This window comes from Mycoplana sp. ABR4_002 (assembly GCF_056159645.1).
This window is the reverse complement of the sequence record NZ_JBSWVO010000001.1, coordinates 3,069,673-3,295,222: the sequence shown is the minus strand read 5'-3', so window position 1 is coordinate 3,295,222 and position 225,550 is coordinate 3,069,673. Positions and strand designations below refer to the sequence as shown.

Annotated in this window: 198 protein-coding genes, 2 tRNA genes, 1 other RNA gene, 5 pseudogenes and 1 riboswitch (2 of these 207 running past the window's edge); of the genes and pseudogenes, 108 read left to right on the top strand and 98 right to left on the bottom strand. The window is 65.8% G+C overall.

All coding sequences use genetic code 11. The features are described 5' to 3' along the window. The 5 genes from ACXAGF_RS15710 to ACXAGF_RS15690 all read right to left on the bottom strand — a co-directional run. A protein-coding gene (locus ACXAGF_RS15710; protein ID WP_475018314.1) for a pilus assembly protein TadG-related protein crosses the window boundary here: on the bottom strand, positions 1-702 show its 5' portion. The gene continues 564 nt to the left of window position 1, outside the view; 702 of the gene's 1,266 nt are visible here — the first part of the coding sequence; it begins with the start codon at positions 700-702; its stop codon lies beyond the left edge, outside the window. 175 nt (positions 703-877) lie between these two features. Continuing rightward, positions 878-1,765 (bottom strand): transglutaminase family protein, encoded by an 888-nt coding sequence (locus ACXAGF_RS15705; RefSeq protein WP_475018313.1) that lies wholly within the window; start codon positions 1,763-1,765, stop codon positions 878-880. A gap of 11 nt (positions 1,766-1,776) precedes the next feature. Next, positions 1,777-4,134, bottom strand: coding sequence for a circularly permuted type 2 ATP-grasp protein (locus ACXAGF_RS15700; protein WP_475019318.1), 2,358 nt, complete (start codon positions 4,132-4,134; stop codon positions 1,777-1,779). Positions 4,135-4,454: 320 nt separating this feature from the next. After that, a complete protein-coding gene (locus ACXAGF_RS15695) occupies positions 4,455-5,219 on the bottom strand; it encodes a VOC family protein (RefSeq protein ID WP_475018312.1) in 765 nt (254 codons plus the stop codon). 95 nt (positions 5,220-5,314) lie between these two features. Then, positions 5,315-6,049, bottom strand: a complete 735-nt coding sequence (locus ACXAGF_RS15690) for a DUF899 domain-containing protein (protein ID WP_475018311.1) — start codon at positions 6,047-6,049, stop codon at positions 5,315-5,317. 223 nt (positions 6,050-6,272) lie between these two features. On the opposite strand from ACXAGF_RS15690, the gene ACXAGF_RS15685 reads away from it, so the two are divergent. Together ACXAGF_RS15685 and ACXAGF_RS15680 are read left to right on the top strand one after the other, a co-directional pair. Then, entirely contained in the window at positions 6,273-6,725 is a 453-nt protein-coding gene (locus tag ACXAGF_RS15685) for a MarR family winged helix-turn-helix transcriptional regulator (RefSeq protein WP_475018310.1), read from the top strand. Positions 6,726-6,742: 17 nt separating this feature from the next. Next, entirely contained in the window at positions 6,743-7,177 is a 435-nt protein-coding gene (locus ACXAGF_RS15680) for a hypothetical protein (protein ID WP_475018309.1), read from the top strand. Positions 7,178-7,189: 12 nt separating this feature from the next. Here the strand turns inward: ACXAGF_RS15680 and ilvD are convergent, their stop codons facing one another. Further along, complete coding sequence (ilvD, locus tag ACXAGF_RS15675; RefSeq protein WP_475018308.1) at positions 7,190-9,025, bottom strand: dihydroxy-acid dehydratase; 1,836 nt, start codon at positions 9,023-9,025, stop codon at positions 7,190-7,192. 234 nt (positions 9,026-9,259) lie between these two features. Here ilvD and ACXAGF_RS15670 point away from each other — a divergent pair, with 234 nt between their 5' ends. Beyond that, complete coding sequence (locus ACXAGF_RS15670; protein ID WP_475018307.1) at positions 9,260-10,270, top strand: GntR family transcriptional regulator; 1,011 nt, start codon at positions 9,260-9,262, stop codon at positions 10,268-10,270. Between the two features lie 75 nt (positions 10,271-10,345). Here the strand turns inward: ACXAGF_RS15670 and ACXAGF_RS15665 are convergent, their stop codons facing one another. Both ACXAGF_RS15665 and ACXAGF_RS15660 read right to left on the bottom strand, forming a co-directional pair. After that, positions 10,346-10,612: a hypothetical protein gene (locus ACXAGF_RS15665; RefSeq protein ID WP_475018306.1), complete on the bottom strand. Its 267-nt coding sequence runs from the start codon at positions 10,610-10,612 to the stop codon at positions 10,346-10,348. 155 nt (positions 10,613-10,767) lie between these two features. Continuing rightward, positions 10,768-12,297, bottom strand: coding sequence for a UxaA family hydrolase (locus ACXAGF_RS15660; protein ID WP_475018305.1), 1,530 nt, complete (start codon positions 12,295-12,297; stop codon positions 10,768-10,770). 213 nt (positions 12,298-12,510) lie between these two features. Here ACXAGF_RS15660 and ACXAGF_RS15655 point away from each other — a divergent pair, with 213 nt between their 5' ends. From ACXAGF_RS15655 to ACXAGF_RS15645, 3 genes are all read left to right on the top strand, one after another. Further along, positions 12,511-13,272, top strand: a complete 762-nt coding sequence (locus ACXAGF_RS15655) for a FadR/GntR family transcriptional regulator (RefSeq protein WP_475018304.1) — start codon at positions 12,511-12,513, stop codon at positions 13,270-13,272. Between the two features lie 178 nt (positions 13,273-13,450). After that, entirely contained in the window at positions 13,451-14,710 is a 1,260-nt protein-coding gene (locus ACXAGF_RS15650; protein ID WP_475018303.1) for an alpha/beta hydrolase, read from the top strand. A 399-nt stretch (positions 14,711-15,109) separates the two neighbouring features. Then, on the top strand, positions 15,110-15,331 hold the full coding sequence (locus ACXAGF_RS15645) for a hypothetical protein (RefSeq protein WP_475018302.1): 222 nt from the start codon (positions 15,110-15,112) through the stop codon (positions 15,329-15,331). Between the two features lie 156 nt (positions 15,332-15,487). On the opposite strand, the gene ACXAGF_RS15640 is transcribed toward ACXAGF_RS15645, so the two are convergent. Together ACXAGF_RS15640 and ACXAGF_RS15635 are read right to left on the bottom strand one after the other, a co-directional pair. Further along, positions 15,488-15,841, bottom strand: a complete 354-nt coding sequence (locus tag ACXAGF_RS15640) for a hypothetical protein (protein ID WP_475018301.1) — start codon at positions 15,839-15,841, stop codon at positions 15,488-15,490. Between the two features lie 88 nt (positions 15,842-15,929). Continuing rightward, positions 15,930-16,004, bottom strand: a tRNA-Val gene (locus tag ACXAGF_RS15635). Between the two features lie 332 nt (positions 16,005-16,336). Here ACXAGF_RS15635 and ACXAGF_RS15630 point away from each other — a divergent pair. The 4 genes from ACXAGF_RS15630 to ACXAGF_RS15615 are packed head-to-tail and all read left to right on the top strand — an operon-like array spanning position 16,337 to position 21,499. Continuing rightward, positions 16,337-17,485 carry an isovaleryl-CoA dehydrogenase gene (locus ACXAGF_RS15630; protein WP_475019316.1) on the top strand — a complete coding sequence of 383 codons (1,149 nt, stop codon included), beginning with the start codon at positions 16,337-16,339 and terminating at the stop codon, positions 17,483-17,485. Beyond that, entirely contained in the window at positions 17,485-19,092 is a 1,608-nt protein-coding gene (locus tag ACXAGF_RS15625; protein WP_475018300.1) for a carboxyl transferase domain-containing protein, read from the top strand. The genes ACXAGF_RS15630 and ACXAGF_RS15625 overlap by 1 nt, the downstream gene beginning before the upstream one ends. Positions 19,093-19,114: 22 nt before the next feature. Continuing rightward, on the top strand, positions 19,115-19,498 hold the full coding sequence (locus ACXAGF_RS15620) for a RidA family protein (protein WP_475018299.1): 384 nt from the start codon (positions 19,115-19,117) through the stop codon (positions 19,496-19,498). Positions 19,499-19,510: 12 nt separating this feature from the next. After that, positions 19,511-21,499 carry an acetyl/propionyl/methylcrotonyl-CoA carboxylase subunit alpha gene (locus tag ACXAGF_RS15615; protein ID WP_475018298.1) on the top strand — a complete coding sequence of 663 codons (1,989 nt, stop codon included), beginning with the start codon at positions 19,511-19,513 and terminating at the stop codon, positions 21,497-21,499. Positions 21,500-21,518: 19 nt separating this feature from the next. Here ACXAGF_RS15615 and pbpC read toward each other — a convergent pair whose 3' ends face one another. From pbpC to ACXAGF_RS15595, 4 genes are all read right to left on the bottom strand, one after another. Beyond that, positions 21,519-23,582, bottom strand: a complete 2,064-nt coding sequence (gene pbpC, locus ACXAGF_RS15610) for a penicillin-binding protein 1C (protein WP_475019315.1) — start codon at positions 23,580-23,582, stop codon at positions 21,519-21,521. Positions 23,583-23,614: 32 nt separating this feature from the next. Beyond that, positions 23,615-29,059, bottom strand: a complete 5,445-nt coding sequence (locus ACXAGF_RS15605) for an alpha-2-macroglobulin family protein (protein ID WP_475018297.1) — start codon at positions 29,057-29,059, stop codon at positions 23,615-23,617. Positions 29,060-29,141: 82 nt separating this feature from the next. Further along, positions 29,142-31,121 carry a CHASE2 domain-containing protein gene (locus tag ACXAGF_RS15600; protein ID WP_475018296.1) on the bottom strand — a complete coding sequence of 660 codons (1,980 nt, stop codon included), beginning with the start codon at positions 31,119-31,121 and terminating at the stop codon, positions 29,142-29,144. Then, positions 31,121-34,783 (bottom strand): FecR domain-containing protein, encoded by a 3,663-nt coding sequence (locus ACXAGF_RS15595; protein WP_475018295.1) that lies wholly within the window; start codon positions 34,781-34,783, stop codon positions 31,121-31,123. Before ACXAGF_RS15595 ends, ACXAGF_RS15600 begins: the two co-directional genes overlap by 1 nt. 115 nt (positions 34,784-34,898) lie before the next feature. Here ACXAGF_RS15595 and ACXAGF_RS15590 point away from each other — a divergent pair, with 115 nt between their 5' ends. Further along, positions 34,899-35,432, top strand: a complete 534-nt coding sequence (locus ACXAGF_RS15590; protein ID WP_475018294.1) for a Pycsar system effector family protein — start codon at positions 34,899-34,901, stop codon at positions 35,430-35,432. A gap of 58 nt (positions 35,433-35,490) precedes the next feature. Here the strand turns inward: ACXAGF_RS15590 and cpdR1 are convergent, their stop codons facing one another. After that, positions 35,491-35,853, bottom strand: a complete 363-nt coding sequence (gene cpdR1, locus ACXAGF_RS15585; RefSeq protein ID WP_475018293.1) for a response regulator CpdR1 — start codon at positions 35,851-35,853, stop codon at positions 35,491-35,493. 187 nt (positions 35,854-36,040) lie between these two features. Between cpdR1 and ACXAGF_RS15580 the strand changes: the two genes are divergently transcribed. Continuing rightward, positions 36,041-36,922 (top strand): N-formylglutamate amidohydrolase, encoded by an 882-nt coding sequence (locus ACXAGF_RS15580; protein WP_475018292.1) that lies wholly within the window; start codon positions 36,041-36,043, stop codon positions 36,920-36,922. A 293-nt stretch (positions 36,923-37,215) separates the two neighbouring features. Beyond that, positions 37,216-37,989 carry a histidinol-phosphatase gene (hisN, locus tag ACXAGF_RS15575; protein WP_475018291.1) on the top strand — a complete coding sequence of 258 codons (774 nt, stop codon included), beginning with the start codon at positions 37,216-37,218 and terminating at the stop codon, positions 37,987-37,989. A 3-nt stretch (positions 37,990-37,992) separates the two neighbouring features. On the opposite strand, the gene ACXAGF_RS15570 is transcribed toward hisN, so the two are convergent. Further along, positions 37,993-38,955 (bottom strand): alpha/beta fold hydrolase, encoded by a 963-nt coding sequence (locus ACXAGF_RS15570; protein ID WP_475018290.1) that lies wholly within the window; start codon positions 38,953-38,955, stop codon positions 37,993-37,995. Between the two features lie 471 nt (positions 38,956-39,426). Here ACXAGF_RS15570 and ACXAGF_RS15565 point away from each other — a divergent pair, with 471 nt between their 5' ends. Continuing rightward, complete coding sequence (locus tag ACXAGF_RS15565) at positions 39,427-39,888, top strand: Hsp20 family protein (RefSeq protein ID WP_475018289.1); 462 nt, start codon at positions 39,427-39,429, stop codon at positions 39,886-39,888. A gap of 68 nt (positions 39,889-39,956) precedes the next feature. On the opposite strand, the gene ACXAGF_RS15560 is transcribed toward ACXAGF_RS15565, so the two are convergent. Beyond that, complete coding sequence (locus tag ACXAGF_RS15560) at positions 39,957-41,006, bottom strand: threonine aldolase family protein (protein WP_475018288.1); 1,050 nt, start codon at positions 41,004-41,006, stop codon at positions 39,957-39,959. A 591-nt stretch (positions 41,007-41,597) separates the two neighbouring features. On the opposite strand from ACXAGF_RS15560, the gene gltB reads away from it, so the two are divergent. Genes gltB through ACXAGF_RS15545 form a run of 3 tightly spaced genes read left to right on the top strand, consistent with a single transcriptional unit; the run spans position 41,598 to position 47,915 of the window. Further along, positions 41,598-46,274 carry a glutamate synthase large subunit gene (gene gltB, locus ACXAGF_RS15555; protein ID WP_475019314.1) on the top strand — a complete coding sequence of 1,559 codons (4,677 nt, stop codon included), beginning with the start codon at positions 41,598-41,600 and terminating at the stop codon, positions 46,272-46,274. Continuing rightward, complete coding sequence (locus ACXAGF_RS15550; RefSeq protein WP_475018287.1) at positions 46,271-46,441, top strand: hypothetical protein; 171 nt, start codon at positions 46,271-46,273, stop codon at positions 46,439-46,441. Before gltB ends, ACXAGF_RS15550 begins: the two co-directional genes overlap by 4 nt. A gap of 16 nt (positions 46,442-46,457) precedes the next feature. Continuing rightward, entirely contained in the window at positions 46,458-47,915 is a 1,458-nt protein-coding gene (locus ACXAGF_RS15545) for a glutamate synthase subunit beta (RefSeq protein ID WP_475018286.1), read from the top strand. A gap of 84 nt (positions 47,916-47,999) precedes the next feature. Here the strand turns inward: ACXAGF_RS15545 and ACXAGF_RS15540 are convergent, their stop codons facing one another. The 3 genes from ACXAGF_RS15540 to ACXAGF_RS15530 form a co-directional block, all read right to left on the bottom strand. After that, positions 48,000-48,410 (bottom strand): VOC family protein, encoded by a 411-nt coding sequence (locus ACXAGF_RS15540; RefSeq protein WP_475018285.1) that lies wholly within the window; start codon positions 48,408-48,410, stop codon positions 48,000-48,002. A 9-nt stretch (positions 48,411-48,419) separates the two neighbouring features. After that, positions 48,420-49,664 carry an SGNH/GDSL hydrolase family protein gene (locus ACXAGF_RS15535; RefSeq protein WP_475018284.1) on the bottom strand — a complete coding sequence of 415 codons (1,245 nt, stop codon included), beginning with the start codon at positions 49,662-49,664 and terminating at the stop codon, positions 48,420-48,422. A gap of 113 nt (positions 49,665-49,777) precedes the next feature. Beyond that, positions 49,778-51,001, bottom strand: coding sequence for a lytic murein transglycosylase (locus tag ACXAGF_RS15530; protein WP_475018283.1), 1,224 nt, complete (start codon positions 50,999-51,001; stop codon positions 49,778-49,780). A 196-nt stretch (positions 51,002-51,197) separates the two neighbouring features. Between ACXAGF_RS15530 and galU the strand changes: the two genes are divergently transcribed. Then, the gene (gene galU / locus ACXAGF_RS15525; RefSeq protein ID WP_475018282.1) at positions 51,198-52,085 is read left to right on the top strand and encodes a UTP--glucose-1-phosphate uridylyltransferase GalU; all 888 of its coding nucleotides are present in this window, start codon (positions 51,198-51,200) and stop codon (positions 52,083-52,085) included. Between the two features lie 40 nt (positions 52,086-52,125). On the opposite strand, the gene ACXAGF_RS15520 is transcribed toward galU, so the two are convergent. Then, positions 52,126-53,598 (bottom strand): outer membrane beta-barrel protein, encoded by a 1,473-nt coding sequence (locus ACXAGF_RS15520; protein WP_475018281.1) that lies wholly within the window; start codon positions 53,596-53,598, stop codon positions 52,126-52,128. Between the two features lie 141 nt (positions 53,599-53,739). Between ACXAGF_RS15520 and ACXAGF_RS15515 the strand changes: the two genes are divergently transcribed. Then, a complete protein-coding gene (locus ACXAGF_RS15515) occupies positions 53,740-54,735 on the top strand; it encodes a KpsF/GutQ family sugar-phosphate isomerase (RefSeq protein WP_475018280.1) in 996 nt (331 codons plus the stop codon). A 70-nt stretch (positions 54,736-54,805) separates the two neighbouring features. Here ACXAGF_RS15515 and ACXAGF_RS15510 read toward each other — a convergent pair whose 3' ends face one another. The 4 genes from ACXAGF_RS15510 to ACXAGF_RS15495 all read right to left on the bottom strand — a co-directional run bounded on the left by ACXAGF_RS15510 (position 54,806) and on the right by ACXAGF_RS15495 (position 59,437). Then, complete coding sequence (locus ACXAGF_RS15510) at positions 54,806-55,261, bottom strand: NfeD family protein (protein ID WP_475018279.1); 456 nt, start codon at positions 55,259-55,261, stop codon at positions 54,806-54,808. Between the two features lie 3 nt (positions 55,262-55,264). Next, entirely contained in the window at positions 55,265-56,278 is a 1,014-nt protein-coding gene (locus tag ACXAGF_RS15505) for an SPFH domain-containing protein (RefSeq protein ID WP_475018278.1), read from the bottom strand. 156 nt (positions 56,279-56,434) lie between these two features. Further along, positions 56,435-57,466, bottom strand: a complete 1,032-nt coding sequence (gene hemH, locus ACXAGF_RS15500; protein WP_475018277.1) for a ferrochelatase — start codon at positions 57,464-57,466, stop codon at positions 56,435-56,437. A 129-nt stretch (positions 57,467-57,595) separates the two neighbouring features. Next, positions 57,596-59,437, bottom strand: a complete 1,842-nt coding sequence (locus tag ACXAGF_RS15495) for a 5'-nucleotidase C-terminal domain-containing protein (RefSeq protein WP_475018276.1) — start codon at positions 59,435-59,437, stop codon at positions 57,596-57,598. Between the two features lie 268 nt (positions 59,438-59,705). On the opposite strand from ACXAGF_RS15495, the gene ACXAGF_RS15490 reads away from it, so the two are divergent. Then, positions 59,706-60,473: a pseudouridine synthase gene (locus ACXAGF_RS15490; protein ID WP_475019313.1), complete on the top strand. Its 768-nt coding sequence runs from the start codon at positions 59,706-59,708 to the stop codon at positions 60,471-60,473. A gap of 75 nt (positions 60,474-60,548) precedes the next feature. Here ACXAGF_RS15490 and omp10 read toward each other — a convergent pair whose 3' ends face one another. The 6 genes from omp10 to ACXAGF_RS15460 all read right to left on the bottom strand — a co-directional run bounded on the left by omp10 (position 60,549) and on the right by ACXAGF_RS15460 (position 67,234). After that, on the bottom strand, positions 60,549-60,917 hold the full coding sequence (gene omp10 / locus ACXAGF_RS15485) for an outer membrane lipoprotein Omp10 (protein WP_475018275.1): 369 nt from the start codon (positions 60,915-60,917) through the stop codon (positions 60,549-60,551). Positions 60,918-61,091: 174 nt separating this feature from the next. After that, a complete protein-coding gene (locus ACXAGF_RS15480; protein ID WP_475018274.1) occupies positions 61,092-62,543 on the bottom strand; it encodes a homospermidine synthase in 1,452 nt (483 codons plus the stop codon). A gap of 137 nt (positions 62,544-62,680) precedes the next feature. Beyond that, positions 62,681-63,577 carry a heme-dependent oxidative N-demethylase family protein gene (locus tag ACXAGF_RS15475; protein ID WP_475018273.1) on the bottom strand — a complete coding sequence of 299 codons (897 nt, stop codon included), beginning with the start codon at positions 63,575-63,577 and terminating at the stop codon, positions 62,681-62,683. Next, entirely contained in the window at positions 63,574-64,209 is a 636-nt protein-coding gene (locus ACXAGF_RS15470; RefSeq protein WP_475018272.1) for an aminotransferase class IV family protein, read from the bottom strand. The genes ACXAGF_RS15475 and ACXAGF_RS15470 overlap by 4 nt, the downstream gene beginning before the upstream one ends. Continuing rightward, positions 64,194-65,351, bottom strand: a complete 1,158-nt coding sequence (locus ACXAGF_RS15465) for an aminodeoxychorismate synthase component I (protein WP_475019312.1) — start codon at positions 65,349-65,351, stop codon at positions 64,194-64,196. The genes ACXAGF_RS15470 and ACXAGF_RS15465 overlap by 16 nt, the downstream gene beginning before the upstream one ends. A 29-nt stretch (positions 65,352-65,380) precedes the next feature. Continuing rightward, positions 65,381-67,234, bottom strand: coding sequence for a M3 family oligoendopeptidase (locus ACXAGF_RS15460; RefSeq protein WP_475018271.1), 1,854 nt, complete (start codon positions 67,232-67,234; stop codon positions 65,381-65,383). 162 nt (positions 67,235-67,396) lie between these two features. Here ACXAGF_RS15460 and ACXAGF_RS15455 point away from each other — a divergent pair, with 162 nt between their 5' ends. Together ACXAGF_RS15455 and mepK are read left to right on the top strand one after the other, a co-directional pair. Next, positions 67,397-68,935 (top strand): sigma-54-dependent transcriptional regulator, encoded by a 1,539-nt coding sequence (locus tag ACXAGF_RS15455; protein ID WP_475018270.1) that lies wholly within the window; start codon positions 67,397-67,399, stop codon positions 68,933-68,935. Positions 68,936-69,134: 199 nt separating this feature from the next. Continuing rightward, the gene (mepK, locus tag ACXAGF_RS15450; RefSeq protein WP_475019311.1) at positions 69,135-70,949 is read left to right on the top strand and encodes a peptidoglycan L,D-endopeptidase MepK; all 1,815 of its coding nucleotides are present in this window, start codon (positions 69,135-69,137) and stop codon (positions 70,947-70,949) included. 82 nt (positions 70,950-71,031) lie between these two features. On the opposite strand, the gene ACXAGF_RS15445 is transcribed toward mepK, so the two are convergent. From ACXAGF_RS15445 to ACXAGF_RS15435, 3 genes are all read right to left on the bottom strand, one after another. Next, complete coding sequence (locus ACXAGF_RS15445; protein WP_108003462.1) at positions 71,032-71,298, bottom strand: DUF2312 domain-containing protein; 267 nt, start codon at positions 71,296-71,298, stop codon at positions 71,032-71,034. A gap of 120 nt (positions 71,299-71,418) precedes the next feature. Further along, a complete protein-coding gene (locus tag ACXAGF_RS15440) occupies positions 71,419-71,724 on the bottom strand; it encodes a DUF1244 domain-containing protein (protein ID WP_475018269.1) in 306 nt (101 codons plus the stop codon). A 57-nt stretch (positions 71,725-71,781) separates the two neighbouring features. Then, a complete protein-coding gene (locus tag ACXAGF_RS15435; RefSeq protein ID WP_475018268.1) occupies positions 71,782-72,582 on the bottom strand; it encodes an N-formylglutamate amidohydrolase in 801 nt (266 codons plus the stop codon). Positions 72,583-72,832: 250 nt separating this feature from the next. On the opposite strand from ACXAGF_RS15435, the gene ACXAGF_RS15430 reads away from it, so the two are divergent. Then, positions 72,833-73,264 (top strand): DUF1036 domain-containing protein, encoded by a 432-nt coding sequence (locus ACXAGF_RS15430; protein ID WP_475019310.1) that lies wholly within the window; start codon positions 72,833-72,835, stop codon positions 73,262-73,264. Beyond that, complete coding sequence (gene pyk, locus ACXAGF_RS15425) at positions 73,264-74,703, top strand: pyruvate kinase (protein ID WP_475018267.1); 1,440 nt, start codon at positions 73,264-73,266, stop codon at positions 74,701-74,703. Before ACXAGF_RS15430 ends, pyk begins: the two co-directional genes overlap by 1 nt. Positions 74,704-74,812: 109 nt before the next feature. Here pyk and ACXAGF_RS15420 read toward each other — a convergent pair whose 3' ends face one another. From ACXAGF_RS15420 to ACXAGF_RS15400, 5 genes are all read right to left on the bottom strand, one after another. Then, entirely contained in the window at positions 74,813-75,409 is a 597-nt protein-coding gene (locus ACXAGF_RS15420) for a hypothetical protein (RefSeq protein WP_475018266.1), read from the bottom strand. A 63-nt stretch (positions 75,410-75,472) separates the two neighbouring features. Further along, a complete protein-coding gene (ykgO, locus tag ACXAGF_RS15415; RefSeq protein WP_025424787.1) occupies positions 75,473-75,598 on the bottom strand; it encodes a type B 50S ribosomal protein L36 in 126 nt (41 codons plus the stop codon). Between the two features lie 173 nt (positions 75,599-75,771). Beyond that, complete coding sequence (locus ACXAGF_RS15410; RefSeq protein ID WP_475018265.1) at positions 75,772-76,827, bottom strand: 5-(carboxyamino)imidazole ribonucleotide synthase; 1,056 nt, start codon at positions 76,825-76,827, stop codon at positions 75,772-75,774. Next, on the bottom strand, positions 76,824-77,291 hold the full coding sequence (gene purE, locus ACXAGF_RS15405; RefSeq protein WP_475019309.1) for a 5-(carboxyamino)imidazole ribonucleotide mutase: 468 nt from the start codon (positions 77,289-77,291) through the stop codon (positions 76,824-76,826). The genes ACXAGF_RS15410 and purE overlap by 4 nt, the downstream gene beginning before the upstream one ends. A 50-nt stretch (positions 77,292-77,341) precedes the next feature. Continuing rightward, on the bottom strand, positions 77,342-77,545 hold the full coding sequence (locus ACXAGF_RS15400) for a YdcH family protein (protein WP_108003658.1): 204 nt from the start codon (positions 77,543-77,545) through the stop codon (positions 77,342-77,344). A gap of 220 nt (positions 77,546-77,765) precedes the next feature. Here ACXAGF_RS15400 and ACXAGF_RS15395 point away from each other — a divergent pair, with 220 nt between their 5' ends. After that, positions 77,766-77,939, top strand: a complete 174-nt coding sequence (locus tag ACXAGF_RS15395) for a YdcH family protein (RefSeq protein WP_475018264.1) — start codon at positions 77,766-77,768, stop codon at positions 77,937-77,939. Between the two features lie 134 nt (positions 77,940-78,073). Here the strand turns inward: ACXAGF_RS15395 and ACXAGF_RS15390 are convergent, their stop codons facing one another. Together ACXAGF_RS15390 and ACXAGF_RS15385 are read right to left on the bottom strand one after the other, a co-directional pair. Continuing rightward, the gene (locus ACXAGF_RS15390; protein ID WP_475018263.1) at positions 78,074-78,334 is read right to left on the bottom strand and encodes an ArsR/SmtB family transcription factor; all 261 of its coding nucleotides are present in this window, start codon (positions 78,332-78,334) and stop codon (positions 78,074-78,076) included. Positions 78,335-78,432: 98 nt separating this feature from the next. Beyond that, positions 78,433-79,203 (bottom strand): sulfite exporter TauE/SafE family protein, encoded by a 771-nt coding sequence (locus tag ACXAGF_RS15385; RefSeq protein WP_475018262.1) that lies wholly within the window; start codon positions 79,201-79,203, stop codon positions 78,433-78,435. Between the two features lie 101 nt (positions 79,204-79,304). Between ACXAGF_RS15385 and ACXAGF_RS15380 the strand changes: the two genes are divergently transcribed. From ACXAGF_RS15380 to ACXAGF_RS15350, 7 genes are all read left to right on the top strand, one after another. Next, positions 79,305-79,958, top strand: coding sequence for a thiamine phosphate synthase (locus ACXAGF_RS15380; RefSeq protein ID WP_475018261.1), 654 nt, complete (start codon positions 79,305-79,307; stop codon positions 79,956-79,958). A 9-nt stretch (positions 79,959-79,967) separates the two neighbouring features. Next, the gene (locus tag ACXAGF_RS15375; protein WP_475018260.1) at positions 79,968-81,248 is read left to right on the top strand and encodes a tetratricopeptide repeat protein; all 1,281 of its coding nucleotides are present in this window, start codon (positions 79,968-79,970) and stop codon (positions 81,246-81,248) included. Between the two features lie 144 nt (positions 81,249-81,392). Beyond that, on the top strand, positions 81,393-81,956 hold the full coding sequence (efp, locus tag ACXAGF_RS15370; RefSeq protein ID WP_475018259.1) for an elongation factor P: 564 nt from the start codon (positions 81,393-81,395) through the stop codon (positions 81,954-81,956). A 54-nt stretch (positions 81,957-82,010) separates the two neighbouring features. After that, the gene (locus ACXAGF_RS15365; protein ID WP_475018258.1) at positions 82,011-82,811 is read left to right on the top strand and encodes an inositol monophosphatase family protein; all 801 of its coding nucleotides are present in this window, start codon (positions 82,011-82,013) and stop codon (positions 82,809-82,811) included. A 188-nt stretch (positions 82,812-82,999) separates the two neighbouring features. Further along, positions 83,000-84,088, top strand: a complete 1,089-nt coding sequence (locus ACXAGF_RS15360; protein WP_475018257.1) for a flagellar motor protein MotA — start codon at positions 83,000-83,002, stop codon at positions 84,086-84,088. A 3-nt stretch (positions 84,089-84,091) separates the two neighbouring features. Beyond that, positions 84,092-85,123, top strand: coding sequence for a peptidoglycan -binding protein (locus ACXAGF_RS15355; RefSeq protein WP_475018256.1), 1,032 nt, complete (start codon positions 84,092-84,094; stop codon positions 85,121-85,123). Positions 85,124-85,337: 214 nt separating this feature from the next. Next, positions 85,338-86,351: an alpha/beta hydrolase family protein gene (locus tag ACXAGF_RS15350; protein WP_475018255.1), complete on the top strand. Its 1,014-nt coding sequence runs from the start codon at positions 85,338-85,340 to the stop codon at positions 86,349-86,351. Here the strand turns inward: ACXAGF_RS15350 and ACXAGF_RS15345 are convergent. After that, the gene (locus ACXAGF_RS15345) at positions 86,296-87,288 is read right to left on the bottom strand and encodes a helix-turn-helix domain-containing protein (protein WP_475018254.1); all 993 of its coding nucleotides are present in this window, start codon (positions 87,286-87,288) and stop codon (positions 86,296-86,298) included. The genes ACXAGF_RS15350 and ACXAGF_RS15345 overlap by 56 nt on opposite strands. A 175-nt stretch (positions 87,289-87,463) precedes the next feature. Between ACXAGF_RS15345 and ACXAGF_RS15340 the strand changes: the two are divergent. Then, a pseudogene (locus tag ACXAGF_RS15340) lies at positions 87,464-87,952 on the top strand (FAD-binding protein); the annotation flags it as partial. Between the two features lie 22 nt (positions 87,953-87,974). Here the strand turns inward: ACXAGF_RS15340 and ACXAGF_RS15335 are convergent. Continuing rightward, a complete protein-coding gene (locus ACXAGF_RS15335) occupies positions 87,975-89,786 on the bottom strand; it encodes an ABC transporter transmembrane domain-containing protein (RefSeq protein WP_475018253.1) in 1,812 nt (603 codons plus the stop codon). Positions 89,787-89,978: 192 nt separating this feature from the next. Between ACXAGF_RS15335 and rpmE the strand changes: the two genes are divergently transcribed. Beyond that, the gene (rpmE, locus tag ACXAGF_RS15330) at positions 89,979-90,200 is read left to right on the top strand and encodes a 50S ribosomal protein L31 (RefSeq protein ID WP_475018252.1); all 222 of its coding nucleotides are present in this window, start codon (positions 89,979-89,981) and stop codon (positions 90,198-90,200) included. A 169-nt stretch (positions 90,201-90,369) separates the two neighbouring features. Here the strand turns inward: rpmE and rcdA are convergent, their stop codons facing one another. From rcdA to ACXAGF_RS15315, 3 genes are all read right to left on the bottom strand, one after another. Further along, positions 90,370-90,888 (bottom strand): protease adaptor protein RcdA, encoded by a 519-nt coding sequence (gene rcdA / locus ACXAGF_RS15325; protein WP_475018251.1) that lies wholly within the window; start codon positions 90,886-90,888, stop codon positions 90,370-90,372. A 355-nt stretch (positions 90,889-91,243) separates the two neighbouring features. Then, a complete protein-coding gene (locus ACXAGF_RS15320) occupies positions 91,244-91,432 on the bottom strand; it encodes a DUF1192 domain-containing protein (protein WP_475018250.1) in 189 nt (62 codons plus the stop codon). Beyond that, positions 91,429-92,706, bottom strand: coding sequence for an MFS transporter (locus ACXAGF_RS15315; RefSeq protein ID WP_475018249.1), 1,278 nt, complete (start codon positions 92,704-92,706; stop codon positions 91,429-91,431). Before ACXAGF_RS15315 ends, ACXAGF_RS15320 begins: the two co-directional genes overlap by 4 nt. 163 nt (positions 92,707-92,869) lie before the next feature. Between ACXAGF_RS15315 and ACXAGF_RS15310 the strand changes: the two genes are divergently transcribed. Together ACXAGF_RS15310 and ACXAGF_RS15305 are read left to right on the top strand one after the other, a co-directional pair. Next, positions 92,870-93,025, top strand: coding sequence for a hypothetical protein (locus ACXAGF_RS15310; RefSeq protein WP_475018248.1), 156 nt, complete (start codon positions 92,870-92,872; stop codon positions 93,023-93,025). Between the two features lie 181 nt (positions 93,026-93,206). Continuing rightward, positions 93,207-94,958 (top strand): adenylate/guanylate cyclase domain-containing protein, encoded by a 1,752-nt coding sequence (locus tag ACXAGF_RS15305; RefSeq protein WP_475018247.1) that lies wholly within the window; start codon positions 93,207-93,209, stop codon positions 94,956-94,958. A gap of 133 nt (positions 94,959-95,091) precedes the next feature. On the opposite strand, the gene ACXAGF_RS15300 is transcribed toward ACXAGF_RS15305, so the two are convergent. Both ACXAGF_RS15300 and ACXAGF_RS15295 read right to left on the bottom strand, forming a co-directional pair. Continuing rightward, on the bottom strand, positions 95,092-95,547 hold the full coding sequence (locus ACXAGF_RS15300; RefSeq protein WP_475018246.1) for a carboxymuconolactone decarboxylase family protein: 456 nt from the start codon (positions 95,545-95,547) through the stop codon (positions 95,092-95,094). Between the two features lie 23 nt (positions 95,548-95,570). Beyond that, positions 95,571-95,987 (bottom strand): cupin domain-containing protein, encoded by a 417-nt coding sequence (locus ACXAGF_RS15295; RefSeq protein WP_475018245.1) that lies wholly within the window; start codon positions 95,985-95,987, stop codon positions 95,571-95,573. A 232-nt stretch (positions 95,988-96,219) separates the two neighbouring features. On the opposite strand from ACXAGF_RS15295, the gene ACXAGF_RS15290 reads away from it, so the two are divergent. After that, complete coding sequence (locus ACXAGF_RS15290; protein WP_475018244.1) at positions 96,220-96,750, top strand: RrF2 family transcriptional regulator; 531 nt, start codon at positions 96,220-96,222, stop codon at positions 96,748-96,750. 198 nt (positions 96,751-96,948) lie between these two features. Here the strand turns inward: ACXAGF_RS15290 and ACXAGF_RS15285 are convergent, their stop codons facing one another. From ACXAGF_RS15285 to ACXAGF_RS15275, 3 genes are all read right to left on the bottom strand, one after another. Next, the gene (locus tag ACXAGF_RS15285) at positions 96,949-98,142 is read right to left on the bottom strand and encodes an acetyl-CoA C-acyltransferase (protein WP_475018243.1); all 1,194 of its coding nucleotides are present in this window, start codon (positions 98,140-98,142) and stop codon (positions 96,949-96,951) included. Positions 98,143-98,181: 39 nt separating this feature from the next. Beyond that, entirely contained in the window at positions 98,182-98,340 is a 159-nt protein-coding gene (locus tag ACXAGF_RS15280; RefSeq protein ID WP_475018242.1) for a DUF1127 domain-containing protein, read from the bottom strand. Between the two features lie 67 nt (positions 98,341-98,407). After that, positions 98,408-98,944, bottom strand: coding sequence for a YkgB family protein (locus ACXAGF_RS15275; RefSeq protein ID WP_475018241.1), 537 nt, complete (start codon positions 98,942-98,944; stop codon positions 98,408-98,410). A 233-nt stretch (positions 98,945-99,177) separates the two neighbouring features. On the opposite strand from ACXAGF_RS15275, the gene ACXAGF_RS15270 reads away from it, so the two are divergent. Next, the gene (locus ACXAGF_RS15270; protein ID WP_475018240.1) at positions 99,178-99,756 is read left to right on the top strand and encodes a TetR/AcrR family transcriptional regulator; all 579 of its coding nucleotides are present in this window, start codon (positions 99,178-99,180) and stop codon (positions 99,754-99,756) included. 83 nt (positions 99,757-99,839) lie between these two features. On the opposite strand, the gene ACXAGF_RS15265 is transcribed toward ACXAGF_RS15270, so the two are convergent. Both ACXAGF_RS15265 and ACXAGF_RS15260 read right to left on the bottom strand, forming a co-directional pair. Further along, positions 99,840-101,123: an epoxide hydrolase family protein gene (locus ACXAGF_RS15265; protein ID WP_475018239.1), complete on the bottom strand. Its 1,284-nt coding sequence runs from the start codon at positions 101,121-101,123 to the stop codon at positions 99,840-99,842. 73 nt (positions 101,124-101,196) lie between these two features. Continuing rightward, a complete protein-coding gene (locus ACXAGF_RS15260; RefSeq protein ID WP_475018238.1) occupies positions 101,197-101,592 on the bottom strand; it encodes a cupin domain-containing protein in 396 nt (131 codons plus the stop codon). Between the two features lie 325 nt (positions 101,593-101,917). Between ACXAGF_RS15260 and ACXAGF_RS15255 the strand changes: the two genes are divergently transcribed. The 4 genes and pseudogenes from ACXAGF_RS15255 to ACXAGF_RS15240 all read left to right on the top strand — a co-directional run. Then, entirely contained in the window at positions 101,918-102,343 is a 426-nt protein-coding gene (locus ACXAGF_RS15255; RefSeq protein ID WP_475018237.1) for a VOC family protein, read from the top strand. A 204-nt stretch (positions 102,344-102,547) separates the two neighbouring features. Beyond that, a complete protein-coding gene (locus tag ACXAGF_RS15250) occupies positions 102,548-103,135 on the top strand; it encodes a TetR family transcriptional regulator C-terminal domain-containing protein (RefSeq protein ID WP_475018236.1) in 588 nt (195 codons plus the stop codon). 22 nt (positions 103,136-103,157) lie between these two features. After that, on the top strand, positions 103,158-103,379 hold the full coding sequence (locus tag ACXAGF_RS15245; RefSeq protein WP_475018235.1) for a DUF2798 domain-containing protein: 222 nt from the start codon (positions 103,158-103,160) through the stop codon (positions 103,377-103,379). 24 nt (positions 103,380-103,403) lie between these two features. Further along, a pseudogene (locus ACXAGF_RS15240) lies at positions 103,404-104,329 on the top strand (alpha/beta fold hydrolase); the annotation flags it as partial. A gap of 83 nt (positions 104,330-104,412) precedes the next feature. On the opposite strand, the gene ACXAGF_RS15235 reads toward ACXAGF_RS15240, so the two are convergent. The 5 genes from ACXAGF_RS15235 to ACXAGF_RS15215 form a co-directional block, all read right to left on the bottom strand. Further along, on the bottom strand, positions 104,413-105,372 hold the full coding sequence (locus ACXAGF_RS15235) for a DUF3095 family protein (protein ID WP_475018234.1): 960 nt from the start codon (positions 105,370-105,372) through the stop codon (positions 104,413-104,415). 234 nt (positions 105,373-105,606) lie between these two features. Then, positions 105,607-106,815, bottom strand: a complete 1,209-nt coding sequence (locus ACXAGF_RS15230) for an NAD(P)/FAD-dependent oxidoreductase (protein WP_475018233.1) — start codon at positions 106,813-106,815, stop codon at positions 105,607-105,609. A 661-nt stretch (positions 106,816-107,476) separates the two neighbouring features. Then, complete coding sequence (locus tag ACXAGF_RS15225; protein WP_475018232.1) at positions 107,477-108,502, bottom strand: class I fructose-bisphosphate aldolase; 1,026 nt, start codon at positions 108,500-108,502, stop codon at positions 107,477-107,479. 179 nt (positions 108,503-108,681) lie between these two features. Then, positions 108,682-109,101, bottom strand: a complete 420-nt coding sequence (locus tag ACXAGF_RS15220) for a hypothetical protein (protein ID WP_475018231.1) — start codon at positions 109,099-109,101, stop codon at positions 108,682-108,684. An 18-nt stretch (positions 109,102-109,119) separates the two neighbouring features. Then, positions 109,120-109,869, bottom strand: a complete 750-nt coding sequence (locus tag ACXAGF_RS15215; RefSeq protein WP_475018230.1) for an SDR family oxidoreductase — start codon at positions 109,867-109,869, stop codon at positions 109,120-109,122. Positions 109,870-109,965: 96 nt separating this feature from the next. Here ACXAGF_RS15215 and ACXAGF_RS15210 point away from each other — a divergent pair, with 96 nt between their 5' ends. Further along, positions 109,966-110,862 carry a LysR family transcriptional regulator gene (locus ACXAGF_RS15210; RefSeq protein ID WP_475019308.1) on the top strand — a complete coding sequence of 299 codons (897 nt, stop codon included), beginning with the start codon at positions 109,966-109,968 and terminating at the stop codon, positions 110,860-110,862. Between the two features lie 72 nt (positions 110,863-110,934). Here ACXAGF_RS15210 and ACXAGF_RS15205 read toward each other — a convergent pair whose 3' ends face one another. The 4 genes from ACXAGF_RS15205 to tkt all read right to left on the bottom strand — a co-directional run bounded on the left by ACXAGF_RS15205 (position 110,935) and on the right by tkt (position 115,774). Then, positions 110,935-112,134: a phosphoglycerate kinase gene (locus ACXAGF_RS15205; RefSeq protein WP_475018229.1), complete on the bottom strand. Its 1,200-nt coding sequence runs from the start codon at positions 112,132-112,134 to the stop codon at positions 110,935-110,937. Positions 112,135-112,146: 12 nt separating this feature from the next. After that, positions 112,147-112,710: a putative glycolipid-binding domain-containing protein gene (locus tag ACXAGF_RS15200; protein WP_475018228.1), complete on the bottom strand. Its 564-nt coding sequence runs from the start codon at positions 112,708-112,710 to the stop codon at positions 112,147-112,149. 4 nt (positions 112,711-112,714) lie between these two features. Then, positions 112,715-113,725, bottom strand: a complete 1,011-nt coding sequence (gap, locus tag ACXAGF_RS15195) for a type I glyceraldehyde-3-phosphate dehydrogenase (protein WP_475018227.1) — start codon at positions 113,723-113,725, stop codon at positions 112,715-112,717. Between the two features lie 69 nt (positions 113,726-113,794). Continuing rightward, positions 113,795-115,774 (bottom strand): transketolase, encoded by a 1,980-nt coding sequence (gene tkt, locus ACXAGF_RS15190; protein ID WP_475018226.1) that lies wholly within the window; start codon positions 115,772-115,774, stop codon positions 113,795-113,797. 329 nt (positions 115,775-116,103) lie between these two features. On the opposite strand from tkt, the gene ACXAGF_RS15185 reads away from it, so the two are divergent. The 4 genes from ACXAGF_RS15185 (at position 116,104) to ACXAGF_RS15170 (ending at position 118,793) form a co-directional block, all read left to right on the top strand. Further along, positions 116,104-116,376, top strand: coding sequence for a DUF4164 domain-containing protein (locus ACXAGF_RS15185; protein ID WP_475018225.1), 273 nt, complete (start codon positions 116,104-116,106; stop codon positions 116,374-116,376). 35 nt (positions 116,377-116,411) lie between these two features. After that, positions 116,412-116,786, top strand: coding sequence for a cell division protein ZapA (locus ACXAGF_RS15180; RefSeq protein ID WP_475018224.1), 375 nt, complete (start codon positions 116,412-116,414; stop codon positions 116,784-116,786). Positions 116,787-116,902: 116 nt separating this feature from the next. Continuing rightward, positions 116,903-117,062: non-coding RNA, 6S RNA (gene ssrS / locus ACXAGF_RS15175), on the top strand. A gap of 261 nt (positions 117,063-117,323) precedes the next feature. Beyond that, entirely contained in the window at positions 117,324-118,793 is a 1,470-nt protein-coding gene (locus tag ACXAGF_RS15170; protein ID WP_475018223.1) for a hypothetical protein, read from the top strand. Between the two features lie 79 nt (positions 118,794-118,872). On the opposite strand, the gene tal is transcribed toward ACXAGF_RS15170, so the two are convergent. Then, complete coding sequence (tal, locus tag ACXAGF_RS15165; protein ID WP_475018222.1) at positions 118,873-119,835, bottom strand: transaldolase; 963 nt, start codon at positions 119,833-119,835, stop codon at positions 118,873-118,875. 211 nt (positions 119,836-120,046) lie between these two features. On the opposite strand from tal, the gene ACXAGF_RS15160 reads away from it, so the two are divergent. Next, positions 120,047-121,030 (top strand): sugar-binding transcriptional regulator, encoded by a 984-nt coding sequence (locus tag ACXAGF_RS15160; RefSeq protein WP_475018221.1) that lies wholly within the window; start codon positions 120,047-120,049, stop codon positions 121,028-121,030. Between the two features lie 5 nt (positions 121,031-121,035). Here ACXAGF_RS15160 and ACXAGF_RS15155 read toward each other — a convergent pair whose 3' ends face one another. Then, positions 121,036-121,272 (bottom strand): transcriptional regulator, encoded by a 237-nt coding sequence (locus ACXAGF_RS15155; protein ID WP_475018220.1) that lies wholly within the window; start codon positions 121,270-121,272, stop codon positions 121,036-121,038. Between the two features lie 305 nt (positions 121,273-121,577). On the opposite strand from ACXAGF_RS15155, the gene ACXAGF_RS15150 reads away from it, so the two are divergent. Together ACXAGF_RS15150 and ACXAGF_RS15145 are read left to right on the top strand one after the other, a co-directional pair. Beyond that, a complete protein-coding gene (locus ACXAGF_RS15150) occupies positions 121,578-122,168 on the top strand; it encodes a 5-formyltetrahydrofolate cyclo-ligase (protein ID WP_475018219.1) in 591 nt (196 codons plus the stop codon). Further along, a complete protein-coding gene (locus tag ACXAGF_RS15145; RefSeq protein WP_475018218.1) occupies positions 122,168-122,992 on the top strand; it encodes a TIGR00282 family metallophosphoesterase in 825 nt (274 codons plus the stop codon). The genes ACXAGF_RS15150 and ACXAGF_RS15145 overlap by 1 nt, the downstream gene beginning before the upstream one ends. A 33-nt stretch (positions 122,993-123,025) precedes the next feature. Here ACXAGF_RS15145 and ACXAGF_RS15140 read toward each other — a convergent pair whose 3' ends face one another. Continuing rightward, a complete protein-coding gene (locus ACXAGF_RS15140; RefSeq protein ID WP_475018217.1) occupies positions 123,026-123,562 on the bottom strand; it encodes a pyridoxamine 5'-phosphate oxidase family protein in 537 nt (178 codons plus the stop codon). A gap of 176 nt (positions 123,563-123,738) precedes the next feature. Between ACXAGF_RS15140 and ACXAGF_RS15135 the strand changes: the two genes are divergently transcribed. After that, positions 123,739-124,575, top strand: coding sequence for an MBL fold metallo-hydrolase (locus tag ACXAGF_RS15135; RefSeq protein WP_475019307.1), 837 nt, complete (start codon positions 123,739-123,741; stop codon positions 124,573-124,575). A gap of 207 nt (positions 124,576-124,782) precedes the next feature. Further along, the gene (locus tag ACXAGF_RS15130) at positions 124,783-125,529 is read left to right on the top strand and encodes a YebC/PmpR family DNA-binding transcriptional regulator (protein WP_475018216.1); all 747 of its coding nucleotides are present in this window, start codon (positions 124,783-124,785) and stop codon (positions 125,527-125,529) included. A 76-nt stretch (positions 125,530-125,605) separates the two neighbouring features. Here the strand turns inward: ACXAGF_RS15130 and ACXAGF_RS15125 are convergent, their stop codons facing one another. Next, positions 125,606-126,607 carry an LLM class flavin-dependent oxidoreductase gene (locus ACXAGF_RS15125; RefSeq protein ID WP_475018215.1) on the bottom strand — a complete coding sequence of 334 codons (1,002 nt, stop codon included), beginning with the start codon at positions 126,605-126,607 and terminating at the stop codon, positions 125,606-125,608. Between the two features lie 156 nt (positions 126,608-126,763). Between ACXAGF_RS15125 and ruvC the strand changes: the two genes are divergently transcribed. The 4 genes from ruvC (at position 126,764) to ACXAGF_RS15105 (ending at position 130,099) form a co-directional block, all read left to right on the top strand. Continuing rightward, on the top strand, positions 126,764-127,276 hold the full coding sequence (gene ruvC / locus ACXAGF_RS15120; protein ID WP_475018214.1) for a crossover junction endodeoxyribonuclease RuvC: 513 nt from the start codon (positions 126,764-126,766) through the stop codon (positions 127,274-127,276). A gap of 106 nt (positions 127,277-127,382) precedes the next feature. Continuing rightward, positions 127,383-128,000, top strand: coding sequence for a Holliday junction branch migration protein RuvA (ruvA, locus tag ACXAGF_RS15115; protein WP_475018213.1), 618 nt, complete (start codon positions 127,383-127,385; stop codon positions 127,998-128,000). 154 nt (positions 128,001-128,154) lie between these two features. Beyond that, positions 128,155-129,195, top strand: a complete 1,041-nt coding sequence (ruvB, locus tag ACXAGF_RS15110; protein ID WP_475018212.1) for a Holliday junction branch migration DNA helicase RuvB — start codon at positions 128,155-128,157, stop codon at positions 129,193-129,195. A gap of 1 nt (position 129,196) precedes the next feature. After that, positions 129,197-130,099 carry a metallophosphoesterase gene (locus tag ACXAGF_RS15105; RefSeq protein ID WP_475018211.1) on the top strand — a complete coding sequence of 301 codons (903 nt, stop codon included), beginning with the start codon at positions 129,197-129,199 and terminating at the stop codon, positions 130,097-130,099. A gap of 27 nt (positions 130,100-130,126) precedes the next feature. Here the strand turns inward: ACXAGF_RS15105 and ACXAGF_RS15100 are convergent, their stop codons facing one another. The 3 genes from ACXAGF_RS15100 to ACXAGF_RS15090 are packed head-to-tail and all read right to left on the bottom strand — an operon-like array spanning position 130,127 to position 133,130. Then, entirely contained in the window at positions 130,127-131,017 is an 891-nt protein-coding gene (locus ACXAGF_RS15100; RefSeq protein ID WP_475018210.1) for an NAD-dependent epimerase/dehydratase family protein, read from the bottom strand. Then, a complete protein-coding gene (locus tag ACXAGF_RS15095; protein ID WP_475018209.1) occupies positions 131,014-131,913 on the bottom strand; it encodes a glycosyltransferase in 900 nt (299 codons plus the stop codon). Before ACXAGF_RS15095 ends, ACXAGF_RS15100 begins: the two co-directional genes overlap by 4 nt. Then, positions 131,910-133,130, bottom strand: coding sequence for an NAD-dependent epimerase/dehydratase family protein (locus ACXAGF_RS15090; protein WP_475019306.1), 1,221 nt, complete (start codon positions 133,128-133,130; stop codon positions 131,910-131,912). The genes ACXAGF_RS15095 and ACXAGF_RS15090 overlap by 4 nt, the downstream gene beginning before the upstream one ends. Positions 133,131-133,267: 137 nt before the next feature. Here ACXAGF_RS15090 and ybgC point away from each other — a divergent pair, with 137 nt between their 5' ends. Then, positions 133,268-133,732: a tol-pal system-associated acyl-CoA thioesterase gene (gene ybgC, locus ACXAGF_RS15085; protein ID WP_475018208.1), complete on the top strand. Its 465-nt coding sequence runs from the start codon at positions 133,268-133,270 to the stop codon at positions 133,730-133,732. A gap of 2 nt (positions 133,733-133,734) precedes the next feature. On the opposite strand, the pseudogene ligD reads toward ybgC, so the two are convergent. Next, a pseudogene (gene ligD / locus ACXAGF_RS15080) lies at positions 133,735-136,343 on the bottom strand (DNA ligase D). A 7-nt stretch (positions 136,344-136,350) separates the two neighbouring features. Beyond that, positions 136,351-137,190: a non-homologous end joining protein Ku gene (ku, locus tag ACXAGF_RS15075; RefSeq protein WP_475018207.1), complete on the bottom strand. Its 840-nt coding sequence runs from the start codon at positions 137,188-137,190 to the stop codon at positions 136,351-136,353. 551 nt (positions 137,191-137,741) lie between these two features. On the opposite strand from ku, the gene tolQ reads away from it, so the two are divergent. The 14 genes from tolQ to ACXAGF_RS15005 all read left to right on the top strand — a co-directional run bounded on the left by tolQ (position 137,742) and on the right by ACXAGF_RS15005 (position 155,078). Next, on the top strand, positions 137,742-138,458 hold the full coding sequence (gene tolQ, locus ACXAGF_RS15070) for a protein TolQ (protein ID WP_475018206.1): 717 nt from the start codon (positions 137,742-137,744) through the stop codon (positions 138,456-138,458). A 28-nt stretch (positions 138,459-138,486) separates the two neighbouring features. Further along, complete coding sequence (gene tolR / locus ACXAGF_RS15065) at positions 138,487-138,936, top strand: protein TolR (RefSeq protein ID WP_475018205.1); 450 nt, start codon at positions 138,487-138,489, stop codon at positions 138,934-138,936. Positions 138,937-138,946: 10 nt separating this feature from the next. Next, the gene (locus ACXAGF_RS15060; protein ID WP_475018204.1) at positions 138,947-140,014 is read left to right on the top strand and encodes a cell envelope integrity TolA family protein; all 1,068 of its coding nucleotides are present in this window, start codon (positions 138,947-138,949) and stop codon (positions 140,012-140,014) included. A gap of 35 nt (positions 140,015-140,049) precedes the next feature. Continuing rightward, the gene (tolB, locus tag ACXAGF_RS15055; protein WP_475018203.1) at positions 140,050-141,354 is read left to right on the top strand and encodes a Tol-Pal system beta propeller repeat protein TolB; all 1,305 of its coding nucleotides are present in this window, start codon (positions 140,050-140,052) and stop codon (positions 141,352-141,354) included. Between the two features lie 243 nt (positions 141,355-141,597). Continuing rightward, positions 141,598-142,122: a peptidoglycan-associated lipoprotein Pal gene (gene pal / locus ACXAGF_RS15050; RefSeq protein ID WP_475018202.1), complete on the top strand. Its 525-nt coding sequence runs from the start codon at positions 141,598-141,600 to the stop codon at positions 142,120-142,122. Between the two features lie 201 nt (positions 142,123-142,323). Beyond that, a complete protein-coding gene (gene ybgF / locus ACXAGF_RS15045; protein WP_475018201.1) occupies positions 142,324-143,298 on the top strand; it encodes a tol-pal system protein YbgF in 975 nt (324 codons plus the stop codon). 19 nt (positions 143,299-143,317) lie between these two features. Continuing rightward, on the top strand, positions 143,318-144,673 hold the full coding sequence (gene tilS / locus ACXAGF_RS15040; protein ID WP_475018200.1) for a tRNA lysidine(34) synthetase TilS: 1,356 nt from the start codon (positions 143,318-143,320) through the stop codon (positions 144,671-144,673). Between the two features lie 192 nt (positions 144,674-144,865). Next, on the top strand, positions 144,866-146,788 hold the full coding sequence (ftsH, locus tag ACXAGF_RS15035; RefSeq protein ID WP_475018199.1) for an ATP-dependent zinc metalloprotease FtsH: 1,923 nt from the start codon (positions 144,866-144,868) through the stop codon (positions 146,786-146,788). Positions 146,789-147,008: 220 nt separating this feature from the next. Then, positions 147,009-148,361, top strand: coding sequence for a phosphoglucosamine mutase (gene glmM, locus ACXAGF_RS15030; RefSeq protein ID WP_475018198.1), 1,353 nt, complete (start codon positions 147,009-147,011; stop codon positions 148,359-148,361). Between the two features lie 272 nt (positions 148,362-148,633). Then, positions 148,634-149,449, top strand: a complete 816-nt coding sequence (locus ACXAGF_RS15025) for an outer membrane protein (protein WP_475018197.1) — start codon at positions 148,634-148,636, stop codon at positions 149,447-149,449. Between the two features lie 189 nt (positions 149,450-149,638). Beyond that, complete coding sequence (locus ACXAGF_RS15020) at positions 149,639-150,442, top strand: outer membrane protein (RefSeq protein ID WP_475018196.1); 804 nt, start codon at positions 149,639-149,641, stop codon at positions 150,440-150,442. Positions 150,443-150,661: 219 nt separating this feature from the next. Further along, complete coding sequence (locus ACXAGF_RS15015) at positions 150,662-151,843, top strand: phosphoserine transaminase (protein WP_475018195.1); 1,182 nt, start codon at positions 150,662-150,664, stop codon at positions 151,841-151,843. A 72-nt stretch (positions 151,844-151,915) separates the two neighbouring features. Then, entirely contained in the window at positions 151,916-153,511 is a 1,596-nt protein-coding gene (gene serA / locus ACXAGF_RS15010; RefSeq protein WP_475018194.1) for a phosphoglycerate dehydrogenase, read from the top strand. Positions 153,512-153,686: 175 nt separating this feature from the next. Beyond that, positions 153,687-155,078, top strand: coding sequence for an FAD-binding oxidoreductase (locus tag ACXAGF_RS15005; protein ID WP_475018193.1), 1,392 nt, complete (start codon positions 153,687-153,689; stop codon positions 155,076-155,078). Between the two features lie 53 nt (positions 155,079-155,131). Here ACXAGF_RS15005 and ACXAGF_RS15000 read toward each other — a convergent pair whose 3' ends face one another. The 3 genes from ACXAGF_RS15000 to ACXAGF_RS14990 form a co-directional block, all read right to left on the bottom strand. After that, entirely contained in the window at positions 155,132-156,913 is a 1,782-nt protein-coding gene (locus ACXAGF_RS15000) for a B12-binding domain-containing radical SAM protein (RefSeq protein WP_475018192.1), read from the bottom strand. 161 nt (positions 156,914-157,074) lie between these two features. Then, positions 157,075-157,494: a GlcG/HbpS family heme-binding protein gene (locus tag ACXAGF_RS14995; RefSeq protein WP_475018191.1), complete on the bottom strand. Its 420-nt coding sequence runs from the start codon at positions 157,492-157,494 to the stop codon at positions 157,075-157,077. A 110-nt stretch (positions 157,495-157,604) separates the two neighbouring features. Continuing rightward, positions 157,605-158,486 (bottom strand): DMT family transporter, encoded by an 882-nt coding sequence (locus ACXAGF_RS14990; protein WP_475018190.1) that lies wholly within the window; start codon positions 158,484-158,486, stop codon positions 157,605-157,607. Between the two features lie 193 nt (positions 158,487-158,679). Between ACXAGF_RS14990 and ACXAGF_RS14985 the strand changes: the two genes are divergently transcribed. Together ACXAGF_RS14985 and ACXAGF_RS14980 are read left to right on the top strand one after the other, a co-directional pair. After that, positions 158,680-159,984, top strand: a complete 1,305-nt coding sequence (locus ACXAGF_RS14985; protein ID WP_475018189.1) for an adenylosuccinate synthase — start codon at positions 158,680-158,682, stop codon at positions 159,982-159,984. A gap of 135 nt (positions 159,985-160,119) precedes the next feature. Next, complete coding sequence (locus tag ACXAGF_RS14980; RefSeq protein ID WP_475018188.1) at positions 160,120-162,282, top strand: hypothetical protein; 2,163 nt, start codon at positions 160,120-160,122, stop codon at positions 162,280-162,282. A gap of 74 nt (positions 162,283-162,356) precedes the next feature. On the opposite strand, the gene rpoH is transcribed toward ACXAGF_RS14980, so the two are convergent. Together rpoH and ACXAGF_RS14970 are read right to left on the bottom strand one after the other, a co-directional pair. Then, positions 162,357-163,262: an RNA polymerase sigma factor RpoH gene (gene rpoH / locus ACXAGF_RS14975; protein ID WP_475018187.1), complete on the bottom strand. Its 906-nt coding sequence runs from the start codon at positions 163,260-163,262 to the stop codon at positions 162,357-162,359. Positions 163,263-163,515: 253 nt separating this feature from the next. Beyond that, positions 163,516-164,544, bottom strand: coding sequence for an RluA family pseudouridine synthase (locus tag ACXAGF_RS14970; protein WP_475018186.1), 1,029 nt, complete (start codon positions 164,542-164,544; stop codon positions 163,516-163,518). A gap of 37 nt (positions 164,545-164,581) precedes the next feature. Between ACXAGF_RS14970 and ACXAGF_RS14965 the strand changes: the two genes are divergently transcribed. Continuing rightward, a complete protein-coding gene (locus ACXAGF_RS14965; protein WP_475018185.1) occupies positions 164,582-164,968 on the top strand; it encodes a hypothetical protein in 387 nt (128 codons plus the stop codon). Between the two features lie 2 nt (positions 164,969-164,970). Continuing rightward, positions 164,971-165,798: a TrmH family RNA methyltransferase gene (locus tag ACXAGF_RS14960; RefSeq protein WP_475018184.1), complete on the top strand. Its 828-nt coding sequence runs from the start codon at positions 164,971-164,973 to the stop codon at positions 165,796-165,798. Between the two features lie 13 nt (positions 165,799-165,811). Here ACXAGF_RS14960 and ACXAGF_RS14955 read toward each other — a convergent pair whose 3' ends face one another. Both ACXAGF_RS14955 and ACXAGF_RS14950 read right to left on the bottom strand, forming a co-directional pair. Beyond that, a complete protein-coding gene (locus ACXAGF_RS14955) occupies positions 165,812-166,972 on the bottom strand; it encodes a hypothetical protein (RefSeq protein ID WP_475018183.1) in 1,161 nt (386 codons plus the stop codon). 124 nt (positions 166,973-167,096) lie between these two features. Next, the gene (locus ACXAGF_RS14950; protein WP_475018182.1) at positions 167,097-167,684 is read right to left on the bottom strand and encodes a DUF1134 domain-containing protein; all 588 of its coding nucleotides are present in this window, start codon (positions 167,682-167,684) and stop codon (positions 167,097-167,099) included. Positions 167,685-167,896: 212 nt separating this feature from the next. Here ACXAGF_RS14950 and chpT point away from each other — a divergent pair, with 212 nt between their 5' ends. Continuing rightward, a complete protein-coding gene (gene chpT, locus ACXAGF_RS14945; protein ID WP_475018181.1) occupies positions 167,897-168,544 on the top strand; it encodes a histidine phosphotransferase ChpT in 648 nt (215 codons plus the stop codon). Positions 168,545-168,635: 91 nt separating this feature from the next. Continuing rightward, positions 168,636-168,998, top strand: a complete 363-nt coding sequence (locus ACXAGF_RS14940; protein ID WP_475018180.1) for a response regulator — start codon at positions 168,636-168,638, stop codon at positions 168,996-168,998. 166 nt (positions 168,999-169,164) lie between these two features. Here the strand turns inward: ACXAGF_RS14940 and ctrA are convergent, their stop codons facing one another. Continuing rightward, positions 169,165-169,866, bottom strand: a complete 702-nt coding sequence (gene ctrA, locus ACXAGF_RS14935; RefSeq protein WP_475018179.1) for a response regulator transcription factor CtrA — start codon at positions 169,864-169,866, stop codon at positions 169,165-169,167. A gap of 528 nt (positions 169,867-170,394) precedes the next feature. Here ctrA and ACXAGF_RS14930 point away from each other — a divergent pair. After that, entirely contained in the window at positions 170,395-170,745 is a 351-nt protein-coding gene (locus ACXAGF_RS14930) for a flagellar export protein FliJ (RefSeq protein ID WP_475018178.1), read from the top strand. Between the two features lie 207 nt (positions 170,746-170,952). Beyond that, entirely contained in the window at positions 170,953-171,402 is a 450-nt protein-coding gene (locus ACXAGF_RS14925; RefSeq protein WP_475018177.1) for a paraquat-inducible protein A, read from the top strand. 40 nt (positions 171,403-171,442) lie between these two features. Here the strand turns inward: ACXAGF_RS14925 and sciP are convergent, their stop codons facing one another. Beyond that, entirely contained in the window at positions 171,443-171,718 is a 276-nt protein-coding gene (sciP, locus tag ACXAGF_RS14920) for a CtrA inhibitor SciP (RefSeq protein WP_007769470.1), read from the bottom strand. A gap of 322 nt (positions 171,719-172,040) precedes the next feature. On the opposite strand from sciP, the gene ACXAGF_RS14915 reads away from it, so the two are divergent. The 4 genes and pseudogenes from ACXAGF_RS14915 to ACXAGF_RS14900 all read left to right on the top strand — a co-directional run. Next, the gene (locus ACXAGF_RS14915) at positions 172,041-172,784 is read left to right on the top strand and encodes a helix-turn-helix transcriptional regulator (protein WP_475018176.1); all 744 of its coding nucleotides are present in this window, start codon (positions 172,041-172,043) and stop codon (positions 172,782-172,784) included. Between the two features lie 183 nt (positions 172,785-172,967). Next, positions 172,968-174,173, top strand: a complete 1,206-nt coding sequence (gene mnmA, locus ACXAGF_RS14910; RefSeq protein ID WP_475018175.1) for a tRNA 2-thiouridine(34) synthase MnmA — start codon at positions 172,968-172,970, stop codon at positions 174,171-174,173. A 133-nt stretch (positions 174,174-174,306) separates the two neighbouring features. Next, positions 174,307-174,383 (top strand) — tRNA-Met (locus ACXAGF_RS14905). Positions 174,384-175,183: 800 nt separating this feature from the next. Continuing rightward, positions 175,184-175,359, top strand: a pseudogene (locus ACXAGF_RS14900) (sugar phosphate isomerase/epimerase); the annotation flags it as partial. A 309-nt stretch (positions 175,360-175,668) separates the two neighbouring features. Here ACXAGF_RS14900 and ACXAGF_RS14895 read toward each other — a convergent pair. From ACXAGF_RS14895 to ACXAGF_RS14880, 4 genes and pseudogenes are all read right to left on the bottom strand, one after another. Continuing rightward, positions 175,669-176,646, bottom strand: coding sequence for a sugar-binding transcriptional regulator (locus ACXAGF_RS14895; protein WP_475018174.1), 978 nt, complete (start codon positions 176,644-176,646; stop codon positions 175,669-175,671). A gap of 32 nt (positions 176,647-176,678) precedes the next feature. Beyond that, complete coding sequence (locus ACXAGF_RS14890) at positions 176,679-178,142, bottom strand: FGGY family carbohydrate kinase (RefSeq protein WP_475018173.1); 1,464 nt, start codon at positions 178,140-178,142, stop codon at positions 176,679-176,681. Positions 178,143-178,145: 3 nt separating this feature from the next. Further along, a complete protein-coding gene (locus ACXAGF_RS14885; RefSeq protein WP_475018172.1) occupies positions 178,146-179,105 on the bottom strand; it encodes a transketolase family protein in 960 nt (319 codons plus the stop codon). Beyond that, positions 179,102-179,947, bottom strand: a pseudogene (locus ACXAGF_RS14880) (transketolase); the annotation flags it as partial. The gene ACXAGF_RS14885 and the pseudogene ACXAGF_RS14880, both read right to left, overlap by 4 nt. A 169-nt stretch (positions 179,948-180,116) precedes the next feature. Between ACXAGF_RS14880 and ACXAGF_RS14875 the strand changes: the two are divergent. The 5 genes from ACXAGF_RS14875 (at position 180,117) to ACXAGF_RS14855 (ending at position 185,300) form a co-directional block, all read left to right on the top strand. Continuing rightward, positions 180,117-181,094: an ABC transporter permease gene (locus ACXAGF_RS14875; protein WP_475018171.1), complete on the top strand. Its 978-nt coding sequence runs from the start codon at positions 180,117-180,119 to the stop codon at positions 181,092-181,094. Positions 181,095-181,191: 97 nt separating this feature from the next. Further along, on the top strand, positions 181,192-182,127 hold the full coding sequence (locus tag ACXAGF_RS14870) for a substrate-binding domain-containing protein (protein WP_475018170.1): 936 nt from the start codon (positions 181,192-181,194) through the stop codon (positions 182,125-182,127). 36 nt (positions 182,128-182,163) lie between these two features. Beyond that, entirely contained in the window at positions 182,164-183,657 is a 1,494-nt protein-coding gene (locus ACXAGF_RS14865; protein ID WP_475018169.1) for a sugar ABC transporter ATP-binding protein, read from the top strand. 19 nt (positions 183,658-183,676) lie between these two features. After that, positions 183,677-184,459, top strand: a complete 783-nt coding sequence (locus ACXAGF_RS14860) for an SDR family NAD(P)-dependent oxidoreductase (protein WP_475018168.1) — start codon at positions 183,677-183,679, stop codon at positions 184,457-184,459. Positions 184,460-184,511: 52 nt separating this feature from the next. Next, positions 184,512-185,300 carry an SDR family oxidoreductase gene (locus tag ACXAGF_RS14855; protein ID WP_475018167.1) on the top strand — a complete coding sequence of 263 codons (789 nt, stop codon included), beginning with the start codon at positions 184,512-184,514 and terminating at the stop codon, positions 185,298-185,300. Positions 185,301-185,426: 126 nt separating this feature from the next. Here ACXAGF_RS14855 and ribB read toward each other — a convergent pair whose 3' ends face one another. The 4 genes from ribB to ACXAGF_RS14835 all read right to left on the bottom strand — a co-directional run bounded on the left by ribB (position 185,427) and on the right by ACXAGF_RS14835 (position 189,780). After that, positions 185,427-186,080: a 3,4-dihydroxy-2-butanone-4-phosphate synthase gene (ribB, locus tag ACXAGF_RS14850; protein ID WP_475018166.1), complete on the bottom strand. Its 654-nt coding sequence runs from the start codon at positions 186,078-186,080 to the stop codon at positions 185,427-185,429. Between the two features lie 129 nt (positions 186,081-186,209). Next, positions 186,210-186,356, bottom strand: a riboswitch (FMN riboswitch). A 161-nt stretch (positions 186,357-186,517) separates the two neighbouring features. Further along, positions 186,518-187,480, bottom strand: a complete 963-nt coding sequence (locus ACXAGF_RS14845; protein WP_475018165.1) for a transketolase family protein — start codon at positions 187,478-187,480, stop codon at positions 186,518-186,520. Beyond that, a complete protein-coding gene (locus ACXAGF_RS14840; RefSeq protein ID WP_475018164.1) occupies positions 187,480-188,301 on the bottom strand; it encodes a transketolase in 822 nt (273 codons plus the stop codon). Before ACXAGF_RS14840 ends, ACXAGF_RS14845 begins: the two co-directional genes overlap by 1 nt. A gap of 12 nt (positions 188,302-188,313) precedes the next feature. Continuing rightward, positions 188,314-189,780: an L-fucose/L-arabinose isomerase family protein gene (locus tag ACXAGF_RS14835; protein WP_475018163.1), complete on the bottom strand. Its 1,467-nt coding sequence runs from the start codon at positions 189,778-189,780 to the stop codon at positions 188,314-188,316. Between the two features lie 267 nt (positions 189,781-190,047). Here ACXAGF_RS14835 and ACXAGF_RS14830 point away from each other — a divergent pair, with 267 nt between their 5' ends. The 8 genes from ACXAGF_RS14830 to ACXAGF_RS14795 all read left to right on the top strand — a co-directional run bounded on the left by ACXAGF_RS14830 (position 190,048) and on the right by ACXAGF_RS14795 (position 199,495). Next, positions 190,048-190,989 (top strand): substrate-binding domain-containing protein, encoded by a 942-nt coding sequence (locus tag ACXAGF_RS14830; RefSeq protein ID WP_475018162.1) that lies wholly within the window; start codon positions 190,048-190,050, stop codon positions 190,987-190,989. 73 nt (positions 190,990-191,062) lie between these two features. After that, on the top strand, positions 191,063-191,689 hold the full coding sequence (locus tag ACXAGF_RS14825) for a DUF2291 family protein (RefSeq protein ID WP_475018161.1): 627 nt from the start codon (positions 191,063-191,065) through the stop codon (positions 191,687-191,689). Continuing rightward, positions 191,686-193,215, top strand: coding sequence for a sugar ABC transporter ATP-binding protein (locus ACXAGF_RS14820; protein WP_475018160.1), 1,530 nt, complete (start codon positions 191,686-191,688; stop codon positions 193,213-193,215). Before ACXAGF_RS14825 ends, ACXAGF_RS14820 begins: the two co-directional genes overlap by 4 nt. After that, positions 193,212-194,279, top strand: a complete 1,068-nt coding sequence (locus ACXAGF_RS14815) for an ABC transporter permease (protein WP_475018159.1) — start codon at positions 193,212-193,214, stop codon at positions 194,277-194,279. Before ACXAGF_RS14820 ends, ACXAGF_RS14815 begins: the two co-directional genes overlap by 4 nt. Positions 194,280-194,375: 96 nt before the next feature. Then, entirely contained in the window at positions 194,376-195,185 is an 810-nt protein-coding gene (locus ACXAGF_RS14810; protein ID WP_475018158.1) for a DeoR/GlpR family DNA-binding transcription regulator, read from the top strand. Positions 195,186-195,635: 450 nt separating this feature from the next. Further along, positions 195,636-196,592 carry an AraC family transcriptional regulator gene (locus tag ACXAGF_RS14805; protein ID WP_475018157.1) on the top strand — a complete coding sequence of 319 codons (957 nt, stop codon included), beginning with the start codon at positions 195,636-195,638 and terminating at the stop codon, positions 196,590-196,592. 221 nt (positions 196,593-196,813) lie between these two features. Next, entirely contained in the window at positions 196,814-197,272 is a 459-nt protein-coding gene (locus ACXAGF_RS14800; protein ID WP_475018156.1) for a (2Fe-2S)-binding protein, read from the top strand. A gap of 3 nt (positions 197,273-197,275) precedes the next feature. Next, complete coding sequence (locus tag ACXAGF_RS14795; protein WP_475018155.1) at positions 197,276-199,495, top strand: xanthine dehydrogenase family protein molybdopterin-binding subunit; 2,220 nt, start codon at positions 197,276-197,278, stop codon at positions 199,493-199,495. 388 nt (positions 199,496-199,883) lie between these two features. On the opposite strand, the gene adh is transcribed toward ACXAGF_RS14795, so the two are convergent. The 3 genes from adh to ACXAGF_RS14780 all read right to left on the bottom strand — a co-directional run bounded on the left by adh (position 199,884) and on the right by ACXAGF_RS14780 (position 203,392). Continuing rightward, a complete protein-coding gene (gene adh / locus ACXAGF_RS14790; RefSeq protein ID WP_475018154.1) occupies positions 199,884-201,392 on the bottom strand; it encodes an aldehyde dehydrogenase in 1,509 nt (502 codons plus the stop codon). Positions 201,393-201,643: 251 nt separating this feature from the next. Further along, positions 201,644-202,603: a helix-turn-helix domain-containing protein gene (locus ACXAGF_RS14785; protein WP_475019305.1), complete on the bottom strand. Its 960-nt coding sequence runs from the start codon at positions 202,601-202,603 to the stop codon at positions 201,644-201,646. A gap of 228 nt (positions 202,604-202,831) precedes the next feature. Beyond that, a complete protein-coding gene (locus ACXAGF_RS14780) occupies positions 202,832-203,392 on the bottom strand; it encodes a tyrosine-protein phosphatase (RefSeq protein ID WP_475018153.1) in 561 nt (186 codons plus the stop codon). 307 nt (positions 203,393-203,699) lie between these two features. Between ACXAGF_RS14780 and ACXAGF_RS14775 the strand changes: the two genes are divergently transcribed. Next, on the top strand, positions 203,700-203,972 hold the full coding sequence (locus ACXAGF_RS14775) for a hypothetical protein (protein ID WP_475018152.1): 273 nt from the start codon (positions 203,700-203,702) through the stop codon (positions 203,970-203,972). 121 nt (positions 203,973-204,093) lie between these two features. On the opposite strand, the gene ACXAGF_RS14770 is transcribed toward ACXAGF_RS14775, so the two are convergent. Together ACXAGF_RS14770 and ACXAGF_RS14765 are read right to left on the bottom strand one after the other, a co-directional pair. Continuing rightward, complete coding sequence (locus ACXAGF_RS14770; protein WP_475018151.1) at positions 204,094-205,830, bottom strand: B12-binding domain-containing radical SAM protein; 1,737 nt, start codon at positions 205,828-205,830, stop codon at positions 204,094-204,096. Between the two features lie 250 nt (positions 205,831-206,080). Next, positions 206,081-206,914 (bottom strand): fumarylacetoacetate hydrolase family protein, encoded by an 834-nt coding sequence (locus ACXAGF_RS14765; protein ID WP_475018150.1) that lies wholly within the window; start codon positions 206,912-206,914, stop codon positions 206,081-206,083. Positions 206,915-207,042: 128 nt separating this feature from the next. On the opposite strand from ACXAGF_RS14765, the gene ACXAGF_RS14760 reads away from it, so the two are divergent. Beyond that, the gene (locus tag ACXAGF_RS14760) at positions 207,043-207,738 is read left to right on the top strand and encodes a GntR family transcriptional regulator (protein ID WP_475018149.1); all 696 of its coding nucleotides are present in this window, start codon (positions 207,043-207,045) and stop codon (positions 207,736-207,738) included. An 89-nt stretch (positions 207,739-207,827) separates the two neighbouring features. Here ACXAGF_RS14760 and ACXAGF_RS14755 read toward each other — a convergent pair whose 3' ends face one another. Then, complete coding sequence (locus ACXAGF_RS14755) at positions 207,828-209,285, bottom strand: efflux transporter outer membrane subunit (RefSeq protein WP_475018148.1); 1,458 nt, start codon at positions 209,283-209,285, stop codon at positions 207,828-207,830. A 35-nt stretch (positions 209,286-209,320) separates the two neighbouring features. On the opposite strand from ACXAGF_RS14755, the gene ACXAGF_RS14750 reads away from it, so the two are divergent. From ACXAGF_RS14750 to ACXAGF_RS14735, 4 genes are all read left to right on the top strand, one after another. Next, positions 209,321-209,704 carry a hypothetical protein gene (locus ACXAGF_RS14750; protein WP_475018147.1) on the top strand — a complete coding sequence of 128 codons (384 nt, stop codon included), beginning with the start codon at positions 209,321-209,323 and terminating at the stop codon, positions 209,702-209,704. A 323-nt stretch (positions 209,705-210,027) separates the two neighbouring features. Next, a complete protein-coding gene (locus ACXAGF_RS14745; protein ID WP_475018146.1) occupies positions 210,028-210,246 on the top strand; it encodes a hypothetical protein in 219 nt (72 codons plus the stop codon). Between the two features lie 125 nt (positions 210,247-210,371). Next, positions 210,372-211,223 (top strand): SDR family NAD(P)-dependent oxidoreductase, encoded by an 852-nt coding sequence (locus ACXAGF_RS14740; RefSeq protein WP_475018145.1) that lies wholly within the window; start codon positions 210,372-210,374, stop codon positions 211,221-211,223. Positions 211,224-211,328: 105 nt separating this feature from the next. After that, the gene (locus ACXAGF_RS14735) at positions 211,329-212,885 is read left to right on the top strand and encodes a VOC family protein (protein WP_475018144.1); all 1,557 of its coding nucleotides are present in this window, start codon (positions 211,329-211,331) and stop codon (positions 212,883-212,885) included. Between the two features lie 28 nt (positions 212,886-212,913). On the opposite strand, the gene ACXAGF_RS14730 is transcribed toward ACXAGF_RS14735, so the two are convergent. The 3 genes from ACXAGF_RS14730 to ACXAGF_RS14720 all read right to left on the bottom strand — a co-directional run bounded on the left by ACXAGF_RS14730 (position 212,914) and on the right by ACXAGF_RS14720 (position 215,835). Next, positions 212,914-213,474, bottom strand: coding sequence for an NADPH-dependent FMN reductase (locus ACXAGF_RS14730; RefSeq protein WP_475018143.1), 561 nt, complete (start codon positions 213,472-213,474; stop codon positions 212,914-212,916). A gap of 153 nt (positions 213,475-213,627) precedes the next feature. Further along, entirely contained in the window at positions 213,628-214,581 is a 954-nt protein-coding gene (locus tag ACXAGF_RS14725; RefSeq protein WP_475018142.1) for a ring-cleaving dioxygenase, read from the bottom strand. Between the two features lie 450 nt (positions 214,582-215,031). Next, positions 215,032-215,835, bottom strand: coding sequence for a DeoR/GlpR family DNA-binding transcription regulator (locus tag ACXAGF_RS14720; protein WP_475018141.1), 804 nt, complete (start codon positions 215,833-215,835; stop codon positions 215,032-215,034). 258 nt (positions 215,836-216,093) lie between these two features. Between ACXAGF_RS14720 and ACXAGF_RS14715 the strand changes: the two genes are divergently transcribed. From ACXAGF_RS14715 to ACXAGF_RS14690, 6 genes are all read left to right on the top strand, one after another. Then, on the top strand, positions 216,094-216,978 hold the full coding sequence (locus tag ACXAGF_RS14715; RefSeq protein WP_475018140.1) for a choline/ethanolamine kinase family protein: 885 nt from the start codon (positions 216,094-216,096) through the stop codon (positions 216,976-216,978). Between the two features lie 13 nt (positions 216,979-216,991). After that, positions 216,992-219,439 (top strand): GcvT family protein, encoded by a 2,448-nt coding sequence (locus tag ACXAGF_RS14710; protein WP_475018139.1) that lies wholly within the window; start codon positions 216,992-216,994, stop codon positions 219,437-219,439. A 26-nt stretch (positions 219,440-219,465) separates the two neighbouring features. Further along, entirely contained in the window at positions 219,466-219,711 is a 246-nt protein-coding gene (locus tag ACXAGF_RS14705; RefSeq protein WP_475018138.1) for a hypothetical protein, read from the top strand. Positions 219,712-219,800: 89 nt separating this feature from the next. After that, entirely contained in the window at positions 219,801-221,021 is a 1,221-nt protein-coding gene (locus ACXAGF_RS14700) for a polysaccharide biosynthesis/export family protein (protein ID WP_475018137.1), read from the top strand. 149 nt (positions 221,022-221,170) lie between these two features. Further along, positions 221,171-223,198 (top strand): capsular polysaccharide biosynthesis protein, encoded by a 2,028-nt coding sequence (locus ACXAGF_RS14695; protein WP_475018136.1) that lies wholly within the window; start codon positions 221,171-221,173, stop codon positions 223,196-223,198. 218 nt (positions 223,199-223,416) lie between these two features. Beyond that, on the top strand, positions 223,417-224,811 hold the full coding sequence (locus ACXAGF_RS14690) for a capsular polysaccharide export protein, LipB/KpsS family (RefSeq protein WP_475018135.1): 1,395 nt from the start codon (positions 223,417-223,419) through the stop codon (positions 224,809-224,811). Between the two features lie 87 nt (positions 224,812-224,898). Here ACXAGF_RS14690 and ACXAGF_RS14685 read toward each other — a convergent pair whose 3' ends face one another. After that, positions 224,899-225,550, bottom strand: the 3' portion of a protein-coding gene (locus ACXAGF_RS14685; protein WP_475018134.1) for a DUF2793 domain-containing protein. 374 nt of this gene lie beyond the right edge of the window; only the last 652 of its 1,026 coding nucleotides appear in the window; its start codon lies beyond the right edge, outside the window; it ends in the stop codon at positions 224,899-224,901.

Sequence of the window (225,550 nt, the reverse complement as noted above, 5' to 3'; positions counted from 1 at the left end):
GGTCATGAGGCTGGCGACCGCCAGCTTCAGTGCGCCGATCTTCCGCACATAGCAGGGCGTCTCCGGTTTGACCCAGCTCTTCAGCCAGTTGTCGTCCGTCCAGTTCTTGCATGAGATTGTCTTGCTCAAGATCTCGTCGGTCTTGAACGACATCGAGCCGGAGCGGTCGACCACCAGGAACATCGACAGCGCATTCTTGGATTCGGTCGCGCTTTCGGCAGCCGTCTTGGCAGTCAGCGTCGCCTTGTCCTTGACCAGAAGCTTCGTCAACGGGTTCAGCGACATGGTGTAGCTGGCCGAGACGGAGATGTCCCACCGCTTGCCGGTGCCGACCGTCGCGAGCTGCTGGATGTCGATGACGGTGTCGTCGAACGAGTTCGGATCGTCGGTGTCGTTGCCGCTTTCGTCCTCGTCGATGCTGTTGCCTTCCGCCATCTGCTGCTTGAGCAACTGCAGCGCCAGCAGCTTGGCGTCCTCGATGCTGTAGCCGTCGTTGGCGAGCGCCGAGGCTGCCGCGAGAGCCGCCGAATCCGAGGCGTCCTGCAGGCGGGACTTGTTCATGATCATTTTGGTGACATCGATCGTGATGCCGCCGGCGCCGAGAAGCACCGGCAACAGCAGCGCTGTGATAAACGCGAAGTTACCCTGCCGATCCTTTGACAGGCGGGTAAGAAGACCCTGCTTTTCGGTTGCCAGTTTCATCTGTTTACACCCCATCGTCATAATGTGGGGGAGACGGTAACCGGGAAAATTTACCTTCGCGTTTCGGCAAACACTAAAATTCGATCGAAAGCGTGCCGATCTTGGATTTTCAGGCCTTTGTTCGCGATTTTGGTTGTGCCCAAATGGGACTCGCCGACGAAATGGCCAAAGGCGGCTAGGCGGGCTTGCGAACCGGTACGACGTCCACGGCCTGGGTCGTCTGTTGCCGGCCATAGCTCTTGACGATGCCGATCACCGGCGCGACGTCGGCGTAGTCGCGGCCGTAGCCGATGACGATATGGTCCAGGCCGGCGGGAATGTCGTTGGTCGGATCGAGTTCGATCCAGCCGTCGACGCGGCCGCACCAGACCCGCACCCAGGCGTGCATGGCGTCCGCCCCTTCCAGCCGGTCCTGCCCGGGCGGGGGGATCGTGCGCAGGAAGCCGCTGACATAGCCGGCCGGAACCCCGAGCGAGCGCAGGGCGACGATCATCACGTGGGCGAAGTCCTGACAGACCCCGCGCTTCAGGCGGAAAGCCTCTTGCGGCGGCGTGTCGACCGCCGTTGCGTCGGCATCGTAGGCGAAGTCCTTGTGGATGCGCTCGCAGATCGCGCCCGCGATCTCGCGCACGGTCATGCCGGGCCGCGCTATCGAGCGCGCGTATTCCGCAATGTCGGCGCAGTCGGGAAGCCGCGGGCTGGGGCCGGCAAAATGGTGGGGCGAGGCCGGGTCGAGCGACCAGTGGGCGGCAAGCTCGCGCGACAGGGCGTCGAGCCGCGGCGAGCAATCGGAGGTCGGATGCGGGTGCTCCACCTGCACGCGCGCCTGCATTTCGATTTCCAGTTGCTGGTGCGCGTTGCGGAACAGGATCGTGCTCGCGGTGTTTTCAAAGAAGTCGACAAGACCGGTCCGCTCGACGGGATGGGGGCGAACGTCGACCGTGCCTGCCACCAGGCGCTGGCGCCCGGCGATGGAGCGCGGCAGGACGCGAACCGCGTGGCGGCCGCCGGAGACGGGGGCGTCGTAGTGGTAGGCGATGCGGAGGCTGATGTCGTAGAGCATGGTCCGCCGTCTCAGTTGAGATAGGTTTCGGCCAGGATTTCGGAGAGCTTCCACAGCTCGTTCTCGAGGCGCTGGTAGGCCGCCGGCGTCATCGCCTCCGGCGTCATCACGGCAAGGCCCGCATGCAGGCGCATCGCCTCTCGATAGAACGGCGACATCTGCCCGTTGGAATAGGCATTGGGCAGTTGCTCCACCTCGGTCTTGATCTCGTTGAGCTGGTAGAGGATCGAGCGCGGGTTGAGCGGGTCGAGGGTCAGCAGGTCGGTGACGGTCAGGCGGGCGGTGGCGACGTTGTAGCGACGGCGGTGGGTCATGACGCTGTCGCCGATCTCGAGCAGCATGTCGAGCGCGCCGTCAGGGGCGTCCTCGCCGGCGAGGTGCCGCATCAGCCGTGTCATGTGCAGGCCACGCTCGAGATAGCGTCCGACCGACAGGAAGCGCCAGCCGGTGAAGCGGTACATGTTCTCGTGCACAAGCCCGGCGAAGCCGGCAACCTTGCGCAGCAGCACCGTCATGGCGCGGGTGGCGTCGTCGCCGGGCAGGACGCTGGAATGGAAGCGCCGCGCCGACTTCGACAGGTCGATGAGCGCGAGCCAGCCGTCCGGAGAGAAGCGGTCGCGGATGTTGCCGGCGCTGACGACGGCGCTGTCGATGTTGCGGATCAGGCTGAATGGAACCGGCTCGGAAATGTCGACGTCGAGCGCCAGGAGATAGTCGGCGACGTCCCTCAGCAACGGCTGGTCCGGGTCGGCATACTCCGCGAAGCGCCCATGCCAGGCGCGCAGGATGCGCAGCGCCCCTTCGGCGCGCTCGATGTAGCGGCCGAGCCAGAACAGGTTGTCGGCGGCGCGGCTCGGGAGGCTGCCCGGCATGTTGCGGGTGAAATCCTCGTCGTGGGGCAGCAACGTGGTGCGTTCGACCGGGCGGTTGCTGACGATCCAGACGTCGGCGGCCGAGCCGCCCTGCTGCATTGCGATCGCCGACACGTCGCTGCCGGAGCTGATGCGGGCGAAGCCCCCCGGCATGATCTGCCAGCCGTCCCGTGTGCGGGCGGCAAAGACGCGCAGGCTCATCGGCCGTGGCACGAGCCGGCCTGCAACGACGGCCGGCGTCGTCGACAGGGTGACCGCCTCCTGGCCGACCAGTCTCGCGCCGTTGGCGGCCAGCCAGTCGGGAACCGATAGCGAGGCGTCCTCGAGCAACACGGAGCCGAGCCGGGACTGGCCGTTGTCGTCGAAAAAGGGGCGGGTGGAGTAGGCCGGGCCGATCACCATCCGCTCGAGATTGGCGGCGACGTGGTCACGCTCCGCCGCCTGGCCGCACCACCAGGTGGCGATGCTCGGCAGGAGGGGGTCCTCGCCTGTCAGGTGCTGGCAAATCCTCGGCAGGAAGGCGAGCATGGCGCGGGTCTCGAGAATGCCCGAGCCGAGCGCGTTGACGATACGCACCGACCCCTCGCGCAGCGCCTCGACGATGCCGGGCGTGCCGATATGACTCTGCTGGTTCAGCTCCAGCGGATCGGCGAAGCTCGAATCGAGGCGTCGCCAGAGCACGCTAACCGGTTTCAGCCCGGCGACGGTGCGCACCATCACCTTGCCGTCGACGACGGTGAGGTCCTCGCCCTCGAGCAACTGGAAGCCGAGGTAGCGGGCTATGTAGGCGTGTTCGAAATAGGTTTCGTTGGCGGTTCCCGGCGACAGGACGGCGATGCGATCATCGCCATATTGCCGGCCGGCGAGCAGTGCGTCGCGGAAGGCGCCGAAGAAACCGGCCAGCCGGTGCACGTGGGTTTCGGCGTAGAGGTCGGAAAAGGCGCGTGCGGTGGCGACGCGGTTTTCGACCGCAAAGCCGGCGCCGGAGGGCGCCTCGGTACGGTCGGACAGCAGCCACCAGTTGCCGTCCGGGCCGCGGCCGACCTCGAAGGAACAGAAGTGGAGGAAATGGCCGTCCGCCGGCTTTGCGCCCACCATCGGTCGCAGGAACTCGGCATTGCCGGCAACAAGCGCTGGCGGCAGCAGTCCTTCGGCCACCAGCCTGTTGTCGCCGTAGATGTCGGCGACGACCTTCTCCAGAAGCTCCGCCCGCTGCACCAGGCCGCGCGACAGGGCGTCCCATTCGGCCTCGTCGATCAGCACCGGGATATGCGACAGCGGCCAACCCCGCTCGCCGGCTGCATCCTTGCCGTCATAGGCCCGGTAGAAGACGCCGGCGTCGCGCAGGTAGCGGTCGGCTCGGAGAAAGCGGTTGGCGAGTTCGGCCTCGTCCATCCGGCCCAGCGCCGCCAGCAGATTGCGCCAGACCGGGCGGACGGAGCCGTCGGCGGCGATCATCTCGTCGGCGATACCCGGCAACGGCGCATAATTCGCCAACCCCTCCGCCCTTTTGGCCTTGACGCCCTGTTCTGCCTCGGCTGCTCCCGCCTTCACGTCCTGCGCTCCCATCGGTCGGCTTGCGCCGGTCGCGGGCGGTCCTGGACCGTCCCGGCACCCGCGCGGACTCCATTCATTGGGATGTCATAGGTCGGCCCGCCCGAACGGGCAACGGCATGGCTGTGGATCAGCCCGAAAATGCCGGCCTGGATCGCCATCGGCGCTGGCTTCCCCTCGAAGTGGCGCGCTGCCACCAACGAGGGGAGTTTGTGCAACGCGATGACGGATTGCAAGCCCCGACCGGCAGGGGCGCAGCAGCATCAGCGCTTGGGCGCCACGAGGGCGAAATGGCCGCCCTGCGGATCGACGCCGTTGATGATCCAGGCGCCGCCGGGCACCTCCATCGGTCCCATCACGACCTTGCCGCCGCCGGCGGTGACGCGCTCGACCGCCGAATCGATGGCGTCGACGTTGAAGTAATAGCCCCAGTAGGGCGGGGCCGGCAGGTCCTTCGGCTTCGTCATCATGCCGCCGCGGGTCTCGCCGTTGATCTTGAAGAGCTGGTAGATGCCCATCTCGCCCATGTCGAGCGCCTGGTCCTTCTCCCAACCGAACAGGGCGGCATAGAACGTCCAGGCGCTGTCGAGGTCGCCGGCCATCAATTCGTGCCAGCCGACCTGGCCGGGTGCCATCTGGTCGGCGTCGGGCTGGCCTTCATCGCTGGAGCTGAACAGGCAGAACACAGCGCCGTGCGGGTCGGCGACGACGGCGAACCGGCCGACACCCGGGATATCGTCCGGCTGACGATGCACCTTGCCGCCCTTGCCTGCGACGTCCTTCGCCGTCGCATCGACATCTTCGGCATAGATGTAGCCGATCCAGCCGGGCGGCATGCCCTCGGCCTCCTTCGGCATCGCCATCAGTCCTGCGACCATGCGGTCGCCGGCAGAGAAGAGGGTGTAGTGCATGTCCGGCATGCCGGCATCCTTGGCGGTCCAGCCGACAACGGACCTGTAGAAGCGCTCGGCGCCGTCGACGTCCGTGGTCATCAGTTCGTACCAGACGAATTTGCCATTGTTTGTCATCGGGTTTCTCCACGAAGGGTCCGCAACGGGAAGGGGTTAGGTAGAGCGGCGGTGGCCACAGTCAATCGGATGGCCGTGGCCTGGCCGGGCGAGGGCTAGCCGCTCTGCACCTTCGCCTTCGGAGCGTCCGCATATTCGTCGTGCCGTTTGACGAAGCTGAGCGTGCCGGTCTCGTTTCGTCCCTTCGGAGCGCGGTCGAGGATCATCAGCGTGGCGAGCGCGTCCTCGCCGCCGCGCGCATAGTCGGAATAGGTGTGGTAGACGGCGCCGTCCTCGTCCTTGAAAAACGCGCTCATCCCCGGCAGTTCGTCATGGGCGTCCTCGGACGCTGTCTCGCGGTAGTTGTAGAAAACCTTGCCGCGCGCGAGCTGCTCTTTGGTGAAGGAGACGTGGTAGTCGAAGTTGAAGTCGCTGCCTTGGGAGGAATACCACGGGAACTTCCAACCCATGCGCTGCTTGTAGGCGGCGATCTTCGCGAGCGGGGCGCGCGAGACGCAGGCGAAGGTGACATCGTGGTGGTTCAGGTGCGGCAGCGTGCCGTCGATGTGATCGGCCATGAAGGAGCAGCCGGGGCAGCCGGCTTCCCAGTCGGGGCCGAACATGAAGTGGTAGACCATCAGCTGGCTGCGGCCGTCGAACAGTTCGGCCAACGTCTTCCTTCCGTCCGGTGTGTCGAACGTGTAGGTTTTGTCGACCCGGACCCAGGGCAAGTCCAGCCGCGCCGCACGCAGCTTGTCGCGCAGCTTCGTTTCCTCCTTTTCCATGGCCAGCAGCGCCGTGCGCGCCTTGAGCCACTCCTCGCGGGAGACGATTTCGTGTTCCGGTCCCATGCTCGCAACTCCTCCCTTACAGGCGTTTCGCCAGTTTAAGTTGATATCAACGTTTGACGGTCATGTCAAAAATGCAGCCGAGCGATCGTTCCACCGGCCGCATGTCTGATAGACGTTTCATGCGGACGATTTCCGACATTGCACGGTAGATAAATGGGCGGGTAAGCGCTTCCTTTCGTCCTCGCTAATTGACAGTCTGCTGTCAAAATGAAAGAATTCCGTCATGAACAACGTGTCGGAGCAGGTGACCGGGCTCGCCCTTGCCGTCTTTCGGGCCAACGGCGCGCTGATTGCGGCCGGCGACGTGCTGACCGCACCCTTCGACCTCTCCAGCGCCCGCTGGCAGGTGATGGGCGCCATGGCCCTGGCCGGGCAGCCGCTGACGGTCTCGCAGATCGCCCGCAACATGGGCCTTGCGCGGCAGTCGGTCCAGCGGTTGGTGGACGAACTCGGCCGGCAGGGCATGGTCGCGCTCACGGTCAACCCTCACCACAAGCGGGCACGGCTGGTCTGGCTGTCGCAGCGAGGGGCCTCGGCCTATGCCGGGATCATGCAGGAATGGAACGCGCTCGCATCGCGACTGGCAGAGGGGATGGACGAGGCGCGGCTGCTGGCCGCAACGCAAGCGCTGGAACAACTCTGCGCCGCGCTGGGCGCACAGGCCCGGCCCGGCTGATGCTGGAGGAAACCTCGATGCGAACGCTTCACCCGGTTTTCGGTGTGTTGGCCCTGGCGATCATCCTCGCCTTCTGGCTGTCGACGGTCGTGAGCGAACTGCTGGGGACAACGGCACTTGTCCGCGCCGTCAAGCTTGTTATCCCCTGGGGGCTGCCGGTGCTGGTGCCGGCGCTCGCCCTGACCGGCTTCAGCGGGTTCCGGCTGGCGGCACGCTGGAGGCATCCCGCCGTCGCGGCCAAGAGGCGCCGCATGCCGGTCATTGCGCTGAACGGCCTGCTGGTGCTCGTCCCGTGCGCGCTCTATCTGCGCCATCTGGCCGCCGCCGGCGATTTCGGCACGACATTCTATGCGGTACAGGCGCTCGAGCTTGGCGCCGGCGCGGTCAACATCGCGCTGATGGCGCTGAACATGCGCGATGGCTTGCGGCTCAGGCGCAGGCTGCCGGCCTGAGCCGCAAGGCGATCATTCCGGCAGGATGCGCACCGCGCCGAGGTCGGCGGAGGAGGCAAAGGCGGCGTAGGCCTTCAGCGCCGTCGTGACGTTGCGCTTGCGCGGCTGCGCCGGCTTCCAGCCAAGCCTGTCCTGCTCGGCACGGCGCTCGGCGAGTTCGGCTTCGGAGACCGCCAGGTTGATCGTGCGGTTCGGAATATCGATTTCGATGACGTCGCCCTGGCGCACCAGCCCGATCGTGCCGCCATTGGCCGCTTCCGGCGAGGCGTGGCCGATCGACAGCCCCGAAGTGCCGCCGGAGAAGCGGCCGTCGGTGACGAGCGCGCACGCCTTGCCCAGGCCCTTCGACTTCAGGTAGCTCGTTGGGTAGAGCATCTCCTGCATACCGGGGCCGCCCTTGGGGCCCTCATAGCGGATGACGACGACGTCGCCGGCCTTGACCTCGCCAGCGAGAATGCCCTTCACGGCCGCGTCCTGGCTTTCGTACACGACGGCGGGGCCGGTGAACTTCAGGATCGATTCATCGACGCCGGCGGTCTTCACGATGCAGCCGTCGAGCGCGATGTTGCCCTTCAGCACGGCAAGGCCGCCATCCTTGGAGAAGGGATGCTCGACCGAGCGGATGACGCCGTTCTCGCCGTCGGTGTCGAGCTCGTCCCAGCGGGCCTCCTGGCTGAAGGCGACCTGGGTCGGGATGCCGCCCGGAGCGGCGCGGAAGAAGGTGCGCACGGTGTCGCTGCCGGTGCGGGTGATGTCCCAGCGGTCGATGGCGTCGCCAAGCGTTGCGGCATGCACCGTCGGGCTGTCGCGGTGGATCAGGCCGCCGCGCTCGAGTTCCCCGAGGATGCGCATGATGCCGCCGGCGCGGTGCACGTCTTCCATGTGCACGTCGTTCTTGGCGGGAGCAACCTTGGACAGGCACGGTACCTGGCGCGACAGCCGGTCGATGTCGTCGAGGGTGAAGTCGATCCCGCCCTCGTAGGCCGCGGCGAGGATGTGCAGCACCGTATTGGTCGAGCCGCCCATGGCGATGTCGAGCGACATCGCGTTCTCGAAGGCCCTCTTGTTGGCGATCGCACGCGGCAGCACGCTCGCGTCCTCCTGCTCGTAGTAGCGCCGGGCGAGGTCGACGATCAGGTGGCCGGCCTCGACGAACAGGCGCTTGCGGTCGGCGTGGGTGGCGAGCGTCGAGCCGTTGCCGGGTAAGGACAGGCCGAGGGCCTCGGTCAGACAGTTCATCGAGTTGGCGGTGAACATGCCGGAGCACGAGCCGCAGGTCGGGCAGGCCGAGCGCTCGATCACCTTGACGTCCTCGTCGGAGACCTTGTCGTCGGCGGCGGCGACCATCGCATCGACCAGGTCGAGCGCGTGCGTCTTGCCGTGCAGGACGACCTTGCCGGCCTCCATCGGCCCGCCCGAGACGAACACGGCCGGGATGTTCAGGCGCATGGCGGCATTCAGCATGCCGGGGGTGATCTTGTCGCAGTTGGAGATGCAGACCATGGCATCGGCGCAGTGCGCGTTGACCATGTATTCGACGCTGTCGGCGATGATCTCGCGGCTCGGCAGCGAATAGAGCATGCCGTCATGGCCCATGGCGATGCCGTCGTCGACGGCGATCGTGTTGAATTCCTTGGCGACGCCGCCGGCCGCCTCGATCTCGCGGGCGACCAACTGGCCGAGGTCCTTCAGGTGGACGTGGCCGGGCACGAACTGTGTGAACGAGTTGACCACCGCAATGATCGGCTTGCCGAAATCGCTGTCCTTCATGCCGGTTGCGCGCCACAGGCCGCGGGCGCCGGCCATGTTGCGGCCGTGGGTGGTGGTACGGGAGCGATAGGCTGGCATCGATGGGTCCTCACTTCCAGTCGCGCAGGGATCGGCGGCGTGATGGGCCGAACCTGCCGTTGTCAGGCGTTCCCTACCGCAAATCACCCGCCGCGTCACGAAAGGAATGTCACTTTTTGCCGGTCGGCGTGGAATTTTCTGTCGCGGACCGGCGCGCGGCGCCGGTGGCAATGACCGTTGTCGGCACGAACCATTTGTGCGACTGTCCGTGCCGCAACGAGGATGGGCAGGCGCATGGCAAGGCAACGGGCAGCGAGCGCGGAAGCGACGGACACCGGCCCCCTCTACCTGCGCATCCGCGACGCGCTTGCCGAGGCAATCGTTTCGGAGCGGCTGCCGAAACGGACGTTGCTGCTCGAAGGCGCTGTCGCCGCCGTCTTTTCCTCGACGCGCACGCCGGTGCGCCAGGCCTTCGCACTTCTGGAGGCGGCCGGGGCGATTCGTCGCTTCGAGGGGCGCGGCTTCATCGTCGGGCCCGGCAAGGGCGCGCCGCTCCGGATCGCGCTGACGCCGGAGATGGTTGGCGACGGCTCGGATGCGCCGGCGCTGCGCAAAGCGCCGGCCTGGGAGGCGATCTACGAGGGGCTGGAGCGGGAAATGGTGCACCTGTCCGTCTTCGGTCGCCACCGCATCAACGAGGTGGAACTGGCGCGCGCCAAGGGCGTCGGCCGGCAGGTGGCGCGCGACGCGCTGACGCGGCTGGAAAGCCTCGGCATCGTCGAGAAGGACGATCGCATGCGCTGGACGGTCGTACCGCTCGACGACAAGCGCATGCGCGACCTGCACGACATCCGCGTGGCGCTGGAGCCGGTGGCGCTGACACAGGCCTTTCCCTTCATGCCGGAAGACGAGCGCACGGCAATGACGGTGCGGCTGAAACGTGCGCTTGCCGGCTATCCCGATCTCTCGATCGAGGAGATGGACGGCATGGAGACTGACCTGCACATCACCCTGCTCGGCCACTGCCCCAACCGCGAGATCGTGATCGCGCTGCGCCGCGCCCGCTTCATGCTCAACGTCTCAAAGCACATCATGGGCGTGTCGCACGCCATGCCGAAGGACGAGCCCTTCATCGCCGAACACCTCGTCGTGTTCGCCGCGCTGGAGGCCGGCGACATCGAGGGCGCGGCAGCGGCGCTGCGGCACCACATCGCGGTGTCGCTGCCGAAGGTGATCGGGCGGGTGGCGCAGTTTCGAGCGACGCACCGGCCGCATGTGCCGGGCTATGCGGGCGAGGTGGGGTAGGGCCAACGGCAGATCCCCGCCCGCCGGCTTCACCCGCACGGCGGCACCCCCGGCGCCCGCGAGGTGCGTGCCCCCTTACGACTCGACCAGTATCACCACGGATTCCGGCACGACGCCGTCATGGGCCATCGCGTCTGCGGCGGCCGGGCTTTCCATCGCCTTTGCGAGTGCGTCCATGTCCGGAACGTCCATGATCAGCGCCACCCGGGTCGGGTTCTGGGGATCAACGAAGGTGCGAATGCCCGAGATGCCAAGCTGGCCAAAGAACGCGTCGCGTTTCGGCGAGTTGAGCCAATGTTCCGCGCCCTTGGTAATGTTGTGGTGGGCAATGATGGTCGGCATGGTCGTCCTCCCTCCGGTGAGATCTTCAGCCCATGACGGGGCTCAAGACCTCAACCACGGAACGCCCGGCCGCGCGACCTGTCAACCCCGCCCGTAGCCCCGGGCGGTGGTCCGGGTCAGCAGCAGGGCGCCGGGAGCTTGCGATCCGGCGCTTCTTAGGTAATCGCGCCCACCTGCCACGGCACGAACTCGTTGTCGCCGTAGTCGAAAGCCTCGCTGGCGGTCTTCTGGCCCGACGCGGTCGCGATGACGAATTCGAAGATGCGGCGGCCGGCCTGTTCGATTGTTTCGGTGCCGTCGACGATGGTGCCGCAGTTGATGTCCATGTCGTCCTTGATGTGCTCGTACATCGGCGTGTTGGTGGCGATCTTGATGCAGGGGGCCGGCTTGTAGCCGGAGACCGAGCCGCGGCCGGTGGTGAAGGCGACGAGGTTGCAGCCTCCGGCGATCTGGCCGGTGACGGCGGCGGGGTCGTAGCCGGGCGTGTCCATGAAGACGAAGCCGCGCTCCGTCACCTCCTCGGCATATTCGTAGACGGCGCTGAGCGGCATCGAGCCGCCCTTGGCGACGGCGCCGAGCGATTTTTCCAGGATCGTGGTCAGGCCGCCGGCCTTGTTGCCGTGCGAGGGATTGTTGTTCAGCTCCGCGTCGTTCTTCGCCGTGTAGTCGCGCCACCAGTCGATCCGCGACAGCAGCTTTTCGGCCACTTCCGGACGGGCGGCGCGGCGGGTGAGCAGGTGCTCGGCGCCGTAGATCTCCGGCGTTTCCGACAGCACGGTCGTCGCACCTTCCCTGACGAGCAGGTCGGAGGCGATGCCGAGCGCCGGGTTGGCGGAGATGCCGGAATAACCGTCCGAGCCGCCGCATTCGAGCGCCAGCCGGATGCCGGACAGCGGTTGCGGCGTGCGCCGGATTGCGCCCACGTCCGGCAGCATGTCGTCGATCATCTCGCAGGCCGCTTCGATCGTCTTGCGCGTGCCACCCTGGTTCTGGATCATCATCGTGCGGAAGGTCTTGCCCTCCTCGAGGCCCGCCTCCTCGACCAGCGGACCGTACTGGAAGGTCTCGCAGCCGAGCCCGATCATCAGGATGCCGCCGAAGTTGGGGTTCCTCGCATAGCCCTTGAAGGTGCGGGTGAGGATGCGCCCGCCCTCGGATTTCAGGTTCAGCGCGCAGCCGCCGCCATAGGTGAGCGCCACCACGCCGTCGATGTTGTCGTGTCCGGCCTCGCGGAACTTGCGGGCGTAATGCTCAGCGACGTAGCGCGAGACGGTGGCGGAACAGTTCACCGTCGACAGGATGCCGATGTAGTTGCGCGTGCCGATGCGGCCGTTGCCGCGGTCGTAACCGTCGAAGGAGCGGCGGTCGGCCTCCGGCACCATCAGCGGCGGGACGTTGTCGATGCAAAACTCGTGCTTCAGCGCAACGTCCTGGATTGCGAGATTCTGCAGATGGACGTGCTCGCCGGGATCTATGGCCCGGGTCGCGTAGCCGATGATCTGGCCGTATTTGAGCACCGGTGTGCCCTCGGCGATCGGCGCGATCGCCACCTTGTGGCCGCGCGGGATGCGCTCGGCGGCGACGACGCCGTTCACGAGCGGTCGGCCCGCGTCGACATTGGCGGGCACGACGCCGACGTTGTCTTTGGGGTTGAGGACGAGGACGGCGGGCATTTCGGCGAGCATCGCGGACTCCTGCGGCAGGGATTGCCGCAGTTATGCACAATGTCTGCAAAAGTCAATTGAACGGGGCTCGGCTTTCGTGCAAGCCTGCGGAGTTGGGGCACCTGGCCCGGCATTCGTCGGACATATCCTTGAGCGGGTATGATTAAGGTGGCATCATCTCAGGTCCTGAAACGCCGGACGGTCGCAGGGCCGGAAGGGCGATGGGAGGAAACGTTGGAAGGCACCAGCAGCAAGCGGGCCTTGGCGGGCCCGCCGGTCAAGCGCCCGCGCGTCCAGAAGAACGTGACGATGGCCATCGGCCTCGACATCTGCTCGGACCGCTATCCGGTCGGCAGCGTGCTGCCGAAGGAGAGCGACCTGTGCGCCCTCTACGGCGTCAGCCGGACGGTGGTGCGGGAATCGCTCAAGGTCCTCGCGACCAAGGGGCTGGTGTTCAGCCGGCCGCGCATCGGCACGGTCATCTGCGAGAAGGCGGAATGGAACATCCTTGATCCACAGATTCTCGAATGGATGGGGCCGCGCATCCACAATCTCGACCTTCTCGGCTGCATCCTGGAAACGCGTCGCACGGTCGAGCCGGTGGCGGCGGCGCTGGCTGCCGAGCGCGCCAGCACCGAGGAGGTCGCCAGCCTCGAGAGCGCATGGCTGAAGATGCGCGACGCCGGAGGCGACGCCGACGTCTTCACCAGTGCCGACGTCGAGTTCCACGAGATCCTGCTCAGGGCCAGTCACAACCAGGTCTTCCGCCAGCTGTCCGGCATTATCCATGCCGCGTTGACCTATTCGCTGCAATGCTCCAATACCGCCGCGGCAGCCCGCGACGAGGCCGTCCAGGTCCATCTGGAACTGGTCGAGGCGCTGCGCCAGCGCGACCGGGAGACGGCGCGTGCCTGCTCGCATCGCATGCTCGACCTCGCCGCGCGCGATCTCGCTGCCGAAATGCGCGGACGGGCTCAGCCGCACGCGCCGCATTGACGCGCCGACCTGTGGCCGCAACGCCTCAGCCGGTCGCCCGGTTTTCGTCACATATCTGTTGCGCGGCGATAAGCGATTGCCTGCCGCCGCCCCGCCCGTTAAAGCTTCCGTAACGAATGAGGATCGTCCCAGGGAAAATCGGGGCGGCTCGTCTGTCCGGACGCCGCCAAGTGCGGCAATGCGAAGAGGGTGCGCCGGAATGCGAACCGGTTGGCGTATTGCGTTGGTTCTTTCGCTTTCGGTGGCGCTTGCGGCCTGCGGCGGCAAGAAGGGATACATGGCGCCGGTCGCGGTGACGAAGCCCGTCCCCGGCGCGACCCCGGTCGACATGCTCGTCGCCACCACGCGCCTGCCCTCCGGCGACCCCAATACCCTGTTTTCCGGCGAGCGCAGCGCCCGTCCGTTTCTGACGGCGCTGACGGTCTCGGTCCCGCCCGACAGCCAGCGTCAGGTGGGAAGCGTGCAGTGGCCGAAACAGCTGCCCCCCAACCCGGAGACCGACTTCGCGGTGACGAAGGTCGAGCAGCTGGAATCGATCGACAGCGGGGAAGACTGGTTCCGCGTGCACAACAGGGACGGCCACGTCATGGTTTTCGTGCACGGCTTCAACAACCGCTACGAGGACGCGGTCTTCCGGTTTGCGCAGATCGTTCACGATTCCGATGCGGATGTGACGCCGATCCTGTTTACCTGGCCCTCGCGCGCCCGGGTGTTTGACTACAATTACGACAAGGAAAGCACGAACTATTCCCGCAGCGGGCTGGAACGGTTGCTGCACGTGCTGTCTGCCGAGAAAGGGGTCAAGGACGTCACCATCCTGGCCCATTCGATGGGCACCTGGCTGGCGATGGAGGCGCTGCGGCAGATGGCGATCCGCGACGGCCGGGTTGCGCCGAAGATCGAGAACGTCGTGCTGGCCTCGCCCGACATCGATGTCGACGTGTTCGCGCGCCAATGGTCGGACCTCGGGGACACGAAGCCGAACATCACCATCTTCGTCTCGCAGGACGATCGGGCGCTGGCGCTATCGCGCTTCATTTCCGGCGACATTCAGCGGCTCGGGCAGATCAACCCGGCCGACGAGCCCTACCGCGCACAGTTCGAAAAGGCCGGGATTACGGTCGTCGACCTGACCAAGGTGCAGTCGGAGGACCGTCTCAACCACGGCAAGTTCGCCGAGAGCCCTGAAATCGTCAAGCTGATCGGCAATCGGCTGGTGAACGGCCAGACGCTGACGGATTCCGACGTTTCGCTCGGGGAGGGGATCACCGCCGTGGTCGCCGGCACCGCGGGCGGCATTGGCCGGATCGCGGCCACCACCGTCGCGACGCCGATCGACCTTCTGACGCTGACGCCGGAGCAGCAGCGGATCGGCGCGGGCCCGGGCGCGGCGCCGGTGTTCGAGCAGGCGGAGCCGCCGGCAGCGCAAACCCGCTGAGCGGGCGGCGATTTGCCTCCAATTGCCAATCCACTTATTCCCTCGTCGATGTGGGTTTCATTCACTTCCGTCCGACTTTCGTTGCCGGCACGCGTCGTCGTGGCCGTCAACCAAAGTCACTGGCGAGCCGGTCCAATTCAATCATATGGATTCATTATAAAAAATCGGACGCAGGTTGTTCCGCCAGCTCACTATTCTGTCACCGTCATTATGGCAAATTCGCTCAGCTGACCGGAAGATGCGCCGCATCGCTTGGATTTGCGATGCTTAACGTTTTGAGTTTGTGCGTTATTCTCGCAACTTCCCACATTTTTGTGGATTTATGTATTAGGATGTGCTTTCATGTCCACATAAGCGCATAAATCAGCCAATAAAACGAACGCTTCAAAGGGGAATTCCATGGCACGAACGCCGGAGGAATGGGGGGCGCTGCTTGGCACGACCCTCGCGCGCATGCAAGCCACAGACCCAGCTTTCCTGTTGCCGGCCATGTCGCCGGACTGCAGCCGCATCATCACCGAGACCATTGCCGTCATCGTCGCCGAAGCCCGCCGGCAGGGGCGTGAAGAGGCCCTGCGGGGCGCGCGCCGGTCGGCAACGGTCAGCCGCCTCTGCGCCTGAGCAAACGGCTCCGGGCGCGGCGACACTCGAGGCGTCGCGGTTCGGAAATCATACATCTGGACACCGGCGAGTTCGACCCGAGGCGTTGCGACGCAAGGCAGTTTATTGCGTCGTTGCGTTGCCGCCTTGGCGTCGAAACCGTCGCGCCGGCCCCGGCTATCGTTCCGTCGGCTGAGCGCTGAGGCGACCGCGCGAGCGCGGGCGTCCGGAATGGCTCAAGCGTTGGCCGGCCTCCTTCAGTTCGGCTGCGGAAAACAGCGCCTGGAAATCCGGCGATAGCATCTTCGCCTCCATCGACAGTTCCGGCCGCCCGAGATCAACCAGCCGTTCCAGCCCGGTGGTGCCGGGCTTGAACACCAGTTCCTTTGCGGCGGCCACGCCGCCGTTGAGAATGACGTAGCGGCGCAACAGTACCGGGCGAAAGCCGAGGCCGGCGCAGGCGTCGTAGAGTGCCAGCATCGCCTCGTGGAAACGGTCTTCCGGGCGGGTGGCGGCGGCGCCGATCCTCATGGTGTTGATCCTCCCGATCATGGGGCCCGCGGCGGGCGCCAAAAGGAAAAGGGCTCAGCGGTCGCCCGCTAAGCCCTTGAAATTCGAATGGTGGGCGTGACAAGGATCGAACTTGTGACCCCTACGATGTCAACGTAGTGCTCTCCCGCTGAGCTACACGCCCATCCGATGTCGGCGCATAGACCACAAAAGCCGGCGCGGCGTCAATAGGCTTTGTGAAGCTTTTTTTCTGGCCCGATGACACCGCGATGCGCGCCCGGGTTTTCCTGGTTTTGGCGCGCAAAAAGGCCGTGGATAAAATGGGGATCGCACTCCTCACGGGAAAATGGCACCCTATTTCTAAGCGGGCGCTTCGGGAGGAGCGCTGTCCGATCGGCCGAATGGGTGAGGCGGCCGATGGAACGACCACAACCAGCGCCGCACCCGAGCGTTTGGGTGATCGGCGGCGCCTGCGCCGGACGTCACCCGGGAGGACAGACCATGTATACTGCCGCAATGAGCTTCGGGCTCGGCGATGAGATCGAGGCGCTGCGCGACAGCGCGCGCCGTTTCGCCAATGACCGGATCGCGCCGATCGCGGCCGAAATCGATCGCAGCAATGCCTTTCCGCTGTCGCTGTGGCGCCAGATGGGCGAGCTCGGCCTGCTCGGCGTAACCGCTGCGGAGGAGTTCGGCGGGGTCGCGATGGGCTATCTCGCCCATTGTGTCGCCATGGAAGAGATCAGCCGCGCCTCGGCCTCGGTCGGGCTCAGCTACGGCGCCCATTCCAATCTCTGCGTCAACCAGATCACGCGCAACGGCTCGGACGCGCAGCGGGCGAGATATCTGCCCAAGCTGATTTCCGGCGAGCATGTCGGCGCGCTCGCCATGTCCGAGCCGGGCGCCGGCTCCGATGTCGTGTCGATGAAACTGCGCGCGGAGAAGCGCGGCGACCGCTACGTACTGAACGGTAACAAGATGTGGATCACCAACGGGCCGGACGCCGACGTGCTGGTCGTCTATGCCAAGACCGATCCCGACGCCGGCCCGCGCGGCATCACCGCCTTCCTGGTGGAGAAGGGTTTCAAGGGCTTTTCCACGGCACAGAAGCTCGACAAGCTCGGCATGCGCGGCTCCAACACCTGCGAACTGGTGTTCGCCGATTGCGAGGTGCCGGCCGAGAACGTGATGGGCGGGGAGGGGCGCGGCGTCAACGTGCTGATGTCCGGCCTCGACTATGAGCGCGTGGTGCTGTCCGGTGGACCGCTCGGTATCATGGCCGCCTGCCTCGACGTCGTCGTACCCTATGTGCACGAGCGCAAGCAGTTCGAGCGGCCGATCGGCGAGTTCCAGTTCCTGCAGGGCAAGGTGGCCGACATGTATGTCGCCCTCAATTCCGCCCGCGCCTATGTCTATGCCGTAGCTGCCGCTTGCGACCGCGGCGAGACGACCCGCAAGGACGCCGCCGGCTGCATCCTCTATGCGGCCGAGCAGGCGACACAGCAGGCGCTGCAGGCGATCCAGGCGCTCGGCGGCAACGGCTACATCAACGACTATCCGACCGGACGGCTGCTGCGCGACGCCAAGCTTTACGAGATTGGCGCCGGCACCTCGGAAATCCGGCGCATGCTGATCGGTCGCGAAATCTTCGGGGAAACGGCGTAATGGCGGTGCTGCGCACGAACGTCTCGCCGCGCGGCGAGGCCTTCGCCGCCAACCGCGCGGCGATGCTGTCGGCGATCGCGACCGCGGAAGCGGCCGCCGGGGTCGCCTTCGAGGGGGGCGGAGCGAAGGCGCGGGAGCGTCATCTCGGCCGCGGCAAGCTGCTGCCGCGCGACCGGGTGGCGCAATTGCTCGACCCCGGTTCGCCATTCCTGGAAATCGGACTGGTGGCGGGGCACGACGTCTATGACGGAGCCTCGCCGGGTGGCGGCATGATCGCCGGCATCGGCCGCGTGTCGGGGCGCGAGTGCATGATCGTGTGCAACGACGCGACCGTTAAGGGCGGGACCTATTATCCGATCACGGTGAAGAAGCACCTGCGGGCGCAGGAGATCGCCGAGCAGAACCGGCTGCCCTGCATCTATCTCGTCGATTCCGGCGGCGCCAACCTGCCGAACCAGGACGAGGTGTTCCCCGACCGGGACCATTTCGGCCGAATCTTCTACAATCAGGCGCAGATGTCGTCCAAGGGTATCCCGCAGATCGCGGTCGTGATGGGCAGTTGCACCGCCGGCGGCGCCTATGTGCCGGCGATGAGCGACGAAACCGTGATCGTGCAGAACCAGGGCACGATCTTTCTCGCCGGACCGCCGCTGGTCAAGGCGGCGACCGGTGAGGTGGTCAGTGCCGAGGATCTCGGCGGCGGCGACGTGCACACCCGGCTTTCCGGCGTCGCCGACCACCTTGCCCGCGATGACCGGCAGGCGCTGGCGATCGCGCGGCGAATCGCTGCCAACCTGAACGGCGGCAAGCCGCCGCTACCGGAGAAAGGCGCCGGCGAGGCGCCGCTGTACGATCCGGAGGAAATTCTCGGCATCGTGCCGGCGGACACGAAGGTCCCCTTTGACGTGCGCGAGGTGATCGCGCGGATCGTCGACGGCTCGCGCTTCGACGAGTTCAAGGCCCGCTACGGCACAACGCTCGTCTGCGGCTTCGCCGCCGTGCACGGCATGCCGGTCGGGATCCTCGCCAACAACGGCGTGCTGTTCTCAGAAGCGGCGCTGAAGGGCGCGCACTTCGTCGAACTTTGCGCCCAGCGCGGGGTCCCGCTGGTGTTCCTGCAGAACATCACCGGCTTCATGGTGGGGCGGAAATACGAGGCCGACGGCATCGCCAAGCACGGCGCCAAGCTGGTCACCGCGGTCGCGACCGTGGGAGTGCCGAAGATCACCCTGCTGATCGGCGGCTCCTATGGCGCCGGCAATTACGGCATGTGCGGGCGGGCCTATTCGCCGCGCTTCCTCTGGACCTGGCCGAACAGCCGCATCGCCGTCATGGGCGGCGAGCAGGCGGCCGGCGTGCTCGCCACGGTCCGCCGCGAGGCAATCGAACGCAGCGGGCAGGGCTGGACCGTCGAGGCGGAGGCGGAGTTCAAGCGGCCGACCATCGAGATGTTCGAGCGGCAGAGCCATCCGCTCTATGCCTCGGCGCGGTTGTGGGACGACGGCATCGTCGATCCGCGCCGCACGCGCGACGTGCTCGGCCTGTCACTCTCGGCGGCGCTGAATGCGCCGGTCGCGCCGACCCAGTTCGGCATTTTCCGCATGTAGATCCAGCCCCTGGAGGACGATCATGGAACGGGAAAACGTAAACGCGAAAAATGCACCGGCGCCGCATGGCGGCTATTCGCAGGCGGTCAGGATCGACAGTTACCGGAAGCTGCTGCTGATCAGCGGCCAGATCCCGGCCGATACCGACGACAAGGTGCCGGAAGGGTTCGAGGCCCAGGCGCGCCAGGTCTGGCGCAACATCGATGCACAACTCAAGGCCGCGGGGATGGACAAGGCCGACCTCGTCAAGGTGACGATGTACCTTGCCGACCGCCAGTTCGCCGTCGCTAACCGCGAAGTCCGCAGCGAGTACCTCGGCGCGGTCAACCCGGCACTGACCGTCGTGATCTGCGGCATATTCGACGACCGCTGGCTACTCGAGGTCGAGGCCGTCGCGGCGCAATAACCGGAAAAGAGCATGTTCAAGAAGATTCTGATCGCCAATCGCGGCGAGATTGCCTGCCGCATCATCCGCACGGCGAGAAAGCTCGGCATCGCCACGGCCGCCATCTATTCCGATGCCGACCGCCGCTCGCTGCATGTACAACAGGCCGACGAGGCGTTTCGCGTCGGCCCGGCCGAGGCGGCGCGCAGCTACCTTAACGCCGATGCGATCATCGCTGCCTGCAAGTTGAGCGGCGCCGAGGCGGTCCATCCTGGTTACGGCTTTTTGTCGGAGAATCCGGAGTTCGTCGAAGCGGTCGAGGCCGCCGGTCTCGTCTTTATCGGTCCCTCGGCGAAGGCGATCCGGGCGATGGGCCTGAAGGACGCCGCCAAGGCGCTGATGGAGCAGGCAGGCGTGCCGGTGGTGCCCGGCTATCACGGCGAGAACCAGGATCCGGCGTTCCTTGCGACCGAGGCCGAGGCGATCGGCTACCCGGTGCTGATCAAGGCGCGGGCGGGCGGCGGCGGCAAGGGCATGCGCCGGGTCGACGGCAGCCGGGATTTCGCAGCGGCCCTGGCCAGCGCGCGGCGCGAGGCGGAAGCCTCCTTCGGCGACGGCCGGGTGCTGGTCGAAAAATACATGGCCAAGCCGCGACACATCGAGGTGCAGGTTTTCGGCGACCGGCACGGCAACGCCGTGCACCTGTTCGAGCGCGACTGCTCGGCGCAGCGCCGCCACCAGAAGGTGATCGAGGAGGCGCCGGCACCGGGCATGAGCGCCGAAATGCGCACAGCAATGGGCACGGCGGCGGTACGCGCGGCAGAGGCGATCGGCTACAGTGGCGCGGGGACGGTGGAGTTCATCGCCGACGTCTCCGAAGGGCTGCGAGTGGACCGATTCTTCTTCATGGAGATGAACACCCGTTTGCAGGTCGAGCATCCGGTGACGGAGGCGGTCACCGGGCTCGACCTGGTCGAATGGCAACTGCGGGTGGCGGCGGGCGAGCCGCTGCCGAAGTCGCAGGCGGAACTGTCGATCGACGGCTGGGCCTTCGAGGCACGGATTTATGCGGAGAACCCCGCGCGTGATTTCCTGCCGGCCACCGGACGGCTGGTGCGGTTCGATGTGCCGGGCGGTGTCCGTGTCGATGCCGGCGTGCGGGCCGGCGACGAGATCTCCGCCTTCTACGATCCGATGATCGCCAAGGTCATCGCCCATGGCGCCGACCGCACCGAGGCGCTCGGACGGCTCGCCGGCGCGTTGGGCCAATGCCGCATCGCCGGTCTTACCACCAATACGGGCTTCCTCGAGCGGCTGTGCCGGGAGCCGAACTTCGCTGCCGGCGACGTCGATACCGGCCTGATCGAGCGGTCTGCGACAACGTTGCTGCCGAACCCGGCGCCGGGAGCGAGGGTCGTGGCGCTGGCCGCTCTGGCCGCGCTCGACCTCCTGTCCCCCGCGGCCGGCCGCGACCCGTGGGGCCGCCTGTCCGGCTTTCGCCTTTGGGGCGAGGCCTGGCAGTCGGCTTTCGTCGAGCACGAGGGGCAGGCAGCGGAAGTGCGGGTTGCCGCATTGGGCGCAAGCCGGTTCGATATCGGCATCGGAGACGAGAGGTTTTCTCTCGACCTTCAGCGCTGCGGCCCGGACGGGCAGGTGCTGGCCGACTTCGGCGATCGGGTGCTCGAAGGCTTCCTCGTCCGCGACGGGCGCTCGATCACGGTCTTTGCGGAGGGGTCGACCCACGTCTTCCAGATGGAGGAAACGGCCGGGCTGCACGGCGAGGAGGAGGCCGGCGGCGACGTCGTGGCCGCACCGATGCCGGGCCTCGTCCGGCTCGTTTCGGTGGCCGAGGGGGCACGCGTCGCCAGGGGCGATCCGCTCGTGACGATGGAGGCGATGAAGATGGAACTGGTGCTGGCGGCGCCGCGTGACGGCCTGGTCGAGGCCGTGCCGGTGGCGGCCGGTGACCAGGTCGGCGAGGGCGCGGTGCTGCTGCGGCTGGCGGCAGAGGAGCCCGAATAGCGGCGGCACGCTTGCCCGGTTACTCGACGAACACGCGCACGCTCGCCGCGCGGCCCGTCGCATCGATGACCGTCAGCGTCGAGTAACCGGCGCCGTCGGGTACCCATTGGGTGATGCGTCGACGTGACGTCTCGGGCAGCATCCGGCCATTGGCGAGCCAGCGGAACGGGGCGCGGCCGCCCTGCAGCTTCAGCGCCAGCGGTGCGATCTCGCCGCCGGCGCGCGCGCCGAGCGCCACGTGCGCTCCCTCCGGCGGATAGACGATCTGCGGCGGCGGCTCGCGCGCACTGGCCGCCACCAGTCCGCTGGCGGTGCGGGCGAAGCGGCGCAGCCCGACCGGTAGTTCCGACTGGGCAAGTCGCACCGCGCCGGCCGGGGGCCGCGGCAGCGGGGTGATGGCCACCCCCGACCTGGCGAAAGCCTCGAACAGGATCGGCGCAGCGGCGTCGTAGCCGGTCAGGCCGGGAACGGCGGCATTGTCGGCGCGGCCGACCCAGACGCCCAGCACATGGCGGCCGTCATAGCCGACCGACCAGGCGTCACGGTAGCCGTAGCTGGTTCCGGTCTTGTAGGCGATGCCGAGCCTGCGGCTGCCGCGCGGGGGCAAAACCGCAGAAAGCGTGTCGGTGACGTTCCAGGCGGCGACCGGATCGAGCAGCGACGCGCCGTCTGGCGCGGCCGACGCCCGGTCGACGCCATCGCCGAGTCTGATGACCCGCCCCTCGCCGGCAAGCGCGGCGTAGAGCTGGACAAGGTCCCGCAGCGTGATGCCGGCGCCGCCAAGGCCGATCGCCAGGCCGGGGGCCTCGCCCACAGGCAGCGAAAGCCCGACGTCGGCGCGGCGCAGCCGCACCATCAGCCGGGTCGGGCCGACGGCGTCGAGCAGGCGCACCGCAGGGACGTTGAGCGAAAGCTGCAATGCCTGCCGCACACTGACGTCACCCTGGTAGCTCATGTCGAAATTGCGCGGCCGGTAGCCGAAGAAGTCGGCCGGGCGGTCCTCGACGATCGTTTCCTGCGCCACCAGCCCCTCCTCGAAGGCGAGCCCGTAGATGAACGGCTTGAGGGCGGATCCGGGCGAGCGGTCGGTGCGGGTCATGTCGATCCAGCCGGCGCGGGCGGCATCGAAATAGTCGGCCGAGCCGACGCTGCCGACGATTGCACCGGTTTTCGCGTCCGCCATCAGCATGGCGACGGACAGTTTTGGGCCGAGCCGTGCCGCGGCATCGCGGGCGACCGCCTCCAGCGCCTGCTGCACCTCGCGCCGGATCGTCGTCGTGTGGCGCTGTTGGCCGGGTGTGCGGCGCAGGGCGCGTTCGGCCACGTGCGGGGCGAAGGCGGGAAGTTGCCGCCGGCGGTCGGGGACGTCTTCCGCCGTGGCCCGCTCCGCTTCGCCCTCGCCGATGACGGCCGAGACGGCCATTCGTGCGAGCACACGTTGCCGGGCCGCTTCGGCTTCCCCGGCAAAGCGGTCGGGCCGACGGCGTTCGGGCAACTGCGGCAAGGCGACGAGGAGGGCGGCCTCGGCGACCGACAGTCGCCGCGGCTCCTTGCCGAAGTAGGCCAGGCTGGCCGCGCGCACGCCTTCCAGATTGCCGCCATAGGGCGCGCGGGTGAGGTAGAGCTCGAGAATCTCGGCCTTGCTCAGCCTCCGCTCGATCTGGAGCGCCCGGGCGATCTGCTTCAGCTTGGACAGCACGGAGCGTCCGTGGCGCGGCTCGATCAGGCGGGCGACCTGCATCGACAGCGTCGAGGCGCCGGAGACGATCCGGCCATTGCCGGCAAACTGCGCCGCGGCTCGCAGCAGCGCCAGCGGATCAACACCATTGTGGTCGTGGAAGCGCTGGTCCTCGTAGGTGATCAGCATGCGGACGAAGCGGGGATCGACATCCTTCACCGCAGTCGGCAGCCGCCAGAGTCCGTCGGCGGTGGCGAAGGCGCGCAAGAGCCTGCCGTCCGCATCGACCACCTCAGGCGAAACGTCCATCGCGTGCTCGAGCGGCGGCGGGTAGGCATGGTCAAGGCGATTGGCCACGTGCAGCAGCGCGGTGCACAGGAGCGCGCCGCCCAGAAGCGCCAGCATGGCCTTGCCGAGCCGTGACACGAACGTCCTCCCTACTCGGCGACCACCTGCATCCGGCCCGTTGCCGTACGGGCGGAGAACTGCGGCCGGTACATGTCCTCGACGGTTGCGGCCGGGTGGTCATAGGTCCCCGGCGTCACCGCGCGCACGACATAGGCGAGCGTGATGCCGTCCCCGGCATTGGCCGGCCGGTCGAAGGCGGCAACGAAGCGGTCGCTGCGGAATTCGGCATGGGCCGCCTGCACATCGCCGATCCATTCGAAGTTGGCGAGATCGGCGCTGCCGACGAGGCTCGGATTGTCGATCTCCAGCCCGGCCGGCAGCAGGTCGGTGATCAGCACACGCGCCTGCCAGGGATTGTCTTCCGTCACCTTCAGCACGACCACGTAGCGCTCGTTCTGCCGGGCCTCGGAGATCGTCGCCGGCTGGCCGTCGAGCGTGTAGTAGGCCCTTTCGATCGCAAAGCCGTCGCCCCCGGCCGGAAGCGGCTGCGCCGGCGCAGCCACCGTGGTCAGCACGGCGGTGACGGGCTCGTCGCCGCGGTTGACAATCGTCACCGGCGTGGTCTGTAGGTCCTCGCCGCTCATCCGCGCGGCGATGCGGCCCTTGCGATCGAAGCCGTTGACCTCGAACCGTAGCGTTTCGTCCTCGTTCGCGATCGCGCGCGCGGCGAGCAGCATCCAGGCCTGCTCCTGGGTGCTGGTGTAGGCCTTGCGCTCCCATTCGCCCGCGACGACCTTGGCGAGTTCCGGGATGATCGCCGGCGCCGGCCTGCCTTCGGCGGCAAGGGCAAGCACGGCAGCGCCGTCGCGCAGCGCCGAGCCGTAGTCCGACCGCGCCAGGCTGACATTGGTGACGTCGGCCGACATGCGCAGCGCCTCGGCGAAGATCTGCCCGGAGCGCTGCGGATCGCCATAGAGCGCCAGTGCTGCAGCGATGTGCGCCTTCGCCAGCGGCGTCGGGAACTCGGACAGGCGCGCATCGGCGTAGTAGCGCAGGTCGCTGATCGCGGCCTTGCGGTTGCGCGCCAGCACGTAGAGGGCGTAGGCGATTTCGTTCCCCCTGTCCTTGACGTTGTTGTCATAGGACAGCGCGTTCTGGAGATTGTCGAGCGCCTGCACCATCGCCTGGTCCGGCACCTCGAACTTCTGCTCGCGGGCGCGCGTCAGGAAGTCGCCGACATAGGCGTCGAGCCACAGGTCGCCGTAGCCGGGTCCCCACAGGCCGAAGCTGCCGGACGAGGACTGGTAGGCCAGCACCCGGTAGATCGCTTCCTGCACGCGCTTGCGCGCCGCCTCGTCGTCGGGCAGGCCGCTGTCCTTCGACAGTTCGCTGAGATAGAGCAGCGGCAGCGCGCGGCTGGTCGTCTGCTCGGTGCAGCCGTAGGGATAGCGGTCAAGCGCCATCAACAGCGCCGGGACGTCGAAGGCCGCGGACCGCGAGACATTGAGCGCGACCGAGGCTCCGCCGAGGATGCTGTCGGCCAGAAGCTGGTCGTCGATCGTCAGGCTTGCGCCGGCGGCAAGCTCGAGCACACGCCTGCTCGTGATGGGCTGTGTCGCTGGGCGAACCGGGACATCGAGCGACTGTTCCCAGTTCTGGCCCGCCTCGCTCGACAGGGCCAAGGTAAGCACGCCGCCGCCGGCCTCTCCGCCGACAAGCGGCAGGGTCAGGCTGGTCTTGCCGCCAGCGTCCAGATGCACCGTCTGCGCAGCGCCGGTCTGCTCGACCAGCACGGCGGCATTGTGGGAAACGGCGAGCCGGTAGGCGCCGGCGGGCGCGTCGGTGTTGGCGATGTCGAGCCTCAGGTTGGAGCGGTCGCCGGGGGCGAGGAACTTCGGCAGGCTGGCGGTGACGACGAGCGGATCGCGGACGATTACGTCCGCCGTGCCGTGGCCGATCCCGTCTTTCGACCAGGCGACGGCCATCACCCGCGCGGTGCCGTTGAACTGCGGCATATCGAAGGAGACCTTGGCCTTTCCGTCCGCATCGAGCTTGAGCGGGCCGGAGAAGAACGCCACCAGCTTCTGCGTCGGAGGGCTGCCTTGCAGCGCCATCTGCCCGCCGTCGCCGCCGGTGCGGAGGCGGCCGGTGGCGCCGAGCGAGCCATCGATCAGCCGGCCGTAGAGGTCGCGAATCTCCAGCCCCAGGCGACGCTGGCCGAAATACCAGCCGTCCGGGTCAGGCGGCTCGTGGCGGGTGAGATTGAGGATGCCGACATCGACGGCGGCAACCGTGACATAGGCCTCCTCCTCGGCGCCGGCGCCGGCGACGGAAACCGAGATGTCGAGCGGGCGGCGCGGCAATGCCTTGTCCGGCAGATCCAACTGCACGCCCAGCTGGCGGCCGGCCGGGTCGACCTTCAGCCATTTGACGCCGATCGCCCGCATCGGCATGCGGCTTTCCCGCGCCTCGCCGGGCCGGTACAGCGTGGCGGTGACATAGGCGCCGGCTCCCCAGTCGGCGGTCACGGGGATCTCGACCTCGCCGCCGTTCTCGCCGATCGAGGCGGTGCTTGCGGAAATCAGGTTGTCCGTGCCGTTTGTGACCAGCAGTTCGCCGGCATGGCGGGACGAGACCTTCAGCTTGGCCGTCTCCCCGATGCTGTAGCTCTCCTTGTCGAGGGCGATCTCCAGCGCGTCGGGAGTCTCGGTCGAGGTCGCCTCGACATACCAGCCGGCCTCGAACTCGACGCTCGACGCCGGACCATCGGCCGCCGCCGTCTCGACCTCCAGCCGGTAGCGCCCCCAGGTCACAGGTACGGCAAGGTCGGCGCCGTTGCCCGCGACGTCGATCGTTCCCGCCTCTATCAGCTTCGTCGACAGGATCGGTTCATAGCGCCAGGACGAGCCGTCGCGGTACCACTGGTAGTCGCGCTGCACGCTCAGGAGCTTCCAGGACAGGCCCTGCATCGCCTGGCGGCCGCCGTCGGGGCCGGCGACGATCACGTGGAAGCGGGCGGTCGAATTCTCCGGCACGCTGCCGCTTGCCGCCGGCCTGATCCCGATCATCGGGCCGTCTGGCCGGAGCGGCAGCGTCAGCGAGCGCTCGACGGCGCGGCCGCCGGCCTCGCGCATGCGCACCGCGATGACGGCGTCGAGCCGCTGCGTCGTCGCCGGGCGTTCGCCGATGTCGACCGCGAAACTCGCCCCGCCGTCCGGATCGAGCGGCTCGAGACCGTCCAGAGGCACCCGGTTCTCCTCGATCGCCTCCTCGTCCTCGAGGCCAAAGACGTAGCCGTTGAAGTGCTCGCTTGTGCGCGTCGGTCTGAGGGCGACCTCGCCCTCGATGCCGAGGCCGGCAGCGGGCGCGCCGTAGAGGTAGCGGCCGTCGACGGTGATCGTGGCCGGCGTGCCGGCGACGATCTCTGTCGCGGCGCTGGCGAGGTCGAATTCGATGCGGTCGGGCACGAAGTCGTCGACCAGAAAGGTCTCATCGCCGATCGCCGGCGCCTTCGGATCGGCATGGATCTGCATGGTCCATGTGCCGCGCATCGCGTTCGGCTGGATCGGATAGTCGACCATGTGGCCGCCGAGCCTGCCGTCGGCGCTGACGATGCGGCGGTCCTCGACGCCGTCGGGCCGACTGACGACGAAGGTCAGCGGCAGGCCGTCGATGGCCCTGGCCGCGACGTCACGGGCGAGCGCGGCGGCATGCACCGTTTCGCCGGCGCGGTAGATGCCGCGCTCGGTCCAGGCGAAGATGTCGATCGCGCCGGGCGCCGGCCGGCCGGTGACGCCGCGGTCGGAGAGATCGAAGCCGGCCCGGGTCATGTCGAGAAAAACGTAGTCGGATGCGCCGTTGCGCGCCGTCAGCACGGCCGGCATCATCGCCGCCGTGCCGCGCATGAGACCGGCGGTGAAGGTGGCGCGGCCGTCTTTGTCGGTTGTCGCGGTGCCGAGGATCTCGTTGTTGCGCGCCAGCAGTTGCAGTTCCACCCCGGCCATCGGCGCGGCGGTTCCGAGGGCGCGCGCGAACACGTGCAGCCCGTCGGTGCCGGCGAAGGTCGACAGGCCGATGTCGGAGACGAGGAACCATTGGGTGGCCCTCGCATCCCAGTCTCGCTTCGGCCCACTCGCGGCTTCCGCCGTCAGCGCGTAAATGCCCGGTTGGCGCTGCGGCAGCGCCTCGTCGACGGGAAAGGAGGTGACGACGTCCCTGTTCAGGTCGCGCTCCATCTCGATCTGGCCCTCCCAGACGAGTTCGCCCATCTCGCGCTCGATCTGACCTGCGCCATAGCCGTCGAGCTGGGTCAGGAACTGGGAGCCGGTGAGCAGCGAGGCGATGTTGCGATCGCCGATGCGATAAAGCTTCAGGTCGGCTGTGTCGGTGTTGACCGAGACCAGCGGGATGCCGCGCCGCGCCGTTGCCGGCAGGACGAAACTGTCGCCGGTGAAACGGACGCTCGGGCCCCGGTCCGGGACATAGACGTCTAGTTCGACCGGGGCTTCCAGGATTTCGCCGACCGATGACGGCAGGCCCGGTCGCAGGACGATCCGGTAGCGCCGGCCATGGTCCAGCCCCTCGACGCAGACCTGGCTGTCCTTCGCCTCGACCGCCGCCGGCGCACGCCCGTCCACCGTCACGAAGCTGCCGTAGTCGGCGCCGAAACGCACCAGCGGCTCGGAGAGCTGCACGCAGGCGCGCGGGCTGACGCTGTCGGAATCGACGGTATGCTGGACGAGGCGAAAGCCCCGGCGGGCCTTCAGGTCGAGATAGGCGGTGCGCACGGCCGCATCGTCGACGAGTGCCAAGCTGGCCTTGTAGGCGTTCAGGGCGGCGCGGTAGGCGGCCGCCTTGTCCAGCGCTTCGGCGAGCACCGCGAGCGCCTGCGCCCGACTGGGGGCCGTCCGGGTCAGCCAGTAGGCGTTCAACGCCGCCAGAGGCCCCTGACCGCTGAGATAGGCATTGTCGGTCGCTTCCGCGGCCGCCTGCGCCATCTCGATCCAGAGATGGTGGTCGTCGGGAGCCAGCGACAGCGCGCCCTTGAACGCGTCGAGCGCCTCGGCGATGCGGCCGGAGGCGGCTTCGATGCGGCCGAGCGAGGCGAGACTTTCCGCACCCTGGCCCTCCTGCGCGCTCAGCAGCGTCAGGCTGGACTTGAGCGCACGCGCCTCGTCCCTCGACGCTGCTGGAAGGAAATCGAGAACGGGTGCGGCGCCGATGTCCGGCTCGCCGTCGGTGAGCGCGATCTTGCCGGCAATGGCGCCCGGGAACGGGGTCAGCAAGTTGAAGTCGGACTTGAGAACGCACCCTCTTGTCTTCGGATTGTAGGTGAAGGCGCGGCAGGACAGGTCGTCAATGCAGCGGTCCTTGCACTGGTCCAGCGTCACGCCCTGCACGGTCCGCAGGTCGAAGCCGAAATAGTCGGCATTCTCCGTCGTGACGATCGAGCGCTGCGTCTCCGCTGCCTCGCCGGGAAGGATGGCCGCCGCGATGGTGAGGAAGAGTGTGGAGAAGCCAAGGAATGCACGCATAGATGGATCTCCTCCAGATGCTGCCAGGCTCTTTGCCGCTCACTCTTGAAGCTTTGCGCGTCGGAGTCAACCAACGTGCGGGTCAGGTCCCGCTGCTGCGCAGGTCCGCGCGCACCATCTCGTAATAGAGCGAAAGGGCCGGCAGGCCGGCGACCAGTTCGTCGATGATCGGGTTGCCCGCGTCCAGCCTGCCGGCATAGCGGGAGGCGATCAACCGCTGATGCTTCGCCGCAAGTTCGGGCGGAACGGCGGACAGCGCCGTGAAGACGGGCGAGGCTGTGGTGCGTCCCTTCACCGTGATCCGGTCCAGTTCCAGGCAGGTGAAGCGGCTGGCGAGCAGGGCCGTGCCCTCGCCGATGAGAAGCGGTACGCCATAGTTCTTCGACGCGCCCTCGAGCCGCGCGGCGAGATTGACCGCGTCTCCGAGCACCGAATAGTCGAACCGCTGCGACGAGCCCATGTTCCCGACAACGCAGTCGCCGGTGTTGATGCCGATGCCGATGCGCAGCGGATGGTAGTCGGTGCCGCGTTCGGTCGACTCGCGGATGAGTTCGTCGTTCAGCGTCTCCATGCAGGCAAGCATGTCGATGGCCGCGGCAACGGCCTGGTTGGCATGGTCGTCGTCGTCGAGCGGGGCGTTCCAGAACGCCATCAGGCAGTCGCCGATGTATTTGTCGATCGTCCCGCCATGGCCGAGCACGATGTCCGACAGCGGCGTCAGCAGGCGATTGATCAGCGTCGTCAGTTGCTCGGGATCGTCCTTCATCGTCTCGGCGATGGTGGTGAAGCCCCGTACGTCGCAAAAGAGGATGGAGAGCGTGCGTCGCTCTCCGCCGAGGCGCAGTTGCGACGGGTCGCGGGCGAGCCGCTCGACCAGCGCCGGCGAAAGGTAGCGCGAGAAGGCGCGGGTGATCTGCTTGCGGTTGCGCCGTTCGTCGGCATAGTCGAACGCCGCCTGACCGACCGCGACAGCGACGAAGGCGAGCGCCGGTGCGAGCGGTGAAACGAAGAGATGCACCTGGCGGATGAGGAAGAAGCCGACCGCGGCGAGCGCGAGCATGGCTGCCGCCGTGATCGCCACGGTCTGCCAGCCGGTGGAACGCCAGACCGCAAACGAGGCGAGCAGTGCGGAAAGCGCGATGCCCGCCAGCATGAGCGGCGGCGCAGCCGGTCGTATGGCGGTGCCGCTGGCGATGTTGTCGAGGATTGTCGCCTGGATCTCGGCGCCCGACACCAGCCGGCCGCTGTGGACCGTAAAGGGCGTGGCGAAGGCGTCGGCACCGCCGCGGTCGATGGCCGGGGCATTCTGCAGACTGAGGCCGACGATGACGATCCGGTCGCGGAAAATGTCCTTCGGCAGGAAGTTTTCCGGGTCGAGCGCCTGGTAGTAGGACACGGTCGGGTAGCTGCGGGCGGGCCCGAAGGACTGGATCAGCCAGTCGCCCTCCGGCAGGTCGTGCGGGCGCCCGGCCACGCGGGCAATCTGCCGGGCGAAGCCGTCGTCGTATTTTGGCAGGTCGCGGAACACGCCGTCGCCGTCGAGGGTGATGGAGGCGATGCCGGTCAACGCGCCGGCCGCGCTGAACATGGGCAGCGGTGATGTCCGCACCAGCTGTTCGGCCTGGGGGGTGACAATGACGCTCTCGTCGCCGGCCAGCACGACGTCCGGGCCGAGCACGGCGGCGAGCGCCGCGTCGCGGGCCGGCGTCGACGGCTCGGCAAAGATGATGTCCATGCCGATCGCCTTCGCGCCGGCGGTGCGCAGCGCCGTGATCAGGCGCGCGTGGATGTCGCGCGGCCATGGCCACTGCACGCTGACCTCGGCGAGCGAGGGCTCGTCGATGGCGACGACAATCGGGCCACGCGGCGGCGGAGCCGGGTCGCCGAGCGTCGAGAGGTAGTCGAAGCTGCGCAGTTCCTGCAGCGACCAGGCCGGAAGCCGCGTCAGCGCCGAGACGATCAGGATCGTGGCGATGGTGAGGAGCATCAGCCGCAGCCTGCGACGCCTGTGCGGCGTGCCGTTCGCGACCCTGTCGGCGATTGGTCTGGAAGCCTCTTCCATCAGAACCGGACTTTGACCGTCCCCTTGAAGCTCCGCCCCCAGCCGGGGATGCCGGTCGCGACCTCGAAGTCCTCGTCCAGCAGGTTGAACGCCGCGAGCGTGAGTTCGAAGCGCTTGTCGAACGGTTCCCAGGTCACGTTGGCATCGAGCGTCCAGAAATCGTCCAGTTTCTGCGGGGCAAGCACGATGTCGTCGGTCGGATCGGCCGGGGTGCCGCCGTCGTCAAGAAGGATCGACTCGTTGCCGAGGCGCTTGCCGATGTAGTTCGCGGCCAGCGTCGCCTTGACGTTGGCCTCGCTGACCCAGGTGAGCGCGACCTGTCCGGCCCATTTCGGCACGAAGGGCAGTTCGCGGCCGTCGTCTCGGCTGTCCGGATCCTGGTTCTCCGAATCGATGAAGGCCAGCGTGGTGGAAAGGCCGAAGCCGTTGCCGATATGCACGTTGGTCGTGAGGCTGGCGCGGTCGATCCGTCCGTCGGACAGGGCCAGCGCGTCGGGCACGAGTGGCCATTGCCACGGGGCGGGATAGGAGATCGCAAAGTCCTCGAGCTCCTGGTGCTGGAGATCGACCGCCGTGAACAGCCAGTCTGTCCACTCGGCGTCCCAGCGCCCGGCGATCGTATCGGTGGTCCCGTCGATGCCGAGACCGGTCTGGTTGGGCTGGAGCCCTACGGTGCTTACCGGCGCCAGCGTGTTGACGTCGAAGTCGTAGCTCTGGGCGATGTAGGCCGCGCGCAGCCATTGGCCGTCGGTCGGCGCATAGGCGACGCCGACACGGGGATCGACCCGCCTCGTGTCCACGGTGTCGCCGTCGGCATAAGTCCCAAACAGGCCGTACTCGGCCAGCAGCGACGTGTCGATGGTATGCAGGACATCGACATAGGCCCTGCCGTAGTCGACCGTCTGGTCGGCCGCGGGCGTCTGGGCATAGCGGAAGTCGACGATGCCGCCCTCGATGCCATATCGCCAGGTCAGATCGCCCGTGGCGATCGTGTGGTTGACGGCGCCGATGTAGCTTGTCTGCCGAGCCTCGAAAATCGCTGGGGCTCCTCCGGCGAGCGAAAAGCTGTCGGTGGTTTTCGTATCACCGTAGAAGAACGCAGCGTTGAGTACGTTCTCGAAGCTGATCGTATGGCTCCAGCCAAGCCCGGCGGCGGTGCCCTGAAGCCTGTCGTCGCGGTCGATGACGACCGGGAAGCCAAACAGTTCGGTCGCCGAGGAGAGGTCGAACTTGCTGTCGTAGTGCTGGCCGTATGCCACGATGCGATCGTCCGGAGACGGAGATGCCGTGAAATATCCGACGCCGCTGACCAGTTCCGTCTCGCCTTCGTAGGTGGCGGCCGGAATGGCGCTGGTGCCGTCGAACGGCGTCTTGATCCATTCCAGGTCCACATAGGTGCTGACCGGGAAGGGCAGGTTGCTGAAGCTCTGCCAGCTCCCCTGGTAGATCGGCCGGGAGTCGCCGTCATTGGTCGAGATGCCGTAGCCGAGCTCGACCTCGGCGAAGGGGTAGCGGACGTAGTAGGGGCGGGCCGACGGCCCCGCGAGCATGTGCGGGTCGTAGAGCAGGCCCTGCATGAACGACGAGAAGGTCGTCCTGTTCTGGGTCGGCTCGATGCCGTCCCCGCCATAGAGATAGGCGTTCAGGAACGGATTGACGCTGCCGTGCAGTGTCTGGTCGATGTAGGACGTGCCGGTGAACGGGCTGAAGGTCAGGTCGCCGTAGTACTGGCCCCAGGCGTTCAGCCCCTGCAGGCGGAAGGCGTTGTTGAGCGTCGATCCCGCGTCGTGGTTGAAGCTGAGGGTCTCGTATTGCCCACCGCGGGCACGCAGCCTCCGCATGTACTCATGCGCCGCCGCGATGGCTCCGCTGGCGTCGTAGTCGTCGATCGCGACGCTCGCCCTGAACGAGGGGATCACCGGATCGTTCGGGTCGAGCCTGTCGGCGTTGTCGAGCGCCTGCCGCGCGGCTTCGCGATTGCGCTGCTCCTGATGCGCCACCGCCAGAAGCAACTGGCCCTGCGCATAGGCCGGATTGGCGACAGTGCCGGCGAGCAGGTCCTCGGTCGCCTTTTCCAGCTGGCCGGTCGCCAGATGGTAGCGGCCGCGCGCGATCAGGGCGAGGTCGAAGCCGGGATCGAGCGACATGACGCGGTCGATCTCCTGCTTGGCCAGGCGCACCCGGTCCTGGTCGAGGTAGAGGATGGCGAGGTTGGAGCGCGAGACCGCGCCCTCCGGATCAAGTTCGATCGCCCGCCTCAGGGCCCGCTCGGCCGACTGCGTGTCGCCACGCGCCTGCTCCGCCAGGCCGAGGTCGTTCCACAGATCGCTCGAGCCCGGCGCAATGGCCAGGGCCGCGTTGAGATCGGCGATCGCCGCATCGACATTGCCCTGGATGTCGCCGTGGTAGCGGGCGCGCGCCTGCAGAGCGACCGGGTGATCGGGATCGAGCGACAACGCCCGTTCCATCGCCTCCTTCATCTGCTCGCGATCGTTCAGGAACAGCGCGATGTAGGCGCGGTAAGCCGGCAGCGTCGGATCGTCCGGGTAATCCTTCTCCGCCTGCTTGATGATGTCGAGGGCGGCGCGGATGTTTTCCAGGAAGCCGGCGGCGTAGGCCCTGGTGAAGGCGCCGTAGGGGCCGGTAACGTTTCGCGGGCCCTTCTCCAGCCGGTCCGGATTGACCATCGCACGGGCGAAATAGCCGCCGTAATCCGCGACGCTGCCGCGCCTTGCGTCCAGTCCGGGTCGGGCACGGGCGAAGAGGCGGGCGGCGGCGTCGAAGCGGCGTTCGGCACCGGCGACCAGGCCGTCGATGAAATCGACCCGTGCCCTCTGCGCCTTGGAACGCTTCATCGTCCTGGCGCGGTCGAGCGAGGCGAGCGCCTTCTGGCGGCCCTCGAGCGTCAGCTGGGCCTCGGCGAGCGTCAGCCAGTCCTCGGCGCTGCGACGCTGCTCGGGGACGGCCTCGATGCGATCGATGGCGTGCCGCATGTCCTTTACCTTCAGCGGCGAGGCCGGCATGAACATGAAGGCATCGCGCACCGACAGATAGAACAGCATCTGCTCGCGGTCGTCGGAGTTGACGAATATGACCTTCTGCGGCGCCTGGCCGATGCGGGCCACGGCGGCTTCGCCCTGCACGACCTGAACGCTGCCTTGCGGGTTGGCCAGCTCGACCGTGCCTTCGAGTACCACCAGCGAGGTGGTGTCGCCGTCCACCGACAGCGACCAGTCGGTGCCGCGGATTGCCGCCGCCGCGGCCGGCGTCTCCACCGTGAGGCCCTGGCCGCCACGCTGGGCGCGCGCCCAGATGGTGCCGCTCTCGAGGTCCAGCACGGTGTCGCCGGTGGCGCCCATCTGCCTGACCCTTAACGTGGAATTGCGGCCGAGGCGGACCTGGGTGTTGTCGGCGAACAGAATCGCCAGCTGCCCCACCGCATTGGTGCGCAGTTCGTCGCCGGTCAGCAGATCCTGATTGAGATCGACATGGTGCCAGTTGCTGACGTCGTAGAACCGGACTTCCTCACCGGTCTTGCGGGCGATGACGGACCCGGCCGTCGGCGAGGCACGCGGGATCGGCTCGCCCTGGGCCGTCGCCAGGCCCAGGGCGAGGGCAAGCGGCAGTGCCACAATGGCCCGATGGTCGACCCTTCCCCTCATGGCTGCAAGAACTGCCAGCGATCGCGCAAATGTCAAGCGTGTGTATTAGGGGTGGCTTGCTTTTGCAGGCAACTGTATTAACACGGTGACGGTTGGCGACCGAGGCGAACTACTCATGATCGATTTCGAGACTACGTTGCCCGTGGAAAGTATCTCTCGGCCGGTATCGGCCGAGCACTTGAATCACGTCAAGAAGATAAACGACGTGTTCTATGATCAGATAAAATCTGCCGACCAGAAGGCTGCGTATATCTTCACCTTCATGCTGGCGTTTCTGGTGACGTCCGCCGAGGGGAAGGGCGTCTTTACGTGGTCGCGCTATGTCGAAACTGACAAGCTTTGGGTTGTCCTTTCGGCGTTGCTTGCGTCATCGATGATATTCTCGATTTATTGTGCGATTTTGGTCGTTCTGCCGCGACGGGTGGAGAGCGGCACGTCGCTGTTCTGGGGTGCCTGGTCCAGCCAGCGGGCTCTGCTCGTGGCGGCGACGGAAGCCGCCGACATGGACTACCTGTTCAACCAGTATCTGAAAAACGCCGACGCGATGGCGCGACTGGCCGTCGACAAGTACCGGATGGTGCGCCTGGCGTTCCGCGGGCTGCTGGTGGTGGTGCTGGCCTACGTGCTTCTTCTGGTGGCCCGGCATTGATGCGCGCGCGCCGGATGGCGTGCGCTCCACGAGGCCGGATCGGACCGAGGTGAGGGCCTCAGGCGGCGAGCATCTTGTTGACCTCGTCGACGAGGTCGCGCAGGTGGAACGGCTTCGACAGCACCTTGGCATCCTTGGGCGCCTTGGAATCCGGGTTCAGGGCCACGGCGGCAAACCCGGTGATGAACATCACTTTCAGGTCGGGGTCGAGTTCGGTGGCGCGGCGCGCCAGTTCGATGCCGTCCATTTCCGGCATGACGATGTCGGTCAGAAGCAGCGAGAAGGGTTCCTCGCGCAGCCGGTCGTAGGCGCTGGCGCCGTTGTCGTAGGACGTGACGTTGTAGCCGGCCTTCTCCAGTGCCTTCACCAGGAAGCGGCGCATGTCGTTGTCATCTTCAGCGAGGAGAATCTTGAAACTCATGGAACTCGGTGGCCGTTGCTGCGGGTTGCTCTGCCTGTTCGGCGGTTTTGCTACGAAAAGCGATTCCGGTAAAGATCCAATGAATGGCAATCCGGTCCCGCCGCTCGTCGGCGCGACTATGGACAGGCGGGCCTGCCGCTGGCAACATACGACAAGTCACGACCTTGTCACATGGTAAAGGACCGAAATGGCTCCGGAAATCAGCGAGAAAGGCCTCTTTGAGGTTCTGGAGCCGGCTTCGCAAACGATTCCTCTGGTCTTCAACTCCCCGCACAGCGGCCGTGTCTATCCACAGGGATTTGTGCGCGACTCGCGGCTGGACGCGCATTCGCTGCGCCGGTCGGAGGACCACTACGTCGACGAACTCTTCAGTGCTGCCCCCGGTCTGGGCGCGCCGATGCTGCTGGCGCACTTTCCCCGCGCCTTTCTCGATGTGAACCGCGAGCCCTACGAACTCGATCCGCGCATGTTCGACGGGGCGCTGCCGCCCTACGCCAACATCAGTTCGATGCGGGTCGCCGGCGGGCTCGGCACGGTGCCGCGCGTCGTGGCCGAAAACATGGAGATCTACCGGCACAGGCTGCCGATCAGCGAGGCGCTGGAGCGGATCGAAACGATCTACAAGCCCTACCATACCTGCCTGCGCAGCCTGATCGTGCGCACCCACCTGCAGTTCGGCCTCGCCGTGCTGGTCGACTGCCATTCGATGCCGGGCAATGTTCGCATCGCCGGCGGCGAGCGTCCCGACTTCATCATCGGCGATCGCTACGGCACGAGCGCGGGCGGCGATCTCTCGCGCACGCTGGTGCGGTTGTTCGAGGACATGGGCTTCGTCGTCGCCCGCAACAAGCCCTATGCCGGCGGCTTCATCACCGAGCATTACGGGCGTCCCTCGAAGGGCCTGCACGCCCTGCAGATCGAGGTGAACCGCGGTCTCTATATCGACGAGACCACGCTGTGCCGCAAGCCGGAGTTTGCGGCCGTCCAGGCCGGGATTTCCTGGGCGCTCGCGGAATTCGCCAGCTACGTCGGCAAGTATGAATCCGAAAGCGCGCTCGCGGCCGAGTGACGTCGCGTCCTTCTGGGGGCGTACGGTTGTTCGCGGGCAGCGTCAAAAAAAACCGCGCTTGGCGCGCGGCTAAGTCTAGGGAGGAAACACCCAAGGAGGGTATTACAGTCACGAGTGACTGTGAGCAAACCGTAATATTGCGCTGCACAATTGTCAAGTCGCATCGTCTCCGTCGGCATCGGGCCGCCATCCGTCGACCGATCCGGACATGGTGTTATCTTGCGCGGCAGTTCCGTTTCCGCCCGCATTGCGTTATGGACAGCCACGACCCCGCCCTTTCGTGAGATTTCGCAATGCTTCCCGACCGCGCCTTTTTCGACATGCTCGCCGACGCCGCCAAGGCGCAGACCCTGCCGCGCTTTCGCGCCGGTGCGGATGTGGTCAACAAGGAGGCCGGCGGGTTCGATCCCGTCACCGAAGGCGACCGTGCGGCCGAGGCCGCCATCCGTGCGCTGATCACTGCCCGTTTTCCCGAGCACGGCATCCTGGGCGAGGAGCACGGCTCGGTCGGGCTCGACCGCGAGTTCGTCTGGGTCATCGATCCCATCGACGGCACGCGTGCCTTCATTTCCGGCGTGCCGGTGTGGGGCACCCTGATCGGCCTTTACCGCGACGGCAAGGCGGTGATGGGCCTGATCGACCAGCCCTTCACCGGCGAGCGCTACTTTGCCGACGGCAGCCGGTCGCATTATGCCGGACCGGAAGGAACGCGGGTGCTGTCGACCCGCCCCTGCGAGCGCCTTGGCGATGCGATCATGTTCACGACCTCGCCGCACCTGTTTGCCGGAGAGCGGCGCGAGCGCTACGAGGCGGTCCAGGACCGGGTGCGGCTCTTCCGCTACGGCGTCGACTGCTACGCCTATGCGCTGTTGGCGGCCGGGCACGTCGACCTCGTCGTCGAAACGGACCTGAAGGCCTATGACGTCGGCGGCCTCATTCCGGTCGTCGAGCAGGCCGGCGGGATCATCACGGCCTGGGACGGCGGACCGGCGGAGAACGGCGGCAACATCATCGCCGCCGGCAGCCGCGCCGTCTACCAGCAGGCGATGGCCATCCTGAATCCCTGACAATCAGGCCCCGAGCGCCACCTCATCGGCCGGGGCGCTGGCAATGAAGGCTTCGATCGCGGCCATGGCCTGGGCGCGAAAGCGGTCCGCCTCGCTGAACAGTTCGTGACGGGCCCCGTCGATCTCGATCAGGCGGCTGGCGCGGAACTTTCGCGCGATCGTGTTGAGCGTGGCACGCGGCACGATCGGATCCAGGGTCGGGCACAGCACGAGCGTCGGGATGTGGATGCGCGTCAGGTGATCCTGGCGTGAGACGCGCGCAATTGCGCGGAGCATTTCCTTCAGCCAGCGCGCCGTCGGCTGGCCCAGCGCCAGCTGCGGGCGGGTCTCGCAGATTGCCTGGTTGCGGGCAAAGCGGCGGCGGTCGCTGGTCAGCGCATTGCCCTCGAACGGATAGCGCTCCGAATGCTTGCGGAATGTGCGGCCGCCGAGCTGGACGAAGCAGGCAGCGTTGGCGATCGCCGAGATCATGCGCTGGCTCATGACCTGGCCCTCGAGCGCCAGGAACGGGGCTGCCAGCACCATGCGGTCGATGCGGCTCTCGAGTTCCGGGGCCTGGGACAGCGCCACCAGCGCCCCCATCGAATGGGCGACGATGAAAAACGGCAGCCGCGTGTCGGGCAGCACGACCTGCTCGAGGAAGGACGCCAGGTCCGCCTCATAGTCGGAAAAGCGGGCAACGTGGCCGCGCCGTGCGTCCGGCAGCAGCCGCGCCGAGCCGCCCTGTCCGCGCCAGTCGAACGTCGCCACCCACAAGCCGCGGGCGGTAAGATCGCGGATCGTCTCGTAGTATTTCTCGATCGACTCGCTGCGTCCCTGGAGCAGCACCACGGTGCCGTTCGCCGTGGCAACGTCCGAGCGGAACAGGGCATACCGGATCTTGACGCCGCCCTTGCCGTCGAAAAAGCCGGCGACATGGTTGCCGGGAACGGGATTGTCGGGCGTGGCGAAAAGAATGTCGTCCATAGGTCCCCGGGTTGCTGGCAGCCTGTCGGAGAACGGAAGGTAGGGGCTTGCCGGTAACGCGTCAAAAGAAAAAGAGCCGGCGGTGCGCGGCAGGGAAGGCGCCGCGACACCGGCCGGCCACCGCGTCACGGCGCCAGAACCGGTGTCGGTTCCGAGGGCGGTGGTGCGGCAGTTGACCGGAGCGGAAGGGACGTAGCACCCCGGCCGTGGAAGTCACGCTTCCATGGCTGCCGTTTTAGCCGGACGGCGCTGAACCCAATCCGAAGGCGTCATTCATCGGCCATTCAGCGGGTGTGACGGCGGCCGGGTCTTGACGCCACGCGTGACGATTCCCATCTCTCCAGCACGGGCGCCGAAAGGGCCCGTGGGTACTCACCGCCATACCGGGGCGAGGACCCGAGAACCGGCCGGCACCCCTGAAATCAGGTGTCGGTCCTTTGATCGCAACACGTTGCTCAACAGGAGGACACCATGCGTCACGTTGATTTCTCTCCCCTTTACCGTTCCACCGTCGGCTTCGATCGCCTGTTCACGATGCTTGACAGCCTCGGCCAGCCCGAGCAGAGCCCGAGCTATCCGCCCTACAACATCGAGCGCACCGGCGAGAACGCCTACCGCATCACCATGGCGGTCGCAGGCTTCGACGAAAGCGAGCTTTCGATCGAGGCGCGCGAGAACGTGCTAACCGTCAAGGGCGAAAAGAGCGACGAGAGCGGCGACCAGTCGCAGTTCCTTTATCGCGGCATCGCCAAGCGCGCCTTCGAGCGCCGCTTCCAGCTCGCCGAGTATGTCGAGATCCGCGGAGCCCAGTTGAAGAACGGCCTTCTGCACATCGACCTCGTGCGCGAGATCCCCGAGGCCGCCAAGCCGCGCAAGATCGAGATCTCCGCGGTCGGCCGCGAGACCAAGCAGATCGAGGCGCAGAGCGCCTGACGCTCCGTCGCCTGCGGCAATTTATGGAACGGCGCCCCAGCGGCGCCGTTTCCTTGTTCACGTCCCGGTCAGCTGCAAAGGGACAGGAAACGGTCGACGTCCTCCGTCCGCGTCGCGTAGCTGGTCACCAGCCGGATCATCGTCTCGTCGGCAGCCATCGTCTCCCGCACCCCGGCCGGGGCCGGCCAGTCGTAGAAAACCGCCCCCTCGTCCTGCAGAACCTGCATGGTCGGATTGCGCAGGATCGCGAACACTTCGTTCGAGCCGGTCGGCCAGGCGAGCCGCGCCGTCCCTGCTTGCATCAAGCCTCCGGCCAGCCGCGATGCCATGGCATTGGCATGACGGGCGAGATCCAGCCACAGGCCGTCGCGGAAATAGCCGTCGAACTGGGCGGCGACGAAGCGGGACTTGGAGAAGAGCTGGGCCGAGCGCTTGCGCAGGTAGTGCATCTCGCGGGCGCGGCCGGGGTCGAACAGCACGAGCGCCTCGGCGCACCAGCAGCCGTTCTTCGTCCCGCCGAAGGAGAGGATGTCGACGCCGCGCCGCCAGGTCATGTCCGCCGGCGTGGCGCCCAACGTCACCAGCGCGTTGGCGAACCGCGCCCCGTCCATGTGCAGCGGAAGGTTTCGGTCGTGGGCGACCGCGGCGATCGCGGCGATCTCGTCCAGCCCGTAGACCGTGCCGGCTTCCGTCGCCTGGGTGATGGTGACGGCGACAGGCTGGCCGCCATGGACGAAATCGGGGGGGAAACGCCCGATCGCCGCAGCCAGCGCATCGGCAGGCATCTTTCCGTGCGGACCGTGGACCGGAACGAGCTTGGAGCCGGTCGCGAAAAATTCCGGTGCGTTGCACTCGTCGACGTTCACATGCGCTTCCGGGTGGCAGAAGACCTGGCCGCCGGGACGGTTGTAGCTGGCGAGCGCCAGCGCGTTGGCGGCTGTGCCGGTGCCGACGAAGAACACCGCCACCTCGCGCTCGAATAGCTCGCAGAAGGTGCGCTCGACCTTCTTGTCGAGGTCGCTGGCGCCATAGGCCCGGGCGTAGCCTTCGGCGGCCGCGCTCAGACTTGCGGCGATCTCGGGATGGGCACCGGCCCAGTTGTCGGAAGCAAAGAACATTCAGTTTTCCGGCGGGGCCGGCTCCATTTCGCTGTTCGTTCGCGACATTAGTGCAGTGCCCGGCGCAATCAATCTGCTTTCGGCTACGGAACGGGTCTTTCAGCGCCTTTTGAAATGTTTGGCAACGATCGGTCTCGGCGTTGTAGCAAAATTTCAAAACCCCTTATTCGTTGGCAATCTTTCGTCTTTGGATGCTACTATTTTAGGGAAATGGCCTTGCGGTCGGACCCCGTTTCTGGCATAGAGCCTCCGAAATAGGACAGTCATGCTGTCCTATTTCGGTCGGAGGACCGAAACTGGCGGACATCATCTCCGGGGAGGGGTCTGTCGGGTAGCGCAAGTGCAGCCGTTCGCCTTTCGGCCGGGTACGCTTGCCGCTCGCTGCGGTTGCCGACGTTACTGCCAGACCGGGGCCGTTCCTGCAATTTGCGGCTCGGGCTGGTTCATGCAACGATGCCGCCCGCGGGGCCGGATTGCGAGGACGCGTCCGGTCGGCACGCGGGCGATAGGCCGCCCGCCACCAGCCGGGCCACAGGAGGGAAGACGATGACGGATTTCGCGTCGATGAGTTTTGGGTTGAACCGCGCGCAGATGGCCGCGACGGACGCCAAAACGACGACGCGTCGGGCCGGTCTTCCCAAAAAACAGGGCCTGTACGATCCGAAGAACGAGCACGACGCGTGCGGCGTCGGCTTCGTCGCGCACATGAAGGGCCAGAAGTCGCACCAGATCGTCAAGGACGGGCTGTTCATGCTCGAGAACCTGACGCACCGTGGCGCGGTCGGCGCCGACCCGCTGATGGGCGACGGCGCGGGGATTCTGGTGCAGATCCCCGACCGCTTCTTCCGCGAGGAAATGGCCAAGCAGGGCATCACCCTGCCAAAGGCCGGCGAGTATGCCGTCGGCCACATCTTCATGCCGCAGGACGAGACGCTGATCGCGCACTTCAAGGACGTCATCAGGGACGTCGTCGCCGAGGAAGGCCAGGTGCTGCTTGGTTTCCGCGATGTGCCGGTCGACAATTCGTCGCTTTCGAAGGCGCCGGAGATCGTCGCCACCGAGCCGCGCCACGTGCAGGTGTTCATCGGCGCCGGCCGCGAGGCGGCGACGACGCCCGAGTTCGAGCGCCGGCTGTTCACGCTTCGCAAGGTGATCTCCAACCGCATCTACGACGAGTACCACGGCGAGGAGAGCGGCTTCTATCCGGTGTCGCTGTCGTCCTCGACGATTGTTTACAAGGGCATGTTCCTGGCCTACCAGGTCGGGGCCTACTACACGGACCTCGCCGACCCGCGCTTCGAAAGCGCCGTCGCGCTCGTGCACCAGCGGTTTTCGACCAATACCTTCCCGTCGTGGAAGCTCGCTCACCCCTACCGCATGGTCGCCCATAACGGCGAGATCAACACGCTGCGCGGCAACGTCAACTGGATGGCGGCGCGCCAGGCCTCGGTCTCCTCGCCGCTGTTCGGCGACGACATCTCCAAGCTCTGGCCGATATCCTACGAAGGTCAGTCGGACACGGCCTGCTTCGACAACGCGCTCGAGTTCCTGCTCCGTGGCGGCTACTCGATGGCACATGCGGTGATGATGCTCATCCCGGAGGCCTGGGCCGGCAACCAGCTCATGAGCCGCGAGCGCAAGGCCTTCTACGAGTACCATGCTGCTTTGATGGAGCCGTGGGACGGCCCGGCTGCGGTCGCGTTTACCGACGGCAGGCAGATCGGCGCCACGCTCGACCGCAATGGCCTGCGCCCGGCCCGCTACATCGTCACCGACGACGACCGCGTCATCCTGGCCTCCGAGGCGGGCACGCTTCCGGTCAAGGAAGAAAGCATCGTCCGCAAGTGGCGCCTGCAGCCCGGAAAGATGCTGCTGATCGACATGGAGAAGGGCCGCATCATCTCCGACGAGGAGGTGAAGTCCGAGCTCGCCTCCAAGCATCCCTACCGCGAGTGGCTGGACAACACCCAGCTGATCCTCGAGGACCTGCGCCCGGTCGAACCGCGCGCGCTGCGGCGCGACGTCTCGCTGCTCGACCGCCAGCAGGCCTTCGGCTACACGCTGGAGGACACCAGGCTGTTGATGTCGCCGATGGCGACCACGGGCCAGGAGGCGATTGGCTCGATGGGCACCGACACGCCGATCTCGGCCATGTCGGACAAGACGAAGCTGCTCTACACCTATTTCAAGCAGAACTTCGCCCAGGTCACCAACCCGCCGATCGACCCGATCCGCGAGGAACTGGTGATGAGCCTGGTCTCGTTCATCGGCCCGCGCCCGAACATCCTCGATCACGAGGGGGCCGCGCACGCCAAGCGGATGGAGGTGCGCCAGCCGATCCTGACCAACGGCGATCTCGAGAAGATCCGCTCGATCGGCCACACCGAAGACCGCTTCGACACCAAGACGCTCGACTTCACCTACGACGTCTCGCGCGGTGCCGAGGCGATGCCGGAGATGCTCGACCGGCTGTGCGAGCGGGCGGAAGCGGCGGTCAAGGGCGGCTACAACATCATCGTCCTGTCCGACCGCCAGATCGGCCCGGACCGGGTCGCGATCCCCGCGCTGCTGGCAACGGCCGCCGTGCACCACCATCTCATCCGCAAGGGGCTCCGTACCTCGGTCGGCCTCGTGGTCGAATCGGGCGAGCCGCGCGAGGTGCACCATTTCTGCCTGCTCGCCGGCTACGGCGCCGAGGCGATCAACCCCTATCTCGCCTTCGATACGCTCACCGACATGCACAAGAAGGGTGAGTTCCCGAAGGAGGTCGACGAGAGCGAGGTCGTCTACCGCTACATCAAGGCCATCGGAAAGGGCATCCTGAAGGTGATGTCCAAGATGGGCATCTCGACCTACCAGTCCTATTGCGGCGCGCAGATCTTCGACGCGATCGGCCTTTCCTCCGAACTGGTGGATAAGTATTTCTTCGGCACCGCGACCACGATCGAGGGCGTCGGCCTGTCGGAGATCGCCAGGGAAACGGTGGCGCGACACAAGGCCGCCTTCGGCCGCGACCCGGTGCTGGCCAACACGCTCGACATCGGCGGCGAATACGCCTTCCGCATGCGCGGCGAGGACCATGCCTGGACGCCGGACGCCGTCGCCTCGCTGCAGCACGCCGTGCGCGGCAATGCGCAGGACCGCTACGCGGAGTTCGCCGAGATGGTGAACGCCTCGTCGCTGCGGATGAACACGATCCGCGGCCTATTTTCGATCAGGGATGCGGCGGCCTGGGGCCGCAAGCCGATCGCGATCGAGGAGGTCGAGCCGGCCGCCGAGATCGTCAAGCGCTTCTCGACCGGCGCCATGTCCTTCGGCTCGATCAGCCGCGAGGCCCATACGACGCTGGCAATCGCCATGAACCGGATCGGCGGCAAGTCGAACACCGGCGAGGGTGGCGAGGAAGCCGACCGCTACACCCCGCTCGCCGACGGCTCGATGAATCCGGAACGTTCGGCGATCAAGCAGGTCGCCTCGGGCCGGTTCGGCGTCACCACCGAGTACCTCGTCAACGCCGACATGCTGCAGATCAAGGTGGCGCAGGGCGCCAAGCCCGGCGAGGGCGGCCAGTTGCCCGGCCACAAGGTCGATGCGACCATCGCCAAGACCCGGCATTCGACGCCGGGAGTCGGCCTGATCTCGCCGCCGCCGCACCATGACATCTACTCGATCGAGGATCTGGCGCAGCTGATCTACGACCTGAAGAACGTCAACCCGGCGGCCGACGTCTCGGTCAAGCTCGTCTCCGAGGTGGGCGTGGGCACGGTCGCGGCCGGCGTCGCCAAGGCGCGGGCCGACCACATCACCGTGGCCGGCTTCGACGGCGGCACGGGCGCCTCGCCGCTGACGTCGCTGAAGCATGCCGGCAGCCCTTGGGAAATCGGCCTCGCCGAAACCCATCAGACGCTGGTGCTGAACGGCTTGCGCTCGCGTGTGGCGCTGCAGGTCGACGGCGGCCTGAAGACCGGCCGCGACGTCGTCATCGGCGCGCTGCTCGGGGCCGACGAGTTCGGTTTCGCCACCGCGCCGCTGATCGCCGCCGGCTGCATCATGATGCGCAAGTGCCATCTGAACACCTGTCCGGTCGGCGTCGCCACCCAGGATCCGGTGCTGCGCAAGCGCTTCAAGGGCACGCCGGAGCATGTGGTGAATTACTTCTTCTTCGTCGCCGAAGAAGTGCGCGCCATCCTGGCCTCGCTCGGCGTGAGCAAGCTCGACGAGATCATCGGCGAGTCGCAGTTGCTCGAGAAGGAGAAGATGATCACGCACTGGAAGTCGCAGGGGCTCGACTTCGGCCGCATCTTCCACAAGGTCGACGCGCCGAAGGCGGCGACCTACTGGACCGAGCGCCAGAACCACCCGATCCAGGATGTTCTCGACCGGACGCTGATCGAGAAGGCCAAGCCGGCGCTGGAAAGCAAGACGCCAACGGCGTTCGAGGTCGACATCAAGAACGTCGACCGCTCCACCGGCGCAATGCTCTCGGGCGAGGTCGCCAAGCGCTACGGCCACAAGGGTCTGAAGGACGACACGATCACCGTGCGCCTGAACGGTACCGCCGGTCAGTCGTTCGCGGCTTTTCTCGCGCGCGGCATCACCTTCGACCTGGTCGGGGCCGGCAACGACTACGTCGCCAAGGGCCTTTCGGGCGGTCGCGTCATCGTCCGTCCGCCGGAGACCTCGAAGACGGTCGCCGAAGATTCGATCATCGTCGGCAACACCGTGCTCTACGGCGCGATCGCGGGCGAGTGCTACTTCAACGGCGTGGCCGGCGAGCGCTTCGCGGTGCGCAATTCCGGTGCGATCGCCGTCGTCGAGGGCGTGGGCGACCACGGCTGCGAGTACATGACCGGCGGCGTCGTCGTCGTGATCGGCCAGACCGGCCGCAACTTCGCGGCCGGCATGTCGGGCGGCGTTGCCTACGTGCTCGACGAGGAGGGCGATTTCGCCCGCCGCTGCAACATGGCCATGGTCGAGCTACAACCGGTGCCGGAAGAGGACGACATGCTCGAGAAGCTGCACCACCACGGCGGCGACATCGCCCACAAGGGCATGGTCGACGTCACAGGCGACATGACGCGGCATGACGAGGAGCGCCTGTACCAGCTCATCTCCAACCACCTGCACTTCACGGGCTCGAAACGCGCGAAAGACATCCTGGACCGTTGGGCGGACTATCGCCCGAAGTTCCGCAAGGTCATGCCGGTCGAATACCGGCGCGCGCTCGAGGAGATGGAGCGCATGAACATGGCCGAGGCAGCGGAGTGAATGGCCGAGCGGCCATCATTCATCGGGTGATTTCAGTCGGCATCGCGGCCGCCGTCTCGGCGGTCGTGTTCTGGATGAACGGCGAAATCGGTTTGGAATTCATCGTGCTGGGTGCGGCAGTCGGATTTGCCACCTGGTACTGGGGACCGTCAGGTTCCGCGCTTTGAAGTGAGGACTACACGCGTGGGTAAGGTTACAGGGTTCATGGAGATCGATCGACAAGTGGCAAAGTACCAGCCGGCGTCGGATCGCATTCGCCACTTCCGCGAATTCACGATTCCCATGTCGGACCACGAGGTTCAGAAGCAGGCGGCGCGCTGCATGGACTGCGGCATTCCCTATTGTCATGGTCCGACGGGATGTCCGGTGCACAACCAGATCCCGGACTGGAACGACCTGGTCTACAGCGGCAACTGGGAGCTGGCGATCCGCAACCTGCATTCGACCAACAACTTCCCGGAGTTTACCGGCCGCGTCTGCCCGGCGCCCTGCGAGGAGGCGTGCACGCTGAACCTCGAGGACGCGCCGGTGGCGATCAAGACGATCGAGCAGGCGATCGCCGACAAGGCCTACGAAATGGGCTACATCGTGCCGCAGCCGGCGACGGTCAAGACCGGCAAGAAGGTGGCGGTCATCGGTTCCGGGCCCGCCGGCATGGCCGCGGCCCAGCAACTCGCCCGCGCCGGCCACGAGGTCCACGTGTTCGAGCGTGAGTCCAAGCCCGGCGGGCTGCTGCGCTACGGGATCCCGGACTTCAAGATGGAGAAGAACTTCATCGACCGGCGCGTCGAGCAGATGCGCGGCGAGGGCGTCTCCTTCCATTGCGGTGTCAATGTCGGCGTCGACAAGACGATGGACGAGCTCTTCGCCGATCACGACGCGGTGCTCTATTGCGGCGGCTCGGAGACCCCGCGGGACGCCGGAATTCCCGGCGTCGATCTCCTCGGCGTGCACGACGCCATGCCCTATCTCGTCCAGCAGAACCGCCGCATCGGCCGCGAGAACGTCGACAGCGTCGGCTGGCCGTCCGATCCGATCCTCGCCGGCGGCAAGCACATCGTCGTCGTCGGTGGCGGCGACACCGCGTCCGACTGCGTCGGCACCGCCTTCCGCCAGGGCGCGGTCAAGGTGACCCAGCTCGACATCCGCCCGCAGCCGCCGGAGAAGGAAGACAAGCTCGCGGTCTGGCCGTTCTGGGCGACGAAGATGCGCACCTCCTCCTCCCAGGCCGAAGGCGCCGTTCGCGAGTTCCAGGTCGGCACGCTCGAGTTCGTCGGCGACGAGGACGGGGTGCTGACGGGCGTCAAGTGCTGCCAGGTGGACGAGCGCCGCAAGCCGATCGCCGGCACGGAGTTCATCATCAAGGCTGACCTCGCCTTCATCGCCATCGGATTCCGCGGTCCGTTCACCGACAGCGTCGTGAAGGACCTCGGCGAAAGGCTAACTATCAACACCGACCGCCGCGGCTCGTCCAACGTCGTTGCCAACGAACGCGACTACAAGACCTCGGTCGACAAGCTCTGGACTGCGGGCGACGTCCGCCGCGGCCAGTCGCTGGTGGTCTGGGCGATCCGCGAAGGCCGCCAGGCGGCGCGCGCGATCGACGAGGCGCTGATGGGCGCGACGACGCTGCCGCGCTGAGCGGTCGCCGGCCAACGCGCAACAAGACAAAAGCCCCCGGGTCCGTCGGATCCGGGGGCTTCAGCGTTTCGGGCGCAGCATCCTTCAGCTCGCAAACGCGATCAGGTTCCCGTCGGGGTCGGCGATTATGATGGTCTTGGTGCCCCATTCCTCGGTTTGCAGCGGCTGATGGAAGAGCGCGCCGGCGGCCTCGAATTCGGCTGCAAGCACGGCTGCGTCCTCGACGAGGACCGTTGCGGCGAGCGCGTCCGCCTCGCGCGCCCGGAACGCATCGGCGAACGGCAGGGTTTCGACCTGGCGCAGGTTCAGCTGTACCCCGTCGCGAAAGACCTGGCCGTAATAGGGCGGGTCGCCATAGAGGAAGGCCACGGTGAAGCCGAGCTTCTCGCCGTAGTAGTCGCAGGACGCCTCGAGGTCGGTCACGTAGAGTTGCGGCTCGACCGCAAGGAACGTCGTCCGACCTTCTGCCATCTCTCCCGGGTCCGTCTCCGCCATCGCGAGCTCCTAGTTTACCGCTGGCCGCTCGGGACCAACGGCCGCGGGGGTCTTGTCCAGCCTGAAATCGTCGACCCGGCCGGCCGGAGCGGCTGCGAATTCACCCTTCTCGACCATCTTGTCGCGCGGACTGCGGCCGCTTCCCTTGTCGAGCGGCGAGCCGCCGAGCAGCACGGTGCCGCCGTCCAGCGCGGGGTCGGTCAGGCTGATCGGCTGCGTTCGCACGATGTCCGCGTTGTCGATCGGGGCAATGATGACCGCGGTCGAGACAGCCTCTCCGCCCTGCCGCTGCGCGGCCGGCGCCATCGCATCGCCAAGGATGCGGCGAATTTCCTTCTCGACATAGAAGGCCATCTTGCGCTTGCCGGCCTTCGTCATCGATATCCCGTCCGAGCCGCGCAGCCGCACCTGTTGACCGTTGACGTCGGAGCCGGTGACGACAAAGCGGCCGTTCTCGTCGACGAAGCCGTCCCAGATGTCGATGAAGGTGCCGCCCGTCTTCTCGACGGTGCTGCGGTAGATTGTGTTGAAGGCGGTCATGTCGGCGGTCATGGAGGCGGACTGGAAGGCGGGCATGCCGGTCCACAGCAGCGGCACCTTCCTGTCCCGCGCACTGGCGGACAGGGCGGCGATGCGCCGCTCGTATTCCTTCGTCCAGGCCTCGCTGCGAAATTTCTCTTTCCGACCGCCGAAGGCCATCGTCTGGCGATCATTGGCGCCAAGGCTGACCACGACGACCGCGGGCTTGACCTCGTCGAGCAGCGCCGGGACCTGGATTTCCCAGTTGTGGTAGTCCTGCCGCACGAGGCCGGAAGAGCCGCTGGTGCGTTCCTCGATGACGACACCCGGCATTTCCGCGAAAGCCTCGGTCAGGCCGTCGGCAATGCCGCTGGCGATGAAGTCGCCGATCACCAGCACCTTGGGCGCGTCCGGCAGTTTTTCGACCACCACCGGTGCCGGCACCGGGGCCGGTTGCGGGGCGGTCTTCTTCGCCTTCGGCTTGGCCGACTTCGGCTGGGCGCGGCGCGGCTGCTGGCGCTGCTGATGGCGCGGGGCCTGCTGCTGTGCCCTGCGCCGATATCCGAAGCCGCCGAACAGCAGATCGAGGACATTGCGGCGCTGGACCCGTTCCTGGGCCACGGCATCGGAATAGACGGCGGCCGGCGGCACGGCGATGGCCAGGCTGGTCAGCAGCAGCAGCAGGTGGCGAACTCGTCCCATGCGCGACACGTCCTCGTTCCGGGTCGAAGCCATGCTTCGACGCCGTCATGGCATGATGATGGCAAATTGTGCGCGATCGCGAAAGCGCCGAAGACAAATCGGGCGCCGCAAGGGCGCCCGATCAGGCATGGGCCGGAGCCCAAAGATCACTTGCGCAAGGCGTTCAGCAGCGCCGTGCTGGCCTGGCCGTCCGCCGTGAGCCCGAGGCGGGATTGCACCGCCTCGATGGCTGCCTTGGACCCGGAGCCGAGGTTGCCGTCGACCTCGCCGTCATAATAGCCAAGCGCCTTCAGACGCGACTGCAGCTCGAACTTTTCGGAAATGTCGAGGGCGCCTTCCGGTCGCGGCCAGCGCTGCTTCACCCCGCCGTAGCCGGCGAGCTGGTCAGCCAGCGTGCCCACGCCCATCGCATAGGAGTTGGAGGCGTTGTAGCGCTTGATGACGAAGAAGTTGCGGGTCATCAGGAAGGCGGGGCCGTTCGCGCCGCTCGGCATCAGCAGTTCGGCGCGGTCGCCGCCATATTTAAAGCCCTTGCCGCCGGGGCGATGGAAGCCGAGCTTCTGCCACTGGGCGAGCGTCTTGGTCTTGCCTTCGTACTGGCCGGCGCTCTTCGGGGCGACAACCTCGTAGCCCCAGGTCTTGCCGGTCTGCCAGCCGTTCTTGCGCAACAGGTTCGCCGCCGTCGCCAGTGCATCCGGAATGGAGTTCCAGATGTCGCGGTGGCCGTTGCCGTCGGCGTCGACCGCATAGAGCAGGTAGCTCGACGGGATGAACTGCGTGTGGCCCATGGCGCCGGCCCAAGAACCGGTCATCTCGGAGGCCGGGATGTCGCCGTTCTGGAGGATCTTCAGCGCGGCCACGAGCTGGGTCCGGGCGAATTTGGCCCGCTTCGGATCGGCATAGGCGAGTGTGGCAAGGGCGCGCGGCACGTAGTGCAGCTTCTCTTCCTTGGCCAGCACGGCCCCGTAGTTGGTTTCCATCGACCAGATGGCCAGCAGGACGTTGCGGTCAACGCCGTACTGCCGCTCGATCGCGGCGAGCGTGCGGCCGTACTTGCTGCCCATCTCCTGGCCGATCCGCACGGTGTAGGGGTTCACGCGCGAATCGAGATAGTCCCAGATTTTGTGCTTGAACTCGGGTTGGTAGGCCGCCTTCTCCAGCACCTCGGGGTCCGGCGTCTTGACGCCAGAAAAGGCCTTTCGATACGTCGCCTTGGAGATGCCGTTCTTGGCCGCCGTGCCGTAGAAATCGGCGATCCACTGCTGGAAGCCGGCATCGGCCCAGGCCGCGCTCGGCGGCGCGAGGAGAGTGGCGGAAACAAAAATGGCGAGCGCGGAGCGGAAGAGCCTTGACTTGCTGAGCTGAGACATCGGTCGTTGGTTCCGTCTTTCGAAGTATCGATCGGGCGGAGCACTAAGCCTCCGGTGGAAAGCGCAGCCTACAGCCATGAAGTCAACAAAATCTTTACCATGGATTTCCGTATGCGTCTCTCTTTGCCATTTGATAGCAAATTGAAGCTAATGCCGGAAACGCCCCCGAGGAACGGGGCCATATAAGAGGTTAAAGATGGCCGAAAAACGAAAGGTCCGCAAAGCCGTGTTCCCGGTCGCCGGGCTCGGAACCCGATTCCTGCCAGCGACCAAGGCCGTGCCGAAGGAAATGCTGACCGTCGTCGACAAACCGGTGATCCAGTATGTCGTCGACGAGGCGCTGGAGGCCGGTATCGAACACCTGATCTTCGTCACCGGGCGAAGCAAGGCCGTCATCGAGGACTATTTCGACATCCAGGTCGAGCTCGAGCAGACACTGCGCCAGCGCAACAAGGCGGCCGAGCTGACGCTGCTGGAAAGCATCCTGCCGGTCGCAGGCTCGACCAGCTTCACCCGCCAGCAGGAGCCGTTGGGGCTCGGCCATGCGGTCTGGTGCGCGCGCGAGCTCGTCGGCGGCGAACCCTTCGCGCTGCTGTTGCCGGACATGATCATGAAGGCGCCGAAGGGGTGCCTTGCCGGCATGGTCGAACTTTATGAGCACGACGGCGGCAATGTCATCGCGGTCGAGGAGTGCGCGCCGGACCAGGCGCACAAGTACGGTATCGTCGGCGTCAGCGACCGGGTCGGCAATGGCCATCGCATCACGCAGATGGTGGAGAAGCCGGCACCTGGCACCGCACCGTCGAATTTCTTCATCAACGGCCGCTACATCCTCCAGCCGGAGATCTTCTCGATCCTTGCCACCCAGGAGCGCGGTGCCGGCAACGAGATCCAGCTGACGGACGCGATGGTGAAGCTGCTGCGAGACCAGCCGTTCGCGGCCTATCATTTCCGCGGTGAGACCTATGACTGCGGTTCGAAGGACGGCTTCATCCTCGCCAACGTTGCCTTCGCGCTGGCCCGGGCCGACATTCGCCCGGCCGTCGAGGGGCCGCTTCTGGATCTGCTCCGGTCGCTGCGATGACCTCGATCCGGCCCGGCTCCGCGGCGGGCCGGTTCGACCGCTAGCGGCGCAGCACCAGTCCGAGGCCGGCGCGGGTTACGCCGGTGTCGGCGGTGTTTCGCTGCGTCGTCAGCTCGTAGGAAACATCGCCGCTCAGCGCAAGGTAGCGGTTGATCCCCCAGTTCAGACCCGTGCCAATGATATAGACGTTCTGGTTCGATGCCGAGGTCGTCGGGAAATCGCGCCATTCATATGAACCGGTCAGGCGCGCCACGACATTGCTGCGCAGCTCATGGGTGATGTCGGCGCTCGCCAGATAGGAGACGTAGCCGCTGACGCCGGGCGTGGTCGAGGGCTCTATCGCCGTACGCAGGCCGAGCGCGACGTCGGTGCCACGCTGCGGCGACCAGTTGAACAGGCCGTCGACGGCGAAGGCGTTGATGGCGTGTAGCCGCTCGTCGTCATAGGTCTCGCGCTGATAGCCGACGCCGACCTCGCCGCGCAGTTTCTCGCCCATGTCGAGCTCGACGCCGGTGCGGCCGGCATAGACGTTGCCGGAACGCGCGTAACCGTCGGAATCCCGGTCGTCGTCGTAGCGGATGCGCCCGGCAGACGCCTCGATGAAGGGGATCAGTGCCGGGGAGAGTTCGTATCCGATCCGCCCGGTCAGGACGCCCTCGTTGTAGTTGCGGTCGCTTTGCGACAGGTCCGTTCCGTCTGACAGCTTCACGTCGCCGTAGGTCTCCCGATCGATCGCCGCGCCGAGCGTGCCCCGGATCAGGCCGAAGTCGCGCTGGATGCTGGCTCCAGCGCGGTAGTTCTGGACTGCCGACTGTTCCTCGGCATTGGCGAAGGCGTTCGGGTCGGCCGAATCCTCGCGCTCGAGGCTGTAGCCGGCCCTCAGGTGGGCGGTGGTATCGTCGGCGAGGTCGAGCCGGAGATCGGCGTCGATGTTGGCCTCGGGCTCGGTATTGTCGCTGTCGCTGAAGTTCCGTTCGTAGGTGCCCGCGCCGTCGATGGTCAACTGGTGCAGCGACCAGTCGGAGACCAGCAGGCCGCGCAACGTCGTCGTGGAGAAGGAACGGGTCTCGTCGTCGCCGCCCGACGTGGTTCGTTCGTAGCCGATCCCTTGCGCGACGGAAGGCCTCAGAAGGAAGGTGCCGAAGCGGATGCCGGGTGGTTCGTCAGAAAAGGGTGCGGTCGCCGTGCGTAGCCCGTCGACCGACCCTGCGGGAAGGTTCTGGCGCCCGGCACCGGGTACGGGGTCACCGGCGTCCGCGTCGTCGAGCGGGACGGCGTCGACAGACGAGATGCTGCCGGTCGTCGTGGCGTCGCCGACACCGGCCGGGACCGGCGCTGCCGTGCCCCTCAGCCCGTCGTCCGCGGCGAAGCCGCGTTCGAGGGCCAGCGGCTGGAGTTCCTGTGCATGCAACGGCGAGGCGGCCAGCATCGTGCCCGCAAGCAGCAAGGCGGCCACGCGTCGCGGCAGCGGGGCCGGTCGCGACCGGAGGAACTTGCTGTGCGGATGGGACATGGCGTTCGCAGCATTCTTGGAATTCCTAACCGAAGGTAAAGTCTTACCGTTAACGTTTGGTTTCCGACGCTGAAGCTAATTTACCACGACGACGGCGGGGCACCGATGGACAGGAAAAAATAAACGCGCTAACGAGGCGCCATGATTAGAAAACTAGCTCTCGTTGAAAGCAGCGGCGCCATCGCGTCCGCGATTCGCACCGTCGAAACCGAACGCGCCGGCCTCGACGCCCTGTCGGCATCGCTTGCGGGGACGTTGTACGTTCCCTTCTGTGAGGCGGTTCGCGCGATCGCCGACATCAAGGGGCGCGTGATCGTCACCGGCATCGGCAAGTCCGGCCACATCGGCTCCAAGCTTGCCGCCACCTTCGCGTCCACCGGCACGCCGGCGTTCTTCGTCCACCCCGTCGAAGCCAACCATGGCGACCTCGGCATGATCTCCTCGGACGACGTCGTGCTCGCCATGTCCTGGAGCGGCGAAAGCTCGGAGCTGCAGGGGATCGTCTCCTACACGCGGCGCTTCTCGATCCCGCTGGTGGCGATCACCTCGGGTGAGCGCTCCGCGCTGGCGCGCGAATCCGACATCGTCCTGCTGCTGCCGAAGGAGCAGGAGGCCTGCCCGCACGGGCTCGCACCGACCACCTCGACCCTGATGCAACTGGCGCTCGGCGATGCATTGGCGGTCGCGCTGCTCGAGGCCCGCGGCTTTACCGCAACCGATTTCAAGACCTTCCACCCCGGCGGCAAGCTGGGCGCCAGCCTGACCCATGTCGAGGACATCATGCACAGCGGTGAGAACCTGCCGCTGGTGCCGCTCGGCACGTCGATGCCGGCGGCCGTCCTGCTGCTGTCGCAAAAGCACTACGGCTGCGTCGGCGTGGTCGACACCGACGGCAAGCTGGCCGGAATCGTTACGGATGGCGACATCGCCCGCAACATCTCGCGCAACCTCGCCGAACTGAACGTCGACGACATCATGACCCGCGCGCCGAAGACGGTACGTCCGTCGACCCTGGCGACCGCCGCCCTCGGGTTGATCAACCAGCACAACATCTCCGCGCTGATCGTCACCGACGAGACCGCGACCCCGGTCGGCATCGTTCATTTCCACGATCTGCTGCGCATCGGCGTCGCCTAGGCGCGCACCGTCGTCATCCAGACAAAGATCCCGTCGCGGCGTCGGCTGCGGCGGGATGTTGCATCTTGCCTCAGGCCGGTTCGACCACCAGGTCGCGGCCGGCGCTCGCCACCACCCGCACCCGCGCGCCGATCGGCAGGTCCGGTCCCTGGACCGTCCAGACGGTATCGTCGAGGCGGATGCGCCCGCGCCCTTCGGTGATCGGCTGATCGAGGGTCGCGGTGCGGCCGACCAGGCTCCGGCCGCGCTGATTGAGGAAGGGCTCGTCGGTCCTGCCGGTCCGGGCGACGACACGGCGTCCGACGATCACCGAGGCGAGCGACAACGCGGCGAAGACGAGCCACTGCAATTGCCAGATCCACCACGACGTCTCCCAGAGCAGCAGCGACAACGCCCCGGTGATGACGGCAGCAATGCCGATCCAGACGAGAAACACGCCCGGCATCAGCACTTCCAGGATCAGGAGCACGATACCAAGGACCCACCAGGCCCAGGGCCCCAATTCGGCCGCGATGCGGGTGATCATGGCTCAGCTTTCCCGCGGCGTGGTGTCGAACGGATTGCGGACCGGGGTGCTCGGCACCGGTGTCGATGGGCGGACGCGGGCCGCCGCCGGCGCGGGGCCGTCGCCGAACACTTCCTTGGCGATCGCGCCAATGCCGCCCAGCGAGCCGATCAGCGACGAGGCTTCCATCGGCATCAGCACGACCTTGGAATTGGGCGCCGATCCCACGCTAGCGAGCGCCTCGGTGTATTTCTGTGCGACGAAGTAGTTCACCGCCTGCACATTGCCGGCTGCAATCGCCTCGGACACCATTCGCGTCGCCTTGGCTTCCGCCTCGGCGAGGCGCTCGCGCGCCTCGGCCTCGCGGAAGGCGGCCTCGCGCTGGCCCTCGGCCTGCAGGATGGCAGACTGCTTGGCGCCCTCGGCGCGCAGGATCTGCGCATTGCGCGCGCCTTCCGCCTCCAGCACCTGGGCGCGTTTCTCGCGCTCTGCCTTCATCTGCCGCGCCATGGCGTCGACCAGGTCCTTCGGCGGCGCGATGTCCTTGATCTCGACGCGGGTGATCTTCACGCCCCAGGGCTTGGCGGCCTCATCGACGACATGCAGGAGCTTGTCGTTGATGGCGTCGCGATTGGACAGCAGTTCGTCCAGGTCCATCGAGCCCATGACCGAACGGATGTTGGTCATCGTCATGTTGAGGATGGCGTTCTCCAGGTGAGCGACCTGATAGGCCGCCTGGGCGGCATTCAGGACCTGGTAGAAGGCAACCGCGTCGGCGGCGACGCTGGCGTTGTCGCGGGTGATGACCTCCTGGGTCGGGACGTCCAGCACCTGCTCCATGACGTTCATCTTCGCACCGATGCGGTCGAAGAAGGGGATGATGAGGTTGAGGCCGGGTTGCAGCGTTCGGGTGTAGCGGCCGAAGCGCTCGACCGTGTACTGATAGCCCTGCGGCACGGTCTTGATCCCGGCAAACAGCAGCCACAGGACCAGTATCACGAATGCTATGACCGAAACGTCCAATCCATCCAACGGCATGCAGCGCCCCTCTGTTCGCGGGCCATCCCGTGGGATCGCACGCATATTCAACGTGTTACGGCGCCACTCTACGCAATCCGCGGGGCAAGGCCAGCCCTTTTGTCGCAGCCGGGGTTCCCCCGGTGCAGCGCGGCGTTCGCTCCGCGGCTGTGAGGATCAGATCCAGCCGCCGAGTTCGCGGCGAACCACGTGCTCGAGGACCGCCATTCCTTCCGGGCTGTCGTTCAGGCAGGGAATGTGGGTGAACTTCTCGCCGCCGTTGTGATGGAAGCTCTCGGCCGCCTCGCCGGCGATTTCCTCCAGCGTCTCCAGGCAGTCCGAGACGAAACCGGGGTTGATCACGGCGATGCGCCTGACGCCGTCCTGCGCCAGCTTCTCCACCGTCTTGTCGGTATAGGGCTGCAGCCACTCTTCCGGGCCAAAGCGGGACTGGAAGGTGACCTGCAGCTTTTCCTTCGGCCAGCCCAGTCGTTCACGCAGCAGCCGAGCGGTCTTCTGGCACTGGCAGTAATAGGGATCGCCCTTGTCGAAGTAGGACTTGGGAATGCCGTGGAACGAGGTCAGCACCACCTCCGGCTCCCAGTCGAGCCCGGCAATGTGCCTGATGATCGAGGTCGCGAGAGCCTCGATGTAGGCCGGGTCGTCATGGTAGGGCGGAACGGTGCGCAGGGCCGGCTGCCAACGCATCTTCAAAAGAGCCTCGAACGCCTTGTCGTTGACCGTGGCCGTGGTGGCGGCCGCATATTGCGGGTAGAGCGGGAAGAGAAGGATGCGTTCGCATCCCTGCTTCTGCAGGTGGTCCATGCGCGAGGCGATCGACGGCTGGCCGTAGCGCATCGCCCAGTCGACGACAACCTGCGGATGGCCCGCAAAGGACTGTGCCAAAAGCTCGGCCTGGCTGCGCGTATAGGTGCGCAGGTAGCTCTCGTCCTTGTCCTTGTTCCAGATCTGCTCATAGGCCTTACCGACCTTGCCTGGGCGCGTGTTGAGCACGATGCCGAACAGGATCGGGTACCAGGCGATCTTCGACCACTCGATCACGCGCTTGTCGGTGAGGAACTCCTTCAGGTAGCGGCGCATCGAGGTGAAGTCAGTGCCGTCGGGCGTTCCGAGATTGACGAGCAGAACGCCGACCTTGCCATGCTTGACAAGCGGGTGGTCGACGGGTTTGGCGGCGGCGGTTTGCATTTGCGGTCCTGTGTGCGCTTTCGTTCTGGCGGCGATGATCGCCCGGGTTCGCTCCCTAAAACCGTTCTAAAAAGAAAAGCCGGCCCGGGAAAGCCCGGGCCGGCGCAAAATGTGGAGACAAATTGTCCTTTATTCCGCCGGCACCGCAAGCTCGGTTCCGATTACGAGCGCGCGCGGTTTTGGATCTCCGTTCGCCTTGGAAATTTTCCGCCATAGCCGGCCCTCGCCATAGGCCTTTCTGGCGATGTCCCAAAGCGTGTCGCCGCGGGCGACGACGTGGGTCGTCATCCCACCGGTCGTCGGCTGATCCGAGGGCCCGGTGGCGGCTGGCCCGGTGGCGGTCGCCGGCGCTGTCTCGGGAGCGGCTGCGGTGACGGCGGAGATCCGTCCGTCGGTATAGGGCTTGTAGGGCCGGTGGGCCACGAGATAGTCGGCGACAACCTGATCGAGCGTCGGGCCGTAGTCGTATGCGTTCGTTGCCGCCGTGGCCAGGACGGCATAGCCGTCGCCGCCGGCGCGCATGTAGTTGTTGGAAGCAAGCGTGTAGGTCTTTTCCGGGTCGAGCGGCACGAAGGCATCGCCTTCCTTCATCTCGACCGCGACGACGCGACTGCCGGCCGGGCTGGACGTGTCGTAGGAAAATTTCATGCCGGACACCTGCGGGAAGCGGCCTGCGCCTTCCTCGATCTGGCTCAGCCCGTTTTCGAGCGCGACGACAATGTCGGCACCCTTGATCTGGAAGGTCGAGACGGTGTTCTGGAACGGCAGAACCGTCAGGATTTCGCCCATCGAGACCGGGCCGCCGTCGATCGAGGCGCGCAAGCCGCCGCCATTGGTGATCGCCGCCGTCACGCCCTGACCCTTCGTGCGCTCCACCAGCGCGTCGGCGACGAGCACGCCCATCTCGCATTCGCCGGCGCGGCAGCTTTCGCGCGAGCCGTCGATCGGGGCCTCGGTCTCGGCCACGATTTTCCCTTTGAGTTCCTCGATCGGGCCGGCAAGCTCCCGGACGCGGGCTCCGACCGCTTCGTCGGGCGCGAAGCTGGCGTCGATCAGAATCGGGTCGCCCTTGGCTTCCTTGACCACGCCGGCGTCGTCGAACACGACCCTGAGATTGCCGAGATACTTCGAGTAGGCCGCCGCCTGGACCACGGGTACCTTGTAGCCGCCGGGATTGTCGACCATGGTCGGGTAGGGGCCTTCGGCCTTCTCATCGGTGTTGGAGAGCAGGCTGTGCGAGTGGCCGCCGACAACGACGTCGACGTCGGGGATCCTGGCGATAGCGGCCAGATCGCGCGGATAGCCGACATGGGTCAGCGCGATGATCTTGTCGACGCCCTGTTTCTTCACCTCCGCGATCGCATTGGCGATGTCGGCGACGTCGTTGCCGATCAAAACGTTCGGACCCGGCGAGGAGATCTCGTCGGTATCGTTCGTCACCGCACCGATGATGCCGATCTTCTGCCCGCCGAGATCGAGAACGACGAACGGCTTGATGCGATCACCGATCGGCGAGGCGGCCCCGGCGGCGACGTTGGCGGTGACGACGGGGAACTGCACCTTGTCGAGGAAGGTGGCGAGGCCGTCGTCGCTGTCGTCGAACTCGTGGTTGCCGACCGTCATCGCATCGAACTTCATGAGGTTGAGGAATTCGGCCTCGGCGGCGCCCTTGTAGGTCGTGTAGAACAGCGAGCCCTGGAAATTGTCGCCGGCGTTCAGCAGCAGTACGTTCTTGCCCGTCAGCGCCTGACGCTGCGCATCGATTGCGGCCTTCAGGCGGGCGACGCCGCCGAAGCATTCGTTCTTGGCTTCTTCTTCCGCCGAGCAGGTGGAATCGAACCGGTTGATCGGCTCGATGCGCGAGTGAAGGTCGTTGATGTGCAGGATGTCGAGCTCATAGTCTGCGAAGGCGGTCTCTCCGGAGAGCGCGATCAGGGAGGCGGCCAACAGGCCGATGCGAACTGAATTCATGAACGGTTCTCCTGGTCAGGCGGAACGGACGCTTCTCTGCCCCACACGGACGGGCGCCATCGTGTTCCCGCTGGCGGCGATGCTTTCACTGCCGGCTCCGAACTTCAAGAGGAAAACATAGCTGAGCGAACGGCTTACCATGACGGCTGAACGGTGGCGCAGGCTCGCGCCGCGACGGGCGATGGACGGATGCGGCAAATCCTGATAGGTGCAGCCTCCGAGCTGCGGCCGGGCATCGCCGCGGCGCGGCCGGCGCGCGCCGGCGCAACTGGAGCCTCTGAAATTGCGCGGCAAGAGCCCTCGAACTACCGGAAACGTGACCCTGCCGCGGGCCTTCTCGAAGCTCGGCGTATGCTCGCGCACCCAGGCGGAGGCCTTCATCGCCGCGGGGCGCGTCCGGGTCAACGGACACAAGGTGGTCGACGCCTCGGTCTGGGTTGACCCGAAGCGGGACCGGATCGAACTCGACGGCAAGCCGTTGCAGGCCAGCGAAAAGGTCTACCTGGCGCTCAACAAGCCGCGCGGTCTGGTGACGACCCGTACGGACCCGGAAGGCCGCGCCACCGTCTTCGACTGCCTGAAGGACCTCGACCTGCCATTCGTCTCCCCCGTCGGTCGTCTCGACAAGGCGAGCGAGGGCCTGTTGCTGTTCACCAACGATACGGCCTTCGCGCAGCGCCTGCTCGATCCGTCAAGTCACCTCGGCAAGCTCTATCACGTCCAGATTCGCGGCGCGCCGACAGAGGACGACCTGCGGCGCATGCTGTCCGGCGTCGTGCACGACGGCGAAACGCTGAGCGCGTCGGCCGTCCGGGTGCTGCGGGCAGGCGAGAGGAACAGCTGGCTGGAGGTGGCGCTGGACGAGGGCAAGAACCGCCAGATCAGGCGGATTCTGGAGGTGCTCGGCTTTGAGTGCCTGCGGTTGATCCGGGTGGCGATCGGCGACCTGGTGCTGGGCGACCTGCCCAAGGGAAGCGCGCGGCTGCTGAGCGAAGCCGAGGTGCGCGCCCTCGGCGCTCAGGCAGACATGCCCTGACTTGGGCGAGGCGGGACGGGCGGCGCCACAGCTGCGCCGCTGCCTCGAGTCTGTCCGGGCGTTGCCCGGCGATCTTCAGCCCTGGCGGGTCAGCGTGAACTGGGAACCCGAACCCGCGGTGCAATTCAGCTGGCGCGGGGTGACGAGCGAGCAGTTCGCCCTGGAGGCAGTCTTCGAAATGTTGGAGTACAGGCTGATCTCGATCAGGCCGCCAGGCTGTGCGACGTAGGTGCCCGTCGCCATGGTGGTGTTGGTGTCCGTCGTCCGCGTTGCGAACTGCCCGGCGGAGAAGGTCGACACCAGGCCGTTCGCGTCCACCCAAGATCCCTCCACACCCTGCGGTGCCTGGGCCACCGGCATCGGGCCAGGCGCGCGCGAATAGGATTGGCAGGACGAAAGCGTCGCGGCGGCGGCCATCAGCGAGGCAAAGATCAAAGGTTTCATGAGGTACTCCGTAGTCGATCCTGGCAATACGGGATTGAAAAAACTGGGCCCGACCATGACGTGAACGGTCGGTGAAAGCAAGAGACCGGACCGCCGGTTGGCAGCGGCAGCAGCCCCAGAGCGAAACGCCCGCACGGCGCGGGCGTTCCCAGGCGCGATCGTCTTCCGGAGGGATCAGCGGAACAGGATGTTCCTGAACTGCCACGGATCCTTCGTGTCGAGGTCTTCCGGGAAAAGGCCCGGGCGTCCCTCGAGCGGCGTCCAGTCGGTATAGTGTCCCTCGACCGGTCCGAGATAGGGGCGCTGAACTTCGAGGCAGCGGCGGTAGTCCATCTCGTCGGCCTCGACGATGCCGGCATCCGGGTGCTCGAGCGCCCAGACCATGCCGGCGAGCACCGCCGAGGTCACCTGCAGGCCGGTCGCGTTCTGGTAGGGGGCGATCTTGCGGGTTTCCTCCAGCGACAGCCGCGAGCCGTACCAGTAGGCGTTCTTGTCGTGGCCGTAGAGCAGGACGCCCAGTTCGTCCACGCCATCAACCAGTTCGTTCTCGTCGAGCACGTGGTGGACCGGCTGCGCATTGCCGCCATTGCCGAACATCTCGTGCAGCGACAGCACGGCGTCGTTGGACGGGTGGTAGGCGTAGTGGCAGGTGGGGCGGTAGCTGACCTTGCCGTTCTTGTCGCGGACGGTGAAGAAGTCGGCGATCGAGATCGACTCGTTGTGCGTCACCAGAAAGCCGTATTGCGGCCCCGGCGTCGGGCACCAGGTGCGCACGCGCGTGTTGGCTCCCGGCTGCTCAAGGTAGATCGCCGCCTTGCAGCCCTTCTTGTGCTTCCTGCCGTTCTTCGGCATCCACTTCTCGTGGGTGCCCCAGCCGAGTTCGGCCGGCTGCAGACCCTCCGAGATGAAGCCCTCGACCGACCAGGTGTTCCAGAAGGTGTCGAGCGGCTTCGGGCGCTTCGTGCGCTGGGTGTCGCGCTCGGCGATGTGGATGCCCTTGACGCCGACCTTCTTCATCAGCTTCGCCCAGCCCTCGCGGTCGTCCTGCGCCGGCACCTCGTGCTTGACGCCGAGGTCGTTGGCGAGGTTGACGAGCGCTTCCTTGACGAACCAGGAGACCATGCCGGGGTTGGCGCCGCAGGTCGAGACCGCGGTCGGGCCGCCCGGGTTCTTTGCCTTCTCCTTGCGCACGGTCTCGCGCAGGGCGTAGTTGGTACGCTCCGCATTGCTCATGTTCTTGTCGAAATAGAAGCCGAGCCAGGGTTCGACGACGGTGTCGATGTAAAGCGCGCCGAGCTTGCGGGTCAGCTTCATCAGGTCGAGCGAGGAGGTGTCGACCGAGAGGTTGACCACGAAGGCCTGTCCGTCGCCGTCCTTGATCAGCGGCGTCAGCAGCTCCTTGTAGTTGTCCTTCGTCACGAACTCGGTGACGTGGCGAACGCCGTGGCGGGCGAAGATCTCGTCATCGGCGGCGTCCTTGCGCGGTTCGATGACGATCAGGCGGTCCTTGTCATATTTGAAGTGCCGCTCGATCAGCGGCAGCGTGCCGCGGCCGATGGAGCCGAAACCGATCATCACGATCGGACCTGTAATCTCGCCGTAAACCGGGTAGGACTTTTCCGCCATTTTCCACTTGTCTCCCTGGGGAATGCGCGCAGACGCGCAAAAGGAGGGCCCACACGGCCCGCTTGTTCAATTGGACAATCGCTAGAGCACAGAATCCCGTCACAATAAAGTGGGCAGGCGGCTTCGCGCTGCAATTGTCAACCGGCGGCGATCTCCCGGAGCTGGCTTGCCAGCTCCGCGCGCCGGTCGACGAGCCCCTTGTATTCGGCCTGGGCATCCGTCAGTTCGGCGAGCTGGTCGGCGAAGGTCGCGGCGACCACGGCAGCGTTCGGCAGGCTGCGGACCGCGGCCAGCGGGTCGTTGTAGATGCGGATCGTGAAGAGGATGTCGCCGGAGACGGGCAGGCGCCGCAGTGTCTGTCGCTCGACCCGGGCATAGGTTGCTTCCAGCGACAGCTCGTGCCCCGCGGGCAGGGCGCCATGCGCCTTGGAGGCCGGATAGTACAGGTCGGCGTCCGGATTGATCGACCAGTTGAAGCGGAAGACCGGCCGCCCGGGTTGCAGATTGTCGAACATGCGATTGATCAGCCCGGCATTGCGCGTTCCGTCGCCGAATCCCGGGACCGGCGCGTGGATGTCTTCCATCCGCCGGCCGAACTTGTCCGGCAGTGCCCAGGAGGACGGGAAGGAAACGTAGCCGGCGACGAGGTGCCAGCCGGTTTCGCGCCGCCGCATGAGGACGAGGTCGTCCTGCACAAGCGCCCCGGCGGTCAACAGCGGCGCCCGGCCGGGCTCGTCGAGGCGGACGCGGCGTCCCGCAATGTCGATGGCGTTTCCCGCTCGCCGATAGCGATGCGGATGCCGGCGCGTGACGAAGTCGCAAATCTGCTCCAGCACTTCCTCTTGCGCTTCTCGTGTTCCCTCTTCCTCGGCGAAGACATTGTCGCGGTGGTCTTCCAGCACCCGGTCCTTTTCGGCGAGATAGCGGCCGATGTCGTCGTCGGGTTCGATCCAGCGGTCGGGGTCGAGCTGGCCAAGGCCGATGGTAAACAGCCGCGCGGAGCCGTCATAGGGGGTGTAGACCGGAAGGTTCATGCAAGTCTCGCAGGGATCAGGCCGCGTAACGAATTGCCGACAAGAAGACGATGCCCGCGCAGGTCGTCAAGGTGCAAGGGCAGTTCTGCCGCCCACCCGGCCTCGATCAGTTCCTGCCGCAAGATGCCCGCCAGCAGCCCGGCTGAAAGCGGCGGCGTCTTCAGGACGCCGGATCCGTCGTCGAGAAAGACCGAGGTGATCGTGCCCTCGCAAACCTCGCCACGTTCGTTGAGCAGGATGACCTCGTCGGCCGCGTCGGGAGCGAATTCCCCCCTTGCCGCATCGTAGGCGGCGCGGTGCGAGGTCTTGTGCCGCAGCAGCGGATCGTCGGACCGCAGTCTCGTTTGGGCAACCTTCACCGTCCACACCGTTCCTTCTGCAAGGGGCGCGAATGGCGCCGTCCTTACTTCGATCCCGCCGTCCCTGAAAAGTTCGAGACGGACGCGCAGCGGCGAAGCAGCTTCAGCTTCGCCGGCCAGCGGTGCGGCTTGGGCCAACGCTGCCCGCGCCCCCGTCGCGCCTTGCAGCCCGAGCGCGTCGGCCGAGCGCGCCAGCCGGGCGAGATGCCGCTCCAGCCGGATGAAGCCGGTTCCGGGCTCGAAGCGCAGCGTCTCGATCAACGAGATATCCATTGGTCCCCCACGGCAAACCGTGCCTTGAGCAGGCATTCCTCGTATTCCGATTCGGCGGTGGAATCGAAGACGATGCCGCCGCCGACGTTGAACACGGCCTCACCGTCGTCAAACAGCGAAATGGTGCGGATTGCCACGTTGAACTGCATCGTGCCATCCGGTGCGATCATGCCGATCGCGCCGCAATAGGCGTCGCGCGGGCCGGTCTCCAGATCGTGCAGGATCTCCATGGCGCGGATCTTCGGCGCGCCGGTGACCGACCCGCAGGGAAAGAGGGCGGCGAAGATGTCGCGGATCGAGGTGCCCGCAACCAGCCGAGCCCGGACGTGGCTGACCATCTGGTGCACGGTCGGATAAGTCTCGATCGCGAAGAGTTTCGGCACCTCGAGCGTGCCGACTTCGCTTACGCGCGAAATGTCGTTGCGCAAAAGATCGACGATCATGCGGTTTTCCGCCTGCGACTTGGGATCGGCCAGCATCGCCGCGACGATCTCCGCGTCCTCGGCCGCGCTCTGCCCCCTTGGCGCGGTACCCTTCATCGGATGCGTCTCGATCCAGCCGTCCCGGTCGACCCGAAAGAACAGTTCCGGCGAGCGCGACAGCAGCATCGGCCCTTCGAGCGCGACCAGCGCGCCGTACTTCACCGGTTGCCGCTCGATCAGCGACCAGAACGCGGCCACGGGGTCGCCGCTCCACCGTGCGCGGATCGGCATGGTCAGATTCGCCTGGTAGCAGTCGCCCTCGCGCAGATGGCGGTGCAGCCGGTCGAAGCGCCGGCGGTAGGCCTCAAGGTCCCATTCGGCCCTCGGTTCGGTGACGAAGGGCTCGTTCTCGACCCGCTGCCGCGGCGTTGCCAGCGGATGGCCGTCGGCCGGCGCATCGAAGATGCCGAAGCTCAACAGCGGCGTCGGCCGGCCGTCCCCGGCAAGGCCGGCGAGCTTGGTCTCGAACAGGTGGCCGGCCTCATAGCTCATGAAGCCGGCGATCCACTTGCCCGCCTCGTGCGCTGCCTGCAGCGCCTCGAACGCCGGCTCGAAGTCGACACGCCGGCGCACCGTGACCATGCGCTGCGGCTCGGCGAAGACCGTCGTCCGGTCCTCGCGGTCATCCCGCAGGAGCACAAAGCGTGGGCTGTCGGTCATCATGCGGTTCTCTGCTGCGGTCAGGCTGTTCAGGCGGTCCTATCAAGCGCCTCCAACTCGTCGATCAGCCCCTCGATCATCGACAGGCCCTTGCTCCAGAACGACGGATCGGACGCGTCGAGGCCGAACGGGCGCAGCAGATCGGAATGGTGCTTGGTGCCGCCGGCCCTGAGCATCTCGAAATACTTCTCCTGGAAACCGCTCTCGGCCTGCTGGTAGACGGCATAAAGCGAGTTCACCAGGCAGTCGCCGAAGGCATAGGCATAGACGTAGAAGGGCGAATGGATGAAGTGCGGGATGTAGGCCCAGAAGGTCTCGTAACCTGCCGAGATGCGGATCGCGGGGCCAAGGCTCTCGGCCTGGACCGAAAGCCACAGTTCGCCGATCTGGTCGGACGTCAGCTCGCCCTCCTTGCGGGCCGCATGCACCTTGCGCTCGAACTCGTAGAAGGCGATCTGGCGAACGACCGTGTTGATCATGTCCTCGACCTTCTGCGCCAGCATCGCCTTGCGCTCGCGCTTGTCCTTGGTCTGGTCGAGCAGGCTGCGGAAGGTCAGCATCTCGCCAAACACCGAGGCGGTCTCGGCGAGCGTCAGCGGGGTCGAGGCCATCAGCGCGCCCTGGTCGCCGGCCAGGACCTGGTGGACGCCGTGCCCGAGCTCGTGGGCCAGCGTCATCACGTCGCGCGGCTTGCCCATGTAGTTGACCAGCACGTAGGGGTGGGCCGACGGCACGGTGGGGTGGGCGAACGCGCCCGGTGCCTTGCCCGGCCGTACCGGTGCATCGATCCACCGCTCGTCGAAGAAGCGGCCGGCGATCGCCGCCATCTCGGGGGCGAAGGCGCGATAGGCCGACAGCACGGTGTCCCTGGCGTCGTTCCAGGCGATCAGCGTGTTGGGCGTCTCCGGCAGCGGTGCGTTGCGGTCCCAGAACTCCAGCTGTTCCATTCCGAGCCACTTCGCCTTCATCGCGTAGTAGCGGTGCGACAGGCGCGGATAGGCCTCGCGCACGGCCTCGGCCAGCGCGTCCACCACCTCGCGTTCGACCCGGTTGGCCAGGTGCCGGCTGTCGGCGATGTCGTCGAACCCGCGCCAGCGGTCGGAGATCTCCTTGTCCTTGGCCAGCGTGTTGGTGATCAGGGTAAAGGTGCGGATGTTCTCGCCGAAGGTTTTGGCGAGCGCCGCGGCGGCCTTCCGGCGGGTCTCCCCGTCCGCGTCCTGCAGCAGGTTCAGCGCGACTTCGAGCGGCACCTGCTCGTCATCGATGGTGTAGCGCAACGAGGCCATCGTCTCGTCGAACAGCCGGTTCCAGGCGGCGGCCCCGGTCATTGATTTTTCCAGGAACAACTGCTCGGTGCGGTCGTCGAGCTGGTGCGGCTTGTCCTTGCGCAGGTCCTCGATCCAGGGCCGGTAGTGCGCGGCGTTTGCGTCGCGCTCCAGGCACTCCGCCAGCCTTGCGTCATCTATCCTGTTGATTTCGAGAGGGAAAAACAGAAGGTGCGCGGAGATGTCGGTGATCTTGGCCTGCACGTCGCCGAAGAACTTGCCGTTGCCCGGGTCGGTGGTGTTGGAGAAATAGGTCAGGCCCGCAAACGAGCCGAGCCGGCCAAGCAGGTCCTCAAGCGCCTCGAATTCCTTCACCGCCGCGCCAAGACCGCCGTCCCCGGTACGGCCGGCCGCCTCGTCGAGCTTCCCCTTCCAGCGCGTTTCGAAGGAAAGCGCGTCCGCCGTCGCCCTTTCCATGTCGGCGCGGAACTCCGGCGCGTCCGGCGCGGCATAGAGATCGCCGAGGTTCCAGTTCGGCAGCTTGCCGAGGTCGCCGATGCTCGCGCCGGCCGGTGCCGTCGCATGATTGATGGCGGGCGAAACTCTGGGGAAGGTCATTGCATGCCTCGTGGAGATCGTGTTGCTGGCCGCCTTGCTTGCGTCGTCGTTGGCTAAAATGCAAGCTTTTCTCAAAACGGCATGTTCAACCCTTCGTGCCAAGGTCGGACATTATTGTTGTCCGACACTGCGCCCGGAGCGCAGCCCGGCAAGGAGGATCCAATGACGGCCCACATTCTTGTCATCGATGACGATCCGGTGCAGCGCAGGCTTCTGAAGAACATGATCGAGCGCAACGGCCACGTCGCGCACATGGCGGAGAACGGCCGCGTTGGTCTCGACGTCCTCGACCGCAAGGGCGGGTTGATCAGCATCGTCCTGCTCGACTTGATGATGCCGGAAATGAACGGCTCCGCCTTTCTCGCCGCCCTGGCGGAGCGCCAGAGCACCGTGCCGGTGATCGTGCAGACCGGGCAGGGCGGTCTCGATACCGTCGTCATGGCGATGCGCGCCGGCGCCTTCGACTTCGTCGTCAAGCCGGTCTCGCCCGAGCGCCTCGGAATTGCGATCGACAACGCGCTCAAACTCGAGCAGCGGGACCTGCGCGCCCGCCCGGGTCGTCGCGGCCGGAGCGAAGCGGTGCAGTTCGACGACATCGTCTCGGCCAGCCCGGAGATGCTGCGTGTGATCGAATTGGCCCGCCGGGCCGCGCAATCCAACATTCCGGTCGTCATCGAGGGCGAATCCGGCGTCGGCAAGGAAATGATCGCGCGCTCGATCCAGGGGGCGAGCGACCGTGCCGGCCGGCCGTTCGTGACGGTCAACTGCGGCGCCATCCCGCACAACCTCGTCGAGAGCATCCTGTTCGGCCACGAGAAGGGCGCGTTCACCGGCGCGACCGAGCGCCATATCGGCAAATTCGCCGAGGCCGACGGCGGCACCATCTTTCTCGACGAGATCGGCGACCTGCCGCTGGACGTGCAGGTCAAGCTGCTGCGCGCCGTGCAGCAGGGCGAGATCGAGACGGTCGGCGCCCGCGCGCCGCAGAAGGTCAACGTTCGGCTGATCTCCGCCACCAACAAGGATCTGATCACCGAGGTGAAGGAAGGCCGCTTCCGCGAGGATCTCTACTATCGCCTCAATGTCTTCCCGATCACGATTCCGGCGCTGCGCAGGCGCAAGGAGGACATTCCCGTTCTGGTGCGTTCCTTCGTCGAGCGTTTCGCCGGGGAGCAGAAGCTGGCAACGCCATTGACGCTGTCCGCCGCCGCGATGGCGCTTCTGACCGCCTTCGACTGGCCGGGCAATATCCGACAGTTGGAGAACGCTATTTTCCGCGCCGTGGTCCTGGCGCAAGGCTCCGAGTTGCAGGCGTCCGACTTCCCCCAGATCGCGACACAGATCCCGGGGTGCGCGCTATCCGAAACGGGCGCGCTGTCCTGGGACGTGGCGGAGCCGCCGGCTGTCGCCAAGGCCGCGCAGAAGGAACTGCCGACGGTTGTTGCCGACAACCGCGCGCAGGAGCCGGACGAGCCGTCACCCCCGGTCGCGGCCGAAAACATGATCTCGAGCGTCGACCGCGGCGGCCAGGTGCGCCGGCTTGCCGATATAGAAGAAGAACTGATCCGATTTGCCCTGAAGTTCTACCATGGCCAGATGAGCCAGGTGGCCCGTAAACTGGGAATCGGCAGGTCCACGCTTTATCGCAAGCTGAAGGACTATGGTATCGATCCGGAGAATCCGCTGAAGGACGCCGCCTGATTTCAGTTGATTTCTTGGGCCTGCCGTGTTTTGCCGGTTGCCGTTCACCCCTTGTTAGTGGTTCGTTCACTATAGTTGGGGAGTATTGGCGACTGTGGCGGATCTGCCATGCTGTTACCGCAATTGGTCGTCACTGAAGCGATCAGGGACAACCTGTGTCCGTAGGACGGGGATCGAGTTGGCAGATATTCTGGGATCGATGACGCTCCGGGGAGCCAGCGCTCTTGCCATGTGCAAAGCCGCGCTTGCCAAGGCCCCCAGGATCTTGACCATCGCCGCCATGACCGCATCGCTCCTGGTGCCGGCCCTGGTGCCTTCGGCAACCGATGCCGCCTCGGGTACGCGCACGCTGAAGCTCTACTTCGTCCACACCAATGAAAAGGCGGCGATCACCTTCAAGCGCAACGGGCGCTACGATCAGAAGGGCCTGCAACAACTCAACCGTTTCCTGCGCGACTGGCGCCGCAACGAGCCGACCAAGATGGATCCGCGGCTCTTCGACCTCGTCTGGGAGGTCTACCAGAAGAGCGGCGCGCGCGGCTACATCCACGTCGTGTCGGCCTATCGTTCGCCGGCCACCAACTCGATGCTGCGTTCGCGCTCCAAGGGCGTCGCCAAGAAGAGCCAGCACATGCTCGGCAAGGCGATGGACTTCTACATTCCCGACGTGAAGCTGAAAAAGCTGCGCGAGATCGGCATGAAGTTCCAGGTCGGCGGCGTCGGCTACTATCCCACCTCCGGTTCGCCCTTCATCCACATGGATGTCGGCAGCGTTCGTGCATGGCCGCGCATGAGCCGCCAGGAACTGGTGTCGCTGTTCCCGGACGGCAAGACGATGCACCTGCCGTCGGACGGCAAGCCGCTGCCGGGCTACCAGCAGGCGGTCGCCGACTACAAGCGCCGGGTCGGCGCCAGTGCGGTGCAGGTCGCAGGCGGCGGTTCAGCGGACGAGCAGGGCTCCGCCAAGAAGAAGAACTTTCTGGCCGCGCTCTTTGGCGGCGGCGGCGACGAGGATGAAGAACCCACTGCGATCGCCAGCGCAGAGACGCCGAGCGAACAGCCGGTGGCGGCCTCTGCCGCCGGGGGTGCGTTGCCCGGCGTCGAGGCGGGCGAGGCGGTGCCGGAAACGCGCCCTGTCGTGACCGAGACCGAAATTGCCGCACTGAACGCTCCGGTGCCGGCGGTTCGGCCGGCCTTCAAGGACAACGCTGCGCCGGCGACGACCGAACTGGCGCTCGTCTCGCAGGCGCCAAACAGTGCGGCGGCCGCGCTCGATGCGGCGTTGCCGGCCCAGAATACCGAATTCACCGATCTTGGCGGTTACAAGGTTCCCGTGCCGGAACTGCTCGGCAAGCGCGCGCTGCCGGGCGAGGCCGAGGACGAGGTGCTGACGGCCTCCGCCGGCGCGCTCGAGGACGCCGATCTCGGCGCAATCCCCGTGCCCGGCTGGCGTCCGGGCGATGACGGCGCGCTTCTGGCCGTTGCCGAAGCCGATGTCGGGATCCCGGACCAGAACGTTGCCGCCAGGGTGGCCGCGTCGGCCGACATCGAACCCGAGAACGGGCTCACGGCCGAGGCGGCAACACGGGTGGCGCTTGCCTCGCAAAGCGAGGAAATGGTGGATGAACCGATCGAACTGGCGGCTTTGGCGCCGCGGCCGCGCAGTGGCTCCCATGAGGGAATGACGGCGTTTGACGTCCAGCCGAGCTTGATCCCGGCCAAGGGCGGACGTCCGAAGAAGCAGGACGCCGACGCCGCGGCGCGTGGCGCCATCCGTACCGAGCCCAAGCTGAACGACAAGATCATCTCGCAGTGGGCGCTGACGCAGGAGCGGGTCGAGACGGTGTCCAAGCCGGTCAAGGCGCCGCGGTTTGTCAGCCCGACGCTGCGTGCCGCCCCGACGACCGTCTACATGGCCGGTTTCCAGCCGCCGGCGGAGGCCGTCGATCCTGGACGCTTCAGCGGCAGCGCCGTCAACTTCATGGAAGTACGCAAGTTCTCCGCCGCCGAGTGAGCGCCGGAAAGCCGGTTGCCTGAAACAGAAAACCCGCGGGGCTTGCCACGCGGGTTTTTCCTGTCCGGTCGACCGGTCAGTGTCACTCGGCGTCCGGCGGCAGCTCGATCATGCCGAGTGCCTGCAGATAGGTGTCCAGGATCGCTTCCTGCTCCATGCGCTCGTCCTTGTCCTGCTTGCGGATCTGGATCACCTTGCGCAGGATCTTGGTGTCGAAGCCGACGCCCTTGGCCTCGCCGTAGACATCCTTGATGTCGTCGGCGATCGTCTTTTTCTCTTCTTCCAGGCGTTCGATCCGCTCGATGAAGGCGCGAAGCTGATCGCGGGCGACGCCGTTAGCATCGGACATGGTCTTCTCCTCGTTGGGGGATGATGAATGTGATGCCGTGATCTGCCGCGAAGTTCGGCCGAGATCAAGGCCTATCGGGCCGGCGGCGGCGATTTTCGCGGCTTATGCAAGTTACCCCCGCTATTCCTTCGGCCGGTTGATTTCAAAGGCGGCCTTCTGGTCGGCGCTGGCGTCCTTCTGGTGCAACGCGCGCCAGGCGTCGTAGGGCATGCCGTAGACGATCTTTCGCGACTGCTCCTTGTCCATCGCCACGCCGGCCGCGTTCGCCGCCTCGCGGTACCAGTTGGACAGGCAGTTGCGGCAGAACCCGGCGAGGTTCATCAGGTCGATGTTCTGCACGTCGCTGCGTTCGCGCAGGTGCGCCACCAGTCGCCGGAAGGCGGCAGCCTCGAAGGCGGTGCGCTGGTTTTCGGTGAGCTCGTCCATGGTCGGTTCCTCCGGCGGCGTGTCTGGATGGTCCCGCGTCCTGTGCGGCGCCGTGCGTCAGTAGGGCCCGGTACGGGAGGGGAATGTCTGATAGGTGTGCAGGCGTGCGTCCATGTTCAAGTCCGCCAGGATCGGCGCCAGCCGCCCCGCCCAAAGGGCAATTCCCGCCGCGTCGCCGATCTCGTCCTGGCGCACTTCGACCAATGTATGCGGGATGCCGGCGGTCATGCAGTGACGGAACATGGTGTCGCCGCGGAGCGCCCCGTCATAGGGCTCGTTGCTGGCGGTGACGACACCGGGTATCGCGCCGAGGGCTTGCAGCAACGGGTTGGCGGCGCGGTGATCGCTGTCCCAGAGCACGGTAATGTGCCAGGGCCGCGGCACGCCCTTCCAGGCGGGCGTGAACGAGTGCAGCGAGATCACCAGCGGCGCCTTGCCCGTTGTCGCCGCCACGTCGGTGACCACCCGCGACACCGCGCCGTGGTAGGGGCGATGATAGGTCTCGAGCCGATGGCGCCACTCCTCGCTCGAGATCGGGTGATTGCCGGGGATGATGGCGCCGTCGGAAATCCGCATGATCAGCGTCGGGTCGTCCTCGCCGCGGTTGGGATCGATCAGAAGGCGCGAGAACCGGCTCATCACCGCCGGCACGCCGAGGCGGGCGGCAAGCTCGCGCGTCAGCCCCTCGACGCCGATGTCGTAGGCGATGTGGCGGGCGAAGGCGCTTTCCGGCAGGCCCAACCGGCCGTAGCGCGCGGGCAGTCGATTGGTGGCGTGGTCGGCGAGAAGCACCAGGCCGAGGGCGCTGTCGCCGGAGATGACTTCATACGGGCATTCGTCCTGCGGCTCGGTCTGCATGTGGTCTCGTCGGGTGCGTCGGTCGATGGCGGTTTGATCGCATGCCGCAGCGGCGATCGCAAGATTGACAGCCTCGACGGCTGCGGTCGTTATGCTCGCCGGGATTGGCATGTAATCGATTAGACCTGCGTTGACATTCCCTCTGCGCCGTCGCAAGAAAGCGCGTGACCAAATCAACGGAGTTCCACTGGAAGCCGTGTCAGTTCGTTTTCAGCCCCATTCCCTGCGCGCGGCGCCCGGCCTTTCCACACTGGGACTGTTCGCCGCTGCCGCCTTTTTCTGCCTTGCCGTGCCGGACTCGGCGCGGGCCGACTTCCGGGTCTGCAACGGGACCCAGAACCTCGTCGGCGTCGCCATCGGCTATCGCGCGACGGAGGGATGGGTCACCGAAGGCTGGTGGCAGATCCCGGCGACGACCTGCGCCACGTTGATCGAGGGCGAGCTGAAGTCGCGCTACTACTATCTCTATGCCGAGGATGCCGCGCGCGGCGGCCGCTGGACCGGGCAGGTCAACATGTGCGTCGCCGAGAACGAGTTCAAGATCACCGGGGTCGAGGACTGCTTCGCCCGCGGTTTCCAGCGCATGGGCTTCAAGGAATACGACACCGGCCGCCAGGGAAGCTGGATGGTCCAGCTCTCCGATACTCCAGGTACCCCAGGACCCCAGGAAAGCCAGAATTGATGAAGCGGAACAGAAGAGTAAAGATCCTCGCCACGCTCGGACCGGCTTCCGCCGAGGAAGAGATGATCCAGAAGCTGCATGAGGCGGGGGCTGATCTTTTCCGCATCAACATGAGCCATGCCAGCCACGAGGTGATGCGCACGCTGATCAGCCGAATCCGCGCGGTCGAAGCCCGCTGTGGCCGCCCGATCGGCATTCTCGCGGACCTGCAGGGCCCGAAGCTGCGCGTCGGCAAGTTCAAGGACGGCGGGGCCGATCTCGAGCCGGGCCAGACCTTCACGCTCGACAACCGCGATGAGCCCGGCGACAACACGCGCGTCTTTCTCCCGCATCCGGAGATCCTTCAGGCGGTCAAGCCCGGGCATCGGTTGCTGATCGACGACGGTAAGCTGCACCTGAACGCGGAATCCGCCGACGGAACGAAGATCGTCTGCTCGGTGGTTGCCGGAACGCGGATCTCCGACCGCAAGGGCGTGAGCCTGCCCGACACCCTTCTGCCCGTCGGCGCGCTGACCGAAAAGGACCGCGCCGACCTCGACGCCGTGCTGGCGACCGGCAGCGTCGACTGGGTGGCCCTGTCCTTCATCCAGCGGCCCGAGGACCTAGCCGAGGTGCGCAAGCTGGCGCGCGGCCGCGTCGGCCTGATGTCCAAGATCGAAAAGCCACAGGCGATCGAGCGGATCGACGAGATCATCGAGCTGTCCGACGCGCTGATGGTCGCCCGCGGCGACCTCGGCGTCGAGATGCCGCTCGAGGCGGTGCCGGGGCTGCAGAAGCAGTTGACGCGCGCCTGCCGCCGCGCCGGCAAGCCGGTGGTCGTGGCAACGCAGATGCTGGAATCGATGATCTCCGCGCCGGTGCCGACGCGCGCAGAGGTCTCCGACGTGGCGACCGCCGTGTTCGAGGGCGCAGACGCGATCATGCTGTCGGCCGAGTCGGCCTCCGGCCAGTATCCGGTCGAGGCCGTCGCCACCATGGCGTCGATCGCCAGCCAGGTCGAGCGCGACCGCTATTATTCCGGCATCATTAACGCGCAGCGCACCCCGCCGGAGGCAACCGGCGCGGACGCAATCTCGCTCGCCGCCCGCCAGATCGCCGAGACGCTGAACCTTTCGGCCATCGTCTGCTACACCTCGTCGGGGACGACCGGCCTGCGCGCCGCGCGCGAGCGGCCGGAAGTGCCCGTGATCGCGCTGTCGCCGATCATCGAGACCGCGCGCCGCCTGTCGGTCGTCTGGGGACTGCACTGCGTCGTCACCGGGGACGCCACCGACCTGGACGACATGGTCAACCGTGCCTGTCGCATCACCGTCAACGAGGGGCTCGGCAAGCCGGGTGACCGCATCATCATCTCCGCCGGGGTGCCGCTCGGAACGCCCGGCGCGACCAACATGCTGCGCATCGCCTATATCGGCTCGGACGGGGCCAGCGGCGTCTGAGCGTCAAGGCTGCAGCTAGGAATTCGGGTGAAGGCGGGCCTCCGGCCCGCCTTTGTTCATGGTGCCGAGCGCAAGGCGCGATCACGCGGCTGTCGGCAATGGAAGCAGATCAGATCCGGCTTCCGGCCAGCTTCTCGGCGATATCGCCGAGCGCCTTCTGGGCTCGGCGCTCGGTCGGATAGACGGCGAGGAAGCGCTCCCAGGCCCCCAGCGCCAGTTCGTCATGGCCGTAGCTGGTAAGGATCATCGCCATGCCGGCAATGGCGCCGAAATGGCGCGGCTCGATGGCCAGCACCCGGTTGATGTCCGACATCGACTTTCGATAGTAGCCGAGCTTGTAGTTCAGCGTGGCGCGCTGGTTCCAGCCCTCGACATAGTCGGGTGCGAGCTGGATGATCTCGTCGAGATAGTCGAGCGCGACGCCGTCCTTGTTGTCGGACATGGCCTTTTCGGCCTGCTGCATCAAGAGGTTGACGGTGGCGCTGCCCGAATCGCGCCATTCGGCCCGGATGCTGTCGGAGAGCGCCTTGGCCTTGTCGGGATTGCCCTCACGCTTGAGGTCGGCAAACAGCGTGTCGAGGCGTTGCGCGGGGGTGGCCACGGCCGGCGCTTGCCTGGCCACGGCGGCTTCCGGGGTCTGCGCCCGCACCGGACAGGCGAGCGCAGCGGACAGAATCAAAGCGGCACAAACAATACAAGAGCGCATGCGGTTATGCTAAACCGCATGCGCCCGAAAGCAAATCGATATCTTCGGAAGATCCGAAGCCGCTCAGCCCTGACGGGCCTTGAAGCGCGGGTTCTGCTTGTTGATGATGTAGATCCGGCCCTTGCGGCGAACCAGACGGTTTTCGCGATGGCGGGTCTTGAGCGACTTGAGCGAATTCTTGATCTTCATTTTTCTGATCCGCGATGCTGGGGAGGAACAAATCCGCCCTAAAACTTGTCAATTAAAAACGCGCCGTTTCGGGCGCGCTCTCAGGTTGGCGTTCGTGTACCCCTTCATCCGGGGCCTGTCAACCGTTGGCGGGTGTTTTGACCGCGGCTTGCCGCGATTTCCACGGCGCCGCGTCAGCGCAACTCGGTCACATGACCCATCTTGCGGCCCGGACGCGATTCCGTCTTTCCGTAGAGATGCACCAGTGCTGCGGGCGTCGTCAGCCAGGCCGGAACGGCGGCGACGTCGTCGCCGATCAGGTTCTGCATGACGCAGTCCGAATGCCGTCGGCCATCGCCGAGCGGTAGCCCGGCGACCGCACGGATGTGCTGCTCGAACTGCGATATGACACAGGCGGCTTCGGTCCAGTGGCCGGAATTGTGCACGCGCGGCGCCATTTCGTTGGCCATCAGCTGGCCGTCGCCGAGGACGAAAAACTCGACGCCGATCACGCCCACATAGTCCAGCCGGTCGAGGATCGCGCGGGCCGCGCGCCGCGCCTGGTCGGCGGTCGCCTCGCTGATCGCCGCCGGCACGGTCGAGGTGAAGAGGATGCCGTCGCGGTGGATGTTCTCGGCCGGATCGTAGCAGACGATCGTGCCGTCCTGCGCGCGCGCGGCGATGATCGAGATTTCCCGCTCGAAGGCGACCAGCCCCTCGAGGATGAGGGGGACGGAGCCGAGCGCCTCGAAGGCGCCTGTCCGAGCCTCGGCCGGCGAGCGAAAAGCACGCTGCCCCTTGCCGTCGTAGCCCAGCCGTCTGGTCTTCAGTACGCCGATTCCGCCAAAGTCGTCGAGCGCGGCCTCGAGGTCGGCCTGGCTGTCGATCGCCGCGAACGGCGCGGTGGCGATTCCGCAGTCATTGATGAAGCGCTTCTCCAGCAGGCGGTCCTGGGAGACCTCGAGCGCCTGCGGCGGCGGGTACACCGGCAGGGACTGCGCCAGCCGCGCCGCGGCCGATACCGGCACGTTCTCGAACTCGTAGGTTACGGCGTCGCAGCTTCGCGCAAGCTCGTCGAGCGCGGCCGCATCGTCATAGGGAGCGACGATCTGGGCGTTGGCGACCTGGGCTGCTGGACAGTCTGCCTGCGGTTCGAGAATGACGGTGCGCAGGCCGAGCCGGGCGGCGGCCATGGCAAGCATGCGTCCGAGCTGGCCGCCGCCGATGATGCCGATGGTGCTGATGCTCATAGCGGGCCGTCCACCGGATAGTCGGCGACCGTGGCACTCTGGTTGTCGCGCCACTCGTCGAGGCGCAGCGCCAGTTCGGGATCGGACAGCGCCAGGACAGCGGCGGCGAGAAGGGCGGCGTTGATCGCACCGGCCCTGCCGATCGCCAGGGTCCCGACCGGGATGCCGGCCGGCATCTGGACGATCGAGAGCAGGCTGTCCTGGCCGGACAGCGCCTTGGATTGCACGGGAACGCCGAACACGGGCAGTGCGGTCATGGCCGCGATCATGCCGGGCAGATGGGCCGCGCCGCCGGCGCCGGCGATGATGACCTTGAAGCCCTCGCCCCGCGCGCCTTTGGCGAACTGGTAGAGGCGGTCCGGAGTGCGATGGGCGGAGACGATCCGGGCCTCGTAGTCGACCTCCAGCGCGTCCAGCGTGTCGGCGGCATTCTTCATCGTCTCCCAGTCGGATTGGCTACCCATGACAATGGCGACGGGGGGCGTTTGCGGTGTCTTCACTGCGCTTTCCGTTTTCAGGCGATGATGTCGGGAATGATCTGATCCTCGATCTTGGAGATCCGGTCCTTGATCACGAGCTTCTTTTTCTTCATGCGCTGCACCCTCAGGGCGTCGCAGCCAACCTGGATCATGGCATTGATGGCGGCGTCGTAGTCCTCGTGTTCCTGGCGCAGCCGGGCTATCGCCAATCGCAGTTCCGCCTGTTCCTGGTCTGCCATTCCTTTTATTCCCCATCCCTTCACGGCGGTGGAAGATGCCCACCACTCGCACTCAGCTAGAACGCTGCTCCTATCACGAAAAGCCAGCGCACGGGAAGTTATAGTCCGCCACGATTTCGCCTTCGACAAATGAAAAATGGCATGGCAGACTTCGTCTGTTTCAAACTGGACCACCCGGCGCCACGGCGCCTGGTGCAAAAATAAGGGAAGGAACTCTCATATGTCGATTGAGGCCCATCTTGCCACCCTTGAAAAGAAGCACTTCGCCCTCGAGGAAGAGCTTCACGAAGCGATGGTCCACCCGTCTGCCGAAGACGAGTTCATCGCCGACATCAAGCGGCGGAAGTTGCGCATCAAGGACGAGATCGAGAGGCTTCGCTCGTCGATGAACTGAGCGAGGGCCGGGAGCCTGTGCCGTTGCAAACGAGGCAGGCAAATCCCAATAGCCCCATCCATCCGATCTTCCGCTGCGCCCCGGTTGCTTCGACGGTGACCGGGGCGTTTCGTTTTGGTGCGGGAAGCCGCCGTTCAGTTCCAGAATTGGTCGAGCCAGAAGGTCAGCTTATTGAAGCCGGCGGCGTTGATCGCATAGACGCGGCGGTTGCCATCTGCCGTGACGCTGACCAGGTTTGAATCCAGCAGCGCCTTCAGGTGCTGCGAAACTGCCGGCCGGCTGATCGGCAATCCCTGGGAAAGCTCGTTGACCGTCCTTGGCGCGCGCCTGAGTTCCTCCAGCAGGAAGCGGCGGTTCGGGTCGGCAATCGCAGCAAAGGGGTCTGTGGTCACCATGCGGAAAAGCTATGGCATCGCAACACGCACGGCAAGCGTTTTGTGCATCGCCGCATGAGCTGGGATGCCGGATTCGGCGCGGTTTTGATAGCGGTGGCCTAGACCAGTGACGCGAGGCCGTCATAGGTGAGCTTCAGGCCGGCCAGCAGCGCCATCGTGTACATGAACGGGTAGAATACGTCCGGCTTCATCCGCTTGACCAGGTAGCCGCCGACCGCGGTCGCCGCCATCGCCAGCGGCATCAAGGTGGCGGAGATCGTCAGGTTGGTCGTGTCGAGCTGGCCGAGCGCGAAATAGGGAACGAGCTTCACCGCGTTCAGGGTGGCGAAGTAGCGCACCGCCGCGCCGGTGTATTCACGTGGCGGCAGCTTCAGCGGCAGTGCATAGACCTGGTAGGGCGCACCGCCGGCATGGGCGACGAAGCTGCCATAGCCGGCCATCGTGCCGAAGAGGGCGGCCGGACCAAGCCGATGCCGCTTGGCGCCAACCACGATGCCGCGCCGGATCCGCCACTGGAGATAGAAGTAGCGCAGCGCGAAGAAGATCGTGATCGCGCCAATGATCAGCCGCAAGGAATCGCGTGGAACATGGGCCGAGGTGGCCCAGCCGAGGGCGATGCCGATCATGCCGCCGGGCAGAAGATAGAGCAGGGTACGACGGTCGTTGTACTGGCGCCAGATCCACAACGAGACGATGTCGCTGACAATCAACAGAGGCAGCAGGATCGCCGCCGCTTGCACCGGCGAAACCGCCATGGCAAGGATGGGCACGCCCATGAGCGCCAGCGCCTCGCCCATGCCCCCCTTTGTCAGTCCGACCAGAATGACGGCCGGAATGGCGGCAAGGTAGATGCTGGGGTCGATGGACATGCGGGCGATTGATCCTGTGGCGCAACCGGTCTATCGGCTTTGGTAGGACATTGCGAGGGGCATCGTGCGCCGCGCCGCGAAATCAGATGAACGGATCTTCGATGACTGCAACCGATAACCGCTGCCGCCTCGTGCTGATCGTGCCGGAAGGCGACGACATTGCCGCGCGCAGGACGATGCTGGAGGACGCGCTGCGCGGCGGCGACGTCGCCTCGGTGATCGTGCCGCAATACGGGCAGGACGACGGGGTGTTCCAGAAGCACGCCGAGGCACTGGTGCCGGTGATCCAGAAGGCGGGCGCTGCCGCGCTGATCGCGGGCGACACGCGCGTGGCCGGCCGCGCCAAGGCGGACGGCATCCACGTCGCCGGCGGCCTGGACGCCCTCGCCGAGGCGATGGAGAACCATTCGCCGAAACTGATCGTCGGCGGCGGCAATGCCAAGGACCGGCACACGGCGCTGCAGACCGGGGAACTGGCTCCGGACTACATCTTCTTCGGCAAGCTCGGCGGCGACATCAAGCCGGAGGCCCACCCGAAGAACGTGGCGCTCGCCGAGTGGTGGGCCGCGATGGTGGAGGTCCCCTGCGTCGTCATGGGCGGCACCGATCCGCAGTCGGCACTCGTCGTTGCCGAGGCCGGCGCCGAGTTCGTCGCGCTTTGCCAGGCGGTCTTCGCCGAGCCCGCGAACGCCGCCCAGGTGGTCGCCTCGGTCAATGCGCTTCTTGACGAAAAAGCGCCACGGTTCGAGGATTAAAGGCGGGCAATGACTAGGGCTTTCGACCATAGGCCGCTGCGGATGGCCGTTCTGCTGTGCTATGCGCTCGGCGGCGGTGTGACGGTTGCGTCCGCCCAGGAGGCGAAGAAGCCGGACGTTTCGCAGCAGCAGGCCGTGGATGGCGCCGCCGGCGACAATCCCGCTCCGCCGCCGGGCGTCGCGCCGGACCACAATCCTGCGGCCGCGGCCGCGCCAACGGCGGCGGACGCCGAAAGCCTCGACAACGCCGAGGCGCTCGACAGCCCGGGCCCCGACCCGCGTGGGTCGCGCCTCCTGGAACCGGCCGGAAGCGAGAACCCCGCGGGCCGCCTGTCGACGAAGTCCGAGGACGATGCCACCGACGGAAGCGGCTTGCAGACGCCGTCGCAGGGGCTGGTCGTGCTCGACCGCATGGGCGCTCCGCTTCCGGACCTGCCGACGGAGAAGGCCTACACCGGCAAGGTGGACGAGGCGTTCGGCGCCTACCAGCGCGGCTTTTATCTGACGGCGATGGACCTGGCCCTGCCGCGCGCCCAGGCCGGCGACGCCGCCGCCCAGACGCTGGTCGCCGAGATTTTCGACCGCGGCCTCGGGGTCAAGCGCGACCGCAAGGAGGCGGTGTTCTGGTACAAGCAGGCGGCCGAGGGCGGCGATCCGGCCGGAATGTTCAAATATGCGCTGCTGCTGATGGAAGGGCGCAACGTCCCGCGCGACCGCAACATGGCCGAGGACTACATGAAGAAGGCGGCGGACAAGGGCAATCCGTCCGCACAGTTCAACCACGCCCAGATCCTCGTCGCCGACAATCCGGGCGAGCCGGGCCTGCGCGCGGCCATGCCCTATTATGAGAAGTCGGCGGAGCAGGGCATCGCCGATGCGCAGTATGCGCTGTCGCAGCTCTACACCAACCTCGAGGGACTGCCGCCGGAGAAGACCGGGCGGGCGCGCGAATGGCTGGTGCGGGCGGCTCGGGCCGGCTACGACACCGCCCAGCTCGACCTCGGCATCTGGCTGGTGAACGGTGTTGCCGGCGAGCGCGACTATGAGGCCGGCTTCAACTGGCTGCAGCGCGCCGCCTATGGTGGCAACGTCGTAGCGCAGAACCGGCTGGCCTATCTCTACATCAACGCGCTCGGCACGCGGCCCGATGCGGTCGAAGCGGGCAAGTGGTTCGTGCTGTCGCGGCGGGCCGGCCTGCACGACTCCGGGCTCGAGGACTTCTATCTCGGCCTGACCGACGCCCAGCAGAAGGCCGCGATCGCGGCCGCCAACAAGTTCCGCCGCCGCTGATCGGGGCAGCCCTGCGTCCTGGGTATGGCTGCGTTCCGGAGCGCAACACTTGAACTTTTCGGGGATTTGTGGTCTTGAGGCCGCACATTGGGTTCCCGGCCGCCTTCGGCCGCGCGGGACCGCGGAAATCTCGACGGACTCCTCATGAAAATCAGCGGCAGCGAAATCAAGCCGGGCAATGTCATCGAGCACAACGGCGGCCTCTGGGCGGCGATCAAGTGCAACACCGTCAAGCCCGGCAAGGGCGGCGCCTTCAACCAGGTCGAACTGAAGAACCTGATCGACGGCACCAAGTTGAACGAACGCTTTCGCTCGTCGGAAACGGTCGAGCGGGTCGAGCTGGAGAAGAAGGATTTCCAGTTCCTGTTCGAACAGGGCGAGGGCCTGGTGTTCATGGATGTCGACACCTACGACCAGCTCGAGCTGCAGAAGGAGTTCGTGGGCGACCGCGCTGCCTTCCTGCAGGACGGCATGATGGTCTCGGTGCAGCTCTATGACGACAGGCCGATCGGCGTGGCGCTGCCCGATCAGGTCGTGCTGGCGATCGCCGAGGCTGACCCGGTGGTGAAGGGGCAGACGGCGGCGTCGTCCTACAAGCCGGCGATCCTGGAAAACGGCGTGCGCGTGCTCGTGCCGCCCTTCATCGAAGCCGGCGAGCGCATTCTCGTCGACACCAACGAAATCAGCTATCTCCGCCGCGCTGACTGACGCCGGCACGGGGCGGGCGACGGACCGCCCGGACAAATCAAAAGGACAGCCCCCATGGCTCGCTCAGCTCTTCTCAACGTGATGGTCCAGGCCGCCTTCAAGGCGGGAAAGTCGCTCGCCCGCGATTTCGGCGAGGTCCAGAACCTGCAGGTGTCGATGAAGGGCCCCGGCGACTACGTCTCCCAGGCCGACCGCAAGGCCGAAAAGCTGATCCGCGAGGATCTGCTCAAGGCCCGCCCGACCTACGGTTTTCTCGGCGAGGAAAGCGAGGAGATCAAGGGAACCGACGGCGCCCATCGCTGGATCGTCGATCCGCTCGACGGCACGACCAACTTCCTGCACGGCATTCCCTGCTTCGCCTCCTCTATCGCGCTCGAGCGCAACGGCGAGATCGTCGCGGCGGTCGTGCTGAACCCGGCGACCGACGAGCTCTATACGGCCGAGAAGGGCGGCGGCGCCTTCCTGAACGACCGCCGTTTGCGCGTGGCGGCGCGCAAGGACCTGTCGGACAGCGTGATCGGCTGCGGCGTGCCGCATCTCGGCCGCGGCAATCACGGCAAGTTCCTGGTCGAGTTGCGCCACGTGATGGGCGAGGTTGCGGGTATCCGCCGCATGGGCGCCGCCTCGATCGACCTGGCCTATGTCGCGGCCGGCCGCTTCGACGGCTACTGGGAACGGGACCTTGCGGCCTGGGATATCGCGGCCGGCATCCTTCTGGTGCGCGAGGCCGGTGGCTTCGTCGGTGATCTCTCCGGCGGCAACGCCATGCTGGAGACGGGAACGATCGTGGCCGGCAACGAGCATATCCACAAGGCCCTGGCCGAGGTCGTGCATCGCCCGGTGCCGACGCGATAGGCCGGCCCCGCCCCGTCCGACTCAGCGACCTCCCTGCGGGATTCGGCATCGCCGGCGTCCAGCCGGCGACGCCTGACCAGGCCGCCAAGACTGTGCACTGTCCGGTCTAAGGTCGCGTAGAAGCTCTTCAATTCGGCGCAATCTTCCTCTAGGCTCCCGAGGTGTTCGAAGCAGGAAACGGGGGGACCATGAGAAAGCTGGCGCTGTCGGGTTGGGAAGGGCCGGCTGAGACCGGGGAGGACTATCCCCACAAACTCTCGAGCCCGATGCCGTTCTTCTGGACGATGGTGATCTTCCTGATCATCGTCGGTTTCGTCGCGGCGATCCTGTTCCGTCAGGCCCATGCGGCCTTCGTGGCCAATCCCGGACTCAACGGCCTGATTCTCGGCGTGCTGCTGATCGGCATCCTCCTGGTGTTCAGCCACGTGCTGTCGCTGCGGCCCGAGGTGCGCTGGTTCAACTCGTTCCGCGCCGCCGGCAGTGCCGAAAAGGTCGGGCGCGATCCGGTCCTGCTGGCGCCGATGCGGGCGCTGATCGGCAAGCACCATTCGATCGCGATCTCGACCACGGCGCTGCGTTCGATCCTCGATTCGATCGCCACGCGGCTGGACGAATCGCGCGACACCTCGCGCTACCTGATCGGCCTGCTCGTCTTCCTCGGCCTGCTCGGAACCTTCTGGGGCCTGCTCGGCACCATCGGCTCGATCAACACCGTCATCCAGTCGCTCGATGCGGGGGCGGGCACGGCGAGCGACGTGCTGACCGTGCTGAAGGACGGCCTGTCGGCACCGCTGTCGGGCATGGGCACGGCGTTTTCGACCTCGCTGTTCGGTCTGTCGGGCTCGCTGATCCTCGGTTTCCTCGACTTGCAGGCGGGGCGCGCGCAGAACCGTTTCTACATGGAGTTGGAGAACTGGTTGTCGTCCGTCACCGACGTCAAGTCCGAACTCACGCCGGTCGCCGTGGCCGACCCGGAACAGGGCGAGGATGTTCGCGCGCTCGCCGAGCAGATCGTCAAGTTGTCGCAGGAGGGTGGCCATAGCCGCTCCACCGCGGCGCTGGCGAGCCTGGCGGAAGGCATCCAGGGTCTCGTCAAGAACATGCGCAGCGAGCAGCAGATGCTGCGGGACTGGATCGAGGCGCAACAGGACGAAGCCAAGGCGCTGCGCCGCACCCTGGACCGGCTGGCGGCGCGGACCGGCGACTTCAACGGCGAGCGCACCTCGGATCGGGGCCGTGACAACGAGCGCCTGCGCGACAAGGCCGGGGGCGAGTGATTCATGGCGCTGGCCCGCAATCGCCGCTCACAGCGCGCCGTCGACTACTGGCCCGGATTCGTCGATGCACTGTCGACGCTGCTGCTGGCCATCATGTTCCTGCTCAGCGTGTTCGTGCTGGCGCAGTTCTTCCTCAGCCGCGAGATCACCGGCAAGGACGAGGTGCTGGATCGGCTGACCAGCCAGGTCAACGAACTGACCCAATTGCTGGCGCTGGAAAAGAGCGGCAAGCAGGATCTCGAGGACACGCTGGTCAACCTGCAGGCGTCGCTGGCGGAATCCGAAGGCGAGCGGTCGCGCCTGCAGCAGATGCTTGAGAAGGGCGCCGGCGCATCGGACGCCGCGAGCGCACAAATCTCCTCGCTCAGCGATACGCTCGACGAGGAGAAGCAGGTGAGCGCGCGGGCGCTGAGCCAGATCGAACTGCTCAACCAGCAGATTGCCGCGCTCAGGAGCCAGATCGCCGCGGTCGAGGGCGCACTGCAGGCGTCGGAGGCGAAGGACCAGGCTTCCCAGGCGAAAATCGCCGATCTCGGCCGGCGGCTCAACGTCGCGCTCGCCCAGCGGGTCCAGGAGCTGAACCGCTACCGTTCCGACTTCTTCGGACGCCTGCGCGAGATCCTGTCGGATCGCGAGAACATCCGCATCGTCGGCGACCGTTTCGTATTCCAGTCCGAAGTGCTGTTTCCCTCCGGCAGCAGCGAGCTGAACGCCGACGGCCAGGCGGAAATGGGCAAGCTTGCCGCGGCCCTTCTGGACCTTGCACGCGAAATCCCGCTGGAGATCGACTGGGTTCTGCGCGTCGACGGCCACACCGACAACGTGCCGCTGTCGGGTTCGGGGCGCTACGCGGACAACTGGGAACTCTCCTCGGCCCGGGCCACGTCCGTGGTGAAGTTCCTGATCTCCATGGGGGTTCCGGCCAACCGCCTTGTCGCCGCCGGGTTCGGCGAGTTCCAGCCGCTCGCCTCCGGCGACAGCGAGCAGGCCCACGCAACCAACCGCCGCATCGAACTGAAGCTGACAGAAAAGTAGTGCCGTCCGGCTGCCTGCGGCAGGGGAATGCGGGTACCGGGCCGGGGGCGGCAGCCGTCATGCGCCGGCTGCCCGTTCTTCCTATGGTCGTTGCCGGGATGCCGCGGCTGTGCATCTGGCGGGATTGCACCAGCGACGACCTCGATCGCGTTTGAGGTCTCGCCGTCTGGCACTTTCTGTTGGAAGGGGACCCGAACAACAATCGGAGACCCTCATGCGACACCTTGCGCTCTTCTTCATCTTTCTCGGTTTCTCTTCGGCGTTGGCGGAAGAACCGTCCCCGGCGATCGGCTTCCGCACGCTTGAGGTGCCGGGGATCGAGGCGGTGGCCTTTTATCCGGCGGCCACATCCGAACCGGTGACGACCGTCGGAGAGAATGCAGTGTTCGTCGGCGTGCGGGTCGCAGCGCATGCACCTGTTCGGCAAGGAGTTCATCCGGTCGTGCTTCTGTCGCACGGCTATAGCGGCCTTTGGCGCAACCAGGCCTGGTTGGCGGCACGCCTTGCGCAGGCCGGATATGTCGCCGTCAGCCTCAACCATCCCGGCAGCACCCTTGGTGACCTGGATCCGTCATGGGCGACACGCCTTGCCGAGCGGCCGCGTCAGGTCTCGCGTGTGCTGGATGCGCTGCTGGCTGATGACGCCTGGGCCGGGCGGCTCGACCCGGGGCGGATCGCGGTGATCGGGCATTCCCTGGGCGGCTGGACGGCGCTGGCCCTGGTCGGCGGCGTGTTCGATCCGGCCCGCATGGAGGATGCCTGTGGCACCAGCACGGACAAGCTGGTCTGTACCGTACTCCGCGCCGGCGGATTGACAGCCCGTACCCCCCTTGTCGAGGTCCAGGACGGACGGATCACGGCGGCCGTCCTGCTGGACATGGAAGGCATTCGCGGTTTTGTGCCCGACAGTCTTCAACGGCTACCCATTCCCGTCCTAGCGCTGGTTGCCGGCATGGCGGATCCGGCCTTGCCGCTGGAATGGGAAAGCCGCGCTCAAAGCAGCCTCCTGCCGGCCGCGACCACCCGCTATGCGGAGGTTGTCGGCGCCACGCATTTCTCCTTCATGAGCGAGTGCAAGCCCGGGGCAGAGGAGACGCTGGGGGATGAAGCTTTCGTCTGTGCGGGGGAGACTGCGCCGCGCTCGATGTTGCATGCAGAAATTGCGGCAACGGTCATCCGGTTCCTGAGCGCCGGTAGTCGCTTGGAGTCCGCCCTGCAATCTCCCTGAAGGCGCGGTTGAAGTTGGACTTCGTCTGAAAGCCGGCTTCCAGCATGATCTGGGTGACGGGCAGCGTGCCCTCGCGCAACAACCGCATGGCCTCGCACACACGGTAGGCGTTGACGAGATCGGTCACGCTGCGCCCCTGAATGCGGTTCACGGCCTGTGAGATCTTCCTGGCCGGAATCCGCGCGCGGCGGGACAGGCGCCGGAGCGTCAGGTCGTAGTCGCGGTAGAGCCCCTCCGCCAGCAGGGCTTCCACCGTTTCAAGGATCGCCTGCTCCTCCTCGTTTTCGAGCGGAGCACCGGGCAGTCCTTGCGGGGCGGCCTCGCCGGTGTCGGCCGGAATCGTGTCTCCGGCCCGCGCCAGGAGGACGCCGGACAGTCCCACCAGGACGACACCCATGGCTGCGATCGCCGGCGCGGCAACCGTGCCGTCCCCGCTGGCGAGGTCGATGGCAACGATCACGTCCACCAGCGCGCTCAGCATGAGCAATGCTGCAACGCCGACACGTGCGTGCGAAACGGCCCAGGCATCGCCAATTCGGACATGCGTCAGCATGTCGTCGGAGAAGCGCAACTGCAGGATCATCAAGCCGTATAGCGCGAACTCCGCGATGAGGAGGGGATCGACGGCGATGGGCAGCAACCACCACGAGAGCATGACGGCAATGGGCCAAAGGCCGTGCATGGGCGAAACCCTGCCGTCGCGCAACGTTTCAAACGACGCCAGGGCGATCGGCGGAAGGCACGCGGCGAGAACCGGCTGAACGCCACCGACCCAATCGGCTCCCACGCTCCAGCGCAAGCCGACCAGGGCGCTTTGCACGGCGCAAATGCCCACGAACAGAAGAAACCAGGTCTGGCGTATCCGGCGCTGACACAGGCGAACAAGGACAAGGAGCAGGATACCGCTCACAAGGAACGGCAGGGGAATTTCCGGCATGGGCCAAGTCCTGACACGAGACAAGGTGGGACACTGCGATGCCCGCGGTGTTCACGCGAAACGACGCGGGCTTCGATTCTGCCCCACTTGAACCGCTTGACGCCGATCCGGCAAGGCCCCGCAGGTCCCCGTCGCCCGCAACGGCCATAATCGGGGGAGGGGCGGCAAGACCGGAGTGCGCCGGCTCGGCAAGAACCCGCCCCGCGACACGCTGGAGGAACTGGTCGCGGCGATGAGCGCGCTGGCCGGTGCGGCCCGACTCGAGGCGGGCCATATCCGTGCCCAGATCGAGGCGCGCGACCGGGAGATCGACAATGCGTTCTCCAAGGACGCGCAGGTGACGGCGATCCGCGGCGCGCGGGCCTATCTCGGCGACCGGCTGATGCGAACGGCACGGCCGCACCGGATCCTCGATCCGAAGGCCGGGCCGCTGATCGCCGTGCGGCTGAACCTGCTGACCCGCAAGACGCTCGGCGGGCTGCAGACCGACCTGGCGGCGCAGGTGGTGCGGCCGTCGGGCGAGCCGGTACCGGGACTCTATGCCGCCGGCGAGGTGGCGGGCTTCGGCGGCGGCGGCGTGCACGGCTACAACGCGCTCGAGGGAACGTTCCTCGGCGGCTGTCTTTTTTCCGGCCGTATCGCCGGCCGCAGCGTCTGCGTATGAACGGACCGAAGGATCCGGTCGGTCAGCGCGCTGCCGCTACGAAATCTTCCGCGCCGTCGTCGAACTGCAGGCGCGCAAGTTTGGCGTAGAGCCCGCCCTGACGCACCAGTGACTGGTGCGTGCCTTCCTCGACGATCCGGCCGTGATCCATGACCAGGATCCGGTCGGCCTTGAGCACGGTCGCGAGGCGATGGGCGATGACGATCGTCGTGCGTTCGCCCATCAGGCCGTCAAGCGCCTTCTGCACCAGCTTTTCGCTCTCGGCGTCGAGCGCGGAGGTCGCTTCGTCGAGCAGCAGCAGCGGCGCATCCTTCAGGATCGCGCGGGCGATGGCAATGCGCTGGCGTTGTCCGCCGGAGAGCGTCACCCCGCGCTCGCCAACCATGGTGTCGAAGCCGTGGTCGAGCCGGGTGATGAATTCCTCGGCGTGGGCTGCGCGCGCCGCGGCGACAATCTGCTCGCGGGTCGCGCCGGGCGTCCCGAAGCCGATGTTGTCGGCGACGGTCGAAGCGAAGATCGTCACGTCTTGCGGGACGATGGCCATGCGGCCGCGCACCGCCTCGGGATCGGCGGCGCGCAGGTCGACTCCGTCCAGCCGCACCTTGCCGCTGACCGGGTCGTAGTAGCGCAACACCAGCGACAGGATCGTGCTTTTGCCGGCGCCGGAGGGGCCGACGACGGCAATGGTCTCGCCCGGGCTGATCGAGAAGCTCAGGCCGTTGAGGCTGCGATAGCCCGGACGGGACGGGTAGGAGAAGTGGACGTTCGAGAACTCGAGCGCGCCGCGGCCGGGGACGGGAAGGGCCACGGGGTTCGGCGGCGCGGTGATCGCCGGCTGCTCGTCCAGCAGTTCGGTCAGGCGCTCGGCCGCCCCTGCGGCCTGCGACAGTTCCCCCCAGACCTCCGACAGCGAACCGAGGCTGCCGGCGGCAAAGACCGAGTAGAGGAGGAACTGTCCGAGCGTGCCGGCCGATAGGGTGCCGGCAAGAACGTCCTGCGCACCGAACCAGAGCACCGCGACGACGCTGCCGAATATCATGGCGATGGCGAACCCGGTCAGCAGCGCGCGGGCGAGGATGGCGGAGCGGGCGGCGCCGAAGGCGTCCTCGACCGCAGCGCTGAACCGGCTGCGAGCGGCCCGCTCGGCGTTGAAGGCCTGCACCGTGCGCGCCGCGCCGATCGCCTCGCCGGCATAGGCGGAGGCGGCGGCCAGCGTGTCCTGGGCCTGGCGCGAGCGCCGGCGGACGGAGCGGCCAAAGGCTACCAGCGGGAAAACGATGACCGGAATGGCCGCCAGCACCAGGCTGGAGAGTTTCGGGCTGGTGTAGATCATCATGCCGATCGCGCCCAGGCACAGGATCAGGTTGCGTAGCGCCACCGAAGCGGTGGCGCCGACGGCCGACTTGATCTGGGTCGTGTCGGCCGTCAGTCGCGACACGATCTCGCCGGAATGGTTCTGGTCGAAAAAGGACGGCGACAGCCGAGTCACATGGTCGAACACCGTGCGGCGAAGGTCGGAGACGATGCGCTCGCCGAGGGTGATCACAAAGAAATAGCGCAGCGCGCTCGCAAGGGCGAGGAGCATCGCCAGCGCGAACAGCATCATGAAGTAGGTGTTGATGAAGCCGGTGTCGTCCCGGGAGAAGCCGTGGTCGATCATGCGGCGCACGGCCATCGGCAGCGCCAGCGTCGTCACCGCCGCCACCACGAGGGCCACGAGCGCACCGCCGACCAGGCCGCGGTAGCGACCGAGATAGGGAAGGAGGGTGCCCAGGGGCCGGAGGGACCTGCGTTCGCCCCGGCGCGTGACGCCCGCTTGCGTTTCTTTGCTCACAACCACCTCATTGCCGGACGTCGCGGCACGAATTGTCTTTCGGCTCTTGTTATCCCGCCGGCCTTCATGTATAGGCTCGCCATCGAATTGGGAAGCCGCTGGCCTGGTCGGTCGCGGCTTCATTTACGTCTTTGGCCCGGCTGCCGCAACCGATTGCGTCAAATGGTCTCCGGAACACGCAGGAAGATTGTCATGAAGGCTGATATCCATCCCGACTACCACATCATCAAGGTCGTCATGACCGACGGCACCGAGTACCAGACCCGTTCGACCTGGGGCACCGAAGGCGCCGTGATGAACCTCGAAATCGACCCGACGTCGCACCCGGCCTGGACCGGCGGCAACCAGCAGCTCATGGACCGCGGCGGCCGCGTCTCCAAGTTCAAGAAGCGTTTCGAAGGTCTCGGCCTCTAAGCCTTCGCCGACGGCGATTTGCAAAGCCCGGGTCACCCCGGGCTTTTTTGTTGGCCGGACGGCCGCTCAGCAGGGGCGTTCCTGGCGGTTGGCCCGTCTGCACCAGGCGGGCAATAAAAAACCCGGCCGCCGGGCCGGGTTCATCGGTGCATCGCCGCTGGCGCTGTGGTCAGTTGTTGCCGAAGGCGGTGTGCAGCAGGCTGATCTGCGCCTGGACGCTGTTCTGGTTGTCCGGCACGAAGTCTTGGGCTTCCTGCGGGCGGTACATTTCGCGGTCGAGCAGGGCGACGCGGTTCTGCAGCCGAAGCGAACGCTCGATCAGATCGCGGAAGGCCTCCGGCAGGTCGGTCCAGCCCGGGGCGGTGCGATCGACATTGAAGCCGTCCAGCCGCACCTTGCTCTTTTCCGACAGCACCTGGTCGCGCGTCATCTCGCCGTTGTTGACGGCGCGCTGCAGCAGCAGCCAGGAGGCCATCTGCATCAGCCGGGTCGTCAGGCGCATCGACTCGGCCGCATAGAGCACCGAGGCCATGCGTGGCAGCACCTTGGCAGCCTGACGGCCCGGGCCGTCGAGATAGCTCGCCGTTTCCTCGACCAAGCCCATGCCCTCGGCATACAGATTCTTGAACTGGGACGACGTCGCGACGTGACCGGCAAAGCTGACCGTATTCAATACTCTCTCAGACATGGCCCATTCCTGTCCAACGCATCAAAATCCAAGAAACCCGCGATCGGCAGAAGCGTTCCGCCGGGTCGTTTCGTAGCAGGCAGAATGATCCCATAGCCCATTTCGCGCAAGCACGACCTTAAGAAAAGGTTAATCTCCACAATTCTTTACACGGTTCCGCCGACCTTGCAAAGGTCGCAAAAAAAGAGCCGCGGGAAAGCGGCTCTCAAGGTAAAACAGGGAGAAAATCAGACCCATTCCCCAAGCGGCGAAAATGTCTGAGTCCGGAAAGATCCGGACAGGCGATTAATAGCTCGTGAAGCTTAATGGCCGGTTAACCGTGTCTTCGATCCTCTGTTGATTACTTCGCCAAAGCTCAACGAAACAGTTTCTCGGCGGCCGAGCGGCTGGCGCCCTTCCGCGCCTTTTCCTGCTCCAGACGGTCAATCTCCTCCCGCAACAGCGCGATGCGGTTCGCCAGTTCGTCCACCGACAGCAGCGACAGGTCGCTGCCGATCTCGTGTACCGTCTTTTTGACCGGCCGGTCGTCGTCCGACATGCTCATTTCTCCTCCTCCATCACCGTCTGCGGCACCATGGCATCCTGGCCATGCTGGGCTGCGCGCGGAGACAGGCGCAGGCTCTCCGGCGTCGCCAGGGTGCCCGGATAGGTATAGGCCTCGCGTTCCTCGGCGGGAAGCGCGGCACGGCGGCGGCTGCGGAAGATCGCATAGGCACTGATCAGCAGATGTGCCGCGAAGGTGACCAGGAAAAGCGCGTAGGGGCCGGCGGTCGACATCACCGGGCCGCCCAGCGTCGGCCCGATGATCGTGCCGATGCCGTAGAGCAGGAGCAGGCCGCCAGAGACCTTGACGAAGTCCTCGGGGCTGGCGAAGTCGTTGGCGTGGCTGACGGCGATCGGATAGAGGGCGTTCGCGGCGGCGCCGTACAGCGCAATCACGAGCATCAGCGGGGCGACCGAATTCGGCTGCAGCAGGAACATGATAAGGCCGGAGGCCGCGGCGACGGCCGAAAGCGCGGCCAGAACATAGCGCCGGTCGACGCGGTCGGACAGGCGGCCGGCCGGAAGCTGCATGACCGCGCCGGCGAAAATCGTCGCGCTCATCATCATGGCAATCGTGCTGGCGGTCAGGCCAGCCTCGGCGCCGAAAACTGCGCCGAGCGTGCCGAAGGCGCCGTTGGCGATGCCGATCAGGACGATGCCGACGCAGGCGACCGGCGAGGTGCGAAAGAGTGTCGGAATGTCGAGCCGGACCTGCTTCAGCGGTTGCGGCGAAGCGGCGGTCGACAGCGTCGTCGGCAGCATCGCCAGGCAATAGAGAATGCCGGCGACCATGAACAGGATCGGTGTGCCGACATCGCCGAACGGCACCATCATCTGGCCGCCGACGACACCGAACAGGGTAATGGCGATGTACAGCGAGAACACTACGCCGCGGCTCTCGTTGGTTGCGCGTTCGTTGAGCCAGCTCTCGATGATCATCGAGGTGCCGGCGATGGAGAACCCGGTGACGGCGCGCAGCGCCACCCACCAGAACGGGTCGACGAGGATGCCGGTCAGGAGCGCGATGATCGCGATCAGCGAGGCAAAGCCGGAAAAGGCGCGCACGTGGCCGATACGCTTGACCACCTTCGGCGCAAACAGGCAGCCGAGCACGAAGCCGCTCGCCCAGGACGTGCCGAGCAGGCCGAGCAGGGTGGTGGCGTATCCCTCGAGGGCGCCGCGGACGGGCAGGAGCAGGCCGTGCAGGCCGTTGCCAAGGAAGAGGAACAGGGTGCCGAGCAACAGCGCGAAGACGGAAAGGAGATTGTTACGCATCGAATATCCCTGAACCTGCAATCGAATGAACTATGCCCGCAAGCACATGATTCTCCAAAACCCGATCCAGCGCCGGCGAAGGCAGGAATCGCTTGCCTGCGGCCGACCCTCGACTGGAAAAAATGTCGCCGGTGTGACAGGAAGCAAAAAAAGGGAGCTCATCATGTCGAAAGTCCTGCCGGTCCTGATGCTGCTCGTCATGGTGCTGCAGATCCTGCGGCCGATCGGTCTGCCGGGGCTGCGGCAGCGCCGCGATTTCTGGAAGATCGCCGTCGGTGCGATCGCGCTGATGATGCTGACGGTACTGGTGCGGCCGTGAACCCGCCCTGAACGGCTCGCCGTGACCGGTTCACCGATATCGACGTCATCCACCGAAGGAAGCGGCCGTCCGGACGGTAGTGCTGTTGTCGCCGCGGCGGCCGTCGCATGGCGCGGCGCCTTCGATACGAGCATGGAATATTGCCCGGCGAACCCTATGTTGAGGAGCGGAGGATCCGCCCTTGGAACGTCGCCTCACCGCCATCTTGGCCGCCGATGTCGTCAGCTACTCGCGTCTGGTTAGGATGGACGAGGACGGCACGCTTGCGACCCTCAAGGCGCTGCGGACGGAACTGATCGGCCCGAAGATCGCCGAACATCACGGCCGCATCGTCAAGCTGATGGGCGACGGGCTGCTTGCGGAGTTTGCCAGCGTGGTCGCGGCGGTGCGCGCCGCCACCGAGATGCAACTGGCTCTCGCCGAGCGCAATGCCGGGGTGCCGGAGGAGCGCCGCCTCGAATACCGCATCGGCGTCAACCTCGGCGACGTCGCCATCGACGGCGACGACATCTATGGTGACGGCGTCAACGTCGCCGCCCGGCTGGAGACGCTCGCAGACCCCGGCGGCGTCTTCGTCTCCGGTGCCGTGCACGAGGAAATCCGCGATCGCCTGCCCATCCGCTTCGAGGACCTGGGGCGACGGCAGGTCAAGAACATCGACAGGCCGGTGCGGGTCTGGCGCTGGCTGCGCGACGGCGCGGAGCGGGCGCCGAGGGGCGCACCGCAGGCGACGGCGCTGCCCGACCGGCCCTCGATCATCGTGCTCCCCTTCGACAATATGAGCCACGACGCCGAGCAGGAGTATTTCAGCGACGGCATCACCGAGGACATCATCACCGACCTCAGCAAGCTGTCAGGCCTGTTCGTCATCGCCCGCAACTCCGCATTCGTCTACAAGGGCAAGGCGGTGAGCATTCCTCAGGTCTGCCGTGAACTCGGCGTGCGCTTCGCGCTGGAGGGCAGCATCCGCCGGGCCGGCAACCGGGTCCGCGTCACAGCTCAGATGATCGACGGAACCAGCGGGGGGCATGTCTGGGCCGAGCGCTACGACCGCGAGCTCACGGACATCTTCGAGGTTCAGGACGACATCACCCAGCAGATCGTCGGCGCCCTGAAGGTGACCCTCAGCGAAGCGGAAAAGGCGCGTCCTCCCGAGGGCGGCACGCGCGACATGGATGCCCACGACCTGTTCCTGAAGGGGCGCGAGCTGACGCGCGGGATCAAGAAGGACCGGGAGACGTTCGAGAAGGCGAACGCCTGCTTCCGCAAGGCGATCGCGCTCGATCCGAACTATGCCGCACCTTATGGCGGGCTGAGCATGCTGCACGTGCTCGACTACCAGAATCACTGGAGCTCCGCGCCGGAGGCCTCGCTCGCCGCGGCCGACCGGTTCGCCCGCGAGGCGATCTCCCGCGACGACGGCGACCCGTACGCGCATCTGGCCGCTTCGCTGGCGGCCATGTTCATGAAGGACTATCAGCGCTGGGCCAGCGAGGTCGACCGGGCGCTCGAACTGAACCCCAACTACGCGCCGGCACTGAACGCGCGCGGACTGGTGCATCTCTATACGGGCCGGCCGCTGCAGGCGGTTCCCTACGTCGAGCGGGCGATGCGGCTCGATCCGGTCATGTCGCAGCAATATCTGCATTTCCTCGGCACGGCGCACTTTGTCGCCGGCGACTATGAGAAGGCGGTGGCAATCTATCAGGACCGGATCGCACTCAACCCGACGACCGATCTGACACGGGGCTTTCTGGCCTCTGCCCTTGGCCATCTCGGCCGGGCCGGCGAGGCCCGCGCGGTCTGGCACGATCTCAAGAAGGTCAATCCGAAATACTCCGCCGTCGAACATGTCGCCCGGCTGCCGTTCCAGGATCCCGCCGACGTCGAAGCCTTTACGGCCGGCCCGCGCAAGGCGGGCCTGACCGACTGACGCCGGCGCATCGTCGTGCGGTCAGGACCTGGCGGGTGCAGAGAATGGGCCGGTGCGGGTTGTTCCATCGTTTGCTTTCAGTGCCGGGACGGAGGCAGCGGCAGACGCCGCCTCCGCTCCCGGTTTCGGCGCCTCACGCCCCGACTGCGGCCTGCGGCGTGTTGCGGAAGCTGATCGCCATCCGGTTGTAGCTGTTCATCAGGCTGATCGCGATCGTCAGGTCCACCAGTTCGCGCTCATCGAAGAGCGCACGCACAGCCGTGTAGGCCTCGTCCGGCACGCCGGTCTCGGCCACGCGCGTCACCGTTTCGGCCCAGGCAAGCGCCGCGCGCTCACGCTCGTCGAAAAGGTTCCCGGCCTCCGCCCAGGCCTGCAGCAGGGCGATCTTCTCGATCTTCTCTCCCTTCTTCAGCAGTTCGCGCGTGTGCATGTCGAGGCAATAGGCGCAGTTGTTGATCTGCGAGACACGCAGATAGACCAGTTCCACCAGCACCGCAGGCAGGCTGCTCTGCATGACGTAGCCATAGACGCCGCCGAGCGCCTTCACGCCGGCGGGAGCGATCTGATTGTAGTCGAGACGGTTGCTCACTTTACGGTTCCTTGTCGGTCGGTTCATTCGTGCGGAGTGGTCAGGGCCTTCTCGTCGCTGTCGGCGACGAACACGGCGAGCAGCCTTGCCGGCGCGGTCTTGCTGGCGTTGCGGCTGACATAGTGGTCAGCCGCCGGTGGCTCGTGCCAGCTTTCACCGGCCCGATAGGTCTGGATCGGTCCGTCGTTCACCTGCGACTCGATTTCGCCAGATAGGACGTAGGCGAAAATGAACGCGGAGTCCGCGTGCTTGTGAGAGGCCGAAACGCCACCCGGCGGATAGTCAACGATCAGGGCGGTCAGCGTCTTGCCCGGGATGTTGGGAATGGCCTTTTCGAAGTGGGGCGTCACAATATCGCCGGCGTCATGCGCGGCGGCGGGCATTTCGGCGGCCAGGGCGAGGGCGGCGCAGGCTGCGCCGAAGATGAGTCGTGCATTCATGACGTCAAGTCTCCTTGGTGGCGTTTGCTGTTTGCGGTTCCGGTCCGGAGCGCGTTTCGCGACGATGATCGTATCGCTTAACTACGACTAATATAATCGTTGTTAATGGGCAACTCCCAATCCGCGGCGTACCGCGAACGCACTGTCAACGCTGCGGCGACAAACCCGTGTTGTGCGTGCCGGCTTTCCGTGATATCTGCGACGAAATCTATCGGTGTTAAAGAGCGGTTCCATGGCCCATGTCAGCGCAGGCGTCGAGTACGCGCTCCACTGTCTCGTCTTCCTGATCGATGCGCAGGAACTGGGGCAGCCGTCGAGTGCACGCGACCTCGCCGAACTGCAGGAGGTTTCGACCGACTTCGTCGCAAAGCTGTTCACCAAGCTCCAGAAGGCGGGCATCGTCATCGCGCGCGAGGGGATCGGCGGCGGCTTCGCGCTGGCACGCCCGGCGACCGACATCACCGTTCTCGACGTTGTCGAGGCGATCGACGGCCGCAAGGCCCTGTTCGAATGCAAGGGCATCCGCGCCCAGTGCGCGCTGTTCGGCGACACGACGCCGGCATGGGCGACGGAGGGCGTCTGCTCCATCCACGCCGTCATGCTCGAAGCCGAACGGCGGACGCGGGACACCCTGGCGACGCATACGCTGGCGAGCGTCGCGCAGCGGGTCGCGACAAAGGCGCCGAAGGACCATTCCGACCGTGTCAGGGAATGGCTGGCGGCACGCACGCCGCGGCGCGGCCGCCGCGCGCAGGCGTCGTAACGCCGTTACGCCGTTACGCGGCAAGGCCGTCTCCGGCCGTTTCCGCTGAAAGCCGTCGATCCAGCCTGGATGCCTCTGCGCCCGCCGAGCCGCGATACCGCGTGGCGCCGTCAAGCAGAGGGAGGTGAAGCGCCGGCGCCACCGCCCGACCCGCTCCGACGGGCGGAACGGGGTGGCGGAGGCGGTCGCCCGGACGCGCTATTGCATCCGTTCGATGGCGACGGCGGTGGCCTCGCCGCCGCCGATGCAGAGCGCGGCCACGCCGCGCCGCAGTCCGCGCCGCTTCAGCGCGTGGACCAGGGTAACAAGCAGCCGCGCGCCGGTCGCGCCGATCGGATGGCCGAGCGCGCAGGCGCCGCCATTGACGTTGAGCCGGTCGCGCGCGATGCCAAGGTCCCTGGCCGCCGCCATCGCCACCACCGCAAAGGCCTCGTTGATCTCGAACAGATCGACGTCGCCGATGCCCCAGCCGGTCTTTCCCAGCAGCTTGCGGATCGCCGGAATCGGAGCGGTCGTGTACCAGGCCGGATCCTGGCTATGGGTCGCGTGCGCGCGGATCTCCGCCAAGACGGGCAGGCCGTCGCGCTCGGCGATGGAGCGGCGCGTCAGCACCAGCGCGGCGGCGCCGTCGGCGTTCGCCGAAGCGCTCGCGGCGGTGATGGTGCCATCTATGCGGAAGGCCGGCTTCAGGTTCGGAATCTTTTCCGGAGAGACTTTCAGCGGGTGCTCGTCATGCTCGACGACGGTCTCGCCTGCCTTCGTCGCGACGGTCACGGCGGCGATCTCGTCGCCGAAGGCGCCGTCCTCGATGGCCTTGCGCGCCCGGGTTAGGGTCTCCATCGCATAGGCGTCCTGATCGGCGCGGTTGAATTGATAGGCCGCTGCCGCCATCTCGCCGAAGTCGCCCATGGAACGTCCTTGCTCGTAGGCGTCCTCCAGCCCATCGAGCGCCATGTGGTCGAAGATCCGGTCATGACCGGCGCGATAGCCGCCACGCGCTTTCGACAGCAGGTAGGGCGCGTTGGACATCGACTCCATGCCGCCGGCAACGACGATATCGGCCGAGCCTGCCCGGAGAATGTCGTGGCCGAGCATCGTCGCCTTCATGCCGGAGCCGCAGACCTTGTTGATGGTCGTCGCGCCGACATCGTCCGGCAGCCCGGCGCCGCGCACCGCCTGGCGCGCCGGCGCCTGGCCCTGGCCGGCGGGAAGAACGCAGCCCATGAGAACTTCATCGATGCGATCCTGCACCGGCCCGGTCCGCGCCAGGGCCGATCGGATAACATGCGATCCGAGCTCCGGAGCCGTCAGCGGCGCGAGATTGCCGAGAAAACGTCCGAGCGGCGTTCGCACCGCCGAGACGATGACGACGGGGTCGGATTGTTGGGGCATTGGTAAACTCCTTCAGTCGCTTGCGGGCCGCCTCGGCGGTCACTGCTGCTGGAATTGCCGGCGCGCGATCGCTTCGATCTCGAACCGGGTGATGCCGATGTCCCGAAGCTGGTGGTCGCTGTAGCGCGCGAGTTCACGCAGGGTCTGGCGATAGCGCAGATGGGCGCGGACCCTCGACAGGATTTGAAGTGCAAACATGGGTCGTTCCTTTGGTTCGACGGCCGGTGGACCGTCCGGGAGTGGGCCCGCGCCGCAATGGGGCAGCTCAGGCGCGGGGGCTGCGCAGCGCCCTCAGCGAGTCGAGAGCGATGAACAGCGAGAGCGCGAACAGGCCGACGTCCTTGAGCAGGAACTGCCCGGGCGCAACCGAGATCGCGGGAAAGCCGAGGTCCGGCGCCCACACGCCGGGTGTCGTCACCATGAAGCTGAGCGTGGTCGCAAACAGTCCGGCCGAAAGCAGACCGCCAGCGAGCGAATAGATCGGGTGGAGCAGCCGCGCGGCGATCAGAGCGGCGATGGCGAGTTCGAGGATCCCGAGAAGACTTGAAAAGCTCCTCACACTGAGCAGCGAATAGGACCAGCCCAGGAACGGGCTGTTGCTCACCAGGCCGACCAGACCCTCAGCCTCGTATGCCGTGAACTTCATGCCGCCGAACCAGCTGTAGATAGCGACCAGCGAAGCATATTGGCTGGCGGCGACGGCAGTCCGTGCGCGGCGCTCGAGCTGGTCGAAGCGTTCGGCGGCGGGCGCGTGAATGTCGTAGCTCGCGGCGGCCATGCTGCGGATGGGATCATGCGACATCGTTGTTTCTCCTTAGGGTGACGGCGGGTGCGCTCGTTTAAATAGATACAGATCGGTATCTATTTAAAGAAGTATACCGATCTGTTTCGTTTGGCAAGTGTCAATCAGAGCGATCATGTCGAGTCTCGATCAAGCCCATGCTTTTGTTCGGTGGTTTTTTACGGCAAGGCTTGTATTCGGTTCGTGTCACCCTTAGTGTATGAAACAGATCTGTTTCGAATTGTGAGGAAAAGATGCGCCGTTCCGAAATCCGCGGTCATCTGCTGGAAACCGCGCTCCGGCTGTTCAACCAGCACGGCTATCAAGCCGCCGGCATCGACCTGATCATTGCCGAGGCAGGCGTGGCCAAGACGACGCTCTATCGTCACTTCGAGACCAAGGAGGAACTGATCCTCGCCGCTCTCGAACGGCGCGACGAGGCGGATCGGCTTGCGATGCGGGCTTTTGTCGAGCAGCACGCGACCGGTCCGGTCGAGCGCCTGCTGGCGACGTTCGATTTCCTCGAGGCCTCGGTGCTCGACAAGCAGTTCCGCGGCTGCATCTTCGTGAGTGCGGCGGGCGAGCACAAGGACACCGTCAATCCCGTGTTTCGCGCGGCCGTGATGCACAAGCGTCTCGTGCTGGCCTATTTCGAGGAACTTGCCCACGCGGCGCGACTGGCTGAGCCGACGCGCATCGCCGCGGAAATCCATCTGCTGCACGAGGGGGCGATGGCGGTCGCGCAGATGGCCCGCACCGCCGAGCCGGCGCGACACGCCAAGCATATCGCCAGCCAGCTGCTTGCTGCGACAGGGCGCCAACCACAGACCTGACCGGCTGATCGGGAGAGGAAGGCCCGGTCGACCCGCCCGGGCTTCGTTTTGCTGTCGGAGGGCGGCCGGCGTCTGCCGGCTCGCTACGGTTGGCGCAGAGCCCGGAAGGCGGCGCGAACCTCGGTGCTGAACAGGCCTGGTTCTTCCCAGGCCGCGAAGTGGCCGCCACGCTCCACCCGATTGTAGTAGATCAGCTTGCTGTAGCCGCGTTCGACCCAGTGCCGGGGCGGCCGGTAGACCTCGCCGGGGAAGATCGTCACCGCCGCCGGGACCGCGATGGCAGCCGGCTTGGCCTTGGCGGCGCTGCTTTCCCAATAGATCCGCCCGCTCGAGGCGCCGGTGTTCGTCAGCCAGTACAGCGTGATGTTGTCGAGGATGGCGTCGCGGCCAAGCGCCCGCTCCGGATCGCCGCGGCTGTACACCCAGTCGGCGAGCTTGTCGTAGAACCACGCCGCCAGCCCCACGGGCGAGTCGGCGAGCCCAAAACCGATCGTTTGCGGGCGTGTGCCGAGGATTGCGGCATAGCCGAAACCCTTTCCGAGGAATTCCCTGGCCTCGTCGAAGACCGCGCGCTCCTCGACGGTCAGGCTTGCCGGCGCCGGATCGCCGGCCTTGAGCGCCCTTGCGACGTCCGGCGGCAGCGTCGTTGATCGCTCGATCCGGTTGACGTGGATTCCGAGCAGGCCGGTCGGTGCCTGGCGCCCCATGGCATCGGAAACGATCGCACCCCAGTCTCCGCCCTGCGACACGTATCGGGGATAACCGAGGCGCTTCATCAGCCTGTCCCAGGCGCGGGCGATGCGATCGGCGTTCCAGCCGGTGCCTCTCGGCCTTTCGGAAAAGCCGAAGCCGGGAAGGGACGGCAGCACGAGATGGAAGGCATCCTCGGCGCGCCCGCCGTGCGCGGTCGGGTCGGTCAACGGGCCGACGACGTTCAGCAGTTCGAAGACCGAGCCCGGCCAGCCGTGCGTCATGATCAGCGGCATCGCGTCCGGGTGGGGGGAGCGGACGTGGATGAAGTGAATATCGAGGCCGTCGACATGGGTCAGGAACTGCGGCAGGGCGTTCAGCCTCGCCTCAGCCTTGCGCCAGTCGTAATCCGCTTCCCAGTAGCGCACGAGCGCCCTCAGCCTGTCGGTCTGCACGCCCTGGGAACGGTCCTCGACCGGCTCCGGATCGGGCCAGCGGGTTGCGGCCAGCCGACGGCGCAGGTCGGCAAGATCGGCCTCAGGAATGTCGACGCGGAAGGGACGGACGGCCTCCGCCGAAACGCGTTCGATGTCGGCCGGCGGGGCGGCGGATGCGGCCGGAAGCAGGCCTAGGCCAGCGGCAGCGGTCGCGCCGGCCAGCAGGGTCCGGCGGGTCATTGCGGGGCGAGTGGGTTCATGCCCGGTCAAGGTCACACCTCTTTGCTTGTCGTTCGATCGCCGCGAAGATGGCTCACTTCACCGGGACAAAGATCGGCTCGCCCTTCCGGACGATATAGGTCGCCAGTTCCGACGCCTTGCCGTTGCCGACGTTCTTCGCGACGTGGGCCACGCCATCGGGAATGAACAGCGCCTGACCGGCATGGAGCGTGACCGGGGCGCGACCCTCGAGCCGGTACTCGAGCGTCCCTTCGAGCACGTAGGCCACTTCCTCACCGGGGTGGTTGTGCTTGATCGAGACCGCGCCGGGGTCGAAGTCGACGCGCACCTGCACCACCTCGTGGCCCGCCGCGCTGATGCCCTCTTTCAGAAGATCGGTGCGGTGAAGCTGCTGCGCCTGGGCGATCTGCGAGATCAGGCCGCTACCGACGAGCAGGAGGGTTACCGCAAGTTTCCGTGTCGTTTTCATCGGGTCATCCTTTCAACACCTTTGTCCGGGTATCGCCATCGAAGGCGCGGGACCAATTGGACGGGCGCGATGTATTGCCGGTGTGTCCTCCGCGCAGGATGTTTGTAATTCCATGTTTCAGTGGGGCTGGACGTCCTGCCGGGCTCGGACAGTCCGCGCAGCTTCGCGGGAGTGTATCGACGTGTATCGGTCTGCCGGCTCGGCACCAGTTCGATACACTCCGGCCGCTTTCTGCAAAATCCAATACACAATGGCGCGCGATCTGCTCTCCGAGCCGGAGGCCAGCGAGACCTTCGCGGCGATGTGCAACACTGGAGAGTTTGTAATGAGCGATATCACAACGCAGTCCGAGACGATCCGCGGCCTGCCGGGCCACGCCACCGTCGGCACCAACGACCTGGACGGGGCCACGGCGTTCTATGACCGGCTTTTCTCCGTCTTCGGCATCGGGCGCATTCTCGTCCAGCCGGGCAGGGCCGTCTACTACGGCCTGAGGGCGCTGGAGTTCGGCGTCGTCCGGCCGTTCAACGGCGAGGCGGCCAATGTCGGCAATGGCGGCATGGTGGCGTTCGAGGCGCGCTCCCGCGCCCAGGTCCGCGAGGCGCATGCCGCCGCACTGGCGGCCGGCGGTTCCGACGAAGGCGCTCCGGGGCCGCGCGGGGACAGCGCGGACGGACCGTACTGCGCGTATTTCCGTGATCCCGAAGGCAACAAGTTTCTGGTGTACCGCAAGGGTCCTGACGCGGCCTGAACCTGTCTGCTGTTGCGAGCCTGACTTCGGCTCTCATCCAACTCGATCCCGGCCGCCCTCGGCGGCCGGGATGGCGCCGTCTTGCGACGGGCGCCCGAGTAGCGCGCCCGTCCGGGTTTCGCGGGTGAAGCCAGGCAAAAGCCGCGTTTCGACGTCTGGACGGTACAGGCTTGACAAAAAAATACCGATCGGTATATTTCATTCATGAAAAAGGCTGAGAGAACCCGCCAGTTCATCGTCGAGAAGACGGCCCCGCTGTTCAACGTGAAGGGCTATGCCGGCACCTCGCTCGCCGACATGACCGAAGCCACCGGTCTGACGAAGGGGAGCATCTACGGCAATTTCGCCAACAAGGACGAGGTCGCGCTGGCGGCCTTCGTGCACAACTGGCAGCGCGTGAAGACGATGGTCCGCGGGGAAATGGACCGGCACGCCACCAGCAAGGGCAAGTTGCTCGCGCTGATCGGTGCATATGACGATTTGTCGTCGCGCGGCTTCCCGGAAGGGGGATGCCCGTTGCTGAATACGGCGGCCGAAGCGGACGGCACCCACCCCGCGCTGCGGGCGGAGGCATTGAAGGCGTTCGACGGCTGGAGGCACAACCTCGTTGCGGTCATCGAAGCGGGCATTGCCGCCGGAGAGTTTCGCACGGGCGTCGACGCGGAGCGGACCGCCGTGACGCTGATCGCCCTGATCGAGGGGGCACTCATGATTTCGCAGCTGACCGGCGATGACGGCCACCGCGCCGCGGTCATGCCGGCACTGGAACGAACCATTGGCGAGCTCGCGTGAACGAGCCGAGACGGAGACATCAATGACCATGCACCTGAAACGGAAAATCGCCTTTGCGCTCTTGATGGGCGTGGTGACGACGGGGATCATTTCGTTCGCCCTGCTGGCCCTCAATGTCGGCTTCACCGATGCCTTTGCGCTGAAATGGCTGCGGTCGTGGGCGATCGGCTATGTGATCGTCATTCCCGCAATCCTGCTCGTCGGACCCCGCCTGCAGGCCGTGGTCGACCGCTTCATTCAATAGCCGCCAGCTTCAACGGATAGCGACATGACCATGTCATGGCTCACGGCGGCGTTCGCCCTCGTGCCCAGTTCCAAGCTTGCCTTGGCCTGCGCCGACACGGATTCCGCTCGGGCACAAGACCTCGAGATCGGCTATGTCGGGATCACCCCGGACATCGCGCTGCGGCGGATGGTGGCGCATCCTGCCGAGTCCAAGGGAACAGTGCGCTTGCTGCACGGCTTCCCCGAGACGCTGTGTGCCTGAAAGGACATCGCGCTCGCCCTTGCCGAGGACGAGGTGCACGCCGACTGGCCGGGCTATGGTCTTTCCTCTCGGCCTCCGGTCGACAGGTTTTCCTATGCGCCAAAGGCTTACACACGGGTCCTGAAGGGTTACATCGAGACGGCCAAGATCGACACTCGGAGCTTGTCATCTACGTGACCGACATCGGGGCGTTGCCGGTCCTGCTGCTGGCGCAGGAGGATCCGGCACCGCCAAGGCGATCATCGTCGGCGACTTCGCCCCGTTCAACCGGCCGCAACTCATGTATGAAAGCCTGCGGCACCTGAGGGCGGAGCTGACGGCAAGCCAGACCCGCGCCTACATGAACAAGGCGTCCGCGGAGATCCTGAAGAACGGGTTCAGGCGAGGGCTGCGCAGGCAGGCGCAGTTTGAGCTGTCCCCCGAGAACAAGGCGGACATGGCGCGGATGGGCCCATGGCGCACTGACGTCCGCAGACGCTTTCTATCACCACTACGCGAATTTCACCCGTGACGAGGATGCTTTCGAGGCGAGCCTGGACAGGCTGAGGACGCCGGTGACGGTCGTCTGGGGCGAGAAAGATCTCTATATCAGCAAGGAAATGAGGATCAAGCTTGCACGGCGGGTCAAGGCTGAACTGAGGCTGCTGCCCGGCATTGGCCACTATCCGCACCTGCAGGCGCCGGACCAGGCCATTGCGGAGATCCGGCCGCGAGGCGCCCGGTGCCGGGGCGTATGCGGGGCACGAGCCCCGGCCCAGGGATGGGTGGGACCTTTCGGCCCGCGCCGGCCCTATCTGGGAAAGTTGGCGCTCAACATCGCTGCCGCCTTCATGTAGCCCCCACCGTAGCCGTCCAGCAGTTGCAGGTAGGCGTCCGGTGCGTCTCCGGACGGCAGGACGCAGGTGATGATTGCGTGCGTCTGCACGTGGGTGCCGAACTTGATGGCTGACGTTGCGGCCGCGTCCCGGAGCAAGTCCTCAATGAGGCGGACCTGCCTGTCGGAGCAGTCCGCCGTCAGGTACAGCCGGCCATCGCATTTGCGCAGATCGGTGCTCGGCGTGCCCCGAGCGGCCGCATTGGCGCCGGCGTCGCCCGCGAGCACGGCGAGCACACGGATCGTCAGCTCGGTGAAATCGGTGCTTTTGGTGCTTTCCGACGCCTCGACCACAAGCGACAGGATGTTGCCGTTCCGGCTGGGCACAGGCGTCCATTCACAGGCCAGGCCGGTGAGATCGGGTGGCGCGAGAACGTCCCGGTGGCCAACGGCGTAGCGGCCGTTCTTGAGCTCGCCTTCGGCCCAGGCAATGCCTCCTCCGGAGAACACATAGGAGCTCGCGTGCTCCGAAACCGCGTATCGCGTGACCCTGACGTCGCGACCATGGGTGCGAATATCGCCGACGCTGAGCAGCCCCGCGCGCAGCGCCAGCGACAACTCCGAAGCCGCAAAGGCTGCGACCTGGCGCAGCACCTGTTCGGCCTCCCTGCGGTACCGCGCCGGCACCGCGAAAGCGGCTCCATCACCCGCGAATGCAAAGGGGAAATCATAGGTTCGCAGGACATTGGCGAGCGCGGTGATGACCGAGGCCCCGGCAAAATTGACCGCCTCGTACCGGCCTTCCCGGATCGCCCTGGTCGAGTCGACCACGTCGGTGATGCCGATCATCCAGTCATCGGGGAGCGGGCGGTAGGCGGCGTGGTCGAGGACCGTGGAAAAATCCTGCAGGACCTGCGACGGCAACGCCGTCGTCATGCCGTGGCGGGCGACAGGCGTGGAGTGGCGCGCATTTTCAGCGGATGTTCGCATTTGATTTCACCTCTGGCCGCACGTGGATGCCGCGGCAAGCCTCTGTCTTCGGCTGCGCCATCGCGGCAGTGAGGGGGCGGGCCCGTCCTCTCTTCTCCTGCCAGGAAAGAAGGCGGGCCCGCGGGGCAGCCGGTGCTGAGGGGGTGCACCGGCTGCGGTGGCGGTCGTTCGCGTCGGCGGTCAGGCGACGACGATGCGGCGGGGGTCGGCGGCCGCAAGGGCGGCGGACCGCTCCGCGCTCGGCGGATAGATCCAGGTGGTGTTGATCGTCGTCTTCAGCTTCTTGGCTTCGGCGCCGGTCAGCTTCACCTGACGATCCCAGCCTTCGGTGTAGACCGCGCCCCATGGACCGAGGTCGAGGCAGGTGACGTACTTTTCCTGGCTGTAGGGGATCGGCTCGACCCCGAGCAGGTCGGCCGCGACATTGTGGCCGGCGGAGCGGCCGAGATTCTGCGCGTGCTGACAACTCATCATCGTGCGGTTTCCGGCATCATCGGTCGTGGCGTAGGCGACGTCGCCCGTGGCGTAGACATTGGCGTGGCCGATGACCTTGAGGTTTCGGTCGACGTGCAGGCGTCCGAACGGGTCTTTCTCAGCGTCGATCTGCTTGGTGATGGGATTGGCGCGTGCGCCGGCCGTCCAGACCACGGTGCTTGCCTCGATCCGCTCGCCGGAGGCGAGCGTGACGCCGTGCGGGTCGATGGCGACAATCGCCTCGCCCAGACGTGTTTCGACGCCGAGTTCCTGGAGCGCCTGTTCGATGACCGGCCGCGGTCCCGGACCGAGATCCGGGCCGATCGCCGCGTTGCGCTCGACGATGACGACGCGAACGTCGGCGTCCTGTCCGAGCGCGGCCCGCAGGCGATGGGGCATCTCGGCCGCGGTCTCGATCCCGGTGAAGCCGCCGCCAGCGACGACCACGGTGTTGCGCGCCGGGCTCTGCGCGAGCCGGCCCAAATGGGCGATGTGATCCTCCAGCACGACGGCGTCGGCTAGCTGGTCGACGTTGAAGGCATGGTCCAGCCCCGGAATGTCGGGACGGAACAGGACGCTGCCGGTCGCGAGAACCAGCTTGGTGTAGTCGATCGTGGTCTCGCGGCCGTCTTGGCCGGTGTAGGTGACGGTGTTCCTGGCTGTCGAGACGGCCGTCGCATAGCCCTTGATGTAGCGCACGCCGACGTTGGCAAAGATCTCCGACAGAGGGGCCTTCATTTCGAAGGCATTCTTCTCATACAGGCGCGGGCGGACATGCAATTCGGGCTGTGGGGCGATCAATGCGACCTCGACGGAGCCATCGGCCTTTCCCTGCTGGTCCAGCAGGCGCATGGCGCCCAGTGCCGACCACATCCCGGCGAAGCCGGCACCGATGATCAGAATTCGCTCGCTCATTCTCGTTCCTTCCAGACGGTCCTTCGCAACCCGGCGGGACTGGATCCGGCCGGCCTAATGATTGCGGTTTTGCTTGGTGCCTCCGGCTTGGGAGGCGGCTCTCGCGACGAACGTCTCGGCGTCGCTTAACTACGACTAGAGTAATCGGAGATATGGGGCAACACGAAATGCCACCGCTTCGGGAGACAGATTGTCAACACGGCGAAGACGGTCAGGGGGTTGCGGATACGGTCGATCGATGTTAACGGCGATTCAGGAGGTACGCGCCTCTTTTCCACTGTGTGTGCCCCCGTCCGGTGCGGAACGGCTCGGTCGGCCAGCCGGCGGCCGCACGGCAACGGGCTCTGGCGCCTCCGGTCGATGGCGCCAGCGGCTGACTGGAAGCCGAAAATCAAAAGGGCCGCCAGTGGCGGCCCTCCATGAGCTTTGATCCCGTGATGGGCTCGGGCCTTGGGACCCGAGGAAGGTGTGGTTCAGAGCGAGGGCTGCCTCGCCGCTGCCACCGACTTTCCCATTGCCGTCACGAGGACCGAAATCTCATTAGACATTGGACCACCTTCCTTTCTGTTTGTTGACGTTACCTTTGATGTAGGTCGCCCCGGCGGCGGCGCAAGGGGGCACCCGACGATGCGTGGTGACAAGCCCGGCCACCGTCCTTCGGTCAGGCGGCCTTCTCCATCTCCTTGGTCCACTCGCCCCTGGCCGCCAGGCTGCACATCTTCGCCCGGTGGATGAAGGCGCGTTGGCCCGCTGCGACGTTTTCCGCCTTTCCGCCCCAGGCGGCGAGCGCCTCGGCCTGCAGCGCGCGGCCGTAGGAGAAGGTGAGCCGCCAGGGCAGGGCGCCCGCGGCGTTCATGGCCGAAAGGTGGGCGGTCGCCTCCTCGGTCGATTGTCCGCCGGACAGGAACGTGATCCCGGGGACGGCGGCGGGAACGGTGCGCTTGAGCACGCGAATGGTCCGCTCTGCCACTTCCGCGGGGTGGGCCTTCCGTGCCTTCTTGCCGTCTATGACCATGGACGGTTTCAGGATCATGCCCTCGAGGCGGATGCCCTGGTCGGCAAGCTCGTCAAAGGTGATGCGCAGCGTCTCCGCGGTGACCTGTTCGGATCGGCCGATCGAGTGGGTACCCGGTTCGCCGTCCATCAGCACCTCCGGCTCGACGATCGGCACCAGGCCGGCCTCCTGACACAGCGCCGCGTAGCGCGCCAGGGCCTGGGCGTTGGCCTTGATCGCGCCGAAACTCGGCAGCGTGTCGGAAATCGCGATGACCGCGCGCCACTTGGCGAAACGGGCACCGGCGTCGTAGTACCGCGCCAGCCGGTCGCGCAGGCCGTCGAGTCCCTCGGTGATCGTCTCGCCGGCAAACAGCGCCATCGGCTTGGCGCCGGTGTCGACCTTGATGCCAGGAACGGCGCCGGCGGCGCGGATGATCTCGGCCAGCGAGCGCCCGTCGGTGCCGCCCTGGAACAGGGTCTCCTCATAGAGGATGACGCCGGAGATATAGTTGCGCATCGCTTCGTCGGCGGTGAAGAGCATCTGGCGATAGTCGCGGCGCGAGGTCTCGGTGGAATCGACGCCGATGCCGTCGAAGCGCTTCTTGATAGTGCCGGTGGATTCGTCGGCGGCAAGCAGACCCTTGCCGGGCGCGACCATGGCGGCGGCGATGTCTTCCAGTCTCTCCTTCATCTCATCCTCCCTTGCGGACGCCCGTTCTCCTCGCGACCTGCCCGCTCAGGCTTTGCGCGCGGACGACCATCTTCAGCCACGGCCGACGGGGCGTCAACGAGAATGGCCCCCCTCCATCGTGGAAGGGGACCTCGCGCATTGAGCGGATGCGGCGCATGCCCGGTCTTGCCGTGGCAGTGCTACCTGGTGCGGGGCGGCAGGAAACCCTTCACCGTGCCAAGGTCGGGCCAGGGCAACACGGTCTCGCCGGCAACCCGCCACTGGCCGTCCAGCCGCTTCAGCCGCAGTTCGTAGAAGGCCGGGGCGGCGCGCGAGCTCATGCGTCGGTAGAGAACGGCGGTCGCGTCGTCACCTTGCTGCTCGACGTGAAGGACACGCTTCTCCGTTGATAGCGGCGCCTCGCCGGCCGCTCCGCGCGCGCGGAACTCGGCGAAGACCTCCGCCTTGGAATGGCGGGCGATCTCGCCTTCGGGGGTGAGCACCAGGAAGCCGAGATCCTCGGTGTAGAGATCCTCCATTTCGTCCATGCGGTAATGGCTGCCGGCATCGGCGAGCAGGTCGATGAATGCCAGAATGTCGGGATTGAATGTCTTGTTCATTGCCAAGGTCCTGCTGGATCAGACGAGCTTCATGCCGCCATCGACACTGAGTTCGATGCCGTTGACGAAACTCGCGGCGTCGGACGCGAGAAAGAGGGCCGCCTGCGCCAGTTCGTCGGCCTCGCCCATGCGGCCGGCCGGGATCATGTTGCGCATCATCGCCAGAAAGCCCGGCCGATCGGCCTCGGTGACACCGAGCTTGCCGAGGATCGCCGTGTCGGTGGGACCGGGGCTCAGAATGTTGACGCGAATGCCGCGCGGCTTGAACTCCAGCACCCAGTTGCGGGCGAAGGCCGCTATTGCCGCCTTGGTGCCGGCATAGACGGCATGGTTCTCCAGGACCTTCGTCGCCGCGAGCGAGCTGGTGAGGATGATGTTGCCGTGATCGCGCAGCGCCGGGGCGATGGCCTGGACACCGAAGAAGACGCCGCGCGTGTTGACGGCGAACTGCCGGTCATAGTCCTCGGCGGTCACCAGGTTCGACGGCACCAGGTTGATGACCGCGGCATTGGCCATGTAGATGTCGACGCCGCCGAAGCGCTGCGTCACCTCGGTGGCGAGCGCCTGGTGATGGTCGAGATCGGCGACGTCGCCGCGGATGCCGACCGCATCATGGCCGATTTCCGCGACCGCCTGATCGACGACGTCCTGCCTGCGTCCGGTGATGATCACCTGCGCGCCTTCGCGCGCGAAGCGCTTCGCCGTCGCCAGGCCGATGCCGCTGTTGCCGCCGGTGATGACGGCGACCTTGTTCTTAAGACTGAGCATTTTTCTTTCTCCGTGCTAACTGGTCCGGAGATAGCGAACGGAAGCCGCTGCCATTAGGCGGCGACCACGCACATGACCTTTGCCGCGGAGATGCAGATGCCGAACCTGATCAATGAGGCGCCGGGCCTGATCGCCTTCGTGCGCACCGTGGAGGCCGGTTCCTTCAGTGCGGCCGCGCGCAGCCTGAAGACGACGCCGTCGGCCGTCTCGAAAAGGGTGGGGCGCCTGGAACAGCACGTTAAGGCGCGGCTGTTCATGCGCTCGACGCGCGCGCTGATGCTCACGCCCGACGGTCAGGCCCTGTTCGACCGGGTGGCGCCGCTGCTGAAGGAGATCGACACGTCCGATGACGTCATCCACGCGGCGGCCGGCCCCGCCGGGCGGCTGCGGATCAGCATGCCGAGCGAACTGGGCGGGCTGCTGATGCAGCCGCTGCTGGCGGGGTTCGCGCGGGCGCATCCGCAGATCCACCTGGATCTCGGCATCACCGACCGGTTTGTCGACCTCATCCGCGAGGACTACGACGTGGTCTTCCGGGTTGGCCGGACGCTGCAGGGCGACCTTATCGTGCGGCGGCTGGCCGAACTCGACATGGTGCTCGTCGCCTCGCCCGCCTTCGTCGCAACGTGGGGAAGCCCCGCCAGCATCGACGACCTGAGCGCGCTGCCCTTTGCCCGCTATTCGCCCGGCGGGCGGGCGCAAGCGGTGCAGTTTGCCAGCGGTGTGTCGATCTCACCGCGCGGCAGCATGGACTGCGACTCCGGCTACGGGCTGCACGCGGCGGCGCTGCAGGGCATGGGCGTCGCCCATCTGCTGCGCTGCGTGGTGGAGAAGGATCTGCGTAGCGGGGCGCTGGTGCGCATTCTGCCCGGCGAGCCTCTGCCGGCGCTGCCGTTCAGCGCCGTGCATGCCTTCGGGCGGATGGTTCCGGCCCGGGTCCGGCTGCTCTGCGACTTCATCGCCCAGGAGACGAGGACGCTTACGTCGGGCTGACGCCAGAGGCTCCGCGCCGTCGAACGGCGCGGCCGGGGCCAGGGCGGTCCGGATAGGGCTGTGGGGCGCGGCCTACTTCTGCGAGGACAGCACCTCGACGCCCGGGAGTGGCTTGCCCTCCATCCACTCGAGGAAGGCGCCACCGGCGGTCGAGACATAGGTGAAGTCGTCGGTGACCCCGGCATGGTTGAGGGCCGCGACCGTGTCGCCGCCGCCGGCGACCGAGATCAGTGCGCCGTCCTTGGTGCGGGTCGCCGCGTGCCGTGCCGCTGCAACCGTGGCGGCGTCGAACGGGGCGATCTCGAAGGCACCGAGCGGGCCGTTCCAGACCAGGGTGGCGGCTCGGGAAATCCAGGCGTTGACGGCTTCGACCGACTTCGGACCGACGTCGAGCACCATCGCATCGGCGGGGATCGCGTCGATCGCCACCGTCTCGTTCGCGGCTCCCGCCTTGAATTCGCGGGCGACGACGCCGTCGTCCGGCAGGATGATGGCGCAGCCGGCGGACGCCGCCTCGATCATGATCTGCTTGGCGGTGTCGGCGAGGTCGTGCTCGCAGAGCGACTTGCCGACATTGGTGCCGCGGGCGGCGAGGAAGGTGTTGGCCATGCCGCCGCCGATCACCAGTGCGTCGACCTTCTTCACCAGATTGGTCAGCAGGTCGATCTTGGTCGAGACCTTGGCGCCGCCGACGATGGCGACGACCGGGCGCTGCGGCTTGCCAAGGCCCTTTTCCAGCGCCTCCAGTTCGGCCTGCATGGTGCGGCCGGCATAGCCAGGCAGCAGATGCGCCAGGCCCTCGGTCGAGGCATGGGCACGGTGGGCGGCGGAGAAGGCATCGTTGACGTAGATGTCGCCATTGGCCGCCAGCGCCCTGGTGAAGGCGGGGTCGTTCTTTTCCTCGCCCTTGTGGAAGCGGGTGTTCTCCAGAAGCAGGATGCCGCCGTCCTTCAGCGCGTCGACGGCGGCCTCGGCCGTTTCGCCGATGCAGTCCCCGGCAAAGGCGACCGGCTGCCCGAGCACGGCGGTGACGGCCGGCACGATCTGCGCCAGCGACTGGTCGGCAACGGGCTCGCCCTTCGGGCGGCCGAAATGGGCGAGCAGGACGACCTTTGCGCCTCTGTTCGACAGTTCGAGAATGGTGGGGGCGACGCGCTCGATGCGGGTCCGGTCTGTAACCTTGCCGTCCTTGACGGGAACGTTGAGGTCAACGCGGACGAGGGCGCGCTTGCCGGCGATGGCGTCGAGGTCGTCTAGGGTCTTGAACGTCATGAATGTCTCCCGTCAAAGTCTTTGGCAGAGGGTCGGATAGTCGGTCACGAGGCCGTCCTCGTCGACCGGGAGCTCGGCACGGAATGTGCCGTCCTCGGCCTCGTAGCGATAGCGGCGCGCCGGAACCAGGCAGGTGTAGAGCTGGCCGTCCACGAAGGGCTCCATCGTGTCGATGGGAACGTACAGCACCTTGAGGCGCGCGGTGCCGCGGCCGGGATCGAGGCCGAGCCTGCGGATCGGCAGGGTGTTGGTGAACGGCGAGACCGACAGGTCGATGTCGATGCAGCCGTCGAACTCGGGAAGCGGCGCCCCGTCCGGCAGGCGCCAGTGTCCCTTGCCGTCCGCCAGCCATTCCAGCCGGCGGCCGGTCGTGTCCTCGACGAGGAACGCGCGCACGCGCCAGCCTTCGTCGCAGTCGATCCGGTAGTGCACGCCATAGGGCGCGGCGTCCCGCTCGCCGATCACCACGCCCTCGGCACGGATGCCGCCGTCAGCGGGCCGCACCGTCAGATGTTCGAGCCCCTCTCCCTGAAGCGGACGCCAGCGCACCGTCTTGAGGGAAAGGGGTCTGAACATTGGCTCAGATCAGCTTGGCGAGCGCGACAGCCGTGTCCGCCATGCGGTTGGAGAAGCCCCACTCGTTGTCGTACCAGGTGAGGATGCGCACGAAATTGCCTTCCATCACCTTGGTCTGGTCGATCGCGAAGATCGAGGACTGGCTGTCGTGGTTGAAGTCGCGGGAGACCAGCGGCTCTTCGGTGTAGCCGAGAACGCCCTTCAGCGCGCCGTTGGCCGCAGCCTTGATTGCGTCGTTGATCTCCTGGACCGAGGTATTCCGCTTGGCGACGAACTTCAGGTCGACGACCGAGACGTTCGGGGTCGGCACGCGGATCGAGGTGCCGTCGAGCTTGCCCTTCAGTTCCGGCAGCACGAGGCCGACGGCCTTGGCCGCCCCGGTGGAGGTCGGGATCATCGACAGCGCGGCCGCGCGCGCCCGGTAGAGATCCTTGTGCATCTGGTCGAGCGAGGGCTGGTCGTTGGTGTAGGAGTGGATCGTGGTCATGAAGCCGTGGTCGATGCCGACGACGTCGTTCAGCACCTTGACGACCGGAACCAGGCAGTTGGTCGTGCACGAGGCGTTGGAGATGACCAGGTGGTCCTTGGTCAACTGGTCGTGGTTGACGCCGTAGACGACCGTCAGGTCGGCGCCGTCGGCCGGGGCCGAGACGATGACGCGCTTGGCGCCGGCGGTCAGATGGGCGGCCGCCTTGTCGCGGGCGGTGAAGATGCCGGTGCACTCCATGGCGATGTCGACGCCGAGTTCCTTGTGCGGCAGTGTCGCCGGGTCCTTGATCGCCGTGACCTTGATCGGCTTGCCGCCGCCGACGGTGATGGTGTCGCCCTCGACCTTGACCTCGGCCGGGAAGCGGCCATGGACCGAGTCGTAGCGCAGCAGGTGCGCGTTCGTCTCAACGGGGCCGAGGTCGTTGATCGCCACGACCTCGATGTCGGTGCGGCCGGACTCGACGATCGCGCGCAGCACGTTGCGGCCGATGCGGCCAAATCCGTTGATGGCAACTTTCACGGTCATTTCAGGTCTCTCCCTGTGGAACATTGGGTATCAAAAGCAGACGGCGCGGAAGTCCGCGCCGTCTGGCAATCAAAGCTTGGCTTCTGCCGTCGCGACCACGGCCTCGGGCGTGATGCCGAAGTGCTTGTAGAGGTCCTTGTAGGGGCCGGAGGCACCGAAGGAACTCATGCCGACGAAAGCGCCATCGGAACCGATGATGTGGTCCCAACCCTGGCGGATGCCGGCCTCGATGGCGATCTTGACCGGCGACTTGCCGATGATCGCCCGCTGGTACTCTTCCGGCTGCTCGTAGAACAGCTCCAGGCAGGGGACCGATACGACCCGGGTGGAGATGCCCTTGGCCTTCAGCATCTCGCAGGCATTCACCGCGATCTCGACCTCGGAACCGGTGGCGAACAGCGTCACCTTGGCGTCTGCCGCCGAAATCAGGTCGTAGGCGCCGCGGGCGCAGAGGTTCGTTTCCTCGAACTCGGTGCGCACCGCCATCAGGTTCTGGCGGGTGAGCGCGAGCGCGGACGGGCGGTGCCTGTGTTCGAGCGCCAGCTGCCAGCACTCGGCCGTCTCCGTGGCGTCGGCCGGGCGGAACACCAGCAGGTTCGGGATGGCGCGCAGGGCAGCCAGGTGCTCGACCGGCTGGTGGGTCGGGCCGTCCTCGCCAAGGCCGATGGAGTCGTGGGTCAGCACGTGGATGACGCGGATGCCCATCAGCGCGGCCAGGCGGATCGACGGACGGCAGTAGTCCGAGAAGATCAGGAAGCCGCCGGAATAGGGGATCAGGCCGCCGTGCAGGGCAATGCCGTTCATCGCCGCCGCCATACCGTGCTCGCGCACGCCATAATGGATGTAGCGACCGGAAAAGTCGTCCGGCGTGATCGAGGCCGTCTGGCTGGTCTTGGTGTTGTTGGATCCGGTCAGGTCGGCCGAACCGCCGATCGTTTCCTTAAGGACGCCGTTGATGACCTCGAGCGCGTCCTCGGACGCCTTGCGGGTCGCCGGCGACGGCCGGGCCTCGGCCAGCTTCTTCTTGTAGGAAATGATGGCCGAGTCGAGGCCGCTCTCGAGTTCGCCGGCGAAGCGGCGGGTGAACTGCGCCCGCTTCTCTGCGTCGGTCTTTTCCAGCCGCTCCTGCCATTCCTTGTGCGCCTTGGTGGAGCGCAGGCCGGCGAGGCGCCAGGCGTCGAGCACGTCGGAGGGAACGACGAAGGCCTCCGATTCCCAGTTCAGCGCCTTGCGGGTGGCGGCGATTTCGTCGGCGCCGAGCGGCGAGCCGTGCACCTTGTGGGTGCCGGCCTTGTTGGGGGCGCCCCAGCCGATCACCGTCTTGCAGGCGATCATGGTCGGTTTGTCGGACTTCTGGGCCTGCTCGATCGCGGCGGCGATGGCGTCCGGGTCATGGCCGTCGACGGCGATCGTGTTCCACTGGCTCGCGCGGAAGCGGGCGTGCTGGTCGGTGGAATCGGCGATCGAGATGGGGCCGTCGATCGAGATGTTGTTGTCGTCCCAGAAGACGATCAGCTTGTTCAGTTTCAAATGCCCGGCAAGCGCGATCGCCTCCTGGCTGATGCCCTCCATCAGGCAGCCGTCGCCCGCGAGCACGTAGGTATAGTGCTCCATCAGGTCGGACCCGAACTCGGTGCGCAGCTTGCGCTCGGCGATCGCCATGCCGACGGCGTTGGCGATGCCCTGGCCGAGCGGACCGGTGGTCGTCTCGATGCCGGCCGCGTGGCCGTATTCCGGATGACCGGCGGTCTTGGCGCCAAGCTGGCGGAAGTTCTTGATCTCGTCGATGGTGACGTCCTCATAGCCGGTGAGGTAGAGGAGCGCATAGAGCAGCATCGAGCCGTGTCCGGCGGACAGCACGAAGCGGTCGCGGTTCGGCCAGGACGGCGCCTTCGGATCGAAGGTCATGAAGCGGGTGAAAAGCACCGTTGCGATGTCTGCGGCGCCCATCGGCAGTCCAGGATGGCCGGAGTTCGCCTTCTCCACGGCGTCCATGGATAGGAAGCGGATTGCATTCGCCATCCGGTCGTGTTTTTCGCGAGAAGTCATGACGGTTCCAAATCATTCGGGGTGTCGGGGCCGATGCCGAAAGGGTCACCGGTTCGGGAGCGGCTGACACATAGCAGGTGCGCTGCGGGAGTCAACGAACTGGGCCGTTGTCGCCGTGTTTCGCGGCGATTTTGGCGGTCCAGCGGGCAGCGTCGGAACGCCGTGGCGCGGCGGCCTTTCGCGCTTGCAACAATGCCGTCCACAGCCAAGCGCGGAAGCGCCCGGCGGCGCGGTTGACGCTGGCGCTTGCCGTTGAATAGTGTCAAAGCGTTGAAACGGGCGGCAATGACGGCGATTCGCCCGTAACCATTATGTGCCGGAAAGGCGTGATGGCAGCTGGACAGACAGTCAGGACGGCGATCGAGGAGTTGCGCAAGGCTTTGACCAGCCTCGACAACGCGCTCGACATGCGTTTCGACCGGGAGCGGGAGCACGACGAGATCGAGAGCGAGGTGCGCCGCGTCAATACCGATCGCTCGCGCCTGGCCCAGGAGCTCGACCAGTCCGAGTTCCGGGCGAACCGTCTCGAAGAGGTCAACCGCGAGGTCTCCCGCCGGCTCGTCACCGCGATGGAAACGATCAGGGCGGTGCTCGACCGCTGAAGCCGCGCGACCTTTCAGGAGAACGGGAACTTTCGATGGCGCAGGTAACGGTTCAGATCGACGGTAAGGCCTATCGCATGGCCTGCGAGGAGGGGCAGGAGGAGCATCTGACCAGCCTTGCCGCCGGCTTCGATCGCTATGTCGGTCACCTGAAGGACCAGTTCGGCGAGATCGGCGACCTGCGCCTGACGGTGATGGCCGGAATCATGGTGATGGACGAGCTGAGCGAGGTCAGCCGCCGGCAGAAGACGTTGGAGGCCGAGCTGGCGGAACTGCGCCAGGGCCGCGACAAGGCGGTGGCGGAGGTCTCGCGCGAGGAGGCGGCGATCGCCGAGGCGCTCGGTGAGCTGACCAGCCAGATCCAGGGCATGACGGCGAAGCTGACCGGCCGCGCGCCGGTCGCGAACTGACCCGAACAGCGCCCGTCGGCGTTCCGTCAATCGGCCTTCCGCGTTCACGGGCATTTGGGTGCGCGCCGCGTGGTTTGGCCTCTGGCGGACGGCCCCGTTTCGCACTATATCTACTGCGCGGTCTGCGCTTCCCGACAGGTAATCACAATCCCCGGGGCCATACACGATCTCAAGGGAGCTGTCCCTGGCCGGGCCCGTGGGTCCGGACATACGGCGCCCACCTACTTTGTAGGCACCCGGGATCGTACACACGCCATCGGTCGTCGTGGATCGCGCTCCATCTTTTCTGATCTTCTGATCTTCTGATCGAAATCGGCTCGGCTCTGTCGTTCGCCGACAGGGGCGTCTGACCGGAGCCGGGGGACGCCGGTTCGTGCCGGGCGTCTCCAGGCTGTCCCTGCGCTGGCACGTTAATCAGATGCCAATAGCTCGATGGCAGGCTGCCGCTGCATTGGCGCGCCGAGCGCCTGATCAAAGATAGTGGTAGGACCGATGCGATCCTTCGGGCAGTTCCTCCGGAGACCGGGCGCGGTAGTCATGGTCCTCGCCGTGGCAGCGATCGCCATCCAGTTCCCATTTTCGCTCAATCACGACGCTGCCTGGCACTTCTACACAGCGTTTCGCGCGCTGCATGGCGACCGGATCGGCATCGACATCGCGGACGTCAATCCGCCGATGACCATGTGGCTGCTGGGTGCCCCCGCCTTCGTCGCGGACGTCTCCGGCCTGCCGCCTGCAAGCGTGTTGCGCAGTTCGGTCCTGTTGCTCCAGTTGGCCGCCTTGGGTTGCACGCTTGGCCTGCTGCGTCGGTTGGGCTGGGGGGAAAGCGCCATGAGCATCGCGGCTGCGTCCGTCGGGGCGGCCCTGCTCTTGATGCCTGGCTATCATTTTGCCCAGCGCGAGCATATCGCCGTTGCCCTGACGCTGCCATACGTCCTTTTGGCTGCGCTGCGTGCCAAGCAGAAGACAGTCGCGGTTCCGATCGCGCTTGCCGCCGGCATCGTCGCCGGCGCCGGCATTGGCATCAAGCCGCATTTCCTTGCGCTTCCCGCATGTCTCGAGCTGTGGCTCTGCTGCCGTCGGCGCTCCCTGAACATCTTGCTGCGGCCCGAGACGCTTGCGCTGGCGGTGGCCGGCACGTTCTACCTCGTTGCGGTCAAGGTTTTCGCACCCGCCTACCTCGACATTGTCGTACCCCGCGCCCTGCTTGCCTACCGTGGCTTCGAAGAAGAGGGGCTGGAACTCGTCACGCGGATCGGCGCCTATCTGGCCGCGTGTGTCTGTGCCCTCGGCGTCGCACTGCGTCGATGGGGTTCGGATCGCCTGCCGGCGGTCGTGCAGGCGTTTTTTGTCGCAGGTCTCGGCTTTCTGATCGCCGCGCTGTTGCAGAAGAAGGGATGGCAGTACCAGGTCCTGCCGGTCGCACTCCTCTGGACCTCGGCGGCAGGACTGCTGTTTGCCGCGATGGACCGGCGTCCGAGGGTGGTATTCGCCCTGCTCGCCATCGCCAGCCTGCAGCCGCTCGTCCCGTTTCTCGTCGACGGGCTGGACCGGCGAGGCACGACGGCGCGCGTGGATGCGCTGGCGCACATCCTATCGGCGCCGGGACGGGAGACCGTTTTCGCGTTCGTCACCTCGCCGCGCGACATCCACCCGGCGGTGCTGCAATCGAGGGCGCGATGGGTGGATCCCTTCGGTGCGCTGATCTTTTTGCCGGCGCAGGTGCGGGCGCTGTCCGCCACGGGGCCGGACGACCTTTCCAGTCAGGTTGTCGCCTTGTCTGAAGGCTATAACGAGAGCCTTCTCGCCCGGCTCGAGAGCGACCCGCCGGGGGTGGTCATGTTCGACAGTGGAGACAGAAAGCTTGGCATACCCGACGAGGCGAATTTCGACTATCTGCGCTTCTTCGCGCGCTACGATGCCTTCAACCGGTTGATGGCCGAATATTCCGAGGTGGCGCCGGTGGGGAGGTTCCGCATCTTCATGCGGTCGGGAGCCGGCTCCTGACACGCGCCGCGCATTCGCTCCGAATGTCGAACGGCCGCCCTAATGGCGGCCGTTCGACGTTTCGCTTCGGAAATGGGCGTCAGGCAGCCGCCTTCAGCTCCTTGTCGATCATCGCACGCAGCGCGCCGAGGTCCTTGGCGAAGGCGCGGATGCCTTCGGCGAGCTTCTCGGTCGCCATGGCGTCCTCGTTCAGCATCCAGCGGAAGGTCTTCTCGTCGACCTTGATCGGGGCGACGCGGGTGACGGTTTCGGGCGAAAGCCGGCGCTCCAGCTTGCCCTCGGCCTTGTCCAGTTCCTCGAGCAGTTGTGGGCTGATCGTCAGGCGATCGCAGCCGGCCAGCGCCTCGATCTCGCCGGTGTTGCGGAACGAGGCGCCCATGACGATCGTCGCGATGCCGTTCGACTTGTAGTAGTCGTAGATGCCACGGACCGAAAGCACGCCCGGATCGTCTTCGGCGGTGAAGGTCTTGCCGGTCGCCTTGACGTGCCAGTCGAGGATGCGGCCGACGAAGGGCGAGATCAGGAAGGCGCCGGCGTCGGCGCAGGCGATTGCCTGGGCGTTGCTGAAGAGCAGAGTCAGGTTGCAGTCGATGCCTTCCTTCTGCAGCACCTCGGCAGCGCGGATGCCTTCCCAGGTGGAGGCGAGCTTGATCAGGATGCGCTCGCGGCCGATGCCGCGCTCGTCATAGGCCTTGATGATGGCGCGCGCCTTCTCGATCGAAGCCTGCGTGTCGAAGGACAGATCGGCGTCGACCTCGGTCGAGACCCGGCCGGGAACGAGCCCGGCGAGTGCGGCGCCGACGGAGATCGCCAGGCGATCGGCAACGGCCGCCACGACCGCCTCGCGGCTGCCGCCCTGCGACTGCCCCCAGCGCAGCGCCTCGGCGACCGCGTCGGCGAACATCGGGGTGGCGAGCGCTTTCAGGACGATGGTCGGATTGGTGGTGCAGTCGACGGGCTTCAGGCGGGCCACGGCCTCGATGTCGCCGGTGTCCGCCACAACGGTGGTCATCGCACGCAGTTGTTCAAGCTTGGAGGTCATGTTCGAAATCCCGTTTGGTGATGGCCGTGTGAAGCGCGCCCGGACGCGCCGGCTGCGGCTGTGGGCGCCGTCAGCCCGGCGACTATCGTCACCGGCCAAGTTCAAAGTCAAGCACTTTTGCTTAATCGATTAGACATATGTCGCAATCCGATTGTTCCGTGCTATGAGGGGGCGCCCCCGGCGGGTGCCCGTGCAGCAACGAGGAACAGACGTGGTGAAACTGAGGCGCGAAACGCACACGGCCATCTCCGAAAGCGCCTCGCTGCGGCTTCGCGCCGCCTGGCTCTACTACAACCAGCGCTTGACCCAGAAGGACGTCGCCGAGAAGCTCGGGGTCAGCCGGACCACCGTCATCCGCATGCTCGACGAGGCACTGAAGCGCGGCGAGGTGCAGATCTGGATCGATCAGGGGGTGGGCGACTGCGTCGAGCTGGCGACGCAGCTCGAGCGGGCCTATGGCCTCGACGAGGCGGTCGTGGTTCCGGCGGCAGAGACGGCCGAAGGAATCGCGAAGGGCGTGGGACTGGCGCTCGGCCAGTTCCTGACCGAGGTGATCCCGGACAGCTGCACCATCGGTGTCGGCTGGGGTCGCACGCTGACCGCCTCGCTGGCAAGCTTCCGCCCCGCCCGGCGCGCGGAGGTCAAGGTGCTTTCGCTGCTCGGCGGCGTCGTGGAGGCCCACCACATCAACCCGATCGAATACAGCTGGCGCGTCGCCAGCCAACTCGGCGCCGAGTGCTATCTGTTTCCCGCACCGTTGCTGGTCGACAGTTTCGAGACCAAGCGCAGCCTGATCGAGCGCTGCGGGCTGAAGCCGCTGTTTGATCTGGCCGAGGCGATGGATATCGCCGTCGTCAGCTGCGGCGACATCGGGCCGGATTCCACCTCGCTGTCGCGCGGCTTCCTGCCGCCGTCGGTGCTGAAGGAACTGGTGGCGGCCGGCTGTGTCTGCGACACGATGTGCAACTTTCTCGATGCCGACGGTCGCAGCATCGATCATCCGATCCGGGACCGGGTGATGGCGATCGACCTGGATACGGTGAAGAAGGCGAGCCACATCGTGTTGGTCTCCGGCGGGGCGCATCGTGCCGCCGCGATCCGCGCGACAATTCGAAGGATCGGTTGCCACACCCTGATCACGGACGAGGGGGCGGCGATCTCGATGCTGCGCCTGGCAGCGGCGCAGGCGGCCTGAGGGGGTCAGATCAGATTCAGCAGCGCCGCACGCGAGATGGCGCCGGTGATGTTGCGCGCATCCAGCTTGTCCACCGCTGCGGACAGCGCCTCGGCGACGCGCGGCAGCGGAAGATCGGTCTCCAGCACGATCTGGCCAGGCGTCCGGCCCTCGGCGGCGAGCGCGAGGCAGCGAAGCTCGATTGCCGAAAGCTCGGGCGTCGCCTGCCAGGGGCGGCTGGTTCGTGAATCGGTCGTGGCCATGGGCGGGTGATAGTGCAGCGGGGGGTATGCGCCCAGACGAACCTGCCGCGATGCTTTATCGTTCGTTACGCGGTGGTTGCGCTCTTTTTTCCGTTCCCGCCCTGGTTTCGGGGGATTGCAGCGATGCGTGGACGAAATCAACCTTTGGGCGCAGTGTCGCGAAACGAAACATATCCCAGGCTGTGACGACGGTGGTCACGACAACGGCTACCGGCGACGGCGGTGACGGCCAGTCGGCTGCCGAGGTTGCGGGAGCGCCGCGGTTGGCGCTATGGGAGGGAAAGAGCAGGACCGGGAAGATCAGCTTGACGCCGAAGGAATTGAAATCAGCGCTTCGCAACGAGAAGCTCGCACTCAGGGACGGAATGTCGGTGGAAGCGCGGATCGAAGGCGGCCTTGCCATGACCGAGCATGCCGCCGAACTGATCGCCTTCAACCCCGGCGCGGTTGTATCGGGCTTCTGGCCGATCCGCTCGGAGGCCGACATCCGACCGCTGATGGCGCGGCTGGCCGAGCGGGGCGCGCGGCTGTGCCTTCCCGTCGTGCTCGACCGCGAGACGATCGTCTTCCGGGAACTTGTGCGCGGCGCGCCGCTGATCAAGACCGGCTTCGGCACGACCGGTCCGGGGCCGGAGGCGGCCCTGCTCGACCCGGAAATCCTGCTGATCCCGCTGTCGGCGTTCGATGCGGCCGGGCACCGGATCGGCTACGGCGCCGGTCACTACGACCGCGCCATCGACCGGTTGCGGGCAAGGGGATTGACGCCCAGGCTGATCGGCATCGCCTTCGACTGTCAGGAAGTGGCGTCGGTGCCGGCCGAACCGCATGACGTGGCGCTCGACGGCGTGCTGACCGAGAGCGGTCTGCGCCTTTACAACGGACAAGGAAAAACCTGATGCGCATTCTCTTTCTCGGCGACCTGGTGGGCAGGACCGGCCGGACCGCGGTCTGGGAGCGCCTTCCGGGACTGATCGCCGATCTCAGGCTCGATTTCGTCATCGTCAACGGCGAAAATGCCGCCGGCGGCTTCGGCATCACCGAGGAGATCTTCCAGGAGACGATCAATGCCGGCGCCGACGTCGTGACGACCGGCAACCACGTCTGGGACCAGAAGGAGGCCGTCACCTTCGCCGGCCGGCACGACCAGTTCCTGCGACCGGCGAACTATCCGCCGGGAACGCCGGGACGCGGCTCGAACCTCTATTTTGCCAGGAACGGTGCGCGGGTGCTCGTCGCCAACGTCATGGGCCGCGTGTTCATGCACCCGGAACTGGACGATCCCTTCACCGCCGGCGAAGCGATCCTCGCCTCCTGTCCCTTGGGCGAGCAGGCTGATGCGATCGTCTTCGACTTCCACGCCGAGGCGACGAGCGAGAAGCAGTGCTTCGGCCACTTTGTCGACGGGCGCGCCAGCGCCGTGATCGGCACCCACACCCATGTGCCGACCGCCGACTGCCAGATCCTCAATGGCGGCACGGGTTACATGTCGGACGCCGGCATGTGCGGCGACTACGATTCCTCGCTCGGGATGGAGAAGGAGGAGCCGCTCAACCGCTTCATTTCGAAGATGCCGAAGGGGCGCTTCGAGGCGGCGAGCGGCCCGGCCACGATCTGCGGCGTCGGGATCGAGATTTCCGACCGCACCGGACTGGCAGAGCAGATCGCACCGCTGCGCATCGGCCCAAGGCTTGCGGAGACGGTTCCGGCGTTCTGGTCCTGACCGCGTCGGGCCGGCCGGCCGCGCTGGCGAGCATCAGCTCAGCCAGTTGCGCGGTTGGCTCGGCTCGTTGCTGAACACGACGTGCGTGCGAACACCGATATCGGGCTCGGAATCGCCGCTGAGGTTGGCCTTGGCGATCTCCCAGCCGAATTTCAGCGCGTTGCCGGTCGAGGCCCAGATGGCGGCGTCGTCGAGCCGCAGCGCCAGGAGGGTCATGGTCGGATCGTCCTTGCCGCGGTCGAACCAGGCTTCCACCACCGAGTTCCAGTATTCGTCGATCTTGGCAGGGTTCCGGTCGACGCTGATGTGCCCGGCAAGGCAGGCATGATAGTCGTGGTCCTTGCCGACGACGCAGAAATGGGCCCGTGCGCCCGAGCCTATCGCGTCAACCAGATCAGTGTCGTTCTTGGTGAAGAACCAGATCGTGTCCGCCTGGCGATCAAGCTGCGGCGCCATCGGCTGCATGTGCATCCGGTCGCCTTCAAGGCCGAGCATGCCTGCGTCGATCCGATCAATCTCGTCGAACAGCTGCTCCTTCGGATTTGCCCGGGCTTTGGAAAGGCTGGCCATCGAAATACTCCTTTCTTGCACTTGAACCATGCTGGCTCGAACGAGCCGAGGTGGGTATTGTTCCGCCGCGAACCCGCTCGCTGACGGCATCGTGATCGCGCAGGCGTCGCGGCCGGCTCGACCTTGCCTGCGGCTGCAGGCATAGTTCCGGCGGTCGATGATCGGAGCTGTCCATGATGCCCGCCCGGTTCATTCTCTCGCTTGTTGCCCTGTTCGCCGGGATCGCAGCCGCGTCCGCGACGGGCGCGCAGGAGACTGCAAGACCCGTCAGCCAGTGCCAGATGATCGCGCAGGGGCTGCCGGCGATGGTTTTCGCCAGCTTCTCGCCGGCGAACACGGCGGAAACGATCCAGGCGCAGTCCGACGAGACGGTCGAGATCACCTATGTCGGCCACTCGACCTTCTTCATCGAGACGCCGGGCGGCGTAAAGATCGCGACCGACTTTAATGGCTGGTACGCTCCGCCGTCGCTGCCGACGGTGGTGACGATGAACAGGGCCCATTCCAGTCACTACACCCTGGCGCCGGACCCCGGCATCAAGCACGTGCTGCATGGCTGGCGCGACGATGGTGCTGCCGCCGACCACGACCTCGTCGTTGGCGATACCTATGTGCGCAACGTGCCGACCGACATCCGCAGCTGGGGCGGAGCGATGGAGGAAAACGGCAATTCGATCTTCATCTTCGAGGTCGCGGGCCTGTGCATCGGCCATCTCGGCCATCTCCACCACGAACTGACGGACAAGCAGTTCGCCGAGATCGGCCGCCTCGACGTGGTGATGGTGCCGGTCGACGGCGGGTTGACCCTCGGGGCCGAAAGCATGAGCGGCGTGGTCGAGCGGCTGCGTTCTGCGCTGATCCTGCCGATGCACCGCCGTGGCCCGCCGATCGCCGAGTTCCTTTCCATGTTCGAGGAGGACTTCGACGTCTCCTTCGCCGACACCGACAACGTGACGGTGTCGATCCGCTCCCTGCCGAGGCGGCCGCTGATTCTTGTCCTCAAGGGTGTCTGAGTCTCGGCCTGATCAACCACATGGCTGCACGAATTTGCCCGGCCTGCTGGACGGGGCGCGCCAATGAAACTATAAGGCGCCAATTTCCAACATCGGAGCCGCCGGACCGGGCTTGACGCGTATGGGTGCGCTTCCGAACCGAAATCAATGCGCGGTCGGTTCCTAGAGAGCGGCTCTTGCCGCCGCGCCAAACAGTGCAGGGGTGCCATGGCAGGCCATTCTCAGTTCAAGAACATCATGCATCGCAAAGGGCGCCAGGATGCTGTGCGCTCGAAAATGTTCTCCAAGCTCGCGCGCGAGATCACCGTGGCCGCCAAGGCGGGGATGCCCGACCCGGCGATGAACCCGCGGCTGCGGCTGGCGATCCAGAACGCCAAAGCGCAGTCGATGCCGAAGGACAATATCGAGCGCGCGATCAAGAAGGCCTCCGGCGGCGATGCGGAGAACTACGAGGAAGTCCGCTACGAGGGCTACGGCCCGGGCGGCGTCGCTGTGATCGTCGAGGCGCTGACCGACAACCGCAACCGCACCGCCTCCTCGGTCCGCTCCACCTTCACCAAGGCTGGCGGCGCGCTCGGCGAAACCGGCTCGGTGTCGTTCTCCTTCGACCGCGTCGGCGAGATCACCTACAAGCTGTCGGCCGGCGACGGCGACAAGATGATGGAGGCGGCCATCGAGGCCGGCGCCGACGACGTCGAGACCGACGAGGACGAGCACACCATCTACTGCGCGTTCGAAAGCATCGGCGAGGTATCCAAGGCGCTCGAGGAGACCCTCGGCGAAGCCGAGACGGTCAAGGCGATCTGGAAGCCGCAGAACACCGTGCCGGTCGACGAGGAGAAGGCACAGTCGCTGATGAAGCTGATCGACACGCTCGAGGACGACGACGACGTGCAGAACGTCTATTCGAACTTCGAGGTCTCCGACGAGGTGCTGGCGAAACTCTCGGCCTGACCGCATAACACCGTGACGAAGGATGGCCCGCGCCCCGAAAGGCGCGGGCTTTTCGTTTGCCGGTCCCGTAGGCCGATCAGGCGGCGCTGGCAAGCTTGCGGCGGACCTCGGCGAAGAGACGGACCGAGTTCAGCCGTGCTTCGAAATCGAAGACGGGCATCGAGATGATGAGTTCGTCGGCCTTCGTGGCATCGAGAAAGGCGGCGATCTTTTCCTGCGCCGTCCGCAGACCGCCGACAACCGCATATTGCAACGTGTGGTCGACCATGATGCGTTCGTTTTCGCTCCACAGACCCTCCATGCTGTCGACCGGCGCGGGGAACACGGTGGGGGCGCCGCGGCGCAGCGCGACGAACGACTGCTGCATCGAGGTGAACAGGTGGCGGGCCTCTTGGTCCGTGGCTGCGGCCACGCCCATCACGCCGACCATCACGTGCGGCTTGTCGAGGTGGGGCGACGGGGTAAAGCGCTCGCGATAGATCTCCAGCGCCGAGAACAGCATGTCCGGGGCGAAATGCGAGGCGAAGGCGAAGGGCAGGCCAAGCATGCCGGCGAGGTGAGCCGAATAGTGACTGGAGCCGAGCAGCCAGACCGGCACGTTGCTGTCCGCGCCGGGCACCGCGACGATCTTCTGGCCCGGCTGGATCGGACCGAGCAGCGCCATCAGGTCGACGACGTCCTGGGGAAAGTCGTTGGCCGCCGCTTCGAGGTTTCGGCGCAGGGCGCGGGCCGTGGCCATGTCGGTGCCAGGCGCGCGGCCGAGGCCCAGGTCGATGCGGCCGGGAAACAACGCCTCGAGCGTGCCGAACTGTTCGGCGATCACCAGCGGCGAGTGGTTGGGCACCATGATGCCGCCGGAGCCGACGCGGATGGTGTTCGTCCCGGCTGCGACGTGCTGGATGACGAGGGCAGTCGCCGCGCTGGCGATGCCGCGCATGCCGTGGTGCTCGGCCAGCCAGAAACGGCTGTAGCCCTCCCGTTCCGCCTCCTGCGCCAGCCTGCGCGAGCTGGCCAGCGACTGGGCGACCGTGCCGCCTTCGATGACCGGAGAGAGATCAAGGATCGAAAAGGCCGCCATGGTCGCCTCGTTGTGAGCAAAATTGAACTGCGAACCATGTAGGTTCAATTTTCTCAATTCCAAGCCTGGGTCCGCGTTCCGCCGGCCCAGTCTGTATGTTTTTGTTTTGTTCACATTTCGCTGGCAGGGTCGCGTCATGTTCACTAGGGTTCGACCATGCAAGGCACGATTCGCATCATCGGTATCGATCCGGGGCTCCGGCGCACCGGCTGGGGCGTCATCGAAATGCTCGGCAACTCGCTGCGTTTCGTCGCTTCCGGCACGGTGATGTCCGACGGCGAGATGGACCTGGCTTCGCGGCTGTGCCAGCTTCATGATGGGCTGGCCGAGATCGTGCATGCCTATCGCCCGGACGAGGCGGCCGTCGAACAGACCTTCGTCAACAAGGACGCGACGGCGACGCTGAAGCTGGGGCAGGCGCGCGGCATTGCCATGCTGGTGCCGGCGCGGGCGGGCTTGCGGGTCGCCGAATATGCTCCGAACGCGGTGAAGAAGGCGGTAATCGGCGTCGGCCACGGCGAGAAGCAGCAGATCCACATGATGCTGAAGGTCCTGATGCCAAAGGCCGAGTTCAAAGGCAACGACGCCGCCGACGCGCTCGCCATCGCCATCTGCCACGCGCACAATCGCAACAGTCTGAAGGGCCGGCTGGCGGCGCTGGCGGGCTAGTTTGTTCTTGACATGCCCTGATGCCGGATATCGACCCTGTTCCCGGCAGCCGACCTGATCACGCCGGAGACCCATCCATGACGACGCCAACGACGAGGAATGCCCGATGATCGGCAAGTTGAAGGGCACGATCGACGAGATCGGCGAGGACCATGTCGTGCTCGACGTGCACGGGGTCGGCTACGTCGCCTTCTGCTCGGCACGGACACTGTCCAGACTCGGTTCGGCCGGCGAGGCGGCGGTGCTGTTCATCGAGACCTATGTGCGCGAGGACCAACTGAAGCTGTTCGGCTTCCTGTCGGGGACGGAGCGCGAGTGGTTCCGCCTGCTGCAGAGCGTGCAGGGGGTCGGGTCGAAGGTAGCCCTGGCGGTGCTGTCGACGATGACGCCGGGCGAACTCGCCAATGCGATCGCGCTGCAGGACAAGACGTCGGTGTCGCGTGCGCCGGGCGTCGGGCCGAAGGTGGCGGTGCGCATCGTCACCGAGCTGAAGAACAAGGCGCCGGCCTTTGCCGGCGAGGCCGGGCCGGCGATCGGGTTGAAGCAGGAGATCGGCGAGGGCGTCGCACCGGCGCCGGTCGCCGACGCCGTCTCGGCGCTGACCAATCTCGGCTACTCGCGCGACCAGGCGGCAAACGCGGTGGCCGCGGCGCTGAAGAACGGCGGCGAGAGCGCCGACAGCGCCAGGCTGATCCGCCTCGGGCTGAAGGAACTGGCGCGGTGACTTCCTTGTCGCGGCGGAATTTCCTATCATCGGACGCGTTCGAAGCAGAGTGCGCGGAGACCTTGTCGGCCTTTGTGACCGCGACCGGCCGCACCACGATCAAGACACGCGAGGCGACGGCGGCAGGCCGCATTCCCGGAATGGAACTTCTGACATGACCGAAGTCGCACGGCTCATCTCCTCCGAACGACGCGGCGAAGACATCGACGCCGCGCTGCGCCCGCAGACGCTCGACGACTTCACCGGCCAGGCGGAGGCACGCGCGAACCTGAAGATCTTCATCGAGGCGGCCAAGAACCGCGGCGAGGCACTGGACCATGTGCTGTTCGTCGGCCCGCCGGGGCTCGGCAAGACGACGCTGGCGCAGATCATGGCAAAGGAACTCGGCGTTAATTTCCGCTCGACCTCGGGGCCGGTGATCGCCAAGGCCGGCGACCTTGCCGCGCTGCTGACCAATCTCGAAGAGCGCGACGTGCTCTTCATCGACGAGATCCACCGGCTCAATCCCGCGGTCGAAGAAATCCTCTATCCGGCGATGGAGGATTTCCAGCTCGACCTGATCATCGGCGAGGGGCCGGCGGCGCGGTCGGTCAAGATCGACCTGTCGAAGTTTACGCTGGTGGCGGCGACGACGCGGCTCGGGCTGCTGACGACACCGCTGCGTGACCGCTTCGGAATTCCCGTCCGGCTGAACTTCTATACCGTCGAGGAACTGGAATCGATCGTGCGTCGCGGCGCCCGGCTGATGGGGCTCGGCATGACCGACGAGGGTGCGCGAGAGATTGCGCGCCGCGCCCGCGGGACGCCGCGCATCGCCGGACGCCTGCTGCGCCGGGTGCGCGACTTCGCCGAGGTGGCAAAGGCCGAGGCAGTGACGAAGGCGATCGCCGACGAGGCGCTAACGCGGCTCCTGGTCGACAACATGGGTCTCGACCAGCTCGACCGGCGCTACCTGTCGATGATCGCTCACAACTTCGGCGGTGGGCCGGTCGGCATCGAGACCATCGCCGCCGGGCTGTCGGAGCCGCGAGACGCGATCGAGGACATCATCGAGCCCTATATGATCCAGCAGGGCTTCATCCAGCGCACGCCGCGCGGCCGGGTGCTGACGGCGAACGCCTGGAAGCACCTGGGGCTGCAACCGCCGAAGGACCTCGAAGCAACGCAGTTCCGGCTGTTTTCCGAGGAGAGCTGACGTGATCAGCCGGCGCGGACTGCTGAAGACCCTGGGCGGCCTCGTCTTCACCGGCTTTGCCACCACCAGCTATGCCTTCGGCATCGAGCCGATGCTCCGGCTCCACACGGCGACTTACCGGCTGCAGCCGTCGAACTGGCCGGAAGGGCTGAAGCTTCGCATCGTCGCGCTTGCCGACATCCACGCCTGCGAGCCGTGGATGAGTGTCGCGCGCATCGCACGCATCTGCGAGGCCGCCAACGCGCTGGACGGCGACCTTGTCGTCTTGCTGGGCGACTACGCGTCCGGGATGAACCTGGTGACCAGCTACGTTCATTCCAAGGACTGGGCGAAGGCCATGTCCGTTCTGCGGGCACCGCTTGGGGTCCATGCCGTCATGGGGAACCACGACTGGTGGGAGGACCTTGCGGCGCAGGCGGCCGGGGGCGGCGACACGTTCGGGCACCGCGCCCTGAGGGAGGTCGGCATCTCCGTCTACGCCAACACGGCCAGGCGGCTGGAAAAGGACGGGCATGCCTTCTGGCTGGCCGGGCTCGAGGACCAGCTTGCACTAAGGCCGGGAAAGCGCTGGGGACGTAAGTCCTTCGCCGGGCTCGACGACCTCGACGGAACGCTGGCGCAGGTCACCGACACGGCGCCCGTGATCTTGCTCGCGCACGAACCGGATGTCTTTCCGCGTGTGCCCACGCGCGTCTGCCTGACCCTGTCCGGCCACACCCACGGCGGCCAGGTCCGCCTGCTCGGCTACACGCCCGTCGTGCCCTCGGCCTACGGCAACCGTTATGCCTATGGGCAGGTGACAGAACAGGGACACGACATCGTCGTCTCCGCCGGGCTCGGCTGCTCGATCGCGCCCATCCGCTTCGGATCGCCGCCGGAGATCACCGTCGTGGAACTCGGTTGAACGGTTGGTTTTGTGGCGCCGCCTTGGTCAGGCAAGCAGGGCTGCGATCGTGGCCCGCAGTCGCTGCCGGCCGCCGGGGCTCCAGCCGAGCATCCGGATCCGGTCGGTCGCCATGGCATTGAAGGCCTCGAGGTCCGCCGGCGGCGGCAACGGGTGCGGACAGCCGGACAGTTCCCGAACCACCGAGAGGATCGTGTTGGTGTCGACGAGGATGTCGGCGACGTTGAAGGTGTCGCCATTGATCCGCGCCGGGTCGGTCTCCAGCATCAGCCGAACCGCTGCGCCGACGTCGTCGCCATGCACTTCCGTGCCGGCACGGACCGGGACCGGCCGACCGGCGAGGTAGTCGTCGAACAGGCCCTGCCACTTGTGCTGCCGTCCCGTGGCCGCAGGCCCGTAGACACCGGTCACCCGCAGGCTGGCGGTAACGAAGTCGTGGGCGCAGAGCGCGTGCAGGCTGCGCTCGGCATCGAGCTTGACCTGGCCGTAGAGTGTGTCCGGCTTGGCCGGGCCGTGCTCGAGATAGGACTTGCCCGGCGGCTGCGTACCATAGGCGGCGCGGCTCGACAGAAAGACACAGCGGCGCACGCCGGCATCCTTGGCGTCTTCGAACAGGCGGGCCGAACCGTCGAGATTGGCGCGGCGGAAGGCCGCCGGGTCGTCACCCTCGCCGCCGCGGTACTTCCCTGGCACGTGCGAGAACGCGGCATGGACGAAATAATAGATGTTTTCGAAGGCGTCGATCTGGTCGGTGTCGGGATCGAGGACGAGCGGCACGAAGGGTACGTCCTGCGAGAAGAAGCCGGGCGGAGGGGCGGTGCGCCCGCCGACGCTGACCTTGTAGCCATGCGCGAGCAGGTGCTCGGTGATGAACCGGCCGACCCGGCCGGTGCCGCCGGCGACGAAGACGCGCGTCATTCGCCGGCCGGCAAGCGCGTCGTTGCGTCGGCCGCCGGTCGCGCCGGATTGGGCAGGTCGTCGATGTCGGGTATCGGCGCGCCCTCATAGAAGGCGTGCCAGAGCCGGATCAGCGGCATCAGCACCTCCGCTTTCGGGTGATTTTCCTCCCAAGGCTTTTCGTACTGGTAATGTAGCACGCCAATGCTTTTCCAGTCCCACAGTTCCGGCATGGTGAACCAGACATATTGCAGCATGTTCATATAGACCGGCAGGCCGTGCCAATCCGGGAAGAAGGTCTGCAGGAAGGTCTGGTCGGTGCGCGGCCAGAACGCATCCGGGCCGTCGAGGCGGGCGAGCATGGCGGCAAAGGTCGAAACCTCCGGACGGGCGACGAACACCCCCGAGTTCAGGCGGTGGAAGTCCTGCAGGCTCTCGTAGACATTCGGTGCGGCGGAAAACTCGGGATAGTCGAAGAGCCGGTCGATGTTCTTCAATACGATCGCATCGGCGTCGATGAACACGCAGCGCTCATACTCGGTCAATTGCCACAGCCGGAGCTTGACGAAGTTGTCGAGCGGGGTGTGGAACGCCGGCTTGCGGCCCCGGGTGAAGGGGGCCGCGCCATGCAGGGCGCGGCGTTCATGGCGGGCGTTGAAGGCGTCCGACAGCGGCAGCAGGTCCGCCTCGACCAGCCGGCAGCCGAGCGCCGCCAGGGTTTGGCGGCATGCATCGCCAAGCGGCGGCGTGTGAAGCACGACGACGTCGGCGCCGGTACCGGTGCGCCGCAGCGAGCGCACGAGCGCGGTCGCCCCCCTGGCGTAGTCGGCATTGGTCACCAGCGTGACGAAGGCTCGGTTGCTGTGCGGCGTCCCGCTCCGCCTGAGGCCCGGATCGACGTGCTGTGCAGGCATCATGAAACCGATTTGAGCCTCCGGCCCTCGGGATCGTGGTTGAGAGTGGCGGCGATGTCGCGTGTCCAGGCGGAGACGGCCGGGACGCGGGCGCGGTCGACTCGATAGGCGAACTTCCTCGCGACATCGACGATTTCGGAGAGGAGGCCGTCCTCGAGCGTGATCGGGTCGAGGCCCAGGCCCCGGAACTTGCTGTTCTCCACCACGAGGTCGTTCTCGGCCGCCTCCTTGCGCGGGTTGGGCAGGAAGACGACCTCGGAACCGCCGATGCCGGCCACCAGCTTCGCCAGGTCACGCACCCGGTGGGTCTCGGTCATCTGGTTGAAGATCTCGACGCGAGCGCCGCGCGCGGGCGGGTTCAGGAGCGCCAGCTCGATGCAGCGCACTGAATCCTGGATGTGGATGAAGGCGCGGGTCTGGCCGCCGGTGCCGTGCACGGTGAGCGGATAGCCGATCGCGGCCTGGATCAGGAAGCGGTTGAGCACGGTGCCGTAGTCGCCGTCATAGTCGAAGCGGTTGACGAGCTGCGGGTGCATCCGCGTTTGCTGGGTGTGCGTGCCCCAGACGATGCCCTGGTGCAGGTCGGTGATCCTGAGGCCGTCGTTCTTGGCGTAGAACTGGAACAGGAGCTGATCCAGGCATTTAGTCATGTGGTAGATCGAGCCGGGATTGGACGGGTAGAGGATCTCCTGCGTGGCGGTGCCGCCTGCCATCGTCTCGATGCCGACCGGGAGGTAGCCTTCGGGGATCGCGGCCCCCACGGTCGAATAGCCGTAGACGCCCATGGTGCCGAGATGGACGAGGTGGGCGTCGATGCCGGTCTCCACCAGAGCGTTCAACAGATTGTGCGTGGCGTTGACGTTGTTGTTGACCGTGTAGTTCTTGTGCCGGTCGCTCTTCATCGAGTAGGGCGCGGCGCGCTGCTCGGCGAAGTGGATGATCGCGTCCGGCTGCTCCTCGCGCAGCCAGTTCTTCAGCAGCTCATAGTCGCGGGCGAGATCGATCAGGTGGAAGTGGATGCGGCGGCCGGTTTCGGCGTGCCAGACGCGCGTGCGCTCCTGGATCGAATCCATCGGGGTAAGCGACTGCACGCCGAGCTCGGTGTCGATCCAGCGGCGGGAAAGGTTGTCGAGGATGTGGATCTCGTGACCGGCGTTGGACAAGTGCAGCGAGGTGGGCCAGCCCACGAAACCGTCGCCGCCAAGTACCGCAATCTTCATCGCCGCCGCCATCGCAAATCTCCGCGCATTGAAAACTGTCCCGGTCATAGTGATCCAATATGACAGGAGTGCAATCCTTGCTTTTGCCCCGCCCTTCCTCCACAAGTCGGTGGAATTTTCCCGGATCGGACCTGAGAATGACCACTTTCGACCACGCCCTTTCGGGCGAACTGACGGCCGAGGGGCATCGGCTGAGCCAGCGCGTCTACTACGAGGACACCGACTTTTCCGGTGTCGTCTACCACGCGCGCTACCTGCACTTCATGGAACGCGGCCGCACCGACTACCTGCGCTGCCTCGGCGTCGAGCAGGGCGCGCTTTCGATCGAGGGCGACACGGAAGGCCTGATGTTCGTGGTCCATCGGATGGAGATCGATTTCAAGGCGCCGGCGCGGATGGACGACATCCTGACGATCGTGACGCGGACGGAGAAGGCCGGCGGCGCCAAGATGGTGCTGCAGCAGGAGGTCCGGCGCGGCGAGCAGGTCTTGATCGCGGCGAAAGTGGTGATCGCGGTGATCAACGCCCGAGGCCGGCCGCGGCGGCTGCCGGAGGGGTTGGCCGCGCAATTTCTTTCGGCCGCTGGCACTGCCGGGACCTGATCTCATCCGTCAATCATGGCGCCGACGATACGGTCGGTGAGCACCTGCCGCCACCCGCGGGTCTCCGCCCACGGATCCTGTTCCTCGAGTCGGAGCAGCACCACCGGAATGGAGAAGGCGTTGGCGGCCTCGAGCCTCGCCAGTTCGTGCCAGGTCACCGGGGTGGCAACCGGACCGCCCTTGCGCGCGCGTGCCGAGTAGGGGGCGACGGCCGTGGCGCCGCGCTCGTTGCGCAGCCAGTCGATGAAGATCCGGCCCTTGCGCTTGGCCTTCGACATGGTGGCGACATAGCGCTCGGGGCGGGCGCCGGCGAGCCGCAGCGCCAGCGCCTTTGCGAACGTCTTCACGCCGTCCCAGTCCGCCTTCGGCGCCAGCGGAACGATGACGTGCACGCCCTTGCCGCCGGTCGCCATCGGCACCGACTTCAGGCCAACGGCCTCAAGCACGTCGCGCAGTTCCAAGGCGGCCTCCTTGACGTCGTCGAAGGCGAGGTCCTCGTCCGGATCGAGGTCGAAGATCATCCGGTCGGGCTGCTCCAGCCTGTCGGCGGCCGCGCCCCAGATGTGGAACTCCATCGTTCCCATCTGCACGGCGGCGACGAGGCTGCGGTCGTCGGTGATCAGCATGTAGTTTTCGGTCCCGCCGGAACTTTCCTGGATCGGCACCTGGCCGATCTCCTTGGGGAAGCCGTCGCCGGCATGCTTCTGGAAGAAGCAGTGGGCGATGTCGCCGCTCGGACAGCGCAGCAGGGAGACGGGATGGTTGGCCGCGCTCTGCAGCATCCGCGGCGCGACGGCCGCATAGTAGCGGGCCAGGTCGAACTTGGTGACGCCGTCCTCTTGAAACAGCACGCGTTCGGGATGGCTGATGGTGATGCCGGCGACGACGTTGTCGTCCGCTGCCTTTGGCGAGGAGGCCCTGACCTTCGCCCGTGGTCTGCTCGCCGGTTGGGCAGGCGGCTCCTCATTGCCGGCCGGCGCGTTCTTCGTCGTCTCCAGAACCACGGTGCGGGCCTCCTTGTCGTTGCGCAGACCCTGGAACGAGCCGTGCCGGATGTTGCCGTCGTCGGTGAACTCGGCGAACTCGACCTCGGCGACGAGGTCGGGCTCGAGCCAGACGGCCCCACGGCTGTACTCGGCCGGGACCGCGGTGAAAGGCGAAACCTTGCGGATCCGCTTGGCGAACAACGCGCCGAGTTCGGCCAAGGTTTCATCGTTGAAGCCGGTGCCGACGCGGCCCTGATAGACGAGACGGTCATTCTCGAAGGTGCCAAGCAGGATCGAGGCGAAGGGCCGCGCGCGCTTGTCGGACGGGGCGTAGCCGCCGATCACGAATTCCTGCCTGCGGGTGCATTTGACCTTCAGCCAGTCGCCACCGCGGCCGGCGCGATAGGGCGCGCCGGCGCGCTTGGCGACGATGCCCTCCTGGCCGGCGCGACACATGCTGCGGTAGACCTCGCCGGCATGACCGCGGACGTGCTCGCTGAACTTGAGGATGCGACCGTCGGAGCCCGCCAGCAGCGCCTGCAACATCGCCTTGCGCCGGACGAGCGGCTTTCCGGCGATGTCCTCGCCGTTGAGATGGAGCAGGTCGAAGGCATAGAACACCGTTTGTCCGCCATGTTTCAGTGCCTTCTGCAGAGCGGAGAACTGCGATCCGTCGCTGTCGGCCGCTACCGCCTCGCCGTCAATCAGCGCGCTGTCGCAGGCGAGTTCGGACAGGGCCGCGGAGATGCCGGGAAACTTTCCGGTCCAGTCGAGGCCGTTGCGGGTGTAGCAGATCACGCGGCCACCGCCGATGGCCGCCATCAGCCGGTAGCCGTCGAACTTGACCTCGTTCAGCCAGTCATCGCCCTCAGGCGCGGCGGTCGCAAGGGTGGCAAGCTGGGGTGCTCGGAAGGCCGGCGGCGCTAGGCCCTTCGACCGCAGTTTTTTTTTACCCGATCGGGCAGCGGGGAGAGGGCCCCCTTGCGGACGTTTTCCGAAACCGGTTGGTTCGAGTTCCAGACGTGGCGCCGGTCCTCGCCCGCGCCGGCGGCGATCTCCGCCATCGTGCGCCCGGTGGCGACGCTGGTCTTGTTTGCCACAAGGACGCTGTCACCGTCATCGGAGGCGATTGCGTCGCGCTCCTTGATCAGCAGCCAGTTCTCGTGCTTCTCGCCCGGCCGCGGCTTCATCCTCACCAGGGTCCAGCTGCCGGTGAGGCGATGGCCATAGAGGCGGAATTTCAGCTTGCCCTCGTCGAAACCCGTGTCCGGGTTCTCCAGCGGCTCCCAGTGACCGACGTCCCAGAGCATCACCGTGCCGCCGCCATACTGGCCCTTCGGGATCGTACCCTCGAAGTCGCCATAGGCCATGGGGTGATCCTCGGTGCGCACTGCCAGCCGCTTGTCCTCGGGGTTGAGGCTCGGCCCGCGCGTCACCGCCCAGCTCTTCAGCACGCCGTCCCATTCGAGCCGGAAATCGTAGTGCTCGCGCGTCGCATCGTGCTTCTGCACCACGAAGCGGAAGCCGCTCTTCGAACGACGTCCGACCTCGCCCTTCGGTTCGTCAGTCCTGGCGAAGTCGCGCTTGCGATTGTATTCATCAAGTCCGGTTCGGGGCGCGGCCATGCCGGCCTCACGCCGACTTCGAACGGGCGCCGGATGCCTTGGACTTCTTCGCCGGGCCGCCGCTGCCCTCGAGGCTCTTCTTCAGCGCCGCCATCAGGTCGACGACATTGCCCTTGCCGCCCGGGCGGCGCTCGTCGCGTTCGTCCAGAGTGATCGCCTTGCCCTTCATCTTCTCGTTCACAAGGCTCTTCAGGGCGTCTTCGTAGTGGTCCTTGAAGAGCGTCGGGTCAAACGGAGCGGTCTTGCGCTCGATCAGCTGGGTGGCGACCTCCAGCAGCTCCTCGTCGGCCTTCTTCTTTGGAATGCCGGCGAAGATCGGGTCGGTCTTCTGCAGTTCGTTGGCATAGTGCAGCGTCTCCACGAGCATGCCGTCGCCACAGGGACGAACAGCGACGAGATATTCGCGCCCGCGCATGGTGAGCTGGCCAAGGCCGGTCTTGCCGGAGGCGCGCAGCGCATCGCGCACCACCTGGTAGGCGTCGTCGGCGAGATCGTCGGCCGGGACGAGATAGTAGGGCTTGTCGAAGTAGACCGGCGATATCTCGTCGGTGTCGACGAACTGGACCAGCTCCAGCGTCTTCTTGGTGTCGAGCTTGATCGCGTCGATCTCCTTCGGCTGCAGCAGGACGTACTTGCCATCGTCGAGCTCATAGCCCTTGACGATCTCGTCCTCCTTCACCGGGCCGACGCCGTCGACCACCTTCTCGTAGTGGATCGGCTTGCCGGTCGGCTCGTGGATCTGCCGGAAGGAGGTGCGCGCACCGGACTTGGTGGCCGTATAAAGCTCGACCGGGATCGAGACGAGCGACAGGCGAAGCTGTCCTTTCCACATTGCCCGTGACACCATGGTCATCGCTCCCTATGGGCGGCGGTTGTCGCGCGCTCGACGTCTGCCGTATTCGTAGCCAGGCACGAAGACACGAAGTATAGGACCATTGCGCGTTTCCTCAAACATCCGCCGCTTCATCCTTACGGAGGCGAGTCGACGCCCGCTGCGGTCGTCGACGCCTTGCACAATGCGCCAACCCGGCGGTCGGTTCCGGCGGACCGGGGCGCTGAAACGAATTGAGCGATCGGCGGTAATACTCTGTTAATCATAATGATGTCTTACTCATTGCACTGGATTTTGTGCGCCGCACGTCATCCTTTAACCAAAATTGACGGCAAGAAGGCGATTGAAAGCGTTGGATCGGCGTGGCGGTCGGGCAGCATCAACCGGACATTCTTGACGGACGCGGAATGGCTGTGAGCGGATGGTTCGCAGGTTTCCGAAGGTTTGTGAAAAGTCGGCCCCGACAACCCGATCTCCCATCGGGTCCGGTCCGGCGAAAAGGATGAAGACCCGGTTCGACGGCCACAGGTCCCGTGCCGGGTGTTTGGATTCGGGGACAGAAGTCTATGGAACAGGTAGGTTTGGCAGCAACCGCGGATGTGAGCCTCTGGTCGCTCTTCATGCAGGCCGGGCTCGTCGTAAAGCTGGTCATGCTCGGGCTGATCGCGGCATCGGTCTGGACCTGGGCGATCGTGGTCGACAAGACGCTGGCCTACGGCAAGGCTCGGCGCCAGCTCGACAATTTCGAGCAGGTGTTCTGGTCGGGCCAGTCGCTCGAGGAACTCTACCGCACCCTTTCCGACCGTCAGACCTCCGGGATGAGCGCGATGTTCGTGTCGGCGATGCGCGAGTGGAAGAAGAGCTTCGAGCGCGGCGCGCGCTCGCCGATCGGCCTGCAGATGCGCATCGACCGGGCGATGGATGTGACGCTCGCCCGCGAGTCCGAAACGCTGGAGGCACGGCTCGGCTCGCTCGCGACGATCGGCTCGGCTGCCCCCTTCATCGGCCTGTTCGGCACCGTCGTCGGCATCATGACGTCGTTCCAGGCGATCGCCGGTTCGAAGTCGACCAATCTCGCCGTCGTCGCGCCCGGTATCGCCGAGGCGCTTCTCGCCACCGCGATCGGTCTGCTGGCGGCCATTCCCGCCGTCATCGCCTACAACAAGTTTACCGCGGACGCCGGCAAGCTGACGGCACGCATGGAGGGCTTCGCCGACGAGTTCTCCGCCATTCTTTCGCGCCAGATCGACGAGAAGCTGCAGCCGCGCCAGGCGGCTGAGTGACCGGTCGAGCCTAGCAGGAGACGAAGCCATGGGCATGTCAGTCGGTGGGGGCAAGGGCGGCGGTGGCCGCCGCAGACGCGGCGGGCGCAGAAGCGCCATCAGCGAAATCAACGTCACGCCGTTCGTCGACGTGATGCTGGTGCTGCTGATCATCTTCATGGTCGCGGCGCCGATGATGACCGTCGGCGTGCCGCTCGACCTGCCGAAGACCTCGGCCAAGGCATTGAACGCCGAGACCCAGCCGATCACCGTCTCGGTGAAGGCGGACGGCGCGGTGTTCCTGCAGGAGACCGCCATTCCGGTCGACGAGATCGCCGCCAAGCTCGAAGCCGTCGCCACCACCGGCTACACCGAGCGCATCTTCGTGCGCGGTGACGGCGCGGCGCCCTATGGCGTGATCGCCGACGTGATGTCGCGGATCCAGTCCGCGGGCTTCACCAATATCGGTCTCGTGACCGAGCAGAAACCGGACAATTGACCTGACCGCGATGAAGGGCAGCCTCGCCACATCCGCCGCATTGCACATACTGGTGCTCACCTGGGCGCTGGTCTCGATCGGCAGTCCGGAGAGCTTCGACGTCGCCGACGTCGAGGCGATGCCGGTCGACATCGTGCCGATCGAGGAACTGACGCAAATCCAGCAGGGCGACAAGAAGGCGCCGAAGGCGGAGACGTCCGCGCCGGTGCCGACCAAGCGCCAGGATGTGGTCGAAAACGCCGAGAACGCCGGCGACAACGACATCGACCTTAAGACTCCGCCGACACCGCACGACAAGCCGCAGAACGTCGAGACGGCGGCGGCCCCGGCCAAGGCCGAAAAGCCGCGCCCGACGCCGGAGCCGGCCGACGAGCCGGTCGAGGAGGTGCAGAAGACCGAACCGGCGACAACGCCGGCGACGGAGGTGGCCAAGGAGGCCGAGCCGAAGCAGGACGTCAAGCCGGACGCCAAGCCGGAAGAAAAGCCGGCCGAGGAGACGCCGCCCGAGGCCGCCGAAGCCGAGGCGCTGCCAGAAAACGTGCCCCTTCCGCAGGTGAAGCCGAAGCCGGCCCAGGCGCAGACGGCCAAGACCGAGGAGCGCAAGAACGAAGAGAAGAAGCAGGAGCAGAAGAAGGCCGCCTCCGCCAAGGAGAGCGACTTCAACGCCGACGAGGTGGCCGCCTTGCTCAACAAGACCGAAAGCAAGGGCGGCGGCGCCAAGCGCTCGACCGAGACCGCCTCGCTCGGCGGCAAGAAGACGACCGGCGGTTCGAAGCTGTCGATGAGCGAGATGGACGCGCTGCGCGGCCTGATCCAGAACAACTGGTCGATCATCCCCGGCATGGCGGACGCGACCGAGGTCCGCATCAAGGTGACGATGCAACTCGATCCGGACGGCAACATCGTCGGCGAGCCAGAGGTCGTCGCCAGCGGCGGCTCGGAGGCGGCGCGCCGCGCACTGGCCGGCGGCGCTCGCCGTGCGATCCTGAAATCCGCGCCCTTCGACAAGCTGCCGAAAGAAAAATACGACGCCTGGAGCGAAGTCGTGGTGAACTTCGACCCGAGCGAAATGATGTGATGCCAGGTGGCATAAACTAGGAAGGCCTAGAACGCATGCTCAGACGCACTTTTCTCCATACCGCCGCCGGGCTGTCCGGCCTGGCCGCCACGGTGTCGCCGGCCTGGGCGCTCGTCGAGATCAACATCAACAAGGGCAATGTCGAGCCGCTGCCGATCGCGGTAACTGACTTCGTTTCCGGCGGCGACCTCGGAGCGAAGATCACCGACGTGATCGCCGCCGACCTGAAGCGGTCGGGGCTGTTCGCTCCGGTGAACAAGCAGGCCTTCATCGAGAAGATCTCCAACCCCGACCAGGCCCCGCGCTTCGAGGACTGGAAGGTCATCAACGCGCAGGCGCTCGTCACCGGCCGCGTCACGCAGGAGGGCGACGGCCGCCTGCGCGCCGAATTCCGCCTCTGGGATACCTTTGCCGGCCAGCAGATGACCGGTCAGCAGTTCTTCACCCAGCCGGAAAACTGGCGTCGTGTCGCGCACATCATCGCCGACGCCATCTACGAGCGCCTGACCGGCGAGAAGGGCTATTTCGACACCCGCGTCGTCTACGTCGCCGAAAGCGGCCCGAAGAATGCCCGGCGTCGCCAGCTCGCCATCATGGACCAGGACGGCGCCAATGCCCGCGCACTGACCGATGCCAACGACATCGTGCTGACGCCGCGGTTTTCGCCGAACCGCCAGGAAATCACCTACATGTCGTTCGAAGGGCAGCAGCCACGCGTCTACCTGCTGCAGCTCGAGACAGGGCAGCGCGAGGTGGTCGGCAACTTCCCCGGCATGACGTTCGCGCCGCGCTTCTCGCCGGATGGCCAGCGCGTCATCATGAGCCTGCAGCAGGAGGGCAACGCCAACATCTACACGATGGACCTGCGCTCGCGCACGACCACGCGCCTGACCTCGACCGCGGCGATCGACACGGGCCCGTCCTATTCGCCCGACGGCAGCCAGATCGTTTTCGAAAGCGACCGCGGCGGCCGCCAGCAGCTCTATGTCATGAGCGCCGACGGCTCCGGCCAGAACCGCATCTCCTTCGGCGACGGCTCCTATTCCACGCCGGTGTGGTCGCCGCGCGGCGACCTGATCGCCTTCACCAAGCAGTCCGGCGGCAAGTTCTCGATCGGCGTGATGAAGCCGGACGGCTCGGGCGAACGCATCCTGACGACCGGCTTCCACAACGAGGGCCCGACCTGGGCACCGAACGGTCGCGTGCTGATGTTCTTCCGCCAGAACGCCGGTGCCGGCGGTCCGCAGCTCTTTTCGATCGACCTGACCGGCTACAACGAGCAGCAGATCCCGACGAACGGCTTCGCCTCCGACCCGGCCTGGTCTCCGCTTCTGGAATAGTTGTCCCCCGGTTTGCGAACCGACCGCCGCTTTCTCGCCTCAAAGTGCTGCAAACCACGGCATGGCAGGGCTAGGGATTCGGCGACGGCCGTCGTTCCGCTGACGCCTCCAGCCTTTCCGGGGAGAAAACCGCAAGCGTTTGTTAACCATAATCGTTGAATGCGGATTAACCGCGCGCGGTTACAGTCTGGCAACCCTGATTGAACCCCAAGCGATATCGAACTGACTCAAGGAGACCGGCTGATGAGCCGCATTGAAACCCGGGCCGCTGGCCGCATGCAGAACCTCGCCCGCAACCCCGTCATGCTCGCTCTCTTCATGGGGTTGGCGCTGGCCGGTTGCGCCAACAAGAAGAACCTGCCCAACAGCGCCGGCGAACTCGGCCTGAGCAATGCCACCCCCGGCTCGACGCAGGACTTCACCGTCAACGTCGGTGACCGCATCTTCTTCGACACCGACTCGACCACGATCCGCGCCGACGCCGCCGCGACGCTCGACAAGCAGGCGCAGTGGCTGCAGAAGTACCCGAACTACGGGATCACCATCGAGGGCCATGCCGACGAACGCGGGACCCGCGAGTACAACCTGGCCCTGGGCGCGCGCCGCGCAACCGCGACCAAGCAGTATCTTGCCAGCCGCGGCGTACCGGCCGGCCGTATGAAGACGATCTCCTACGGCAAGGAGCGCCCGGTCGCCGTCTGCGACGACATTTCCTGCTGGTCGCAGAACCGTCGCGCCGTCACCGTCCTCGGCGGCGCCGGCATGTGATTGCATACCGGCAGCTCCGGTTGCCGGTGCTCGGGCCCGCCAGCGATGGCGGGCCTTTTTCATGTCCGGCCAAAACGGCCGTTGCTTCGCTGCGCGCGGTTTTTTATCACACTTTGGCCGAACTCCGTTGCTTTTTGGAAGCAATTGGAAAAACCTGCGGCAGCGCGAAATGCGCGGATTGGGACCAACGGGAAACGTCAAATGAAGAAAATCGTCGCGGCAAGCCTGATCGGCTTGGCAGCCTTTGCCGGGCCGGTGCACGCATTGCAGGCGTCGCCGCTGTCGGCGCTGGCGCAGCGCCTGATGCCGGGCGGCGGCAACGCCGACAAGGAGATCGTGCTTGCCCAAGCCAATGAGGCGACACGGCTCGGCCAACTCGAAGAGGAGATCCGGTCGCTCAACGGACGGATCGAAGAGATGAGCTTCCAGCTTCTGCAGATGCAGGAGCAGCTGCGCAAGACGCAGGAGGACAACGAGTACCGCTTCCAGGACCTGGAAAGCGGCAAGGGCTCGGGCCAGAGCGGCGCGCTGGAGCGCCCGTCCGGTCAGGGCGCCGAGAGCCAGACGGCAGCAACCGAGCCCCCGGCGGATCCGTCCGCCGCGGGCACCCAGGACACGGCGGCCGTCGGCCAGGCCGGGACGCAACCGCAGAGCCTCGGCACGATCCGCTTCGATGAGCAGGGCAACCCGATCGGCGCCGACATGAATGAAAGCGCCTCGATCGGCAGTGCGCCGCTGCCGGAGATCGAGCCCGGCGCGTCGGCGTCGGCCGGACCGGATTCCGCTTCGCTGGACCAGCCGGACGACATCTACAACGCCGCCTACGGCCACGTGCTGTCGGGCGACTACGCGCTCGCCGAGAAGGAGTTCCGCGACTATCTCGAGGTCTTCCCGGAAGGCGACAAGGCGGCCGATGCCAGCTTCTGGCTGGGCGAGGCGCAGTACTCGCAGGGCAATTTCAACGAGGCGGCGAAGACCTTCCTGAACGCGCACCAGACCTACGGCAAGTCCAAGAAGGCGCCGGAAATGCTGCTGAAGCTCGGCATGTCGCTGGCAGCGCTCGACAATCGCGAGACCGCCTGCGCCACGCTGCGCGAGGTGGGCAAGCGCTATCCCAACGCCTCCAAGGCCGTGAAGGCCAAGGTTACCAGCGAGCAAAGCCGGCTTTCCTGCTGAGCCCTGACGGAGCGATACCGTGACCAGCCCGCACCCCGAGGGCATCAGTGAGGCGGTCCTCCACTTTCTGAACCATTTCCCACAACCTGCCAGATTGCTTGTTGCCGTTTCCGGCGGCGGCGATTCTGTCGGCCTGCTCGTCGCCCTGGACGAGGCGCTGAAGACGGGGCGGTTTCCCGGTTTTTCCCTTTTTGCCTGCACCGTAGACCATGCGCTGCGCACCGGCTCGGCCGGGGAGGCGGACTTCGTTGCGCACCTTTGCGCGCGCCGCGGCATCCCGCATGCGACGCGCCGCTGGGAGGGGCCGAAGCCGGCAACCGGCATCCAGGCGGCCGCGCGACAGGCGCGCCATGCGCTGCTGGCGCAGGCCGCGCGCGAGGCGGGCGCCGACGCCATTCTGGTTGCGCACAACTTCAACGACCAGCGCGAGACGATCGCCATGCGCAGGGCGCGCCGCGATGGCGGCGCTGGCCTTGCCGGCATTGCGCCGGCTACCCTGCTTTTCGGCCAGGTCTGGGTGCTGCGTCCGCTGCTCGGCGTGTCCGGCGCCGTCATCCGGACCTATCTCCGCGACCGCGGTCAGGACTGGGTCGAGGACCCGAGCAACGCCAGCCGCCGGTTCGAGCGGGTCCAGGTCCGGCTCGCGGACGTGGCGACGAGCGGCGCGCGCGCGGACGAGGCGACCGGGCAAGGGGTCGCGATGGAACGCTGCCTGTCGTCGCGGCTGGCAGGAGCGTTTCTCACCCGCGAAGCCATGGTCTTCGATGCCTCTCTTGCCAGGCTGCCGCATGCGGCGATCGTGTCCGCGCTGGGCGATGCCGCCGCGTGGTCGGGGCTGCTGGCGCTGGTTGCGGCGCTGGGAGGCAGGGAGCATCGGCTGGAGGCTGCCTCCGCGGAGCGCGTGCGGGCCTTTCTCCGGGCGAAGACCCTGTCGCGGATGACCGCGGGGCGGGTGGTATTCGACCAGCGCCGCGAAGGGCTCTTTCTCTACCGCGAGTGCCGGGGCATCGATGCGGTCGGGGTGGCGCCATTCGAGGAGGCGGTCTGGGACCGCCGGTGGCGGATCATCAACAGCAGCGACCGACCGCTGACGATCCTGGCGGCGGACAATGCGCATGCGCCCGACCGGGACCGCGTTCCGCTGGGCGTCGCCGCCCGGGCCGCCCGCAGCCGTCCGGTCGTGATGGCCGCAGGCGCGCCGGCGGACCCTGCGGAATTCGCGCTCGTGCCGGTGCTGTCGCCGTATGATCGCTACCTGCCGGTGTTCGACCTGCCGCTCGCCGACGCGCTGGCGCAGCTTTTCGGCCGGCAACGCTATCCTGCGCCGCCGAACGGCCCCGGGTGCGACGTTCGGCTCCGTGGCGAAAGCCTGTAAAATAGGCAAAAATGGCGGTTGCCGCTGTCGTCGTATCCTGCGGCAACCGCAAATCCGCCATGGGCGTCAATGATAATGTCAGAAATGGCCCTGGCGGCTTCGGACTGCCTTGGCAAGGTGGTGGTGCGACCCTATGTTAGGTGCAAATGAAGCGGCGCAAACCTGCAGCCGAGAAAGTGCCCGGAAAGCCCGATGAATCCAAACTTTCGCAATGTCGCCCTGTGGGCCATCATAGCGCTTCTGCTGATCGCTCTCTTCAGCATGTTCCAGACGAGCCCGGCCCAGACCGGCTCGCGCGACATTCCCTACTCGCAGTTCCTCAAGGAAGTGGACGGCAATCGGGTGAAGGAGGTCGTGGTTACCGGCAACAAGATCGTCGGCAGCTATGCGGAAACGGGAGCGACGTTCCAGACCTACGCGCCGAGCGTCGATGACGCGCTGATGGAGCGGCTGGAGACGAAGAACGTCGTGATCAACGCCCGTCCCGAGACGGACGGATCGAACAGTTTCCTGAGCTATATCGGCACGCTGCTGCCGATGCTGCTGATCCTTGGCGTCTGGCTGTTCTTCATGCGGCAGATGCAGGGTGGCTCGCGCGGCGCGATGGGCTTTGGCAAGTCCAAGGCCAAGCTTCTGACCGAGGCGCACGGGCGCGTGACCTTCGCCGACGTCGCCGGCGTCGACGAGGCCAAGCAGGACCTGGAGGAGATCGTCGAGTTCCTGCGCGACCCGCAGAAGTTCCAGCGGCTCGGCGGCCGAATTCCGCGCGGCGTGTTGCTGGTCGGACCTCCGGGCACCGGCAAGACGCTGCTGGCCCGCTCCGTCGCCGGCGAGGCGAACGTGCCGTTCTTCACCATTTCCGGTTCCGACTTCGTCGAGATGTTCGTCGGCGTCGGCGCATCGCGTGTCCGCGACATGTTCGAGCAGGCGAAGAAGAATGCGCCCTGCATTATCTTCATCGATGAGATCGACGCTGTCGGCCGTCACCGCGGCGCCGGCCTCGGCGGCGGCAACGACGAGCGCGAACAGACGCTCAACCAGTTGCTGGTCGAGATGGACGGCTTCGAGGCGAACGAGGGCATCATCCTGATCGCCGCGACCAACCGGCCGGACGTACTCGACCCGGCGCTGCTGCGCCCGGGCCGCTTCGACCGCCAGGTGGTCGTGCCGAACCCGGATATCGTCGGGCGCGAGCGCATCCTCAAGGTGCATGTCCGCAACGTGCCGCTGGCGCCGAACGTCGACCTCAAGGTGCTGGCCCGCGGCACGCCGGGCTTCTCCGGCGCCGATCTGATGAACCTCGTCAACGAGGCGGCGCTGATGGCGGCGCGGCGCAACAAGCGCCTCGTCACCATGCAGGAATTCGAGGACGCCAAGGACAAGATCATGATGGGCGCGGAACGTCGCTCGTCCGCCATGACCGAGGCCGAGAAGAAGCTGACCGCCTATCACGAGGCCGGTCACGCCATCGTCGCGCTGAACGTGCCGTCCGCCGATCCGCTGCACAAGGCGACGATCATCCCCCGCGGCCGCGCGCTCGGCATGGTCATGCAGCTGCCGGAGGGCGACCGCTATTCGATGAGCTACAAGTGGATGGTGTCGCGTCTCGCCATCATGATGGGCGGCCGCGTCGCCGAGGAGATCACCTTCGGCAAGGAGAACATCACCTCCGGCGCCTCCTCCGATATCGAGCAGGCAACCAAGCTCGCCCGGGCGATGGTGACGCAATGGGGCTTTTCCGACCAGCTCGGCCAGGTGGCCTATGGTGAGAACCAGCAGGAGGTCTTCCTCGGCCACTCCGTGGCCCAGTCGAAGAACGTCTCCGAATCGACGGCGCAGAAGATCGACAACGAGATCCGCCGCCTGATCGACGAGGCCTATGCCGAGGCGAAGCGCATCCTGACCGAGAAGCACCACGAGTTCGTGGCGCTGGCCGAAGGCCTGCTCGAGTACGAGACGCTCACCGGCGATGAGATCAAGGCGCTGATCCGTGGCGAGAAGCCCGCCCGCGACCTCGGCGACGACACACCCCCGAGCCGCGGCTCCGCCGTGCCCAAGGCCGGGCAGAAGAAGGGCGGCGAGGCGGAAGGTGGCCTCGAGCCGCAGCCGCAATAGCCTGTCGACACCTGGCAATCCAACCGACCGGCCGCATCATGCGGCCGGTTCTTTTTTGGACACGGGCCGGTAACGGCCTGTAACGCGGCCGGGTTGAATTTCAGGTGCTTGGCCCTCCTTTCTGTGGCAAGAAGGCGCATCGACGGAAATGAGTTGGAATGAGGCGGATCCCATGGCGCTGGCGAAAGCGACATCCGCGACCACGACAGCAGGAGAAGAAATGAAACGTCGCTATTTTGGCACGGACGGCATCAGGGGCCAGTCCAATACCTTCCCCATGACGCCGGATCTTGCGATGCGCGTAGGCATTGCCGTGGGTACGATCTTCCGCCGCGGAACCCACCGCAACCGCGTCGTCATCGGCAAGGACACGCGCCTTTCCGGCTACATGCTCGAGAACGCGATGGTGGCAGGTTTCACCGCCGCCGGCGTCGATGCCTTCGTGCTCGGGCCGATCCCGACACCCGCCGTGGCGATGCTGACGCGCTCGCTGCGCGCCGATATCGGGGTGATGATCTCCGCTTCGCACAACCCGTTCCAGGACAACGGCATCAAGCTGTTTGGACCCGATGGCTACAAGCTTTCGGACGACCTGGAAGCGCAGATCGAGGCGATGCTGGAAAGCGACGCGGTGCAGTATCTGGCGAAGGCCCGGGACATCGGCCGGGCCAAGCGCGTCGACGGTGTGCATGACCGCTACATCGAACATGCCAAGCGCACGCTGCCGCGCGACGTCACCCTGCACGGTCTGCGCGTGGTGGTCGATTGCGCCAATGGCGCGGCCTATCGCGTGGCGCCGGCCGTGCTTTGGGAGCTCGGGGCGGACGTCGTGACGATCGGCGCCGAGCCGAACGGTACCAACATCAATCTCGATTGCGGCTCGACCCATCCCGAGGCGCTGCGGCGCAAGGTGCACGAGGTTCGTGCCGACATCGGCATCGCGCTCGACGGCGACGCCGACCGCGTGCAGATCGTCGATGAGCAGGGCAAGCTGGTCGACGGCGACCAGTTGATGGCGCTGATCGCCGAGAGCTGGGCCGCCGACGGCATGCTGAAGGGCGCGGGCATCGTCGCGACCGTCATGTCGAACCTCGGGCTCGAGCGCTTCCTGAAGGGCAAGCGCCTCGGCCTCAGCCGGACGCAGGTGGGCGACCGCTACGTGGTCGAGCACATGCGCCAGCACGACCTCAACGTCGGCGGCGAGCAGTCCGGCCACATCGTTCTGTCCGATTTCGGCACGACCGGAGACGGGCTGGTCGCGGCGCTGCAGGTGCTGGCCTGCGTCAAGCGCAGCGGCAAGCCGGTCAGCGAGATCTGCCACCGCTTCGAGCCGGTGCCGCAGGTGCTGAAGAACGTGCGCTATTCCGGCGGCAAGCCGCTGGAGGACGCCACGGTCCAGGCGGCAATCGCGGAGGCGGAGAACGCACTCGCCAAGAACGGCCGCCTGCTGATCCGTCCGTCCGGAACCGAGCCGCTGATCCGCGTGATGGCGGAAGGCGACGACCGCGAGAAGGTCGAGCGGATCGTGGACGAGCTGGTCTCGGTGATCGGCTCGGTACGCAGCGCCGCCTGAAGGATTGACTGCCGGGTGGATCCCGGTGCCAGGAAACCTGCAGACAGGGCCGAGGTTCATGCCTCGGCCCTTTTGTTTGGCTGCGGCAACGGTCGCGTAAGCGAGGTCGACCGGCCGGCGCTGGCGGTATTTATTACCCGTGTGTTAACACCTAAGGTAAAGCGCCGTAGTTAATTGCAACTTAACCTTTCGCACTCATTATCCATGCCGATCAATGCGACTTGGTGCTGTGACGGTCCGCAGCGCCGAAACACTGTCTATGGAGTTGGGGCATGAAAAAGTTCTTGAGTGCCGCCCTAGCAGCTCTGATCGCGAGCTCTTCGGCGTATGCGGCTGATATTCAGCCAGAGCCGGTCGTGCCGGCGCCCGTTCCGGTCGCGGTGTCGTCCAGCGGCTGGTACCTGCGCGGTGACGTCGGCTATGCCTGGACCCACATGCGCGGCGCCAGCTACTATCAGGGCGGGCCGGGTGGTTTCGAAGCGGACTTCGACGATACCGATGTCGACAACAGCTGGGTGCTCGGCGGCGGCATCGGCTACCAGTGGAATGACTGGTTCCGCACCGACGTGACGCTCGACTATCTGTTCGACAGCGATTTTGCGGGGGCGACCAGCGGCTCCTGCGGCGTGGCGGTGGCTTGCGTGTCCTCCGACCGGGCCTCGTTCTCGGCCTGGAGCCTGCTTGCCAACGCCTATGTCGATCTCGGCACCTATGCCGGCATTACCCCATATGTGGGCGCCGGCATCGGCGCGACCCGGGTCAACTGGGACAACATGCGCAACACCTCGTGCGACGTTACCGATCCGGGCAATTGCGATCCCACGGTCACCCACAGCGGCGAGGACGACTGGCGTTTCACCTATGCGCTGATGGCCGGCGCCTCGGTCGACCTGACCTGCAACTGGGCCGCGGACGCCGGCTACCGGTTCCGACAGATCGATGGTGGCGACATGTTCGGCTTTGCCTCGAACGGCGGCCCGGGCGAAGACGACGGCTTCTACGTGCACGAGGCCCGCGTCGGCCTGCGCTACACCTTCAACAGCTGCGAGGCGCCGCTGCCGCCGCCCGCACCGATCGTCTACAAGTAAGCCATCCAGGCTTTCCCGTTCGAAGCCGTCCGGCCCTGCCGGGCGGCTTTTCGCATGCGCGGGTGGCTGGGGACTTCTAGCCGGTGGTGGTTAACAAACATGCTTAACCAGCCCTTAACTTCTCGCTGGAATACTCGACACCAGTCAAACCGGCCGCAGCGTCGGCCGCCACAATTTTGGGGGCGAGTCATGATCGTGCGAAGGACAATTCTCGGCGCCGCCCTGGTCGCCGGACTCTCGGCCAGCAGCGCGCTTGCCGGCGGTGAAGTCTATCCGGTGGTCGAGGCCCCCGAAGTCGCCATCGCCGCCGCGCGAGGCTGGTACATCCGCGGTGACCTCGGCTATTCCGGCTGGATCGACGGGGGTGATCCGAGTTACCGCTATATCGATTTCAATGGGCTGGATCAGAGCACGAGTGTCGATGATATCAGCTTCTCCGAGCCGTTCTCCTACGGCGTCGGCATGGGTTACCAGTTCAACGACTTCCTGCGCACCGACCTGACGGTGGACTTCTTCAACTCCAGCGTCGACGGCGAATCGCAGATCGGCAGCAACTGCCCGTTCGGTGGCGGCAGCTGCGATCTCACCTCCGATACCGGGTTCGACGCGATCAGCGTGCTGGTCAACGGCTATGTCGATCTCGGCACCTATGCCGGGCTCACGCCCTATGTCGGCGCCGGCGTCGGCGCCACAAACATCCAGTGGGACGACGCGACGACACGCGCGACCTGCGGTGGCGTTCCCTGCGGCACGGAGACCAGTCCGGGCGAGGAGAGCTGGCGCTTCACCTATGCGCTGATGGCAGGTGCCTCCTACGACCTGACCAACCGGATCAAGCTCGATGTCGGCTATCGCTACTCGGACGTCGATGGTGGTGAAATGCTTGGCTACAGCGACGCAGAAAAAGCGCTCGGCGCTTCCGGCACGAAAGCCCGCGACGATGGCTTCCAGCGGCACGAGATCCGTGCCGGTGTCCGCTTGAACACCTGGTAGATCCTCCTGCCGTGATGAACGGAACGGCGCGGGCCCCGACCCGCGCCTTCCTTTTTGTTTCCGGGCCGGACATGGCGTGGCCGGTCCCGCCGTTCTGGCTGCGGCGAAAATACGTCGCCGCGCGACATAGCGGCTTGACTCCGGATTGTCCGTCCCATATCAGCAGCGGCGGGACACCCTTCCCCAACGAAGGGCTTTCTATCTGGAAGGATAGCCATCATGACGAAGACCGTCACCCCGCCGGACGTGCGTCCGAGCAATACCCATTTTTCTTCTGGCCCCTGCTCGAAGCGCCCGAACTGGTCGCTCGAAGCCCTTTCCGGTGCCGCGCTCGGACGCTCGCACCGCGCCAGGGTCGGCAAGGCAAAGCTGAAGCTGGCGATCGACCTCACCCGCGAAATCCTTGAAGTGCCGGCCGACTACCGCATCGGCATCGTCCCGGCGTCCGATACCGGCGCTGTCGAGATGGCGCTGTGGTCGTTGCTCGGCCAACGCGGCGTCGACATGGTCGCCTGGGAGAGCTTCGGCGCGGGCTGGGTGTCCGACGTCGTCAAGGAACTGAAGCTTGCCGACGTGCGTAAGCTCACCGCCGACTACGGCCTGCTCCCGGATCTGTCCGCGATCGATTTCGACCGCGACGTGGTCTTCACCTGGAACGGCACCACCTCGGGCGTGCGGGTTGCAAACGCCGACTTCATTCCGGCCGACCGGAAGGGGTTGACGATCTGCGATGCCACCTCGGCCGCCTTCGCGCAGAACCTTGATTTCGCAAAGCTCGACGTCACCACCTTCTCCTGGCAGAAGGTGCTGGGCGGTGAGGGCGCGCACGGCGTCATCATCCTCAGCCCGCGGGCTGTCGAGCGGCTGGAAAGCTATGCGCCGGCCTGGCCGCTGCCGAAGATCTTCCGCATGACCAAGGGCGGCAAGCTGATCGAGGGTATCTTCTCTGGCGAGACGATCAACACGCCGTCCATGCTCTGCGTCGAGGACTATATCGACGCGCTCACCTGGGCCAAGCAGATCGGCGGCTTGAAGGCGCTGCGGGCGCGGGCCGACGCCAATGCCGAAGCGCTGTTCGACTTCGTCGCCAAGAATGACTGGATCGAGAACCTCGCCAGGGACCCGGCCACCCGCTCCAACACCTCGGTGTGCCTGACGATCGCAGACAAGGACGTGCTGGCGCTCGACGCCGAGGCGCAGGCTGCCTTCGCCAAGGGCATCGTTTCCCTGCTGGAAAAGGAAGGGGTCGCCTTCGATATCGGCGCCTATCGCGACGCGCCGTCCGGCCTTCGCATCTGGGCCGGCGCGACGATCGACACCGCCGACATCCGGGCCTTGCTGCCCTGGCTGACCTGGGCCTACCAGACCCAGAAGGATTCGCTTTCCAAGGCTGCGGCCTGACATCGCGACCGGCTCCGCCTTGCGGGCGGAGCCCCTGAACTCCCTTTCAATGACCGAATGAAGGAGGCCTTCATGGCACCTCGCGTACTCGTATCCGACGAACTGTCGGAAACCGCCGTCCAGATCTTTCGCGACCGCGGCGTCGACGTCGATTTCCAGCCGCAGATCGGCAAGGACAAGGAGAAGCTTGCCGAGATCATCGGCAACTATGACGGCCTTGCGATCCGCTCGGCGACCAAGGCGACGGAGAAGCTGATCGCGGCGGCGACCAACCTCAAGGTCATCGGCCGCGCCGGCATCGGCGTCGACAATGTCGACATCCCGGCTGCCTCGCGCCGCGGCATCATCGTCATGAACACACCGTTCGGCAACTCGATCACCACCGCCGAGCACGCGATCGCGCTGATGTTCGCGGTCGCGCGCCAGCTCCCCGCCGCAGACAGCTCCACCCAGGCCGGCAAGTGGGAGAAGTCGAAGTTCATGGGTGTCGAGATCACCGGCAAGACGCTGGGCGTCGTCGGCGCCGGCAACATCGGCGGGATCGTCTGCAAGAAGGCGATCGGCCTTGGCATGCACGTCCTTGCCTATGACCCGTTCCTGTCGAAGGAGCGCGCCGAGGAGATGGGCGTGACCAAGGTCGAACTCGACGAGCTGTTCGCACGCGCGGACTTCATCACCCTGCACGTGCCGCTCACCGACAAGACGCGCAACATCATCGACGCCGAAGCGATCGCCAAGATGAAGGACGGCGTCCGCATCATCAACTGCGCCCGCGGCGGCCTCGTCGCCGAAGCGGCGCTGGCCGAGGGGCTCAAGTCCGGCAAGGTCGCCGGTGCCGGCTTCGACGTGTTCGAGGTCGAACCCGCCACCGACAGCCCGCTGTTCGGCCTGCCGAACGTGGTCTGCACGCCGCATCTCGGTGCCTCCACGACGGAAGCCCAGGAGAACGTCGCGCTGCAGATCGCCGAGCAGATGTCGGACTATCTCGTCAAGGGTGCGGTCTCGAACGCCATCAACATGCCCTCGATCACGGCCGAGGAGGCGCCGATCCTGAAGCCCTTCATCCGACTCGCCGACGTGCTCGGCGCCTTCGTCGGGCAAGCCACGGAGAGCGCGATCAAGGAGATCGAGATCCTCTATGACGGCGCAACGGCGGGGATGAACACCAAGGCGCTGACGAGCGCCGTGCTGGCCGGCCTGATCCGGCCGCAGGTGGCCGACGTCAACATGGTCTCGGCGCCGATCATGGTGAAGGAGAAGGGCATCATCCTGTCCGAGGTCAAGCGCGACAAGTCGGGCGTGTTCGACGGCTACATCAAGCTGACGGTCACCACCGCCAACCAGACCCGTTCGGTTGCGGGCACCGTGTTCTCCGACGGCAAGCCGCGGTTCATCCAGATCAAGGGCATCAACCTCGACGCCGACGTCGGCAACCACATGGTCTACATCACCAACACCGACGTGCCGGGCATGATCGGCTTCATCGGCACGACCTTCGGCGACGCCAAGGTCAATATCGCCAACTTCCAGCTCGGCCGCGAAAAGGAAGGCGGCGACGCGATCGCGCTGCTCTATGTCGACGGAGCCGTGTCCGAGGCCGTGCTCGAAAAGTTGCGTGCCCATCCGGCGATCCGCCAGGCCAAGCCGCTGGTGTTCAACGTCGACTGACAGGCTTCCCGGCAGAACGACATGAAAGGCCCGCCCGGTGTCCCGGGCGGGCCTTTGCGCTGTTGTGTGCCAGAGGACTTTCGCGTCGAAAGCGAGTAGACTGCGGCCCGGCCGATGAAGCCGCCAAACAGCAATGTCGGTCCGAGGGGGCGGCACAAATCCTGTGGAGGCGATGATGGCAGGTTCGTTGTTGCAGAACCGGGCGGGCAAGGCCGTGCCCGGCGAGGCGATCGAGGCATTCTCCGCGCAGATCGGCGGTGAGTTGATACAGCCGGGCGATGCCAGCTACGAGGAGGCCAGGCACATCTGGAATGCCCTGATCGACAAGCGGCCCGGCGCGATCCTGCGGTGCAGCGGCACTGCGGACGTCGCCGCCGCCGTCAACTTCGCGCGCGACCACGATATTCTCGTGGCAGTGCGGGGCGGGGGGCATAATGTCGGCGGGCGCGCGATCTGCGACGACGGACTGACGATCGACCTGTCGCGCATGCGTGGCGTCTATGTCGATCCTGCCAGCAAAACCGTCCGGGTCCAGGGCGGTGCAACACTCGCGGATGTCGATCGCGAGACGCATGTGCACGGCCTCGCCGTTCCCTTCGGGGTGGTTTCCAAAACCGGCGTCGCTGGTCTGACGCTCGGGGGCGGCGTCGGTTGGCTGGTGCGCAAACATGGCCCGACCTGCGACAACGTGCTGTCGATGGAGGTCGTCACGGCAGACGGCGCGGTTCGGACCGTCAGCGCCAAGGAGAATGCCGAGCTGTTCTGGGCCATCCGGGGCGGCGGCGGAAACTTCGGCATCGTCACCTCGTTCCTCTTCCAGGCCCACCCGGTTTCGACCGTTCTCGGCGGGCTGATCGTCTATCCGCGCGCCGCCGGCGGCGATGTCCTGCGCGGGTACCGCGACTTCATGGAATCGGCGCCGGAGGACCTGACCGTCTATGCCGGGTTCATCTGCACGCCGGACGGGACGCCGGCGACGGCGATCGTCCTTTGCTGGAGCGGGGAAGACCTCAAGGCGGGCGAGGCGGCGATCGCGCCGTTGAAAAGGCTCGGCGAACCACTGATGGACGCGGTCGGGCCGCTTCCCTTTCCTGCCATGCAGTCGATTCTCGACGGTGCATTCCCGGCCGGAACGCGGAACTACTGGAAGTCGACCTTCGTCGACGGGCTTTCGGATGACGTCCTCGACACGCTGGTCCAACAGGCCAAGGGGATGACCTCGCCGATGTCGGGACTGATCGTCGAGTTCTACGGAGGCGCGGGTGGACGCAAGCCGGTGGACGAGAATGCTTTTGCGCAGCGCCAGTCGGCCTATCTGATCGGCATCATGCCGCAGTGGATCGATCCGGCCGAGGACGAGGCGCACATCCGCTGGGCGAGAGGCGTCTTTGCCGCCCTGCAGCCGCACGCGACGGGCGGCTACCTCTTGAATTATCTTTCCGAGGGCGAACAGGATGCGGTGCGGGCCGCGTTCGGCGCGAACTATGCGCGCCTGGCCGAGCTGAAGCGCAAATACGATCCGGCGAACTTCTTCAGCCTGAACCAGAACATCCAGCCCGCGGCCTAGGCAGCCGGCCCGGTTGCCGTAATGGCTCCTTTAGGCGACGCGACCGCGGTCCGCTACCGCGAAGCGTCCACCGGGTGGGTGAGTTCGGCGACCCTGTGCGCATGGGCCACCGCCGCCAGGCCGCCCGTGGTCTTGGTAAAGAGGTCGCGCGTCTCCTCGTCGTCGCTGACGGGGGTCAGGGCCAGGTCGGTATAGGTCCGCGAACCGCGCCGTGCCGAGACGAGAATGGCGCGGCCCGCCAGGCCAAGGATGACCCCAGCGATCCGGAACTGCTTGACGGCGGTCTCGGCGACGAAGGCCGGCCAAAAGGCGAGCGCACGGGGTCTTGGCAGGCCGGGCCGGCGTTCGGACGGGTGCTTCAGCCGGACCAGGCCGCTCTGCAGCGGGTGCACCTTTTCGAGTGCGACGGTGGTGCTGAAGGTGACGAGCATCTTGACAAGGCTGGCGACCGGCACGCCGGTCGCTTTCGCACGGCGGATAAGGGTCGTCATGTGCCGAGGCGTATAATAGAGTCGCCACGCCTCTTGATAGATCGCCTCCCATTCGCGCTTCGTCATCTGCGGATGTGCGGTGCAGACGTGCTCGACGTCATAGACGTTCAGATCCGGTTCCATCGGCACGTTGGTGCGCCAGAGGGTCTGGTGGTCCTCGGAACCCGGCAGCGGCGTGAGGCAGAAGAACTCGACGATGTCGAGCGGTAGCTCGCGCTGGATGATGGCGATGTCGCGCCGGATCGAATCCGGCGTGTCGGACGGAAAGCCGAGGATATAGCCCGCGAGCGTCAGGATGCCCTCGCTCTTCCACGCCAACAGCATCCGGCGGTATTCGGTGATCTTGTTCTGCCCTTTCCTGGCCGCGGCGAGGTTGTCGGGGTTGATGTTCTCGAGGCCGATGAAGACGCGTGTAACTCCCGCCCGCCTGGCCTTTTCGATGAAGCGCGGGATGCGGTGGCAGAGCGTATCGACCTGGATCATCAGGCCGAGCGGGATGCCCTCGACCTCGCGCATATGGATGAGCCGATCGAGGATCGCCTCCCAGTCGCGGTTGCGGGCGAAATTGTCGTCGGTAATGAAGAACTTGTGAATGCCCTGCTGCCAGTTGCGGCGCACAAGCGTCTCGACGTCGTCGGGCGAGCGGTAGCGCGACTTCCGGCCCTGGACGTTGATGATCGTGCAGAATGAGCACTGGTACGGGCAACCGCGGCCGGCGTCGAAGCTGGAACTCAATCCCAGCGTTCGTTTGACGTTCGTCCGGGGCAGGAAGGGGATCGGCGTGCCGGCCATGCCCGGCAGGTCACGCATGTAGTCATAGACGGGCTGGAGGGTTCCGGCTGCGGCATCCCGCAGCAACGCCTCAAGGCGTCCCTCCGCTTCGCCTGCATAAATGGTGACCCCGAGGTCGCGGCAGGCATTCAGATCGACCGCCTCGCCGTCGAGCATTGAGAGGCACCCGGAGACATGAAAGCCACCGATCGCGACGGCTATGCCTGCGGCGCGCAGGGGCCGGGCGATGTCGAGGGCGCGCGGATACTGGTTCGACTGTACCCCGACCAGCGCGACCAGACCGAAGTTGCCGTGGTCAGCGAAGCGGGAAACCAGGCGCCCGAAGTCGACGCGCGTGTTGGTCTCGTCGATCGCTTCGACATCCATCCCGGTGTCGGGGCCCAGGATCCGTCGCTCGGCGCAGTCGACCGCGATCCCGTACAGGGCTGCTAGCGAGTTCGATGGAATCATCGCCCGCCACCAGCGGATGACGTAGCCATCGTCGTCGTAGTGGGACGGCTTGATGAGGACGAGCTGGAACCGGTGGAGCGGCGGCGATGAAACTTCCCTCACTTCACGCCTCCGCTTGTTGCGATGAACGCTCGCAGACGATCATCCGTTCGCCGATTATACACGGAGGCGGCCACAACCGAAATCGCAGCGGGCTGCGATTTGCGGCGGTCCGGCGCGGAGGCCGGTGTCGGTGTTGAGGTGAGGGCGGCCGCCGGCCCCGATCAGACGGGGTCGGCGCCAGCGGCCTGGAGGGCGGCGCGGGCGACCTCGAAATCCTGGTCGCCGGTGCCGGACCCGACGCCGATCGCGCCTGCGAGCTTGCCGCCGAAGCGGATCGGCAGGCCGCCGGGCAGGTGGGTGACGCCGCCCTGCGAGGCGATGCCCGCCGCGACGCCGAACTCGACCGGCATGGCGCCGGTCGGGCCGTTGACCGAAGCGGCGGTGCGCGCCTTCGCCCGCGCGGTGTGCATGCTGAGATACTTGGCCCCGTCCATGCGGATGCTGGCGATGGTCTCGCCACTGGCATCGACGAGGAAGATGCATTGCGGCACGCCGATGCGCTCGGCGTGGCCGACAGCGGCCGCCAGCATCTCCATGGCGCCCTTGTGGCTGAGGCAGATCGTTTCCCGATAGTTCGTCATGGGGTTCTCCTGTTGGTGGCGCCAGTCTAGCCTGCCCCGGGCGGATCGGGCACGTCGCGCCACGGGAAATCAGTTTCGCCGTCAGGGAACAAGTCGCCTGCCGCCTCTGGTCACTTTGGCCGGCCCCATTCGGCAATGGCGATGCCACCGAGCACGAGTGACAGCGCCGCGAGATGGAACAGGTGCAGCGACTCGCCGATGATCAGGACGGACAGGAGCGTGCCGAAGATCGGGATGGCGTTGATGAACAGGCCGGCGCGGTTGGGCCCGATCATCTCGACGCCCCGCACCCACAGCACCTGTGACATCAGCGAGGGGAAGATCGCCGCATAGACGACGATGGCCCAGCCGGTGGCGTCGGGCACGATCACCGCACCCGACCCGGCCTCCCACCACAACAACGGCAGCGAACTGAGGAGGGCGCCGAAGGCGGGGGCGGCGATAAAGCTCTGCCAGTGCATCACCGGTTTCCACCGCAGGGACACGGTGTAGGCCGCATAGACGATGCAGGCGAACAGCATCAGCATATCGCCGAAGTTGAGCTGAAGTTCCATCAGCGAGGTGAGGTCGCCGTGCGCGGCCGTCACCAGCACGCCCACGAGCGTCACCGAGAAGCCGACGATCTGGGCAGGCGAGGCCGGGATCCGGAAGAGTGCGAAGTTGAGGACGAAGATCAGCATGGGGATGCCCGCCTGCTCGATCACGGCGTTGATGGCGCTGGTATGGTTCAGTGCCGAGTAGAGCAGCGCGTTGAACAGGGTAAAGCCAACCGCGCCATAGAGGAAAAGCTGTAGCCAGTGCGCCCTGATCTTCGCCCAGTCGCGCCTGATCTGCGGGGTCATGAACCCAAGAATGACGCAAAGGGCGACTAACCAGCGCAGTGTCGTCAGCATCAGCGGGCTGATATGGCCGACGGCGAGCTTGCCGGCGACCGAGTTGCCGCCCCAGAACAGGGCGGTGACGCACAGATAGAAATAGGCTTTGCTGTTCAAGACAATATTCCAATGGGCATGTTGCGGTCCGCGCGAAAGTGGCGGGCGCAGAAATAGGGCCTAATTGGCGGTGGCGCCACGCAAAAAGCGGGCCGTACCCGCACAACAGGGTCGCTTTCGCCAAAACTACACAGTATAGATGCGCGGGTTTGTAAAGTGCGCGCGCGTGTGCGTAGGAAGCAGGAAAAACGAAATGACCAATGTCGTGGTGATCGGGTCCCAATGGGGCGATGAAGGCAAGGGCAAGATTGTCGATTGGCTCTCGGAGCGCGCCGACATTGTCGTGCGGTTCCAGGGCGGTCACAATGCCGGCCACACGTTGGTCATCGACGGTACCAGCTACAAGCTTTCGCTGCTGCCCTCGGGCGTCGTGCGCCCGGGCAAGATGGCCGTGATCGGCAACGGCGTCGTGATCGACCCGCATGCATTGTGCGCCGAGATCGACAAGTTGGCGGCCCAGGGGGTCCAGATCACGCCCGACAATCTGCGCATCGCCGACAACGCCACGCTGATCCTGTCGCTGCACCGCGAGCTCGACGGCATCCGCGAGGACGCCGCCGCCAAGGCAAACGGCGGCATCAAGATCGGCACGACCCGCCGCGGCATCGGGCCGGCCTACGAGGACAAGGTCGGCCGCCGCGCGATCCGCGTGATGGACCTGGCCGACCTGGACACGCTGGCGGCCAAGGTCGACCGGCTGCTGACCCACCACAACGCGCTGCGCCGCGGCCTCGGCGAGCAGGAGATCAGCCACGAAGCGATCATGCAGGAGCTCACCTCGGTCGCCGACCGCGTGCTGCCGTTCCGCGACACGGTCTGGCTGATGCTGGACAAGGAGCGCCGCCGCGGTGCGCGCATCCTGTTCGAAGGGGCGCAGGGATCGCTGCTCGACATCGATCACGGCACCTACCCGTTCGTCACCTCGTCCAACACCGTTGCCGGCCAGGCGGCCGCCGGCTCGGGCATGGGACCCGGCACTCTCGGCTATGTGCTGGGCATCACCAAGGCCTACACGACGCGGGTGGGCGAGGGGCCCTTCCCGACCGAACTGAATGACGAGATCGGCCAATTTTTGGGCGAGCGCGGCCACGAGTTCGGTACGGTCACCGGGCGCAAGCGCCGCTGCGGCTGGTTCGACGCGGCGCTGGTGCGCCAGTCGGTCGCCACCAACGGCATCACCGGCATCGCGCTGACCAAGCTCGACGTGCTCGACGGCCTTGAGGAACTGAAGATCTGCGTCGGCTACACGATCGACGGCAAGGACGTCGATCACCTGCCCGCCAGCCAGGGCCAGCAGGCGCGGGTGGTGCCGAAGTACATCACGCTGGAAGGCTGGAAGGAATCGACCGTCGGCGCCCGCAAGTGGGCCGACCTGCCGGCGCAGGCGATCAAGTATGTACGCCAGGTGGAGGAGCTGATCGGCGCACCGGTGGCGCTGCTTTCCACCAGTCCGGAGCGCGAGGACACGATACTTGTGACCGATCCTTTCGAGGACTAAGATTTGATTTGACACACCGTTCCGGACTGGATTCGCGATCACGAGGGGCCGGAAGTTCACGAGAAAGTTCTTATGGCGGATTTTGTAGCAGTCATTCGTCGGGCCGTTGATGGCCTCACGGACAATTCTCCGGACATGCGGGGCAAAGTCTACGACAAGGCGCGCGGCGCGGTACGCAGGCAGCTTGAGGCGATGAACCCGCGTCCGTCGGACGAACTGGTCCAGCGCCAGCTTGATAAGCTCGAAGCAGCGATCACGGAAGTCGAGAGCGAGCATGCCGAGGCGCTGCCGGCGGTGGAGGATTTCGCCGCGGACGTCCCCGTGGTTTTGATGGAGCCCCCCCCGGTGCCGGAACCTGCTCCCGAGCCCGAGCCCGAGCCAGAGCCAGAGCCCGAGCCTGTGGTGGAGGCGGCGACGCCGGAACCTGCGGCCGACGAGCAGCGGGTGGTGCAGGAGGCCGAGGAAATTGTCGAGGCCCCGGTTGCCGAACCGGCTTCTGCCGATCAAGCCTTGGAGGCTTTCCCCGTCGCGCCGGAACCATACGAAGAGGCGCCGGAGCCCGTCGCCGAATCAGCGACGGCCACGCCCGAGGCCCCTGACTGGCGCCATGCCGAGGCAGTGCAGTGGCCGCAGGAACCGGTGCGCGAGGCCGCCCAGTCCGCGCCGGCAGCCGACGAGACGGCAGAGTGGGACGCCCAGACGGCCGATCGGGAACCGCCGCACTATATCGGTCTGCAGCCCGGGGTGCCGGTGCACGATCACATCGAGTTCGTCGAGCGCGCCGTCCCCTCCGCGCCCCCCGCGCAAGAGGCGGCGCGGCAGCCGGAAGAGGACGAGGGGGATCCCGCCCACCGGCCTGACGAGCACGTTGCCGCCATGCCGTGGGAACTGGACGACGAGCGCTCCGATGCCGAACCGGAGGAGGTCACCGCGCACGAGGTGATCGCCGGGGAGGAGCGGACGCAACGGATCGCGGCGGATGACGCCACGACCGACGCCGCGCCGGAATGGAGCTGGCCAGAAGAGGCGGCCGCCGGCGAGGCGGCCCCCGAGCAGAAGAAGGCGGTTGACAACGCCTGGAGCGATCTCGAGGAACTCATCGGATACCATCCTGGCGCGGAGGCCGGCGCGACGTCGGCAGCCGCGGCGGAGCCGCTGGTCCCCGCGAGCGCGAACGATGCTGCGGCCCGCAATGGGCAGCGCTCGTTCCGAGCCGAGCCGCGCAAGCGCAGGGTGAGCCTCGCGAAGGTGGCGGCGGTCGCGGCGGCTCTGGCCGTGATCGGCGGTGCGGGAGCGGCCTACTGGCTTAACCGCGACGCCATCAACGGCATGATCGCCGATCTCGTCTCCCCCGCTGCGCCTCCCGCCGACGAGGCGAGCGAAACGGCCGTTCCGGGCGAGGCCAATCCGGCTGCGGAGGCGGAGATCGAGGTCGCCGCCAATTCCAAGTTCACCCAGCGACTGCTGGAGGATGGCAGCGAGAGCGACGAAGGGCCGGCCCCCGTCGCCGGAGCATCGCCGACCGAGGAAGGAAAGTCGGTCTCCGAGCAGACGACCGAGGTCGCCTCGACCGCGCCGGTCAGCACGCCGGAGACCCCTGCAACCGTGACCGAGGAGACGGCAACAGCCGGCGAGGCAAGCGCGCCGCCGGCCGGCACGGCAACGGGCGCGCCGGCGCCTGCAAGCCCGCAGACGGCACAGGCAGGAAACGAAGCCGAGCAAGCGCCGATCGGCGTCGCGCAGAAGATGTTCCTCTACGAGGAGCGCCTCGGCCAGTCCGCGCCGACCGCGATCGACGGGACGGTGGTATGGTCGAAAGGCGAGGAGTCGCCCGGCGCCGACGCGAAGCCGGAGCCGGTCATCCATGCGCAGATCAACGTTCCCTCGAACGGCCTGACGGCGCAGATGACCATCCGCCGCAACGCCGACAAGTCGCTGCCGGCAAGCCATCTGGTCGAGCTCGTGTTCGCGCTGCCGACGAATTTCGACGGTGGCAGCATCGACAGCGTCCAGCGCGTGGCGATGAAGCAGACGGAACAGGATCGTGGCGACCCGCTGATCGCGGTACCCGCCAAGATCACCGAGGACTTCCATATGATCGCGCTCAACGACTTCCCGGACGCGATCGCGCGCAACGCCGAGCTGATGAAGGGGCGCGCCTGGATCGACATCCCCGTCACCTACCGCAACGGCCGGCGGGCTCTGATCACGCTGGAGAAGGGGACGACCGGGGTCGAGGTGTTCAACTCTGTCATGAACGCCTGGGCGGCGCAGGCGCCGGCGGCAAACAGCCAGTAGCGGCGAAGACGAAACGAAAAGAGCCCGGCCATTGCGCCGGGCTCTTTGCTTGTCTGGCAAGGGTGGTTTTGCGCCTACGCCTCTTCGATCACCCGCAGCGCCTGAGCCTGCTCGGCCGCAAACTTCTGAACCGCTTCCTGTACCTTTTCAAAGGCTCGCACCTCGATCTGGCGGACGCGCTCGCGGCTGATGTCGAACTCCGAAGAGAGCTCCTCAAGCGTCACTGGGTCTTCCGACAGGCGACGGGCCTCGAAAATGCGCCGTTCGCGATCGTTCAGCACGTCCATCGCCCGCGCCAGCATCGCCCGGCGGGTTTCCAGCTCGTCCTGGTCGATCAGGGTCTGTTCCTGGCTGTCGCGATCGTCCACGAGCCAATCCTGCCACTGGCCGGAGTCGCCCTCGCTTGCCTTGATCGGCGCGTTCAGCGACGCGTCGCCGGAGAGGCGCCGGTTCATCGACACGACTTCCTCTTCGGAAACCTTCAGCTTGTTGGCGATCTCGGCCACCTGGTCCGGCCTGAGGTCGCCGTCCTCGATCGCCTGGATCTTGCCCTTCATGCGACGCAGGTTGAAGAACAGCCGCTTCTGGTTGGCGGTCGTGCCCATCTTCACCAGCGACCAGGAGCGCAGGATATATTCCTGGATCGAGGCCTTGATCCACCACATGGCATAGGTGGCGAGGCGGAAGCCGCGCTCCGGATCGAACTTCTTCACCGCCTGCATCAGGCCGACATTGCCTTCGGAGATCACTTCCCCGATCGGCAGGCCGTAGCCGCGATAGCCCATCGCGATCTTCGCCACCAGACGCAGATGGCTGGTCACCAACTCGTGGGCGGCGTTGCGGTCGCCATGTTCCTGGTAACGCTTGGCGAGCATGTATTCCTGCTGCGGCTCAAGCATCGGGAATTTGCGGATTTCGTCGAGATAGCGGTTCAGACCGCCTTCGCCGGCCGTGACGGACGGCAGTGTGTTGCGGGCCATCGAGCACCCCCTTCCAAGGTACGGCTTCCTCTCTAGGCAAGCCTTGAGCGGAGCTTGATCCGGACTGGATCCCCGTCAGACCATGCTCCGGGGCGGGACTTCGCGACCCCGCCATGATGACAAATAGGTATGGCGAAACAAAGGTGCAAGCGCCGGTCGTTTCACGAACAGGTGAAGGCCGCGCGATCGAGAGGACGGTATGGGCTGCATATGGTGCTTCAGCGACGGCTTTTCAAGGTGGCCGGGCTCGCGATCAACCGATCGAACGCAAAGCCTCCAGCAGCGCCGCCATGTCGCCCGGCGCCGGCGCCTCGAAGCGCATGGCTTCTCCCGTCGAGGGGTGCTCGAACTGCAACATGAAGGCGTGCAGGGCCTGGCGGTGGAAGCCGTTGACCACCGCGCGGGCGTGTTCCGGCAAGAGGTTGGCCTTGGTCTTGTAGGCGCCGCCGTATTCCGGGTCGCCGATCAGCGGGTGGCCGATGTGGGCCATGTGCACGCGGATCTGGTGGGTACGGCCGGTTTCCAGTTCGCACTCCAGGAGCGAGGCGAGGCAGGTGGCGTCCGGCCTTTCGCCGTAGCGCTCGACCACTTCGTAGTGGGTGATCGCCTCGCGCGCGTCGTCGCTGTCCTCACGCTTGACTGCGCGCTTCGTCCGGTCGCCGGCGCGGCCAAGCGGGGCGTCGATCGTGCCGCGGAGCTGCCGCGGCCGGCCCCAGACGACGGCCTGGTAGGCGCGCTCCAGCGGGCCGCTACGGCCGTGATCGGCAAACTGGGCGGACAGATGGCGGTGCGCCGCATCGTTCTTGGCGGCGACCATCACCCCGCTTGTCTCCTTGTCGAGCCGGTGGACGATGCCGGGTCGGCGCACGCCGCCAATCCCCGAAAGGCTCGTGCCGCAATGGTGGATCAGCGCGTTGACCAGCGTGCCGGTCCAGTTGCCCGCGCCGGGGTGCACGACGAGGCCGGCCGGCTTGACGACGACGATCAGGTCGCCGTCCTCGTAGAGCACGTCGAGCGGGATATCCTCGCCCTGCGGCTCAGGATCCTCCGGTTCCGGCAGGTCAATCGCGATCGCGTCGCCCGGGTGTACCTTGCGCTTTGCCTCGGTGACGGCGGCGTCGTTGACGGAGACGGCGCCGTGCTCGATCAGCGCCTTGATCCGGCTGCGCGAATATTCGCCGCCCAATGCCTCGGCCAGCCATGCGTCGAGCCGGCCTGCGGCATCCTCGCCCGCGGTCAGGACTTTCCTTGTGTCGTCGGCTTGTTTAAAGGGGGCGCTCATTGAAAGATTGTCCTGGCTGTCGGAGACGCTACCGCCCATGTCGAATATCGATGCAGATGAACTGGAAGAAAAGCCGCTCGACCCGGCGATGGAAAACGTCCGTCGCAAGATGGTTCGCCTGCAGCTCGTCTCGGGTGGCATCATGCTCGTCATGTTCATGGCGGTGCTGGCGGCCATTGTCTACAAGGTGACGCGGACGGATGGCAAGCCCGAAACCGGTGCCTCGGCCGGTCTGGCGGTCCCAAGCGACGGACCGATGAGCGGCTCGGTCACACTGCCGGATGGCTTCACCGTGTCGGCGGTCTCGCATTCGGACGGCCAGATCCTGTTCTACGGCGCATTTGCCGACGGCGCTCGCAAGGCGATCCTGTTCGACATCGCCGCCGGCCGGATCGTCGCCGACGTCGACGTCGACGGCAGGTAGGCGTGGCCGCCCCACCGATCCAAATCGGCAGCAGTGATGACCCGCGGATCGCCGCCTTTCGCGCGATCCGTGAGCGCGACCTCGTCGGGCGGGAAGGACGGTTCGTCGCCGAGGGGACGGTGGTGCTGCGGATGCTGTCCTCGGCCGCTGGCGCGCGCCGCTTTCGCGCCGAGGCGATCCTGATCCTGGAGAACCGGCTGGCGGGTGTCCTCGACATTCTCGACACGTTCGCCGCCGACGTTCCGGTCTATGTCGCTGGCCGCGACGTGTTCAATGCCATCGCTGGTTTCGACATGCACCGCGGCGTGTTGGCTATCGGCCGGCGCGAAGCGGCGCCGGACCCGGGAACGCTGATTGACGCACTGCCGTCCGACGCGCTGGTTCTGGCCGCCTGCGGCATCTCCAACCACGACAACATGGGGGCGCTGTTTCGCAATGCCGCCGCCTTCGGCGCCGACGCGGTGCTGCTCGACGCCACCTGCTGCGATCCGCTGTACCGCAAGGCGATCCGCGTCTCCGTCGGGTCGGTGCTGCGCGTTCCGTTCGCAACGGGAGGGGACGCGCAAGGCCTGCTGGGTCGCCTTGCCGCGGCCGGCTTTGCCATATGGGCGCTGTCACCGCGGGGCGCGACGCCCATCGACGAGATCGAAGCCTCGCCGCGGCTGGCGCTGGTGGCGGGTACGGAGGGAGAGGGCCTGCCGGGGTCGATCCTGGCGCGGTTCCACACGGCACGGATTCCGCAGCGCCCGGGCCTTGACAGCCTCAACGTCGCGACCGCCAGCGGGATCGCGCTCTACCGCATGGCCGTCCGCAGCGGCCGTCTGCGCTAGCCCTGCAGTTTGGCTATTCGCGCGGCGGCAACAGGTCCTTGGCGCGCTGCGCCAGGCTGATCCGGTTCGGGTCCGCCGGTGCGGCGGCCTGGTCCAGCAGGCTGCGGATCGGCGAACCGGTGCCTTCGCGCGCCTCGGTCAGGACGATCATCCTTGCGGCTACCTCGGCCATCTGCTCGCGCAGGCTGGCATCCAGTTCCGGCGAGGCCGCCTCGGCCAGGCGCTGGCTGATGCCGGCACTGCGATCGCGAACATCGGCCTCGAGCGACACAAGATCGGCAACGCCGGTCCTGGCGGGGCCGGTTCCATTGGCGAGTTGAATCCGCGGCGCCTCTGGGAGGGCGGGCGGCATGGCCTTCGCCTCCGCTGCGCGGCCGCTCCGGACCGATGCCCTGGCGTCCGCCGTGATGCCCTTCAGCCTGTCGCGCAGGCGGTTGATCTCGGCCGTGCGGCGCTCGAGGGCGTTGTCCTTGTCGGCATTGTGGCTGACCTCGCGCGACAGCCGCTGTTCAAGCTGGCGGGACCGCGTTTCCTCGCGCGACAGCCGCTGGCCGGTCTCCTTGAGGCTGGCCTGGGACGCGCGCAGGCCATCAACCAGCTTGTCGCGCTCGTGGCGCAGGGTCAGTATCTTGCTGTTGAGGCTCTCGAGTTCGGTCTCGCGCGCCGCCAGCGAAATCAGGCTGTCGTTCAGGTCGGTCTGGACCAGATCGCGGTTGGCGTGCAGAATCTCGATCTCGCGCTTCTTGTGCAGGATCTCGCGCTCCGCCGCGTCCAGCCGCTCCTTGAGTTGGTCGTAGCGCTGCGCCTCGTGGCGCAGGCTCGAGCGCAGGTCGGCGGCGCCGACGTTCAGCTCTTCCACCTGTGTCTTGAGATCGGCGACGTCGGCGGCGAGCCGGCTGACTTCCTGCTTCAGGGACTCGTTATGCACCGACAGACGGGTGCCCTTCTCGCGTTCGCGCACGAGCTGCTGCGTGACGCGCGCATTCTCGGCGGCAAAGGCCGCGCGCGCCATGTCGGTCTGGGCGCGCACCTCCTGGGGGCTCAGCGGCATGGTCGCTTTCAGGCGGTTCTCGGTATAGATGACAATACGGCGCTGGATCGCCGGTGCCACGATCAGGCCCGTGAGCGTGGCGGCCAGGAAGCCTAAGGCAAATAGCAGGGCATATTCAATCACGACGGCGCCTGTTCCGTTTCCCGGTCATCCGTCCGGCACTATAGCGAACGGGGCCCCGTTGCACAGGGCCCCGCAAACAAATTCGGTTACGCTGGTAAATGTGCGCTGCGGCCCGTCCGCCGGATCAGAAGGGGTTCCAGGTCGGATTGCGGGTCAGCTTGAGATAGCCGGCATTGATGCCGAGGCGGGCGCCAATCCCGGTGCGGATCGGCACCAGCACGATGTTCTGTTCCGTGAGCACGGTCATGCCGACGCCGGCCACCACGTAGGCCGCGCCGGAGACCCCGGCGAAGCGGTGATAGAGCGAATTCACCTCTGGCAGGTTGTAGACGAGCATCATCGTCCGGCTGCCCTGGCCGCCCCAGTCGAGGCCGAGGGACGGGCCCTGCCAGAACACCGGGTGCATGCCGGCGTTCTTGGTGTTCAGTTCGCCCTCGCCATAGGTCAGTCCGGCGACGAAGGCGCCCGAGCCTTCCTGGCCGAGGATGTAGCCGTTCGGCAGTCCATAGGACTGGAAGGCGCGTTCGATGACCTTGGCAAGGCCGCCGGTGGTCGTGCCGAAGAAACTGTGACCAGCGTCGACAATCTCCTGCAGCGTGTATTGGGAGCCGGCACCGGCGGCTTGCGCCCGGGCAGGCGTGGATCCGGCGAGGACGAACGCGCCGAGCGCGGCAAACAGGATCGCGATCCTGGGAAAAATCGAAACACCCATATCTCTTCCTTCGGTGGTTCGGGACTTTCTCATGGATGGCAATTTGACCGGATCGTGTTAACAATCGGTTTACCAAATGTGGTGTCTTTATGGCTGGCCTTTGATCGAGCCTGCTCCACGCAATTTTCGCGTGCTAAGCATCGAGTGACGAACCCGCCGCGCGACGGCGACTGACGCCCGCCGCCGGGCGTGGGCCAAATTTGGAGAACGTGATGGCGAAGAATCCGAACCTCACCCTGAGCGGTCCAGACCTTGCGGCGCTGCTGTGCAGCCGCGTCTGCCATGACGTCATTTCCCCGGTCGGAGCGATCAACAACGGGCTGGAATTGCTGGATGAGGGCGGCGCCGACGAGGATGCGATGGAGCTGATCCGCACCAGCGCGCTGAATGCATCGGTCCGGCTCAAGTTCGCCCGGCTCGCCTTCGGGGCCTCCGGCTCTGTCGGCGCCTCCATCGACACGGGCGAGGCCGAAAAGGCCGCGCGCGACTTCGCCGCCGCCGAGAAAAAGACGGAAATCAGCTGGAACGGCCCGCGCGCGATCGTCGCCAAGAACCGCGTCAAGCTGTTGCTCAACCTGTTCCTTGTCGCCTACGGGGCGATTCCGCGTGGCGGTTCGATCGAGGTCACGCTGGAGCGGCCCGACCTCGACGCCGAGTTCCGGCTGACCGCCAGGGGCCGCATGCTGCGTGTGCCGCCGAAATTTGCAGAGATGCTCTCCGGCCAGCTCGAGGAAGCGGTCGATGCGCACACGATCCAGCCCTACTACACCGTCCTGCTCGCCGAAGAGGCGGGCATGGAGCTGACGATCCTGCCGTCGGCCGAGGAAATCACCTTCGTCGCCAAGATATCCGCCGACTGAGCAGGCGGAACCGGTAACCATTTATTTGCCAGAGATGGCTACACTTGCTTCATAATTGGCCGCTCGCCCGGAGCGGGGATTGGAGCAAGCTATGCGGCGTATCATGATTGCGGACGGTTCCGATGTCGTTCGCAAGGTCGGAAAACGCATTCTCTCGGGCCTCGACTACCTGGTGCTCGAAGCCTCGAACTCGCTGGAGACGCTGGTCCGCTGCGAGACCGAACTGCCAAACGTCATCATCATCGACGCCACCATGGATGGCGCCATAGAGTTGATCGGCAACATCCGCATGCTGCCGAAGGGCGACACCGTCCGCATTTTCTACTGCGTGGTCGAGGCCGACCTCAAAACGATGATGATGGGCAAGCGAGCCGGCGCCGACGACTTTCTCCTCAAGCCCTTCGATCGCAAGATCCTGACCAACGTCTTCGCCAACCTGCAGATCGCCGCCTGACCGGCGCATCGCAGGTCCGGAACACCCTCTCAGGCGGTCGCCCTCCGGCGGCCGCCATTTTCTGTTGGACAAGGGCGGGCAGGGGCGGATGGCGGGCCTGGTGCGGCAAACAAAAAACCCGCCGGTGCGTGCGGCGGGTTTTTCGGGTGCGTCGCTTTCAGGTGGATCAGGCGCTTTCGGCGTAATCGCCGCCGTCGGGCTCGCGCAGCACATAGCCGCGGCCCCAGACCGTCTCGATGTAGTTGGCACCGCCGGCGGCATTGGCAAGCTTCTTGCGGAGCTTGCAGATGAAGACGTCGATGATCTTCAGTTCCGGCTCGTCCATGCCGCCGTAGAGGTGGTTGAGGAACATTTCCTTCGTCAGCGTCGTGCCCTTGCGCAGCGAGAGCAGCTCCAGCATCTGGTATTCCTTGCCGGTCAGGTGCACGCGCTGGCCGCCGACCTCGACCGTCTTGGCGTCAAGGTTGACGATGAGTTCGCCGGTGGAGATCACCGACTGCGCGTGGCCCTTGGAGCGGCGGACGATGGCATGAATGCGGGCAACGAGCTCGTCCTTGTGGAACGGTTTGGTCATGTAGTCGTCGGCGCCAAAGCCGAGCCCGCGCACCTTGTCCTCGATGCCGGCCATGCCTGAGAGGATCAGGATCGGCGTCTTGACCTTGGCCAGGCGCAACGTGCGCAACACTTCGTAGCCCGACATGTCGGGCAGATTCAGGTCCAGCAGGATGATGTCGTAGTCGTAGAGCTTGCCGAGATCGACGCCCTCTTCGCCCAGATCCGTCGTATAGACATTGAAACTCTCGGATTTGAGCATCAGCTCGATGCTCTGCGCCGTCGCGCTGTCGTCTTCAATGAGTAGTACCCGCATTTCCCGTCCCCTTTTCCGCCGCTCAAGGTGTCCTGGCCCCTCTACGCGATACGGATCCAGTCGTTGCCTGATTTGGAGGCTGCCACCGAATGGTTAACAAATTCTGATTCACTCTGGCAAGATGCATCGAAGATGTTAATTAACTTAAGCAGCTCCCTGAATTCATGTAGGAATTTGAATGCACGATCCTCACTTTCATTGTGAAGAAACTGCGCTAACCGACTCTTTCGACTCGTGATTACAGGTCATGCGGCATTTTGGGCTTTGCATTTACCGACCCTTAAATCATGCCGCCTATGATTAACGATGCCCGTAAACGAAAGGTTACCAGCGGTAGGGTTTCGTTAATATCGCCGGAAATTCTTTGGTTACCGGATCGATCAGTCGGTGAACGGGCGGGAAATGCGGCCTGTTTCGGTTTGAATAACAGCCGAAGCATGCCTTAAGCTTGTAAGGGCCAGGTGTTCCGCTCGTTTCGCGGGCCGCCTGCCAGGTGCCGGGGTCTCGATATCCACGGGAGTATTGCGTATGAAGTCACGTGAGAGCCTTGTTCGCCTGAAGGAATTTCAGGTGAAAGAGAAGAGGCGGCAACTGAGCCAGTTGCAGATGATGATGTCCGAGTTCGAGCGGATGTCGAAGGAACTGGAAAGCCAGATTGCCATCGAGGAGAAGAAGTCCGGCATTTCCGATCCCAGCCATTTTGCCTATCCCACCTTTGCCAAGGCGGCGCGGCAGCGGGCGGACAATCTTCTCGTCTCCATCCGCGAGTTGAAGGTCCAGCAGGACGCCGCCGAGCTCGCGCTTGAGGAGGTCGAGGCCGAATATGCCAAGGCGGCCGCGCTGGAAGAACGCGACAACGCGGTTCGCATGCGCGCCTGATCGGGCGACGCTGCCGCCGGTCATCCGACCGGGGCGGGCCCGAGGACGAACCCTCATGACCGGGCGAGACCGCGGTCATGAGGGTTCTTTCGCGTTTCCGGTTCAAGGGCTGGCGAACGGACGGCGACGCGCGCCGCGGCTGCGCGCTAACGGGAGGCGGCACAGCAGCGCTGTTGCGGCGATCGCGAAGATGATACGAGGCGACCCATGGTCCTGATCATCCCCGTTCTGCTGGTCCTGTCCGCGCTGTCGCTCGGTCTCGGCTTGGTGCTGCCGCTGGTCCGGTTCGAAAAGCTCTACTTCTTCAGCGAAACGCCGTCGCTGCTGGGGGTCGTGGCCTCGTTGTGGGTGCAGGACAACCGGTTGCTGGCCGTTGTGGTTGCGCTGTTTTCGATCGCCTTTCCGGTGGTCAAGCTGATCGGCGTCGCCTTCGAGGCGACGACGACGAAGGGCGACGCCACGCATGACCGCGTGCTGGCGCGCCTGCTGCCGCTGCTGGCGCGCTGGTCGATGATGGACGTGATGCTGGTGGCACTGGTGATCGTGGCAGCCAAGACCAGCGGCATGGCGGCTGCCTTCAGCCAGCCGGGCCTCTGGTTCTACGCGGGATCGGCGGTGATGACGAGCCTGCTGCAGATGCGGCTGCGGCCGCACTGAAGGCGGCCGCAGAACGAATGCGAAAGATCGGATTGTCGTGTCAGTGCCGGTATTGCTGGATGCGCGTGGTGCGGAGACCGGCCAGGCCGTGGTCGTTGATGGAGGACTGCCAGGACAGGAACTCCTCGACCGTCAGGGTGTAGCGCTCACAGGCCTCTTCCAGGCTCAGCAGGCCGCCACGGACGGCGGCGACGACTTCCGCCTTCCGCCGGATCACCCAGCGCCGCGTGTTGGCCGGCGGCAGATCGGCGATCGTCAGGGGGCTGCCATCGGGGCCGATGACATACTTCACGCGGGGTCGTATCAATTCGGTCATAGGACTCTCTACATACACACAAGACCAAGTGGGCCCACTGTAGTTCGCCACATTTAAAAATTGCCTAAACCGATCATAACAATTCGCTAACAATTTGAGCGGCTTCGCAGATGAACTCAGTTCATGACGAAGGCGCCTGATCGACAGCGGCACATGGTCGAGACGCGAGAATTAACTATTTCCTTCGACAATGGGCATCTGGTAGAGCCCGACCAGTCTGGGGGCTTTCTCCTTGAAGCATGACGGCCTGATCGGAAAGAATTTCGGTCCGCGGCAACGGAAAGGACACGTCCGTGCCCGTGCCGGCCATTGGATGGGGTGTATGAGAGATCTTGACAATGCACCGGTGCAGGACCGCCGGTTGCCCGAGTTTCTGTCGGGCGCGGCGCTTGGGCGCGTGAAGACGGACTATGAGGTGCTGCAACTGATGCGGCGCTGTGCCAGCCATTTCGGCTTCAGCCATTTTCTCGTCACCCGTTTTCCCGACGGGGAGCGGCAGCGCCTGTCCGAGCGGCTGCTGCTCAGCAACTGGCCGCCGGAACTGATGCGGACCTACGACGATCGCGGCGTCTTTCACGACAGCCGCCTGGTGTCCGCGGTGGCGGTGACAAAGCGTCCGGTCCACGGCGACGCCAGCTTGTTTGCCGCGAAGGGGGCGGTTCAGGACGAGGGGACGGCGAAACTTCTGGCGCGACATGGGCTGGCCACGTCGGTCGCCTTCCTCCTGCATGCGACCGCTGGCGAACCGTTCATCGCCGTCTTTTCCGGCGCGGGCCCGTCGTCCGATCCGGAGGCCGTCGCCGGGCTCTATTTCGGTGCGGTGCAGCTCTTCGAATGTCTGGAGCAGACCTTCTCGCCCGGTCCGTCGGCGCGCGAAAAGCTGTCCAGCCGCGAAATCGAGTGCCTGCGCTGGGCGGCAGCGGGCAAGAGCAGCGACGAGATCGCCATCATCCTCGGTATTTCCACCTATACCGTCAGCAGTTATTTCAAGACGGCGACCCGCAAGCTCGGCGCCGTCAACCGGATGCAGGCGATCGCCTCGGCGATGCGGCTGAAACTGATCTGATCCCGGCCCGGCGGGGCAGGGTGGACGCCCGGCGCGAAGGTCGCAGCGCGGCCGGACGGCGGCCTTCTCTTGCCCCGGCGGTCACAAGTTTCTATATGTCGGCCGCGGCGCCCGGCGGCGCCGGACAGAGCGCGCACAGATTGCCGCGACGAGGGCGCCGGTCGCCCATGGACGAACCACCGGATGGATGCCGTGAACAGTCTCGATTTCGACAGGAAGCCAGAAGATACGCGGGTCGTCGTCGCCATGTCGGGCGGCGTGGATTCGTCCGTCGTCGCCGGCATCCTGAAGCGCGAGGGCTATGACGTGCTCGGCATCACGCTGCAGCTCTACGACCACGGCGCTGCCGTGCACCGGGCCGGGTCGTGCTGCGCCGGCCAGGACATCGAGGACGCGCGCCGCGTCTGCGAGACGCTGGGCATTCCCCATTACGTGCTCGACTACGAGAAGCGCTTCCGCGAGACGGTGATCAATCCCTTCGCCGAGAGCTATGTTGCCGGCGAGACGCCGATCCCGTGCGTCGCCTGCAACCAGACCGTCAAATTCGCGGACCTGCTTGCGACTGCCAGGGAACTCGGTGCCGACGCGCTTGCGACCGGCCACTACATCCGCTCGCGTCCGAACCCGACCCCGCACGCCCCGGGTCGGCGCGCGCTCTACCGGCCGGTCGATGCCGAGCGCGACCAGAGCTACTTCCTGTTTGCCACGACGCAGGAGCAGATCGACTACCTGCGCTTCCCGCTCGGGCACCTGTCCAAGGCCGAGACGCGGGCGCTGGCGGAGGAGATGGGCCTCGTCGTCGCGCAGAAGGCCGACAGCCAGGACATCTGCTTCGTGCCGCAGGGCAAGTATTCGGACATCGTCGCCAAGCTGAAGCCGAACGCGGCGCTCGCCGGCGAGATCGTCCATATCGACGGCCGCGTTCTCGGCCGGCACGAGGGCATCCTGCACTACACCATCGGCCAGCGCCGCGGCATCGGCATCGCCACCGGCGAGCCGCTCTACGTCGTCTACCTCGACGCGCGCTCGCGCCGGGTGATCGTCGGGCCGAAGCAGGCGCTGGAGACGCGCCGGCTCTATCTGCGTGACGTCAACTGGCTCGGCGACGGCGACATCCTCGATGCGGCGGCCACGGGCTTTGCCTGCTTCGCCAAGGTGCGCTCGACGCGTCCGCCGCGCCCGGCGATGCTGTCGGCCGACGAAGGCGGGCTTTTCGTCGAACTTTCTGAGGGCGAGGCCGGCGTCGCGCCCGGCCAGGCCTGCGCGCTCTATTCCGGCGAGGGCGAGGACGCGCGCATCTATGGCGGCGGCTTCATCGCCCGCTCCGAGCGCGAAGCCTCGGCCGAGGCGGCGCTGAAGCGCATTCTCGCAACGCCCGCGGCGGCCTGATGCCGGCCAATTCACAGGCCATTGCAGGGGTCGGCGTTTTTGCCGGAAACGGCGCTTGACACCTGAGGGAGGGGCACCTTATAAGCCGCCCGTCCCGAACGGAAAACGCAGCAAGCGCCGACCGTTCGCCGGGGGCGGAGTAGCTCAGTAGGTTAGAGCAGAGGAATCATAATCCTTGTGTCGGGGGTTCGAATCCCTCCTCCGCTACCATTCATATTTTCAGATTTATCAATGGCTTATGACGTCGCGCGCGGCGTGGGCACTCATTTCGCGTCGTGTTGCATCCAAGTTCCCTTGATTTTCAACGGTTGCTCACCAAACTCGGCCACTCCATGCGACATGGATGCAACATATCAAGGAGCGCTGTCCCGAATGACAGGTGGCGTCGATACAAGTGCTCGACAATCAGAGCGCAGAGTCTACGAAATGCTTATGAGCGAGGTCAAAGCTCGCTTGTTTGGCATTGGCGCTCTTCTGGTGCGCTGCGACGGTATCCATCCCCAAATGATCCTTGAGACGTGCAATCTTCAACTCCGCCTGTGCTGTGAAGGGATTAGAGACGGCGAGGGAAAAAATAGTCACTGAAACGGCGGACCACCAATCCGATGAGCGAAACCAAAGTGGCGATCGGACCCAATGAATACGCCGCCACAAGCAGCCAAGCACGGACACTTGTCATGTATTCTGGTTCGGCAACGGCTCCTCCCAATACGAACAGGCCCCATAGACTCGCCAAGTTCGAGAGCAGCGGCTTGTCCGGGCAATAAACATCCTCATCAAACAAGCATCCGCCGATGTCCGTGGCCCTTAAGTATATATTCGTCGCAAACGACAGCACCATCACGGCCCAATACAAAAGTGCTACAGCGCATGATGTTCGGTAGGTCGCGCATAACACCGCGTGCGCAATCTTCGATAGTCTATTCACGGCCACAGCCCTTCTCATGGTTGTACGGAGCCTATGCCGGCACCAGTAGCTACACAAGCGGCCTATGCGTGATCGGCGCGACGAGGAATGGTGGCGTCAGTTCTGCTACCGCCTGAGGATGGCCGGCTACGATGGCTGGCTTTCGGTCGAGCACGAGGACGTCTGTTGAACAGCCTCGAAGGACTGGAAAAGTCCATCGCAGTCCTGAAAGGCGTGATGCCGGTGGCCGAAAGCGACTGCAAGCCGCAGGCGATCTGACCCCATTCCGGGAAACGACAAGGACGATTGTTCAGCCCAATCGGGGCGTCGACGGCGGGAACCGGGAGCATCCGGGGACTGCCGCCGGTTCGTGGAGCTGGCGATCCTGGCCGGCATCATCGGCGCAGTGGGCGGCACCCTGCGCGTGAAGATCCGCAACGTCGGCGTTTCCGCGCATGGCGTCGGCATGGCGCTGAACGCGGTCCCGACCCGTGTCGGTCCCGGCCGTCGTAGCCGCCCCTGTTCTTTGGCGAGGGTGACGATGGGCGGAAGGATGGCGCTCTTGGTGCGATCCGAGGCCGTCCGGAATCACTCGGCAGCGGCCTGGTGGCTGTTCGAGCCGACCAGCCGTTCGGCCGTGAACTTGTCGGTGACCAGAATGTCGATGACGCCGGTGCGCAGCGCGCCGCGGATGGCCTCGGTCTTCGACTGTCCGCCGGCGAGCGCGATGACCCGCTCGATACCGGAAAGCTCTTCGAGCGACATGCCGATGACGCGGTCGTCCAGCGGCGTCTTCACGAACCTGCCCTCGGCATCGAAGAACCGCAGGCTGATGTCGCCGACGCCGCCGGCTTCGGCGACATGGGCGAGTTCGCGCGAGGAGAAGAAGTTGCCGCTGCGCGCCAGCATCGCGGACGGTTCCATCGCGCCGATGCCGACGAGCGCCAGCGTGATCTTGCCGAACATGTCCATGGTTTCGCGGACATAGGGGTCGCCCAGCAGGACGAGCTTGGCCTCGCGCGACTGCGCCACGCCCGGCGCGCTCAGAAGGTGCGGCTCGGCTCCCGTCAGCTTGGCAAGGCGCGTGGTGAGCTGCGTGGCATTCGCCTGGACGCGCGGATCGCCGAGGCCACCCAGCGTCTGCACGACATATTTCGCCTTGCCGTCCTTCATCGGATGGATGTTCTCGACCATGCGCAGGATGGTTTCGGACCAGCTCGCCACGCCGATGATCTCCTCCGGCTGCAGCGTGGCCTCGAGAAAATGGGCGGCCGCTTCGCCGATGCGGGCCATGATGGCCCCTTCGCGATCCTCGGTGCATTCGACGACGATCGCCTCGGCAAGCCCGTACTTGCGGCGCAAGTCCACCTCGAGGTCGGCATACGTGCCGGAAGGGGCGATTACAGTGGTGCGGACGATCTCTTCCTCCTGCGCCCGCTTGAGCATCCGCGACACGGTCGCTTGCGACATCCGCAGATGGGCGGCGATCTCGGCCTGACGCTTGCCCTCGATGTGATACATCTGCGCCACGCGGGCGATCATGCGCAGTTCGTGCAGTCGAGACATGGGCTCCAACCCTGGTCGTGAATATTTATTCCCTACACTCCCAGCGTCGCGCGAGCAATGGCCACCTGCCAGGCCGCAAGGCCGGCGTCCCGCGCAGCCTTCGGCATCCTCGGGGCAATCTCCGCATCGTGCCGCGACAGCCGGGCGAGGGCCTCCAGGTCCGGCCAGAAACCCGTTGCCAATCCTGCGAGTTGCGCGGCGCCAATGGCGGAGGCTTCGGTGTTCCGGCACGGGACCACCGGGTGATCGATGTAGTCCGCCACGAGTTGCATCAGAAACGGATTGCGGCTAGGTCCGCCATCGACGGACAGGCGGCCGATGCCGCCGGCCGCCGCGGCCATGATCGCAAACACGTCCTGGACCTGGAATGCCATGCTCTCGGCTGCGGCTCGGGCCAGGTGGGCGGGCCTCGATCCGAAGGACAGGCCGCAGACGAGGCCGCGCGCGCCCGATTTCCAGTGGGGTGATCCAAGGCCGACATGAGCCGGAACCAGCGAGACCCCTTGCGCATCAGCGACGGTCTGGGCAAGGGCTAGCAGCGCATCGACACCGTCCAGACCCAGCATCTCCGCGGTCCACGGCAGGATCGAGGCGCTGACGAGGATATTGCCCTCCAGCGCAAACGTCGAACGGCCGCCGATCGACCAGGCGATCGTCGTGGTAATCCCGGCCGGCGGTACCAGATAGGCAGGCACCGTGGTCATCACCGACGACCCGGTGCCGAAGGTGATCTTGCCGTCGCCGGGCCCGAAGGCCCCATGGGCAAACAGGGCGGCATGGGAATCGCCGACGGCCGAGGCGATTGGAATGCCATCGGGCAGGGCGCCGCAATTGCGGGTCCGGCCGAAGACGTGGGCCGAATCCTCCACCTCCGGCAACATCGCACGGGGAACGCCGAAGAGGGCGCAGAGGCCCTCGTCCCATCGGCCGTCGGTCAGGTTGAACAGCTGCGTCCGCGCCGCGTTGGAACGGTCGGTGGCGTGGACCCCGCCATCGGTGAGCTTCCAGATCAGCCAGCTGTCCACCGTGCCGATGCAGATGTCGCCATGCGCTTGCCCATGGCTCTTCAGCAGCCACGCCGCCTTGGTCGGCGGGAACATCGGGTCCAGGGGAAGGCCGGTCCGGGCGATCACGTCCGGCTCGTGCCCGGCCACTTTCAGCGCCTCGCACGCCGTAGCTGTGCGGCGGCACTGCCAGGTCACGACCGGCCCCAGCGGCGCGCCGGACTTGCGGTCCCAGATCAGGATCGACTCGCGCTGGTTGGAGATGCCGAGGGCAACGACCTCGACGTTCGGCACGGCGTCGAGGCAGGCCGCGACGGCCTTCTTCGTCGCCGTCCAGATCTCGTTGGCGTCCTGCTGGACCCAGCCCGGTTGCGGATGTTCGGTGGGCACCGGCGCGGATCCGCTGGCGATGATCTCGCCCGCTTCCGTAACAAGGACGGCCTTGGAATTGGTCGTGCCTTCGTCGATCGCCAGAACAGCCGTTCGCGTCATCTCCTAGCCTTTCCTTTTCAGCAGCAGCGCCGCGCTGTCGGCGATACCCTGCGGCGACATGCCGAACTCGTCCAGCAGGAAGTTTGCCGATCCGGTCGGGGCGAAGATGCCAGGCACGCCGAGTCGCGTCATCGGGACGGGATGGGTGTCGACAACGACCTCGGCGACCGCGCTTCCCAGCCCGCCGAAGACGGTGTGCTCCTCGCAGGTCAGAATGGCGCCGGTCTGCTCGGCGGCGGCGCGGATCGCATCGGCATCGATCGGCCGCACGGTCGCCATGTTGACCACCCGCGCCGCGATGCCCCGCGCTTCCAGGATCAGCGCGGCCTGCACGGCGCGATGGGTCAGGACGCCGTTGGCGATGATGGTAAGGTCGCCGCCCTCGCGCAGCCTGTTGGCCTTGCCGACCTCGAACACGTGGTCATCCGAAAGGACATCGGGTACACCGACGCGGCTCAGACGCAGGAAGCACGGGCCGTCATGTGCGGCCGCCCACTTCACGGCTGCGGCGGTTTCGAACCGGTCCGCCGGCGCGATGACCGGGATGTTCGGCAGGGCGCGAACCCAGGCGAAGTCCTCGATCGAATGGTGGGTGGGCCCGAGTTCGCCATAGGCCATGCCCGAACTGATGCCGACGAGCTTCACATTCGTCAGGGAGTAGGCGATGTCGGCCTTGATCTGTTCCAGGGCCCGGCCGGTGAGGAAGGGCGACGCGCCGCAGACGAACGGGATCTTGCCGCCGTTCGCAAGTCCCGCGCCGACACCGACCATGTTCTGCTCGGCAATGCCGACGTTGACCAGGCGCTCGGGAAACTTGTCCCTGAACCCGCCGAGCTTGGATGAGCCGACGGAGTCGTTGCAAACGGCAACAATGTCGTTGTTTCCGGCGCCGAGCTCTTCCAGAGTGGCGACGAAGGCGTCGCGGCAATCGTGGAGCTTGGCGGTTTCGAAGGGGGCGTTCATCGTGCGGCCTCCTCAAGTTCGGCCATGGCCTGCTTGTACTGTTCCTCGGTCGGCACCTTGTGATGCCAGGCGACATTGTCGGTCATGAAGGAGATTCCCTGTCCCTTCTGCGTGTGGGCGACGATGCATTTCGGCTTTCCGGGCAGGGCCGCCTCGGGCGCCAGCGCACGGCAGATCTGCTCCATGTCGTGCCCGTCGATCTCCTCGACCGCCCAGCCGAAGGCCTCGAGCTTGGGGCGCAGCGGGGCGACGTCGTTGGTGTCCGCCAGGCGCGCGCCCTGCTGCAGCCGGTTGTGGTCGATAATCAGGGTCAGGTTGTCGAGCCTGAACTGGGCCGCTGCCATGATGGCCTCCCAGTTGGAGCCCTCCTGCAACTCCCCGTCGCCGGTAATGACAAAGGTGCGCCAGGCGTCGCCGTTCAGCTTCGCCGCCTTGGCCATGCCGACGCCGATCGGCAGGCCGTGACCGAGCGGTCCGGTGTTGGTCTCCACACCGGGCACCTTGACTCGGTTCGGGTGACCGTTGAGGCGGGAGTGCGGCTTGAGGAATGTCGAGATCTCGTCCTTCGGAATGAAGCCCTTTTCCGACAGCACAATGTAGAGGGCGAGCGCCGTGTGCCCCTTGCTGAGCACCAGACGGTCGCGCTTCGGGTCGAGTGGCGCCTGGGCGCTGACATTCATCGTGTGGAAGTAAAGCGCCGTGAGCAGATCGATCACGGACATCTCGCCGCCGATATGGCCGGCGCCGGCTTCAAAGACAGCCTGAAGATCGCGTCGACGGACACGATTGGCGATCATGCGAAGATCCTGGGGGGTCATGTTCATCACCTCAGCATAATTATTCGCATTAGATAGAACATGCGTATCGGTGGATTGTCAAGAGGTCGCCGATGCCCAGCCTCGGACCACGTATCGCGTCGCAATGGGTACAAATTCCGCCTCTTGACCGCCAGTCCGTCTTCGGGTAGGAATTATTCATCAACTCTGCATATTTATGCGTTAGGAGAAAGCCATGTCGCTCACGCCCACAGCCAGCGAAAGAAAATCGCGCCTGCCGGAACTCGCTTCCCTGAGTGGCGCCACCGGCCCCCTGATCGGACTCTTGGCGCTCTGTGTGTTTCTCGCGATCTCGACGGACTCGTTCCTGTCGTTCCGCAACTTCCTGAACATTCTCGATCAGATCACGGTGCTCGGGATTATGGCCGTAGGGATGACCTTCGTCATTCTCATCGGCGGCATCGATCTCTCGGTCGGCTCGGTGCTGGCGCTCTCGATGATGGTTCTGGGTTATCTCAACGTCGAGGCCGGCCTGCCCATGGTCGTGGCAATAAGCGGAGCGCTGGGCGCGGCGGCCGTCGCCGGCGCGATCTCGGGCCTGATGATCACGACGTTCAAGGTGCCCGCGTTCATTGCGACCCTGGCAATGATGTCGATTGCGCGCGGGCTTGCCAACATGATCACCAATGGCTCTCAGATCATCGGCTTCCCGGCCTGGTTCAACATGAGCGCCATCATCCGCTATGGCGGCTTCCTGACGCTGACCGTGGCAGTGATGCTGGTGGTGTTCGTGGCTGCGACCCTCTACCTGCGCTACCGTCAAGGCGGCCGGGCGCTCTATGCAATTGGCGGCAACCCGGAAGTTGCGCGCCTTGCCGGCATCAACGTCAAGCGCATCACCGTCATGGTCTACGTCGTGTCAGCGGCGCTCTCCGGACTGGCCGGCATCCTGCTGGCAGCCCGCCTGGACTCGGTGCAGCCCAGTTCCGGCGTTGCCTATGAGCTCGATGCCATCGCCGCCGTGGTGATTGGCGGGACCAGCCTGTCGGGCGGCACCGGCGGCATCGTCGGCACCATCATCGGCGTTCTGATCATCGGCGTCTTGCGCAACGGCCTGAACCTGCTCGGCGTGTCGCCGTTCCTGCAGGCGGTCATTATCGGAACGGTCATCGTGCTGGCGGTCGCCGCCGAGACGTTCAAGCGCAAGCGATAAGAAATTCAGGGAGGTGGAGCCGATCCAGTTCCCTGTGCAGTCGGCCGCTTGATCGGCTTTACCGAAGCGGCCCGTCACCCCCAAGGAGGAGAAGATCATGAAAGTGCATTTGAAGGTTTTGCTTGCCGCTGCGGCAGCCACATCAATTGCCGGCTCGGCGATGGCCGAAGAGGTCAAGAAGATCGGCCTTGCGGTCCCCAACCTGCAGGCGGACTTCTTCAACCAGATCAAGCTCGGCGTCGAGGGCTATGCCCGTGAAAAGGGGATCGAGGTCATCGTCGCCGACGCGAAGAACGACACCGCGACCCAGGTCAGCCAGGTTCAGGACTTCATGACCCAGGGGATCGATGCGTTCATCTACATCCCCGCCGGCGCCGCGGCCGCGGCGGTACCGACGAGACTGGCACGCGCAGAAGGCATCCCGGTGATCAACGTGGACCGGACGCCGGACGGTGCTCCGGGCGACACCTTCATTGCCGGGGAGAGCGTCGAATCCGCCTACGAGGTCTGCAAGCACATCATCGGGCTCGCCGGCGGCAAGGGCAAGATGGCCATCGTCCACGGGCAGAAGGGCACGACGCCGGAGGTTGACCGCTTCGCCGGCTGCAAGCGCGCGATCGAGGAAAATCCCGATGTCGAGCTGGTCGCGCAGCAGTGGAGCCAGATGTGGTCTCCCGACGAGGGCTTCTCGATCACGCAGAACATGCTGCAGGCACACCCCGACATCCGCATCATCTTCGGGCAGGCCGACGCGCTCGCCATGGGCGCGGCCAAGGCCGTCGACGTCGCCGGGCTCTCGGACAAGGTCATCATCGGCGGATACGACGGCGATGTCGCCGCGCTCGAATACCTCGCCAAGTGCGAGGGGCCGTTCGTCGTGACGGCAACGCAGAGCACCCAGCTGATGGGGCGCCTGGCGGTCGATGCCGCGATCAAGGTCGCCGCCGGCGAGACCGTGCCGGAACGGCAGACCCCGAACGCGGTGCTCACCACCTGCGACGACGCCCCGAAATACGTGGAGCAGCATCCCTGATCCCGGGCCGGCACCGCAATACGAAAGGCTGACGCCATGAACTCCGAAGGCAAAACTCCGATCCTGACCCTGCGGAACATCCATAAGTCCTATGGACCGATCGAGGTTCTCCACGGCATCGATATGGACATCTACGCCGGGGAAGTCGTCGCTTTGCTTGGCGAGAACGGGGCCGGCAAATCGACCTTGTCGAATGTCATCTCCGGGACGGTCCTGCCCACGTCCGGAGAGATGACCTGGAAGGGCGCACGCTACGCGCCCGCCGACCCCCGCGCCGCGATCGACGCGGGGGTCGGCATGATCCACCAGGAGCTGCTGCTGCTGCCGCATCTGTCGATTGCCGAGAACATCTTCGTCGGGCGCTACCCGATAAAGAGCGGCCTGGTCGACCGGGGCGAGATGGAACGGCGCGCCCATCAGGGGCTCGAACGGCTCGGCCTCGACATCTCGCCGCGCCGCATCGTCGAGGGCCTGCCGACCGCCAGCCAGCAACTGATCGAAATCGCCAAGGCGCTGACGCTGAACGCCCAGCTCCTGATCCTTGACGAGCCGACGGCCGCGTTGGGCGTCGAGGAGACAAAGCTGCTGTTCGAGCAGATCGAACGATTGAAGGCGGAGGGCGTCGGCATCGTCTACATCTCCCACCGCCTGGAGGAGATCAAGAAGATCGCCGACCGCATCGTCGTGATGCGGGACGGAGAAAAGGTGCGGGAATTCGAAACGGCGGACGTTCCGATCCGCAGCATCGTCGAGGCGATGGTGGGGCGCAGCATGGAGCAGATGTTCCCGCCGCTGGCCCAGCCAACGGGCGAGGTCGTGCTCGAGGTGCGTGACCTGTCGTCGCCTTCGGGGCGGTTCAACGACGTCAACTTCTCCGTTCGCCGCGGCGAGATCTTCGGCATCGCGGGACTGATCGGCGCGGGCCGAACCGAACTGGTGCGCGCGATCGCCGGCGCGGACCCGATCAAGGCGGGCACCGTCGTGCTAAACGGGAAGGACGTGACGCCGACCTCGCCCCACAATGCCATCCGCAACGGGATCGTCCTGATCCCCGAGGACCGCAAGCTGCAGGGGGTGATCCTTGATCACAGCATTGCGGAGAACATCGCCTATTCGAACTTCGAGTCGGTCGGAACCTCCGGCTGGATCAGTTCCGGGCGCGTGCAGCAGTTCGCCGACGACAACATTCGCAAACTCGGGGTGAAGGGCAGGGGCCGGCAGAATGCCGGAGAGCTGTCGGGCGGCAACCAGCAGAAGGTCGTCATCGCCAAGTGGCTCGCCCGCAACCCCCGCGTGGTGCTTCTGGACGAACCGACCCGCGGCATCGACGTCGGTGCCCGGTCCTCGATCTACGAAATCATCCACGGGCTCGCCGAACAGGGCGTTGCGGTGATCGTCGTCAGCTCGGACCTGGAGGAGGTTTTGGGCGTGTCGAACCGCATCCTCGTGATGGCGGCCGGCCAGCAGACAGGAATTCTGGATCATACCGAGGCCAATGACGTCTCGGTGATGGAACTCGCAACGGCATGAAGCGGCAAGGAGAAGAGAGATGAATCGGTTCACGGGCAAGACGGTCGTCGTCACCGGCGGAAACAAGGGGATCGGCCTTGCCATCGCCCAGCGCTTTGCCGAGGAGGGGGCCAACCTTGTGATCGCCTCCGTCGAGCCGCAGGTCGAGGAAGCGGCGGCGAAACTGCGCGACAGCGGGGCGAACGCCTGTGGCGTCTTGTGCGATGTCACGGACCGAGGCGCCGTCGTCGCCCTTTTTGACCGGGCCGAGGACGAGTTCGGCGCGGTCGACGTCTCCGTCCAGAATGCCGGCATCATCACCATCGCCAAGATCGAGGACCTGACCGAGGCGCAGTGGGACGCGACGATGGCGGTCAACACCAAGGGCGCGTTCCTGTGCTGCCAGGAGGCCATCCGGCGGATGCGCAAGGCTGGCAACGGCGGCCGGCTGATCAACATCGCCTCCGGCCAGGCGCGCGACGGCTTCATCTACACCCCCCACTACGCCGCCTCGAAATTCGGCGTCATGGGCATGACCCAAAGCCTCGCCAAGGAGGTCGCACTCGACGGCATCACCGTGAATGCGATCTGCCCCGGCATCATCAAGACCGACATGTGGGACTATAACGACCGGGTCTGGGGCAAGATCCTCGGCGACTACGGCCCGGGCGAACTGATGGCCAGCTGGGTGCAGAACATTCCGATGAAGCGCGCGGGCGAGGGCAAGGATGTAGCAGCGCTGATCGCCTTCCTGGCCAGCCGCGACGCCGACTATATTACCGGCCAGACCATCAATGTCGATGGCGGCCTGATCATGTCCTAGGCCCGGTGGGTCGGACAAGAACTTCGCTTTCATCGGTGGGAGGCCGCAGAGAATGAACGGGATTACATTGAACGCGCCGGCATTGTTCGATCTGACCGGCCGTGTGGCGCTGGTGACCGGCGCTGGCAGCGGCATCGGTCAGCGCATTGCCGTCGGCCTGGCGCAGTGCGGCGCCGACGTCGCGGTTCTCGACCGCCGGACCGACGACGGCCTGGCCGTGACGGTCGGCCTGATCGAGCGCGCCGGCCGCAAGGCCGCCGCCGTCGCGGTCGACGTGACGGATCGTCCGGCCCTGGACGAGGCGGTCGCCAGGACCGAAGCCGAGCTCGGCGCGCTCCGCATCGCGGTCAACGCGGCCGGCATCGCCAATGCGAATCCAGCCGAAAAGATGAGCGAAACGCAGTACCAGACCCTCATGGACATCAACATGAAGGGCGTGTTTTTCTCCTGCCAGGCGGAAGCCGCGGCCATGCTGAAGCACGGCCGCGGATCGATCATCAACATCGCCTCCATGTCCGGCGTCATCGTCAATCGCGGTCTGTCGCAGGTTCACTACAACGCCTCCAAGGCCGGCGTGATCCATATGACGAAATCAATGGCGATGGAGTGGGTCGAGCGCGGCATCCGCGTCAACGCGATCAGTCCGGGCTATACGGCGACGCCGATGAACACCCGGCCGGAAATGGTGCACCAGACCCAGGAGTTTGAGCGCCAGACACCGATGCAGCGCATGGCCACGGTCGACGAAATGGTCGGGCCCGCAATCTTCCTCGCCGCCGACGCCTCGTCCTATTGCACGGGCGTCAACCTCCTCGTCGATGGCGGCTTCTGCTGCTGGTAAGCTGCGGACAGCCGGCCGACCTTGCGTGGGAGTTTGCGCCGCCGCGGTCCGCCGGTTCCAGATGTCTGCAGGCGGTGGCCGGTGCCACCGGCCTGCGAAGGCTCGCCTAACCGATCCGGGAGAACCTCACGCGGCGATGGTGGCGTCGACCGGCCCGTCGCTCTCCTCGGCAGGCTGTCGGGTAAGGTAGGCGATCAGGTCCTTGATCGTGACCAGATGCAGGCCGTGCTGCCGTGCGAACAGCGTCAGCTCCGGCAGGCGCGCCATGGTCCCGTCGTCGTTTGCGACTTCGCAGATCACCCCGGAGGGGGCCTTGCCGGCGAGGCGGCAGAAATCGATGGCGGCCTCGGTGTGGCCGGGCCGGCCGAGCACCCCCTTGGGGTTGGCGCGCAGCGGAAAGATGTGGCCCGGGCGGGCGAACGCGTCCGCCTTCGCGGCCGGGTCGATCAGCGCCCTGACGGTGGCGGCGCGGTCGGCGGCGGAGATGCCCGTCGTCGTGCCCGGCAGGTAGTCGACCGAGACGGTGAAGGCGGTCTTCAAGGATTCGGTGTTGTTCGGCACCATCAGCGGGATGTCGAGCGCGTCGAGGCGCTCGCCCTCCATCGACACGCAGATCAGCCCGCGGGCCCGGTTCATCATGAAGGCGATCTTCTCGGCGGTGGCGTCCTCGGAGGCGAAGACGATGTCGCCCTCGTTCTCGCGGTCTTCGTCGTCGACCACGACGATCATCTCCCCGCGGGCGATGGCGGCGATCGCATCTTCAATCTTCGAAATCGTCATGCTGCAGTCTTTCAAGGGTTCGGCCGGATCTTCCGGCGCTCGTTGCACCATCCCCGCCTGCGCGGATCAGACAAACGTCCCTTGGGCGAACAGGCACCGCGCCCCGGCTCGTCGCGAGGGGTGGGCGTGCCTTGCTCTCTTCCATCCGGACTATACCGTCGGCTCCGGCCTCGCACCGGATCTGCTGACCTCCCGGCAGGGCCGGGAGCGCTCGCGGGCTCCGGGATCCCTCCCGATACCGCCGGTGGGGAATTGCACCCCGCCCTGAGAACAGCGCGAAGATAAGGATATCCGGGCGGCAATTGCAAGGGAGCCTTCGATCCGAAGAGGCACAAAAACGACGCCCGCGCGTTGAACACATCGTTGAACACCGGCGATCCTGCGACGGCTGCGCCCGTTTACCTCGGGTCGGCCTAGCGTCATCAACCTTGCCGTGCTCAGCGACGCTTGCGCGCGATCGCGCGGCGGGCGGCCTTGACGATCCCGGGCCCGGTCAGGCCGAACTGCTCGAACAGCCAGTCGACCGAACCGGTGGGCACGAAGCCGGGGAACCCGACGCGCTCGACCGGTACCGGCAGGTTGCCGGCGGTGAATTCGGCCACCGCCCCGCCGAGACCGCCGCGGATATTGGCTTCCTCGACCGTCACGATCGCGCCGGTTTCGGCAGCCGCCGACGCTACCGCGGCTTCGTCCAGCGGGTTGAGGGTCGCCATGTTGAGGACGCGTGCGGAGATGCCCTCGTTGCGCAGGCTTTCCGCGGCATCGACGGCAAGGTGCACCGTGGTGCCGCAGGCGATCAGCGTCACGTCCGAGCCGTCGCGCAACCGTTCCGCCGTGCCTGGCCGGAATACCCGGTCGGCCACGTCGAGGTCGGGCACCGGCATGCGGCTCAAGCGGATGAAAACCGGACCTTCATGCGCCGCCGCCCATTTCACGGCCTCCGCCGTTTCCCAGGGGTCGGACGGCACGACGACGGTGATGTTGCTCAGCGGACGCAGCCAGGCGAAATCCTCGATCGAGTGATGGGTCGGTCCGAGTTCGCCATAGGCGATGCCGGAGGACTGCCCGATCAGCTTCACGTTGAAGTTGGCATAGGCGATGTCGGCCTTCACCTGTTCCAGGGCGCGGCCGGTCAGAAAGCAGGAGGCGGCGGAAACGAACGGAATGCGCCCGCCGTTGGCCAGTCCCGCGCCGACGCCGACCATGTTCTGTTCGGCGATGCCGACATTGACCAGCCGTTCGGGGAACTTCTTCTGAAATCCGCCGAGCTTGGAGGAGCCGACGGAATCATTGACGACGGCGACAATGCGCGGGTCCTGCGCGGCGAGGTCCTCGAGCGTTCGGGCCCAGGCGTCGCGGCAGTCGTGAAGCCCTTGCTGTCTTGCGGCGGGCGCGGCCATCAGACCAGTTCCTCCATGGCCAGTCCGTACTGCTCGGCATTCGGCACGCCGTGGTGCCAGGAGGCCTTGTTCTCCATGAACGACACGCCCTTGCCCTTGACGGTGTTGGCGATCACGCAGAGCGGCCTGGCCCGGCCGCCCGAGGGTTCGGCCAGAACGTCGAGCAGCGCGCCGACGTTGTGGCCATCGACCACAGCGACGTCCCAGCCGAAGGCGCGGAACTTGTCGTCCAGCGGGTCGAGGCCGCTCGTTTCCTCCGTGCCCATGCCCTGCTGCAGGCGGTTGCGGTCGACGACCAGCGTCAGCTTGCTGAGCTTGCGATGGCCGGCGGTCATCGCCGCCTCCCAGTTGGACCCCTCCTGCAGTTCGCCGTCGCCGGTCAGCACGAAGGTGCGGTAGGCACTGTCCGTCAGCTGGCCGGAGATGGCGATGCCGAGCGCAACCGGCATGCCGTGGCCGAGCGGACCGGTGTTGGTCTCCACGCCCGGCAGGTAGTTTCTGTTCGGGTGGCCGTTCAGCTTCGAGTTGGGTTGCATGTAGGTGGCGAGCCACTCTTCCGGATAGTAGCCGGCGGCGCAAAGGGCGGTGTAGAGCGCGCCCGTGGCGTGACCCTTCGACATGATGAAGCGATCGCGCTCCGGCATGTCGGGCCGGGCCGGGTCGTAGCGCATCACGCCGAAGTAGAGCGTGGCGATGATGTCGATCGCGGAAAAGTCGCCGCCGGGATGCCCAAGCTGCGCATCGTAGACCATGGTGAAGGCCCTTCGGCGCATCCACAGGGCCTTGTCCCGGATCCTGTCGACGGTGTCGTTGTTCTGCATTCTCTCTACCTTTCAGAACCGGACGGGGAAGGTGAGCTGCGGCTCCGGTGTCCCGTTGTGATGGTAGATCGGCCATTTCAGGTAGCGGTAGACCGCCTCGTGCACGACGTCGGCATGATGGCCCCTAACCATGGCGACGTGGTGCTCGAAGCCGTTCTGGGTGATGAAGGTCATCAGCCTGCGCAGGTCGGCGACCTTCGCCACGGCGATTCCGCCGTCCATGGCGAAGGGGTCGTCGGTGAACTCGCCCTCGCCGAGATAGCACTTGATCGTGCCGGCCCGATCGTCGGTGGAAAGGCGAAAATAGGTCATCGGACCGGCCTTGACCTTCCCCTTGACCGCGCCGAAACACTTCTCCCGCCCGATGGTCTCGCCGAGCACGTCCAGTTCGCCGACCTCTGGGGTAATGCCGAAGAAGCTCTTCGGATAGTTTCCGCAATGGGTGCAGACGCACTTGTCGACCGCGTTGCCGTAGTTGTTGTTCCAGTCCAGGATCGCGGCCGGCTGGTGGGATGCGAGCGACATCGCATACATCGACAGCGCTCCCATCACGTCGACCTCGCAGGCCGACGGCATCAGTTCCTCGCCCATCATAGACATGGTGAGACAGGTCGCGCAGCCGAAGTTGTCCTGCAAGGAGCGCCAGCACTGGATGGCGGAGGCGTCGCAGCCGTTTTCGTCGATCCAGCGGTTGACGGCGAGCGTCCACTTCGCCTGGCGCATGATCTGCTCCGGCTTGATGTGGGCCGGGATCGTTCCGTAGCTCCGCACCTTGCCGAGTTTCTCGATCAGAGCGGGATCGTTTTCCTTGACCGCCGCTGCGGCCCCCATCATCTCGGAGAGATCGACGGTGACCACCGTGATGCCGGACGCCTGCAACAGCTTTTCCGAATAGCGCATGGTCTGGAACGCGCCGGTTCGGGCGCCGATCGAGCCGATGCGGGCGCCTCGCATGCCGCGCACGGTGCGACAGACGCGGGCGAAGCGGTCGAGATCGGCCTTGAACTCCGCGCTCGATACGTCGCAGGTGTGTGAGGTCGTTTCCGTGAACGGCACGCCGTATTGCCAGAAGTTGTTCGATATCGAGAGCTTGCCGCAGAAGGCGTCGCGCCGTTCGTGCACGGACACCTTGTCGATCTCGTCATTGCTTGCCTGCAGCAGGATCGGCACGTTGAGCCGCGCCCGGTTCACCAGTTCGGCCACCGCAATCTCGTCGCCGAAATTTGGCAGGCAGATCACGATCCCGTCTATCTCGTCGGCCTTTGTGCGGAAGAACGAGGCATAAAGGTCCGCATCGGCGACGGACTGCACGGCGCCGTTGACGGTGGCGTCGTAGGGCAGGATGTGAGCCTCGATGCCGAGGTCGGAGAGATGCGCGAGCACCTCGTCGCGCGCGGCCTTGCACGGGGCGCCATTGAAGAACGCACGACTGCCGATGACGACGCCGAGCGCGATACGCTTGCGAATGATGCGGCTCAAACCTGCCTCCCTCAACCCGCCCGCATGATCGAGCGATGTCTTTCATTTAGTTTTGTTTGGTTTCGATATTTCTCACAAGTTCGATGGTCCGGCAAGATAATTCTGATTTGAGGCGATCGGCATGCTGCATTGCGGCGTGAGGCGCCGCCAATGCACGGCGGCGCGTAGAAATTGCGATCAAATAGAAACAGTTTGACAATATTCGATATTATTCGATAGTGAATGAGCAGGTCACGTCTTGTGACTGGTTGAGAAAGGGAGGTTCTCATGAAAATCACGCGTCGCTTGCTTGTATCTGTTTGTGTGCTCGGCCTTTCGGGTGTCGTGCCGGGCCTGGCGCTGGCCGCCGACACCATTGCGATCATAACCCCCAGCCATGACAATCCGTTCTTCAAGGCAGAGGCCGATGGCGCCGCCGCAAAGGCGAAGGAGCTCGGCTACGAGACCATGGTGCTGGTCCACGACGACGATGCCAACAAGCAGAACGAGCTGTTCGATTCCGCAATTGCTGCCGGCGTCAAGGCCATCATTCTCGACAATGCCGGGGCGGACGCCTCCGTGGCCGCCGTGCAGAAGGCCAAGGACAAGGGCATTCCGTCCTTCCTGATCGACCGCGAGATCACCACGACCGGCGTCGCAGTCTCGCAGATCGTCTCGAACAACTACCAGGGGGCCCAGCTCGGCGCCGAGGAGTTTGTCAAGCTCATGGGCGAAGCCGGCAATTATGCGGAACTGGTCGGCAAGGAGTCCGATACCAACGCAGGCATTCGCTCGCAGGGCTATCACGACGTGATCGACCAGTACTCGGACATGAAGATGGTGGCGCGGCAGACCGCGAACTGGTCGCAGACGGAAGCCTACGGCGTGATGGAATCGATCCTCCAGGCGCACCCGGACATCAAGGGTGTCATCTCCGGCAACGACACCATGGCCATGGGCGCCTATGCCGCGCTCGAGGCGGCCGGGCGCAACGACGTGATCGTCGTCGGCTTCGACGGCTCGAACGATGTGCGCGACTCGATCCTGAAAGGCGGCATCAAGGCCACGGTTCTGCAGCCGGCCTACCAGCAGGCGCAGCTCGCCGTCGAGCAGGCCGACAAATACATCAAGACCGGCTCGACCGGCCTTGAGGAGAAGCAGCTGATGGACTGCATTCTGGTCAACACCGACAATGCCTCGCAGCTCGAGACCTTCGCGCTGACCCAATGAGGCATGGGAGCCGGCCATCCGGGACGGTGTTCCGGATGGCTTTCCTGCTGTTGCTATGAACGCGGATCATCTGATGGCGATGAAGATCTTGCTTGCTGCGGGCATGCTCGCAATGGCCTGCCTCTCGGGCTGCAAACTGGTTAAGACCGGCGACGCCGAGGATGGGGCCGAGGCCGCGGACCCGATCGTCGAACTCGTCGATACGACCTTCGACGCGAAGCTGGTACCGGCCCTGACCGAAAAGGCGGTGGATCTGGCGACGTTGCGCGAGGCGATCGCGGGCGGTCTCGACTCGGCGGGCGAGCAATACGGCGTGCGCGTCGGCGGCGCCGGCGGCGGCTGGAATTTTCCCGTCAAGGGTATGGCGACCGTCGTAGAGGAGAACCGGGCCTCGAAGGCCGCGGTGGCCCGGATCGATGTCGACGGCGATGGCGCGGCGGACGCCGCGCTTCAGCTCGGCCCGGTTGTCAAGGGCACGGCGGTGCGCGACACTTCGGGTGTCTATGACTTTTCCACGTTCCGGGACCAGATCGAATACGCCAGGCTTGGTCGTGCGCTCAACGACAGGGCGGTTGCGCAGACGGCTGTCGCCGAGGGCGACCTCAAGGGCAAGCAGGTCACCTTCATCGGTGCGGTGGCGATCCGCTCGGTCGGCGAGACGCCGCTGATCACCCCGGTTTCGCTTGAGGTCGTGCCATGAGCGAGGAGCACCCCATCGGACTGTCGATCCGCAACGGATCGAAAATGTACCCGGGAACGCAGGCGCTGAAGAATGTCGATTTCGACCTGCGCATGGGGGCGGTCAACGTGCTTGTCGGCGAGAACGGCGCCGGCAAGTCGACGCTGATGAAGATTATCGCCGGCGTGGAACAACTGAACGCCGGGTCGATCGAGCTGGACGGAAAGCCGATCGTCTTTGCCGACCGCACGGATGCCGCCCGCCATGGCGTTGGCATCGTGTTTCAGGAACTCAACCTGTTCCCGAACCTGACCGTCACGGAGAACATCTTCGTCGGCAATGAGAAGACCTTCGCCGGCGTTCACATCGATCGGGTCACGCAAAGGGCGGAGGCTTGTGCCCTGATGAAGCGGCTCGAACAGGATATCGACCCGGACACGCCGCTCGGCAACCTGCGGATCGGTCAGCAGCAGATCGTCGAGATCGCCAAGGCGCTGGCCGAGAAGGCACGCATCCTGATCCTCGACGAGCCCACATCGGCGCTCTCCGCCGCCGAAGTCGAGGTTCTCTTCAGCCTGATCGAGGAGCTGAAGAGCCAGGGCGTCGGTCTTGTCTACATCTCGCACCGGCTCGAGGAGTTGATCCGCATCGGCGACTATATCACCGTCCTGCGGGACGGCGTGATCACCGGTTCGCGCTCGATGCAAGGCGTCGACATTCCCTGGATCGTCGCCAACATGATCGGCAGCGCCTCCAAGGAGTTTCCGAAGACGGTCGAGCATGCAATGGGCGACGAGGTGTTCCGCGTGGACAATGTCTGCCTTCCCAGCCCCGCCGGGGGCTATGCGGTCGATCACGTCTCGCTGTCGGTCCGCAGCGGCGAGATCGTCGGCCTCTATGGCCTGATGGGGGCCGGGCGCTCGGAGCTGCTGGAATGCATCATGGCCCAGCACCCGAATTCCTCCGGCCAGTTGTTCATTGGCGGCGAGACGGTGCGCGAGAGGAGCGTGTCCGGTCGCATCCGCCGGGGGCTGGCGCTCATCCCCGAGGACCGCAAGCGTGACGGCCTCGTCCAGATCATGACGATCCGCGAGAACCTGACGCTGTCGTCGCTTCGCGACTTCACCAAGGGGTTCCACCTGAGCCTGAAGGGCGAGGCCGGCAAGGCCGCCGAGTTCGTCAAGCGTATGGCGATCAAGATCGCCAGCCTGGAGCACCCGGTGTCCAGTCTCTCGGGTGGCAACCAGCAGAAGGTTGTGATCGGCAAGGCGCTGATGACGCGTCCGCGCATCCTCCTGATGGACGAGCCCTCGCGCGGGATCGACATCGGCGCCAAGGCGGAAATCTTCCGCACCATGCGGCACCTGGCCGCCGACGGCCTCGGCATTCTCTTCGTAACATCCGACCTGGACGAGGTTCTCGCCCTGTCGGATCGCATTCTCGTCATGGCGAACGGCAGGCTGACCGGCGAATTTCCGGCCGGCGCCAATGCGGCGGACGTCGTTTCCGCGGCCACGCCCAATCTGAGCAGGGTTGAAGCACAATGAGCAGCATCGGCACCGTCAACAACGTCAAGGCGAAGGCAGAGGGATCTAGGACGTCGGCGCTGCTGATGCTCTTGCACATGCGCACATTCGTGGCGCTGATCCTCGTCTTTGCCTTCTTTGCCATTGCCGCGCCGAACTTCCTGAGCGGCGCCAACATGCTGATCATCTCCAAGCATGTGGCGCTCAACGCGCTGCTCGCCATCGGCATGACCTTCGTCATCATCGCCGGCGGCATTGACCTTTCCGTCGGCTCGATCGTCGGTCTCTGCGCCATGGTCGCCGGCTATCTCGTGCTCTACGGCATCGACCTCGGCATCGGCTGGAGCATCCAGTTCAACACGCTCGAGATCTGCCTGATGGTGCTCGTGGTCGGCGTCTTCATCGGCCTGATCAACGGTCTCTTGATAACAAAGCTCAATGTCGCGCCCTTCATCGCCACGCTCGGCACGCTCTATGTCGCCCGTGGCGCCGCGCTGCTCTTTTCCGACGGGCGCACCTTCCCCAACCTCGCCGGCAACCCGGAATACGGCTCAGACACGTTCCGGCTGATCGGTTCGGGCAGCTTTCTCGGCTTTCCGCTTTCGGTCTGGATCATGGTGGTGGTGGCGCTTCTGGCGGCCTATCTGGCGACCCGCACACCGCTTGGGCGCCACATCTATGCCGTCGGCGGCAATGAGCGCGGCGCCGCGCTGTCGGGGGTGAACGTCGACCGGACGAAGCTGTTTGTCTACATGTTCTCCGGGCTTTGCGCCGCGCTGGTGGGGATCATCATATCCTCGCAACTGCAGGCAAGCCATCCGGCGACCGGCGAGACCTTCGAACTCAACGCCATCGCCGCGGCCGTCCTCGGCGGCACGTCGATGTCCGGCGGGCGCGGCCGGATCGGCGGAACGATCGTCGGCGCCTTCGTCATCGGCATCCTCGCCGACGGCCTGATCATGATGGGCGTGTCGTCCTTCTGGCAGACGGTGATCAAGGGGCTGGTGATCATCGCGGCCGTGGTCGTGGACCAGATCCAGCAGAAACTTCAGGCCCGGGTGATCCTGCAGCAACAGGCCAATTGAGGATTACAATCTGCCATCTCTTGCTGTATGGCTGCCAGACAATAGAATCGGATCGTTTTCGTTTGATTGCGATCAATGGGGTTTAGGCAGGTCGATATGGAAGCGAAGACAGCGAACGATGCGTCTGAGTCCATGATCGGGCTCCTGTCGGAGCCGCGTCGCCGTCGCATCCTCGAATGGCTGCAGGAGGAGGGCTCGGCCCGGGTGCGGGAGCTGGCCGGCGCTTTCCATGTGTCGGAAGCGACGATCCGCCAGGATCTCGAGCGCCTGGAGAGCGAAGGCTACATCACCCGGGAGCACGGGGGCGCCTATCTCAACGCGGTGACGCCGCAGATCGGCACCATGACGCTCCATCACCAGGAAAACATGGACAAGAAGCGGCGGATCGGTGTCCTGGCGGCGAGCCTGGTCAAGGATGGCGAGACCCTGATCCTCGACGCCGGAACGACGACCACCGAGATCGCCATGCGGCTCACCGCACGTCGTGACCTGACGCTGATCACCAATGCGCTGAACATTGCCATCATCCTCGGCGCCGTGCCCACCTTCGCGGTGCACATGCCGGGCGGGCAGTTCAAGTCGCCGACGCTGTCGCTGTCCGGGGACAAGTCGGTGGAGTACTTCAACAACATCTTTGCCGGCAAGCTGTTCCTGGCGACTGCCGGGGTCGATCTTGAGGCCGGCCTGACCTATCCAAGCTTCGCCGACCTGCAATTGAAGGAGGCGATGATCAAGGCTGCGGCGCATGTCTATCTCGTTGCCGACTCCACCAAGATCGGCAAGTCCTCGTTCACCCGTCTCGGCTCGCTTGACGTCATCCAGTCGCTGATCACCGACGACGGGATATCCGATGCGGTGGCCAAGGAGTTCGAGCGCCGCGGCGTCGAGGTCCTGGTCGCCGACTAGGGCGGATCGAACGCAATCGGGCATGCTTCCTGCTCCCGCAACCTAAAACCGCCAAGCCAGACCCCGGCGGCGCGGCCTTCTCCACCATGCAGGCCGGTTGCGTCGGGCCCATGGCGGCCGGCCACAGTGGCGGACATGGTCGCCCGGCATTCGGGCGGCAGGGGGTTCGATGTGGTCTTCGATGCTGTTGGCGGGGCCAATCTTGTCGGTTCGTTCGAGGCCGCCGCGCTTTAAGCGAGCGTCGCGACTCTCATTGACCGAGCCGGTACATTGCCGGTCTGGCGCTGAATGCTTCGCTGGTACGCAATGACTGCAGATTTCCGTTTTCTGCGTCGCGTCATTGGTTGTCGTTCTGCTGCCCAATTGCCTAATCCTCTCCAGGTAAAGAAATCGTGAGGGGACTTGAAGGGGCTGTTCGGGATAGATGTTGTGGCACGGCGAGGATGTGCGATGGCTGGATCTCTGCGAGATGGTGAGGACTTGCGGGCGCGAACTGCGGCGATCCGCATGCGAATCCTCGACGTTCTTTCGGAGCTGCCGTGGGACGGGCTCAACTATCGGCACGGGATTCCCGGTCTGTCGCTGTATCGCGTCGTCGAGCCGGCCGGCCCCTTTTCGGCCGTCTATGAACCGAGTCTTTCGGTCATCATCAAGGGCAGCAAGCTGGTCAATGTGGGAGATGAAACGCTCACCTACGACGAGTCCTGCTTTTTCCTTACGGCGATAGGCATGCCGATGACGGGCCAGATTTGCAGGGCGAGCATGGTGGAGCCCTATGTCGCGGCGATGTTGCGGCTCAACCTGGATGCGATGCGACGCCTCATCGCCGATCACGACCTGCAGTCCAAGGCGATATCGGATCGCGAGCGCGGAGCGGCCGTGGGCAAGGCTACGCCGGAGCTGTTGGAAGCGTTCTTGCGATTGATATCGCTGGCAAATTCGCCAGACGATATTCCTTTCCTGGCAGAGCATATCCAGAACGAGATACTTTATCGGTTGCTGACCGGCGAGCAGGGCGCGCGGCTACGACGTCTTGTGCTTGCCGGCACCAACAGCAACCGGGTGGCGAAAGCGGTCGCCTGGCTGAAGGAGAACTACACCAAGCCGCTGCGTGTCGACGAGCTTGCGGAGATCGCCAACATGGGCGTGTCCACCTTGCATCACCATTTTCGCGCCATGACGGCGATGAGCCCGCTCCAGTTCCAGAAGCATTTGCGGCTGCACCACGCGCGCGAACTGATGCTTTCCGGAACGCTCGACGCGGCGACCGCAGCCCTGAGCGTCGGCTACGAGAGTCCCACCCAGTTCAGCCGGGAATATCGGCGCAAGTTCGGCCACCCTCCCTTGCGCGACGTCAAGGCGATCCTGAATTCAGACGATTCGGCTCGGCGCAACACCGTTGGCTAGCCCGTTGCCGGCCGTTCAGGCTCGGCGGCCTCCCTGCCTAGGATGTCGCGATGTGCTCGGCGAAAAGGATGCCTCCCGACAGGATTGAGCAACAATCAGGCAGGATCGAGCCTATCGGGTATCGGCCCTGTCTTATAAGTTTGCGTCGCAATGACCAGCGTCAGAGGGTTCGAGCCGGCGATCCCGGCCGGGCTTATGCGTCGCAACGCAAGGAGAGCATCATGGTGACATTAATGATCAACGGCACCGGGCATGAGGTCGAGGCCGACGCGGATATGCCGCTGCTCTGGGCGATCCGCGATCTGGTCGGGCTGACCGGGACCAAGTTCGGCTGCGGCCTGGCCCAATGCGGCGCCTGCACGGTGCTGCTGGATGGCACGCCGGTACGGTCCTGCCAGACATTCGTCGGCGATGTCGGCGATGCGAAAGTGACGACAATCGAAGGCCTGAGCGGCAAGGTCGCGGAAACGGTGCAGGCGGTCTGGGCCGATCTCGACGTTCCCCAATGCGGCTATTGCCAGTCCGGACAGATCATCTCGGCCACCGACCTGCTCACCAACACCCCGAAGCCGACCGACGACGACATCGACGCCGCGATGTCCGGCAACCTCTGTCGCTGCGCCACCTATCACCGGATCCGTGCCGGGATCCACGAAGCTGCAAAGCGTTTGGAGGCCTGAGCGATGATTCCGCGACTGATGCAATCCCTCAATCTTCCGGTGGCCAAGGCCCAGGCGTCGCGCCGGCAGTTCCTGCTTGGCGCCCTTGCCGCCGGCAGCGGCGTCGCCGTCGGCTTCCGCGTCCTGGCCGCCTCGCCCGCTGCCGCGGCCGAGACGGTGGCCGGCACGGAAGGAGCGACCGCCTTCACGCCGTATCTGACCGTCGACGGCGACGGCAAGGTCACCGTGCTCTCGTCCCAGTTCGAGATGGGGCAGGGCTCCTACAATGGTCTGGCGACGCTTGTCGCCGAAGAACTCGACGCCGACTGGTCGACGATCGAGGTGCAGGGCGTGGCCGGAAATGTGAAGGCCTACGGCAATCTCGCCTTCGGCGGTGCCATCCAGGGGACCGGCGGTTCCACCTCGATGGTCACCTCGTGGGAACGCTACCGCAAGGCGGGGGCCGCTGCCCGCGCCATGCTGGTGGCCGCTGCCGCCGCCGAATGGGGCGTGCCGCCGTCCGAGATCACGATCGAAAACGGGGTGCTTTCGCACCCGTCCGGCAAGAAGGGCGGCTTCGGCCTGTTCGCCGCCAAGGCCGCTATGTTGGCGGTGCCGGCCGACGTCCAGCTCAAGCAGCCTGAGGACTGGAAGCTTATCGGCAATGAAAAGCTGAAGCGCTACGACAGCGCCCGCAAGACCAACGGAACAGAGCAGTACACGATCGACGTCAAATTGCCGGGCATGCTGACGGCGGTGATGATCCATCCGCCGCGGTTCGGCGCCAAGCTCAGGTCCTTCGATGCCGCCGAAGCGCGGTCGATCAAGGGCGTGGTCGACGTCGTCGAGACGCCGCGCGGCGTCGCCGTGGTCGGCGAGCACATGTGGGCGGCCATCAAGGGACGCGAAGCCGTGACGGTCGAGTGGGACGAGTCGGGCGCCGAGAAGCGCGGCACGTCCGAAATCATGGCGATGTACAGGGACCTTGCAGACAAAGCTCCCGTAGCGCTTGCGCGCAAGGATGGCGATGTCGACGCCGGCTTGTCCGGGGCGACCAAGGTAATCGAGGCGAGCTTCGAGTTTCCCTATCTGGCGCATTCGGCGATGGAGCCGCTCAACGCCGTTGCACGCATGAACGACGACGGCACGCTGGAAATCTGGGGCGGGCATCAGTTTCCCGACGTCTACCAGATGCTCGCCGGCGAGATCGCAGGCATCGCGCCCGACAAGGTCCGTCTGCACGTGCTGAAGACCGGGGGCAGCTTCGGCCGCCGCGCCGTCTTCGACGGCGATGTGGTCGTCGAATCCGTCCACGTCGCCAAGGCCCTCGGCTTCCGCGCCCCGGTAAAGGTGCAGTGGACACGCGAGGACGATATGCAGGCCGGCCGTTATCGACCCGCCTATGTCCATCATCTCAGGGCCGGGATCGACGGTGACGGAAACCTGGTGGCCTGGAGCAATCACGTCGTCGGTCAGTCGATCATGGCAAAGACCGCGTTCGAAGGCATGGTCAAGAACGGCGTCGATCCGACTTCGGTCGAAGGTGCCAACAACCTGCCCTACGCCATTCCCCACCAGATCGTCGGCCTGACGACCACCGATGTCGGCGTCCCCGTGCTGTGGTGGCGTTCGGTCGGCTCGACGCACACCGCCTTCGCCGCCGAGACCTTTATCGACGAGCTTGCCGAAGCGGCCGGCCGCGATCCGATCGAATTCCGCCTGTCGATGCTCGAGCCGGAATCGCGCCACGCGGTGGTGCTCAAGCTCGCGGCGGAAAAGGCGGAATGGGCCAGGCCGCTGCCGGAGGGGCGCTTCCGCGGTGTCGCCGTTGCGGAGAGCTTCGGTTCGGTCGTGGCGCAAATCGCGGAGGTCTCGACCGACGGCAGTGGCGATTTCAAGGTCGAGCGTGTGGTCGCCGCGGTCGATTGCGGCCTGGCGGTCAATCCCGATCAGGTCCGTGCCCAGGTCGAGGGCGGCATCGGCTTCGGCCTCGGGGCGATCGTGGGCGAGGAGATCACGCTGACGGAGGGAAAGGTCGATCAGGGCAACTTCGACATGTACACGCCGCTGAGAATCGAGGCGATGCCGGCGGTGGAGGTGCATATCCTTGCTTCCGCCAATCCGCCTTCCGGCATCGGCGAGCCGGGCGTCCCCCCGATTGGCCCTGCCGTTGCCAATGCCGTCTACAAGGCGTTGGGCAAACGGATCCGCGTCATGCCCTTTTCGAGATCGCTCAACGCATAACTGTGGCCCTGCAGCCGCAGAGGCTGGCAGTGAGCATCAGGGCCATGGCCGCGGCGGCATCAGCCCGGTGTCGCCGCAGGCTCGCCGTCGGGCGCAAGCGAAAGCACGACGTCAACTGGCGAGCGGCCGTGCCGCCGCCATTGCTACCCGCCAACCGCGGTCGCACCTCTTTCTCGACCCCACCCGCGCTGGGCGGGTGGGGCCGGTTCTGCATCGCAGCCGGTGCCCGACCAGCGCCCCGGCATGATCGGGCCTCCTTCGCTCCGCAAGGGCGACAGGATGAGGCCTGACCTCGCCCTTGCCGACGCCGTCCAGGCTGCCCCTGTCGGGGACGCCAAGGCGTCGCCGGACGGGGGAGCGCAAGGGCGGAGCATGCCGCCTGTAGATATCAGAAGAAGCCGAGCGCCCGCGGGCTGTAGCTCACCAGCATGTTCTTGGTCTGCTGGTAGTGGTCGAGCATCATCTTGTGGGTCTCGCGACCGATACCGGACTGCTTGTAGCCGCCAAAGGCCGCATGCGCCGGATAGGCGTGGTAGCAATTGGTCCAGACGCGGCCGGCCTGAACCGCGCGACCGAAGCGATAGGCGCGGTTTCCGTCGCGGGTCCAGACGCCGGCCCCAAGGCCGTAGGGCGTGTCGTTGGCGATCTCCAGCGCCTCCTGCTCGTCCCTGAAGGTGGTGACGGAGACGACCGGACCGAAGATCTCCTCCTGGAAGATGCGCATCCTGTTGTGCCCCCTGAACACGGTCGGCTTGACATAGTAGCCGCCTGACAGGTCACCGCCGAGGTCGTTGCGCGTTCCGCCGGCAAGCACCTCAGCACCCTCGGCGCGGCCGATGTCGAGATAGCTCAGGATCTTTTGCAACTGCTCGCTGGACGCCTGCGCGCCAACCATCGTCGACGGATCGAGGGGATTGCCCTGCCTGATCGCCTCGACGCGCGCGATCGCCTTGTCCATGAAGCGGTCGAAGATCGATTCCTGCACCAGCGCCCGGCTGGGGCAGGTGCACACCTCGCCCTGGTTGAGCGCGAACATGGCAAAGCCTTCAAGCGCCTTGTCGAGGAAGTCGTCATTCCCCGCCATGACGTCGGCGAAGAAGATGTTCGGCGACTTGCCGCCAAGCTCCAACGTGACCGGGATCAGGTTCTGGCTCGCATACTGCATGATCAGTCGTCCGGTTGCCGTCTCTCCGGTAAAGGCGATCTTGGCGATGCGGGGGCTTGTCGCCAGCGGCTTGCCCGCTTCGAGCCCGAAGCCGTTGACGATGTTCAGCACCCCCGGCGGCAGCAGGTCGCCCACCAGTTCGGCCCAGACGAGGATCGAGGCCGGCGTCTGCTCGGCCGGCTTCAGCACGACGCAGTTGCCGGCCGCCAACGCCGGCGCCAGCTTCCACGCCGCCATCAGGATCGGGAAGTTCCAGGGGATGATTTGACCGACGACTCCGAGCGGTTCGTGGAAGTGATAGGCGACGGTATCGTGGTCGATCTCGCCGATCGAGCCGTCCTGGGCGCGGATGCAGGATGCGAAATAGCGGAAATGGTCGATGGCCAGGGGAATGTCGGCGGCCAAAGTCTCGCGGATCGGTTTGCCGTTGTCCCAGGTTTCGGCGCGGGCAAGAAGATCGAGGTTGTCCTCCATCACCTGCGCGATCTTCATCAGAATGTTGGAGCGCTCGCTTGCCGACGTCCGGCCCCATTTGTCCTTGGCGGCATGGGCGGCATCAAGCGCGGCGTCGATGTCCTTTTCGTCCGAGCGGGCAACCTCGCAGAGCCTGCCGCCGGTCACCGGCGTGATGTTGTCGAAGTAGCGGCCGTCGATCGGCTCACGCCACTGTCCTCCGATAAAGTTGCCGTATTTCAGCTTGAACGGCGATTCCACGATCTTCTGGTGCAGCATGCGGTCCTCCCTTGTTCCCGGCTCGCGTGAGCCACGGGGGGAGTGTGCTTGGACGCCGCCGTCGATAACAGCCCGACATCGCACGACCGGCGTGCACACTGTCGCAGAATTGAAACAGGCGCAGGGACAAACCGGGCAACGGCACCCGTACCCCGGGGCGAGCGCGTGCGGACACGGATCCCGGAGGTTTCATGCAGGCGAGCGGGTACGTGCTGCCGCCTCCGGGGAGGTGCCGGCGCGCGGTCCTCGCCCTAGTGCAGGTGGAATTTCTTGAGCTTGCGGTGCAGCGTGGCCCGGCTTATGCCGAGCGCCGAAGCCGCCCTGGAGACGTTGCCGCCGGTGCGCGACAATGCGCGCAGGAGCACGGCCCGCTCGTGGTTGGCAAGATCCCTGCCGTCCTGAGCACTGCTTTCCTGGAGGGCATCTGCGGCCGGCACGCCGGCGGCGATCCGCCCATCGTCCAGTTTCAGGGCAATCCGCGCCGCGCGGGTCGCTCCCACAATCATGTCGTACTTGTCGACGGCGATTACCGCCGGGGCCGCGCTCGCACCGTCCGACAGCATGACAAGGCGGGCGTCGTTGAAGGCGTTTCGGAACAGATTGAGTTCGATCCGCGCCGCCGCATCCCGGACGGCTTGCGACAGGATCGCCAACGTCGTCTCGTCAACGTCGTCGCGGCAGGTCGAGATGTCCAGAGCGGCGGCGATCCAGCCCTGGTGGTCACGAATCGGCGCGGTCGTGCAACTGAGTCCGATGTTGGAGCAAAAGAAGTGCTGGTCGCGAAAAACGCTGACAGGCCGCTCGTCGGCAAGGGCGGTTCCGATCCCGTTCGTGCCGATGCTGGCTTCCGTCCATATCGCGCCGGTCCAAAGGCCAAGGTCGTAAAACGCTTTGTCGTCAGCGTGCGCCCCGCGGCGTTCGAGAGCTATTCCGTTGCCGTCAGTCAGAAGGATGCAGTAGCCGGCCTTGCCGAGCATGGAGAACATCCGGTCGAGTTCGCGCGCGGCCCCGGCGACGAGCGCGCCCGCTTCCTCCCGCGCGCGCCGAAACTCGCCTTCGGTGAGCCGCAGCGGATTCCTTGCATCCTCGGGTGCGAGCCTGTGGAGTGTCATGCAGCGTCGCCAGGACGCCACGATCGGCGATCTCGCCGCGGCGGAACTTCGGTCGGCAGACGTGTAAACATGCTCTGCATGGGCAGAGTGTACCGGCATTGGCTCCTCCCTGAACCGAAGCGGATTGTGGTGGAGTTCGTCTCGAGGCGCAATCGCTACGTTGGTCGAGCACCACGGCGGGTGTCGCGAAACTGCGACATCAGCGGCGTAAAGTTGGCACGCACCTGGACCCGGCATCGAAGCTCGACACGGCGTAGCGCCCTTCGAGTGAGGCCATCGCCTTCCTTCACAAGTGGCGCATTTTTTTAACCGCTGCCGGTTCCGGCATCAGCTCGGCAGGCCGATCAGCTTCTCAAAGGTTTCCCATGTGTCGTCCATGGCGTAGACGCCGAGGAACGGCAGGTTCAGATGGCCGTAGATGGGGGACAGCTGCCATTCGGCGGTCTCCTCGTCGACGCCCGCGATCTGTTGCAGGTACATGACCGTTGCAAGGCCGGTGCGGTCGGCACCGCCGAGACAGTGGACCAGAACCGGTCCGTCGGCATTCCTCAGCAGCTCAACCAGGGCGAAGCTCTCGGCCGCCGAGAGGCCGCGCTTGGCCGACATGGCGAAATCGACGTGGTTGGCGCCGTGCGCCCGCGCCGCCGCAATCTCGGCATCGTACCAGGGCCGGCCCGGCGCGGCGCCGCGCAGGTTGATGACGGTCTTGATGCCGTAGCGGTCGATGTAGCTGCCAAGGCTGCTTGCGGACAGTTGTGCGGACCGGTAGTAGCGTCCCGGAATGACCTCGTGGAAGTTTCCGGTCATCCGCAAGGCGGCCAGATAGCCGCCTGCCAGAACCATGCATGCAATGATTGAGATGCCCAGCCGCCTCAACGCTCGACGCATGCGTATCGCTCCATTTCCGACGGGTGGAGTAACGCTACCCATGCTGGCTTTTTTGTGACAGTGCAAGGCAGCGGCGTGGCTGGCGGCGTGCAGCCGGACAGGGAACGGCCCGTTCCGACCGGCGGGGAAGGCGTGTCGATGAGAGTCGACATCGCAGCCAGAGCCGAAGTCGGTCATGCGACGGGCCGCAGACGCGTCTGCGGGGCGGGAGGCGTTCGTTGAGACGGCCCGCTACGGCCCGCTCTTGCCTTTCGCGGATGTCTGCGCGAACGTCCGAGACACCGTTGGCTTAGCATGGGGGACTTTGATGGCAGAGCAGGTCGACTGGGACGAGATCAGGCGGAACCATGCCACGGACGTCAAGGTCCCGGATCACTGGCCGACGGGCGTCAGGCCCATCTCGGTTTCCGGACTTTCCCTGCTCGGCATCGACGAGAACAATTTTCTGCACTGGGATGGGAAGAGGCTGAAGAAGGAACTCCATCTCGGCTGGGCGGCCAAGGCGCTCGGTTGGCTCGTGGCGATATCGACAATTTCACTGGCCGTGGTGGACCTGCTTCGCTTCATGGCCGGAAAATGACGTGCGGACCCGTGCCTGCGCCGGCCGGCCATTGGCCCGTCCTGCCAACGTCCGGGCGCCAACCGGGTCGGGAGCGATCCGCCTGAAATTGGCACCTATCGCTTGTTTTCCGGCGCCGATGCTACCCGGCCGCCCGCGCCGCGTTCATGCGGCGTTCGGCATGGGCCGTCACGCGCGTTTCGGTGAGGAAGGCGTCGACGGCGCGAGGTTCGTCATCGCGCGAGATCGCGAGGTCGGTGTAGTCCAGCCGGCGAGGGTCCCCGAGGGCGCGGCGCATCATCCATTTCAGCCGCCCGAAGGTCACGGCGAGCCGCGCGAACGTGACGGCGCTCGCGGTCCAGTGCCAGGGGTAGAACAGCAGCGGGTTCTGCCGCGGCAGCCCGTGGCGGCGCTGGCGGCGGCGGCGGATGCGGACGAGGCCGCTTTCGAGCTTGGCGCACCCCTCCAGCCGGACGGCCTCGCGATAGCCGAGCAGACGGTTGACCGTCATGCGTCGCTTGTTGGATTTCAATGCGGCCATGCGGCGCATGATCGTGTTCATGTGCTCGTAGCTGTAGAAACTGCGGTGGGCCTCGACAAAGGCCTCCTCCCATTCCCTGTCGCTCATCTTCGGGTGATGGGTGACGCGGTGGTTGAGGTCGTATTTCGACATGTCCGGGTCCATCCACGTGCCAGCCTCGTAGAGCTTCTTGTGGTCCTCGCTGCCCGGCAGCGGCGTCAGGTAGTTCAGATAGAGCGTGTCGATCGGGAAAGTCTTCTTGATCACCTCGATGTCGTGCAGGATCGACGCCTTGGTGTCGTTGGGAAAGCCGATGATGTAGCCGCAGGTGATTACGAGCGGATACTTCTTCCAGGCGAGGAACATCGCCTTGTAGTCCTCGACCCTGTTCTGCCGCTTCTTGGCCGCCTCCAGGCTGTCGGCGTTGATGTTCTCGAGGCCGATGAAGATCTGGTCGCAGCCGGCGCGGTGGCACTTCTCGATGAAGCCCGGCAGCTTGTGGGCGAGCGTGTCGACCTGAATGGCGATCTGGAAGCGCATGCCCTCCTTCTTCAGTGCGATCAGCCGGTCCAGAAACTCCTCCCAATGCTTGTTGCGGGCGAAGTTGTCGTCGGTCAGAAAGAAGCGGAAGATGCCCATTCTCGCATTGTGGCGGATGATCGCCTCCAGGTCGTCGGCGGTGCGGAAGCGGCTCTTGCGGCCCTGCACGTTGATGATCGTGCAGAACGAGCACTCGAACGGACAGCCGCGCCCGAGGTCAAAGCTCGAGTAGTTCGACAGGATGCGCGTGATCTCGCGCTTGCCCAGCATCGGCAGGGGGGCGCCGGCCAGGTTGGGGGTATGCTTGACGTGGTTGTAGATCGGCTTGAAGGCTCCGGCGTGGCCGTCGCGGATCACCTCGTCGATGCGGCGATCCTCGGCCTCGCCGGCAAAGAAGGAGATGCCGAGGGCCTGGGCCTCGACGAGGTCGGGCGGCAGTTCCTTCAGCATCGACAGGCAGCCCGAGACATGGAAGCCGCCGATGCAGACCGGTACCTCCCGCGCTCGGAATGCGCGGGCGATATCGACGGCGCGGGGAAACTGATTGGACTGCACGCCAATCAGAAAGACCAGGAGCTTGCGTCCGGCGCGCCCGACGTCGCGCATGATCCGGTCGGGGTCGACCTTCTCGTTCGCCTCGTCGATCGCTGTCACGTCGATGTCGACGCTCCCCAGGACGCGCCGCCCGATTGCGTCGCCGACAATGCCGGCGACACAGGCGAGCGAGTTGGAAGGAATGAGCGAGCGCCACCATTGCAGCGGATAGCCGTCGTCGTCGTAACGCGTGGGCTTGATCAGGTAGAGATGCACGCCATTCATTGGATTGCCTCACCTTGTTTGGCGGGCATCACAGCGTCGGTTCGGCGGCAAGTCAATCGCCGCTCTCGGCAAATCAGCGCGGGGTGCAGTCATTTCGACCGTTCGGTGGCCAATGCGCCACAGCTCCGCCGTTTGCAGCCGCCATGCAATTCGGGCGGGCATGACGACTGCGGGGCTGAGTATCAAAGCTCCAGGTGGTGCCGCCACCCGGCCGATGCCCGGCGGGTCGCGACCGCCCGCAGCGGCGGCGCTATGCGACCGTCTGGCGTTGGATGCCGAGGCCTTCGATCGAAACCTCCATGCGATCGCCGGCCTTCAGATAACGCGGCGGCTTCATGCCCATGCCGACGCCGGGCGGTGTGCCGGTGGTGATGACGTCGCCGGGCTCGAGGATCATAAACTGGGAAATGTAGTGCACGAGGAAGGGCACCTTGTAGACCATCGTGGCCGTCGAGCCGTTCTGGACCCGCTCGCCGTTCACGTCGAGCGTCATGGCGAGGCTCGTCGTGTCGATCTCGTCCTTCGTGACCAGCCAGGGGCCGATCGGTCCGAAGGTCGGGCACCCCTTGCCCTTCATCCACTGGCCGCTGCGTTCGATCTGGTAGGCTCGTTCCGAGATGTCGTTGCAGATGCAATAGCCGGCAACGTAGTCAAGCGCTTCGGCCTCGGACACGTAGGACGCGCGGTCGCCGATGACGACGGCCAGTTCGACCTCCCAGTCGGTTTTTTCCGAGCCGCGCGGGATCAGGATCGTGTCGTCGGGGCCGACGATGCAGGAGGGCGCCTTGTTGAACAGTACCGGCTCGGGCGGGACCGCCATGCCGCTCTCGGCGGCGTGGTCGGCATAGTTGAGACCGACGGCGATGAAGTTGCCGACGCGGCCGACGCAGGCGCCGAGCCGCTCGCCGGCCGGGGCCAGCGGCAACGAGGCAGGGTCGAGTGCCTGCAGCCGCTTGATGCTGTCCCGGCCAAGCACGTCGCCCGACAGGTCGGCGACGATGCCGGAGAGGTCCCTGATGCTTCCGTCGGCGTCGACCAGTCCCGGCTTTTCTGCCCCCGGCTTTCCAAAGCGGACAAATTTCATGTGAGCCTCCACGGTTCGGGCCGGCCAGACGGCAGGCAGATGACAATTCGGTTGCGCTTCACCTTCCATGAGTCCTAGATGGAGTCAATGATTTTCGAAAATCAGAGATATTTGGCAAAAAGGTCGCCATGAACGACAGGACCAGGCCGACGGGCAAGACATTGGCGGGCGACGCCTACGACAGGATCCGGGCGGAAATCCAGGCCGGACGGTTTCGACCGGGTGACCGGCTGCGTTTCGCCGAACTGCAGGCGCTCTGCGCCATGAGCGTAACGCCGGTGCGGGAGGCGCTGGCGCGACTGACGGCTGAAGGTCTCACCGTGCTCGATGATCACCGGGGTTACAGCGTCGCTCCGCTGTCGCTTGCGGAAATGCGCGACATCACCGCCAACCGCATGCTCTGCGAAGGGGAGGCGTTGCGCCTTTCCGTCGAACGGGGCGATGCGGACTGGGAGGCACGGCTGGTGGCCGCCCATCACCTGATGGCGCGGCTGCCGCAGGGACGCGACGACATGCCGTCGGTCATTCGCGACGACTGGGATGCACGGCACGCCGCGTTCCACCAGGCACTGATCTCGGCCTGCGGGTCGCCGGTCCTGCTCGACATCTGTGCCCGGCTGTTCGGCCACGCCGATCGTTATCGCCGGGTGTCGGTGAGCCTGTCGGGCGCGCAGCGTGAGGTGGAGGCCGAGCATCGCCTGATCATGGAGCGGGCGCTGGCGCGCGATGCGGACGGAGCCGTGGCTGCGCTCAGGGCACACTACCAGACGACGGCGGACGCGCTCGAGCGCTTCTTCGAAGGCCAGGCCGCGGCTCGGGCCTAGCGCACTGCCGGATGCGACAGCCCCAATGCAAATCCCCCCGCAAGCCGCTTGGCCTCGGGGGGAGGGGCGCGTCCATAGAGGACGTCTGGTTACTTGTTGGCCTCAGCCGAAGCCACGCGGGTCGGCGACGGCGTCGGCACCGGCGTCTCGATCGAGGAGCCGCCACCGATCGCCACGTTCAGCGCGACGTAGTCGGCCGCCAGGTTTCGGATCGCCGCGGCGAGCGTCAGGCGGCTGTTTGCGACGTTGCGCTCGGCGTCGAGGACGTCGAGGATCGTGCTGGCGCCGCCCTTGTAGCTTTCACGCGCAAGCGACAGCGCCTCTTCGTTCGAGCCGACCAGCCGGCGCAGTGCCGCCACGGTCTGGTAGTCGCGGGTGAGGGCGGCCTGGGCGCTCTCGACCTCTTCGATGGCGTTCAGCACGGTCTGCTTCCAGAGCAGGTACTGCTGCTTGGCCTGCGAGTCGGCGATGTCGACCTGGGCCCGCAACGCACCGCCGGTGAAGATCGGCGCGACCAGCGTCGGGCCGAAGGACCAGGTGGTCAGATTGCCTGTTGCGGCCGCGGCAAAGAGGCGTGACGCCCCGATCGTGCCGTCGAGCGTCAGCGTCGGATAGAGCTGCGACTCGGCGACGCCGATCTGCGCCGTGGCGGCAGCAAGCGTGCGTTCGGCGCGGCGGATGTCCGGCCGGTTGCGGACCAGGTCGGCTGGGATGCCGGATTGCGCCGAATGGCGCGGCATCGGCTGGCCGCTGCCCTTGATCAGGCTCGGAGTGATGCTCGACGCCGGCAGCCCGAGCAGCGTGGCGATGCGGTTGGCGTCCCGGTAAAAACCGATCTCCAGCGGCGGAATCTCGGCAAGCGTCTGGTTCACGAGACCTTCGGCCTGCACGACGTCGAGGCTGGAAGCCGCCCCGGCGGCGCGAATGTCCTCGGTCAGTTGCAGGGTCTCGCGCCGTGAGGCCAGGTTAAGCCGGTTCAGTGCCAGCGCTTCCTGGAAGAAGCGGGCGCTGATGTAGGTCGTCGTCAGCTCCGACAGATAGGCCAGTCGGGCGACATTGACGTTGTCATAGGCGGCATCGAGCGAAGCGTTCGCCGATTCACGGGCGCGCTTGTACTGCCCCCACATGTCGAGGAGCCAGGAAGCGCCAGCGCCGGCCGACAGGCTCTGCTGATTGGTGTGGCGCGATCCGGTGGTCCGCTGCAGGAACTCGCCATCCTGGCCGTCGGCCGTCGCGTCCGCACTGGCATTGATCTGGGGCCAGGCGCCGGAGCCGGCAAGAACCACGTTGGCCTGCGCCTCGGAAATGCGCTCGAGAGCGGTCAGCACGTTGAGGTTTTCGTTCATTCCCTGCGCGACGAATTCGTTCAGGCGCTTGTCCCGGAAATCTTCCCACCACGGATCAAGGGTGGTGTCGCCGGCAGACTTTGCCGACGATTCGGAAAATTTGCCCGGCACGGCCGCATCGGGAGTGTTGTAGTCCGGACCGACGACGCAGCCTGACAGCAGCAGCATGGTCAACGGCAAAAGGGATCTTGCAATCTTCATGGTCTTCCCCGAGCCGCGGCGAGCGGCGGCTCCACATGATTGAGTCCAGAAAACGGTTCGCGCACTATCCCCTCTCATGGTTAACGCACAAACAACGGCCCAAGGGCAGAGTTAACAATGCCCAGAATCATCCCGGCCACCATAACTATATGGAAAACGTTGCCAATCCGTTTTTTTGCGCCGAGGGGCAGCTGGATCGAGCAATTCACATCATCTGTTGCCTTTTGGTCCCGGTTCGGCCACCGACGGGGCACGTCAGCGGCGCGCGGCGCATCGAATTGCGCCTTTTGCGCGAAGTCTTGATGTCTGAAAATGGACTGTTCCGCCCAAATTTCGGGCGAATGCCCACATATTGCGATGCGCAAGCCTTTTTCGTGAACATGCTGCATGTGCGAACTATTTTTCGCGAGAGCGATTAGTCGTACGAATGCGGCGCAAAAATTTCCCAAAAATCTGCGGTTCAAGTTGACAAGGCAGGCCGTTCCACTTATTTCATCGAACAAGCGTGGAAGACCCACGTGAAGAACCCTTCCCCATCAATCCCCACCGCTATCTATGCGTGTGGGCAACCAAGAGGAGCGTGACATGCATCGTAATGCCCGCATCGCCTCCATTGGTGATGTGTTCTCCTGTCTCGGCACGAAATCTGGAATGTGGCTTCCGGTTCTAAACCGAATGTAGCCCGTCTCCACTTCGACAGAAACTTTGACGTTCGCCGTGTTTGCGCATGGCAGGAGTGACTATGGAAAAGCAAGTTATTGAGTTCGGCGGCGAAGCCGTCGGCGTTGTCGTTCCCGATCAGGATCGGCTGAAGTTTGTTGCCGTGAAGTATTATGTTTGGGATCTGGATTCGCAGCGGTTCGACTCCGTCGACGAGGCGCGCGCCGCGATCCGCAGGCTCATGAGCAATCCCGATGCCGGGGGCCGCCGCACTATTGCTCGCGACCTCACGGCCGCCTGAAATCCCCCTCTGTTCGGGCGCCGGCTTGGACAATGCCGGCGCCCAGGACTACCATCCATCCCGCATGCCTCCGGCGGCCGGCCGGAGGCGGAAGCCGCGCAACGCTTGAACGGATGGTCCGCGCCATGACCCATGCTGCCTTCTCGCCCCACAATGTCGCGGTCGTCACCGGAGCCGCCTCGGGCATCGGTTTGGCCGCGGCGCAGCAATTTGCAGCGCTCGGCATGCGGGTCGTGCTCGCCGACTTGGCCGGGCCGCGGCTGGATTCCGCCGCTGCCGCGGTGGCGCGAGGTGCGGCCGGCGGCGAGGCCGATGTGATGGCGGTGGCGACCGACGTCGCCGACCCGAACGCCGTCGCGGCGCTACGCGAGGCCGTGCTGGCCCGGTTCGGGCGCGTGCACGTGCTGATGAACAATGCCGGCACCCAGCCCGGGAGCGGCATCCTGGGGCCGCGTGCGCACTGGGAAGCGGTGCTGGCAGTCAATCTCTGGGGGGTGATCAACGGCAGCCAGGCCTTCGTGCCGGGCATGGTGGAACATGGCGATGCGGCCGTCGTGATCAACACCGGCTCGAAGCAGGGCATTACCACACCTCCCGGCGATCCGGCCTACAACGTCTCCAAGGCCGGCGTGAAGGTGTTCACCGAGGCACTGCAGCACGATCTGCGCAATCGCGGCGGCTGCCGCGTCAGCGCGCATCTCTTGATCCCCGGCTTCGTCTTCACGCCGCTGGCGGCGCAAGGGCGCGCGGAGAAGCCTGCCGGCGCCTGGACTCCGGAGCAGACGATCGGGTTCATGATGGAAAGCCTCGATCGCGGTGACTTCTACATCCTCTGCCCGGACAACGACGTCGACAGGCCGACGGACGAGAAGCGCACCCTCTGGGCGGCCGGCGACATCGTCGAGAACCGCCCGCCGCTGTCGCGCTGGCACCCGGATTTTGCAGAGGCCTTCAAGGCATTCCTCGACAAGGGCTGACGGCGCGCCGGCGATGACCGGCAAATGGTGGACAATGCGTCCACCTGCGCCGGTCTGGTCTGGAGCCGGAAATCCTGCTTGTGTGTCGTTCCACGGAGAACGATCATGACCAGCGGCATCCATCACATCACGGCGATCACGCGCAAGATCCAGGCGAATGTAGACTTTTATGCCGGCTTTCTCGGGCTGAAACTGGTGAAGCGTACCGCGGGCTTCGAGGATGCCGACCAGTTGCACCTGTTTTATGGCGACGCCACCGGCGCACCCGGCACGCTGCTCACCTTCCTGGCGTGGGAAGACGGCTCGCCCGGACGGGCCGGTGTCGGCCAGGTCGCCGAGATCGCACTCTCGATCCGCCCCGAGGCAATCGGCTTCTGGCTGACGCGGGCGCTGAGCTTCAACATCGCGCTGACCGGGCCGGCACAGGAGTTCGGTGAACCGGTGCTGCGGCTGAAGGATCCGGACGGCATCATCGTCAAGCTCGTCGGCGATGGCGGATTGCCGGGCGCCAACCCGGGACCGGCGCGGGGCATCGCGGCCGAGGACGCGATCCTGCGCATCCGCGGTGCCACGATCTATAGCGACCAGCCGCAGGCGACGGTCGATTTCATCTCGAGCCATTTCGGGTTCCGGCCGGTGGCGGAAGCCGGCGGCGTCCGGCGGCTGGCCGGTGATGCCGCCGACGTGCTCGACATTCGCGACGCCGGCGGGTTCTGGGCCTCGGCGCCGGGGACCGGCACGATCGATCATGTCGCCCTCAGGGCGCCCGACCGGGCGGCGGTCGAGCGGCTGGAGGCGCGGCTGCACGCCCAACAGGCGGGCGAGACGAACATGCACGACCGCACCTATTTCTATTCGCTCTACGTGCGCGAACCGGGGGGCGTGCTTGTCGAGTTTGCGACGGACGGGCCGGGAATGCTTGCCGACGAACCTGCCGAGGCGCTGGGCACGAAGCTGTTCGTTCCGGCCCATTTCCGCGGCGACCCGGTCGATGTCCGGGCGCGGCTGCCGCAATTTTCACTTCCAGGAGAAGAAAGAATGACCGAACGCGACCTGCCTTTCGTCCACCGCGTCCACCGGCCGGAGACGCCGGACGGAACGGCGCTCGTGCTGCTGCATGGAACCGGCGGCAACGAAACCAGCTTGCTGCCATTCGGCGCCCGTATGGCTCCGAACGCCACGCTTGTCAGCCTGAGGGGGCGCAGCACCGACGAGGGCTATCCGCGCTTCTTCCGTCGACTGACCATGACCACGTTCGACCAGGCCGAAATCCGTTCCGAGGCCGAGGCACTTGCAGCCTTCTTCGCGGACGCCAACGCCGCCTACGGGCTCGATCCGGAGCGGACGGTGTTCCTCGGTTACTCCAATGGCGCCAACATGATCGGCGCGACCATGCTGCTGCAACCCGGCGTGATCCGCAAGGCGGTGCTGCTGCGGGCCATGAACGTGCTGGAGCAGGTGCCGCCGTCGAACCTGACGGGCGCCAGCGTCCTGATGGTCACCGGCGAGACGGATCCCTACGGCCCACACGCGGCGTCCATCGAGCAAGCGCTGACCCGTGCCGGCGCCAGCGTGGAGAACCGGCTGCTTCCGGCCGGGCACGACATCGGCATGGCCGACCTGGAACTCGCGCGCCGGTTCGCCGAGGCGCTCTGGCGCTAGGGAAGGGGGGCGGCGACGGTGCCGCGCCTCAGCCTTTCGTTTCGCGTACGAAGTCGACGAAGCCTTCGACGAAGGCGCGAAGGCGTTTTTCAGTTGCTTCATCCACCAGCTTGCCGTCGGCATCGAAGACGGCACGCGCCTTTGACACCATCAGCTTCTTGCCGAACCACGGCCGCGTGCCGAGCGTGCGCATGACCGGCAGCCAGGCTTCCTGCGACAGGAGCGTGCCGAAGCTGCCGGGCGAGGCGCCGGTGATGGCAAAGGGCCTGGCCGAGAAGACGCGGGGAATGTCGCTGTCCGGGCGCGTCATCCAGTCGATGGCGTTCTTGAGCACGCCGGGGATGGAGTTGTTGTATTCCGGCGTGAACAGCATCACGCCATCCGATCCTGCCACCAGATCCTTCAGCCTCTCTGCCGCTTCCGGCACGCCGCTGGCCGCCTCCTCGTCGCCGTCATAGAGCGGGATGCCGCGGATCGAACCCTCGACGAACTCCACGCCCGCCGGCGCCATGGCGATGGCGGCGCGCATCAACGCGGTGTTTAAGGAGCCCTTGCGCAGGCTGCCGGAAATTGCGACCAGCTTCGTCATCTCGTTCTCCCTGGCATGGCGCGCTGGGTGGGAACACCCGTCACGCGCGACAGTTGGTTTCGATCATGACACGAAAACCCCGGCAGGAACGCAATGTTCCTGCCGGGGACGTTCGGCGCATGGGTGTTTGCGCTGTCCCGCGGCGGCGCGTCGTCAGGTCAGCGGCTTCAGCTTGGCCTCGATCTGTTCGCGTCGCGGCTCGAGGAAGGGCGGCAGGGACAGCGTCTCGCCGAGGCTGTCCAGCGGCTCGTCGACGGCGAAGCCCGGACCGTCGGTCGCCAGTTCGAACAGTACGCCGTTCGGCTCGCGGAAATAGAGCGAGCGGAAGTAGTAGCGTTCGACCTCGCCGCTGGAGGGGACGCGGAAGCCGCGGATGCGTTCGGTCCAGGCGTGCAACGCCTCGATGTCTGGCACGCGGAAGGCGACGTGGTGAACGGCGCCGGCACCCTGGTGGGCGGCCGGCAGGTCCGGCTCGACCGCGACGTGCAGCTCCGCCGCCGGTCCGCCTTCGCCCATGGAGAACACGTGCACCTCGCCCGTGCCGTCGGGCGAGGGGTAGGTCGACGTCCTCTGCATGTTCATCACGTGCTCAAGCACAACTTCGGTGTTGGCGATGTCGGGCACGCTCATCGTGATCGGGCCAAGCCCCTTGATCTGATGCTCGGCCGGAACCGGGCTCTTTTCCCAGGGGTGGGACGGGGCGCCGCTGTCGTCGACGGTGAGCCGGAAACGCTGGCCCTCGCCGTCTTCGAAATCGAGCGTCTGGCGGCCGCCGACCGCACGGACCTCCCCGGCCTTCACCTTCAGCTCGTCGAAGCGCGCCTTCCACCATTGCAGCGTCTCGAGGCTGCCGACGCGCAGGCCGGTGCGGGTGACGCTGTGGGTGCCGCGACGCTCGCGGGCAACGGGCCAGTCGAAGAACGTCAGGTCCGTGCCCGGCGAGGCCAGACCGTCCGCGTAGAACAGGTGGTAGGCGCTGGTGTCGTCCTGGTTCACGGTTTTCTTTACCAGCCGCAGACCGAGGGTCCGGGTGTAGAAGCGCAGGTTCTCCGGCGCATTGGCGGTGATGGCGGTAAGGTGGTGGATGCCAGTCAGTTGCATGGTCATCGGGGTCTCCTGCCTTCGTGAGGCGATCTGAACGATACGTCTGTTCACCGCTATATCGCCTCCTGCCGGCCTCCCATAAAGACGGCACACAGAGAACGCTCAGTGCTGCATTGTTGAACGAATGCCGCGCGACATAAAGCCTTGTCTGCAGCGATGCAAAATGCTGCGCATATTTTGTGCGTTGCACAAGAACGAGCATCGATGCTGCCGGCTTATTGGGCGCGGCGGGCAAGGTTTCAGCCGCCTCGCGCCGCGACCGCCTGAGAACGGCACATTCCGGGGTTGGCACGTTTCCTGCTTGCAATCAGTTGGTCCAGAGGGGGCCAATAGAGAAGCGTCCACGAAGATCGCTCCGGCAATGCCGTCGTCCAGCGCCCGCGAGCCCAAGCTCCGGCCCTGGCGGCGGCATTTCTGTCTTGCCGGCCCCTGGTGGCGACGGCCGAGCCCACCTCAGACGTCGTCGCGGCTGTGTGCCAGGACGAGCCTGACGTCGTTCTGGTCGAGCATGCGGCGGACGTCCGCCGGCGGTTCCGCATCGGTGACAAGCATGTCGTAGGTGTCGGGCGCGGCGATCGTGATCGGCGCCGAGCGACCGAATTTCTGTGCGTCGGCGACGATGATGCGGTTCTGCGCCCGGCGCGCGGCGACGCGGGAGATGTCTGCCTCCTGCATGTCCTGCAGCATGAAGCCGGAGCGCGCGTTGACCGCCGTCACCGATAGAATGGCATGCTGCAGGTTGAAGCGCTCGATGTATGTGATCGCCTCGATGCCGAAGGTGCCGGCGTCATGGGCGCGCAACTCGCCGCCGGCGAAATAGACGCGGTTGTTGTTGCGTGTGGCCAGCGTGTGCGCGACGGAAAGCGAATTGGTGACGATGAAGAGGTCATGGTGCTTCTGCAGGGCAACGGCAATGAAGGCCGTGGTCGAGCCGATGTCGAGGAACAGGCTGTCGCCGTTCTTGATCATCGTGGCAACCTTTGCTGCGATCAGGCGCTTCGGCTCCGGGTTGACGTTCATGCGAAAATGCAGCGGCTGCTCCGTGACGCTGTCCGTGATGTGAACGCCGCCGTGAACCTTGGTGACGAGGCCGCTCGCCTCGAGGGTGCGAATGTTGCGGCGGATCGTCTCCTCGGATACGCCGAGGCGTTCGGCAAGGAACTGAATGCGGCTCGAGCCGCCGGCAAGCCGCAACTCGTCCAGGATCTCACGCTCGCGGTGGTTGGATAACGTGGGTGTGCTCGCCGTCGTGTCCATTCGTCCCCCCTTCTGCCGTCCGGCCGACGCCCGATCCGGCGGCTCCGGTGAATGCCGTGCTTTGCGGCTGCGGGGTCGGGAGCGAGGTCCCAGAAAGCCCAAAGTAGCCACGCCACGTCGTCAAGTTCAGTCATATTTTACAACAAAAAGCCATGGCAATGTTAGAATTTGTGGAAATTCCTTGACAGCCAACGGTGTGTGCGGAAACTTCGAAAAAAATGAGCGGGCCGGACGGGCGCGCCGGGGAAGCGAGCAGAAATGGACTTGGCGGCGCTGGAGACAATCCGTTCGCTGCCTCTTTGGAGCGGCGAGCCGGAGATCGCCGTCCTGAAGGGGGGGATCACCAATCGGAACTACCGGGTCGACGACGAGGGGCGGACCTATGTCGTGCGACTGGGAGACGACATTCCCGTCCATCAGATCAGTCGTCACAACGAGGTTGCCGCAAGTCGCGCCGCCCACGCCGCCGGGATCTCTCCGGCGGTCGTGCACCACCAGCCGGGCGTGCTCGTGCTCGACTATGTTAGCGGCCGGACGCTGACCCCGCAGGACGTGCGGTCCACCGCCTATCTCGAGCGGATCGTCCCGCTGGTGCGGACCTGCCACCGCACAACCGGCCGCCACTACCGCGGCAGCGCCACGATCTTCTGGGCCTTCCACGTGATCGAGGATTACGCGGCGACCCTCACCGAGGCCGGCAGTCCCTACTTTTCCCGGCTGAAGGATCTCTTGAAGGTGTCGCGGGTCCTGGAGACGGCCGCGGGCCCCTACGAGATCGTATTCGGCCACAACGACCTTCTTGCCGCGAATTTCCTGGACGACGGCAACCGGCTGTGGCTGGTCGACTGGGACTACGCCGGCTACAACACCCCGCTCTTCGACCTCGGCGGGCTCGCCTCCAACAACGAACTCAGCGAGATCCAGGAGCAGTGGCTGCTCGAGACCTATTTCGAGCAGCCGGCCAGCGGCGACCTGTGGCGGCGCTATCAGGCGATGAAGTGCGCCTCGCTGCTGCGCGAGACCATGTGGAGCATGGTGTCCGAGCTCCATTCGACCATCGATTTCAACTACGCCGCCTACACGGCCGACAATCTCGCCCGTTTCGAACGGGCCTATGACCATTTCCGGCAGTCCGGGGCATGAGGAGCGCTAGCATATGAAGGAGCTCCCAACGGGCGCGCGGGCCGTCGTCATCGGCGGCGGCATCATCGGCTGTTCGACGGCATACCATCTGGCGAAACTCGGCTGGACCGATACCGTCCTGCTCGAGCGCAAGAAGCTGACGTCGGGCACGACCTTCCATGCCGCCGGCCTGGTCGGCCAACTGCGCAGCAGCGCCAACATCACCCAGCTGCTCGGTTACTCGGTCGATCTGTACAGGACGCTTGAGGCCGAGACCGGGCTCGGGACCGGCTGGAAGATGAACGGCGGGCTACGCCTTGCCTGCAACGAGGAGCGCTGGACCGAGGTCCGGCGACAGGCAACGACGGCGCGCTCCTTCGGACTGGAGATGGAACTGCTGACGCCGAGGGAGGCGCAGGCCCTGTGGCCGCTGATGGCCATCGACGACCTTGTCGGCGCCGCCTTCCTTCCGACCGACGGCCAGGCCAACCCCTCGGACATAACCCAGGCCCTGGCGCGCGGGGCGACGATGGCCGGTGCCGCAATCTTCGAGGATACGGAAGTCACCGATCTCGAGATCGAGGACGGCCGCATCCGTGCCGTCGTCACGGCGCAAGGCAGGATCCGCTGCGAACGGGTGGTGGTTTGCGCCGGGCAGTGGACGCGGGCCTTCGCGGCCCGCTTCGGCGTCAACGTGCCGTTGGTGCCGATGGAGCACCAGTATCTGATCACCGAAGCCTTCGGCGTTCCGTCCGGCCTGCCGACACTTCGGGATCCGGACCGGCTGACCTACTACAAGGAGGAGGTCGGGGGACTGGTGATGGGCGGCTACGAGCCGAATCCGGCGCCGTGGGCCGTGGACGGCATCCCCGAAGGCTTCCACTACAGCCTGCTCAATCCGGATCTCGAACGTTTCGAGCAGATCATGGCGCTGGCGCTCGGGCGCGTGCCGGCACTCGAGACGGCGGGCGTCAAGCAGCTGCTGAACGGGCCGGAAAGCTTCACGCCCGACGGAAACTTCATCCTTGGCGAAGCGCCGGGGCTGCGGAACTTCTTCATCGGCGCCGGCTTCAACGCCTTCGGCATCGCCTCCGGCGGCGGTGCCGGGATGGCGCTCGCCGAATGGGTCGCCAAGGGCGAGCCGCCTTTCGACCTCTGGCCGGTCGACATTCGCCGTTTCGGCAGGCCCCATTTCGATTCCGACTGGATCAGCAAGCGCACGGTCGAGGCCTATGGCAAGCACTACACCATGGCCTGGCCCTCCGAGGAGCACGCCAGCGGGCGTCCGTTCCGGTGTTCGCCGCTATACGAGCGGCTGAAGGCGCAAGGAGCCTGCTTCGGCGAGAAGCTCGGATGGGAGCGGCCGAACTGGTTTGCCGACCTTGCCGCGGGCGAGGCGCCGCAGGACGTCTATACATTTGGCCGTCCCAACTGGTTTTCCGCCACCGCGCGCGAGCACCTGGCCGTGCGCGAGGCCGCGGTGATCTTCGACCAGACCTCGTTCGCAAAGTTCACGCTGAAGGGGAGGGATGCGGAACGGGCCCTGTCGTGGATCGCTTCCAACAATGTGGCGCGCCGGCCGGGTTCGGTCATCTACACGCAGATGCTGAACGACCATGGCGGCATCGAGTGCGACCTGACCGCCGCACGTCTGACCGACGACGAATACTATATCGTCACGGGGACCGGCTTTGCCGTCCATGACTTCGACTGGATCGCGCGAAACCTGCCGGCGGGTCTGGACGCAACGCTTGAGGACGTCACCGACCGATGGGCCGTGCTGGTGCTGATGGGCCCGAGGTCCCGCTCGGTCCTGCAGGAGGTGACGAGCGACGACGTGTCGAATGCGGGCTTCCCGTTTGCCAGCGTCCGGCCGATCACGGTCGCCGGCCGCGCCGTTCGCGCGATGCGCATTACCTATGTCGGCGAACTCGGCTGGGAGTTGCACATGCCGGTGGCGGACGCGGCGGCGGTCTACGATGCGCTGATGCGGGCGGGCCGCGGCGCCGGTATCGCCAATGCCGGCTATCGCGCGCTCGAGAGCTGCCGCCTCGAAAAGGGCTATCGTGCCTGGGGCTCGGACATCGGCCCGGACCACACGCCGGTCGAGGCCGGTCTCGCATGGGCCGTGAAGAGCGGCTCGGCCGTCGATTTCCGCGGGCGTGGCGCGGTCGAGCGCCAGCTTGCCGAGGGTGTGCGCAAACTGCTCGCCAGCTTCGTGCCGGACGATCCGCAGATCGTGCTGCTGGGGCGTGAGACCATCTATCGCAACGGTGAGCGGGCGGGGTGGCTGACGAGCGGCGGCTTCGGTCATACGATCGGCCGGCCGATCGGCCATGGCTATGTTCGCAACCGGGACGGCGTCGATGCGGAGTATGTACTGTCCGGGCGTTACGAGCTTGACGTTGCCGGGGAACGCGTCCCGTGCACGCCGCATTTGGCGCCGCTCTACGACCCGACCGGCAGCCGCGTGCGGGGGTGATCGGCCGGGGCCGAGCCATCCGCCGCATGGCACCGGTGATTCTTGGAAAGGTGACGGCAGAAGCATGGCGCGATCTTGCCGATGAGGTGCCGAGATGCGCTCTTTTTATCGCACCCATTTCGAAATTATCCTTCAAAAGCACTATTTTAGTGGGCCGCCCGCAAATCGGCTTTTCTTGGCGTAACGAATGTGCAAGGGATTTGCCGCATGGTGATGGGGCGGAGGGCCCGTGGATGGCTCTGTCCCAGGGACAGATCGTGGTGGGACATTGACCATTTCCATCGACGCGTTTGATGGTGCGGACCTTGTCCGGTATCGGCGTCGTGCCTCGAGAGGCTGCGGCGAGAGGAATTGCAGTGTGATGAATAAGAGTGAAGGCATCCACAACTCGGCAACGAGGGTTGCTGGGGTTTTGGCGCGCCTTGCCGCCGGGGCGGCAATCCTGACCCTTTCCGGTTGCCTGGTGCCCAGCGATGGTCCACTCACCAGCCAGGTCGTCGAATCGGCGGCGACCGGCGGCAGTTCCTACAAGATTCCGCAGAGCAAGCTCGTCTTCGACGTCGTCGACATCGACCAGCGCGTGGCCAACAGCGTGAAGGCGCTCGGCTCGCCGAGCCTGGCGCGGACGTTCGGCTTCGGTGGCGCCGGCGGCGTCCCGGTGATCGGCGTCGGCGACAAGCTCCAGGTGACCATCTTCGAAGCCGGCCCTGACGGCCTGTTCTCCACGACGGACAGCAAATCCACCACGATCCCGGTGGTCGTGCAGCCGGACGGTCGCGGCCAGATTCCCTATGTGGGATCGGTGCGCTTTGCCGGCATGACGCTGGAGACGGCGCGCGCCACCATCGTCGAGGCGTTGAAGGCCAAGGCCGTCGAGCCGGACGTGCTCGTATCGATGGCCGGCAACGAGTCGCGGGCCGTTTCCGTACAGGGCGCCGTCAATCGCTCGTCGGTAATTCCGCTCGGGCTCGAGGCCCAGCATCTCAGTGAAATCCTTGCGTTCGCCGGCGGTCCAGCCAAGCCGGCCTACGACACCTACGTTACGCTCAAGCGCGGTTCACGCTCGGGAACCGTCCTGCTGCAGACGATCGTCGACAATCCGAAGGAAGACATCATCGTCCGACCGGGCGACCGGATCTTCGTGGACTATGATCCGCAGACTTTCTCCGCACTCGGCCAGACCAAGCTGACCGGCAAGATACCGTTCGAGGCGAGCAAGCTCAGCCTCATCGAGGCAGCAGCGCTGGCGGGCGGCGGCAATCTCACCACGGCCGATCCGAAGGGCTACTTCGTGTTCCGCTACGAGGTCGAGAGCGTCTACCGCAACGTCGTCGGCGACGACCGGTTCCGCGACCTGCTCGCCAAGGGGATGATGTCCGACGGCCAGGGACGCTACCCGATCATCTACAGGCTGGATCTGGCTCAGGCGCAGAGCTTCATCGTGGCCCAGTCCTTCCCGGTGCGGAACCACGACGTCGTCTATCTGTCACGTCATCCGTCCTCCGACTTCGGGCGGTTCGTCTCCATCGTCAGCGGCACGGTCTCGACGACCAACATCGCCAACCGCACGTTCGGAAACTGACGGACGAGGGGACGGCTTGGAGCAAGGAAGGCGCCCGTCGGGCCCGCTCAGGCTTTGCCAATGGCCGGCGTCCCGTGCTAGACGGCGGCAGTTGCCATCCATCGTAATCCGGGCGATCGGCGGGCGAGCGAAAGCGGGATCGGACCATCGTGGGCGACGGACAACGCAGGACCTATGCCGTCACTTCCACCGGCCTCTGGCGGATCCGGGACGACCTGTCACGATTGCTCGATGCCGAAGTGGTCTTCTGGCCGCTCTGCAATCCCGCCCGCGTCGATGCGTTCGTTGGCTGGGGGTGGAGGCCATCGGCACGGCGCGCGACTGCCCTTTCCCGGCGCACGGGAAAGCCGGTGCTGCTGCTCGAGGATGGCTTCATCAAGAGCTTCGCGCCGGGGCGTGACGAGCCCTCGCACTCGTTCGTCGTCGATGACAAGGGCATCTATTTCGATGCCACCGGCAGCAGCCGCCTGCAGGTGCTTCTAGACAACGCAACGCCGGATTCGGGGGGGCTGGAGCGCGCCCGCCGCCTGATCGCGACGATACGCCAGGCCAGACTGTCGAAATACAACAACGGGCCGATCATCGGTACGCGGGCGGCCGGGGTCCCGTCGGGTCGCCCCTTCGTTCTCCTCGTGGACCAGGTTGCCGGAGATGCCTCCATTTCCGGTGCGCTTGCCGAGGACGGCACCTTTGCCGAGATGCTGAAACACGCGGCCGAGCACCATGCCGGAAAAACGATCGTCGTGCGCACGCATCCGGCCGCCGGTGACCGCAGCCTGATCCGCCAGGCGGCGCAGCGCATGGGCATCGATATCGTCGTGCCCGCGCCCATGAACCCGTGGCCGCTCCTGGAGGAGGCCGACATGGTCTACACGGTCTCGAGCCAGCTCGGATTCGAGGCGCTGATGGCCGGAAAGCCCGTTCACTGTTTCGGTGTGACCTTCTATTCCGGCCGGGGCGTCACGACCGATCGGATCGCGCCGCCGGTGGCGCGCGCACCGGCGAGCGTCGAACAGATCTTCGATGCAGCCTATGTCCGATACACAAGCTATCTCGACCTCCACGACCGGTCCCACTGCGAAATCGAGCATGCCATCGAGCAGGCGATCACCGTGCGGGACCAGCGCCACCGCTTGCCGAAGCGGATCGTCACCGGCGGCCTGTCGCCCTGGAAACGAAAGGCCCTGACGCCCTTGCTGAAGGGAATGGGCGGGGCCCCCCTCCATGCCAGGAACGCGGACCTGGCCATGCGCAGGGCAAGGGCGATCGGCGGGACCGTTGCGCTCTGGGGTTCGGACAAGCCGTTGCCGCCCGGAGGGGAGGCGATCCGGATCGAGGATGGCTTCATCCGCTCCAAGGGCCTCGGGGTGTCGCTGGTTGTGCCCTCTTCGGTGGCGCTGGATGGCGAGACGGCCTACTACGACGCCCGCAAGCCCAGCGGACTGGAGCGGCTGATCGCCGGCACGGAATTCGATGCGTCATTGCTGCGGCGCGCGGAGTCGCTGCGCCAAATGCTGGTCGAGCGCGGTATCTCGAAATATAACGTCGGAACCGCCGCGGCGTTGCCGCAGGTCGCGACCGGACGCGTGAGGATCCTGGTGCCGGGCCAGGTGGAGAAGGACGCCTCGATCCGCCTCGGCTCGCCCAGCATCAAGTCGAACGCAGCCCTGGTGGCGGCGGTGCGAGCCCTCTATCCCGATGCCTATGTCGCCTTCAAGGAGCATCCGGACGTGGTGGCCGGGATCCGTTCCGGCGGCGCCGCACCGACCGGAGCCGACCTGATCGTCCGCGATGGCGACATCATGCATTGGATCGGCTGGGCCGACCGGATCGAAACGATGACGTCGCTTGCGGGGTTCGAGGCGCTTCTGCGCGGCAAGGCTGTCGGCGTTCACGGCATGCCGTTCTACGCCGGCTGGGGGCTGACGGATGACCGCCACCCGATCGAGAGGCGGAAGCGGCAGGTGGATCTTTCGATGCTCGTCGCCGCGACGCTGATCCTCTATCCGTTCTATGTTCATCCGCTGAGCGGAATGCCATGCCGCCCCGAGGACCTCGTGCAGGAGATCGCCGCAGGGCGCAAGCAGTCGCGCTCGCTCGCCGAAAGGTCGGTCGCGCGTGTTTCGCGCACGGCAAACAGGATCGCGGTCAGGTTGCGCGACCGCAAGCTTGGATGATCCGTCGCGGCGACGCGCCGGGCACAAAGGCCCTTGTCTGGTTGCAAAGAAACCGCACCGGCCAAATTGTTGCCTATAACAAAGTCTAGTTGGTCTCTTCTCGGTTGATAGATTTGGCCTTTCGTGCAAGGTGCAATCTATCCAAGCGCATATCTTACGTCCACTGGAACATCATGCCGAGCAACAACGATTCTCTGAATCGATCAAAAGAGAACGGCGTGCACGCGGGAAAGCGCTCCAGTGTGAGGCCGTCCCCGCTGATCTATCTCAACTTGCGCCGCAAGCCGGGTAATCCGCTTCCTGTCAAGAGCGTGCCGCGCATACTGCTGCTTCAGGGGCCGGTCGGACCGTTCTTTCGCAAGGCCCAGATTCTTTTGAACGAGAGCGGCTTTGATGCCTGGCGCGTGTGCTTCAATGTCGGAGACAGGCTGTTTGCCCTTCGCGAGAAGACGCTGAGCTTCTCCGGGACCGCGGACGCCTGGAATGCCTGGCTGTCGGAAATGATCGGCGAACATGGGTTCGACTATGTCGTGCTGTTCGGCTGCGAGCGAGAGATCCACCGTGTCGCAATCGGTTGTTGCGAAAGGCTGGGCGTGCCGGTGATCTGTCTCGAGGAAGGATATATTCGTCCCGGCAACATCACGGTCGAATTCGGCGGCAACAACTGGCGCTCGCCGATCGCCGGAAAGCTGCCCCCGGCGGACTATTCGCGGCCGGCGGATCGCCCGCGGGGCGTGGCCTATCCCTCGTCGTTCGGCGCCATGGCGTCCTACGCGCTCGTCTATTTCCTGCTGCGGAACCTGCTTTCGACCGCGGGCGAACGCAGGCTGTTCCACAAGCGCAAGCGGATGCTTGTCTCCGAGGCGTTTTACTGGATCAAGAATTATTACAGGAAGTTCCGCAACCTCAATGCCAACTATCGCTGCATAGAGAGGCTGCTGGAGCACTACGACCGGAAATACTATCTCATTCCGCTGCAGGTGCATGACGACAGCCAGTTGGGACGCGCGGCCGGAAGCTGGAATACGCAAAAGCTGATCCTGAAGGCAATCGTCTCGTTCGCGCGCAACGCACCGGCGACGCACCAGCTGGTGTTCAAGATCCACCCGATGGAACGGGGCCACAGCCGCGACCGGCAGTTCATTCGGCAGGTGAGCCTGCTCAACGACGTGGCCGATCGCGTCCACATCATCGACGGCGGGTCTCTCGGCCTGATCACCCGTCATTCGGCCGGCATGGTTACCATCAACAGCACTTCCGGCCTTTCCGCCATCCAGCATGGCATCCCCCTTGCCGTGCTCGGCCAGGCGATCTATCGCCATCCGGATCTCGCCTATTGCGTCAACAAGGGGATCGATCTCGACGGCTTCTGGACCTGGAACAAGGTCGCACCGGCCGACGTTCGTGCCCGCTATCTGTCGTGGCTGCACGAGCGGTGTCTCGTGCAGGGCGACTACTATGCCTATGAAGGCATGGAGATCGCGCTCCACGCCTTGCGGGACAAGCTGATCGAGGCCGCCGCGCGCCGACCGGTCGCCGAACCTGATCGGGCGTCTGCCCGGGTTGTCAGTGCCGCCTTTCGAAGAGGCGCCCTGGGCACGGCGCAAGGCTAGCGCCGGACGCAGGAAAGCGCACGAGGTGAATTTGACGGCCAGACGGACCGGTTTCCGGCAGACGGCGCGGGCTGTGGTATCCCGAAGTCAGGTCAGTGCCGCGACAAACAGCTCGGTTTTGTCGAAATCAAAATCAACCGCCGCACCGCCCTGATAGCGAAGGGCGATCCATTCGCCCTCGGCAATCGGCGCGATGCCGCTCACGCAGAGCTTGCGGCCGGTAGGCGCTCCGGACAGCGATGCCGTGCCGATCACGGTTCTGACCCCGTCGACAACGACTTCGAAGTTGCACGAGGCCACGGTCGCGGGGACGACACAGAGGTTGACGAGGTAATGCGCGGTCACCGGAGCAATCAGCCGGTTGCCTGTGCCGGCTGGAACTGCGTCGCCCAGTACGAAGCCGCCGGTGGCAAAACCGGTGTTCGTGAAGCCGATGAAGCTGTCGGTCGGGGGCGTGATGATGCCCGCCGCCAGCCAGGCCCTGGCCGCAGGGCGCATGGGCGTTGCCACATGGCCGGTCGCGCCGATGCTCAATGCGACGCGCCAATCGTCCCCGCTTGCCACCTTGATGGTGAAGTCGTTGCTGCCGGCGAGCCCCAATTCGGCGTGCCCGCTCCAGCCGGTCTGGAATAGCAGGCTGGCCGTGTCGCCGGACGTGGCCTTGTTGATTTTCAGCCGGTGGTCGACGCCCGCATGCGTGAAAAGGCTTGCTTCTGACGCGACTGTCAGCCGATTGGTC

Coding starts and splice junctions, on each gene's coding strand:
- ACXAGF_RS15705 (WP_475018313.1), bottom strand. CDS start 1,765: ATGCTCTACGACATCAGCCTCCGCATCGCCTACCACTACGACGCCCCC.
- ACXAGF_RS15695 (WP_475018312.1), bottom strand. CDS start 5,219: ATGACAAACAATGGCAAATTCGTCTGGTACGAACTGATGACCACGGAC.
- ACXAGF_RS15690 (WP_475018311.1), bottom strand. CDS start 6,049: ATGGGACCGGAACACGAAATCGTCTCCCGCGAGGAGTGGCTCAAGGCG.
- ACXAGF_RS15685 (WP_475018310.1), top strand. CDS start 6,273: ATGAACAACGTGTCGGAGCAGGTGACCGGGCTCGCCCTTGCCGTCTTT.
- ACXAGF_RS15680 (WP_475018309.1), top strand. CDS start 6,743: ATGCGAACGCTTCACCCGGTTTTCGGTGTGTTGGCCCTGGCGATCATC.
- ilvD (WP_475018308.1), bottom strand. CDS start 9,025: ATGCCAGCCTATCGCTCCCGTACCACCACCCACGGCCGCAACATGGCC.
- ACXAGF_RS15670 (WP_475018307.1), top strand. CDS start 9,260: ATGGCAAGGCAACGGGCAGCGAGCGCGGAAGCGACGGACACCGGCCCC.
- ACXAGF_RS15665 (WP_475018306.1), bottom strand. CDS start 10,612: ATGCCGACCATCATTGCCCACCACAACATTACCAAGGGCGCGGAACAT.
- ACXAGF_RS15660 (WP_475018305.1), bottom strand. CDS start 12,297: ATGCTCGCCGAAATGCCCGCCGTCCTCGTCCTCAACCCCAAAGACAAC.
- ACXAGF_RS15650 (WP_475018303.1), top strand. CDS start 13,451: ATGCGAAGAGGGTGCGCCGGAATGCGAACCGGTTGGCGTATTGCGTTG.
- ACXAGF_RS15645 (WP_475018302.1), top strand. CDS start 15,110: ATGGCACGAACGCCGGAGGAATGGGGGGCGCTGCTTGGCACGACCCTC.
- ACXAGF_RS15640 (WP_475018301.1), bottom strand. CDS start 15,841: ATGAGGATCGGCGCCGCCGCCACCCGCCCGGAAGACCGTTTCCACGAG.
- ACXAGF_RS15630 (WP_475019316.1), top strand. CDS start 16,337: ATGAGCTTCGGGCTCGGCGATGAGATCGAGGCGCTGCGCGACAGCGCG.
- ACXAGF_RS15625 (WP_475018300.1), top strand. CDS start 17,485: ATGGCGGTGCTGCGCACGAACGTCTCGCCGCGCGGCGAGGCCTTCGCC.
- ACXAGF_RS15620 (WP_475018299.1), top strand. CDS start 19,115: ATGGAACGGGAAAACGTAAACGCGAAAAATGCACCGGCGCCGCATGGC.
- ACXAGF_RS15615 (WP_475018298.1), top strand. CDS start 19,511: ATGTTCAAGAAGATTCTGATCGCCAATCGCGGCGAGATTGCCTGCCGC.
- pbpC (WP_475019315.1), bottom strand. CDS start 23,582: ATGCTGGCGCTTCTGGGCGGCGCGCTCCTGTGCACCGCGCTGCTGCAC.
- ACXAGF_RS15605 (WP_475018297.1), bottom strand. CDS start 29,059: ATGCGTGCATTCCTTGGCTTCTCCACACTCTTCCTCACCATCGCGGCG.
- ACXAGF_RS15600 (WP_475018296.1), bottom strand. CDS start 31,121: ATGGAAGAGGCTTCCAGACCAATCGCCGACAGGGTCGCGAACGGCACG.
- ACXAGF_RS15595 (WP_475018295.1), bottom strand. CDS start 34,783: ATGAGGGGAAGGGTCGACCATCGGGCCATTGTGGCACTGCCGCTTGCC.
- ACXAGF_RS15590 (WP_475018294.1), top strand. CDS start 34,899: ATGATCGATTTCGAGACTACGTTGCCCGTGGAAAGTATCTCTCGGCCG.
- cpdR1 (WP_475018293.1), bottom strand. CDS start 35,853: ATGAGTTTCAAGATTCTCCTCGCTGAAGATGACAACGACATGCGCCGC.
- ACXAGF_RS15580 (WP_475018292.1), top strand. CDS start 36,041: ATGGCTCCGGAAATCAGCGAGAAAGGCCTCTTTGAGGTTCTGGAGCCG.
- hisN (WP_475018291.1), top strand. CDS start 37,216: ATGCTTCCCGACCGCGCCTTTTTCGACATGCTCGCCGACGCCGCCAAG.
- ACXAGF_RS15570 (WP_475018290.1), bottom strand. CDS start 38,955: ATGGACGACATTCTTTTCGCCACGCCCGACAATCCCGTTCCCGGCAAC.
- ACXAGF_RS15565 (WP_475018289.1), top strand. CDS start 39,427: ATGCGTCACGTTGATTTCTCTCCCCTTTACCGTTCCACCGTCGGCTTC.
- ACXAGF_RS15560 (WP_475018288.1), bottom strand. CDS start 41,006: ATGTTCTTTGCTTCCGACAACTGGGCCGGTGCCCATCCCGAGATCGCC.
- gltB (WP_475019314.1), top strand. CDS start 41,598: ATGGCCGCGACGGACGCCAAAACGACGACGCGTCGGGCCGGTCTTCCC.
- ACXAGF_RS15540 (WP_475018285.1), bottom strand. CDS start 48,410: ATGGCGGAGACGGACCCGGGAGAGATGGCAGAAGGTCGGACGACGTTC.
- ACXAGF_RS15535 (WP_475018284.1), bottom strand. CDS start 49,664: ATGGCTTCGACCCGGAACGAGGACGTGTCGCGCATGGGACGAGTTCGC.
- ACXAGF_RS15530 (WP_475018283.1), bottom strand. CDS start 51,001: ATGTCTCAGCTCAGCAAGTCAAGGCTCTTCCGCTCCGCGCTCGCCATT.
- galU (WP_475018282.1), top strand. CDS start 51,198: ATGGCCGAAAAACGAAAGGTCCGCAAAGCCGTGTTCCCGGTCGCCGGG.
- ACXAGF_RS15520 (WP_475018281.1), bottom strand. CDS start 53,598: ATGTCCCATCCGCACAGCAAGTTCCTCCGGTCGCGACCGGCCCCGCTG.
- ACXAGF_RS15515 (WP_475018280.1), top strand. CDS start 53,740: ATGATTAGAAAACTAGCTCTCGTTGAAAGCAGCGGCGCCATCGCGTCC.
- ACXAGF_RS15510 (WP_475018279.1), bottom strand. CDS start 55,261: ATGATCACCCGCATCGCGGCCGAATTGGGGCCCTGGGCCTGGTGGGTC.
- ACXAGF_RS15505 (WP_475018278.1), bottom strand. CDS start 56,278: ATGCCGTTGGATGGATTGGACGTTTCGGTCATAGCATTCGTGATACTG.
- hemH (WP_475018277.1), bottom strand. CDS start 57,466: ATGCAAACCGCCGCCGCCAAACCCGTCGACCACCCGCTTGTCAAGCAT.
- ACXAGF_RS15495 (WP_475018276.1), bottom strand. CDS start 59,437: ATGAATTCAGTTCGCATCGGCCTGTTGGCCGCCTCCCTGATCGCGCTC.
- omp10 (WP_475018275.1), bottom strand. CDS start 60,917: ATGAAACCTTTGATCTTTGCCTCGCTGATGGCCGCCGCCGCGACGCTT.
- ACXAGF_RS15480 (WP_475018274.1), bottom strand. CDS start 62,543: ATGGCGGAAAAGTCCTACCCGGTTTACGGCGAGATTACAGGTCCGATC.
- ACXAGF_RS15475 (WP_475018273.1), bottom strand. CDS start 63,577: ATGAACCTTCCGGTCTACACCCCCTATGACGGCTCCGCGCGGCTGTTT.
- ACXAGF_RS15470 (WP_475018272.1), bottom strand. CDS start 64,209: ATGGATATCTCGTTGATCGAGACGCTGCGCTTCGAGCCCGGAACCGGC.
- ACXAGF_RS15465 (WP_475019312.1), bottom strand. CDS start 65,351: ATGACCGACAGCCCACGCTTTGTGCTCCTGCGGGATGACCGCGAGGAC.
- ACXAGF_RS15460 (WP_475018271.1), bottom strand. CDS start 67,234: ATGACCTTCCCCAGAGTTTCGCCCGCCATCAATCATGCGACGGCACCG.
- ACXAGF_RS15455 (WP_475018270.1), top strand. CDS start 67,397: ATGACGGCCCACATTCTTGTCATCGATGACGATCCGGTGCAGCGCAGG.
- mepK (WP_475019311.1), top strand. CDS start 69,135: ATGACGCTCCGGGGAGCCAGCGCTCTTGCCATGTGCAAAGCCGCGCTT.
- ACXAGF_RS15445 (WP_108003462.1), bottom strand. CDS start 71,298: ATGTCCGATGCTAACGGCGTCGCCCGCGATCAGCTTCGCGCCTTCATC.
- ACXAGF_RS15440 (WP_475018269.1), bottom strand. CDS start 71,724: ATGGACGAGCTCACCGAAAACCAGCGCACCGCCTTCGAGGCTGCCGCC.
- ACXAGF_RS15435 (WP_475018268.1), bottom strand. CDS start 72,582: ATGCAGACCGAGCCGCAGGACGAATGCCCGTATGAAGTCATCTCCGGC.
- pyk (WP_475018267.1), top strand. CDS start 73,264: ATGAAGCGGAACAGAAGAGTAAAGATCCTCGCCACGCTCGGACCGGCT.
- ACXAGF_RS15420 (WP_475018266.1), bottom strand. CDS start 75,409: ATGCGCTCTTGTATTGTTTGTGCCGCTTTGATTCTGTCCGCTGCGCTC.
- ykgO (WP_025424787.1), bottom strand. CDS start 75,598: ATGAAGATCAAGAATTCGCTCAAGTCGCTCAAGACCCGCCATCGCGAA.
- ACXAGF_RS15410 (WP_475018265.1), bottom strand. CDS start 76,827: ATGAGCATCAGCACCATCGGCATCATCGGCGGCGGCCAGCTCGGACGC.
- purE (WP_475019309.1), bottom strand. CDS start 77,291: ATGGGTAGCCAATCCGACTGGGAGACGATGAAGAATGCCGCCGACACG.
- ACXAGF_RS15400 (WP_108003658.1), bottom strand. CDS start 77,545: ATGGCAGACCAGGAACAGGCGGAACTGCGATTGGCGATAGCCCGGCTG.
- ACXAGF_RS15395 (WP_475018264.1), top strand. CDS start 77,766: ATGTCGATTGAGGCCCATCTTGCCACCCTTGAAAAGAAGCACTTCGCC.
- ACXAGF_RS15390 (WP_475018263.1), bottom strand. CDS start 78,334: ATGGTGACCACAGACCCCTTTGCTGCGATTGCCGACCCGAACCGCCGC.
- ACXAGF_RS15385 (WP_475018262.1), bottom strand. CDS start 79,203: ATGTCCATCGACCCCAGCATCTACCTTGCCGCCATTCCGGCCGTCATT.
- ACXAGF_RS15380 (WP_475018261.1), top strand. CDS start 79,305: ATGACTGCAACCGATAACCGCTGCCGCCTCGTGCTGATCGTGCCGGAA.
- ACXAGF_RS15375 (WP_475018260.1), top strand. CDS start 79,968: ATGACTAGGGCTTTCGACCATAGGCCGCTGCGGATGGCCGTTCTGCTG.
- efp (WP_475018259.1), top strand. CDS start 81,393: ATGAAAATCAGCGGCAGCGAAATCAAGCCGGGCAATGTCATCGAGCAC.
- ACXAGF_RS15365 (WP_475018258.1), top strand. CDS start 82,011: ATGGCTCGCTCAGCTCTTCTCAACGTGATGGTCCAGGCCGCCTTCAAG.
- ACXAGF_RS15360 (WP_475018257.1), top strand. CDS start 83,000: ATGAGAAAGCTGGCGCTGTCGGGTTGGGAAGGGCCGGCTGAGACCGGG.
- ACXAGF_RS15355 (WP_475018256.1), top strand. CDS start 84,092: ATGGCGCTGGCCCGCAATCGCCGCTCACAGCGCGCCGTCGACTACTGG.
- ACXAGF_RS15350 (WP_475018255.1), top strand. CDS start 85,338: ATGCGACACCTTGCGCTCTTCTTCATCTTTCTCGGTTTCTCTTCGGCG.
- ACXAGF_RS15345 (WP_475018254.1), bottom strand. CDS start 87,288: ATGCCGGAAATTCCCCTGCCGTTCCTTGTGAGCGGTATCCTGCTCCTT.
- rpmE (WP_475018252.1), top strand. CDS start 89,979: ATGAAGGCTGATATCCATCCCGACTACCACATCATCAAGGTCGTCATG.
- rcdA (WP_475018251.1), bottom strand. CDS start 90,888: ATGTCTGAGAGAGTATTGAATACGGTCAGCTTTGCCGGTCACGTCGCG.
- ACXAGF_RS15320 (WP_475018250.1), bottom strand. CDS start 91,432: ATGAGCATGTCGGACGACGACCGGCCGGTCAAAAAGACGGTACACGAG.
- ACXAGF_RS15315 (WP_475018249.1), bottom strand. CDS start 92,706: ATGCGTAACAATCTCCTTTCCGTCTTCGCGCTGTTGCTCGGCACCCTG.
- ACXAGF_RS15310 (WP_475018248.1), top strand. CDS start 92,870: ATGTCGAAAGTCCTGCCGGTCCTGATGCTGCTCGTCATGGTGCTGCAG.
- ACXAGF_RS15295 (WP_475018245.1), bottom strand. CDS start 95,987: ATGAATGCACGACTCATCTTCGGCGCAGCCTGCGCCGCCCTCGCCCTG.
- ACXAGF_RS15290 (WP_475018244.1), top strand. CDS start 96,220: ATGGCCCATGTCAGCGCAGGCGTCGAGTACGCGCTCCACTGTCTCGTC.
- ACXAGF_RS15285 (WP_475018243.1), bottom strand. CDS start 98,142: ATGCCCCAACAATCCGACCCCGTCGTCATCGTCTCGGCGGTGCGAACG.
- ACXAGF_RS15280 (WP_475018242.1), bottom strand. CDS start 98,340: ATGTTTGCACTTCAAATCCTGTCGAGGGTCCGCGCCCATCTGCGCTAT.
- ACXAGF_RS15275 (WP_475018241.1), bottom strand. CDS start 98,944: ATGTCGCATGATCCCATCCGCAGCATGGCCGCCGCGAGCTACGACATT.
- ACXAGF_RS15270 (WP_475018240.1), top strand. CDS start 99,178: ATGCGCCGTTCCGAAATCCGCGGTCATCTGCTGGAAACCGCGCTCCGG.
- ACXAGF_RS15265 (WP_475018239.1), bottom strand. CDS start 101,123: ATGACCCGCCGGACCCTGCTGGCCGGCGCGACCGCTGCCGCTGGCCTA.
- ACXAGF_RS15260 (WP_475018238.1), bottom strand. CDS start 101,592: ATGAAAACGACACGGAAACTTGCGGTAACCCTCCTGCTCGTCGGTAGC.
- ACXAGF_RS15255 (WP_475018237.1), top strand. CDS start 101,918: ATGAGCGATATCACAACGCAGTCCGAGACGATCCGCGGCCTGCCGGGC.
- ACXAGF_RS15250 (WP_475018236.1), top strand. CDS start 102,548: ATGAAAAAGGCTGAGAGAACCCGCCAGTTCATCGTCGAGAAGACGGCC.
- ACXAGF_RS15245 (WP_475018235.1), top strand. CDS start 103,158: ATGACCATGCACCTGAAACGGAAAATCGCCTTTGCGCTCTTGATGGGC.
- ACXAGF_RS15235 (WP_475018234.1), bottom strand. CDS start 105,372: ATGACGACGGCGTTGCCGTCGCAGGTCCTGCAGGATTTTTCCACGGTC.
- ACXAGF_RS15230 (WP_475018233.1), bottom strand. CDS start 106,815: ATGAGCGAGCGAATTCTGATCATCGGTGCCGGCTTCGCCGGGATGTGG.
- ACXAGF_RS15225 (WP_475018232.1), bottom strand. CDS start 108,502: ATGAAGGAGAGACTGGAAGACATCGCCGCCGCCATGGTCGCGCCCGGC.
- ACXAGF_RS15220 (WP_475018231.1), bottom strand. CDS start 109,101: ATGAACAAGACATTCAATCCCGACATTCTGGCATTCATCGACCTGCTC.
- ACXAGF_RS15215 (WP_475018230.1), bottom strand. CDS start 109,869: ATGCTCAGTCTTAAGAACAAGGTCGCCGTCATCACCGGCGGCAACAGC.
- ACXAGF_RS15210 (WP_475019308.1), top strand. CDS start 109,966: ATGCCGAACCTGATCAATGAGGCGCCGGGCCTGATCGCCTTCGTGCGC.
- ACXAGF_RS15205 (WP_475018229.1), bottom strand. CDS start 112,134: ATGACGTTCAAGACCCTAGACGACCTCGACGCCATCGCCGGCAAGCGC.
- ACXAGF_RS15200 (WP_475018228.1), bottom strand. CDS start 112,710: ATGTTCAGACCCCTTTCCCTCAAGACGGTGCGCTGGCGTCCGCTTCAG.
- gap (WP_475018227.1), bottom strand. CDS start 113,725: ATGACCGTGAAAGTTGCCATCAACGGATTTGGCCGCATCGGCCGCAAC.
- tkt (WP_475018226.1), bottom strand. CDS start 115,774: ATGACTTCTCGCGAAAAACACGACCGGATGGCGAATGCAATCCGCTTC.
- ACXAGF_RS15185 (WP_475018225.1), top strand. CDS start 116,104: ATGGCAGCTGGACAGACAGTCAGGACGGCGATCGAGGAGTTGCGCAAG.
- ACXAGF_RS15180 (WP_475018224.1), top strand. CDS start 116,412: ATGGCGCAGGTAACGGTTCAGATCGACGGTAAGGCCTATCGCATGGCC.
- ACXAGF_RS15170 (WP_475018223.1), top strand. CDS start 117,324: ATGGTCCTCGCCGTGGCAGCGATCGCCATCCAGTTCCCATTTTCGCTC.
- tal (WP_475018222.1), bottom strand. CDS start 119,835: ATGACCTCCAAGCTTGAACAACTGCGTGCGATGACCACCGTTGTGGCG.
- ACXAGF_RS15155 (WP_475018220.1), bottom strand. CDS start 121,272: ATGGCCACGACCGATTCACGAACCAGCCGCCCCTGGCAGGCGACGCCC.
- ACXAGF_RS15145 (WP_475018218.1), top strand. CDS start 122,168: ATGCGCATTCTCTTTCTCGGCGACCTGGTGGGCAGGACCGGCCGGACC.
- ACXAGF_RS15140 (WP_475018217.1), bottom strand. CDS start 123,562: ATGGCCAGCCTTTCCAAAGCCCGGGCAAATCCGAAGGAGCAGCTGTTC.
- ACXAGF_RS15135 (WP_475019307.1), top strand. CDS start 123,739: ATGCCCGCCCGGTTCATTCTCTCGCTTGTTGCCCTGTTCGCCGGGATC.
- ACXAGF_RS15130 (WP_475018216.1), top strand. CDS start 124,783: ATGGCAGGCCATTCTCAGTTCAAGAACATCATGCATCGCAAAGGGCGC.
- ACXAGF_RS15125 (WP_475018215.1), bottom strand. CDS start 126,607: ATGGCGGCCTTTTCGATCCTTGATCTCTCTCCGGTCATCGAAGGCGGC.
- ruvC (WP_475018214.1), top strand. CDS start 126,764: ATGCAAGGCACGATTCGCATCATCGGTATCGATCCGGGGCTCCGGCGC.
- ruvA (WP_475018213.1), top strand. CDS start 127,383: ATGATCGGCAAGTTGAAGGGCACGATCGACGAGATCGGCGAGGACCAT.
- ruvB (WP_475018212.1), top strand. CDS start 128,155: ATGACCGAAGTCGCACGGCTCATCTCCTCCGAACGACGCGGCGAAGAC.
- ACXAGF_RS15100 (WP_475018210.1), bottom strand. CDS start 131,017: ATGACGCGCGTCTTCGTCGCCGGCGGCACCGGCCGGGTCGGCCGGTTC.
- ACXAGF_RS15095 (WP_475018209.1), bottom strand. CDS start 131,913: ATGATGCCTGCACAGCACGTCGATCCGGGCCTCAGGCGGAGCGGGACG.
- ACXAGF_RS15090 (WP_475019306.1), bottom strand. CDS start 133,130: ATGAAGATTGCGGTACTTGGCGGCGACGGTTTCGTGGGCTGGCCCACC.
- ybgC (WP_475018208.1), top strand. CDS start 133,268: ATGACCACTTTCGACCACGCCCTTTCGGGCGAACTGACGGCCGAGGGG.
- ku (WP_475018207.1), bottom strand. CDS start 137,190: ATGGTGTCACGGGCAATGTGGAAAGGACAGCTTCGCCTGTCGCTCGTC.
- tolQ (WP_475018206.1), top strand. CDS start 137,742: ATGGAACAGGTAGGTTTGGCAGCAACCGCGGATGTGAGCCTCTGGTCG.
- tolR (WP_475018205.1), top strand. CDS start 138,487: ATGGGCATGTCAGTCGGTGGGGGCAAGGGCGGCGGTGGCCGCCGCAGA.
- ACXAGF_RS15060 (WP_475018204.1), top strand. CDS start 138,947: ATGAAGGGCAGCCTCGCCACATCCGCCGCATTGCACATACTGGTGCTC.
- tolB (WP_475018203.1), top strand. CDS start 140,050: ATGCTCAGACGCACTTTTCTCCATACCGCCGCCGGGCTGTCCGGCCTG.
- pal (WP_475018202.1), top strand. CDS start 141,598: ATGAGCCGCATTGAAACCCGGGCCGCTGGCCGCATGCAGAACCTCGCC.
- ybgF (WP_475018201.1), top strand. CDS start 142,324: ATGAAGAAAATCGTCGCGGCAAGCCTGATCGGCTTGGCAGCCTTTGCC.
- ftsH (WP_475018199.1), top strand. CDS start 144,866: ATGAATCCAAACTTTCGCAATGTCGCCCTGTGGGCCATCATAGCGCTT.
- glmM (WP_475018198.1), top strand. CDS start 147,009: ATGAAACGTCGCTATTTTGGCACGGACGGCATCAGGGGCCAGTCCAAT.
- ACXAGF_RS15025 (WP_475018197.1), top strand. CDS start 148,634: ATGAAAAAGTTCTTGAGTGCCGCCCTAGCAGCTCTGATCGCGAGCTCT.
- ACXAGF_RS15020 (WP_475018196.1), top strand. CDS start 149,639: ATGATCGTGCGAAGGACAATTCTCGGCGCCGCCCTGGTCGCCGGACTC.
- ACXAGF_RS15015 (WP_475018195.1), top strand. CDS start 150,662: ATGACGAAGACCGTCACCCCGCCGGACGTGCGTCCGAGCAATACCCAT.
- serA (WP_475018194.1), top strand. CDS start 151,916: ATGGCACCTCGCGTACTCGTATCCGACGAACTGTCGGAAACCGCCGTC.
- ACXAGF_RS15005 (WP_475018193.1), top strand. CDS start 153,687: ATGGCAGGTTCGTTGTTGCAGAACCGGGCGGGCAAGGCCGTGCCCGGC.
- ACXAGF_RS14995 (WP_475018191.1), bottom strand. CDS start 157,494: ATGACGAACTATCGGGAAACGATCTGCCTCAGCCACAAGGGCGCCATG.
- ACXAGF_RS14985 (WP_475018189.1), top strand. CDS start 158,680: ATGACCAATGTCGTGGTGATCGGGTCCCAATGGGGCGATGAAGGCAAG.
- ACXAGF_RS14980 (WP_475018188.1), top strand. CDS start 160,120: ATGCGGGGCAAAGTCTACGACAAGGCGCGCGGCGCGGTACGCAGGCAG.
- rpoH (WP_475018187.1), bottom strand. CDS start 163,262: ATGGCCCGCAACACACTGCCGTCCGTCACGGCCGGCGAAGGCGGTCTG.
- ACXAGF_RS14970 (WP_475018186.1), bottom strand. CDS start 164,544: ATGAGCGCCCCCTTTAAACAAGCCGACGACACAAGGAAAGTCCTGACC.
- ACXAGF_RS14965 (WP_475018185.1), top strand. CDS start 164,582: ATGTCGAATATCGATGCAGATGAACTGGAAGAAAAGCCGCTCGACCCG.
- ACXAGF_RS14950 (WP_475018182.1), bottom strand. CDS start 167,684: ATGGGTGTTTCGATTTTTCCCAGGATCGCGATCCTGTTTGCCGCGCTC.
- chpT (WP_475018181.1), top strand. CDS start 167,897: ATGGCGAAGAATCCGAACCTCACCCTGAGCGGTCCAGACCTTGCGGCG.
- ACXAGF_RS14940 (WP_475018180.1), top strand. CDS start 168,636: ATGCGGCGTATCATGATTGCGGACGGTTCCGATGTCGTTCGCAAGGTC.
- ctrA (WP_475018179.1), bottom strand. CDS start 169,866: ATGCGGGTACTACTCATTGAAGACGACAGCGCGACGGCGCAGAGCATC.
- ACXAGF_RS14930 (WP_475018178.1), top strand. CDS start 170,395: ATGAAGTCACGTGAGAGCCTTGTTCGCCTGAAGGAATTTCAGGTGAAA.
- ACXAGF_RS14925 (WP_475018177.1), top strand. CDS start 170,953: ATGGTCCTGATCATCCCCGTTCTGCTGGTCCTGTCCGCGCTGTCGCTC.
- sciP (WP_007769470.1), bottom strand. CDS start 171,718: ATGACCGAATTGATACGACCCCGCGTGAAGTATGTCATCGGCCCCGAT.
- ACXAGF_RS14915 (WP_475018176.1), top strand. CDS start 172,041: ATGAGAGATCTTGACAATGCACCGGTGCAGGACCGCCGGTTGCCCGAG.
- mnmA (WP_475018175.1), top strand. CDS start 172,968: ATGGATGCCGTGAACAGTCTCGATTTCGACAGGAAGCCAGAAGATACG.
- ACXAGF_RS14895 (WP_475018174.1), bottom strand. CDS start 176,646: ATGTCTCGACTGCACGAACTGCGCATGATCGCCCGCGTGGCGCAGATG.
- ACXAGF_RS14890 (WP_475018173.1), bottom strand. CDS start 178,142: ATGACGCGAACGGCTGTTCTGGCGATCGACGAAGGCACGACCAATTCC.
- ACXAGF_RS14885 (WP_475018172.1), bottom strand. CDS start 179,105: ATGAACGCCCCCTTCGAAACCGCCAAGCTCCACGATTGCCGCGACGCC.
- ACXAGF_RS14875 (WP_475018171.1), top strand. CDS start 180,117: ATGTCGCTCACGCCCACAGCCAGCGAAAGAAAATCGCGCCTGCCGGAA.
- ACXAGF_RS14870 (WP_475018170.1), top strand. CDS start 181,192: ATGAAAGTGCATTTGAAGGTTTTGCTTGCCGCTGCGGCAGCCACATCA.
- ACXAGF_RS14865 (WP_475018169.1), top strand. CDS start 182,164: ATGAACTCCGAAGGCAAAACTCCGATCCTGACCCTGCGGAACATCCAT.
- ACXAGF_RS14860 (WP_475018168.1), top strand. CDS start 183,677: ATGAATCGGTTCACGGGCAAGACGGTCGTCGTCACCGGCGGAAACAAG.
- ACXAGF_RS14855 (WP_475018167.1), top strand. CDS start 184,512: ATGAACGGGATTACATTGAACGCGCCGGCATTGTTCGATCTGACCGGC.
- ribB (WP_475018166.1), bottom strand. CDS start 186,080: ATGACGATTTCGAAGATTGAAGATGCGATCGCCGCCATCGCCCGCGGG.
- ACXAGF_RS14845 (WP_475018165.1), bottom strand. CDS start 187,480: ATGGCCGCGCCCGCCGCAAGACAGCAAGGGCTTCACGACTGCCGCGAC.
- ACXAGF_RS14840 (WP_475018164.1), bottom strand. CDS start 188,301: ATGCAGAACAACGACACCGTCGACAGGATCCGGGACAAGGCCCTGTGG.
- ACXAGF_RS14830 (WP_475018162.1), top strand. CDS start 190,048: ATGAAAATCACGCGTCGCTTGCTTGTATCTGTTTGTGTGCTCGGCCTT.
- ACXAGF_RS14825 (WP_475018161.1), top strand. CDS start 191,063: ATGGCGATGAAGATCTTGCTTGCTGCGGGCATGCTCGCAATGGCCTGC.
- ACXAGF_RS14820 (WP_475018160.1), top strand. CDS start 191,686: ATGAGCGAGGAGCACCCCATCGGACTGTCGATCCGCAACGGATCGAAA.
- ACXAGF_RS14815 (WP_475018159.1), top strand. CDS start 193,212: ATGAGCAGCATCGGCACCGTCAACAACGTCAAGGCGAAGGCAGAGGGA.
- ACXAGF_RS14810 (WP_475018158.1), top strand. CDS start 194,376: ATGGAAGCGAAGACAGCGAACGATGCGTCTGAGTCCATGATCGGGCTC.
- ACXAGF_RS14805 (WP_475018157.1), top strand. CDS start 195,636: ATGGCTGGATCTCTGCGAGATGGTGAGGACTTGCGGGCGCGAACTGCG.
- ACXAGF_RS14800 (WP_475018156.1), top strand. CDS start 196,814: ATGGTGACATTAATGATCAACGGCACCGGGCATGAGGTCGAGGCCGAC.
- ACXAGF_RS14795 (WP_475018155.1), top strand. CDS start 197,276: ATGATTCCGCGACTGATGCAATCCCTCAATCTTCCGGTGGCCAAGGCC.
- adh (WP_475018154.1), bottom strand. CDS start 201,392: ATGCTGCACCAGAAGATCGTGGAATCGCCGTTCAAGCTGAAATACGGC.
- ACXAGF_RS14785 (WP_475019305.1), bottom strand. CDS start 202,603: ATGCCGGTACACTCTGCCCATGCAGAGCATGTTTACACGTCTGCCGAC.
- ACXAGF_RS14780 (WP_475018153.1), bottom strand. CDS start 203,392: ATGCGTCGAGCGTTGAGGCGGCTGGGCATCTCAATCATTGCATGCATG.
- ACXAGF_RS14775 (WP_475018152.1), top strand. CDS start 203,700: ATGGCAGAGCAGGTCGACTGGGACGAGATCAGGCGGAACCATGCCACG.
- ACXAGF_RS14770 (WP_475018151.1), bottom strand. CDS start 205,830: ATGAATGGCGTGCATCTCTACCTGATCAAGCCCACGCGTTACGACGAC.
- ACXAGF_RS14765 (WP_475018150.1), bottom strand. CDS start 206,914: ATGAAATTTGTCCGCTTTGGAAAGCCGGGGGCAGAAAAGCCGGGACTG.
- ACXAGF_RS14760 (WP_475018149.1), top strand. CDS start 207,043: ATGAACGACAGGACCAGGCCGACGGGCAAGACATTGGCGGGCGACGCC.
- ACXAGF_RS14755 (WP_475018148.1), bottom strand. CDS start 209,285: ATGAAGATTGCAAGATCCCTTTTGCCGTTGACCATGCTGCTGCTGTCA.
- ACXAGF_RS14750 (WP_475018147.1), top strand. CDS start 209,321: ATGATTGAGTCCAGAAAACGGTTCGCGCACTATCCCCTCTCATGGTTA.
- ACXAGF_RS14745 (WP_475018146.1), top strand. CDS start 210,028: ATGGAAAAGCAAGTTATTGAGTTCGGCGGCGAAGCCGTCGGCGTTGTC.
- ACXAGF_RS14740 (WP_475018145.1), top strand. CDS start 210,372: ATGACCCATGCTGCCTTCTCGCCCCACAATGTCGCGGTCGTCACCGGA.
- ACXAGF_RS14735 (WP_475018144.1), top strand. CDS start 211,329: ATGACCAGCGGCATCCATCACATCACGGCGATCACGCGCAAGATCCAG.
- ACXAGF_RS14730 (WP_475018143.1), bottom strand. CDS start 213,474: ATGACGAAGCTGGTCGCAATTTCCGGCAGCCTGCGCAAGGGCTCCTTA.
- ACXAGF_RS14725 (WP_475018142.1), bottom strand. CDS start 214,581: ATGACCATGCAACTGACTGGCATCCACCACCTTACCGCCATCACCGCC.
- ACXAGF_RS14720 (WP_475018141.1), bottom strand. CDS start 215,835: ATGGACACGACGGCGAGCACACCCACGTTATCCAACCACCGCGAGCGT.
- ACXAGF_RS14715 (WP_475018140.1), top strand. CDS start 216,094: ATGGACTTGGCGGCGCTGGAGACAATCCGTTCGCTGCCTCTTTGGAGC.
- ACXAGF_RS14710 (WP_475018139.1), top strand. CDS start 216,992: ATGAAGGAGCTCCCAACGGGCGCGCGGGCCGTCGTCATCGGCGGCGGC.
- ACXAGF_RS14705 (WP_475018138.1), top strand. CDS start 219,466: ATGGCACCGGTGATTCTTGGAAAGGTGACGGCAGAAGCATGGCGCGAT.
- ACXAGF_RS14700 (WP_475018137.1), top strand. CDS start 219,801: ATGAATAAGAGTGAAGGCATCCACAACTCGGCAACGAGGGTTGCTGGG.